The organism is Acinetobacter sp. Tr-809, assembly GCF_011753255.1.
GTDB lineage: Bacteria > Pseudomonadota > Gammaproteobacteria > Pseudomonadales > Moraxellaceae > Acinetobacter.
This window is the reverse complement of the sequence record NZ_VWVZ01000001.1, coordinates 172,348-403,033: the sequence shown is the minus strand read 5'-3', so window position 1 is coordinate 403,033 and position 230,686 is coordinate 172,348. Positions and strand designations below refer to the sequence as shown.

At 39.4% G+C, this 230,686-nt stretch carries 241 protein-coding genes and 8 pseudogenes (2 of these 249 running past the window's edge); 76 read left to right on the top strand and 173 right to left on the bottom strand.

Annotated features, from left to right (window positions below):
- Nucleotides 1-1,365, bottom strand: the 5' portion of a protein-coding gene (locus F3J02_RS02100) for an ABC transporter ATP-binding protein (protein WP_167247220.1). It extends 468 nt beyond the left edge of the window; the window shows 1,365 of its 1,833 coding nt (coding positions 1-1,365); the start codon lies at nt 1,363-1,365; the stop codon falls past the left edge of the window.
- On the bottom strand, nt 1,362-3,173 hold the full coding sequence (locus tag F3J02_RS02095; protein WP_167247218.1) for an ABC transporter ATP-binding protein: 1,812 nt from the start codon (nt 3,171-3,173) through the stop codon (nt 1,362-1,364). The genes F3J02_RS02100 and F3J02_RS02095 overlap by 4 nt, the downstream gene beginning before the upstream one ends.
- Before the next feature lie 284 nt (nt 3,174-3,457).
- Here F3J02_RS02095 and F3J02_RS02090 point away from each other — a divergent pair, with 284 nt between their 5' ends.
- Nucleotides 3,458-4,510 (top strand): ABC transporter substrate-binding protein, encoded by a 1,053-nt coding sequence (locus F3J02_RS02090; protein WP_167247216.1) that lies wholly within the window; start codon nt 3,458-3,460, stop codon nt 4,508-4,510.
- Nucleotides 4,511-4,862: 352 nt separating this feature from the next.
- Here the strand turns inward: F3J02_RS02090 and F3J02_RS02085 are convergent, their stop codons facing one another.
- Genes F3J02_RS02085 through F3J02_RS02050 form a run of 8 tightly spaced genes read right to left on the bottom strand, consistent with a single transcriptional unit; the run spans nt 4,863 to nt 14,574 of the window.
- Complete coding sequence (locus F3J02_RS02085) at nt 4,863-6,128, bottom strand: acyl-CoA dehydrogenase family protein (RefSeq protein WP_167247214.1); 1,266 nt, start codon at nt 6,126-6,128, stop codon at nt 4,863-4,865.
- Nucleotides 6,129-6,155: 27 nt separating this feature from the next.
- The gene (locus F3J02_RS02080) at nt 6,156-7,973 is read right to left on the bottom strand and encodes a dipeptide ABC transporter ATP-binding protein (protein ID WP_167247212.1); all 1,818 of its coding nucleotides are present in this window, start codon (nt 7,971-7,973) and stop codon (nt 6,156-6,158) included.
- Nucleotides 7,974-7,975: 2 nt separating this feature from the next.
- The gene (locus F3J02_RS02075; RefSeq protein ID WP_167247210.1) at nt 7,976-8,824 is read right to left on the bottom strand and encodes an ABC transporter permease; all 849 of its coding nucleotides are present in this window, start codon (nt 8,822-8,824) and stop codon (nt 7,976-7,978) included.
- Nucleotides 8,821-9,972: an ABC transporter permease gene (locus F3J02_RS02070; protein WP_167247208.1), complete on the bottom strand. Its 1,152-nt coding sequence runs from the start codon at nt 9,970-9,972 to the stop codon at nt 8,821-8,823. The genes F3J02_RS02075 and F3J02_RS02070 overlap by 4 nt, the downstream gene beginning before the upstream one ends.
- Nucleotides 9,973-9,977: 5 nt before the next feature.
- Nucleotides 9,978-11,552: an ABC transporter substrate-binding protein gene (locus F3J02_RS02065; protein ID WP_167247206.1), complete on the bottom strand. Its 1,575-nt coding sequence runs from the start codon at nt 11,550-11,552 to the stop codon at nt 9,978-9,980.
- Nucleotides 11,553-11,561: 9 nt separating this feature from the next.
- On the bottom strand, nt 11,562-12,755 hold the full coding sequence (locus F3J02_RS02060; RefSeq protein WP_167247204.1) for an LLM class flavin-dependent oxidoreductase: 1,194 nt from the start codon (nt 12,753-12,755) through the stop codon (nt 11,562-11,564).
- A gap of 33 nt (nt 12,756-12,788) precedes the next feature.
- Nucleotides 12,789-13,499, bottom strand: a complete 711-nt coding sequence (locus F3J02_RS02055) for a class II aldolase/adducin family protein (RefSeq protein ID WP_167247202.1) — start codon at nt 13,497-13,499, stop codon at nt 12,789-12,791.
- Between the two features lie 13 nt (nt 13,500-13,512).
- Nucleotides 13,513-14,574 carry an ABC transporter substrate-binding protein gene (locus tag F3J02_RS02050; protein ID WP_167247200.1) on the bottom strand — a complete coding sequence of 354 codons (1,062 nt, stop codon included), beginning with the start codon at nt 14,572-14,574 and terminating at the stop codon, nt 13,513-13,515.
- A 445-nt stretch (nt 14,575-15,019) separates the two neighbouring features.
- Here F3J02_RS02050 and F3J02_RS02045 point away from each other — a divergent pair, with 445 nt between their 5' ends.
- Complete coding sequence (locus F3J02_RS02045) at nt 15,020-15,718, top strand: DUF1826 domain-containing protein (RefSeq protein ID WP_167247198.1); 699 nt, start codon at nt 15,020-15,022, stop codon at nt 15,716-15,718.
- A gap of 134 nt (nt 15,719-15,852) precedes the next feature.
- Here the strand turns inward: F3J02_RS02045 and F3J02_RS02040 are convergent, their stop codons facing one another.
- The 4 genes from F3J02_RS02040 to F3J02_RS02025 form a co-directional block, all read right to left on the bottom strand.
- The gene (locus F3J02_RS02040) at nt 15,853-18,297 is read right to left on the bottom strand and encodes a TonB-dependent siderophore receptor (protein ID WP_167247196.1); all 2,445 of its coding nucleotides are present in this window, start codon (nt 18,295-18,297) and stop codon (nt 15,853-15,855) included.
- Between the two features lie 95 nt (nt 18,298-18,392).
- Nucleotides 18,393-19,343 carry a FecR family protein gene (locus F3J02_RS02035; RefSeq protein WP_167247194.1) on the bottom strand — a complete coding sequence of 317 codons (951 nt, stop codon included), beginning with the start codon at nt 19,341-19,343 and terminating at the stop codon, nt 18,393-18,395.
- Nucleotides 19,344-19,347: 4 nt separating this feature from the next.
- On the bottom strand, nt 19,348-19,863 hold the full coding sequence (locus tag F3J02_RS02030) for a sigma-70 family RNA polymerase sigma factor (RefSeq protein ID WP_167247192.1): 516 nt from the start codon (nt 19,861-19,863) through the stop codon (nt 19,348-19,350).
- 208 nt (nt 19,864-20,071) lie between these two features.
- A complete protein-coding gene (locus tag F3J02_RS02025; protein WP_167247190.1) occupies nt 20,072-20,671 on the bottom strand; it encodes a TetR/AcrR family transcriptional regulator in 600 nt (199 codons plus the stop codon).
- A gap of 180 nt (nt 20,672-20,851) precedes the next feature.
- Here F3J02_RS02025 and F3J02_RS02020 point away from each other — a divergent pair, with 180 nt between their 5' ends.
- From F3J02_RS02020 to F3J02_RS02010, 3 genes are read left to right on the top strand one after another with little or no spacing between them, the layout of a single operon-like run.
- A complete protein-coding gene (locus F3J02_RS02020; RefSeq protein WP_167247188.1) occupies nt 20,852-21,904 on the top strand; it encodes a sugar phosphate isomerase/epimerase family protein in 1,053 nt (350 codons plus the stop codon).
- Nucleotides 21,905-21,921: 17 nt separating this feature from the next.
- A complete protein-coding gene (locus tag F3J02_RS02015; RefSeq protein WP_167247186.1) occupies nt 21,922-22,806 on the top strand; it encodes an alpha/beta fold hydrolase in 885 nt (294 codons plus the stop codon).
- Entirely contained in the window at nt 22,803-23,714 is a 912-nt protein-coding gene (locus F3J02_RS02010) for an alpha/beta hydrolase (protein WP_167247184.1), read from the top strand. The genes F3J02_RS02015 and F3J02_RS02010 overlap by 4 nt, the downstream gene beginning before the upstream one ends.
- Before the next feature lie 104 nt (nt 23,715-23,818).
- Here F3J02_RS02010 and F3J02_RS02005 read toward each other — a convergent pair whose 3' ends face one another.
- Nucleotides 23,819-24,304 carry a hypothetical protein gene (locus F3J02_RS02005; RefSeq protein WP_167247182.1) on the bottom strand — a complete coding sequence of 162 codons (486 nt, stop codon included), beginning with the start codon at nt 24,302-24,304 and terminating at the stop codon, nt 23,819-23,821.
- Between the two features lie 57 nt (nt 24,305-24,361).
- The gene (locus tag F3J02_RS02000) at nt 24,362-25,735 is read right to left on the bottom strand and encodes a flavin monoamine oxidase family protein (protein WP_167247181.1); all 1,374 of its coding nucleotides are present in this window, start codon (nt 25,733-25,735) and stop codon (nt 24,362-24,364) included.
- 100 nt (nt 25,736-25,835) lie between these two features.
- Here F3J02_RS02000 and F3J02_RS01995 point away from each other — a divergent pair, with 100 nt between their 5' ends.
- On the top strand, nt 25,836-26,471 hold the full coding sequence (locus F3J02_RS01995; protein WP_167247179.1) for a TetR/AcrR family transcriptional regulator: 636 nt from the start codon (nt 25,836-25,838) through the stop codon (nt 26,469-26,471).
- 10 nt (nt 26,472-26,481) lie between these two features.
- Nucleotides 26,482-26,910, top strand: a complete 429-nt coding sequence (locus tag F3J02_RS01990; RefSeq protein ID WP_167247177.1) for an SgcJ/EcaC family oxidoreductase — start codon at nt 26,482-26,484, stop codon at nt 26,908-26,910.
- 109 nt (nt 26,911-27,019) lie between these two features.
- Here the strand turns inward: F3J02_RS01990 and F3J02_RS01985 are convergent, their stop codons facing one another.
- Nucleotides 27,020-29,227 carry a TonB-dependent siderophore receptor gene (locus F3J02_RS01985; RefSeq protein ID WP_167247168.1) on the bottom strand — a complete coding sequence of 736 codons (2,208 nt, stop codon included), beginning with the start codon at nt 29,225-29,227 and terminating at the stop codon, nt 27,020-27,022.
- 301 nt (nt 29,228-29,528) lie between these two features.
- Between F3J02_RS01985 and F3J02_RS18540 the strand changes: the two are divergent.
- A pseudogene (locus tag F3J02_RS18540) lies at nt 29,529-29,675 on the top strand (hypothetical protein); the annotation flags it as partial.
- Between the two features lie 88 nt (nt 29,676-29,763).
- Here the strand turns inward: F3J02_RS18540 and F3J02_RS01980 are convergent.
- Both F3J02_RS01980 and F3J02_RS01975 read right to left on the bottom strand, forming a co-directional pair.
- On the bottom strand, nt 29,764-30,453 hold the full coding sequence (locus tag F3J02_RS01980; protein WP_167247166.1) for an LrgB family protein: 690 nt from the start codon (nt 30,451-30,453) through the stop codon (nt 29,764-29,766).
- Nucleotides 30,454-30,464: 11 nt separating this feature from the next.
- Nucleotides 30,465-30,896 (bottom strand): CidA/LrgA family protein, encoded by a 432-nt coding sequence (locus F3J02_RS01975; protein ID WP_167247164.1) that lies wholly within the window; start codon nt 30,894-30,896, stop codon nt 30,465-30,467.
- Between the two features lie 110 nt (nt 30,897-31,006).
- On the opposite strand from F3J02_RS01975, the gene F3J02_RS01970 reads away from it, so the two are divergent.
- The 5 genes from F3J02_RS01970 (at nt 31,007) to F3J02_RS01950 (ending at nt 36,481) form a co-directional block, all read left to right on the top strand.
- Nucleotides 31,007-31,918, top strand: a complete 912-nt coding sequence (locus F3J02_RS01970; protein ID WP_167247162.1) for a LysR family transcriptional regulator — start codon at nt 31,007-31,009, stop codon at nt 31,916-31,918.
- A 108-nt stretch (nt 31,919-32,026) separates the two neighbouring features.
- Entirely contained in the window at nt 32,027-32,875 is an 849-nt protein-coding gene (gene yghU / locus F3J02_RS01965; RefSeq protein WP_167247159.1) for a glutathione-dependent disulfide-bond oxidoreductase, read from the top strand.
- 155 nt (nt 32,876-33,030) lie between these two features.
- Nucleotides 33,031-33,621 carry a hypothetical protein gene (locus tag F3J02_RS01960; protein WP_167247848.1) on the top strand — a complete coding sequence of 197 codons (591 nt, stop codon included), beginning with the start codon at nt 33,031-33,033 and terminating at the stop codon, nt 33,619-33,621.
- 364 nt (nt 33,622-33,985) lie between these two features.
- Complete coding sequence (locus tag F3J02_RS01955) at nt 33,986-35,497, top strand: hypothetical protein (RefSeq protein ID WP_167247158.1); 1,512 nt, start codon at nt 33,986-33,988, stop codon at nt 35,495-35,497.
- Between the two features lie 138 nt (nt 35,498-35,635).
- Nucleotides 35,636-36,481: a siderophore-interacting protein gene (locus tag F3J02_RS01950; RefSeq protein WP_167247156.1), complete on the top strand. Its 846-nt coding sequence runs from the start codon at nt 35,636-35,638 to the stop codon at nt 36,479-36,481.
- A 95-nt stretch (nt 36,482-36,576) separates the two neighbouring features.
- On the opposite strand, the gene F3J02_RS01945 is transcribed toward F3J02_RS01950, so the two are convergent.
- Nucleotides 36,577-36,948 (bottom strand): hypothetical protein, encoded by a 372-nt coding sequence (locus F3J02_RS01945; protein ID WP_167247154.1) that lies wholly within the window; start codon nt 36,946-36,948, stop codon nt 36,577-36,579.
- Nucleotides 36,949-36,967: 19 nt separating this feature from the next.
- Nucleotides 36,968-37,981 carry an MBL fold metallo-hydrolase gene (locus F3J02_RS01940; protein WP_167247152.1) on the bottom strand — a complete coding sequence of 338 codons (1,014 nt, stop codon included), beginning with the start codon at nt 37,979-37,981 and terminating at the stop codon, nt 36,968-36,970.
- A gap of 247 nt (nt 37,982-38,228) precedes the next feature.
- Here F3J02_RS01940 and F3J02_RS01935 point away from each other — a divergent pair, with 247 nt between their 5' ends.
- Nucleotides 38,229-38,837 carry a TetR/AcrR family transcriptional regulator gene (locus F3J02_RS01935; RefSeq protein ID WP_167247150.1) on the top strand — a complete coding sequence of 203 codons (609 nt, stop codon included), beginning with the start codon at nt 38,229-38,231 and terminating at the stop codon, nt 38,835-38,837.
- 67 nt (nt 38,838-38,904) lie between these two features.
- Here F3J02_RS01935 and F3J02_RS01930 read toward each other — a convergent pair whose 3' ends face one another.
- A complete protein-coding gene (locus tag F3J02_RS01930; protein WP_167247847.1) occupies nt 38,905-39,312 on the bottom strand; it encodes a hypothetical protein in 408 nt (135 codons plus the stop codon).
- A gap of 342 nt (nt 39,313-39,654) precedes the next feature.
- Between F3J02_RS01930 and F3J02_RS01925 the strand changes: the two genes are divergently transcribed.
- The 3 genes from F3J02_RS01925 to cydB (F3J02_RS01915) all read left to right on the top strand — a co-directional run bounded on the left by F3J02_RS01925 (nt 39,655) and on the right by cydB (F3J02_RS01915) (nt 42,685).
- Nucleotides 39,655-40,101: a DUF2946 family protein gene (locus F3J02_RS01925; protein WP_167247846.1), complete on the top strand. Its 447-nt coding sequence runs from the start codon at nt 39,655-39,657 to the stop codon at nt 40,099-40,101.
- Between the two features lie 144 nt (nt 40,102-40,245).
- Nucleotides 40,246-41,688: a cytochrome ubiquinol oxidase subunit I gene (locus tag F3J02_RS01920; protein WP_167247148.1), complete on the top strand. Its 1,443-nt coding sequence runs from the start codon at nt 40,246-40,248 to the stop codon at nt 41,686-41,688.
- Nucleotides 41,681-42,685 carry a cytochrome d ubiquinol oxidase subunit II gene (cydB, locus tag F3J02_RS01915; protein WP_167247146.1) on the top strand — a complete coding sequence of 335 codons (1,005 nt, stop codon included), beginning with the start codon at nt 41,681-41,683 and terminating at the stop codon, nt 42,683-42,685. Before F3J02_RS01920 ends, cydB (F3J02_RS01915) begins: the two co-directional genes overlap by 8 nt.
- 188 nt (nt 42,686-42,873) lie before the next feature.
- Here the strand turns inward: cydB (F3J02_RS01915) and F3J02_RS01910 are convergent, their stop codons facing one another.
- Complete coding sequence (locus tag F3J02_RS01910) at nt 42,874-43,950, bottom strand: alpha/beta hydrolase (RefSeq protein ID WP_167247144.1); 1,077 nt, start codon at nt 43,948-43,950, stop codon at nt 42,874-42,876.
- A gap of 102 nt (nt 43,951-44,052) precedes the next feature.
- Here F3J02_RS01910 and F3J02_RS18715 point away from each other — a divergent pair, with 102 nt between their 5' ends.
- Together F3J02_RS18715 and F3J02_RS01900 are read left to right on the top strand one after the other, a co-directional pair.
- Nucleotides 44,053-45,084 carry an AraC family transcriptional regulator gene (locus F3J02_RS18715; RefSeq protein ID WP_167247142.1) on the top strand — a complete coding sequence of 344 codons (1,032 nt, stop codon included), beginning with the start codon at nt 44,053-44,055 and terminating at the stop codon, nt 45,082-45,084.
- Nucleotides 45,085-45,247: 163 nt separating this feature from the next.
- Nucleotides 45,248-45,679 carry an SRPBCC family protein gene (locus F3J02_RS01900; RefSeq protein WP_005188446.1) on the top strand — a complete coding sequence of 144 codons (432 nt, stop codon included), beginning with the start codon at nt 45,248-45,250 and terminating at the stop codon, nt 45,677-45,679.
- Between the two features lie 58 nt (nt 45,680-45,737).
- On the opposite strand, the gene mhpT is transcribed toward F3J02_RS01900, so the two are convergent.
- A complete protein-coding gene (gene mhpT / locus F3J02_RS01895) occupies nt 45,738-47,000 on the bottom strand; it encodes a 3-(3-hydroxy-phenyl)propionate transporter MhpT (RefSeq protein ID WP_167247140.1) in 1,263 nt (420 codons plus the stop codon).
- Between the two features lie 163 nt (nt 47,001-47,163).
- Here mhpT and F3J02_RS01890 point away from each other — a divergent pair, with 163 nt between their 5' ends.
- Nucleotides 47,164-47,598 carry a hypothetical protein gene (locus tag F3J02_RS01890; protein ID WP_167247138.1) on the top strand — a complete coding sequence of 145 codons (435 nt, stop codon included), beginning with the start codon at nt 47,164-47,166 and terminating at the stop codon, nt 47,596-47,598.
- Here F3J02_RS01890 and F3J02_RS01885 read toward each other — a convergent pair.
- The 10 genes from F3J02_RS01885 to F3J02_RS01840 form a co-directional block, all read right to left on the bottom strand.
- On the bottom strand, nt 47,593-48,267 hold the full coding sequence (locus F3J02_RS01885) for a YjjG family noncanonical pyrimidine nucleotidase (RefSeq protein ID WP_167247136.1): 675 nt from the start codon (nt 48,265-48,267) through the stop codon (nt 47,593-47,595). The genes F3J02_RS01890 and F3J02_RS01885 overlap by 6 nt on opposite strands.
- A 104-nt stretch (nt 48,268-48,371) precedes the next feature.
- Nucleotides 48,372-48,818 carry a YbaN family protein gene (locus F3J02_RS01880; protein ID WP_167247134.1) on the bottom strand — a complete coding sequence of 149 codons (447 nt, stop codon included), beginning with the start codon at nt 48,816-48,818 and terminating at the stop codon, nt 48,372-48,374.
- A gap of 25 nt (nt 48,819-48,843) precedes the next feature.
- The gene (locus F3J02_RS01875) at nt 48,844-49,443 is read right to left on the bottom strand and encodes a biliverdin-producing heme oxygenase (protein ID WP_167247132.1); all 600 of its coding nucleotides are present in this window, start codon (nt 49,441-49,443) and stop codon (nt 48,844-48,846) included.
- Between the two features lie 32 nt (nt 49,444-49,475).
- Nucleotides 49,476-50,393, bottom strand: a complete 918-nt coding sequence (locus F3J02_RS01870) for an energy transducer TonB (protein ID WP_167247130.1) — start codon at nt 50,391-50,393, stop codon at nt 49,476-49,478.
- A 9-nt stretch (nt 50,394-50,402) separates the two neighbouring features.
- The gene (locus F3J02_RS01865; protein WP_416224630.1) at nt 50,403-51,893 is read right to left on the bottom strand and encodes a surface lipoprotein assembly modifier; all 1,491 of its coding nucleotides are present in this window, start codon (nt 51,891-51,893) and stop codon (nt 50,403-50,405) included.
- A gap of 82 nt (nt 51,894-51,975) precedes the next feature.
- Complete coding sequence (locus F3J02_RS01860) at nt 51,976-52,767, bottom strand: Slam-dependent surface lipoprotein (RefSeq protein ID WP_167247128.1); 792 nt, start codon at nt 52,765-52,767, stop codon at nt 51,976-51,978.
- A 187-nt stretch (nt 52,768-52,954) separates the two neighbouring features.
- Complete coding sequence (locus tag F3J02_RS01855; protein ID WP_323127218.1) at nt 52,955-56,143, bottom strand: TonB-dependent receptor; 3,189 nt, start codon at nt 56,141-56,143, stop codon at nt 52,955-52,957.
- Between the two features lie 151 nt (nt 56,144-56,294).
- A complete protein-coding gene (locus F3J02_RS01850; protein ID WP_167247126.1) occupies nt 56,295-57,320 on the bottom strand; it encodes a FecR family protein in 1,026 nt (341 codons plus the stop codon).
- Complete coding sequence (locus F3J02_RS01845) at nt 57,320-57,841, bottom strand: sigma-70 family RNA polymerase sigma factor (protein WP_167247124.1); 522 nt, start codon at nt 57,839-57,841, stop codon at nt 57,320-57,322. The genes F3J02_RS01850 and F3J02_RS01845 overlap by 1 nt, the downstream gene beginning before the upstream one ends.
- Before the next feature lie 150 nt (nt 57,842-57,991).
- Nucleotides 57,992-58,849, bottom strand: a complete 858-nt coding sequence (locus F3J02_RS01840; protein ID WP_167247122.1) for a LysR family transcriptional regulator — start codon at nt 58,847-58,849, stop codon at nt 57,992-57,994.
- 128 nt (nt 58,850-58,977) lie between these two features.
- Between F3J02_RS01840 and F3J02_RS01835 the strand changes: the two genes are divergently transcribed.
- The gene (locus F3J02_RS01835) at nt 58,978-59,691 is read left to right on the top strand and encodes an FMN-dependent NADH-azoreductase (RefSeq protein WP_167247120.1); all 714 of its coding nucleotides are present in this window, start codon (nt 58,978-58,980) and stop codon (nt 59,689-59,691) included.
- A 94-nt stretch (nt 59,692-59,785) separates the two neighbouring features.
- Here F3J02_RS01835 and F3J02_RS01830 read toward each other — a convergent pair whose 3' ends face one another.
- Nucleotides 59,786-60,478, bottom strand: coding sequence for a type 1 glutamine amidotransferase domain-containing protein (locus F3J02_RS01830; protein ID WP_167247118.1), 693 nt, complete (start codon nt 60,476-60,478; stop codon nt 59,786-59,788).
- 90 nt (nt 60,479-60,568) lie between these two features.
- Here F3J02_RS01830 and F3J02_RS01825 point away from each other — a divergent pair, with 90 nt between their 5' ends.
- The 3 genes from F3J02_RS01825 to F3J02_RS01815 all read left to right on the top strand — a co-directional run bounded on the left by F3J02_RS01825 (nt 60,569) and on the right by F3J02_RS01815 (nt 63,141).
- Nucleotides 60,569-60,982 carry a MerR family transcriptional regulator gene (locus tag F3J02_RS01825; protein WP_167247116.1) on the top strand — a complete coding sequence of 138 codons (414 nt, stop codon included), beginning with the start codon at nt 60,569-60,571 and terminating at the stop codon, nt 60,980-60,982.
- Nucleotides 60,983-61,109: 127 nt separating this feature from the next.
- Nucleotides 61,110-61,916: a type 1 glutamine amidotransferase domain-containing protein gene (locus F3J02_RS01820; protein ID WP_167247114.1), complete on the top strand. Its 807-nt coding sequence runs from the start codon at nt 61,110-61,112 to the stop codon at nt 61,914-61,916.
- Between the two features lie 196 nt (nt 61,917-62,112).
- On the top strand, nt 62,113-63,141 hold the full coding sequence (locus tag F3J02_RS01815) for an acetoacetate decarboxylase family protein (RefSeq protein ID WP_167247112.1): 1,029 nt from the start codon (nt 62,113-62,115) through the stop codon (nt 63,139-63,141).
- A gap of 175 nt (nt 63,142-63,316) precedes the next feature.
- Here F3J02_RS01815 and F3J02_RS01810 read toward each other — a convergent pair whose 3' ends face one another.
- Together F3J02_RS01810 and F3J02_RS01805 are read right to left on the bottom strand one after the other, a co-directional pair.
- Nucleotides 63,317-64,555 carry an NADH:flavin oxidoreductase/NADH oxidase family protein gene (locus tag F3J02_RS01810; RefSeq protein WP_167247110.1) on the bottom strand — a complete coding sequence of 413 codons (1,239 nt, stop codon included), beginning with the start codon at nt 64,553-64,555 and terminating at the stop codon, nt 63,317-63,319.
- 205 nt (nt 64,556-64,760) lie between these two features.
- Nucleotides 64,761-65,591 carry an alpha/beta fold hydrolase gene (locus F3J02_RS01805; RefSeq protein WP_167247108.1) on the bottom strand — a complete coding sequence of 277 codons (831 nt, stop codon included), beginning with the start codon at nt 65,589-65,591 and terminating at the stop codon, nt 64,761-64,763.
- Between the two features lie 428 nt (nt 65,592-66,019).
- On the opposite strand from F3J02_RS01805, the gene F3J02_RS01800 reads away from it, so the two are divergent.
- From F3J02_RS01800 to F3J02_RS01790, 3 genes are all read left to right on the top strand, one after another.
- Nucleotides 66,020-66,916 carry an acetoacetate decarboxylase gene (locus F3J02_RS01800; RefSeq protein WP_167247106.1) on the top strand — a complete coding sequence of 299 codons (897 nt, stop codon included), beginning with the start codon at nt 66,020-66,022 and terminating at the stop codon, nt 66,914-66,916.
- 35 nt (nt 66,917-66,951) lie between these two features.
- Nucleotides 66,952-68,196: a saccharopine dehydrogenase family protein gene (locus F3J02_RS01795; protein WP_167247104.1), complete on the top strand. Its 1,245-nt coding sequence runs from the start codon at nt 66,952-66,954 to the stop codon at nt 68,194-68,196.
- A 94-nt stretch (nt 68,197-68,290) separates the two neighbouring features.
- Nucleotides 68,291-69,283, top strand: coding sequence for an NAD(P)H-quinone oxidoreductase (locus F3J02_RS01790; RefSeq protein ID WP_167247102.1), 993 nt, complete (start codon nt 68,291-68,293; stop codon nt 69,281-69,283).
- Nucleotides 69,284-69,326: 43 nt separating this feature from the next.
- On the opposite strand, the gene F3J02_RS01785 is transcribed toward F3J02_RS01790, so the two are convergent.
- Complete coding sequence (locus F3J02_RS01785; protein ID WP_167247100.1) at nt 69,327-70,301, bottom strand: NAD(P)H-dependent flavin oxidoreductase; 975 nt, start codon at nt 70,299-70,301, stop codon at nt 69,327-69,329.
- 354 nt (nt 70,302-70,655) lie between these two features.
- Between F3J02_RS01785 and F3J02_RS01780 the strand changes: the two genes are divergently transcribed.
- A complete protein-coding gene (locus tag F3J02_RS01780; protein WP_167247098.1) occupies nt 70,656-70,955 on the top strand; it encodes a DUF3817 domain-containing protein in 300 nt (99 codons plus the stop codon).
- Nucleotides 70,956-71,028: 73 nt separating this feature from the next.
- Here the strand turns inward: F3J02_RS01780 and F3J02_RS01775 are convergent, their stop codons facing one another.
- The 5 genes from F3J02_RS01775 to F3J02_RS01755 form a co-directional block, all read right to left on the bottom strand.
- The gene (locus F3J02_RS01775) at nt 71,029-71,211 is read right to left on the bottom strand and encodes a zf-HC2 domain-containing protein (RefSeq protein WP_216076260.1); all 183 of its coding nucleotides are present in this window, start codon (nt 71,209-71,211) and stop codon (nt 71,029-71,031) included.
- Nucleotides 71,205-71,825, bottom strand: coding sequence for an RNA polymerase factor sigma-70 (locus F3J02_RS01770; protein WP_167247095.1), 621 nt, complete (start codon nt 71,823-71,825; stop codon nt 71,205-71,207). Before F3J02_RS01770 ends, F3J02_RS01775 begins: the two co-directional genes overlap by 7 nt.
- Entirely contained in the window at nt 71,822-72,580 is a 759-nt protein-coding gene (locus tag F3J02_RS01765; RefSeq protein WP_167247093.1) for a DNA-binding domain-containing protein, read from the bottom strand. The genes F3J02_RS01770 and F3J02_RS01765 overlap by 4 nt, the downstream gene beginning before the upstream one ends.
- Nucleotides 72,531-73,391, bottom strand: a complete 861-nt coding sequence (locus tag F3J02_RS01760; protein ID WP_167247092.1) for a DUF692 domain-containing protein — start codon at nt 73,389-73,391, stop codon at nt 72,531-72,533. Before F3J02_RS01760 ends, F3J02_RS01765 begins: the two co-directional genes overlap by 50 nt.
- Before the next feature lie 69 nt (nt 73,392-73,460).
- Entirely contained in the window at nt 73,461-73,769 is a 309-nt protein-coding gene (locus F3J02_RS01755) for a hypothetical protein (protein ID WP_005188347.1), read from the bottom strand.
- A 162-nt stretch (nt 73,770-73,931) separates the two neighbouring features.
- Here F3J02_RS01755 and F3J02_RS01750 point away from each other — a divergent pair, with 162 nt between their 5' ends.
- The 3 genes from F3J02_RS01750 (at nt 73,932) to F3J02_RS01740 (ending at nt 76,720) form a co-directional block, all read left to right on the top strand.
- Nucleotides 73,932-74,537, top strand: coding sequence for a DoxX family protein (locus F3J02_RS01750; protein ID WP_167247091.1), 606 nt, complete (start codon nt 73,932-73,934; stop codon nt 74,535-74,537).
- A gap of 130 nt (nt 74,538-74,667) precedes the next feature.
- Nucleotides 74,668-75,351 carry a heavy metal response regulator transcription factor gene (locus tag F3J02_RS01745; RefSeq protein ID WP_167247089.1) on the top strand — a complete coding sequence of 228 codons (684 nt, stop codon included), beginning with the start codon at nt 74,668-74,670 and terminating at the stop codon, nt 75,349-75,351.
- Nucleotides 75,341-76,720, top strand: a complete 1,380-nt coding sequence (locus F3J02_RS01740; RefSeq protein WP_167247087.1) for a heavy metal sensor histidine kinase — start codon at nt 75,341-75,343, stop codon at nt 76,718-76,720. Before F3J02_RS01745 ends, F3J02_RS01740 begins: the two co-directional genes overlap by 11 nt.
- Nucleotides 76,721-76,812: 92 nt before the next feature.
- Here F3J02_RS01740 and F3J02_RS01735 read toward each other — a convergent pair whose 3' ends face one another.
- From F3J02_RS01735 to F3J02_RS01715, 5 genes are all read right to left on the bottom strand, one after another.
- Nucleotides 76,813-76,962, bottom strand: coding sequence for a hypothetical protein (locus tag F3J02_RS01735; protein WP_005188339.1), 150 nt, complete (start codon nt 76,960-76,962; stop codon nt 76,813-76,815).
- Between the two features lie 147 nt (nt 76,963-77,109).
- Nucleotides 77,110-78,141, bottom strand: coding sequence for a M20/M25/M40 family metallo-hydrolase (locus F3J02_RS01730; RefSeq protein WP_167247085.1), 1,032 nt, complete (start codon nt 78,139-78,141; stop codon nt 77,110-77,112).
- Nucleotides 78,142-78,325: 184 nt separating this feature from the next.
- The gene (gene iaaH / locus F3J02_RS01725; protein ID WP_167247083.1) at nt 78,326-79,789 is read right to left on the bottom strand and encodes an indoleacetamide hydrolase; all 1,464 of its coding nucleotides are present in this window, start codon (nt 79,787-79,789) and stop codon (nt 78,326-78,328) included.
- 85 nt (nt 79,790-79,874) lie between these two features.
- On the bottom strand, nt 79,875-80,588 hold the full coding sequence (locus F3J02_RS01720) for a response regulator transcription factor (RefSeq protein ID WP_167247081.1): 714 nt from the start codon (nt 80,586-80,588) through the stop codon (nt 79,875-79,877).
- 102 nt (nt 80,589-80,690) lie between these two features.
- A complete protein-coding gene (locus F3J02_RS01715) occupies nt 80,691-81,716 on the bottom strand; it encodes an AraC family transcriptional regulator (protein ID WP_167247079.1) in 1,026 nt (341 codons plus the stop codon).
- 115 nt (nt 81,717-81,831) lie between these two features.
- Between F3J02_RS01715 and F3J02_RS01710 the strand changes: the two genes are divergently transcribed.
- The 3 genes from F3J02_RS01710 to cueR all read left to right on the top strand — a co-directional run bounded on the left by F3J02_RS01710 (nt 81,832) and on the right by cueR (nt 86,498).
- A complete protein-coding gene (locus F3J02_RS01710; protein WP_167247078.1) occupies nt 81,832-83,364 on the top strand; it encodes a flavin-containing monooxygenase in 1,533 nt (510 codons plus the stop codon).
- Between the two features lie 177 nt (nt 83,365-83,541).
- A complete protein-coding gene (locus tag F3J02_RS01705; protein WP_167247076.1) occupies nt 83,542-86,028 on the top strand; it encodes a heavy metal translocating P-type ATPase in 2,487 nt (828 codons plus the stop codon).
- An 11-nt stretch (nt 86,029-86,039) separates the two neighbouring features.
- Complete coding sequence (gene cueR / locus F3J02_RS01700; protein WP_167247074.1) at nt 86,040-86,498, top strand: Cu(I)-responsive transcriptional regulator; 459 nt, start codon at nt 86,040-86,042, stop codon at nt 86,496-86,498.
- A 99-nt stretch (nt 86,499-86,597) separates the two neighbouring features.
- On the opposite strand, the gene F3J02_RS01695 is transcribed toward cueR, so the two are convergent.
- From F3J02_RS01695 to F3J02_RS01685, 3 genes are all read right to left on the bottom strand, one after another.
- Complete coding sequence (locus tag F3J02_RS01695; protein ID WP_167247072.1) at nt 86,598-86,786, bottom strand: heavy-metal-associated domain-containing protein; 189 nt, start codon at nt 86,784-86,786, stop codon at nt 86,598-86,600.
- Between the two features lie 164 nt (nt 86,787-86,950).
- On the bottom strand, nt 86,951-89,155 hold the full coding sequence (locus tag F3J02_RS01690; RefSeq protein WP_167247070.1) for an OsmC domain/YcaO domain-containing protein: 2,205 nt from the start codon (nt 89,153-89,155) through the stop codon (nt 86,951-86,953).
- 247 nt (nt 89,156-89,402) lie between these two features.
- On the bottom strand, nt 89,403-90,275 hold the full coding sequence (locus F3J02_RS01685) for a LysR family transcriptional regulator (RefSeq protein WP_167247843.1): 873 nt from the start codon (nt 90,273-90,275) through the stop codon (nt 89,403-89,405).
- An 89-nt stretch (nt 90,276-90,364) separates the two neighbouring features.
- Between F3J02_RS01685 and F3J02_RS01680 the strand changes: the two are divergent.
- The 3 genes and pseudogenes from F3J02_RS01680 to F3J02_RS01670 all read left to right on the top strand — a co-directional run.
- A pseudogene (locus F3J02_RS01680) lies at nt 90,365-90,715 on the top strand (EamA family transporter); the annotation flags it as partial.
- Between the two features lie 168 nt (nt 90,716-90,883).
- Nucleotides 90,884-91,528, top strand: coding sequence for an SOS response-associated peptidase (locus F3J02_RS01675; RefSeq protein ID WP_167247068.1), 645 nt, complete (start codon nt 90,884-90,886; stop codon nt 91,526-91,528).
- A 110-nt stretch (nt 91,529-91,638) separates the two neighbouring features.
- Nucleotides 91,639-92,928 carry a Y-family DNA polymerase gene (locus F3J02_RS01670; RefSeq protein ID WP_167247066.1) on the top strand — a complete coding sequence of 430 codons (1,290 nt, stop codon included), beginning with the start codon at nt 91,639-91,641 and terminating at the stop codon, nt 92,926-92,928.
- Between the two features lie 373 nt (nt 92,929-93,301).
- Here the strand turns inward: F3J02_RS01670 and F3J02_RS01665 are convergent, their stop codons facing one another.
- The 13 genes from F3J02_RS01665 to F3J02_RS01600 form a co-directional block, all read right to left on the bottom strand.
- Entirely contained in the window at nt 93,302-93,715 is a 414-nt protein-coding gene (locus F3J02_RS01665; protein ID WP_167247064.1) for a hypothetical protein, read from the bottom strand.
- Nucleotides 93,712-94,260 (bottom strand): glycoside hydrolase family protein, encoded by a 549-nt coding sequence (locus F3J02_RS01660; protein ID WP_167247062.1) that lies wholly within the window; start codon nt 94,258-94,260, stop codon nt 93,712-93,714. Before F3J02_RS01660 ends, F3J02_RS01665 begins: the two co-directional genes overlap by 4 nt.
- Nucleotides 94,244-94,483, bottom strand: a complete 240-nt coding sequence (locus F3J02_RS01655) for a hypothetical protein (protein WP_167247060.1) — start codon at nt 94,481-94,483, stop codon at nt 94,244-94,246. The genes F3J02_RS01660 and F3J02_RS01655 overlap by 17 nt, the downstream gene beginning before the upstream one ends.
- Nucleotides 94,484-94,538: 55 nt before the next feature.
- A complete protein-coding gene (locus F3J02_RS01650) occupies nt 94,539-95,360 on the bottom strand; it encodes a hypothetical protein (protein ID WP_167247058.1) in 822 nt (273 codons plus the stop codon).
- 8 nt (nt 95,361-95,368) lie between these two features.
- Nucleotides 95,369-98,122 (bottom strand): phage tail protein, encoded by a 2,754-nt coding sequence (locus F3J02_RS18535; protein ID WP_228284313.1) that lies wholly within the window; start codon nt 98,120-98,122, stop codon nt 95,369-95,371.
- Nucleotides 98,100-98,360, bottom strand: a complete 261-nt coding sequence (locus F3J02_RS01635) for a hypothetical protein (protein ID WP_167247056.1) — start codon at nt 98,358-98,360, stop codon at nt 98,100-98,102. Before F3J02_RS01635 ends, F3J02_RS18535 begins: the two co-directional genes overlap by 23 nt.
- Nucleotides 98,357-98,590: a hypothetical protein gene (locus tag F3J02_RS01630; RefSeq protein ID WP_167247054.1), complete on the bottom strand. Its 234-nt coding sequence runs from the start codon at nt 98,588-98,590 to the stop codon at nt 98,357-98,359. Before F3J02_RS01630 ends, F3J02_RS01635 begins: the two co-directional genes overlap by 4 nt.
- An 8-nt stretch (nt 98,591-98,598) precedes the next feature.
- Nucleotides 98,599-99,474, bottom strand: a complete 876-nt coding sequence (locus tag F3J02_RS01625; RefSeq protein WP_167247052.1) for a phage BR0599 family protein — start codon at nt 99,472-99,474, stop codon at nt 98,599-98,601.
- The gene (locus tag F3J02_RS01620) at nt 99,471-100,625 is read right to left on the bottom strand and encodes a hypothetical protein (RefSeq protein ID WP_167247050.1); all 1,155 of its coding nucleotides are present in this window, start codon (nt 100,623-100,625) and stop codon (nt 99,471-99,473) included. The genes F3J02_RS01625 and F3J02_RS01620 overlap by 4 nt, the downstream gene beginning before the upstream one ends.
- Nucleotides 100,626-101,228: 603 nt before the next feature.
- A complete protein-coding gene (locus F3J02_RS01615) occupies nt 101,229-104,816 on the bottom strand; it encodes a tape measure protein (RefSeq protein ID WP_216076259.1) in 3,588 nt (1,195 codons plus the stop codon).
- A 55-nt stretch (nt 104,817-104,871) separates the two neighbouring features.
- Nucleotides 104,872-105,543: a hypothetical protein gene (locus F3J02_RS01610; RefSeq protein WP_167247049.1), complete on the bottom strand. Its 672-nt coding sequence runs from the start codon at nt 105,541-105,543 to the stop codon at nt 104,872-104,874.
- Nucleotides 105,544-105,595: 52 nt separating this feature from the next.
- A complete protein-coding gene (locus F3J02_RS18530) occupies nt 105,596-106,549 on the bottom strand; it encodes a KilA-N domain-containing protein (RefSeq protein WP_228284312.1) in 954 nt (317 codons plus the stop codon).
- Between the two features lie 78 nt (nt 106,550-106,627).
- Nucleotides 106,628-106,783, bottom strand: coding sequence for an Arc family DNA-binding protein (locus tag F3J02_RS01600; protein WP_167247047.1), 156 nt, complete (start codon nt 106,781-106,783; stop codon nt 106,628-106,630).
- 123 nt (nt 106,784-106,906) lie between these two features.
- Between F3J02_RS01600 and F3J02_RS01595 the strand changes: the two genes are divergently transcribed.
- Nucleotides 106,907-107,221: an Arc family DNA-binding protein gene (locus F3J02_RS01595; protein ID WP_167247045.1), complete on the top strand. Its 315-nt coding sequence runs from the start codon at nt 106,907-106,909 to the stop codon at nt 107,219-107,221.
- 268 nt (nt 107,222-107,489) lie between these two features.
- On the opposite strand, the gene F3J02_RS01590 is transcribed toward F3J02_RS01595, so the two are convergent.
- The 35 genes and pseudogenes from F3J02_RS01590 to F3J02_RS01420 form a co-directional block, all read right to left on the bottom strand.
- Nucleotides 107,490-108,023, bottom strand: a complete 534-nt coding sequence (locus tag F3J02_RS01590; RefSeq protein ID WP_167247043.1) for a phage tail assembly chaperone family protein, TAC — start codon at nt 108,021-108,023, stop codon at nt 107,490-107,492.
- A 40-nt stretch (nt 108,024-108,063) separates the two neighbouring features.
- Nucleotides 108,064-108,528 (bottom strand): phage tail tube protein, encoded by a 465-nt coding sequence (locus tag F3J02_RS01585; protein WP_167247041.1) that lies wholly within the window; start codon nt 108,526-108,528, stop codon nt 108,064-108,066.
- A 66-nt stretch (nt 108,529-108,594) separates the two neighbouring features.
- Entirely contained in the window at nt 108,595-108,957 is a 363-nt protein-coding gene (gene gp17, locus F3J02_RS01580) for a tail completion protein gp17 (RefSeq protein ID WP_167247039.1), read from the bottom strand.
- Nucleotides 108,954-109,427 (bottom strand): HK97-gp10 family putative phage morphogenesis protein, encoded by a 474-nt coding sequence (locus F3J02_RS01575; protein ID WP_167247038.1) that lies wholly within the window; start codon nt 109,425-109,427, stop codon nt 108,954-108,956. Before F3J02_RS01575 ends, gp17 begins: the two co-directional genes overlap by 4 nt.
- 8 nt (nt 109,428-109,435) lie before the next feature.
- The gene (locus F3J02_RS01570; RefSeq protein ID WP_167247037.1) at nt 109,436-109,783 is read right to left on the bottom strand and encodes a phage head closure protein; all 348 of its coding nucleotides are present in this window, start codon (nt 109,781-109,783) and stop codon (nt 109,436-109,438) included.
- A complete protein-coding gene (locus tag F3J02_RS01565) occupies nt 109,784-110,071 on the bottom strand; it encodes a head-tail connector protein (RefSeq protein WP_167247036.1) in 288 nt (95 codons plus the stop codon).
- A complete protein-coding gene (locus F3J02_RS01560) occupies nt 110,068-110,238 on the bottom strand; it encodes a hypothetical protein (RefSeq protein ID WP_167247035.1) in 171 nt (56 codons plus the stop codon). Before F3J02_RS01560 ends, F3J02_RS01565 begins: the two co-directional genes overlap by 4 nt.
- A 41-nt stretch (nt 110,239-110,279) precedes the next feature.
- Nucleotides 110,280-111,479: a phage major capsid protein gene (locus F3J02_RS01555; RefSeq protein WP_167247034.1), complete on the bottom strand. Its 1,200-nt coding sequence runs from the start codon at nt 111,477-111,479 to the stop codon at nt 110,280-110,282.
- Nucleotides 111,472-112,131, bottom strand: a complete 660-nt coding sequence (locus tag F3J02_RS01550; protein WP_167247033.1) for an HK97 family phage prohead protease — start codon at nt 112,129-112,131, stop codon at nt 111,472-111,474. The genes F3J02_RS01555 and F3J02_RS01550 overlap by 8 nt, the downstream gene beginning before the upstream one ends.
- A complete protein-coding gene (locus F3J02_RS01545) occupies nt 112,128-113,360 on the bottom strand; it encodes a phage portal protein (RefSeq protein ID WP_167247032.1) in 1,233 nt (410 codons plus the stop codon). Before F3J02_RS01545 ends, F3J02_RS01550 begins: the two co-directional genes overlap by 4 nt.
- Nucleotides 113,357-115,048, bottom strand: a complete 1,692-nt coding sequence (locus F3J02_RS01540) for a terminase large subunit (protein ID WP_167247031.1) — start codon at nt 115,046-115,048, stop codon at nt 113,357-113,359. Before F3J02_RS01540 ends, F3J02_RS01545 begins: the two co-directional genes overlap by 4 nt.
- A 36-nt stretch (nt 115,049-115,084) precedes the next feature.
- Nucleotides 115,085-115,891: a hypothetical protein gene (locus F3J02_RS01535; RefSeq protein ID WP_167247029.1), complete on the bottom strand. Its 807-nt coding sequence runs from the start codon at nt 115,889-115,891 to the stop codon at nt 115,085-115,087.
- Nucleotides 115,892-115,926: 35 nt separating this feature from the next.
- Nucleotides 115,927-116,382, bottom strand: coding sequence for a terminase small subunit (locus F3J02_RS01530; protein ID WP_167247027.1), 456 nt, complete (start codon nt 116,380-116,382; stop codon nt 115,927-115,929).
- Between the two features lie 182 nt (nt 116,383-116,564).
- Nucleotides 116,565-116,843 carry an HNH endonuclease gene (locus tag F3J02_RS01525; RefSeq protein ID WP_167247025.1) on the bottom strand — a complete coding sequence of 93 codons (279 nt, stop codon included), beginning with the start codon at nt 116,841-116,843 and terminating at the stop codon, nt 116,565-116,567.
- A 3-nt stretch (nt 116,844-116,846) separates the two neighbouring features.
- Nucleotides 116,847-117,053 (bottom strand): hypothetical protein, encoded by a 207-nt coding sequence (locus F3J02_RS01520; RefSeq protein WP_171525983.1) that lies wholly within the window; start codon nt 117,051-117,053, stop codon nt 116,847-116,849.
- Nucleotides 117,054-117,143: 90 nt separating this feature from the next.
- Nucleotides 117,144-117,338, bottom strand: coding sequence for a hypothetical protein (locus F3J02_RS01515; protein WP_167247023.1), 195 nt, complete (start codon nt 117,336-117,338; stop codon nt 117,144-117,146).
- 38 nt (nt 117,339-117,376) lie between these two features.
- On the bottom strand, nt 117,377-117,595 hold the full coding sequence (locus tag F3J02_RS01510; protein WP_167247021.1) for a hypothetical protein: 219 nt from the start codon (nt 117,593-117,595) through the stop codon (nt 117,377-117,379).
- Nucleotides 117,596-117,646: 51 nt separating this feature from the next.
- A complete protein-coding gene (locus F3J02_RS01505; protein ID WP_167247840.1) occupies nt 117,647-118,081 on the bottom strand; it encodes a hypothetical protein in 435 nt (144 codons plus the stop codon).
- A 47-nt stretch (nt 118,082-118,128) separates the two neighbouring features.
- Complete coding sequence (locus F3J02_RS01500; RefSeq protein WP_167247019.1) at nt 118,129-118,494, bottom strand: hypothetical protein; 366 nt, start codon at nt 118,492-118,494, stop codon at nt 118,129-118,131.
- Between the two features lie 240 nt (nt 118,495-118,734).
- The gene (locus F3J02_RS01495) at nt 118,735-119,010 is read right to left on the bottom strand and encodes a DUF968 domain-containing protein (RefSeq protein WP_167247017.1); all 276 of its coding nucleotides are present in this window, start codon (nt 119,008-119,010) and stop codon (nt 118,735-118,737) included.
- On the bottom strand, nt 118,961-119,164 hold the full coding sequence (locus F3J02_RS01490; protein ID WP_167247015.1) for a hypothetical protein: 204 nt from the start codon (nt 119,162-119,164) through the stop codon (nt 118,961-118,963). Before F3J02_RS01490 ends, F3J02_RS01495 begins: the two co-directional genes overlap by 50 nt.
- A 363-nt stretch (nt 119,165-119,527) precedes the next feature.
- Nucleotides 119,528-119,740: a hypothetical protein gene (locus F3J02_RS01485; protein ID WP_167247013.1), complete on the bottom strand. Its 213-nt coding sequence runs from the start codon at nt 119,738-119,740 to the stop codon at nt 119,528-119,530.
- 127 nt (nt 119,741-119,867) lie between these two features.
- Nucleotides 119,868-120,416: a hypothetical protein gene (locus F3J02_RS01480; protein ID WP_167247011.1), complete on the bottom strand. Its 549-nt coding sequence runs from the start codon at nt 120,414-120,416 to the stop codon at nt 119,868-119,870.
- Between the two features lie 9 nt (nt 120,417-120,425).
- Nucleotides 120,426-120,710 carry a hypothetical protein gene (locus F3J02_RS01475; RefSeq protein ID WP_167247009.1) on the bottom strand — a complete coding sequence of 95 codons (285 nt, stop codon included), beginning with the start codon at nt 120,708-120,710 and terminating at the stop codon, nt 120,426-120,428.
- Nucleotides 120,710-120,961, bottom strand: coding sequence for a hypothetical protein (locus F3J02_RS01470; protein ID WP_167247007.1), 252 nt, complete (start codon nt 120,959-120,961; stop codon nt 120,710-120,712). The genes F3J02_RS01475 and F3J02_RS01470 overlap by 1 nt, the downstream gene beginning before the upstream one ends.
- Nucleotides 120,958-121,212 carry a hypothetical protein gene (locus tag F3J02_RS01465; protein ID WP_167247005.1) on the bottom strand — a complete coding sequence of 85 codons (255 nt, stop codon included), beginning with the start codon at nt 121,210-121,212 and terminating at the stop codon, nt 120,958-120,960. Before F3J02_RS01465 ends, F3J02_RS01470 begins: the two co-directional genes overlap by 4 nt.
- Nucleotides 121,209-121,634: a hypothetical protein gene (locus F3J02_RS01460; protein ID WP_167247004.1), complete on the bottom strand. Its 426-nt coding sequence runs from the start codon at nt 121,632-121,634 to the stop codon at nt 121,209-121,211. The genes F3J02_RS01465 and F3J02_RS01460 overlap by 4 nt, the downstream gene beginning before the upstream one ends.
- Nucleotides 121,624-121,866 (bottom strand): hypothetical protein, encoded by a 243-nt coding sequence (locus F3J02_RS01455; protein WP_167246557.1) that lies wholly within the window; start codon nt 121,864-121,866, stop codon nt 121,624-121,626. The genes F3J02_RS01460 and F3J02_RS01455 overlap by 11 nt, the downstream gene beginning before the upstream one ends.
- A complete protein-coding gene (locus F3J02_RS01450) occupies nt 121,859-122,245 on the bottom strand; it encodes a hypothetical protein (protein ID WP_167247002.1) in 387 nt (128 codons plus the stop codon). Before F3J02_RS01450 ends, F3J02_RS01455 begins: the two co-directional genes overlap by 8 nt.
- A 151-nt stretch (nt 122,246-122,396) precedes the next feature.
- Nucleotides 122,397-122,804 carry a hypothetical protein gene (locus F3J02_RS01445; RefSeq protein WP_216076258.1) on the bottom strand — a complete coding sequence of 136 codons (408 nt, stop codon included), beginning with the start codon at nt 122,802-122,804 and terminating at the stop codon, nt 122,397-122,399.
- Between the two features lie 425 nt (nt 122,805-123,229).
- Nucleotides 123,230-123,889 (bottom strand): annotated as a pseudogene (locus tag F3J02_RS18780) (DNA cytosine methyltransferase); the annotation flags it as partial.
- A 23-nt stretch (nt 123,890-123,912) separates the two neighbouring features.
- Nucleotides 123,913-124,752 carry a hypothetical protein gene (locus F3J02_RS01435; protein WP_167246998.1) on the bottom strand — a complete coding sequence of 280 codons (840 nt, stop codon included), beginning with the start codon at nt 124,750-124,752 and terminating at the stop codon, nt 123,913-123,915.
- Nucleotides 124,745-125,644 (bottom strand): hypothetical protein, encoded by a 900-nt coding sequence (locus F3J02_RS01430; protein WP_228284311.1) that lies wholly within the window; start codon nt 125,642-125,644, stop codon nt 124,745-124,747. The genes F3J02_RS01435 and F3J02_RS01430 overlap by 8 nt, the downstream gene beginning before the upstream one ends.
- A 126-nt stretch (nt 125,645-125,770) precedes the next feature.
- Nucleotides 125,771-126,037, bottom strand: coding sequence for a hypothetical protein (locus F3J02_RS01425; RefSeq protein WP_167246996.1), 267 nt, complete (start codon nt 126,035-126,037; stop codon nt 125,771-125,773).
- A gap of 10 nt (nt 126,038-126,047) precedes the next feature.
- Nucleotides 126,048-126,278 carry a helix-turn-helix domain-containing protein gene (locus tag F3J02_RS01420; protein ID WP_167246994.1) on the bottom strand — a complete coding sequence of 77 codons (231 nt, stop codon included), beginning with the start codon at nt 126,276-126,278 and terminating at the stop codon, nt 126,048-126,050.
- Between the two features lie 123 nt (nt 126,279-126,401).
- On the opposite strand from F3J02_RS01420, the gene F3J02_RS01415 reads away from it, so the two are divergent.
- From F3J02_RS01415 to F3J02_RS01365, 11 genes are all read left to right on the top strand, one after another.
- On the top strand, nt 126,402-127,148 hold the full coding sequence (locus tag F3J02_RS01415) for an XRE family transcriptional regulator (protein WP_167246992.1): 747 nt from the start codon (nt 126,402-126,404) through the stop codon (nt 127,146-127,148).
- Between the two features lie 583 nt (nt 127,149-127,731).
- Nucleotides 127,732-128,127 (top strand): hypothetical protein, encoded by a 396-nt coding sequence (locus tag F3J02_RS01410; protein ID WP_228284310.1) that lies wholly within the window; start codon nt 127,732-127,734, stop codon nt 128,125-128,127.
- Nucleotides 128,128-128,261: 134 nt separating this feature from the next.
- Entirely contained in the window at nt 128,262-128,873 is a 612-nt protein-coding gene (locus F3J02_RS01405; protein ID WP_167246988.1) for a hypothetical protein, read from the top strand.
- The gene (locus F3J02_RS01400; RefSeq protein WP_167246986.1) at nt 128,870-129,067 is read left to right on the top strand and encodes a hypothetical protein; all 198 of its coding nucleotides are present in this window, start codon (nt 128,870-128,872) and stop codon (nt 129,065-129,067) included. The genes F3J02_RS01405 and F3J02_RS01400 overlap by 4 nt, the downstream gene beginning before the upstream one ends.
- Nucleotides 129,064-129,246, top strand: a complete 183-nt coding sequence (locus tag F3J02_RS01395) for a hypothetical protein (protein WP_167246984.1) — start codon at nt 129,064-129,066, stop codon at nt 129,244-129,246. The genes F3J02_RS01400 and F3J02_RS01395 overlap by 4 nt, the downstream gene beginning before the upstream one ends.
- Nucleotides 129,247-129,255: 9 nt before the next feature.
- The gene (locus tag F3J02_RS01390) at nt 129,256-129,969 is read left to right on the top strand and encodes an ERF family protein (RefSeq protein ID WP_151742765.1); all 714 of its coding nucleotides are present in this window, start codon (nt 129,256-129,258) and stop codon (nt 129,967-129,969) included.
- Nucleotides 129,956-130,567, top strand: a complete 612-nt coding sequence (locus F3J02_RS01385) for a lambda exonuclease family protein (protein WP_167246982.1) — start codon at nt 129,956-129,958, stop codon at nt 130,565-130,567. The genes F3J02_RS01390 and F3J02_RS01385 overlap by 14 nt, the downstream gene beginning before the upstream one ends.
- Nucleotides 130,564-130,827 carry a hypothetical protein gene (locus F3J02_RS01380; protein ID WP_167246980.1) on the top strand — a complete coding sequence of 88 codons (264 nt, stop codon included), beginning with the start codon at nt 130,564-130,566 and terminating at the stop codon, nt 130,825-130,827. The genes F3J02_RS01385 and F3J02_RS01380 overlap by 4 nt, the downstream gene beginning before the upstream one ends.
- Nucleotides 130,828-130,836: 9 nt before the next feature.
- Nucleotides 130,837-131,301: a hypothetical protein gene (locus F3J02_RS01375; protein WP_167246978.1), complete on the top strand. Its 465-nt coding sequence runs from the start codon at nt 130,837-130,839 to the stop codon at nt 131,299-131,301.
- Nucleotides 131,298-131,786 carry a class I SAM-dependent methyltransferase gene (locus F3J02_RS01370; protein ID WP_167246976.1) on the top strand — a complete coding sequence of 163 codons (489 nt, stop codon included), beginning with the start codon at nt 131,298-131,300 and terminating at the stop codon, nt 131,784-131,786. The genes F3J02_RS01375 and F3J02_RS01370 overlap by 4 nt, the downstream gene beginning before the upstream one ends.
- A gap of 2 nt (nt 131,787-131,788) precedes the next feature.
- Complete coding sequence (locus tag F3J02_RS01365) at nt 131,789-132,079, top strand: DNA-binding protein (RefSeq protein ID WP_167246974.1); 291 nt, start codon at nt 131,789-131,791, stop codon at nt 132,077-132,079.
- Here the strand turns inward: F3J02_RS01365 and F3J02_RS01360 are convergent.
- Complete coding sequence (locus tag F3J02_RS01360; protein ID WP_167246972.1) at nt 132,076-133,095, bottom strand: site-specific integrase; 1,020 nt, start codon at nt 133,093-133,095, stop codon at nt 132,076-132,078. The genes F3J02_RS01365 and F3J02_RS01360 overlap by 4 nt on opposite strands.
- 195 nt (nt 133,096-133,290) lie before the next feature.
- On the opposite strand from F3J02_RS01360, the pseudogene F3J02_RS01355 reads away from it, so the two are divergent.
- The 3 genes and pseudogenes from F3J02_RS01355 to F3J02_RS01345 all read left to right on the top strand — a co-directional run.
- Nucleotides 133,291-133,863: pseudogene (locus F3J02_RS01355) on the top strand (DMT family transporter); the annotation flags it as partial.
- Nucleotides 133,864-133,949: 86 nt separating this feature from the next.
- On the top strand, nt 133,950-134,309 hold the full coding sequence (locus F3J02_RS01350; RefSeq protein WP_167246970.1) for an ArsR/SmtB family transcription factor: 360 nt from the start codon (nt 133,950-133,952) through the stop codon (nt 134,307-134,309).
- On the top strand, nt 134,287-134,757 hold the full coding sequence (locus F3J02_RS01345; RefSeq protein ID WP_167246968.1) for an SRPBCC family protein: 471 nt from the start codon (nt 134,287-134,289) through the stop codon (nt 134,755-134,757). The genes F3J02_RS01350 and F3J02_RS01345 overlap by 23 nt, the downstream gene beginning before the upstream one ends.
- Nucleotides 134,758-134,831: 74 nt before the next feature.
- Here the strand turns inward: F3J02_RS01345 and F3J02_RS01340 are convergent, their stop codons facing one another.
- The 6 genes from F3J02_RS01340 to F3J02_RS01315 form a co-directional block, all read right to left on the bottom strand.
- Nucleotides 134,832-135,998, bottom strand: coding sequence for a hypothetical protein (locus tag F3J02_RS01340; protein WP_167246966.1), 1,167 nt, complete (start codon nt 135,996-135,998; stop codon nt 134,832-134,834).
- Complete coding sequence (locus tag F3J02_RS01335) at nt 135,998-137,329, bottom strand: TolC family protein (protein ID WP_216076257.1); 1,332 nt, start codon at nt 137,327-137,329, stop codon at nt 135,998-136,000. The genes F3J02_RS01340 and F3J02_RS01335 overlap by 1 nt, the downstream gene beginning before the upstream one ends.
- Nucleotides 137,326-138,912, bottom strand: a complete 1,587-nt coding sequence (locus F3J02_RS01330; RefSeq protein ID WP_167246964.1) for a GH3 family domain-containing protein — start codon at nt 138,910-138,912, stop codon at nt 137,326-137,328. Before F3J02_RS01330 ends, F3J02_RS01335 begins: the two co-directional genes overlap by 4 nt.
- Entirely contained in the window at nt 138,909-139,730 is an 822-nt protein-coding gene (locus F3J02_RS01325; RefSeq protein ID WP_167246962.1) for a hypothetical protein, read from the bottom strand. Before F3J02_RS01325 ends, F3J02_RS01330 begins: the two co-directional genes overlap by 4 nt.
- A 157-nt stretch (nt 139,731-139,887) precedes the next feature.
- Entirely contained in the window at nt 139,888-141,435 is a 1,548-nt protein-coding gene (locus F3J02_RS01320; protein ID WP_167246960.1) for a DHA2 family efflux MFS transporter permease subunit, read from the bottom strand.
- Between the two features lie 25 nt (nt 141,436-141,460).
- Nucleotides 141,461-142,522 carry an HlyD family secretion protein gene (locus tag F3J02_RS01315; protein ID WP_167246958.1) on the bottom strand — a complete coding sequence of 354 codons (1,062 nt, stop codon included), beginning with the start codon at nt 142,520-142,522 and terminating at the stop codon, nt 141,461-141,463.
- 744 nt (nt 142,523-143,266) lie between these two features.
- Here F3J02_RS01315 and F3J02_RS01310 point away from each other — a divergent pair.
- A complete protein-coding gene (locus F3J02_RS01310) occupies nt 143,267-144,139 on the top strand; it encodes a bile acid:sodium symporter family protein (protein ID WP_167246956.1) in 873 nt (290 codons plus the stop codon).
- 53 nt (nt 144,140-144,192) lie between these two features.
- Here F3J02_RS01310 and F3J02_RS01305 read toward each other — a convergent pair whose 3' ends face one another.
- The 23 genes and pseudogenes from F3J02_RS01305 to F3J02_RS01200 all read right to left on the bottom strand — a co-directional run bounded on the left by F3J02_RS01305 (nt 144,193) and on the right by F3J02_RS01200 (nt 164,942).
- Nucleotides 144,193-145,203 carry a 2-dehydropantoate 2-reductase gene (locus tag F3J02_RS01305; protein WP_167246954.1) on the bottom strand — a complete coding sequence of 337 codons (1,011 nt, stop codon included), beginning with the start codon at nt 145,201-145,203 and terminating at the stop codon, nt 144,193-144,195.
- Between the two features lie 119 nt (nt 145,204-145,322).
- Nucleotides 145,323-146,018 (bottom strand): winged helix-turn-helix domain-containing protein, encoded by a 696-nt coding sequence (locus F3J02_RS01300; RefSeq protein WP_167246952.1) that lies wholly within the window; start codon nt 146,016-146,018, stop codon nt 145,323-145,325.
- Nucleotides 146,019-146,259: 241 nt separating this feature from the next.
- A complete protein-coding gene (gene hchA / locus F3J02_RS01295) occupies nt 146,260-147,135 on the bottom strand; it encodes a glyoxalase III HchA (protein ID WP_167246950.1) in 876 nt (291 codons plus the stop codon).
- 100 nt (nt 147,136-147,235) lie between these two features.
- On the bottom strand, nt 147,236-148,249 hold the full coding sequence (locus F3J02_RS01290; RefSeq protein WP_167246948.1) for an NAD(P)H-quinone oxidoreductase: 1,014 nt from the start codon (nt 148,247-148,249) through the stop codon (nt 147,236-147,238).
- A 4-nt stretch (nt 148,250-148,253) separates the two neighbouring features.
- Nucleotides 148,254-149,132: an AraC family transcriptional regulator gene (locus F3J02_RS01285; RefSeq protein ID WP_167246946.1), complete on the bottom strand. Its 879-nt coding sequence runs from the start codon at nt 149,130-149,132 to the stop codon at nt 148,254-148,256.
- A 230-nt stretch (nt 149,133-149,362) separates the two neighbouring features.
- Nucleotides 149,363-149,710: a hypothetical protein gene (locus tag F3J02_RS01280; RefSeq protein ID WP_228284309.1), complete on the bottom strand. Its 348-nt coding sequence runs from the start codon at nt 149,708-149,710 to the stop codon at nt 149,363-149,365.
- A gap of 338 nt (nt 149,711-150,048) precedes the next feature.
- Entirely contained in the window at nt 150,049-150,699 is a 651-nt protein-coding gene (locus F3J02_RS01275) for a hypothetical protein (protein WP_167246944.1), read from the bottom strand.
- A 5-nt stretch (nt 150,700-150,704) separates the two neighbouring features.
- Nucleotides 150,705-151,043: a hypothetical protein gene (locus F3J02_RS18775; RefSeq protein ID WP_416224638.1), complete on the bottom strand. Its 339-nt coding sequence runs from the start codon at nt 151,041-151,043 to the stop codon at nt 150,705-150,707.
- 118 nt (nt 151,044-151,161) lie between these two features.
- A complete protein-coding gene (locus F3J02_RS01265) occupies nt 151,162-151,416 on the bottom strand; it encodes a hypothetical protein (protein ID WP_167246942.1) in 255 nt (84 codons plus the stop codon).
- 309 nt (nt 151,417-151,725) lie between these two features.
- A pseudogene (locus F3J02_RS18770) lies at nt 151,726-151,851 on the bottom strand (RHS repeat-associated core domain-containing protein); the annotation flags it as partial.
- 215 nt (nt 151,852-152,066) lie between these two features.
- A complete protein-coding gene (locus F3J02_RS01255; protein WP_167246938.1) occupies nt 152,067-152,372 on the bottom strand; it encodes a hypothetical protein in 306 nt (101 codons plus the stop codon).
- An 11-nt stretch (nt 152,373-152,383) separates the two neighbouring features.
- Nucleotides 152,384-152,848 (bottom strand): hypothetical protein, encoded by a 465-nt coding sequence (locus F3J02_RS18455; RefSeq protein WP_171525978.1) that lies wholly within the window; start codon nt 152,846-152,848, stop codon nt 152,384-152,386.
- 158 nt (nt 152,849-153,006) lie between these two features.
- Nucleotides 153,007-153,414 (bottom strand): annotated as a pseudogene (locus tag F3J02_RS18450) (RHS repeat-associated core domain-containing protein); the annotation flags it as partial.
- 254 nt (nt 153,415-153,668) lie between these two features.
- Complete coding sequence (locus F3J02_RS01240; RefSeq protein WP_167246936.1) at nt 153,669-154,106, bottom strand: hypothetical protein; 438 nt, start codon at nt 154,104-154,106, stop codon at nt 153,669-153,671.
- 1 nt (nt 154,107) lies between these two features.
- Nucleotides 154,108-154,773 carry a hypothetical protein gene (locus tag F3J02_RS01235; RefSeq protein ID WP_416224640.1) on the bottom strand — a complete coding sequence of 222 codons (666 nt, stop codon included), beginning with the start codon at nt 154,771-154,773 and terminating at the stop codon, nt 154,108-154,110.
- A pseudogene (locus F3J02_RS18750) lies at nt 154,747-154,845 on the bottom strand (RHS repeat-associated core domain-containing protein); the annotation flags it as partial. The gene F3J02_RS01235 and the pseudogene F3J02_RS18750, both read right to left, overlap by 27 nt.
- A gap of 1,086 nt (nt 154,846-155,931) precedes the next feature.
- Nucleotides 155,932-156,321, bottom strand: coding sequence for a hypothetical protein (locus F3J02_RS01230; RefSeq protein ID WP_167246932.1), 390 nt, complete (start codon nt 156,319-156,321; stop codon nt 155,932-155,934).
- A gap of 97 nt (nt 156,322-156,418) precedes the next feature.
- The gene (locus tag F3J02_RS01225) at nt 156,419-157,123 is read right to left on the bottom strand and encodes a GntR family transcriptional regulator (protein WP_167246930.1); all 705 of its coding nucleotides are present in this window, start codon (nt 157,121-157,123) and stop codon (nt 156,419-156,421) included.
- A gap of 6 nt (nt 157,124-157,129) precedes the next feature.
- Nucleotides 157,130-160,735 (bottom strand): urea carboxylase, encoded by a 3,606-nt coding sequence (gene uca, locus F3J02_RS01220; protein ID WP_167246928.1) that lies wholly within the window; start codon nt 160,733-160,735, stop codon nt 157,130-157,132.
- Between the two features lie 19 nt (nt 160,736-160,754).
- The gene (atzF, locus tag F3J02_RS01215) at nt 160,755-162,584 is read right to left on the bottom strand and encodes an allophanate hydrolase (protein WP_167246926.1); all 1,830 of its coding nucleotides are present in this window, start codon (nt 162,582-162,584) and stop codon (nt 160,755-160,757) included.
- A 250-nt stretch (nt 162,585-162,834) separates the two neighbouring features.
- Entirely contained in the window at nt 162,835-163,191 is a 357-nt protein-coding gene (locus F3J02_RS01210) for a winged helix-turn-helix domain-containing protein (protein WP_167246924.1), read from the bottom strand.
- 59 nt (nt 163,192-163,250) lie between these two features.
- On the bottom strand, nt 163,251-164,360 hold the full coding sequence (locus F3J02_RS01205) for an S-(hydroxymethyl)glutathione dehydrogenase/class III alcohol dehydrogenase (RefSeq protein WP_167247836.1): 1,110 nt from the start codon (nt 164,358-164,360) through the stop codon (nt 163,251-163,253).
- Between the two features lie 306 nt (nt 164,361-164,666).
- Nucleotides 164,667-164,942: a metal/formaldehyde-sensitive transcriptional repressor gene (locus F3J02_RS01200; RefSeq protein WP_005313619.1), complete on the bottom strand. Its 276-nt coding sequence runs from the start codon at nt 164,940-164,942 to the stop codon at nt 164,667-164,669.
- Nucleotides 164,943-165,238: 296 nt separating this feature from the next.
- Between F3J02_RS01200 and F3J02_RS01195 the strand changes: the two genes are divergently transcribed.
- Entirely contained in the window at nt 165,239-166,747 is a 1,509-nt protein-coding gene (locus tag F3J02_RS01195; protein ID WP_167246922.1) for a phospholipase D family protein, read from the top strand.
- Between the two features lie 153 nt (nt 166,748-166,900).
- Here the strand turns inward: F3J02_RS01195 and F3J02_RS01190 are convergent, their stop codons facing one another.
- From F3J02_RS01190 to F3J02_RS01145, 10 genes are all read right to left on the bottom strand, one after another.
- Complete coding sequence (locus F3J02_RS01190) at nt 166,901-167,524, bottom strand: class I SAM-dependent methyltransferase (protein WP_167246920.1); 624 nt, start codon at nt 167,522-167,524, stop codon at nt 166,901-166,903.
- A gap of 19 nt (nt 167,525-167,543) precedes the next feature.
- Entirely contained in the window at nt 167,544-168,134 is a 591-nt protein-coding gene (locus F3J02_RS01185) for a uracil-DNA glycosylase family protein (RefSeq protein WP_167246918.1), read from the bottom strand.
- 239 nt (nt 168,135-168,373) lie between these two features.
- Nucleotides 168,374-168,715 (bottom strand): hypothetical protein, encoded by a 342-nt coding sequence (locus F3J02_RS01180; RefSeq protein ID WP_228284308.1) that lies wholly within the window; start codon nt 168,713-168,715, stop codon nt 168,374-168,376.
- 385 nt (nt 168,716-169,100) lie between these two features.
- A complete protein-coding gene (locus F3J02_RS01175) occupies nt 169,101-169,424 on the bottom strand; it encodes a hypothetical protein (RefSeq protein ID WP_167246916.1) in 324 nt (107 codons plus the stop codon).
- Nucleotides 169,425-170,027: 603 nt separating this feature from the next.
- Complete coding sequence (locus F3J02_RS01170) at nt 170,028-170,489, bottom strand: hypothetical protein (RefSeq protein WP_167246914.1); 462 nt, start codon at nt 170,487-170,489, stop codon at nt 170,028-170,030.
- Nucleotides 170,490-171,027: 538 nt separating this feature from the next.
- Complete coding sequence (locus tag F3J02_RS01165; RefSeq protein ID WP_228284307.1) at nt 171,028-171,651, bottom strand: LysE family translocator; 624 nt, start codon at nt 171,649-171,651, stop codon at nt 171,028-171,030.
- A gap of 70 nt (nt 171,652-171,721) precedes the next feature.
- Nucleotides 171,722-172,543, bottom strand: coding sequence for an AraC family transcriptional regulator (locus F3J02_RS01160; RefSeq protein ID WP_167246910.1), 822 nt, complete (start codon nt 172,541-172,543; stop codon nt 171,722-171,724).
- A gap of 164 nt (nt 172,544-172,707) precedes the next feature.
- Complete coding sequence (locus F3J02_RS01155; protein ID WP_167246908.1) at nt 172,708-173,505, bottom strand: class I SAM-dependent methyltransferase; 798 nt, start codon at nt 173,503-173,505, stop codon at nt 172,708-172,710.
- A gap of 74 nt (nt 173,506-173,579) precedes the next feature.
- Complete coding sequence (locus F3J02_RS01150; protein ID WP_167246906.1) at nt 173,580-173,840, bottom strand: hypothetical protein; 261 nt, start codon at nt 173,838-173,840, stop codon at nt 173,580-173,582.
- A gap of 161 nt (nt 173,841-174,001) precedes the next feature.
- A complete protein-coding gene (locus F3J02_RS01145; RefSeq protein WP_167246904.1) occupies nt 174,002-175,093 on the bottom strand; it encodes an LLM class flavin-dependent oxidoreductase in 1,092 nt (363 codons plus the stop codon).
- Between the two features lie 317 nt (nt 175,094-175,410).
- Here F3J02_RS01145 and F3J02_RS01140 point away from each other — a divergent pair, with 317 nt between their 5' ends.
- A complete protein-coding gene (locus tag F3J02_RS01140) occupies nt 175,411-175,905 on the top strand; it encodes a DUF2867 domain-containing protein (RefSeq protein ID WP_167246902.1) in 495 nt (164 codons plus the stop codon).
- A 68-nt stretch (nt 175,906-175,973) separates the two neighbouring features.
- Here the strand turns inward: F3J02_RS01140 and F3J02_RS01135 are convergent, their stop codons facing one another.
- The 12 genes from F3J02_RS01135 to F3J02_RS01080 all read right to left on the bottom strand — a co-directional run bounded on the left by F3J02_RS01135 (nt 175,974) and on the right by F3J02_RS01080 (nt 187,104).
- Nucleotides 175,974-178,304, bottom strand: coding sequence for a TonB-dependent receptor (locus F3J02_RS01135; RefSeq protein WP_167246900.1), 2,331 nt, complete (start codon nt 178,302-178,304; stop codon nt 175,974-175,976).
- Nucleotides 178,305-178,435: 131 nt separating this feature from the next.
- Complete coding sequence (locus F3J02_RS01130) at nt 178,436-179,311, bottom strand: MBL fold metallo-hydrolase (protein ID WP_167246898.1); 876 nt, start codon at nt 179,309-179,311, stop codon at nt 178,436-178,438.
- 10 nt (nt 179,312-179,321) lie between these two features.
- A complete protein-coding gene (locus F3J02_RS01125) occupies nt 179,322-179,732 on the bottom strand; it encodes a DUF6691 family protein (protein WP_167246896.1) in 411 nt (136 codons plus the stop codon).
- On the bottom strand, nt 179,729-180,148 hold the full coding sequence (locus F3J02_RS01120) for a YeeE/YedE family protein (protein ID WP_167246894.1): 420 nt from the start codon (nt 180,146-180,148) through the stop codon (nt 179,729-179,731). The genes F3J02_RS01125 and F3J02_RS01120 overlap by 4 nt, the downstream gene beginning before the upstream one ends.
- A gap of 198 nt (nt 180,149-180,346) precedes the next feature.
- On the bottom strand, nt 180,347-181,099 hold the full coding sequence (locus tag F3J02_RS01115) for a zeta toxin (protein WP_167246892.1): 753 nt from the start codon (nt 181,097-181,099) through the stop codon (nt 180,347-180,349).
- A gap of 4 nt (nt 181,100-181,103) precedes the next feature.
- A complete protein-coding gene (locus F3J02_RS01110; RefSeq protein WP_167246890.1) occupies nt 181,104-181,358 on the bottom strand; it encodes a hypothetical protein in 255 nt (84 codons plus the stop codon).
- A gap of 78 nt (nt 181,359-181,436) precedes the next feature.
- Nucleotides 181,437-181,913 (bottom strand): DUF6438 domain-containing protein, encoded by a 477-nt coding sequence (locus F3J02_RS01105; protein ID WP_167246888.1) that lies wholly within the window; start codon nt 181,911-181,913, stop codon nt 181,437-181,439.
- Nucleotides 181,914-182,060: 147 nt separating this feature from the next.
- On the bottom strand, nt 182,061-182,765 hold the full coding sequence (gene ispD, locus F3J02_RS01100) for a 2-C-methyl-D-erythritol 4-phosphate cytidylyltransferase (RefSeq protein ID WP_167246886.1): 705 nt from the start codon (nt 182,763-182,765) through the stop codon (nt 182,061-182,063).
- Nucleotides 182,749-183,120 (bottom strand): cell division protein FtsB, encoded by a 372-nt coding sequence (ftsB, locus tag F3J02_RS01095; protein WP_167246884.1) that lies wholly within the window; start codon nt 183,118-183,120, stop codon nt 182,749-182,751. Before ftsB ends, ispD begins: the two co-directional genes overlap by 17 nt.
- A gap of 126 nt (nt 183,121-183,246) precedes the next feature.
- Nucleotides 183,247-184,536: a phosphopyruvate hydratase gene (gene eno / locus F3J02_RS01090; protein WP_167246882.1), complete on the bottom strand. Its 1,290-nt coding sequence runs from the start codon at nt 184,534-184,536 to the stop codon at nt 183,247-183,249.
- A gap of 45 nt (nt 184,537-184,581) precedes the next feature.
- Nucleotides 184,582-185,439, bottom strand: coding sequence for a 3-deoxy-8-phosphooctulonate synthase (kdsA, locus tag F3J02_RS01085; RefSeq protein ID WP_005153309.1), 858 nt, complete (start codon nt 185,437-185,439; stop codon nt 184,582-184,584).
- 33 nt (nt 185,440-185,472) lie between these two features.
- Nucleotides 185,473-187,104, bottom strand: coding sequence for a CTP synthase (locus F3J02_RS01080; RefSeq protein WP_005212573.1), 1,632 nt, complete (start codon nt 187,102-187,104; stop codon nt 185,473-185,475).
- Between the two features lie 370 nt (nt 187,105-187,474).
- Between F3J02_RS01080 and F3J02_RS01075 the strand changes: the two genes are divergently transcribed.
- Nucleotides 187,475-187,942, top strand: coding sequence for an internalin (locus F3J02_RS01075; RefSeq protein ID WP_167246880.1), 468 nt, complete (start codon nt 187,475-187,477; stop codon nt 187,940-187,942).
- Between the two features lie 58 nt (nt 187,943-188,000).
- Here the strand turns inward: F3J02_RS01075 and F3J02_RS01070 are convergent, their stop codons facing one another.
- The 4 genes from F3J02_RS01070 to F3J02_RS01055 all read right to left on the bottom strand — a co-directional run bounded on the left by F3J02_RS01070 (nt 188,001) and on the right by F3J02_RS01055 (nt 192,368).
- Nucleotides 188,001-189,086 (bottom strand): YheT family hydrolase, encoded by a 1,086-nt coding sequence (locus tag F3J02_RS01070; RefSeq protein WP_167246878.1) that lies wholly within the window; start codon nt 189,084-189,086, stop codon nt 188,001-188,003.
- A 19-nt stretch (nt 189,087-189,105) separates the two neighbouring features.
- On the bottom strand, nt 189,106-189,825 hold the full coding sequence (locus F3J02_RS01065; protein ID WP_167246876.1) for an SGNH/GDSL hydrolase family protein: 720 nt from the start codon (nt 189,823-189,825) through the stop codon (nt 189,106-189,108).
- Nucleotides 189,826-189,864: 39 nt separating this feature from the next.
- Entirely contained in the window at nt 189,865-190,272 is a 408-nt protein-coding gene (locus tag F3J02_RS01060) for a nuclear transport factor 2 family protein (protein ID WP_004806805.1), read from the bottom strand.
- 71 nt (nt 190,273-190,343) lie between these two features.
- Nucleotides 190,344-192,368, bottom strand: coding sequence for an NADPH-dependent 2,4-dienoyl-CoA reductase (locus F3J02_RS01055; protein WP_216076254.1), 2,025 nt, complete (start codon nt 192,366-192,368; stop codon nt 190,344-190,346).
- A gap of 124 nt (nt 192,369-192,492) precedes the next feature.
- Here F3J02_RS01055 and F3J02_RS01050 point away from each other — a divergent pair, with 124 nt between their 5' ends.
- Both F3J02_RS01050 and F3J02_RS01045 read left to right on the top strand, forming a co-directional pair.
- On the top strand, nt 192,493-193,053 hold the full coding sequence (locus F3J02_RS01050; RefSeq protein ID WP_167246872.1) for a PadR family transcriptional regulator: 561 nt from the start codon (nt 192,493-192,495) through the stop codon (nt 193,051-193,053).
- A complete protein-coding gene (locus F3J02_RS01045) occupies nt 193,053-193,973 on the top strand; it encodes an alpha/beta fold hydrolase (protein WP_167246871.1) in 921 nt (306 codons plus the stop codon). The genes F3J02_RS01050 and F3J02_RS01045 overlap by 1 nt, the downstream gene beginning before the upstream one ends.
- 52 nt (nt 193,974-194,025) lie before the next feature.
- Here F3J02_RS01045 and F3J02_RS01040 read toward each other — a convergent pair whose 3' ends face one another.
- A complete protein-coding gene (locus tag F3J02_RS01040; protein ID WP_167246869.1) occupies nt 194,026-195,066 on the bottom strand; it encodes a 3-deoxy-7-phosphoheptulonate synthase in 1,041 nt (346 codons plus the stop codon).
- A 614-nt stretch (nt 195,067-195,680) separates the two neighbouring features.
- Here F3J02_RS01040 and F3J02_RS01035 point away from each other — a divergent pair.
- On the top strand, nt 195,681-197,255 hold the full coding sequence (locus F3J02_RS01035; protein WP_167246867.1) for an ATP-binding cassette domain-containing protein: 1,575 nt from the start codon (nt 195,681-195,683) through the stop codon (nt 197,253-197,255).
- Nucleotides 197,256-197,309: 54 nt separating this feature from the next.
- Here F3J02_RS01035 and F3J02_RS01030 read toward each other — a convergent pair whose 3' ends face one another.
- The 6 genes and pseudogenes from F3J02_RS01030 to argC all read right to left on the bottom strand — a co-directional run bounded on the left by F3J02_RS01030 (nt 197,310) and on the right by argC (nt 203,001).
- Nucleotides 197,310-197,672 (bottom strand): YnfA family protein, encoded by a 363-nt coding sequence (locus F3J02_RS01030; protein ID WP_167246865.1) that lies wholly within the window; start codon nt 197,670-197,672, stop codon nt 197,310-197,312.
- On the bottom strand, nt 197,672-199,957 hold the full coding sequence (clpA, locus tag F3J02_RS01025) for an ATP-dependent Clp protease ATP-binding subunit ClpA (RefSeq protein ID WP_167246863.1): 2,286 nt from the start codon (nt 199,955-199,957) through the stop codon (nt 197,672-197,674). Before clpA ends, F3J02_RS01030 begins: the two co-directional genes overlap by 1 nt.
- Before the next feature lie 44 nt (nt 199,958-200,001).
- Nucleotides 200,002-200,162, bottom strand: a pseudogene (locus tag F3J02_RS18745) (ATP-dependent Clp protease adaptor ClpS); the annotation flags it as partial.
- Between the two features lie 522 nt (nt 200,163-200,684).
- The gene (clpS, locus tag F3J02_RS01015; RefSeq protein ID WP_167246861.1) at nt 200,685-201,098 is read right to left on the bottom strand and encodes an ATP-dependent Clp protease adapter ClpS; all 414 of its coding nucleotides are present in this window, start codon (nt 201,096-201,098) and stop codon (nt 200,685-200,687) included.
- Between the two features lie 22 nt (nt 201,099-201,120).
- Nucleotides 201,121-201,870, bottom strand: a complete 750-nt coding sequence (locus F3J02_RS01010; protein ID WP_167247833.1) for a DUF6776 family protein — start codon at nt 201,868-201,870, stop codon at nt 201,121-201,123.
- An 81-nt stretch (nt 201,871-201,951) separates the two neighbouring features.
- On the bottom strand, nt 201,952-203,001 hold the full coding sequence (gene argC, locus F3J02_RS01005) for an N-acetyl-gamma-glutamyl-phosphate reductase (protein ID WP_167247832.1): 1,050 nt from the start codon (nt 202,999-203,001) through the stop codon (nt 201,952-201,954).
- Nucleotides 203,002-203,265: 264 nt separating this feature from the next.
- Between argC and F3J02_RS01000 the strand changes: the two genes are divergently transcribed.
- The 3 genes from F3J02_RS01000 (at nt 203,266) to F3J02_RS00990 (ending at nt 207,152) form a co-directional block, all read left to right on the top strand.
- Nucleotides 203,266-204,783 carry a hypothetical protein gene (locus F3J02_RS01000; protein ID WP_167246859.1) on the top strand — a complete coding sequence of 506 codons (1,518 nt, stop codon included), beginning with the start codon at nt 203,266-203,268 and terminating at the stop codon, nt 204,781-204,783.
- 147 nt (nt 204,784-204,930) lie between these two features.
- Nucleotides 204,931-206,415: an alkaline phosphatase gene (gene phoA / locus F3J02_RS00995; RefSeq protein WP_167246857.1), complete on the top strand. Its 1,485-nt coding sequence runs from the start codon at nt 204,931-204,933 to the stop codon at nt 206,413-206,415.
- Between the two features lie 125 nt (nt 206,416-206,540).
- Complete coding sequence (locus F3J02_RS00990; RefSeq protein ID WP_167246855.1) at nt 206,541-207,152, top strand: CDP-alcohol phosphatidyltransferase family protein; 612 nt, start codon at nt 206,541-206,543, stop codon at nt 207,150-207,152.
- A gap of 18 nt (nt 207,153-207,170) precedes the next feature.
- Here the strand turns inward: F3J02_RS00990 and F3J02_RS00985 are convergent, their stop codons facing one another.
- Both F3J02_RS00985 and rpiA read right to left on the bottom strand, forming a co-directional pair.
- Nucleotides 207,171-207,863: a M48 family metallopeptidase gene (locus F3J02_RS00985; RefSeq protein ID WP_167246853.1), complete on the bottom strand. Its 693-nt coding sequence runs from the start codon at nt 207,861-207,863 to the stop codon at nt 207,171-207,173.
- On the bottom strand, nt 207,863-208,534 hold the full coding sequence (gene rpiA / locus F3J02_RS00980; RefSeq protein ID WP_167246851.1) for a ribose-5-phosphate isomerase RpiA: 672 nt from the start codon (nt 208,532-208,534) through the stop codon (nt 207,863-207,865). Before rpiA ends, F3J02_RS00985 begins: the two co-directional genes overlap by 1 nt.
- A gap of 98 nt (nt 208,535-208,632) precedes the next feature.
- On the opposite strand from rpiA, the gene ilvA reads away from it, so the two are divergent.
- The 3 genes from ilvA (at nt 208,633) to F3J02_RS00965 (ending at nt 212,323) form a co-directional block, all read left to right on the top strand.
- Nucleotides 208,633-210,177 (top strand): threonine ammonia-lyase, biosynthetic, encoded by a 1,545-nt coding sequence (gene ilvA / locus F3J02_RS00975; protein WP_171525981.1) that lies wholly within the window; start codon nt 208,633-208,635, stop codon nt 210,175-210,177.
- Nucleotides 210,178-210,333: 156 nt separating this feature from the next.
- The gene (locus F3J02_RS00970; protein ID WP_167246847.1) at nt 210,334-210,984 is read left to right on the top strand and encodes a potassium channel family protein; all 651 of its coding nucleotides are present in this window, start codon (nt 210,334-210,336) and stop codon (nt 210,982-210,984) included.
- A 1-nt stretch (nt 210,985) separates the two neighbouring features.
- Nucleotides 210,986-212,323, top strand: coding sequence for a TrkH family potassium uptake protein (locus tag F3J02_RS00965; protein WP_167246845.1), 1,338 nt, complete (start codon nt 210,986-210,988; stop codon nt 212,321-212,323).
- Here F3J02_RS00965 and F3J02_RS00960 read toward each other — a convergent pair.
- The 4 genes from F3J02_RS00960 to F3J02_RS00945 form a co-directional block, all read right to left on the bottom strand.
- On the bottom strand, nt 212,311-212,838 hold the full coding sequence (locus F3J02_RS00960) for a cysteine peptidase family C39 domain-containing protein (RefSeq protein WP_167246844.1): 528 nt from the start codon (nt 212,836-212,838) through the stop codon (nt 212,311-212,313). The genes F3J02_RS00965 and F3J02_RS00960 overlap by 13 nt on opposite strands.
- The gene (locus F3J02_RS00955; RefSeq protein ID WP_167246842.1) at nt 212,839-214,008 is read right to left on the bottom strand and encodes a phospholipase A; all 1,170 of its coding nucleotides are present in this window, start codon (nt 214,006-214,008) and stop codon (nt 212,839-212,841) included.
- 20 nt (nt 214,009-214,028) lie between these two features.
- Nucleotides 214,029-216,968: an insulinase family protein gene (locus F3J02_RS00950; RefSeq protein WP_167246840.1), complete on the bottom strand. Its 2,940-nt coding sequence runs from the start codon at nt 216,966-216,968 to the stop codon at nt 214,029-214,031.
- 114 nt (nt 216,969-217,082) lie between these two features.
- The gene (locus F3J02_RS00945; protein ID WP_167246838.1) at nt 217,083-217,550 is read right to left on the bottom strand and encodes a GNAT family N-acetyltransferase; all 468 of its coding nucleotides are present in this window, start codon (nt 217,548-217,550) and stop codon (nt 217,083-217,085) included.
- A 116-nt stretch (nt 217,551-217,666) separates the two neighbouring features.
- Here F3J02_RS00945 and F3J02_RS00940 point away from each other — a divergent pair, with 116 nt between their 5' ends.
- The 8 genes from F3J02_RS00940 to F3J02_RS00905 all read left to right on the top strand — a co-directional run bounded on the left by F3J02_RS00940 (nt 217,667) and on the right by F3J02_RS00905 (nt 223,516).
- Nucleotides 217,667-218,680: an adenosine kinase gene (locus tag F3J02_RS00940; RefSeq protein ID WP_167246836.1), complete on the top strand. Its 1,014-nt coding sequence runs from the start codon at nt 217,667-217,669 to the stop codon at nt 218,678-218,680.
- 16 nt (nt 218,681-218,696) lie between these two features.
- Nucleotides 218,697-219,002 carry a Rieske (2Fe-2S) protein gene (locus F3J02_RS00935; RefSeq protein ID WP_017402009.1) on the top strand — a complete coding sequence of 102 codons (306 nt, stop codon included), beginning with the start codon at nt 218,697-218,699 and terminating at the stop codon, nt 219,000-219,002.
- A gap of 22 nt (nt 219,003-219,024) precedes the next feature.
- Nucleotides 219,025-219,636, top strand: coding sequence for an OB-fold-containig protein (locus F3J02_RS00930; RefSeq protein ID WP_010590023.1), 612 nt, complete (start codon nt 219,025-219,027; stop codon nt 219,634-219,636).
- Nucleotides 219,637-220,188: 552 nt separating this feature from the next.
- Entirely contained in the window at nt 220,189-220,380 is a 192-nt protein-coding gene (gene cydP, locus F3J02_RS00925; RefSeq protein WP_004806751.1) for a cytochrome oxidase putative small subunit CydP, read from the top strand.
- Complete coding sequence (locus F3J02_RS00920; protein ID WP_167246834.1) at nt 220,380-221,957, top strand: cytochrome ubiquinol oxidase subunit I; 1,578 nt, start codon at nt 220,380-220,382, stop codon at nt 221,955-221,957. The genes cydP and F3J02_RS00920 overlap by 1 nt, the downstream gene beginning before the upstream one ends.
- Nucleotides 221,954-223,099: a cytochrome d ubiquinol oxidase subunit II gene (cydB, locus tag F3J02_RS00915; RefSeq protein ID WP_167246832.1), complete on the top strand. Its 1,146-nt coding sequence runs from the start codon at nt 221,954-221,956 to the stop codon at nt 223,097-223,099. Before F3J02_RS00920 ends, cydB (F3J02_RS00915) begins: the two co-directional genes overlap by 4 nt.
- 14 nt (nt 223,100-223,113) lie before the next feature.
- The gene (cydX, locus tag F3J02_RS00910; RefSeq protein WP_004653762.1) at nt 223,114-223,215 is read left to right on the top strand and encodes a cytochrome bd-I oxidase subunit CydX; all 102 of its coding nucleotides are present in this window, start codon (nt 223,114-223,116) and stop codon (nt 223,213-223,215) included.
- A gap of 4 nt (nt 223,216-223,219) precedes the next feature.
- A complete protein-coding gene (locus tag F3J02_RS00905; RefSeq protein WP_004806745.1) occupies nt 223,220-223,516 on the top strand; it encodes a cyd operon YbgE family protein in 297 nt (98 codons plus the stop codon).
- Nucleotides 223,517-223,575: 59 nt separating this feature from the next.
- Here the strand turns inward: F3J02_RS00905 and F3J02_RS00900 are convergent, their stop codons facing one another.
- Complete coding sequence (locus F3J02_RS00900; protein WP_167246830.1) at nt 223,576-225,849, bottom strand: TonB-dependent siderophore receptor; 2,274 nt, start codon at nt 225,847-225,849, stop codon at nt 223,576-223,578.
- A gap of 173 nt (nt 225,850-226,022) precedes the next feature.
- On the opposite strand from F3J02_RS00900, the gene F3J02_RS18525 reads away from it, so the two are divergent.
- The 3 genes from F3J02_RS18525 to F3J02_RS00890 are packed head-to-tail and all read left to right on the top strand — an operon-like array spanning nt 226,023 to nt 228,232.
- Entirely contained in the window at nt 226,023-226,280 is a 258-nt protein-coding gene (locus F3J02_RS18525; RefSeq protein ID WP_228284306.1) for a hypothetical protein, read from the top strand.
- A 1-nt stretch (nt 226,281) separates the two neighbouring features.
- Nucleotides 226,282-226,569, top strand: coding sequence for a hypothetical protein (locus F3J02_RS00895; protein WP_167246828.1), 288 nt, complete (start codon nt 226,282-226,284; stop codon nt 226,567-226,569).
- Between the two features lies 1 nt (nt 226,570).
- Nucleotides 226,571-228,232 carry a PepSY-associated TM helix domain-containing protein gene (locus F3J02_RS00890; RefSeq protein ID WP_167246826.1) on the top strand — a complete coding sequence of 554 codons (1,662 nt, stop codon included), beginning with the start codon at nt 226,571-226,573 and terminating at the stop codon, nt 228,230-228,232.
- Between the two features lie 42 nt (nt 228,233-228,274).
- Here the strand turns inward: F3J02_RS00890 and F3J02_RS00885 are convergent, their stop codons facing one another.
- The 4 genes from F3J02_RS00885 to ftsY all read right to left on the bottom strand — a co-directional run.
- Complete coding sequence (locus F3J02_RS00885; RefSeq protein ID WP_167246824.1) at nt 228,275-228,799, bottom strand: GNAT family N-acetyltransferase; 525 nt, start codon at nt 228,797-228,799, stop codon at nt 228,275-228,277.
- Between the two features lie 63 nt (nt 228,800-228,862).
- The gene (locus F3J02_RS00880; RefSeq protein ID WP_167246822.1) at nt 228,863-229,552 is read right to left on the bottom strand and encodes a DUF2057 family protein; all 690 of its coding nucleotides are present in this window, start codon (nt 229,550-229,552) and stop codon (nt 228,863-228,865) included.
- A gap of 221 nt (nt 229,553-229,773) precedes the next feature.
- The gene (locus F3J02_RS00875; RefSeq protein WP_167246820.1) at nt 229,774-230,370 is read right to left on the bottom strand and encodes a nitroreductase family protein; all 597 of its coding nucleotides are present in this window, start codon (nt 230,368-230,370) and stop codon (nt 229,774-229,776) included.
- Nucleotides 230,371-230,551: 181 nt separating this feature from the next.
- Nucleotides 230,552-230,686, bottom strand: the 3' end of a protein-coding gene (ftsY, locus tag F3J02_RS00870) for a signal recognition particle-docking protein FtsY (RefSeq protein ID WP_167246818.1). 987 nt of this gene lie beyond the right edge of the window; the window shows 135 of its 1,122 coding nt (coding positions 988-1,122); its start codon lies off the right edge, out of view — the gene reads right to left on this strand; it ends in the stop codon at nt 230,552-230,554.

Here is a 230,686-nt window from a genome sequence, read left to right as displayed (position 1 = left end):
AAATAAAACATTATCTTGTAAAACAATACTCACATGCTGCCTTAAACTGGCAAGCTGAATATTTTGTATTGGATAACGATCTAGAAAAATGCCACCCTTCTGAGGTTCATAAAACCGTGTTAGTAACTGGACCAGAGTACTTTTTCCATGTCCTGTGGGACCGACAATCGCAATGATTTTTCCAGCTTCAATATCCAAATTAAAATTTTGTAAAACAGGTTTATGAGTATAAGCAAAATCTACCGACTGAAATCGAATATGACCATTCAACTGTTCAAGCTTCACCGCATTCGGTTGTTCTTGAATACTAGATTGCGTGTCTAAAAGTAAAAATATACGTTGTGCACATGCTGCCCCATTTGCATAACGCTCAAATAAATCAGTCAGTTCCTGTAAGGGTGCTAAGAATAAAAATACATAAAAAATACTTTCTGCGAACTGGCCAATACTAATAATGCCGTCACTATAAGCATAACTACCAATCACAATAAATCCGGCAGTAGCTAGCGTTGACAGTAATCCTGTAAAAGGAGCAAACCAACTGGTCCGCTTGCTGCCATAAATAATAGAATTATTAAAATCTGTTAATAAACCCTGATAACGAGATTGATTTGTCTCGGTGTAATTTAACTGCTGAATGATTTTAGCTCCATTTACCGTTTCAACCAAATGAGCAGTAAATCGACTGCGTTCCTCTGCAACTCGTCCCCAATGTTTTTGCGATGATTTCTTAAAAATTGCAGTCATCCCAAATAAAATGGGTAGCGTTGCAAATAAGCACCAAAAGAAAGGTGGATAGATATGCCAAAGCAGTACTGAAGCTAATCCGCAACGCAAAACTGCGGAAAGTAGCTCTGGTGGCCCTTGTATTAAAACTGGCTCTAGCGTTTCGACATCGCGATCGGCCCGCGATATAATCCTGCCAGCCTTGGTACGATCAAAATATCCAATATTTAAACTTTGGATATGCTGAAACAAAGAACGTCTTAAGCCATTAATCACTTTCAACGCTGCTTGGCCTGAAAGATATTTTGATAAGCCTGCTAAAGCAAAACGACACATCCAACTCAATGCCAGAATGCTTATCGCAATCAATAAAACGGGCTGATGCATTATCATTTTTCCAGCAATTTGTTGAAAGCCCGAGTCCAGAATATATTTCACAACCCAAGGGCGAACAAAAACACTCATCACTTGTAAAATTTCTACAGCAATTAAGGCAAGCAGCAAGTAACGGATGGGATAAATTAAAGGAATAAGTTTTGTTAGCACCCCTCTATGAATTGAGGTATTTGCCAAATTTTCTTCGATTTGTAAATCAGCAGATTTTTTAGATGGGTGGAAATTTTTAACACTGCTATTCATGCATTAATCTCCTGTTGTTGTAACTGAAAGCCCATCAACTCACGATAAAATAAACAATCTTGAACTAATTCAACATGTGTACCTTGAGCAATGATACGCCCTTGATCAACAACAATAACTCGGTCAGATAAAGCAATCGTGGTCTGTTTATTAGAATTAATAATGATGGTTTTTTTAAAAAGGTTTCCACTATTAGAAAGCGCTGATAGTCGCTGTAGAACTTGTTTTTCTGTCGTCGCATCTAAAGCACTGGTTGAGTCATCTAAAGCTAAAATTGGTGAATTCTTTAGAATAGAGCGGGCCAAAGCTAGACGTTGTTTTTGTCCTCCTGACAAAGTCACACCTTTGTCCCCGATCAGCGTGTCTAGTCCATTATCAAGTCGTTGTAATAGTTCTGATGCCGACGCTAAATGTAACGCATCTCTCATCTCTTGCTCCGTTGCATCTTGCTTCGCAATTCTCAAGTTATCTGCCAATGTGCCGCTAAAAAAGAAATTTTCTTGAGGAATGATCTGAACCAAATGACGTAATTCAAATAAGCTTAAATCTTTAATATTGGTCCAGCCTGTTTGCTCAGAACCAATCAGAACTTGACCTTCTGTTGGATCAATAAACCGATTGAGTAAATTCATCAAAGTCGTTTTACCTGAGCCAGTTTTTCCTACAACAGTGACGATTTCACCTGCTCGAAATTCAACATGACAGTGTTTTAAAATATACTTATTCGTTGTTTTATCCTCAAAGCTTACATTTTCTAATCTAATGTTTAACTCATCACGCCATTGCAATGGCAAAGGGTATAATTGATCTTCTATTGCGGACTTCTGATCTAGCATTTGCCATATTCTTGTTGCAGATGAACGTGCATCAGCAAAAATATGTAAAACTTGACCAATGCTTTCAATACGAAACACCAATAAATTTGCCATGAGAATGGCAGCCACAAATTGCCCCACTTGCAACTGATTTTGTCCAATTAAATAAGCACCAAAAGCAATGACCCATAAATAGGAGCAGGCAATAATCACTTGTGGGATAGGTAATCGTTTTGCACTAGTCCTGATGGTCTGGATAGAATGATGAATAAATAGATCTACAGCATGATTAAAGCGCTGCGAAAGTTTCTCTTCAAGCTGGAACGCTTTGACCACTCGAATCCCATTCACACTTTCCGCTAAGCTATCACTGACTTTTTCGTAGGCAGAAGCAACTTGATGATCCAATACGACCAATTGATTGGTCAGCTTAAATAGGACCCAAAGCCCTAAAAAAATAAATAATAAAGGAACTAATCCCAGCCAAGGATGGTACCAACACAAGAGTCCAACGGTCACGATGACAACCAAACTTGACTCAAACACTTGTCGCCAAAAATTGATGAGCGCTTCTTTTAATTTGTCTGAATCACGGGTGGTTCGAGATAATGCCTCTCCCAACCCATGCTTCCAGTGCCACGAAACATCTAAATGCTGTACTTGATAAAAGATTCTTTCCCTTAAAATACTCAGTAATTGCTGACCAATGCTTAAAGCACTTAACCCTGCCAGATACTGAATAACAGCCCTAATGCCAGCAATACTCGCAAGAAGAATGAACCAAAACCAGGGGTTCAAAGGATCAGAAAGCGTATGTTGAAATAAGGTTTCTCTTTCACTATGTCTTAAGGTATCAATCGCATGACCAATTGAATATTGTTGGAGTGCTAACCCTATATTTGCAATAACAAATAAGGTCGTCGTCAATAAGAAACGAAATGGCATAAATCGATACAAAGCCAAACTTCGTAATAATGGATAATTTTTAAACATAAAAGATAGAATAAATTTAAGATTTTGTATTAGTGCGAGATTCATGCCAGATCGATAATCTAAAAAAATATTTTAAATTATTGTTTTATATTGATTTTATAGATCTTTATTTATTGTGAGTGTTGATTTTAAAACACTATTGAAATTGATTTGCTGTAATCGCAACAAAAATTGATATATCAACATCATAAAAAAAGATATTAAAAATAACCTATAAATATCAATAAATTAATGAGTGGCACCTTTTTTGCTTTAAAGCATACAAATCACAAAAGGATGTCACAATGACAACACTTCAAACTCAACCATTAAACACACTTTGGTACACACGTTGCCCTGTTCCAACAGGCTTAGGCATTTCAATTCAAAAGGGTTGGCTCAAAGAAAAGTTTGATAAGCAGCAGATTGAAATAAAATCAATTCGAGAATCAAATTCCAAGGATATTCGTAACTCTCATTTTAACCATACCCTTGCTAATTCTGTTCGGCATGGCGGCAGTATTCCTGCAATTTGGGCATATGCATCTGGTCAAAAAACCAAAGTGATTGGCTTATCTTGGGCGGATGAAGTCCAATTGTTGTTAACACGTTATGATTCAAATATCAAAACTGTTGCTGATCTAAAAGGCAAACGTTTTGGAATTCCACTGAATCAAGATGCAATTATTGACTTCTCACGTGCACAGGCGATTCGTGGTTTAGAAAATGCCTTAAAAACAGTAAATTTGAAGGTAAACGATCTGGAATTAGTCGATTGTTTACGAGCAGATATTTTAGCCGCACAGCAACAGCAGCCAGAAGAAAATGATTCTAGCTTTTATGGTAGTCGCAATAAAATCAGCGCAAGTGCAGAGATCGTGGCATTAATTAAAGGTGATGTAGATGCCATTTTTCTAAAAGGTGCACATGCTGCTCAAATTGCTCATGATTTCGCCCTGCATACGATTATTGATATTGGTTCACATCCAGATCCTATTCTACGCTCCAATAATGGGACACCAAGAACGCTCACTGTTGATGAAGATTTTCTAACGCAATATCCAGAGCAGGCACAATTGATTGTTGATGCTGTTTTACAAGCAGAACAATGGGCACATGCGCACGCTGATGAAACTCATCGTTATCTCGCAAAGGAATGTAATAGTAGTGAACAATGGGTTGATGCAGCATACGGTGCTGACGCACACCTGAAACTGAACACTAACTTTGATGAAATCTCTATTATTGCATTACAAGACTTGAGTGACTTTCTCTATCGTTGGAACTTTGTACCAGCACAAATTAATGTTCGTGAATGGCTGGCACAAGATATTTCTATTCAAACTCAAGTAGCTTAATACTTTAAAATTAAAAAGGTTGTCATGATGACAACCTTTTTTACAACTTGATTTTATTAATTAAGCTGAATTCAACAAGAAATATGATACTCGGAAACGTCATCAGCAACCTGCGTGATGTACGTAAAATAATGTTTCTACGATACATTTGAAATAAATCCAAAAAATGAACAGGTTTTGCAGTGAGCAGCGATAGCTGCGCAAGATGGTTGCCCTTGCGGAGCTTCGCTCCTCATGCCGAAACAAAAGTAGGTCGAGCCGACAGCTTATCCTGAAATTGGATGAGAACTTGGTAAGATTCCACCAAGATATTTTTTCAATAAGTTATAGAAATATTTAAGTCGAACTCAGTTTAATTAAATTTAGTCACATTTTCCGCCTGCTTCTTCAAAAGTACAGAGTTATATTCTCCTGGTGGAATATTATTTAAATAATAATTTCCAACATGATATAGCCTCCAGCGAATTGGATCATGCGTGGTATGGGTTCGTGCATTACGCCAGAAACGGTCTAGGTTCCATTTCGATAAAGTTGAACTAGCACCAAGTAATCCAAAAATTTCACTCGAAATTTTTAAAGATGCATGGTCAGACTGACTACGGGTGGCAGCAACCGATAAAATCAGTTCAGTTTGCAAGTCTTCATCCTCTACATTTGCCAAATGCTGTTCAAAAATCTGTGCGGAACGATCCAATAATGCCTCAGCCGAACGAACCAAAACAGCAAATTCACCAATCTGTTTGATGATATGAGGCTCATGCGTAGGCGAATCGACCCCACTTTCTACCCAAGGTCGAGCATGATGTTGTAAATAATCAATCCCACCTTGTAGCGCGCCTTTGGCAATTCCTGTGTCCATTGCAGCATGTAAAATCTGAGGCCAAGTCAGCCCGGTACGTAAAACAGTGCCTAAACCACCCGTATTCCGCTTGGCAACATAACGTTCATCAACAATCACATCTTTAAAATTAACAGTGCCACTGACACTATTATTTTGTCCCATCGCATCCCAATCATCGAGTAACTCTACGCCCTGCGTATCACGATGAATTAAAATCGAGACAGGTCCATCATCACTACCCGCAAATAAGGAAATCCATTCTGCGAGTAAAGAACCCGTAGAATAGAATTTACTGCCATTTAAAATTAATTGCCCTTCTGTATTTCGCTCTACACGCGTCTTATGCTGAAATTTATCTTTACCACCCACTTCTGCAAGTGCATTGCCCAAACGCTTTCCGCTTAAGATATCACCAAGTAGTTGATCACGAATGTCTTCATCGTAACCAGTTAGAATTCCTCGGAACATGGTGAAGTGAATCTGTAATAATTGCCCAACACCACCATCTGCTGATGAAATAATTTTCACCACATTGACCAAAGTTGAAATACTGGCACCTAAGCCCCCAAATTGCTTGGGTACAATAATCGCAGTTAAACCAGCTTCTGAAATTAAGCGTGCCTGTTCATAAGGTATGGTCTTATTATAACTGGGGTCTCGAGCAAATTGATTCAGTTGATCTGCCACCTCTTTTGCAATATCAAGTGCTTCTTGTTCACTTTGAATATGCCTAATACTGCCTAATTCTAAAAAATTACGTTGGTTAATGTCGTTCATTTTTAACTCCAGAAAATCTATTCTTTTTTATGCGCAAACTTCAAGGACCTTGTTTTTAAACAAGCTTGGCGCATGGGTAAGCAAAGTTTTGGTATATGTATGTTGAGGATGACTAAGCACTTGATCTGTTTCGCCGTATTCAACAATATGTCCATTTTTTAATACGACGACTCGATCTGCGATTGCTCGAACAACCCCTAGGTTATGGGTCACAAATAGTAAGGTCACACCTTGCTGTTGGAGGTCTTGTAGCAGTTTTAAGATAGAAGCCTGAACTGAAACATCCAAAGCAGATGTAATCTCATCACAAATCAAAATCTCAGGTTGGCACAGCAAAGCTCGTGCGATCGCCACTCGTTGTCGCTCCCCACCCGATAAATCTCTTGGATAGAGTTCCTGAACTTGTAGAGGTAGAGAGACTTGTTTAAGTACCTGCGTGACTTTTTCTATGGCTTCTTGTCGAGATGCTCTAAAGAAATGCTGTACAACTTTAATTAATGTCTGACCAATCGTATGTGCTGGATTCAAAGCCTTATAAGGGTTTTGAAAGATATATTGCAGTTTATGTCGCTGCTGCAAATGACGCTGTTGCCCACGCAACGACAAGACTTCATCTGCCAATGTAATTCGTCCATCTGCATTTTCATTCAGGCCAGCAATGACACGCGATAAAGTGGTTTTTCCTGAACCCGATTCACCCACCAATGCTAAACATTCGCCTTTTTTGAGTTGAAGTGAGATATCAAAAAGTGCCTGTTGCTGCCCATACCATGCATTAATATGTTCAACTTTTAACAAGGTTTCCTGATCTATTTCTCTTTCAATCACTTGATGATCAATCTCTTTAAAATGAATCACACCGACATGATCCGAATGGTGACAAGCAACAAAATGCGGATCAAACTCATGTTTTAATTGAGTTAATTCCGGTTGTTTTTGACGACATATATCTGTGGCGAAACTACAACGTGCCGCAAATGCACATCCCACTGGACGCTCATTTGGTGAAGGTGCCCGTCCCTCAATTGGAGATAAATATTTACGGATAGCCACATCAGGAATGGCGTTCAGTAAACCTTGTGTATAAGGATGTTTAGGCGTTTCAAATAGCTCGGTTAATACAGCATCTTCAGTAATCCGCCCTGAGTACAAAACAATCACTCGATCGGCTATATCTTTTACAACGGTTAAATCATGCGATACATAGATAGCAGCAACGTTATATTCCCGACATAATTTACGAATGATATTCAACACCAATGTCTGCGTCGTCACATCTAATGCGGTGGTTGGCTCATCCAGAACGATCAAACGTGGCTGTAGCAAGAATGCCAAGGCCAATAAAATTCGCTGTTGTTGCCCACCCGAAAGCTGATGAGGATAGCGCTTTAGAAATAGCTCATCATGCGGCAATCCTACTTCATTTAAAATTTTGGCAACCTTTTGGTATTTTTCCGTACTAGATAGCTGTGTTTGATGGACTTCTAATAGTTCAAATAAATGTTGACCGATACTTAATGCTGGATTGAGTGCTGTTCCTGGATCTTGGGCGACGTGACTCATTTTATAACCACGCACTTGACGTAAAGCATGATCATCTAAACTGAGAATATCTTCATCATCCAGTTCAATTGTGCCTTGAATAATCTTGGCTCCATATCGTGCATAGCCCAATAAGGCACTGGATAATGTGGTTTTACCTGAACCACTCTCGCCAACTAATCCTAGAACTTCACCTTCTCGTAGATTAAATGAAATATCAGAAACGATATGATTACCAGTGTTTACCAATGCCACAGTTAAGTCTTTTACAGTCAATACGGTATTTTTAAATAGATCTGCCATGCTTATTTTTCCTCAATCCGAGCTGCTGCGCGTCCAACGCCCTCAGCCAATACATTCGTTCCGAGCGCAAACAAGGCAATGAAGATTACAGGAGCAAATACCGCCCACGGCTGCACCAATAAACCAGCGCGATTTTCATTAATCATGAGTCCCCAATCTGCTGCTGGAGGTGCCACACCATAACCAAGAAAAGCCAAACCAGATAACATACCCACAGCCCATGTCAGCATCACACCAAGATGGATGAGTAAAGGCGTCAACATGTTGGGTAAAATTTCACGAAATAAAATATAGGTTTTTGAGTACCCGAGAATTCTGGCTGCTTCAATATATTCTTGTTCTACGAGATTAAGCGCAACGCTTCGTGCAAGACGTACTACGCCAGGAATAAAAGCAATTGAAACCGTTAAAACAATAAGCCAAGGTTCCCGACCTAACATGGAAACGATCAGCAAGACCAATATAAGATCAGGAAAGGCCATAAAAACATCTGTAAGCCATGTCACGAACTGATCAATCTTATTTCGGGCAAAAGCAGCGAATACACCTAAACTAGTGCCAATCATTAATGCAATTAAACTGGCAGCCAGTGTCATCCAGATGATAGAAGCCCCTCCAGAAAGTACGCGTGACCAGACATCATGACCAATATAATCATAGCCAAGAAAAGATTTTCCCTCAGGCGGACCATATGTCATACCGATTAAAGCCGTAGGCCCAAATGGAGCCAATAGTGGGCCAACAAGTGCAAAAATCAGTACTAAGGTCGTGACTACAAATCCAAAACGTACCTGTCTTTCACGAATTAATGTTTGAAAAAAATTTCTTTGATACCAATGAAGTGAGCTCATTTCCCACCTCCCTGCTGAATGTTCTTTAACGCATTACGGCGGTCAACAGGTTTGACGGTAATTGGTCGACCTGACTTCCATAAACGTAATGCCTGACGCAGACCAGGCGAACGTGCTTTATGTCTTTTGGCTGTTCGTATTTTTGGTGTGAGTAAAGTCGTGATTAAATCTGCAATTAAATTCACGGCTACAACACAAATGGTCAGCAGTAAAACAATTGCTTGAATGGTCGGGATATCTCTTAATTCAATTGCGGCATTGAGTGCATTACCAATACCGGGATAACTGAAAACCACCTCAATAATGAGAGCACCGCTCAGCAGAACTCGTATCGTTAATGCTGTTCCCTGTACCACTGGCACCAATGCATTGGGTAAAACATGTTTCCATATGATCCGACGCTCAGGAATACCACGCAATCGTGCAGAGGTTACATAGTCAGACTCAAGTGCATCAATCATAGAACCACGAACTAAACGCATCAGATATGGAATAAGCGATAAGGCCAACGTTAAAATCGGTAAAACAAGAAACTCGATTTGGCTAAAAGCTGACTGCTCTGGAATCAACAAGGAAGCAGCTGGCAATATATGAAGGATTGAGGTTGAGAAAAACATCATTAACCAGATTGCAATCACAAACCCTGGAACAGCCTTGAATAGAATAGAGCTTGAAACAATAATGCGATCTAGTTTGCTATCTCGACGGAGTGATAGCCACACACCCAGTACCACTGAAAGTGGTACTGTGATGACAATAACCAAGATCGTTAATGCAACGGTGTTTCCGAAATAATTCTGAACAATTTGCACAACAGGTACATTGGAATCAATCGAACGACCAAAATTACCTTGTAATAATTGACTCAACCAATGCCAGTATTGAATCAATATTGGATCATTCAGGCCTAATTGTTCACGAAGTATTTGAACTGTCGCTTCAGGCGCTTCTGGGCCCAAAATGACGCGAGCAGGATCAGATGGAAGTGCTTGTGTTGCAATAAAAACAATGAGACTAATCACAAAAACAACCAATACACCTGACAACAACCGTGTGAAAAACCAAGGTAACCATGCTGGTACTTCAAATGATCTGGTGATAGTTTGATGTGAAATGGCTGTCTCTATTTTGCTGGATTGCGTTGTCATAGCGGTCACCCCCTACGCCAAAATTCATCTGTACGCCACGCAGCAAAGCCTGTGCGATCAGGAGTTACACCACCAATTTGGCTCGAATGTGCATCGAGTACATTGTTAAAACCCCAAATGAGTAAACCACCTTGTTCATGCTGAATATGCTGTGCTTCATGAACAAGAACTTTGCGTTTTTCCAAATCAGGTTGTTGCAATGCCGCATGCACTAGTTCTGTAAAACGCTCATTGTTAAAGCGGGTCTTATTATTTGCCGCACCTGGCCCATCAATTTGCAAGACGGTTAATAAAAAAGGGCGTGAAACGTTCGAACCTGTACTAAATGCCCAATCCTGTTTTACAGCATCAGCAAAAGTGGCAGCTTCAACCTGTTTAACATTAACGATAACACCAGCCTGAGCTGCATGCTGTGCAAAAACCAATGCAGCATTGCTATCCGGACCTGTATATAAATCAACTGCCAAGCTATTGCTAAAACCAGCTTCTTTCAACAACGCCTTAGCTTTATTTAAATCTTGCTTACGCTGTGGAATACTGTGGTCATATACAGGATCACTAAAGGAATAGAGATCATTTGCAGCTCGTCCTTGTCCAGCTAAAGCCCGTTTAACCAAATCATCTCTATTGGCAATCAATCTAAAAGCTTGACGTACTCGAGGATCACTGAACGGTGCTTTTGAGGTATTCATATCAAAAGATTGCCAAGCATCTGTTTCAGAGGAAACAAGATTCAGTCGTTTATTGGCTTGAATTAAAGCAATATGCTCGGCACTTACCCCTGAAGCAATGTCAATTTGACCCGATTGCAAAGCAGCAAGACGCCCTGTCTGATCTTTAAAATCAATGATTTCTATTGCATCAGCATAAGGTTGATTTTCTTTCCAGTAATTTTCAAAACGGACAAAGCGTGAGCGCTGACCCGGTGTAAAACTTTCAAGCTTAAAAGGCCCAGCACCTACGACATTTTTAACAGGGTCATAATCTGTAGGAACGATGCCTCCCCAACTCATCCATGCTTCAGGTAAAGCAACCAAGCCTTTTTCTTGAACAAAAGGAATCTCAACGGTGTATTCATCTCGCTTTTTAATACCATCTCTTTGCAATGAATAAAGATAGGCAGCAAATGGTGAAGCGAGTTTAGGGTCAGTCAAACGGCGTAAGGAGAAAATAACATCATCAGCAGTAATGGTTTTACCGTGATGAAATTCGAGTCCTTTTTTTAGGCGAATGGTCCATTTCGTCCCATCATTATTTGGTTCTGCAAATTCTGCAAGTGCGAGTTTAGGCTGGATATCTCTGCCCCATTCCCATAATTTTGCATATAACGGCCAGCCTCTGAATGCACTGGACATACCGATAGGCTTGTGTGCATCTAGATTACCTGCTTGATTACCATTGATCACCCCAATTTTAATCACACCGCCTTTTTTCGGGGTATCATTTTGGGTTTGATTCGGATCAGCATTTTCCGAAGATGGAGACTCAGTTTTAGAACATCCTATCAAGCTCATCCCCGCAACAGCTCCAATTCCCAATCCGGTCTGTTTGATGAGCTCTCGACGCGTAATTTTGTGCATGTTTCCCCCTTAAACGACGACTGCTTGATTCAAGAGAGAATCAATGGATGAATTTTTATTAAGTTTAGGTAACTCAAAACCATGATCGAGCTCTAATAAAGGGAACAATAAATCAGCTACACGATAGGCTTCTCCAATTAAAGGGAAACCGGATAAGATAAAGGCAGATACACCATAGCTTTCGTATTCTTTAATCCGTTCTGCAATATTTTCAGCACTACCGACCAAGGCTGTGCCCGCTGCTGGGCTTAAAATATCAAAACCAAATAAAGATGGCCCAGTCCAAACATTAGGATAAATTTCAAAATCTTTGGCACGAGGTAATACTCCATGTCGGAGCAATGTAAGATTCCTTTGAACGATCGGATTTGGGCTTTGATAACTCTCAAAAGTCTCATCGGGTGGAAGCTGCCGTTTAACAGCTTCGATTGCATAATTGACATCAATCTTGTCAAGTAGCGACTGAGCATACTGCCAAGCCTCTTCTTCTGTTTCCCGTACAATAATTTGTAATCGAGTACCAAACGCTAAAGTACGCCCAATTTTTTCCGCCTCAGCCGCAACTTTGCTAAACTTTTCTCCAAGTAGCGGTGGCGTATTCGCAAAACTCAAATACACATCGAGTAATTCAACAGAATGCTGAACGCCTTTGGCAGAAGTTCCAGCTCCCCATAAAGGAACACCCTGCTTTTGAGTTGGACCACGCCATTTGGACATAGGAGATCCACCTTCTAGACGTGGCGCAATTTGAATAAATTCGCCATCAAATCCAGATGTATCACCTAAATAGTTTTGCTGAAATGCAGTCCAGTATTCTTTGCTAAAGTCATAACGCTCATCATGCGTATAGTGAATACCTAAAGCTGCCAATCCCTTATCATTTCCATTAACGACATTAAACAACAAGCGCCCTTTAGAAAATGCATCAAACGTTTGCGCATATTTTGCCAAAACTGCTGGCTGGACTTCTCCAGGATGTTGGGCAACCAGAAACTTTAAACGTTCAGTAACTGGAATTAAACTTGCAGCAACAGCAAGTGTTTCATACTCGCTGGTACCCATAAGTGAACCGTAAAAACCAAGCCGATCTGCAGTAATCGCAACCTGTTGCAAGTGTTCATAATCGGTATCCCAGCGCCCAGATTCCAACCAAGGATATGGTCCATCTGGAGAAGTGAGATACCATAAAAGTTTTACAGCCATAATATTCTCTATATTTATATTTGAATCAGGTTTCTAGTGAAGTGGAAGTAATCCAAGCGACTTCGCTTTATCGGTTAAACCACTCATTCGCCACTGCTGGTGTAAAACACCTTGTCCGTATTCACGGCTTCCCCCAGCTAATTCAGCAAGTAACTGAATCTGTGCACCTTCCTCAAGCAACAAGATAAATTCAGCTGTTTCTTGTAAGCCCTGACGCCCCCATACAGTCGCACCACCGTTGGCTTCTAAAATTGCTCGATGTTCGATATCAACTTTGAGTTGATCTAAAATGAAATCTACCTCGGCCTGACGACGATCAATATAAATTGGTAGTTCTTTAAATAAATGAAAGCGCTGAACAGGCACATAACGAATCGGTAAGGTCCGATGGGTTTGCGCCCAAGCCCCTAAATTCGGCGCGTGTACATGAGATATTGTGGTGACATCTGCATGCTCGCGAAAAAGTTTGTTATAACGCCCACCTGCATTTTTTCGTCCCAATAAAACTTCACCATCAATTGTCTCCACAAGTACTTTGCTTTTTTTATCTTTAGACCAAGGTCCTGCATAATTAAAAGTGATTAAGGTATTATCAGGTCCACGTTCAACAAAATTGACTGTTCCATTTGCCGTGATTGTTCTGGTTTCACGAAACACTTCAAAAGCAAATTCAGCTTTTTCACGGTTCGATTCGATAAAGTCATTTAGTTCAGGAGATAGCGGAGTTTGAATAAGCGTTGTCATGATCAATATCCTATTAAAATTGTTTATTTTGGCGGCGCTTTAAAACTTCGAGCAAAGGACGGTGATCCACCCAAGTATCAAGATCAACATCGCGCTCGAGAAAACCGTGTAACCAAAGAAAATCTTTTTGTTGTCTTAAAAGCTCTAAGCGCTCTTCACTTAATGATGGATGTAAAGACTTATGAAAGTTATTGCGGTAGGCTGTCGCTACGCTTTCTGCACCAGCAATCGTTTCATCTTGAAGAATAACCAGCACTTCATCTAAATGATCTTGCGCCCAATCAGCGGTATCAAACAGCTCTTCCAAAAAATCAACGACAACGTCAAAGTGATCTTTCAACAAGTCTTCATGTACAGTGATTGGACGAGGCGTGCCATTGTTTACACGAGAAGTCACATCCTCAAATTGATCCAAATCAATCCCAACTTTTAAACCGCGCTTTGTAGCAGCTTCAACAGCTGATGCACCTTTTACATAAACGGCATCAACTTCACCTGTGATTAATGCATCTAATCCAGACCAATAAGTACTGGCATCACGTACTTGATTAGGCGACTCAGCTCTTTCAGGGACTTCAATAAAATCCACATCACGGAAGGTTAAATTTGCAAGTTGCAAAGCACCTCGGATACCTTGTAATGACATTGCTCTAAAAATGCTGCCAGCACGCTTATCGGCGTACTCTGGTAAAGCAACTTTCACATTTTTTAAATGCTCTGGCTTACTGATTTCAGAATCAGGGCGAACAATAATCACCTGCCATTCATCAATCCATGTCAAACCAATAAGTCGACTTGGAGCGCCTTCAGAACGAGCTGCTAATGCTGGAACATTTCCGCCTTCACGAAATAATGCAGGCAGTTGATGATCAAAATGATGAACAGATAGACCTTTACGGGCATCTTGTAAAACAGCAACATCAATACCGTGCTGTTCAAACTTTTCAATCAGTGTTCCACGTTTTAGTGAGATACCAGTTGCTGTTGGTACAGGACATCGAGTGACCCAAATTTCAGATAAACTACTCTTTACAAATTCTTTAGAATTTTCTTTTTTATCGAGAACAAGTGACATAGGTATTCCTTAGGATATTTCCAATTTCATATCACTTGTATTGAGCAGCTTTTATGCCAAATATGATTATTTATATTTTTCAATGGTTTAATTAAAATTCAATATCTATTTATTGTTTATATTTCATCATTTTTTTAAATCAGTGTTGATTTCACAGCAGCTCAAAAGGCAAAGCGTCTTCCTATTAATAATTAAAGACAACCCCATATTTTTTCAAATACATCTAAAATTGGCACACATTCTTATTGTTTACAGTTTTCATCGTGAATCCTAATTGTGTTCACAATTGCACGAATTGAGTCGCTATTAGAAACATCTGAGAAGGTTGATATTATGATTTTTTGAATATGTTTCAGGTTGGAACGATGAAAGTAGCACGATCATGAATTTCAAAGTCGCTCAAGCTAATTGTATAATCAGACATGGTTTTTGATTTAGTTTTCAAATGAAGCAAATATTTTCTGACAGCACTCAAATTAGCGTGGTTTCTACCTTTTCTCAATTAGTAAATTCGAATTTTCAAGGAGATATGAATGCGATTTGCTGGCATAGAGAGCTGGTTGGAGATTTTAAGGAAGTTGTAACTAAACTCGAGTTAAAAGACAATATTACTGAAGTTTCCGTTGAAGATCTCTTAGCACTGCAACTTTCAGAACAAGGTCTTGTAGCAAGAGAAATTCTTTTAAAGGATATCCAGCAATTAACTGATTTTGGTGCGTCTCCCTCTCTTAATTTACTTAAATGCTACGAACGCGATGAAGAGTTCGATTTCATTTCAACCGATGTATATTCCTATCATGTGGATCGTTCACCTATCGAAACAGATACGTTTTTATGTACCTATTATGGTCCTGCAAGTGAAATCCTCCCTTCTGATCAGGTTCAGCAAAAAATTGTAATTCCAGAAATACGAGAAAAACTTAAAGAACTACATGAGGGTTCAGAAGCTGAATTTGAAAAGTTCTTAGAAGAATATTTTTTTGATTTACATTATCAAGCTAAACCCAATGCCAAACCTGTCAATTTAGGTACAGGCCATCTTTGGCGTCTAGCGGTAGACCATCCAACACAACAAGCATTGCCTTGTGTTCATAGAGCGCCTATTGAAAAAGATGGCGAGTATCGACTGCTATTGATCTGTTAAGTATTTAATCTAGATCAACATTATTTATGGAAATATTAATTCATAATCAAAAACAGCACCCCCACTCTTGTTGTTGGTGCTGCACTTGGTCGTGCGTGAATAAATCCTCACAACATGATTTTTAATAATTCCATTTACCAGTTTATTTTTAAACCGAGTGAACCATTTAGCGCCTCACCCACATTTCCAGCCCCATATCCACCACCTGCCCAATATTTTTTGTTGAATAGATTGTTGATATTGGCATTCAATACCGCATCATATTTATTCAGTTTAAAATTATAAGATGTTCCCAAATTAACAAGCGTATAAGCTGGGACTTTCATTTGATTGGTATTGGTAATATATGAAGATCCATTATAACGAACATTCCCATGTACGCTTAAACCTTCAATCATTGGAAAACTATACTCAGCACTGGACACGGCTTGCCATTTTGCTGCAAATGCAGGGCTATTACCTTCAATGGCTTTATTCTCATCAGATACACGATTAATTTCACCGTCTAAACGAAGTAGTCCTAAACCGAACTTCAATTGATCAGATGGTTTATATGTCCCATTCATTTCCCAACCTTGATAAGTGGTCAGACCATCTTGAGTCAAATATTTTAAACTATTGCGAATAACATCCATCGCTTCTACACGCTCAACTTTAAATAAAGCTGAGCTCAAGCTAAATTGATCAAGATCATATTTAAACCCCACTTCATACTGCTTACTGACTGTGGCATCTAGTTGTTCACCCGCATTGGCATACGGTGCTTCAATGCGTTGCCCCCGTTCTATTCCTTCTACATAACTGCCATAAATAGTTGCATCCGGAATCGGTTTATAAATCAAAGCAGCGGTAGGTGTCGCTTTCTTGGTACTATACCCATTGTCAGAGCCACTTGCTGCTTCATTATCAAAATAGGTATATCGCACACCGAGAATAGCTTGCCATTGCGAACCAAAATGAAGGGTGTCGCTTAGGAAGCCATAGGTCTGACTTTCTGGTGTGCTTTCTGGTGATAAATAAAAGTTAGGCGTATGGGTTATTTTATAGTCAGGTTTTCGGTAGATGTTGCCTGTAAAATAATCACCCCAGAAAAATTCCGAATATTTATCAAAATTTCGGATATAGCCTGTACCCGCGACCAGCTCATGTTGAATTGATCCAGTCTGGATATTGCCTGTTAATTGCAACTGGTTTAAAAAGTACTGCGATAAACCCGCAAAACTATATAGATTCCCTTCATAATCGCCTTGCTCATTTGCAAGGTTGGCAAATATTTTATTCGATAGGTGTTTCTTGCGGGTATAACCAAAATCATATTTGGCAGTCCAGTCATCGTTGATTTTCCACTTTAAATTTGTAGAAGCAACCAAGGTCGCTGTTTTATAGTAGGAACCATCAATGTTGATATGATCATAGTCATAGTTGATTTTGGGTAGTTTTCCATTACTACCAATCACATCATAACTATCAAGATAGAACTGAATTGGCTCATGTTTTCGATTGTTATATTCGTAAATAACATTGCTTTCCCAAGTTAAATCATCAGTTAATTGCTTATCGAATGCAAATGATGTCACAAAGCGGCGATTATCTGTTTCATTATAGGCCGTGCCTGCATCTCCCCCCAAAGTGAAGCGATAGTTTAAATCTAGGCTGTCCAAATGATTACTATTGTCGACATAAGCAGAAAATAGGCTCGAATTGCGATAATCAAGTTGTAAACTGCTTTTTGGAATTGCTGTAGGGCGTTTTGTTTGATAACTAATAGCTCCTCCTGGTGTGCCAAAGCCATACATAAAACCAGTTAGTCCTTTTAAAGCAGTGACACTTTCAGCAACCTCTACAGGAAAATCGCCACCCCAAGATAAATACACCGGAACACCATCAACATAGTAGTTGCGAACACCTAATCCACGAATTTGGGTACCCCACCAATCAGTAGACATTGAGTTGGTTGGAGTATAAACAGATGCATCATTGGCAAAAATCTGTCCTATCGATTTTGCACCGCGCTTTTCAATGTCACTACTTTCAACAACTGTTATAGAAAAAGGTGTATCCAGTATCGACTTATTGCCTAAAACCCCCGATTGTGTCTGTCTTTTTAATCCACGTGGCTGGTCTTGTGCAGAAACACTAATCACGGGAAGTTGAGAAGCATCTGTTGATTTTTCTATACCATTCACGGCAATACTTTTTAATTGTCCGACTTCGCGAATTTGTTTGGGCTGCTGAGAAGTCTTGTTATTTTTCTCAATCGTCCAGCCACCATGGTCTTGCTGAACTAATTGTAATTTTGTACCTTTTAAAAGCTGTTCGAATCCTTCTGCAACAGTATAAGAGCCCTCTAACCCTAGGGTATTTAGTCCTTTGGTTAAATTGGGATCAAATGATAATGCGATACCCGATTGCATAGCAAAACTGGATAATGCTTGTCCCAACTGACCTGATCGAATCTCATAGTGTTGTTGTGTTTGCTTATCGGCAGCATAGGCTGTGGCTGAAATACCGTATATAGCACTGAGTATTGCGATCCCGATTGCTTTTGTAAGCACAGTTTTTCCCTGTTGAGCGTACATGTTTTCCCCTAGTCATTAACAATGATATGTTCCTTATCATCTATGCCAGTTGAGAATTAAAATCAGCTCATAAAAAAATGATTTTTTTCTGTTATTTATTCTGCGGCTTGAATATGGGTGAAATAACCACCTGCGTACTGCTCAATTTTAAGATCATAAGTCTGTGCAAGCATTGCATAGACTTTTTCGAAATGATCAATTGGATAGGTTCCTGATATTTTAATGTTTTCAACATCAGTATTGGTTCGCATTATGCCTTTTTGATAGGGTTGTAAACGAGCAACAAACTCTTTTAAGCTCATTTCATTCACCATTAAAAAACCTTTCGTCCATGCGATACTGCTTTCCTCATAGTTTTTTGTTTTATCTATCGCATGCGCATTAAAGCTCAGCTGTTGTCCTGCTTCAACGATTTGCTTGTGCTTTGATTGCTGTGCAGAAACACGGACCTTTCCTTGTGTTACAGTGACCATTGAATACTCTGGCGTCATTTTTACCAAATATTTTGTTCCTAAGGCTTGTGCTGAACCTTGTTGGGTATTCACCACAAATGGGCGATTAAGTTGGTCATGTCGAGTTTCAATCCAGATTTCACCTTTGCGTAAAATAATGGTTCGTTGTTGGTTTGTATATTCAACATCTATGGCAGAAGCGGCATTCAGTAAGATGACTCCGCCATCTGGCAAGGTAATACTTTTTCGCTCACCTATGCCACTGCGATAGTCAGCAAACCATTGCATCTGTTGATTACTTAAATAAAAACCTGAACACAGCGGAATAAGTGCCAATAACCATAAATATTTTTTATGATATTGCTTTGATGAGTAGCCCACTTTTTGTACGACAGGTATTACAAGATCGATCGGGACATCTGAAAATTTTGTTTGTAGTAATAACGCCTTTTCCCAAACCTTTTGATGTACAGCACTTTGTGATTGCCACTGCTGTAGTTGTTCAAGTTCATGTGATGACAGCTCATTTTCTTGCATGCGTATGAGCCATTCAATCGCTTGCTCTAAAACTTGTTGTTTATCCAAATTGGACATGAGTTTAGAGATCCTCAGCAGCTAACATTGCTTGCAAACAATGAAGGTAAGCCCGCTGAATATTACGTTTCACGGTACTAACTGAAATATCCAAGCGATCTGCAATTTCTTGATATTTTAATTTTTCTAACTGGGCATACAAGAACGTTAGAACCACGCTGTAGGGTAACTCTGCTAATAACGTTATAACCTCTACTAAGGTTTCAATAATTATGATTTGACGCTCTGGTGATGGTTGTTGTATTTCAGGTTGCTCAATTAAAACCTCAAGATAAGCACGCTCCACTTCCTTTCGCTGTAACCAGTTCACCATCAGCCCTTTCGCGATATTGACGAGATAGGCTCTGGGTTGCTGAAATTCTAATTGTTGCTGTCGTGCCAACAGACGCAAAAAAGTGTCTTGAGCTAAGTCTGCAGCATCTGCTGAGTTTCCTAGTTTTTTATATAACCAGTGATAAATCCATGTGTGGTGCTGCTGGTATAGCATTGAAATTTGCTGGTCTATCGCAGGAGATGACATAAAATACGCCATTCGATTATACAAATAATAATTATTATCATTTAAAGTCTTTCTAAATTCAATTGTAATTTATCACTAAACTTTCATCCCTATTCATAGGTTGAAATTATGCTTCCATTCCTTTCTTATTTTCACCAAAACGCTAAATAAAGGAACATTGTTGTTCCTTCTTTCTGCTATGCAATAGCCGTTGATATCTAAAATCAACTTATGCTCTTACAAGATATTGATCCAGATTTTTTAGTGCCAAGCTGATGTTTGATAATAGAATTTGTTCCGAATAACCATCTCTTGCCTGTACAGATAAGCCATGTAAAACCAGCCCATAATATTGCCCTAATTGTTCAGGGTCGGCATCCTCCAGCAATTGACCATCTCGTTTAGCCTGCTCAAAACGTTGAATCAGACTATTAACACGCTGAATGCGCTGCTGTTTCATCCAGACGAGAAGATCTTGATTTTCTTCACTTAATACACTTGCTGAAGAAACAACCATACAGCCATACGCGTGATTTGTTTGAGTGTATAACTTGATCGCTTCTTGAAATAATTGGGTTATTACTGCTTTGATATTTTGCTGCTGCAATGCTTTGACTGCAAAGCCACCTTCATTTTGTTCGTAATGTTTAACAGCTTCTCTAAAAAGCGCTTCTTTTGAACCAAATGCTTTATAAATACGTGCTGAAGCAATCCCCAAAACCTCAACTAAATCTGACATGGATGTTCCTTCGTAACCATGCTGCCAGAAAAAATCTCGTGCTTTGACCAAGGCTTTTTCTCGATCAAACTCTCTTGGTCTACCCGCCATAGTGCTTCTTTTATCAAATTTAGTGTTTTTTATTATTAATCGGAAAAATATTTTTCGCAAATAAATCAATATGATTTGTTGTATCTATACCCAATTTATGACTGTGATTTAAAAAATGAGTTGTTTTTAATTCACATAAAGCCTATTGTTTGTCGATCGACAACAAATTGAGTTTCAAAGATGCAAACAATCAAAGGCCCAAGTATTCATCTCGCGCAATTCAGCGATCATGTGTTTCCATTCAATAATTTAGCAAGCATTTCAGCATGGGTTGCGGACAATGGCTTCAAGGCTGTTCAACTTCCTGCGTGGGATAAGCGATTATTTGATGTCAATTTAGCAGCGCAAAGTCAAAACTATTGTGATGAGATCACAGGGATTTTAGATCATAACGGTTTGCAAATTAGTGAGTTAAGCACACATATTTTTGGGCAATTAATGGCGGTTCATCCTGCTTATGACGCTTTATGTGATGGTTTTGCACCAGATCATTTACATGGAAAGCCAAAAGAAAGAATGCAATGGGCTGAGCAACAGATACTTGCTTCAATTCAAGCATCTGCTCGTTTGGGTCTACACGAGATGGGAACATTCTCTGGTTCTTTAGCATGGCCTTATATCTTTCCCTTCCCGCAACGTCCTGAAGGGCTGATTGAAACTGCTTTTGATGAACTTGCGCGTCGTTGGATGCCAATTCTCAATACCTGTGATGAGTACGATGTCAATCTTTGCTATGAGATTCATCCAGCTGAGGATTTACATGATGGTGCGAGTTTTGAAATGTTTTTAGAACGTACCAAATATCATCCGCGTTGCAACATTTTGTTTGATCCTAGTCATTTTATTCTTCAGCAGTTGAACTATTTAGAATACTTAGATATCTACAAGGACTTCATCCGTATGTTCCATGTAAAAGACGCCGAGTTCACACCAACAGGCCGTCAAGGTATGTACGGTGGCTATCAAAATTGGGGAGATCGAGCTGGTCGTTTCCGTTCTACAGGAGATGGCCAAGTTGATTTTAAATCGATTTTCTCAAAATTAGCATATAACGACTATCAGGGTTGGGCAACTTTAGAATGGGAATGTTGTCTAAAAAATAAAGATGATGGTGCACGTGAAGGTGCTGAATTTATTAAGAAAAATATTATCCATGTAACCGATAAGATATTTGATGACTTTGCCGCTGCGCCCGTAAATCAATCACAAATCAACCAACTATTGGGCATTTAAGCGTAGAACGAGAAATAATGATGACGACGCACACTGAAAAATTATCAAAGCAATTTAATCATCACTACATCCATATTGAAGCTAAAAAATTACATTATGTATCCATAGGTAATGGGCCTGCTGTTTTACTGATTCCGGGCTGGCCGCAAACATGGTATGCATGGCGCCATGTCATGGCTGAGTTGGCTCAACATGGTTATCAAGCGATTGCCGTTGATCCACCTGGAACGGGTTACTCAGCTCCACTTGATGGTCACTATGATACTGGACGTATTGCAGCCATTCTATCTAGCCTGATGTCTGAACTTGGACATCATCGCTATGCGGTTATTGGGCATGATATCGGGATGTGGGTGGGTTATGCGCTTGCCTGCGACTTTCCTGAATCAGTCACCTCTCTTGCTGTCACCGAGGCTGTTATTCCAGGGTTAGCTCCACCGCCCGCAGTTTTTGTTCCACCTGAACAGAATATTTTTCTCTGGCATTTTATGTTTAACCAGATTAGCGATTTGCCTGAAGCTTTAGTCATGGGGCGTGAAGAAACTTATCTCAATTATATTTTTGATAAATGGTCATGGCATCGAGATAAAGTTGCTGCTGAAACCTATATAGAGGCTTATAAGCTTTCAGGACGTTTAACAGCAGGTTTTAATTACTATCGCGCCATCCCTGAAACCATTCGTCAAAATAAACTAAGGGAAACCAAAATTTTAAACATGCCCGTATTCGCAATTGGTGCTGAGCATGCAACAAACAATGCGCCTTATGAAACCATGAAAAAGGTGAGCACTCAGTTATCGAGTGCAATTGTCAAAGATTGCGGACATTTCATTATGGAAGAACAACCAGAAGTATTTTGTTCATTGATTCTTAATTTTTTACAGCAGGAAAAAGCAAGATGACTTTAAATATTGAAATCGAAAATTGGCTTAAGTCTCAGTCTGCGCTGCCCGCTGCTAATACATTGGATGAACTGAGGGCACAGATAAATCAATCGATTATCCAACAACAAGGTATTGATCGAGATTCATCTTATCAACACAGCTTTACTGTTATGACTGAGGATCAAGCAGAAATTGAAGTTCGTGTTTATGTTCCCTATGCCTTAGAACATGTACAACAACGCTCCGCGATGGTCTTTGCACACGGCGGTGGATGGTGTCTTGGCAGCCTAGATGCATGGGATCGTACTTGTCGTTTATTGGCAGAATCAACGATACAAGTGATATTTTCTGTCGACTATCGTTTAGCACCTGAAATTAAGTTCCCGATCCCATTAACCGATTTTTTTACTGCATTGTCTTATATTCAGCAAAATGCTTCGGTATTTGGTCTTGATAAAAACCGTATTGCAGTGGGTGGAGACAGTGCTGGAGCAAATATCGCAGCAGCAGCCTGCCTACTGGCAAAACAACACCCTGATATTAAAATCAGTCATCAACTGCTGTTCTACCCAGCATTAGATGCCACCATGAGTAACGCTTCTTATCAAACATATGCGCAGGGTTTTGGTTTAACGACGGCAACCATGGCTTATTGTTGGGATCAGTATCTTAATACTGAGTCAGACAAAGTAAATGAACTAGTCAGCCCTTTGCTCGTGCATTCATTACAAGGCTTACCCGATGCCACGATTTTTGTATGTGAATACGATCCACTTCGACATGATGGTGAAAAGTATGCAGAGAAATTGCAAGCTGCTGGGGTCAATGTGAAATTCCATTTGTTAGCAGGCATGATTCATGGTGCTATTCATATGTTAGCGATCACATCAGCTGCGAGAGAAATATATGATAAAGTCCGAATATAAATAATTGTGTGCTAAATGACTGAGTCATTAATTTTTTTTAAACGTCCTATATCGATGCAGGTATAGGACGATTTACTTTTAACTTAATAAGAAAAAAACACGCGCTAGACGAGTTTTGTATGTTGATAGTGCTGGATAAACTGCTCAATTTTAGAGGGGATTTCACGATATTGTTTTTTAATTGCCAGTTCCATCAATTCTATTTGGACTTGTTCTTGTGCAAGCATATAGTCTAAAAACTCACGATCAGTATCTGCTCCTAAAGCATGGACTTGTTTTAAGTCCTCCAGATAAACTTTGGTTTTTGCATAAACCAGTTTAAGTAACTCATCCAACAAGAAAGATGGCGTTGAACTGATCAGTGATGCTTTTGCCTTAGTCAAAAAAGATGGCGTTGCATCGAGACCTAACTTCTCTGCATATGCAAAATAATGTGCTGTATTGAACTGTTCTAACTTTTCATAAGCACTCCAGAAAATATATTCTTGTGTTCCCTTTACGCGATTGGCGATACGTGCAATTGCGATAAGCGCAAAAGCACGATTTTGCAATTCATAGTGAATTCCATTTAGAAACTGTTGAGACCGCATATTTATCCCTTACTCATTAGAATGAAGACCATGTAATTCAAGGCGATTACGGAACAATCACAGACTTAATGTCTGTTTGTGAATAACTTCTTTGGCAGCACGTATACCAGACTGTAAAGCACCATCTAGATAGCCACTCCATTCGGTTGCCGTTTCTGTACCCGCCCAATGAATTCGATCGACGGGCTGTCTGATGCAATCGCCATAAGTGGTCATCACTCCTGGTGGCATATGCGCAACATATCCCCCTTGAGACCACGCTTCAGTGAGCCAATCTTGTTCCACATACTCCAAAGGATGTGCTGCTTGTTGACCAAAGTAATAAACAAAATCTGCAATGACCCGTTGGCGACGCGTATCAACATCAAGCGAACTTAATTCAATTGCATAATCACCTTCGATCAATCCCAATAAGACACCATGACTTGCTCCTTCTGGAGATTGATCAAACACAACGCTGACTGCTCGATCTGTCGCAACCACAGCACCATTTAAGTTTTGTTGCTTCCAAAAAGCGTTGCTATAGGCCAAATGAACTTTAATCACAGCACCCATGGTCATACTTTGTAATAACCGTTCACGCTTTGTAGGTAACGGTGGTGTGTAATGAATTTTGGATGCAAGTCCAGGCGGTGTGGCAATGATGATATTTTTTGCCTTATAGCTGTGGGCTTTACACACAACTCTGACATGATCGGCATGCTGCTCAACAGCTAAAACGGGTGAATTTAGGATTAAATGCTCTTGTAATTGATCTGCAATACGCTTGGAAATTTGCCATGCACCACCGATGAATTTATCTTGCTGTGCTCCACCTTCAGTTGAGATAAGACTTTCAAGTCCATGCCCTTGTCTAAAATATTCGAGAAAAAACAGATAGGACAATTGAGAGGTGTTACAACAGAAGAGTGCCCCTACGATGGTTCGCATAAAATCTCGCGCACCGTCTGTTCGCACATGTTTTAACAGCCAACTTTCAACCGACTCTGCATCCCATTGCTTTGCCTGTGCTGCTAACCAAGGTTCACCATTCGGCAATGTTTGAGCTTCTTTATTCCAACGGCGCTCAAGTAGCGCAATTTCAAGCAGTGAAGCAATTGGCAGCTTGGGGATATTGGAGCGATATGATTTGACTAAACCCTTACGGCTGACCAAGCTCGCGCCTTTGATAAATTGAGGATAGGTTTTAACACCCAGTTCTTTGGCCTGTGCCAATAACAGTTGTTGTTGCGGACCAACCCATTGCCCACCTAGATCAATGGTTTCTCCATAGATTTCACCTGCTTTTGAGCGCCCACCGACACGATCACGCGCTTCTAAAAGCAATACATCTTTACCCGCTTTCTTTAATTCCAATCCGGCTTTTAAACCTGCTAAACCAGCACCGACCACAATTACATCCCACGTTTTTTCAGTTGTTTGAGTATCCATCAATATTTCCTGCTATTAAAATTATCATCCATATTTTAATGAACGCGTTCATTAAAATTAAATTTGATTTTATGGAACGTGTTCACTAAAATCAATAGCTATGGAAAATAATCAAACAAAAGCACCCCGCCGTGGACGTCCTCCGCGCAGTCAGGAACAAATTGAAGCCAATCGAAATGTGATTATTCAGGCGGCCAGAGACCTATTTGCAGCACATGGATACGAAGGTGTATCTATGCGTAAAATTGCAGCCCAAGCAGACTGTTTACCCGCAACGCTCTATACCTTATTTCCGAGTAAAAGACAGTTACTGCACCATATTTGGGAAGTGATTTTTTTAGATTTAATGCTTGAACTTGAAGAATGCTACAACAATAGTCCTGAATCAGAACGACTACAAAAGCTATGTACTGCTCAAGTTGATTTTTGGTTAAATCGACCAAATGATTGCAGAGCAATTTTTTTGATTGAAGATCATCCACAGAATGCTGAGGAACATTATTTTGTCGATGCTTCACAAGCAGTCCCTCAATTAGAAATTTACACCCGTGCAATTAAGGAAGCACAAGCCCGTGGTGAAATACGTGCAGGTGATGCGAACGAAATCAAGAACGTTCTACTCTGCAGTATGTTAGGGATTACTTTAAGTCTGATTGGTATTCCAGAATATCCTTGGGGAAATCCAAATACTTTAAAAGAGATGACGATCAGTGCATTGATCAAGGGATTGAGCTAAGGAAAAGATCATGGCTAAAGCAACTGCCGCAGCGCAAATCCCATATTTATTCCAAACTGCTTGGAATGAGCATGATATGGCTGCGTTTGCCTCGCTCTTTTGTGAGGATGCAAGTTTTGTGAATCGCTTTGGGCATTATGTAAAAGGTATAAAAGAAATTGTTGCCTTACATCTTCCTATTCATGAAACCATCTATCGCGATTCGACGCTTCAGAATGAAATCATAGAGCTGAGCCCAATCACAGATGATGTCGTTATTATCCATTTTTGGAGCAGATTAACAGCAGGTTTAGCTCACCCTGCTGGTATACATCAGGTAGATACATTGATTCTTGCTGTCTTATGCAAACAGAACGGATGTTGGTTGATTCGTGCCGTAGAAAATGTGACATTTACCAATCCAAGAACTGGGCAAGCAATCTTAAGAGATAGCTTATAATTGAAATAAACTCTGCCCTAAAAATTTGTGATTCATCGCTTAGTACAAATCTCTAGGGCTATTTTTGATCGACAAAAAATGTAGAAATCAAAAAAATTAGTTTTATCGATTAGAAGCGTATATTCCATGACAACTGTGCCGTGCGTGGTGCGCCAAGGAATAAATAATCGTCCCCAGCAAAACTACCAACATCTCGCCAATATTTCTTATTGAATAAATTATCTACGTTGACTCTCAACGTGTTGTCATAACCATAAGCACGGAAATTATAAGCTGCTCCGACATTAAATACGCTATAACCAGACACTTTTACTGTACCTGTTTTCTCCGCATATTTACTGCTACTGTACTGCATACCTGCTAATAAACGTAAGCCATCCACTTGCGGTAGTTGATAAGACACATAATTTGCGAAACGCACACTAGGTGTATTTTGAGTTTGATGCCCTTGATATGCCTCAACCTGTATATCTTTCAGACGTGAACGTGTCAGTGCTAAAGTTGATGTAATATCAAAGTTTTGACTTAAACGGCCTTGTAAACCAAGTTCAAGGCCAAAATTATCTCGTTCACCATCAGCTACATAATAGTTGTCTGAATTGGTATATTGGTTATCTTGTTTTAAATCAAACAAGGCTGCAGTTAAAAGTAAGTTTTGCCACTGCTGTTTAATCCCTAATTCATACTGGGTTGAATGCATAGGAGCCAAAGTAGCATAAGCATTGCCTTCAATACCTTTATCTGGATTACCTACAGCATAAGCAGGTGCTTGAGTACCATCACTTAAACCTTTGGCATATGACGCATATATATGAGTGCGTTCCCAAGGTTGGTACATCAATGCAAATTGTGGCAAGAAGCGATTAAAATTAGTATCTCTAATTTTATTGCCTTCAGCATCATAAGCATCCTCATTTAAATGCAAAAGTTTACCACCTGCTAAAACTGACCAGTTGTTGTTAAAATCAATCTGATCAATCAAATTAAGGGCTGTTTGTTGGCTGTTTAATGACTTGTAATGATTAGCTAAAGCTTTTTCGCTTGGTATGTAGGTAGCAGGATCCTCATAAATATTACCTGTGGATTGAGGAGCCTCAGATGCAAGTTGAAAGATAGCATCATATTGCGTATGGCGTTTATAGCTTTGGGATAACTCTAAACTAAGCTTGTGTTGCCATGATCCTGTGTTAAATTTTCCGTTTAATCCTGCTTTAAATTGGTTGGTTAGATAGCTGTCATCAGGGCTACGAAACTCATAAATGTCATAGTTACCATTTTGGTCAAAGTAATTGCCCTTAGTTTGGCATACATCGCTATAACAACCCCAAGCAAATGCAGAATAATCATCAACCACTACACGACTTTGTGATGCTGAAAAGTTTGCAGTCCAATCATCATTTACTTGGTAGGTATACTTTAAACCAGTATTCAGACTCTCATTAATTACAGGTTTACCCCAGCTTTGATGCCCCAATAAACGATCCCACTCAACATTTGTAGGTACATTTTTGCCATCAAGCAATTGGTAACCAGGTACAGAGCGCTGACGTTGACGTTGAGTTTCAAGATCAAATTCAAGTTTTGAGCGATCTGAAATTTTCCAATCCAAAGCCAGTGAACCAAACCAACGTTGTCCATTAGCATGCTCTACATAAGGATGGATTTCTTCTTTGGCGAGATTAACCCGATAGCCAAATTGCTGATCTGCGCCAAGTAAACCACCCAAGTCTGCGGCTACACGATTGCCACCATTATTATCTGTTTCCAATGTAAGAGAACGAATATCTTTAGGCCGTTTAGTCACATAGTTAACCACACCAGCGGGTGTAGACATCCCACTTTGAATAGCACTAATACCCTTTAAAATTTCAACCTGTTCTTTATTTTCAAGTGCAACATTTTGCTCACCCCGTAACAAATTACCATTTAATAAGTAACTTGAACCTAAATTCAAAGCAAAACCACGCATAACAAAATTTGGATAATAACCAATAGGTGCATATCCATCACCAACTGCTGCATCATTTTTAACGATATCCGATAGTGTTTTTGCATGTTGATCTGCAATTCTTTCCGCGGTTACTGTACTGATGGATGCTGGGATTTCAGCAAGATTCTGTTGAGTAAAACCCGATAAATTAACAGTCGGTTGATAATAAATCCCCCCTGCTGTCTGGGCTTTTACTGTGATAGGTGCTAAGCGTGGTGTATCAGCTTCAGTTTCAGCATAAACTGATACGGAACTTAGCCCGAGACATGAAAAAGAACCAACCGCCAATAATGCTTTTTGTAAACGAGAAAATGGATACGTTTTCACAGTCTTTGCCTAACCCCAGAAGATAATTTTTCAGCATGAATTTTACGGGCTTGAGTATTCACAATTTTCTGGAATTGAACAAGCATGTTCTGCACCATATCTTAGTTTTCTTATAATTTTTTTGACACAAAACAATTGAAGAAATAGATGTTAGTGTTATTTGAGTTTTTGGGTGGCACTTCGATTGTTTAGGGTGATGACTTTAATCGTGGAAAAGTGAAATCCCTTTAGATACTTTTGATCTGAAAATTTACGATCAGGCTACTGGCTTATAATTTATCGAGAGCTACACATAACCTGTAAACACACCATGACGATTGGCTTAGAAAATATATTGAATAATCAGTACTACTTACTCTACAGTCAACGCATGAGAAATAGTAACAATACCAGCCATTTGGTCGCGAATGGTGTAACACTTAAAGTATCTTATAGTCATAAGTGGTAAACAAAATAAGTCAGTAATAGCTGCCATAGCCGTTGTTACTGACTTACTCCATTCCTATTAGAGATAAAATGATGATATAAATCTCAATCTATATTAATAACCATAAATGAATAGCAAATGGTCCAATCAAAACCATCAAAATTCCAGCGATCACCATCGTCAGACTTGCAATCACCCCTTCCTCGCTATTACGTTGTTGCGCCCTCACCGTTCCAAAACCGTGTGCTGCATTACCAAATGCTGCACCATTTGCCACATTTGAGCGAATTTTGGTGATGGCTAAAATTGCGTCTCCACAAACCATCCCAACCAAACCTGTAATTACAGTAAATAGCGAAACCAAAGCAGCGGAACCATGAATATCTTCAGCTAAAATCATGGCAAAAGGTGTTGAAATGGAACGTGCCATTAGGCTATTGGTTACTTCAGGACTAAAATGAAATAACTTTGCCATTTCATACGCGGATATTACGCCAACACTCATTCCGACAATAATCGCAACTGATAGAACGCCTAGGTTTTTACGGATCGTTTCCCGATAGCGATAAATCGGCACGGCGAAGGCGACGGTTGCAGGCCCGAGTAAATTCACAATCCACTGAGTATCTTGCGCATAGGTCTGATATGAAATGCCGAAAATCATCATCAAGATAATCGTAAGTACAGGCACACTAATCGCTGGAGATAACCATAATTGTGGATATTGTTGATATACACGTTTTGCCAACACATATGCAATTAAAGTCCAGATCAAACAAACAATTGACCAAATGTTCATACGGATGACCTTTAGCTATGCTTCTGTTGAAAGTGTTTTCGTGCTTGTAGAAAATTCTTGAAAAGGTTGTAGTAGTGAATAGTTAAGCATGTACTTAACATAACCGAAACAGTACCAACCGCAATACTCAATACAATTTGCCATCCTTCGGTCATAAACAGATTTTTGTATTGCACCACCGCCACCACGACGGGAATAAAAAACAGCAATAGCTCACCTAAGACAAATGTAGCACCCATGGCAACTTGATCCATCTTGATAATTTTAAAGAGTAAGCTAAAAAGCAATAAAAACATTCCCAATATCCCTGCTGAAACAGGAATACCGAACTTCTGATTTAAGACATAACCCGCCAACCAAAACGCAGCGAGAATCAAGATTTGTTTAACTAATGCCAACAGTGAATTTTGTGGGAGAGATTTTGAAACAGCTTCGGTACTCATTTTAAGAAATTAAATGGTGAACAACATGATTATCTTATCTAGGTCAAAACCGCATAATATGAATTATTCATGTTAAAATTATGCTCAAATAGAATAATTTTAGTTTGATTATGCTTTCACTCAAATCGTTACAATGCTTTGTTACATTGGTAAAAACCAAAAGTTTTACCCGTACTGCAGAAGATTTATGTCTTACTCAACCTACAATTAGTAAAACGCTACAACAGCTTGAACAACAACTTCAGGTACAACTCTTTGTAAAACCTGAATATGGTCGTAAAAGACAGGTGGAACTGACTGAAATTGGGCAGCGTGTTTATCAACATGCGGTAGGATTATTGCAGGCAGAACAAAATATCTTTCTGGAAATCGAAAATTATCAACAATTAAAAACAGGCACCTTAAAACTCGGTGTTCCACCACTCGGTTCGCAACTACTCACCACAGCCCTGTTTGATTATCACCAACAATGGCCAGATATCGAGCTTTCCTTTCTTGAAGTAGGCTCTAAAGGAATAGAACAAGCTCTACTTAACAATGAGCTGGACGTTGGTGTGTTATTGCAGCCTTTCGATCGCCAGACTTTTAATAGTATTGAATTATGTGATTACCCATTAATGGTTCTATTGCGACGCGATGCAGCTTGGTCAACACGAAAAAAAATAAATCTGGAAGAGCTACAACATCAATCCTTTTTAATGTTTCCTGAAAATTTTTCGCTGAACAGTATTATTCTTGATGCTTGCCAACAGTATGGCTTCTATCCAAGTATCGCTTGTCGTACCAGTCAATGGAATTTACTGGCGGATATGGTGTTACAACGTATGGGTATTGCTCTACTGCCACGATATTATACCGACATGCTTGATCCCAATTTATTTGCAGCAATACCATTGGAAAAGCCTAATATTCAGTGGCATTTAGTTATGGCATGGAAACAGAATCTCCCGATATCACCTGCTGTACAGGCTTGGCTTGAGGTTATCCATCAACATTTTCAGACGATCCAACCAAGATTTTAGTAATAAAATTCGCATAAAAACAGATAAAGCTTTAGCACAAAAAAGCTACCCAATCCTGAATCAGCTCGCCTAGACTAGAGATATCTGTTGATCATATGGCAAATAACAATGAGTGAATCAAACTATATACCACCACAAGTTTGGCAATGGACTGGAGAAAAATCTGATTTAAATCAACCTACCTCGGGCAGCCGCTTTGAACATACATTACCAATTGGTAAACATCCGCTTCAACTGTATTCCTTGGCAACACCGAATGGTCAGAAAGTGACGATCCTGCTTGAGGAGCTATTAGCCTTAGGCCATCAAGATGCTGAATATGATGCTTGGTTAATTAAAATTGGTGAAGGACAACAATTCAGCAGTGGCTTCGTGGAAATTAATCCGAACTCTAAAATTCCAGCATTAGTTGATCATAGTCAAACTCCGCCAATACGTGTTTTTGAATCGGGTTCGATTCTGCTCTATTTGGCTGAAAAATTTAAAGCCTTTATTCCGACCGATCTAGCCGCACGTACTGAATGCCTAAATTGGTTATTTTGGCAAATGGGAAGTGCACCATACCTCGGCGGTGGTTTAGGGCATTTCTATGCTTATGCGCCTGTAAAAATTGAATATGCAATTAACCGCTTTGCTATGGAAACCAAGCGTCTATTAGATGTTCTAGATCAGCACTTAGCAAAACATGAATACTTGGCTGGCACAGAATATAGCATTGCGGATATTGCCGCTTTTCCGTGGTACGGCAGCATTGTCAAAGGTTGGGTTTATAATGCTGATGAATTCCTAGCTGTAGATCAATATAAACATGTACAACGTTGGGCCGATACGATTTTAGCGCGCCCTGCCGTACAGCGAGGTCGAATGGTCAATCGTACTTTCGGAGACTTAGCAACCCAACTGCATGAACGCCATGATGCAAGTGATTTTGAAACCAAAACTCAAGATAAACTTTGATCATAATGGTTTATAGCTAAATTCTTATGTTAGTTCGCTAACATAAGAATTTTATAATTGGTCACATAGAAAAATAGCAAAAATCTTGAATGTTGTGATTGATCGTTTCTATGTTGAGAGAAATACAAACCATGGATGTGTTTAAAGGTATTTACATGATCCCAGCTCAATTTTGTTATCGCGGTATAGCTTTAATTGTTTGTTTAACGCTAAGTTCATCAAATTGTTTGGCAAAAAACTTAGCACTTTTATTAAATAAAGATTTGCAAGAATCATCAATTACAATCAATGGCAGTGAATTTCTTCAAAAAAATCTAACACAAACACTTGCAGATCAAAAATATCAGTATTTTTCGGTTAAAAAAGAACAAGGCGTTATTTATGAAGCGTATATCAGACAATGTGCTGGTGATTATTTAAAAAATCTTGATAAAAATGAAGCCAAAGCATTCGAAGTGTGTACCCATGAAGTCATGGATAGTTTAGATGAATTGATGAACCAAACCAAAGCTTTGCGTATACATTATACTGGAACTCAATATGTCTATGATGGCGATGAGAACACGACCCCATTCCATTATTATTCTTTTATGCATGTTAAAAACTTCTATATGACCAATACGCAAAAACATCCAATGTATGGGGTGATATATCGCTGTAAAGTGAAAGCTGAGACAATGGGATTAGAGCAATTTGTTGAGTATGCGAAAAATAATTGTGCCAACACAATGGCTGCATCCCCCTAATTCACTTTGAATGGGATGATGGTAGCACTGCGCATTGTTACTATTACTTGTTGGTCTAAAATGCTGATCAGACTGCTGCTCAGTTATTCATTAAAGCTACTTAAGTATGTATAAAGTAATATTTTACCTATCAATGTAATCAATATAAAAACATAGATTTCATCATAACAAGTTGTATAAACAGAGTTTTTACGATTTTTGTCAATTTTATTAAGACATTTTCACTATTCAAAAAAGTCAATCAATTGCGCTATTTTCGCTATTTTGTATTTCAGACTTTGGCTTTATTCTGAAATATAGAATGGATAAAGCATAGAAGCATCCTAACCTAGGATGTCTGTATTCAATAGATGGGAGCAGTGAGTTGAGTAATAGATTACAGTCTAAAAATGATGGGATACAATTTCCAATTCAATCTGGCAAGCAGACTCCCAGTACAACAAATACAGCAAAAAAGATTTTATATGCCGCATTGAGCAGTGTGAATTCGCCATTAGCTCCACAACTTAAAAATGAGAAAAATTGGAGAAAAAAATATCCAGCTTACTTTCAAGAACTTGTTAAAACAGGTATCAGCTCCGTACATTATCCATTACTCATTGCTCAGAATGGTCTAGATACTGCTAAAAGTCTCTTCACCTTTAACCGAGCTGGTCAACAATCGACCTTAGAACAGGCCATGTCTGATATTGAAAACCAACCTTTTGATCGCTATGTCTTAAAGGGTGTAGGTAATTCTACTATTGAACCTTGGTATATTCCTTTCAATGGAGAAAAATTACAGGGACAAGCATTACGCGAACAAATAGATCGTTGGGAAAATCAGAAAGTTATCGAACCTAGCCATGCAAAAGCATTGCGCCTACTCCAAGCCCATCCAGAATGGTTTGATCTATCTTCACGGACGATGGTGTTGTTCGGTGCGGCTTCTGAAGCAGGTCCCCTCAGTTGGTTAGCAAAATGGCGCGCCAATATTATTGCGATTGATTTACCAAATCCTCAAATATGGGAAAAAATTACTCAAACAGTTCAGCAAGGTAACGCGACATTAATTGCGCCACAGATTAGCTTAGCCAATAAAGAAAAACAGCTAGGTGCGAACTTATTGACTCAAACCCCAGAAATTGCGAATTGGCTGAATACCTTTACAGAAACCTTAGATCTGGCAGGTATTGCTTATTTAGATGGTGAGAAACATGTCCGTGTTTCAATCGCCATGATTAGCATTATGGAGCAAGTGAGCAAACAGAAAGCGGACAGTAGTATCATGTTTATGCTGACGCCTACTGATATTTATGCGATTCCAAAATCTGTAGTGAATTCAATACAAGAAAAGATCCAACAACGTCCAGTTTTGGAAAAACTAGTAACTAAATCCATTCACAATATTTCCTTGACTAACTTCTTTAAACCAAATGCAAAGCAGTTAATTCAATCTGATAATGGTCAACAATACGGCATCTCCGATTGTATGGTCATTGAACAAGGACCGAACTATGCTCTTGCTAAGCGCCTACAGCAATGGTTTGCAATACGCAGTCGCGCACGTGGCCAAAAGACAGTCATCAATATTGCCCCTTCTACAACAACCCACTCCGTGGTTAAAAATCCAATTCTCAAAGCAGCCTTTGCGGGTGCGGACTTATTTAAAGTAGAAACATTTAGTCCTGAGACAACCAATGCCATTATGGCTGCACTTTGGGTACATGATTTAAATAACCCAGAAAGTGCAACCAATCCAAGTAAACAACTGAATCATCCATTAGAGTTAATCATGGAAAATGCAAACCATGGTGGCTTATGGCATGTACCTTACTTGGCGAGAACCGCCTTGCCCTTTGCAGCTGCATATGGCTGGATAAGAGAAAAGCTCTGACAAAAAAAATTTTAAGCACAGCGAGAAAATGCATAGCGCATCTTCTCGCTTTTATATTACACACAAGTTATTGCAAGTAATTATCATTATCATGCATAATTAATGAAATTTCACTTAATTATGATGAGTAAATTGACAATGACTACGCAAAAAATGACCTCAAACGATAACAATATACTCAAACAAAAAGATCATATGCGAAATCTCGAACAGACCGAGATGACAATTACTGCAATTTCAAGACCTTTCCCTAGCATTCTAAGAGTTCATGCTAAAATTAATACAGATCAGCCAGATATGTGGGATAAACCCAATTTAGCTGTACGTATCGAAGTTGCTGAGAATTTAACTCGTGTTTACACCATTCGCTCATTTAATCGCAATCACTCCGAAGTTGAAATTGACCTGATCGAACATGAAGATGAAAGTCCTGCAATGCAATGGATCCATAAAGCACAAGTCGGAACAACAACTCAACTGATCGGACCAAGACCGCACTTTGTCCCAGATTTTGAGGCAGATAAGCACATCGTGATGTTTGCCGATGAAACTGCCCTGCCTGCCCTTTATTCAATCTTGCAACATTGGCAAAACAATCTAAGTGCAGATATTTTTATTGAAAGCCACGATGCCAATATTTGTAACTATCTTCCAAATCAAGAAAATGTCCAAATACATTTACTGCAAAGAGAACGACAAGACCAAGCAGGGAAAATGGGCTTGTTACTTAAAGCAGCTTATCAATTTAAAAAAACAAATAATATAAGTGTTTGGGTGGCGTGCGAACGGAATGAAGCACGAGCGATTCGACAATTCTTTTTAGAGGAAAAATCACTGCCTAAAAAAGATGTACAGGTGACAGGTTATTGGAATGTTGGTCTTTCAAGTACGATTTTAGATCAAGTTCGGCTGGAATATTATCAGAAACATTTGGAAGCAGGAAAAACACTAGAAACATTTGATGACCTAGATATGCCAGTCTAATTTCAAAAGCTGTTTTTTTTTTAAAGATCTCCATACAAGCTTGTGTAGATAAATTAGTAATCCAATGCTCAGTAACATTGGATTCTTTTTGATTTTCATACGATAGTATTCAATAGTCGATGACTCATTTGCATGGCCTCATCGAAGCTGTCGGTTTTATAAAAAGGGATTTTCCAAACTTTTTGATCACGGAGCAGATAGCTTTCTTCAATCTCCATTTCTGTAATTTCAATCCATCCTTTTACAATCGATAATGCTTGTGTATGGGCCTTGATCCACTGAATCGCTTGCTTCCATTGATCTTGTGATGGCGATGGTTCATTAAACTTGGACTGCAAATGCCGAACTAACACAAAAGCTTGCTGCTTTTGTAATAGCTGATCTAACTGCTCAATAAAATCAATCAAACTGCCCTGATGCTGATGTGTTATTTCCACCGTAGGAAAATTTTCTAAATTTAATTCCATGTCATACTCCTAAAGAAAGTTATTGAGTTGGATCAGACTGTAATTCTTTGACTAAGCTTGGCAGCACAATTGCTTGCTGCGTTAACTCCGCATAAAAGTTTGCAATTTGGAATGGCAGAAAAACTCGGTTATTCCAATCTGGATATTCTCTATAGATCGTCGGCGAAATTGTTTGAATGATTTGATCCTGATTAAGTCCTAATGCAATGTGCTGTTTCACCAAAGCTTTCACTCGAAGCATATGCTGTTTAAATGCTTGTAGATCTTGTATTGTTGAAAGCCTGCCATGGCCAGGTACAACAATTTTCGGTTTCATTTCAATTGTCTGTTGAATCACCTTGATCCATTCACTCCCTTTCGCGTCAGCATCAGGCATAATCGGATAAAAGTTTTTTTCATACAGATCGCCCATAAAAACTGTGCCTGACGTTTGATCATAAATAATCTGATCTCCTCGTGTATGTGCTGGCATTTCCTGCAAAGTGACCAATCGACCACCTAAATCAACTACTGTTCGCTTGCTATAGGTTTTATCTGCATTACGAATCACCACCTTTTCAAGTGCTTTTTTTTCGATCTGCCCAAATGCTCGAAACATCTGAAGATAATTTGCGCCTTTATCTTTTAGCTCATGCTCTTGTTTTTGATTGATGATATAGGTCGCATCTTTAAATTCAGCAGCACCAAATTGATGTTCTGGATGAAAATGTGTGGTTGTGAGATAAATTTTTCTATTTTTAGCGATATCTTTTGCGACTTGATAAACATGTCGGCCGTTTTGCATGCCCATACCCGTATCAATTACTAAGATCGCATCTTTGCCTTCAATGATCCCAATATTAGGCACATAGTTAATATATGGATCAGGAATTAACCAGACTCCAGCTGCAATAAGTTGTTTCTTTTCAACCTGAACAATAGGTGCTGCAGTCAGTTGATACTGAATGCTACTTTCTGCAACATTGCTATTTGCATAGACATGAAAGCTACTCAATACCATGAGTGAAAATGCGAGGGAGAGTTTGGTCTTCATTGCTTTAGTTTCCTCAATAATTTGAAGAAGTGATACGATAGATTCATAATATGAGCAAAAGCTCACATTAGATACTCGCATTCGCAGTACTGTATTTTAATTTATTTAAATGAATAGGTTATGAATAAATTCTCTTATTTTTTTGAGAATAATTCAGTCATTACTCATATTTTTTCATACCGATAAGATTGTAAGCGTTTACGAAAAGTGAGTTAATGCTCACATTTACTCTGTCTGATTGATTCAAATGAAAACAGCCTTTAAACCCAGAAAAATGCCCCGCCAAGGTCGTTCGAAAGTGACTGTAGATGCGATATTACAAAGTGCAGCTGAAATTTTGAAAGAGATGGATTATGCAAAATTTAATACCAATTTAGTCGCAGAACGAGCAGGTATTAGTATTGGTTCTCTGTATCAGTATTTTCCCAATAAAGATGCTTTAATTGTTGCACTACATAAAAAACATACCCAACACATTCATGATTTACTTCGAACTGTGATTGATCATCAAAATGCACAAACCTTAAAACAAAGAATTGAATCCTTAGTCGATGCTGTCATTGCAGCGCATTCTTTTGAACCAGAATTACATCAATTACTTGAAAAGAAACTCCCATTTTTTGATATCAATCGGGTTGAAGATGAAACAGGAATTCGACAGGAAATTTTTCGCTTGGTCGAATTACATCAAGATGAAATCGTAGAAAAAAATACAGCGCTTATGGTTTGGATGATTCTCCAATTGTTAGAATCTTTAATCCACGCTGCAGTGCTTGAAGCACCCGTCAATATCGCACCACAGGTATTGAGAAATGCGATTATTCAGTCGATCTATAATTATCTAACTAAAGCCTAGAAAGTGGGAAGCAGTCTAAGCAAAAATTGATTTCCGTTTGCCCCCACTCAGATCACACTATCATTTATTATCCTGTGCTATTTTTTATTCTTCGGCGAATTTCTTCACGCCACTTTGCAGCATTATCTTGTTGCTTATTCAGCACAACACCAAGCATATAAGCAGTTACAGCTGCACCAATGAGCGCGATACCACTTTCGTAAATGATATCGATCACAAATTCAAGAATACCTTCTGATAAAAAGCTCAATGCACCTGAATATTTAAGGAACTTTGCAATTGCAACAATAGCTACACCTAAACATGCGCCAGCCCAGAGAAAAAATTTATGGATATTGATTGGGGCGGTGACTTCATCAATTTGGTCAGGATATTCACGGTAGTATTCCACTTCTTCATCGGTCACTTCAGGTGAAGATTTGAAGAATAACCGCATAAATAGTGTGTCATGATCTAGCTTTAAGCCTTTTTTCATTCTGATCATCTATATTTTCAATTTTTTAACATATTAGCTATTTTTTATTCGCTAATAAATGAAAGGCTTGATAGATCTGTGGTCTTTTCAATAAGAAATAAGAGCAAATATGAACTATTTATTTGCTTTAAATATCTATGCTATCTAAATATTATTGCCATTATAAAGTAAATTTAAATGATAGCTGATTCAGAGATAATGCTTATGATTTTGAAATATATAAACTTTCCACCATAAAGGCATCATGGTTTATTAAATTAATTTAATTATATCTTTCAAAAAAAGATTTCTTTGCTATAGTGTTTTACCAATGATTTCCAGAAAGAGATCAATCGGGTGTTGATGCTTGGAAGATTGCTTGGATTCTATGCAATCTTTTTACAAATCGCTGTGTTCTTACAGCCATTACTGCCAGAGAAATATCAAGTTTCTCCAGTATGTGAGACTATTGCCCAAGTTTTATTGCAAGACCACCATTCTACCTCTCCTCTCCATAATCATCATCTTTCTGCTCAGCATGATACTGTAGATGAGCATCAAGCTTTTTCAGCTGAAGTTAAAACATCGGCAAGCCACCATCATCACCATGACGCAAACCATCAGTGTCAATACTGCGTGGTGTACAGCCATGTACTGCCGTTACCAGATGTCGATCTAAAGCAAATTCTAGTCCGAATTCAGGTTCGTTTTCTGGCTTTTATTGAAAACTATTTCCATGTTTTCTTTCAGCTTCAGCAACTCTTTCTCACTCCTCAGGGTCGAGCACCTCCTCCATTACTATCATTCTGACTTGAAGCTCAAAACTTTTTAGTTTTGAAAAACTTATATTCAAGAGATTATAGTCATGTTTTCTATTTCTAATCATACGCTTAACTGGGTAGAGACTGTTTCGGCCCTCGATTTATCTCATCAACAACAAGATGAGGTGCAATCATGACTTTAGGGTTTACTGCTCTCGAACTGGCACGAATACAATTTGCCTTTACTGTTTCTTTTCATATTATTTTTCCTGCCATCTCCATCGGATTGGCCAGCTTCTTGGCGGTTTTAGAATGGCGTTGGTTACGGACTAAAGATCCAATTTATAAAGACCTGTTTAAGTATTGGGTTAAAATCTTTGCAGTTGCCTTTGGTATGGGCGTGGTTTCAGGCGTGGTGATGAGTTACCAGTTTGGTACTAACTGGAGTGAATTCTCCCGTATTGCTGGAAGTGTTACAGGGCCTCTACTCACCTATGAGGTATTGAGTGCTTTTTTCTTAGAAGCCGGCTTCTTGGGCATCATGCTGTTTGGTTGGGGACGTGTCAGTCCCAAGGCCCATTTCTTTGCCACCTTAATGGTCGCGATTGGGACTTGTATCTCCATGTTCTGGATTCTCTCCTCCAACAGTTGGATGCAAACACCTCAAGGTTTTAGCATTGAAAATGGCATTATTGTGCCAACCGATTGGTGGGCGATCGTCTTTAATCCTTCTTTCCCATACCGACTGGTGCATATGGCGATAGCAGCATTTATGGTTGCTGCACTATTGGTTGCTGCAACAGCTGCATGGCATTTACTCAAAGGCCGCCGTGATGCCTTGGTCAAGACCTCATTCTCTATGGCGATGTGGCTTATTCTGGTCTTGGCACCTTTACAGGTATTTGTTGGTGATGCACATGGTCTAAATACTTTGCAACATCAACCTGCAAAACTTGCCGCAATGGAAGGTCATTGGGAAACCAATTATGACGAAGGTATGCCACTGTACTTATTTGGTGTTCCTGATATGCAGGAAGAACGTACCAAATACGCAATCGCGATTCCAAATTTAGGCAGTCTGATCTTGACTCACTCTATGGATGGTACGGTTAAAGGCTTAAAAGACTTTGCCCCAGAAGATCGACCAAACTCAACCATTGTGTTTTGGAGTTTCCGTGTCATGGTTGGCTTAGGTATGCTCATGCTTTTACTTGCCTTCACAGGTGCTTGGCTCAGAAAAACAGGTAAGCTGTTTGAAAGTAAATGGTTTCATCGCTTTGCATTAGTCATGGGGCCATCAGGGTTTATAGCTGTACTGGCAGGTTGGTTTACCACCGAAGTTGGTCGTCAACCTTGGGTGGTGTATGGCGTGATGCGGACTAAAGATGCTCTTTCCCCTGTTTCAGCCGAACAAGTTGGTCTCACCCTGATTATTTTTGTTGTGGTGTACTGTGTTGTATTTGGGATCGGGATCTATTACATGCTGAAATTGATGCATAAAGGTCCGCAATTTGTTGAGGCTGTAGATCTTGAGCCAGCAGGTCATGGGCATTTCAAAACCCCAATGCGTCCTTTAAGTGCGGTTGATGAAAGCATTGATCAGCAAGACCTGAACAAGGAGAACCGCCATGATTGATTTATCTCTGATTTGGGTCGGCATTATCGGTCTTGGTGTTCTGATCTATGTCATTTTGGATGGTTTTGATCTCGGTATTGGAATTCTGTTCCCTTTCATCAAAAGCCGCGAAGAACGTGATGTGATGATGAATACCGTGGCACCCGTGTGGGATGGCAATGAAACATGGATGGTACTCGGTGGTGCTGGCTTATTTGCAGCCTTCCCACTGGTTTATTCAACAGTGTTATCAGCCTTGTATATGCCGATTACCCTGATGGTGATTGCACTGATTTTCCGTGGTGTTGCCTTTGAGTTTCGTTTTAAGGCGAATCGCACCAAGCATTTATGGGATCAGGCTTTTATCTGGGGTTCGATCCTTTCTAGCTTCCTGCAAGGTGTGATTCTAGGTGCTTATATTCAAGGGATTCAAACCACCAATGGTATTTTCTCTGGTTCAGGCTTGGATTGGCTGACGCCTTTCGCCTTATTTACTGGACTGGGTGTAGTTGCAATGTATGCCGCTTTGGGCTGTGGTTGGCTCATTATGAAAACCGATCATGAACTACAAGATCAAATGTATTCACTGATGCCTAAACTGATCATTGTTTTGTTTGTGGTCTTTGCGGGCGTTAGTTTATACACACCACTGACCCATCCTGAAATTGCAGCGCGTTGGTTTGCCTTGCCGAATCTGCTGTATTTTAGCCCTGTACCAGTTTTGGTACTGCTATTTACATTCTTGATTTTAAAAGCATGTAAAGCGCGTCAAGACTTTAAACCCTTTATCTTTACCTTAGCCTTAGTGTTCTTGGCCTTTACTGGATTTGTGATCAGCCTTTGGCCTAATATCATTCCACCATCAGTCACGATTTGGGAAGCAGCAGCACCGCATTCTAGTCAGAAATTTGCACTGGTTGGTGCCGTAATTCTCATCCCGATCATTATCGCCTATACCATCCTGTCGTACTGGGTGTTTAGAGATAAAGTACGGGTTGGAGATACGGGTTATCACTAGGAGGCGGTATAATGAAACTATCTAAAACACAATGGTTTATCGTACTTTGGCTCGCTGGATTTTTAGGTTTATTGGCGATTGCAATGTTCTTTCGAGTATTGTTAAAACTCGCTTATTAAACTGAGTTTTCTTTGCTTTCATAAAAAAGACTATACCGAGGTATAGTCTTTTTTAGGTGTCACCTATTTCTATTTGTTAAGCGTGGTTTGATAAAACTGATCAATCGCATCGACCATTTGGGTTAGTCCTGGCTGTTCTAAAGGATAATGCCCTGCATTTTCTAACATCACGGTTTTAACAGGCACTTTATGGATACGGCTCAAAAATGGCGTACTTAAATCAAGCGGTGTCCAACGGTCTTGGGCAGGTTGAGTCAATAAAATTGGACTCACATCAAAATCTTCTGCTACCACCTCGGGTTTATAGTGAATATAAGAGTCTAGAAATGTTAGAGAAACGGAGTTCCCAGCCGAGGTTTTATCCTTCATAAACACTTTTAAAGCCTCTTTATTATTCACCAAAGTGCTCATTTTGCTGGCCCAACTCATCGGAACCCGCATCGATGCCAAAGGTGTTTTCGCTGTCCAATGAGTAATCGGTGTTCCGACACGGCTCATGAACAAATTACTCGCAACTGTATCTTTCACTACTTGATCGCTTGTATCAAGAAAGGTCATTCCTACAATTGCCTTTACTTTTTTATTCTTGGCCGCCACATGGTAAGTCAGCATTCCACCAGCACTTAAACCATAAAGTACAATTGGGCGATTATCTTTGGTCAATTCTAGATCAATCAAGTCACTTCCTGCCTGTACCCAATCATCATATCGGATCACATTTCCTTTACCGACTTGAGTCATACCATAACCTGGCATATCAACAGCAATCGTTTCATAGCCTCGGTCAGCTAAAGGTCTACCCAAAATCATCGACATTTGACGACCATTGGTACCCACACCATGAAATAGAATGACTTTAATTTTTGCATTCGGATTTCGATAAGTATCTAAATGGACATTATTACCTTTCCATGCCCACCATTCTTCCTTCGGTAATTGATCTTTTGGAATATGGAATTGTTGAGGAAGAAATTGTTCGATTTGCTGCCAAGCAATTTGATTTTCATAGCCCATGTTTGAGTCTCCAACTTTTATTTCTTTTGCGGATGTCGTACTGATTGCACATGCCATTAGTGTAGTGATACCGAGTTTGTTGAGAAACTTAGACACTCTAATGGCTGAATTCTTCTGCTGAACTGTATTCATGTTTTGCCTTACACATTCATATCGAATAAACAAATATTAGGCTTCAGGATTTAAATCAACCATGCTAGATTGGGACATCAGTTTTAGTTTTTAGGCCAATCAGTGTTTGAGTTCCAAGACTACCTCAGAGCACCATCAAGTGTGCAGTTATTAATCGAGTTAGGTGAACAACTCGGCATAGCACCACACAACGTATTGACAGGAACGGGACTGAATCTAAACAGATTAAATGATGTCAATGGTGTTGTCACACCAGATGAAGAGATCAGTGTCATCAATCATCTTATTGAATTATTATCACCTCATACAGCAGGTTTGGGCTTATTGGCTGGCTTTGAGCACCAGCTTACGACATATGGCATTTTAGGTTATGCCCTTATGAGCAGTGCCACAGGCTTAGATGCCATGAAACTGGTACAACACTACCTGCCACTCACCTATACCTTTGTTAAGATTAATTTTCATCAAGAAAATCAACAATGCATCATCAGCTTTACTGAACCTGCTGGTCTCACTAGCGCCTTGCAACGCTTTGTGGTTGAACGGGCAATGGCTGCAACTGCAAGAGTTATCCGGGATATTTATGAAGATTCATTTCAGTTGGCTGCGTTTCATCTACAATATTCAGCACCGCAACATTTATCACTGCAATTCCCTGAAATTTTTTTAGGAACAGTGATTGCATTTAATCAAAAAAACAATGTTTTAAAGTTCAATGCAACTCAATTAAACACGCAACTGCCTCATGCAAACCCGAACACGGCAGCGATGTGTGAACGCTTATGTAAGGAGCTGATTCGTCAGCGTCATACCACCTTAACGACGACCATGATCGTTCGTGACTTTCTAATGAATGCACCAGCAGGCACATTACTCAAGCTTAATCATATCGCAGATCGATTACATAGTAGTGAAAGGACGTTAAAAAGACGCTTACAAGAAGAAAATACCACCTTTAGGCAGATTCAAAATGAAGCATTACATCAGCGTGCCAATGACCTTCTATCAGAAGATCTAACGCTAACACAGGTCGCAGAACATCTGGGTTTCTCTGATTTATCTACGTTTTCCCAAGCTTATAAACGCTGGACAGGCATCGCGCCAAGCCAATTCCAAAAGCGAAAAATCAACTAGAATAAGATCTTTTGTATCATGCTCAATCTGAAAATCGACATGACGGAGTTGTATAAAAAAGCATGCGAATTTCCGACAAAGGAGAATTCAGGAGGCACATAAAGCATGCTAACATCCAGATACTGACAATACACTATGTCAATTTATTTGGAAGGGTTCCAATATGTTAAAAACACAACAGGTCAAGATAATACAAGAATTCAATGCACCGATAGATAAGGTCTTTGCAGTTCTCAGTGAACATGAAAATCTCAACAAGATTTTTGCACCTGCAAAAATCACCCGCATTAATAATGGTAAAGATGCTCGAAATGGCGTGGGCTCTGCGCGTAAACTTTCGATTCCTTTAGCACCTTCATTTGTTGAAACCAACTTGGTTTACCAAGAAAATGAATTAATTGAATATGCGATTACCAGTGGTATTAGTCCAATTAAAGCGCATCGTGGTGTTATGAAATTTACTGATCTAGGCGGTGATCGCACTCGACTGGATTACACCATTAGCTTTAAAGGCCGTGTTCCTTTGATTGGTCCAATTATTAAGGCGGCACTACAAAACGGTATCAACCGTGGTCTGAAAAAATTGAAATTTTAATGCTGTTTAGGTACTTTCCTTGACGGTTTACTTTATACCGTCAAGGTTTATGCTATGTTTAAAGTGAAGATGTCACCGTGCCTAAAGGTTCTTTTCGAGTAATTGAATGCTCTGGCTTACGCAGTAAAATTAATGCAGAAATTGCGGCTAATAAGATCATAGGAATACTAGAGGCAATTACAACGATCTCACTTTGCCCTGTTCCGAGTAGATAGCCTGCCACTAAAGGCCCTGCAAAAGCACCTAAGCGTCCTACAGCAACAGCAGCCCCAACTCCCGTTCCCCGCATTTCAGTAGGATAATATTTGGCTGCCAAGGTGTATAAAATTGACTGGCAACCAATCACGAACATCCCACAACATGTAGCAAACAAAATAAAACTCGACGCGCTATTGGAATAAGCCAGACCAATCAATGAAACCAAAATGCCTGCATAAACACTTGCAACGATAAAGAATTTATTCAATCGATCCAACATCAAACCTAAAATCAATACACCGATAGAACCACCTAAATTAAAACCGATCTGGATATAGCTGGCTTGTTGTTTATTAAGTCCCAGTCCTGAGATTAAGGTCGGTAACCAGTTCTGGAACAATGCTAAAACCAGCAAAGTACCAAAAAAACTGAGCCAAAGCGTGGAAGTCACCACCACACGTGGTTTGGCAAAAAGTACATTCAATACACTTTGCTTTTGTGTTCTGACTTGAGCCGTTTTATTCAAATAAGCTTTTGATTCAGGTAAAAATAAAATAAGAATGGGAACCAGAATTAGAGGTGCAATCCCACCAATGTAAAAGATATGCCGCCATTCATGATCTGCTGTCAGAGATAAAGCTACCACGGATGTCAAAACACCGCCAATCGGCATACCACAATACATCGCACTGACAGCTGTGGCTTTATACTTTTCAGGTACTGCTTCAGAAACCATGGTAATGACAATGGGCAACGCCCCACCCATGCCTAGACCCGTCAGAAAGCGAACGAATAGTAAGGAGTTCAAATCTTTGGTAAATGGAGTCAGTAACGACATCAAGCCAAAAATTGCAATCGAAGTGATAAATACTTTTTTGCGCCCAATCGAATCTGCAATTCGCCCAGCGATCAGTGCACCGGGTAATGTGCCTAGAACCGCGGCACTGAACACCCAACCCATCTCGGCACTGTTTAACAACATTTCTGCTTTCATCCGCGGTGCAGCAACACCCATAGATTGCAGATCAAATCCTTCAATAATGGCAAAAATGAAACATAGGATGAGTGTAATCACGATTGCTTGTTTTGAAGCACCTGCCTCTATATTGGTCTCTTTTAACATTGTTATCTTCCCTTTTTGATTCTTCCAGTTTATCTATCTAAAATGCCAAATATAGATTTAAATATCCTTTAAAGTCGCTAAAAAGACTAGCAGAGCAACTATATTTACGCAATATGTATTAAAATTATGCAATTCGTAATTAAAATAACTTGAGGAGTCTCATTTGAAATATAAGAAAAAGATCATTTTTAAATCGCTATTATTGGCTCCAATTCCCTTACTCTGCTTTATGGCTATGCTATTTATTCTCATGAACAATCAGTTTAAATTCGGTTCAATATTTGCAGTTATTGTTGGGCATCTTTTGGTTTATTTGGCTTATTGCCTTTTAACCGTTCCATTTTCATTCTTGTTCTCGCTTGTTTTAAACCGCTATCAGTATCTGAATTTTCTGACAATCTGCTTAAGCTCATTAGTCGTTGCGGCACCTTTTTTCATTCTTTTAGCTTGGGCGCATACAGGCCAACTCCCAAAGCAATGGTGGCTCGTCTATGCGGATATTTTTTCCTTGTTTATCGCCCTTATTCCAGCGATCTGTTACTGGCTGATTTTAATTAATTCTAAATCAGATCAAAAACAGAGTAAGCCCTGTTCATAAAATTTTAGTTAAATCAGATAAATGCTGAATGGTATGTGTGATATTTAATTGCAACTGATTGGATAAATTGTTTGGGTTATACCAACAGGTCGAGATCTGACAAGATGCAGCACCTTTCATATCCGCTTCAAGGCTGTCCCCAATGAACAGGACTTCTTCTTTCGCAATCTGGCTTCTATGCAAACATGTTTCAAAAAAACGCTGATCTGGTTTTTCATAGCCAATGTCGTCTGAAATATATAAATCAGAGAAATGTGGCAATAAGCCTGCCAAGCCTAAACGTGCTTTTTGTTGACTCAGAATGCTGTTGGATGCAGCAAACAGCTTATATTTTTGGCTCAGGTATTGAATTGCTTCAGTTGCCCCATCCTCAAGGGTATGCTCTTTGGCTAAATTTCCCTGAAAGGTATCACGGAAATGATCATGATTAAGCTCAAGCTGCAATGCCTGAAATAATTCTTTAAATCGATTATTAATAACATCTTGTACGGTAATCTGACCTAACTTCTGCTTTTCCCATAAATGATGATTAATGCCTTTATAGGTCGAATAAGTAGAATCATCATGATCCAGATTAAATTCAGCAAAAGATTGAATAAATGCTGAGCGGTTGGCTACGCTAAAATCAAGTAAAGTATCGTCAATATCAAAGAATATAGCCTTATACATCTGAGCAATCTTACAACCGAAGCAAATAGTGAAATAATTTTATTATACCGATAGATAAAAGAGCAAGCCGTTGAGACCTGCTCAATAATCGTTATCGTGCTCTATCAAGTTTTATCTCTTATCCACATCCAGATCAATACAGCTGCCATACATGCCACTAGAGGATAAACGACCCACGGATGTGGAATAGTCCAAATCATAATACCTGCTGCAATGCTCATACTTACAGTAGAGAGATATTTTGCTTTCTTTGGAATACGTCGGTTTTCTTGCCACTCTTGAATGATCGGTCCAATCAAGCGATGATTAAGAAACCATTGATGTAGCTTTTCAGAGCCTCTAGCTGCAAAGAATACTGCCAGCAAAATAAAATCAACAGTCGGCAGACCTGGAATAAAAACTCCAAGTATGCCGAGTCCAATACATAACCAGGCGAGGCAGATAAATAAGAATCGCCACCACACTGAGCGTGCTAATTTACTTGCTGGCTGTGGCGGTTGTGACAAAATATCTGTTTTCACATCATTATTCATGCGATCAATATTCTCCATACCTAGTGATGCTCAATCCACTTGCTTATTTCAACTCATCGATCTGGATTAATGCTTTACCAAAATAGTCAAATGCATCGAGGGCACCTTGTACAACACGATCTTGCAGTACTTGGTCAAAGTCAGCTTCATCAAGTGCCTCAACAAAGCGTTTCCACACTTTTGCTCGCCCTTCTGGATATGCCGCTAGATTACGAGCTGCAAAAGTTTCAGAGAAACCTAACTGCTTTTGCGCTTGTTTAAACAGAAATGCCGCACCTAAAGTTGAACCTTCAGAAACATAGATCCAGCCAAGTGCTTCGGGCAGTCTAACCTCGGCACTTTGTAATACCTGACCTGCGGGTTGGATGCCCAAGTCCTGTAAATCCTCAAGAGCTTGTTGAGAACGACCTCGAATCCCTAAATCAGGAATCAGTCCTGCAACTCCTTCTTGTTCAAAAAGATGCTCAATTTCTTGCTGAAAATAATATTGGGACAAGGTAAATTGGCCATATTTCTCCTTGCTCGAAAATACGTCTGCTTGCGCCATCAGCTGGTGCATGCGCTCATGTTCTGCCGCTGTTTCTTGCTTTAAACGCTGAGAAAGGCTATTGGCAATCATTTGCTCTGTTGCTGCATTCATCATGATTCTCCTAGAAAAAGATTAGGACTCATCGGTTAACGGCTCCGACTGAGTTTAAGTTGCACGGGAAAGTCCACAACAACGGTCACTGCGCGACCATTGACTTTGTAGGGTTTAAATTTGGATTGTCTAGCTGCGTTTAAAACGCGTTCATCTAAGCTGGAAACACCTGAACTTTGTTTTAATTGAATCTCGATAGGCTGTCCGTTTTCATTGATACGTAAACGTAACTCCACCATGCGATTCTGTTGTTTAAGCTCCCGGTCATCATAGGCAAGCTTGCCAAAGCTCAATACATCAACACTACTGACTTGAACTGGTTCATCTCGATCTACTTGGCTTTCAGGTGCTCGGCTTAGTTCCTGTTGTGCTGCGGGTGCTTTTACACCAGCAGAGAGCGATTGGTTTTCTCCAAAATGCTCTTTATGTATTTTCTGGTTCTCATTAACCGCCGTTGATTGTTGATCTGCTTGTATCTGTTTTTTGAGTTCTATATTTTCTACAGATTGAGCTGCAACAGTTTGTTTTGGCTGTGGTGCGATGGAATGATCTTTTTGACTCGGTTGTTTTTGTTGTACGGTATTCGTTGCATTTTGACTGATGAATATCTTTTGCTCTATGGTCTCAGCACTTTGTTGTGAAGCAGGAAGTTCAGATTCTTTTTGTAAGGGTTGTTGTTTAGGAGACTGAGTAATAGCACTCTGAGCTGTTTTTTGGGGAGATACGTGTTCCGCTGGTGCTAATGATACAAAGCGTATATTAAGGGCATTTACTTTCGGTGAAGCGGCTAAAGTATAAGGCTCAATAAAATGACTCAGAAACCATAATCCAACTAGATGCAGCACAATGACCAGCAATACAATAATCGACTTAAGATTGGAATGTGCCAAAACTAAAATAGAGGGTAACTTTGTGTTCAATCGATAAGCTGAATACTGGAGCTTTGATTTCATCGTTATCCCCTAAAAACGATGTTCAAGCTTTAAGCTGACATTATGTTTGTCATAGGAATATAACCAATCCACATTACTGTTATTACGGTTATAGCGATAAGTCAGATTAGGCGTCATGCCATAAAATTTAAATCGAGGCATCTGAACGACAAATGTATAATTTTGTTCAAAATCATGTCGACGGGCATCAAAGGTCTCAACATACCGATCAAACTGCCGCCAACGATATGAACTCAATAAAGTCGTATTCAACCCGACATTCCAAGACTTACTTAGACCTAACCGGATGCCTTGCTGTTGATAGGCCGCCATGTACTTTTCTTGCGTGTTATGATCAAGCACATCTAGCCCACTAAATAGTGTCCACTGCTTAGGTAGAATCTTCCAAAATGTGAACATCGCTGAGCTTTCTTTACCATCTAGTGTTTTATATTTTTGATAATCTAGATCTTTGATTTCAGCTTCTAGCTTGAATGCTTTATCTGCGGCAATAAATCGCATCCATTCAGCTCGTGCGCCCCATGCACTGTATAGACCATCATTGGCATAACGTTTATGTTCAAACAGTGGTGCAATACTGATTTGATTTTTTAAATCGAAAAAACTATAGCCTGCATTAATATTCAAGGTCGATTCGTTATAGTCAGCCTGATCATCATAGGATTGCCCGTAGGCTAAACCACGTAAGGAAACGCCATGGTTGCCATACAGAGAAAAGCGTTTGATTAAACTGGCTTCATAATCCATACCCGTTGCTGATGCTGCTTTGGGGCTGCCACGTCTAATTTCTTGAATGGGGGTCGCATTGCCCTTGTCATCAATGCCATACAAGGTCCATGTTTTGCTTTGTTCAGAAGAACTATTCAGATTTGTGGCATAGGATGGACCGATTGCAACACTGCCTTGCCATGAATCCCGCTGATCCAGTGCTTTGATGAACAGATTAACCGTTTGTTCTACTTCTGGTGGTATCACCGCACGATCGCTTTGTCCTAGCTTGCTCTGAATTGATGTAAAAAGGCGTGCTGCTTCTTTGTTCTTCTGCTGTTCAAACAGCACGCGCGCTAACTCTAGTTCACAAATTAGATTATTCGGTTGTTTATTGAGACTGCTTTGAAATTTTTGCTCTGCTAATTTGAGCTGTCCCTGAGCACGTGCTAACGCACCTTCGGCAAAATCCGTTAAAGCCTGATCATAGTCTGTATATTGCTGATAATGTTTTAAATAAACCACAGCATTGCCCCATTGCTTTTGCATAACCGCCAAATATAAGGCCTTTGCTAGATCGTCTTGATTTTTTTCAACTTCAAATACTTGACCATTAATCACAATATTCGGTAGTTCATTGGTGCTTCGAATTGCCCCTTGTTGTTGTAGTTGATGCTGCTGTTGTAATAAATTTTGATCTAAGCTTTGATTCAGACGAAGTTGAGTATCATCATCTGCATAGAGTGATGAACCAGCCAATAGAATCAGACAGCACAGCAATGTTCTTTTCATAAAAACCATAAAGCACAAAATAAAATCATCAAGTCTTGAACAAGAAAAAGGAATCTACAGTTGTAGATTCCTTTTGAAACAATTAGTTCTTCGCGCCGCCAAATGCAGTGTTATAAGAAACATTGTCAAATTTCGCGATACCTGCTAAAGCAGCCGCATTTGCACCAAAGAAATGCCCTTGAACAATACCTGAGTCATTTAAGCCTGCAGTACCATTTGCAATTGCAAATCCGCTAAATGCAGCTGAACCTGGATTAAACGTCACACCATCAAGCGTTACGTTTGAAACGGTTGTACCTGTTCCAGTTAATGCACCTTCCAAAGTACCTGCACCAAAGTTTGCAGTGAAATTACCACTTAGCAGATTAGTTGCTGAACCATTAATCCCTGCAACGGTATATGTCGCAGTACCTGCAGTTGGTACTGTGGTGTTGGTATTGTCACCCGCGTAATAAACCGTATGGCTTGCGCTTGCAGGTGTATCACCTGCTTTCCACCATTCACCGAAATAAACTTCCTGTGTGCCAACTTGACCAAAATTAAAATTGCCTAAAGCACTGTGTGAAGGTGGCATTGCTGATACAGGGATATGAGAAATATTAAATGTCTTGGTGCCAATAGTGACATTAGTATTACTCGTACCTTGCGCAGAGAATGCCTGCGCGAGCCCTTTTAATGAGCTAAAGCCAGTAAAAGCGTTATATGGCGCACCTGCCGCTTGCACAGAAACTGCAGCTGCACCACCCGGATGACTAGTACTTGCTGCTGCACCGACTTTGATATTAGCTTCATTACTTGAAGCACCTTCAATACCTGCATGAGCAAATACAGCAGAACATGCAACAAGACCGATGAACAGTTGAGAGATTTTCATTTATTGTTACTCCATTTTTCTAAAGCTAAGTTATTGTTTCAATGAAGATAACGACATCGCTATCTTTTTAGTTGTATGAGCAGCTGGGATCTATAACTGCTCTTAATTTTGTAAATAATAATCATTCAGATTCATTATTTACGCTCATCTAATTCCCGCTTTTTAAAAGAGGAAATTAAATTCTGTGTTAAAACTTAGTGGTCCAGCTAACTTTCAGCGTGCGGCCTGGTGCAGCCATTGCACTCCGCGTGAGAGGATCAATGTAGAATTGGTTTGAAAGGTTATTTCCGACAAATTCAACCGTGTTATAGGTGTCGACTTGATAGCGTGCATAGGCATCAAAAATCCAAGTATCATCCCAAGCCAACGGTACATTGAGGTAATAGCCTTTATTGATACCCGCATCGTTATTTTTTCGTAGTGGGCTTTCATAGCCTTTGTAGAAAGTTGCTCGTGCGCCGAGTTCCAATCTTTCATCTAGAAAACGTGCACCCAATAAGGCATGTGCACTTAGCTCAGGTGTCGACATAGTGACCAGATAACCATTGGGGAAACCATCATCAACACACCGTTGATAAGCATCACGGAATTGGATGCCCTGATCCGTTTGTACTGTGCCACTGTTAATCATTTTGTCGATAGCACTATTGGTATCACAGACTTCATTTTTGAGGTTATAAGCCAAACTCAAATCGCTAAAGAAAGCACCATTATCAAAACGGCTTTGCAGTTCTAAACCAGAAAGTTTTTGCTCATCCATGTTGGTGAAAATCAGATTTTGATTTCGTTCAATCACGTTCTTGGTTTTGTTATAGTAATACGCCAGTTTAATGTCGGCATTTCGCGCTGAGCTTAACCAATCACGCATGTCATAGACATAACCCACTTCATAATTAAAAGCATGTTCAGGTTTAATCGCTTGATATGGCATCATCGCAGAGAAACCGACCGTACTTTCAAATAAGCTGGGTAATCGATACTCTTCTGCATAACGCACATAGAGCCGATTATTGTCAGTTAAATGAATGGATGCACCTAGTTGAGGCGCCCAACCACTGTCTCGTACTTTCTGAGCGGACTCAATTGGAACCTGTTCAATCACTGCAGGGCTAAGATTACCATTGCCAGTAATCACATATTTTTGCCCTAAGGCATTCAGTCGATCTAATACATTATCAGCCAAAGCCAAATGACCATTTTCATCTGCTTTCCAAGTGAGCGTATTTTTCTGTGTCCAAATGAGGTTATATAACTGTGTTTCTGATGCAGGAACATTCTCTAACTTACCATCCCAGTCTGGATTTTTGACCGCATAGCGTTGTGAGAATCGATCCAACATGCGCTTCTGCTGAGCATTGTAACTTTCAGGCATAGTTACATATTCAAAGCTATATTCTTTGAGTTTACTTTTCTTGGTAAATAATGGATTTAATGCAGGATCGACCCCGTCTCTCAGGGATTTATTTAAGAAATCATCAAAAGCCCAATATGAGCGATAGCGCATACCTGCATCAAAACTTAGCCACGAGACAGGACGATAGTTGAAATTAAAATCAAAAGTCTTTTCTTCACGTCGGCCTGCACGCGGTAAAGCCTGAAATAGGCTATACATTGGTCCATATTCACCATAGATATCATCAGAAGTTAGTTTTTCTTTTAAAAAGCTTCCACCCAAGGTTAAATTGAGCTGGTCAGTTAATAAGGCTTTATTGCTGATATTAATGCCCTGACGTCGGTTGTCAGAATGGCTAATAGCCGTATTGATAATGCGATTATCCCGAAAATCAATGGTCGTTGGCCAACCACCGCGTGTATAGGTCTGGCTTTCTGTATCGGTCTGCCAAATATTGGCGTAGAAATCGACCCACTGATTAGTTTCGGGTTTGAACTTATACTCCAAGCTATAGGCCTTGGAACGAATATCACTAAGAGGCCACTGCGGTACACCAATTTCAGGTGTCAAACCCCACTCAATCCGTGAAGGCATGATCTCACCAAATCTATTCTTGGTGTCTCTATAAGTTAGTTTTAGGGCTTGCTCATCAGTGGGTCGATAGTTTGCTTTGAATAACCAAGACTCCATTTGACTAGAGGTATTTGGAACTTCATCACCAGGTTTATAGGAATGCGCAAAATAAGGAATAAAATCGAGGCTATTGCTCGGTTCTGCCCGTTTATAATAGCCCGAACCGTGTGTACCCGAAAAATAGTTGCCACGTTCACGAACAGCATAAACCGCCAATAAATCAAATTTATCCTGCTTCATTGCCAACGCAAGTCGACCTGCTAGATCATCTCCTGAAAAGTTAGAATTATCATGTCTGGTTCGGTTCTTTTTATAAATATCGGGATCGTATTTTTTACCATCAATATCTATCCACGGCGTCGTATCATTATAATTTTTTCCGACTTTGCTCATGTCTGGTAACGAGGGGTCAATGGAGTTGGTTGAGCCTTCTACTTTTAATTCTGCACCAAAAGTTTTACCTGGACGAACGATATCATCCGCTTCTAAAGTCTTGACCACGACACCACCACCGACTGAAGTTGTGGTGTTACGCTCTAATGATGGGCCCTTAATAACTTCGATACCCGCAATCAGATTGGGATCGATATAATTTCGGTTATTCACGCCATTGTAGCCACGCCATACTGCAATCGACTGTTCAGTTCCATCAATGGTCAGCGGTACTCGTCCAACACCTTGCACCCCGCGAACACTCGGATCTAATGCTCCGCTATTTCGAGCATCACCGCTATAAACACCAACCATACCCTGAAAGACATCAGCAGGATTGGTGCCTTTAAAGCGTTCAATATAATCTTTGCCTGCATAGACTGAAGATCGATTGGCATCATAAACTCTGTTGCTGCCTTGAGTATCACGATCTTCTTGGCCATAGACAACAAGTGGGGTTAATCGAACAGAAACCTCATCGCCCTGAGTTTCAACTGCTGCTGTTTGCTTGATTGCAGACACTGGGGCAATTGGGGCCAGATTGGTATTATTCTTACTGGTCTTTTTCGCTAGCGTATAACCTTGCCCCACTTTCACAGCATAAAATGCCGAAGACGCTAAAATATGTTGGAAGCCTTGCTCTAATCCATAATTACCTTTTAATCCTGCACTGTATTGCTCTTTTAATTGTTGTGCATCGATAACAATCGAAGTACCCGACTGCTCAGCAAATTGGTTCAATACATTTGCCAATGTTCCTGCAGGAATATTATAAGATTTTGCTGCAACCGTTTCTGCATAAGCATGTTGCATAGGTAAAGCTAAGCTAGCAACACACGCTGTATGTACAGCGAATGCGAGTGTTGAGAATCGAAATAAGTTCCGATTTCGCAATTTACCTTCTACAACTTTCTTCATTTTCCTTGCCCCAGTAAATAGAAATAAGAATCATTCAATATATCTAAATAAAATGATCCAAATTTATTGCTTCTACTTACTATGACGAACAGCTTTGAAAAAAGTGGAACCTAAATTTTAAAAAATTAAAAAAATTTTAATATACGCTCATTTAACTATGCATAGCCTTATTGTTTTTTAGTGAAATAACAATGAGATATGGTGTAATTTGATATACCGACAAGTTTGGAAATACCGTTGCTAATAATTTAAGTGCATCTTGAGTTTGATCTAAGGGCAACACAGCATTTACTTGGATATCGTGCATTGCTTCAGCATTAAACAAAATTTTACCTTTATAATTTTGGTCTAATTCATTTAATACCTGATCGAGCGGTAAATCCTCTACCATCAATTGATGTTTATTCCATTTTTGTTGTTCATTATAAATATTGAGTGCTGAAATTGGCTGTACCCCATTCCGATTCATACTCACAGTCTGACCAGCGCTCACAACCACTTGTTGAGCCGAATAACCATTTGCCGCTGCCTGTACACGAACTCGCGAATGCAACATTTTTAGCTCTGTTGCTGAAGGTGTAAAAGCCACACTAAATGCCGTTCCAAGCGCTTGAATCTGTCCATGTTTGGTTTTGACTAAAAATGGGCGATTTGGATCTTTGGCAACATCAACATAGATCTGCCCTTGGACCAATTCCACCACTCTTTGCTTTGCTTGGAAATCAATATTAACTGCACTCTTACCTCGCAGAATTAAGCGCGAACCATCTTGTAATGTTTGTGTTGTCCATTGCGCTGAATCACCTTGAATATCTGCCTGTAAATAAGCAATAGAGGTATCTGAAAGATAAAAAACACTGCCACTAATGATAACGAATGCAATCGCAAATGCACTCCCCGCACGAATATGCTTATACGCCTTTGCCGATCCGAACCCGGCCTTGAGTGCGGATTTAACCACTTTCTTATGCTGTGTGGTTTGAGACACTTTTTGAATTGAGCGAATACATTGCTCGATATCAGCTGCAATTTTTTGATGTTGTTGGCTATTTTGCTTCCATTGATTAAACTTCAATTGCGCATTTTTTCGGGTCGATTCATCATCTGAGCTTAGCTGCACAATCCATAACGCAGCCTCTTCAACCAGCTGATGATGTTCTTGTTTATCGATCGCCATTAAAGATGAATGTCCATTTCAAACCGATTCATATAGCAACGCGTCAGACAGCTTGCAAGATATTTCTGGATCATTTTAGTTGAAACACCCAATTGCTCTGCTGTTTCTTTATGGGTATAACCTTCAAGGTAATGCAAAATAAATGCTTGCTGTGCTTTAGCAGAGACATCTTCCAATGCCTTGCAAAGCTGGTCCAGTGCTTGAATAATCTGCATTTGGTCTTCTGGTGAAGCAATCGCATCCAGCATGTATTCCATCTGGCTCAAGCCATCTAAATAAGCCTGTTCAATGCGTTTGCGACGGACTTGGTCGATGAGTAAATTTTTTGCTATAGACGTAAGATAAGCGCGAGGTTCTTTAATGCCCAGCAGCTCATCACGTGTTTGTAGTAATTTTATAAAGGTGTCTTGCACCAGATCTGCGGCTTGCTCAGTGTTGCCTATTTTTTGTCTCAACCATTGATGAAGCCAGCCTCTATGGTTTCTGTATAACTGATCTACAAGCATAGGGGTTTTGTTCACAATCATTTGACTCAAAACAAAGTGTGCTTAAATGATAATTATTATCATTTATAAAATCAAGAAAGAATCGCATAAACTTTAGTTGACTGTTATTTTTATAAGCACAGGTTGGATATTCCGTAGCTTAAGCATGCATTAACAAGTAATAATTTATTGATTTAACAGTGCTTCTACCCACAAAATCAGTTCATTCATATGCCGATTTCTACGCTTTAGTTGTTCTTTATCAGGAATGTAATAACACAATTCCGATTGCACAGGTTGTGTTGGCAGTGTCTGCAATAATTTTGAATGAATTAATCGACTCACTAACGTGGTTGAACAAAATACCAATGCATCATTTGCAAGTGCCTCTTGGATACCAAAAATTTCTTGGTCAAAGTATTGCACAGTTATATTTTTTTCCTCTAAAGCATTTTTTTCAAGCCATGTTTGCAATGGCTGTTTAGGCAACGTTTTATTTTTCCATTCAGTGCTAAACAGTGTAATCGACTGTTCATCCCAATTCTTTCTATATGGTCCTGCGGCTGCAAATACATTAAATGACTCATGTTTAATAATGTCTGTAGATGAAATGGATGCAACAGCCCCATAGCGTATTGGTAGTGCATACAGATGAGTTTCCAAACTTTCGCCTGTAGAGATTTCAAGCTCGATCTCTGGATGGAGTTGTGAAAAAGCCTGTAAGGCAGGAATCAAAATCATTGCTGCCAAGGACGACGTTGTGGTGATCTTAATCACTCGACTTGCTGTACTCACCTCCTCCACAGCATCTTCAATAGTCCGAAATCCCTTAGAGATTGCGATCGCTAATTTCTCACCTGTTTCGGTTAAACTGATTTTTCGAACCTGTCGATAAAACAAATCCACATTTAAACGACTTTCTAGATTACTAACGTGATGAGAAATTGCCGTAGGTGTAAGAGATAACTCTTCAGCAGCCAATTTAAAGCTACCTAAACGCGCAGCAGATTCAAATGCCTTCAATGCTTGTAAAGAAACTTGCATTTTCAAATGCTCCATAAACTATTCTTATAGATGAATTTAAATCACTCATAGCTGTAATTTACTGGTTTGTCCAACCTGCAACGACCTCTTAAGATGAGTTTATCTTTTAATATCTAGAGTAATTCATCATGACCACCCTATTACATATAGATTCCAGTGTTCGAGCAGCTTTCAATCCAAACCCAAGTCATAATTCCATTTCCAAAAATATTGCGAAGCGCTTTATTGATACATTACAACAGCAACATGCGATAGATGAATATATTTATCGTGATGTAGGCATGAATCCACCCGCTTTTATTAATCAAGACTGGATTGGTGCTGTATTTACTCCTGAAGAAAAAAGAACAGCTGAGCAAAGGGGAATCTTAGCTTTATCTGATCAATTGATTGCCGAAGTTGCAGCAGCCGATCTCATTGTGATTTCATCACCAATGTATAACTATGGCATGCCTGCACAGTTAAAAGCATGGTTTGATCAAATTATCCGTATCAATAAAACTTTTGACTTTGACCTTGCACGTGGAGACTTTCCACTCAAACCTTTACTTTCTGGTAAAAGCTTGGTGATCATCACATCAAGTGGTGAATTTGGTTTTGCGGCTGATGGTATCAGATCCAATCAAGGTCATCTTGTGCCTCATCTGCGGACTTTAAGCAAATATTTAGGGGTTGAGCATATATATGAGATTGCATCTGAATATCAGGAGTTTGCAGATACTCGTCATCTAAACTCGCTTGAGAATGCATTGGATCGAGCAGAAACACTTGCAACAAAATTAGTATTCGCTCAGCAACAAAACGCGGAGATGCATCCAGAATGTGAATCGTATCTCATTTAAAATTATTACAAGTTCGTTGCACTAAGTTAATAGATAAAGTGATTCACGGATCGCTTTATCTAGCTTTTGGACTTTTCTACAGCTAAACAATTCTTTATTTAGCTTCTAAAGCATCTATCATCGCAGATGCAGTGATACGTGCCGAAAATGGATTCTGACCTGTGATTAGATTCCCATCACGCACCACATTGGGTAAAAAGGGAATAAATTTTCTATCATAAAACGCACCACGCTCTTTTGCCAGCTCTTCAGCGTTATAAGGAACTTTTTTCGCTACACCAGCCAATACTTCTTCACACCATGCAAATCCTGTAAGCTTTTTCCCACGAATCAAATATTGTCCATTTGATAACTGAACATTCAGCAACCCACAATAGCCATGGCATACACTAGCCACTACACCACCATGTTCATAAATATTTTTGGTGATGTCTTGCAATTCAGCATTGTCTAAGAAGTCCCACATGACCCCATGCCCACCTGTGTAATAAATTGCATCATAATCTTGCCAATTAATCTCAGATGGCTTTTTCGTAGTTTCCAGTAACTGCATAAAAGTAGGATCATTTTTGCGTTTGAGAACAGAGGCATCGGCAACAAAACGCTCTAATGATTTAGGTTCTATCGGTGAAAGCCCACCGTTGGGGCTGACAATATCTTGAATATAATTCTGCTTTTCAAACTCATCATAGGCATGCGTCAGTTCCCCTAACCATAATCCAGTTGGACGATCGATACCCTCATATTTAGAGACGTTGGTTACCACATGGAGAATACGTTTTGACATCTTTTACCTCTACTTTTTGATTTATTTTTAATCTTGCTTTTACATCACTATAAGCTTAAAGTTTGCTTTAATGTCAAGAGAAAATCAGTAATGAATATCAGTGAATTATCTAAACAAAGTGGTTTAAGCACCCCAACGATTCGTTATTATGAGCAAATCAAGCTGTTACCAAAGGCTAAACGCAAATCAAATGGCTATCGGGAATATAGTGAAAATGATCTCAAACAGCTTTTCCTGATCCAACAAGCACAGCAAGTTGGTTTTTCTCTGACAGAAATTAAAGCGTTTCTACCGTCGAATGTCGCTTCATGGAATCATGATATTCTTATTGGCTTATTAGAAAGCAAAATCAAAGATATTGAAGACCTAGAACAAAAACTTGCAGTCAGTAAACAAAACCTGAGCATGATGATTGTGGCGATCAATAGCAAACCAGATGAAATTACCTGCGAAGAAAATGCACAGCGTTTGCTCAATTTGTACTATACCAACGACAAAGTCTAATACGTCATTAATCAATTTTTAAGCCGTCATCACAACAACTACTCATCAAGAAATACTTAAAAAGACTTGACCTTAAACCTCACTTTAAACATAGCATTTATCTCAGGTACTATATGAGGAACCTGTCATGTTTAAAGTTTGGAACTTTGCAAAGTGGTTGATTGGCATTTTTATGCTCATATTCATCAGCAATATGGTCTATGCAACCGAAGCTGCTCAACAACACCTACAAGCTAAGCCAAAAGGCAAAATTTTGGTGGTGATGACCAACCACTCAGCTTATCCAACACGATCAGATACGACAGGATTGTGGCTGACTGAACTCACCCATTTTTATGACATTGCAGAAGCAGCAGGCTATGAAATGGATTTTGTCAGTCCACAAGGTGGTGCTGTACCGCTAGATGAACGTAGTCTTAAGCCGATTTATATTGATCAAGCAGCAAAAAAACACTTGGCTGATCCTCAATTCATGCAGCGCCTTAATAATACACTCGCACCCAATGCCATTGATCCCTCCCACTACAAAGCGATTTATTACACGGGTGGGCATGGCACCATGTGGGATTTTCCCAACAACCAAGGTTTAAAGAATATTAGTGAAAAGATATATCAGCAAGGCGGTGTCGTATCTGCAGTATGTCACGGTGTAGGTGGATTATTGCCGCTTCAAACCCCAACGGGCAAAGCACTCATTGCAGGTCGAACCGTTACAGGCTTTGCCAATATTGAAGAAACCTTGTCGGGGATTAAGTCTCAAGTACCGTTCTCATTACAAGATGGATTAGTACAACGCGGAGCAATATATAAACGAGCCTTCCTTCCATTTACTTCTTATGTGATTGCTGATGATCGGATTATCACTGGGCAAAATCCGCAATCCAGTAAAGAAATTGCAGAAGCAGTCGTTAAGCGCTTAAATACATTAAATTAAGCTTTCCCCTATAAAAAACCAGATTTTCAAGATCTGGTTTTTTTATAGCTAAGTGTTTATTTATCTTTATCTTAGCTCTCTTGCAAATGACCTGTTCCGTCTATTCATCAAATGAAAGTTATCATTCAAAAATGCTTGACCTTAAAGCTAACTTTAATCTTAACATTTCAGTTAGATCTATAGGAGGAACATAATCATGTTCAACAAACTTCATTTACGTCGTTCAGTCTCTGCAATATCGATCAGTTTGATCCTTGCGACCACAGCGTACGCTACTGAAACCGATGCACCTCAAATGAATGCCAGTAATACACAGACCACAATCGTTGAATTTGGACCATATAAAGTCGCTGTGCCTAAAGGTGGTTATTATGATCGCTTTCGCATGAACCCTGATTTGGACGAAGTTGCCAAAGACCCTGCAGCAGGCAATATTGATTACTTCCGTACAATTCCTAAGAAGCTCGTCGATACCCGTGTGGGAAAAGTCTGGTCGCCTAATTTTTATTATCGGACCAGCAATATTCAGGTGTTAATGCTAGCACCTATTGCAAAATTAAAAGCCAAACTCCCTGCTCCATTAGAACCTTTACAGCCCTTCCCAGGCTATGGTCTAGTTTCATTGACTTTCTTTTCTTATGCAGTGGGAGATGTTGATCCCTACGATGAAGTTTCTGTCGCCATCGTGGTACGCCAACCAAACGCGCATTATTTTAATAGCACTGAATTACTTAGCTCTATGCGAAACCACAAATATTATGGGTATGTATTGGCATTACCCGTAGATACCGAGATTGCCCGAGTACGTGGTGTCTATGGTTATCAATTACCCAAATGGTTAACACCGATTGATATGAAAATTGGTAGCCAAGACCTACAGGCTCATATTTTTAATACCGATGGCAAACCTGATTTAAGCCTAACTGCGCCTCTACCTAAAATGAAAACGGTAAAGCCACAATCACGGATTGAAACTAAAACCATGTATCAGTTGGTTGATGGTAAATGGCACAGTACTTCCGTAGAATCGAATACCCTTGCATTTGGACAGAAGCTATTTCCTAAAAATGTGCAACTTGTTCGCAGCAGCGGTCCACTGAGTAAATTACTGGATGACCTAGGTACCAATAAGATCTTACGCTTAGATGTAGTGAAAGATGCTCAATTGGCACTCAATATGCCAGTTCCCTTTCCTTCGCTGGATCAGAAAAAAAACCATAAATAATTGATAAAAGAAAACCGCTTTCTAATTAAAGCGGTTTTTTCTTGCCTAAAATCATCTCAACCTTCCAAGACTTGTATTGATTTGCACCTATAAAAAAGCCAATTACAGAAAAATCTGTAATTGGCTGTTGGTCAAGTAATCTATTACCTGAGTATTGGCAGCTGCTTAGCCCTTCTTAAGATGCAAATGAATATGTACGCATACGTTTTTTATATTGGCGTGTACGACATGCCATCGCTGTTTGCTGTAAGGTCAATGCCCAAAGCGGAGACACCTTTGGATTGGTCATTTTACCAAGACTGAGTTTACGTAACTGGAACTTGACTGTGGCCATATTGGCAAGCGATGCAAGTGTTTTGTTCTCCCAAGTAATGACTTTCAACTCAGGTGCTGTATTTTGCCCTCGCTTCCACTCATTTGGAAGATTTGGATCGATTGCCAAAGCTGTGGCAATCCCCACCATATCGACACCACTTTCAATGACCTGTTCAGCCACTTGTTTACGACGAATTCCACCCGTCACCATCACAGGCATCTTGGCTACTTTACCAATCTCTTGAGCAAATTCTAAGAAATAAGCTTCTCGCGCCAAGGTACGACCATCACGTGCCTGGCCTTGCATTGCCGGTGCTTCATAGCTACCGCCAGATAACTCAACCAAATCAACAGGCAGTTCATTGAGCATCAAGACCACTTGTTGCGCATCTTCGGCACTAAAACCGCCACGTTGGAAGTCAGCCGAATTCAGTTTAACCGCTACTGTAAATGTCTCTGAGACGACTGCGCGCACCGCTTTAACAATCTCAATTAGAATACGTGCGCGATTTTCCAAAGAACCACCCCATTGATCTTGTCGCTTATTACTGAGTGGCGAAAGGAACTGACTGAGTAGATACCCATGCGCCGCATGAATTTCAACACCCGTAAAGCCTGCTTTTTCTCCTAGACGTGCAGTATTGGCAAAACGCTGGATCACTTCATTAATCATGTCTTGGTTCATTTCAATCGGTGTATTAAAACGATCTGACATTTTTCCCAAATCTAAAGCGACCGCTGAAGGTGCCCAAGTATCCTGACCTAAATTAGATTGCATCTGACGACCAGGATGATTGATTTGCAACCACGCTTGTGCGCCATTAGAACGAGCAATTTGTGCCCAGCGTTTGAAAATATCCAAATACTTTTCATCTTCCAGTACAACACCACCTGGTCCAGTCATGGCACGACGATCCACCATCACATTGCCTGTGATAATCAAACCCACACCACCATCTGCCCATGCTTGGTATAAGCGAATCAGTTCTTCAGATGGCGCATGGTTTAAATCGGCCATGTTTTCTTCCATTGCAGCTTTTGCAATACGGTTTGGGATCTGTGAACCATTCGGAAAAACTAATTTTTCAAATACTTTCATTTTTAGAACCTCTTTCAGTATGTGTTTACTTTAAGATTAAAGTAAACTTTAATGTCAATAGGTTTTATCAGCCTTTATATATTTTTTTAAAAAGCAAAGAGGATCATAGGTTTACATTCGTAACATTCTTAGAAAAATTGAAAATAAAAAATAGAGGCAAACTGCCTCTATTCTTTAAATGTATTTTTAATGCAATTAATACAGCTTATGAGCGAATAAATGCCAATAGGTCTGGATTAATGACATCAGCATTCACAGTCAGCATCCCATGAGAAAAACCTTTATAGGTTTTTAAAGTTCCATTTTGTACCAGTTTAGCCGACAGCGCCCCTGAATTTTCATAAGGCACAACCTGATCATCGTCACCATGCATGACAAGCACAGGGACTGAAATCTTTTTCAGGTCTTCAGTAAAATCTGTCTGAGAAAAAGCCACAATTCCATCATAATGAGCCTTTGCACCACCCATCATGCCTTGACGCCACCAATTCCAGATCACCGGCTCTGATGGTTTTGCATCAGGACGATTAAAACCATAGAAAGGACCTGCTGGGACATCGTAGTAGAATTGCGAACGGTTTTTAAACAACTGATTTTGCAAATCATCAAAAACTTCTTTTGGTAAACCATCAGGGTTATTGGCTGTTTTGACCATGATTGGCGGAACCGCACTCACCAGCACAGCCTTAGCAACATTTGCTTCGCCATGACGTGCAATATAATGAGCCACTTCGCCACCACCTGTTGAATGACCAATATGAATCGCATTCTTAATACCAAGATGTTGTACCACAGCTGCAACATCATCCGCATAATGATCCATGTCATGCCCATCCCAGACTTGGCTGGAGCGGCCATGCCCTCGACGATCGTGAGCGACTACACGAAAACCCTCATTTAAAAAGAATAATAATTGGGCATCCCAATCATCTGAACTCAGCGGCCAACCATGATGAAAAAATAAGACCTGCGCATCTCGAGGTCCCCAATCTTTATAAAAAATATCTACACCATCTTTTGTCGTAACGAATGCCATCTTTGTTTCTCCTGTGTAAGATTTACACTGTCGATTCATGATCTATGTTCTAATTAATTAGGTTGCAATTACATATTTTGAAGTACTATCCAGATGGATAGTGATTCTATACTAAGATTAAAGTTCACTTTAGGGTCAAGGCTTTTAGTCCTATTATGATAATAAAAATGTAATTTAATAATTTAAAAATAAACGCATGATCAACAGGCTTAATCATTGAGATCATTTTAGTTTTTCACTGATTTATATATTTTCAGCTGTTGTTTTCTTTACATTGTTTAAACGAATAAGCGCTGTGCTTTTCAAATATGAAATTTTGCTGCTTGACATTAAAGTTGGCTTTAATCTTATAGTGATCTTAAACGTGAGAAATGCTCTTTTCCCAAACAAGCATTTTGAATGATTGGGTCAATCAAAGGTTTACGAATATGCAAAGCAATAAGCAGTTTACTGAAGTTGAATTTGGACAACAAAAGATCAATGTTCCCAAAGATGGCTATTACGATCGTTTTAGGATGAATCCTGATTTAGATCAAGTCGCGCAAGATCCCGCTGTAGGCAATATTGATTTCTTCCGTAAAATCCCAAAAAAATTGGTTGAATCAAGAGTTGGTCCTGTTTGGGCACCCAATTTTTATTATCGTAGTGGCAATGTGCAACTGTTGATGTTAGCACCACTTAAACAACTCAAGAAAAAATTACCCGCTTCTTTAGAACCGTTACAGGTCTTTCCTGGCTATGGGCTAGTCGCGCTTACCTTCTTCACTTACGCTGTTTGTGATAACGATCCATATAATGAAGTCTCTGTTGCAATTGTAGTGCGTAAGCCCAATGCACATGGTCCTGATGCTTTAGAGCTCATCAACTCGATTCGTCAACGTCATTTTTACGCACATGTGTTGGCACTCCCTGTGGATACAGAAATTGCGCGTGTTCGTGGTGTTTATGGTTACCAACTTCCGAAGTGGCTCACTGAAATTAATGTCGCTATCGGCTCCGCTGAAGTCAATGCGAGCCTAACTGATATGAAAGGCAAAATCGATTTAAGCCTTATTGCTCCGACACCCAAATTGAATCAAGTAAAGTCAGAATCACATATGAGTCAAGCAACGATGCTACATCTGGTTGATGGCAAATGGCAGCAAACCTTAGTGCAATCTAATCTCTTATCTTTTGGACAAAAGCTTTTACCTAGTAAAGCCAAATTAGTTCGTCACGGTGGTCCTTTAAGCCAATTATTAGATGAACTCGGGGCATCCAAGATTCTTCGTTTAGATGTGATTCAAGACGCGCAAGTAGTGCTACATTTACCCAAAGCACTTTAAAATTCAATCTATAAACAGTTAAGGAAAAAACTGAAATGACAAAATTAAATTATGACCTTGTGGTCTTCGGTGCAACCAGCTTTGTTGGGCAGATTCTGACCCAATATCTGGCTGAATACTTTTCTACTCAAAAAGAACAACTGCGTTGGGCAATTGCTGGACGTTCACAGCAAAAATTACAACAAGTTAAAGATGGGCTTGGTCCTATTGGACAAGCTGTCCCAATCTTGGTTGCCGATGCCAATAATCAAACCGAACTCGATGCGCTCTGTGCACAAACACGTGTTGTTGTTTCGACAGTTGGTCCCTATGCTTTGTATGGTGAACCATTAATTCAAGCCTGTGTGAATAACGGAACAGATTATTGTGATCTGACTGGAGAGACTCAGTGGATTAAACACATGATCACGAAGTATGAAGCGCAAGCACAGCAATCAGGTGCGCGTATTGTGCATTGCTGTGGATTTGATTCAGTTCCATCCGATATGGGTGTTTATTACCTGCAGCAACAAGCACAACAGCAGTTTAATGCGCCTGCCACTCAAGTTTCCATGCGGGTTAAAACCTTAAAAGGTGGTGCATCGGGTGGTACAGTCGCGAGTTTGATCAATGTGATTCAAGAAGCTGCGGCTGATCCTGCATTGCGTAAAGATCTGCTTAATCCATATATTCTCTGCCCCGCAGGTCATGGCAATACCCAAAGACAGATTTATATCAAAAGCGCCAAATTCGATCCTGATTTTAATGCATGGATTGCGCCTTTTGTCATGGCTGCTGTAAATGAACGTGTGGTACAGCGTTCTAATGCTTTATCGGGTAATGCCTATGGCAATAACTTTCGCTACAACGAAGCGATTCTGACAGGTGAAGGGTTCAAAGGACGTTTAAAAGCCTTAGCTGTCGTCTCTGGTCTGGGGGCATTTATGCTCGCTGCGGTCAGTAAACCGATTAGCCAAGTGATGGAACGTTATCTATTACCAAAGCCGGGAGAAGGTCCTACGCCAGAGCAACAATTGGCAGGCCGATTTGACTTACGTTTTGTGGGCAAAACCGATGCAGGACAAAGCCTAAAAGTTAAAGTAACTGGCGATCGTGATCCTGGTTATGGCTCCACTGGCAAGATGTTGGGGCAAGCAGCACTGAGTCTTGCCATTGACCATGCCAAAGATGGCGAAAAATCGACTCCTCAAGGTGGCTTTTGGACCCCTGCCACCATGTTTGATGATCGATTTATTCAACGTTTAACAGAACATGCAGGACTTAGCTTTGAGCAGGTTTAAAGTTTTTTAAATTGCATTTTTCTAAATACTTAATTTTTAAAAATCAATCATATTCATCAAGTATCGACTTGATGAATATTCGGGAACTAAATCGATGAAATGTGTTACTTTTAATGGTGCTGGCGGCCCTGAAGTGATCACAATAAGTGATCGACCAATACCTGAATTAACTGATGATGGTATCTTAATTGAAGTGGTTGCTGCTGGCATTAATGGCCCTGATGTGATGCAACGACAAGGTCTATATGCTCCACCACCGGGTGTAACCGATATTCCGGGATTAGAAGTCTCTGGTACAGTGAAACAAATCGGAAAGTCCGTTACTAAATTTAAAGTCGGTGATGAAGTCTGTGCTCTAGTTCAAGGCGGTGGCTATGCGGAATATGTGGTTGCACATCAAGACAATGTCCTGTTTATTCCAGAAGGTTTGACCCTAGTTGAGGGTGGTATTTTGCTGGAAACCTTTATGACCGTTTGGTCGCATTTATTCCAGCATGCTAAATTCAGACCTAACAGTTCAATCCTGATTCATGGCGGTACTTCTGGTATTGGTACTACAGCAACCATGTTGACCCGTGCGTTTGGTGCGACTCAAATCTTTACCACAGTCTCAAGTGCGGCACATCAACACGCCAGTATTGAACTTGGAGCGGATGTTGCCATTAACTACAAACAGCAAGATTTTGTTGAAGAAGTTAAAAAGCATACTGATGGTAAAGGTGTCGACTTTGTACTGGATATTATTGCAGGCGATTATATTCAAAAGAACTATGAGGTTGCGGCCATGAATGGCACCATTTTACAAATTGGTGTACTGAAAGGACTGGCTCAGAATCTGAATATTTTTCCAATGTTGGCAAAACGACTGACGCATACAGGTGCAACCTTACGCTCTCAATCGGCGGAAGCAAAAGCCCAAGTCATGGCTGCACTACAAGACAAAGTTTGGCCTTTAATTGCTCAAGGACAAATGAAGCCATTATTGTATCGTGCTTTTGATCTTGAAGATGCACAGCAAGCGCATACCCTGTTACAACAAGGTGAGCATATCGGTAAGTTGGCACTCATTGCTAAAAATTCAGCGTAATAAAACATATCAGGCCTTAGAAATTAAGGCCTGATCTTCAAACTTAGAGCATGAGACGTTTTCTTGCTGCGAGATACTCTCTTTCAAGTCGGCTCACCAGTTCTTCGACTGAAGTGGTGGCTTTGATTGCATTTAAACCTTGACCACATCCCCAAATATCACGCCATGGTTTGACTTTATGTTGTGTACCGTCTTCATTTGGTGTACTGAAATCCATATCTTTCAGATTACCTTCAGGTAGATTGGCTGGGTCAAGCCCCGCTGCACGAATACTTGGTGCGAGATAGTTGCCATGTACACCTGTAAATAGGTTGGAATATACAATTTCATCTGAATTATGATCGACAATCGCCTGCTTATATGCGTCCTCAGCATTGGCTTCATGTGTAGCAATAAATGCTGAACCAATATAGCCAAAGTCGGCTCCCATCGCTTGCGCAGCAAGAATGGCATCACCTGTTGAAATCGCACCTGACAAAGCTAATGGTCCATCAAACCATTCGCGGATTTCCTGAATTAACGGAAATGGACTCTTGACACCGGCATGACCACCCGCGCCTGCAGCAACTGCAATCAAACCATCCGCACCTTTTTCAATGGCTTTCTTAGCAAAGGTATTATTGATGACATCATGCAAGACCACACCACCATAACTGTGTGTCGCATCATTGATTTCTGTTCGTGCACCTAAAGATGTAATCACAATCGGCACTTGGTATTTGACAATCAGTTCCATGTCATGTTCAAGACGATTATTACTTTTATGCACGATCTGGTTGATTGCAAAAGGCGCCGCAGGTCGATCTGGATGCAAGGCATTATGTTCAGCGATTCCTTCGGTAATTTCTTTGAGCCACTCTTCCAGCTTTTCGGCAGGTCTTGCATTCAATGCTGGCATCGAACCAATCACACCTGCTTTACATTGCGCCAGCACCAGCTTCGGTGTGCTAATAATAAATAACGGTGAACCAATTACAGGGAGTCTCAGGTTTTTCATTAATTCTGGAATTTTTGACATTACTTTTATCCTTTAGACACTTATTATTTCAAATAGATAAAGCCACTTTTAGAAATAAGAAGCATTTCACTTTTTAAATTCACACAATCATATCGGGATAAAAACTTTTATGCAACAAGTTGCATAAACTCTACATTCACTTCTGCTTTGTAATAGAAATAACCAGATAAATGAATAAAAACCTAGTTAAGTCCTGAAATAGTTTGGAATTCTTTTACTCGCTGCCATACGATTCCCCTTTTTTCACCACCATGATTAAATAAGAATCGTTACCAACAATATCAATGCGATAGCGCCTAAAGATGATATGCTTCGTTAATTTTTATTCTTTTATCAATCTCCTGGAGCTATTTTATGAGCGCAATGACCAAAAAGTTGCAACAGATGCGATTTGCTTCTGTACTCGAAGCCGTCACTTTATTGCTTTTATTCCTTGTAGCGATTCCACTCAAGTACGCATTTGATTTACCGATTGCGACAAAGATTATGGGACCTATTCATGGTCTGGCATTTTTATTCTACCTTTGGAACTTGGTACGTACTGCTTCGCTTTGGTCGGGCGTAGAGTTACTTCGATTATTCGTACTTGCCTTTATTCCGTTTGGTGGCTTCTTGAACGAGAAATACATTGCACAACGTCAAGCCAAGCTATAAGGCTTTTATACTGATACTAAAAAAGGAAATCTAATGATTTCCTTTTATTTTTCCAACAATACGATGTGAAAATCTATTCTTGATCAACATGTCTAAACGCTTTTGCAAGTTGGCTTAAGCTCTTGATCTGTTTTCCATAACGGCGGCAAGAACGACAAGCCAATAAGTGCAACTGCAAATTGCTCTGCTCTCGCAAAAAAAGAGATCTGTCCTGCTTTTCGGATAATAATTGCGTCGCTTGGCGGCATGTCAACATGAGCAATCCTCCTGCAATAACCATTTGTTTTCTAAACATTCACGTAGTCTGGTTCGACTGCGATACATCAATACATTAAAGTGTGAAACCGTCAATTCCAGCTTCTCACAAATTTCATTGGAACTCAGCTCGATCACCTCACGCAACATAAATACCTGTGCATATTTGGCAGGTAAATGATTGAGACAGGCATCAAAAATGATCCAGAAATCGTGTTGCTCCATCATTTCTTCAGGGCTTTGCCATGCTTGTGGTGCTTCATATTTATACCAATGTCCTGAGGCATCAAATAGTGCATCTATACTCAGCTCACTTTCTTCATCCTTAAACAATTCACTCATTGTGACCAAACGAGATTTCTGTCGAATTAAATCAATAATCTTATTTTTTAAAATCGCAAAAACCCATGTTTTAAACGCAGCCCGTCCTGTAAATGAGTCCAGATGTTGAAACGCGCTGGTCAGTGCTTCCTGAACCACATCTTCAGCTTGCTGTATTGAAGACAGCTGCAAAATTGCAAATTTCAGCATCTGTTGTCTTAAATCTTGCAAAAAAGCAGGATTGTGCAACTGATGGAATAGATCATCGTGATTTGTTGCTGAAGCTGAATTCATCCCTGTATCTCGTCATTATTATGCGGAATATGAATTAATCTTAACCGAGTTAATAAGGCTTTTAACGCGTAGATTTGTTGTTGAATTTCCTTTTCAACAAATTCGGGAAGTACTGCTTTGATGAGTTGATATAGGTCTTGCTCAATACAGCCATTTTGCTGTATCTGCTCGATCATCACAGCGAATAAAGGTGACAAAGGCTCAATACAAACCAGATCCTGATCATCTCGCCATACCATAATCGCACTTGGCGCTTGTTCCACCTGCTCAAGCTTCATTGTCACCGTCCAGCGATAAACAGGATATTGATAGGCCAATATCCAAACTTGGGTAGCCAATTGCCAATCTTGGTCTTCTGCCAGAATAGGCCTTTCGATTTCTACCGTATCTAAATACAGCTCTAGCCATTCATACTGTAACAACTCTTCCAACCAAGGGTATTGTTGTAATATCGGATGTTGTTGTTCGCTGAGATATTCCCGAAATTGCAAAGAAATATCATTGTATAACGGTGACTGACACTGTGATTTTTGAAAAAATTCTGCCAATAAGCTCTGCCACTGCTGTTCAGACAGCATGGCTCGTGCAACTGGAAAAACTAAATTTATAAATGAGCAGATATTATTGAACAGTAGATCACGATAGACCTGCATCCGATGCGCAGTAAAATTATGAAGTAGCTCTAACTCTGGATCACGAATCCAATCACAAAACTGCCGCTGTGTTGTGTGAAAAGATATTGGTTTTGCCTTCATCACGACTCTCCTGCTGCATTTTTTTGATAGTGGTCAATTCATTTTGTAGCTGTTGCCAAGATGGAATATTAAAGTCACGTTCCAGTAACGTCGGCTTAGCCCCACAAACTTGATAGCTATATTGCAATAGCTGCCAAACAGGATCACTGATTGCTACGCCATGTGTATCAATCAATAGATTTTTTTCAACTTGTTCATGACCTGCAACATGGAAGTAACGAATCCGATCTTTGGGCATCGCTTCAATAAAAGCATAGGCATCACTGCCATGATTCACACTGTTCACATAGACATTATTCACATCTAGTAGCAACTCACAGTCTGCTTTGAGCAGCACTTCACGCACAAATTCTGCTTCACGCATTTCTGCATTCGGCATCAAATAAGTAGAGACATTTTCAATCACCAATTTCTGCCCTAATATGTCCTGCACCCGTAAAATACGTTCTGCCACATAATTCGCAGCAGCTTCGGTCATGGGAATCGGTAATAGATCATATAAATAGCCGCCATCATGGGTGTAACTTAAATGTTCTGAGTAAATCGGCACCTGATAGCGTTGTAGAAAATTCTTAACCTGCTGGATAAATTCAAGATTGAGTGGATGTGGACCACCAATAGATAAAGACAACCCATGACAAATTAAGGGTGCTTTCTCCATACATTGCGCTAGAAGTTTGGCATGCCGACCACCAAAGCCCATCCAGTTTTCAGGAGCAACTTCAATAAAATCTGGGTGGGTTTCAGCATTTAAAAATGCATCAATAAACTCACGTCTTAAGCCCAGACCTACACCAACCAAGTCAGCCATGTTGAAACTCCTATGATTTAAAAGATGCCGATCTAGGTTCTAAACCGACATCACTTAGGATTGAATGGACTATTTAGCCCCACACTTGCCATCAGCGACTTTTTTATCTGCACCGCATTTCGCATCAGCAGCTTTCTTGGCTGCACCACACTTCGCGTCCGCTGCTTTTTTTGCTGCACCGCATTTGGCTTCAGCAGATTTTTGCTGTTGTTTGGCTTTATTGGCGCCACATTTCGCTTCACCACATTTTCCATCAGCAGCTTTGCTTGCATGGGCCTCTGTCGTCGTTGTCGTTGCTGCAACAGTCACTTGGGTTACGCCAGCAACAGAGAGTGCTAATAACGCTGCAACTGAAGTCATTGAATTAAGTTTGCTCATTTTTCTATTCCTTTTAAGGTAAATGCTCGGTTTGTACAAAGGTACATAAAGTTAGACGGCGTAAATCTCGATTTATTACAGTGCAAATAAAAAAAATTTATGTAAGAAACGGAATTCTCACCCGACTAATGATCATTCAATCCTATTCGGTGTGAAATTATCATGAAGAACTTTTTGTATTCGCTTAACCAGCACTATCAAAACATCTGCTCAGCACTCAAACATGCGGATGGGATCGCGGCACTTGCCTTACGTTGTTATCTCGTTCCAATCTTTTGGATGGCTGGTACAAATAAACTAATGCATTTTCAAGATACGGTGGAATGGTTTGGTAATAGTGATTGGGGCTTGGGTTTACCCTTTCCACATATCATGGCAGCACTGGCAACCTCGACGGAACTTGCTGGGGCTGTGCTTTTAACGCTCGGCCTTTTGACACGTTGGATTAGTATTCCATTGATCGTTACCATGCTCGTCGCCATTTTTACAGTACATCTTCCAAACGGCTGGCAAGCGATTGCCGATCCCAATGCACCCTTTGCCAATGCACAAGTACTTGCCTCTGCTGAAAAACTGGAAGCAGCTCGGGGAATTCTAGAAAACTATGGCAACTATGACTGGCTAACATCCAGTGGCTCTTTTGTGATTTTAAATAATGGAATTGAGTTTGCTGTTACTTATCTGATCATGTTGTTGGCTTTAATCGTATTGGGTGGTGGCCGTTATTTCAGTTTGGACTATTGGATAAAACAAAAAATTTCAAAGTAGCTTCGTTAAAATGACCTTAGCATCAATAAAGTCAGGAAGCTGACCGCAATATTACAATTTTGTCATTTATAAATATCTGATTATCTTTGACGCTAAAATGACACGATAAAACTATGGGCTCGATGAAAGCATGCGAATACTTCTTGTTGAAGATGAACAAAAAACAGGTGATTATCTCCAAAAAGGCTTAACAGAAGCAGGCTATGTGACAGATTGGAGCCAAGATGGCATTTCAGGTCTGCATCATGCTGTTACCGAACAATATGACCTGATTATTCTAGATGTCATGCTTCCAAAACTGGATGGCTGGAAAATCATCACAGAAATTCGCAAAGTGAATACCTTTCTACCTGTACTATTTCTGACAGCCAGAGATCAAATTGAAGATCGTGTTAAAGGTTTAGAATTAGGTGCCGATGACTTCCTGATTAAACCCTTTGCATTCGCTGAATTATTAGCACGTATCAAAACCCTGTTAAAACGCGGTCAGATTAAAGAGGAACAAACTTTTTACTCTATCGCTGATTTGCATCTCGATTTGATTAAACGTCGTGTCGTCCGCTCTGGCCAACGAATTGATCTGACAGCTAAAGAATTTTCCTTACTTGAACTGTTTATGCGTAGACAAGGTGAAGTTTTACCAAAATCACTAATCGCGGCTTTGGTTTGGGATATTAATTTTGATAGTGATACCAATGTGGTTGAAGTCGCGATTCGCAGGCTCAGAAATAAAATTGATACCGATTTTAGCCCTAAGCTGATTAGAAACATTCGGGGCATGGGCTATGTCTTAGAGATCGAAGATGAGCAATAAATTATTTCGTTCTATTGGCTTTAGAATCAGTTTTATTTCCACTTTATTCACGATTCTGATCTTGGTCATTATGGGAATATTCGTCAATCAGCATGTGGTTAATTATTTTTATCAACAAAATCAAAAAGAAATTGAAGGTAAAATTCAGCTGATCGAAAACTTATTCCAACAGAAACCAACTAATTTTAAAGATGGATTAGATGAGGCCTTGATTGGGCATGATAATCTGGTGATCCAAATCAAACTAGCCAATGGTCAGACCATTTATAACAAAAAAAATAACCACGCCGATCTCAGCCAATTAATTCAAACTAAAAATGGGCAATGGATTAATTGGAAGAATAAGGATCAGAGTTATCAAGGCATCATGGTCAATAAGGTTCTTCGCTATGGCGAAACCAATCAAAACATGCAAATCATTGCTGCAATTGAAGTCACCGATAACTTCTACTTCTTACACTCTTTTAAACGGCAATTGCTCATGATTGGTCTACTCGGTGTGATTGGCCTGATGTTTTTAGGCTGGTTAGCAACTTGGCAAGGTTTAGGTCCAATTCGAAACATGGCAAGACTTTCAGAAAATATATCTGCAAATAATTTATCAAATCGTCTTGATCTGAAAAACATCCCGATTGAACTTGCACCATTAGCCACAGCATTCAACGACATGCTGGATCGCTTAGAAATTTCGGTAGATAAGCTTTCTGCATTCTCAAGCGATTTGGCCCATGAGATCCGAACACCGATCAATAATTTGATGATGCAAACCCAAGTTTCTTTAACTAAGCCAAGAACAATTGAACAATACCAAGATGTACTCTTTTCAAATTTGGAAGAATACGAACACTTAGCAAAAATGATTTCAGATATGTTGTTTCTAGCTAAATCGGATCATAATCTGGCGTTAAAAAGTAAAAAAAATATTGATTTAGCGCAAGAAATGAAGATCCTATTTGAATATTTTGAAGCATTTGCTTCAGATAAGAACATTCATTTAGAGCAATCAGGTCAGGCACATATTGAAGCTGAACCAGCAATGATCCGTCGAGCCTTTAATAATTTGATCTCCAATGCAATTAAATATGGCGAAGCTGATTCTATTTTGCAAATCCAGTTAAGTGAAGATGCTCAAAATTCAGTGATTCTGATCAAGAATAAAGTTCCAGCTGAAATGCAGACACTCACACCTTTGCAACTTTCACGTTTTTTCGATCGCTTCTATCGTTTAGATTCGTCTAGACACAAGGTTGAAGATGGTACAGGTTTAGGATTAGCGATTACTAAGTCGATTATCGAAATTCACGATGCGGAAATTGATGTATTTATTGAGGGTGAAAATATCGTTTTTCGGATTATTTTCCATAAATAAATCGGTAAAGGTGGCTAACTTAAGTAGCCCATAGGATAAAGGATCATAAAACTCAGCCTTGAGCATTATGATCCTGCTATTGAAATTCTGTATTACTTTGATGGCGTCTGACCATCATTACCTTGTATAACAGTATTACGTTCCTTATTTTTCTCTAGGAACATTAAACCACCATCTGCGTAGCTTAGACTTGCTGTTGATGCAAATGATACGATCAGGATAAGTTTAACCAATGCTTTCATTTCTATTTACCTGTTCTCTCTTAACTCTCTATAAGATAGAACAGGCAGCCCAACAGCAACATGACCTGAAAATGACAATTTTGTCATTTCTATCAATGCCAACGAATACAACTGTTGATCAAATATAAATGACTCTTTAATTGGATATTAATCTTGATCTAAAGATTTTAATAAATGAATCACAGCATCACCCGCCAATTGCAAAGACTTTGGATCAACCTGCTCAATCGTGTCACATGCTTTGTGATAACACGGTGCGAACTCAAGCTCATCTCCTTTCATTTGCTCATTAAACAAGATGACAGAGGTCACTGGAACTTTACCTAAGAATGGAGCTGTATCACTTGCGGTTAAGGTTGCAACATCTTCTTTAATTTCTAGATTTTTTGCTTTAAAAAATGCTTTGAGCGTATTCTCTAATGCGACGTCACCGCTATGACTTGGGATACCACGTAAACCATCAAGTAAAGGCTTATAGTCTTGTTCTTGCATGCCACGCTCTTTTAACATTTTTTCCATGTCATCTATAGATGATTTATCACCATCTGCAATCAGGATTTCAGGATCTTTAGTGCCGACCATATCCACATTGATATAGGCTTTAATGGCTTTTAATTGCTCGGCAGTCAGTTTTTCCACATAAGCTTGAGAACCAGCAATCCCCTCTTCTTCCGAATCCCAAAATGCCAGATGAATGGTGTGCTTGGGCTTAATTTTTTGAGTAGATATTTGTGCCATCAAATCGAGCAATAAGGCGACACCTGAAGCATTATCATTGATGCCAGGCCCCATTTTGACCGAGTCATAATGTGCTCCAAGTAAAATCATGCTTTGAGTCGATTCTCCGGGAATCTCCACAATAATATTCTTGCCTTTGGTTTTTTCCCGATTTTCAAAACTCTGAAGCTCTGTACTAAAGCCTGCTTTTTTGGCTTGATCTAAAATATAATCTGCACTTGCCAAACCACCTTGCGTACCTACAGCACGATTGCCACCATGCTGTTTGGCAATTTGTTCAAATGCATGTAAATGCGTCATCACCTGTGCTGCATCGAGTCTTAAACCAGATTGACTGACATCTTCAATTTTTTCTTTGGAATGTTGCTCGTTTTTTTGACAACCACTGATTGCGAACATGCTAGTTAAAATACAAACACCTAAAATTTTCTTTAAAAACATAAAATAAACTTAAGCCAACTCTTATAAAGTAGGCTTAATACTAGATTTGCACATACGGATTTGCCATTTCAATTTGTATCCTCTGTTCTTATTGATCTAATCAGAACGATATCGGTGCTTATTTCAAATAACAGGTAAAGCCCATTTTCAATGAAACAGGCTTTGCTCTAAGACCGAAGTTATTTTAGCGATGATTTAAACTGCTAAAAATCTGTTCTAGTACTTGCCCAATCGCAAGAATGTCATGATCTGTATTTGGTAAACCATCTATTTCTAATCCGACAGGTAATTTTGATTTTGTGCCACATCCAATCGGTAAGCTCAACCCTGGTAAGCCAATATTACTCCCTGGATCGGTATTGCGAATCAGCCTTTGAAAATTTTCAATTGAACTCACTTGCTCATTCGCCAGTGGCGCAACAATGGCTGAGGTTGGAAAAATTAAAGCATTGAGTTGATGTTGATTAAAAGTTTTCTCATAGTGTAAAAGCAACTGTGGTCGCGCCGTTGTGATCGCATCCTGATATAAAAGTTCGACCGCCACAGTCTGACCCGTTTCATCTACAATCAATTCAGGCAAAATATTCTGCTTAAATAGCTGCTGTACATCTGGGCTTGAAATTTGCTCCACAATAGCGTCTATATCTATTCCAATTTCATGTTTCTTTAAATATTCAATCAGATCATATTTGCCTTCGTAGATCACTACAGGAAATGAAATACGATGATTCAGCTGCTCTAACTCAGGCATTTCTACACTGATGATTTCAATCCCTGCATTTTTTAAAAGTTGCAGTGCCTGATCAGCCTGCTGCTGAACCTCTTCATCCAGATTATCCCAAAAATATGCACATACGCCCAACCTGATGGGTTGCATCGATATCCGAGCTGGGATTTGTTGTTGAGTAATCAATTGATCAATCAAGATGATATCAGATACCGAATGTGCCATTGGGCCTGCGGTATCTCGTGTATGAGAGATTGGCGTAATACTCTCTTGAGCATAGCGTCCAACTGTTGGGCGAAAACCAACACAGCCATTCAATACACTAGGTAGCCTGACCGATGCACCTGTATCAGTCCCGATTGCAATCGGCACCATGCCTGCAGCAACCGCGACTGCACTTCCCGAAGAAGAACCGCCTGCAATATGTAAAGGATTAACCGCATTACGAGTGCCAATCACACCATCAATATGCATTGCAGTGTTATAACCTGTCACGCCAAATGCCAGCTCATGCATATTGGCTTTACCCACAACAATCGCACCTTGATCAATCAAGGCTTGGATCACGGGTGCTGTTGTTTTCGGTCTGAATCCTGTTAAAGCAGGTGTTCCCGCCGTATTGCTAAAACCAGCAACATGAATATTATCTTTAACTGCCAGCAATACCCCGATTAATGCAGGACAAGGTTTTCCGTCTGCAATTGATTGATCCCAAAATTGAGCCTGTTGAAGCGCTGCAGCATAATCAAGACTGATAAAAGCATTCAGGGATTGTTGTGCATCAATCTTTTCAAAATAGTGATCTAGCAATTGTTCACAAGAAACTTTTCGCGCAGCAACCAATGCTGTAATTTCCTTGATTGTTGCTTTATCAAGATGAATACCTTGATTTAAAAATACTTTTTCTTTGATATTTAACATTTTGACTTAAAATCCATTTAAGTAGTAATGTTTACAATTTGTACCGTTTTCAGTCTGTTAGATATCCTCAAAATTGAGGAGACCATTAAGCATGCATCAATGCAGCCATTTCAGTACGATTATGACAACCCATTTTTTTCATGGCATTTTTTAAATGCGTCCTTACCGTGGTAAAGCTGATATCCAGTAAATTGGCAACATACTTATCACTCAATCCCTTGCTCACTAACATGACCACTTCTTGCTCCCGTGGGGTTAAAAAGTATTGGATCGATAAATCTATGGGTAAGGCTTGGGTCATATAAGGTTCGAGTAGATTTAAGATCCTTTTCTCTCGTTCACTAAACATAATCGAGTCTTTGGCACGCCAAATACGCAAATCGCCAATATCTATCCCATCCCGAACAAAATAGATATTTAAACCATGATACAGGCCATAAGGGCGTAGAAACTCATTGTAATAATCCGTTTTTTTTAGTTCTGATATCGAAATGATTTCATTAACAAAAGTGGCTTGTTGGCGTTCCCGCAGCCGAGACGTAATCGGGTCATCATGCTGCCAAATACGGTCATATTCTAGGATTGCTTTGGGATCGATTTGCCACATAATGCCTTGTTTGGATAGATGCTGTTTTGCATCCCAAATATAAGAAGCAGCAAAATCGGCCCTTAATAAAGTCGCGATATCCACCAAAACTGTTTCACGTAAACACTCATGTCCTTTTCCTGAACCTAATTTCCATAGTATTTCTGAAAAAAGACTAAACTCGGATGGACTTAAGTCGTGTTCTAAAAGCATACCTGCTACCTTTCTATCTTCCTGGCATCTGCCCACTGTGGAATCAAGATGAACAGCTATTCCCTTTCATCTATCTTTTATATGCCACTGAATCGTTATTTTCTACACTTTATTTTTTAATCGGCTTGCATGTGGCGTTTTGCCATACCAGCGTTTATAAGCATGAATAAAACTGGCGGGTTCCGCATAGCCTAACCATTCAGAAATTTGCTCAATTGAAGTTTGTGTTGAAGACAAATAGGAATTTGCCATCATTTTTCGGGCTTCCTCCCTGATTTTAATAAACGTTGTTTGTTCTTGTGCCAAATAACGGCGTAAAGTACGGGAGTTTAGATATAAACGATCTGCTACCTCTTCCATCGCTGGAATTTCCCCTTTGCTATTCATAAGGATATGCTGAACGTGATCGGTATATTTTTTTTGAGATTGCCGCTTATTCAGTATTTCTCGGCATTGTTGCTCAGCTGAATGTAGCACCAGTTCATTTGCCATACTCAGCTTTTGATCTATTTTTTCTGCATTTAAGATAATAAAGCTTTTCGATCCACCAAATTCAGGCGCTACCCCGAATAATTCATGATAAGGCTGTCGTTCTCCACTAGGCTGAAAGTCAAATGCTACTTGTTGGCAGAGATTCTCCCGTATTAAGTCGTGTTGGACTGTTATTAGGGCAGCAATATCTCGCTCAATAATGAATTGCCGTAATGTTTGAGGAATTCCCTCATCTACCTCTATATCAATTCGAATACTATTGGTCTCGGGTGGTTCTGATACCACAAACTGACTAAAGGCAAAGGATAAAGGAAAATAGGTCAAAGCAAAGTTCAAGGCTTCACGAATATTCGCACTACTGATCAAGCCTAAGCCGAGAGAACCAAAGGCGGTAAAGTGATAACGCTGACCAACCTCTAAGCCAAGCAATGGTCTGTGACTAAATGTCTCGACTAGGTTAGCGATGAGCTGTAATTCCTGTTGCCCAGTTACCAACATATTTGGATCAAGCAACTGTTGCTGCTCCAGACCGATCCCCTTGAGGATCTCTGTATGACTCATACCCAGTTCAGCCGCATAATCTGCCATGAGACGAACACTATGAATACTACGTTGATATGACCATAAGTAGTTCAAACCTATTTTCTCAATGTCCTCTAATCACAATATTTTGTCCTGATCCATCCTCTAAATCAATGTATGAAACGATTATTCTGCATACAATACATGTTACTTTACACTTGAGCCCGTTATGTTCAAACAACAATTATCTTCAAATAAAAATATTCGTATCGCTATTATTGGAACAGGATTTGGAGGATTAGGGCTAGCCATTCAGCTCAAACTTGCTGGATTTGAACAGTTTACCCTATTTGAAAAAGCCAATGATGTCGGTGGTGTCTGGCGTGACAATACCTATCCAGGTGCTGCTTGTGATGTTCCTTCTCACTTATATTCATTTTCTTTTGAGCAAGACCTTGGCTGGAAAAACCGCTATGGTTCATCGCAGGAAATTCATCAGTACTTAAAACATTGCACGGAAAAATATCAACTTTACCCACATATCCAGTTTAATACTGAGATTGCCAGCGCTGATTTTGATGCAACGCTGGGTGTTTGGCAGATTCAGAGTTTAACTGGGGAAAAATTTGAGGCAGAATTTCTGATTGCTGCGGTGGGTCAACTCAACCGCCCCGCGTACCCGAACATTAAAGGTTTGGATCGTTTCAAAGGAAAAGCTTTTCATTCAGCACGTTGGGAGCATGACTACGACTTAAATAATAAACGTGTAGCTGTGATTGGTACTGGTGCCAGTGCGATTCAATTTGTCCCAGAGATCGCTAAGCAAGTGGCTCATTTAGATATCTATCAACGTTCCGCACCTTATGTTATTCCTAAACCAGACCGTATTTATTCAACATTGGAACGAAAAGTTTTTAAAAAACTTCCAATTTTGCAAAGTCTTGATCGCGTATTTCAATATAGCTATAACGAGATTCGCCTCAAGAGCTTTACTGCCACGCTGAATGAGATTCCTTTGGCAGAATATATTTTTCAACGCCATATTCGTGAGGAAATCAAAGACCCACATTTCCGCCACCGTCTGATGCCCGACTACCCGATTGGCTGCAAACGTATTTTGATTTCCAATCATTGGTACCGTAGTCTGGTTCGTCCAAATGTCGAGGTGATCAATACCGCAATCCTGGAAGTTACTGAAACTGGTATTGTCGATAAAGATGGCAAACACCGTGAAGTGGATACCATTATCTATGGAACAGGTTTTGCGGCAACTGAGTTTATGGCACCCATGCAAATTACTGGACTCAATGGCAAGACACTCAAACAACAATGGGTCGATGGCGCAGAAGCATATTTAGGCTTGACCGTAAGCGGTTTCCCTAATTTCTTTATGCTCTATGGTCCAAATACCAATCTTGGGCATAACTCAATCGTTTATATGATTGAAAGTCAGGTGAACTATATTCTGGATGCAATTCACACCCATATCCAAAATAATTTATCCTTCACTGATCTGAAAACTGAAATTCAAGTACAGTTTAATCAAGAAATTCAGGAGCGCATGAAGTCAACCATGTGGTCTCAAGGCTGTACTAGCTGGTACCAAACCGCGACGGGAAAAAATACCAATAATTGGCCAGGCTTCACATTGGAATATCGTCAGCGTACCCGCCATTTTGATTTGGAAAATTATACTCAAGTACAAAAATCAGCACAGGCGCAAGCTCAGATAAACAATCAAGCCAAAAAAATAGCTGTTTAAATTCCCTCATTAAATCATTCCGCATTTGGATTGCCCTTAAATGAGATAAAGGACAATCCATGAGCGTGCTCCCACTCCGTTTGCATAAAATCCTAAAATTTGATAAATCCGCTTGACCTTCCCATAATGTTAAGGTCTATGCTGAAAGCAATCGGATTATCTCTATAGGTATAACTTATGGAAACGCAAACAAAAACATCGCCTAATAATATGAATGTCAGCCTTCAAGTCGAAGGCATGACTTGCGCAAGTTGTGTTGGACGCGTTGAAGCAGCACTCAAAAAAGTTGACGGCGTACAATCGGCATCAGTGAATCTAGCCACAGAGCGTGCAGATATCACACTTGCAAAGCCCGTAGACCGACAAGTGCTGATTCAAGCCATAGAACAAACAGGTTATGACGTCCCAGCAAACAAAGTTGAATTGTCGATTGAAGGCATGACCTGCGCTTCATGTGTTAGTCGTGTCGAAAAAGCATTGAATGCGGTTAATGGTGTAAAAACGGCCAACGTCAATTTAGCTACTGAACGTGCCACGGTAACTGGTACAGCCAGCATTGAAAGCTTAATCGCTGCAATTGATAAAGCGGGTTACGATGCCAAAGAAATTCAGGCATCCATTCCAGACCAAAGTGAACAACTTGAGAAAAAAGATCATGAACGAGCTGAACTCAAACGTGACCTGATTATTGCCACTCTTCTAGCCTTACCCGTGTTTATCTTGGAAATGGGCTCACACTTGATTCCGGGTGTTCATCATCTGATTGAGCAAAGCATTGGCATGCAAAAAAGTTGGTATTTACAATTCGTTTTGACCACTCTAGTGCTGATTATTCCGGGTCGTCGCTTTTATCTCAAAGGTCTACCCGCTTTAGTCCGTTTAGCACCCGATATGAACTCTCTGGTTGCGGTCGGTACATTAGCGGCTTACCTATTTTCATTGGTTGCAACCTTTGCACCAAAGCTACTGCCTGCTGGAACAGTGAATGTATATTACGAAGCAGCAGCTGTGATTGTGGCCTTGATCCTACTCGGTCGTTTTCTTGAGGCCAAAGCCAAAGGACGTACCTCTGAAGCCATTCAACGCTTAGTCAGCTTACAGGCAAAAGTTGCGCATGTTTCTCGGAATAATCAAGTTATCGATATTCCAATCGAGCAAGTGCTTGCAGGTGATTTCGTGATTGTAAAACCAGGCGAAAGAATCCCTGTCGATGGTGAAGTCATTGAAGGCCAAAGCTTTGTCGATGAATCGATGATCACAGGTGAACCAATTCCTGTTGAGAAAAATATTGGCAGCCAAGTGGTGGGTGGAACCATTAACCAGAACGGAACTTTAAGTTTTAAAGCCGTCGCTGTCGGTGGCGACACCATGCTTGCACAGATTATTCGTCTGGTCGAGCAGGCGCAAGGCTCTAAAATGCCAATCCAAGCGGTGGTCGATAAAGTGACCTTATGGTTTGTTCCCGCAGTGATGATTGCCGCTTTGCTCACCTTCCTCGTATGGCTAGTTTTCGGCCCATCACCTGCTTTAACTTTTGCACTGGTCAATGCAGTAGCCGTACTCATTATTGCCTGTCCATGTGCCATGGGTCTAGCAACCCCCACCTCGATTATGGTTGGTACTGGACGTGGTGCAGAACTTGGTGTCCTGTTCCGCAAAGGTGAAGCACTACAACTGTTAAAAGATGCTCAAGTGGTTGCCGTTGATAAAACAGGGACCTTGACTGAAGGCCATCCAGTACTGACTGATTTTGAGGTGACATCAAACTTTGAACCTAATGATGTACTCAGCCTCGTTGCCGCAGTGGAATCACTTTCTGAGCATCCCATTGCCAAAGCGATTGTAGATGCGGCTAAAAAAGAAGGATTAGTTCTGCCCAAGGTCGATCGATTTGACTCAGTCACAGGGATGGGTGTCAATGCCACTGTAAATGAAAGCAAAAATATCTATATCGGTGCAGACCGCTATATGATTCAACTTGGTCTGGATATCACCCCATTTTCCCATACAGCACAGCGTTTGGGTGATGAAGGAAAATCTCCACTCTATGTGGCAATTGATGGCGCTTTGGCAGGGATTATTGCGGTTGCCGATCCAATTAAAGAGACAACTCCTGCTGCCATTCAAGCCTTACATCAGTTGGGTTTAAAAGTAGCGATGATTACAGGTGACAATGCCCGTACCGCACATGCCATTGCCAAACAACTTGGAATTGATGAAGTCATTGCCGAAGTACTACCAGAAGGTAAAGTTAATGCAGTGCAAGAACTAAAAGCAAAATATGGCAATATTGCCTTTGTAGGCGATGGGATCAATGATGCACCAGCACTGGCTCAAGCAGATGTCGGCCTCGCAATTGGCACAGGTACAGACGTTGCGATTGAATCTGCGGATGTGGTGCTGATGTCTGGGAACCTACAAGGTGTTGCCAATGCAATTGCTTTGTCTAAAGCAACGATTGGCAATATTCACCAAAACTTGTTCTGGGCCTTTGCCTACAACACCCTATTGATTCCAGTGGCTGCGGGTGTGTTATACCCTGCTTATGGCATCTTGATGTCACCAATTTTTGCCGCTGGTGCAATGGCACTTTCAAGTGTATTTGTACTTGGTAATGCCCTACGTTTACGTCGTTTCCAACCGCCGTCTGTGCATAAAGGCTAATGGAGGATCTTATGAATATAGGTAAAGTTTCTCAAGCTTCAGGTGTAACTGCCAAGATGATTCGTTACTACGAGCAGATTGGTTTGATTCCTGTGGCAGGACGCAGCAATGCAGGCTACCGTTCTTATTCAGAGAATGACGTAGAGCGCTTGAAATTTATCAAACGCAGTCGTGAGCTGGGTTTTTCGGTTACGGAGATCACCGACTTACTGGATTTATGGAATAATCGCAATCGGCAAAGTGCCGATGTAAAACAACTGGCTCAGGCACATATTCATAAGTTAGAACAACGTATCCAAGACTTACAGCAAATGGCGCAAACACTTCAGAACTTAGTTGATTGCTGTGCGGGTGACAATCGTCCCGACTGTCCGATTCTCGAAGGCTTAAAAGAACCAAGTCATGAAATGAAGGACATCCATCATCATAATGATTTGCTCTCGCTTTCCCCACTTACTGGGCGCAAGTAAAACAGAATAAAAGGCGATCTTATGATCGCCTTTTATTTTTTATCCATTCTATTGATACAAAAAAGCGGCTATTTAAGCCGCTTTTTATTCATAAACAGATTAACGAGGTGGAAAACCTGCTTCAGATAAAGCCTCGACCACTTGTTGCTGTGAGGCTGTGGTTTCAACTTTAACACTGCGGTTAGGCGGATCAGTAATCACTTTTGCATTGGCATCTAGCGCTTGAATTGCACGAGTTACACCACGTGCACAACCACCACAGGTCATATTTTCGACATGAAATTCCATCGTAAAACTCCATTCAATTATTTAAGAAGATAGACACACTATAAAGGTTGCCATAATGGTAAGGTCAAGCTTATTTTGACTTAAGTTTCAATTTTTTTAAGCATTAACATTAATAAAAAAGTGCATGATCAACATGCACTTTTTAAAGCAGTACTTATTGTGTTTTAGCCATTTAAGCCAACAGCCTTAGCACGTGCTTTATGCAATTTCTTATAGCTGTCAATTAAACGTAAATGACGATCAAGCCCTTCCAGTTTCATACTAGTTGGGGTCAGGCCATAGAAACGGACTGTGCCTTCAACAGAACCAACGACAGCATCCATACGCTCATTGCCAAACATACGACGGAAATTGGTTTCGTAGTCTTCAAGCTCCATTTCATCATCGAGTAAGACTTCTAACACCACATTCATGCATTGATAGAACAAACCACGTTCTACCGTGTTGGTATTGTATTGCAAGAAAGTCTCAACCAACTCTTTCGCTTCTTCAAACTGCTCTAAAGCAAGATAGATCAACAGTTTTAACTCAAGCAGGGTTAATTGTCCCCAGACCGTATTGTCATCAAACTCAATCCCAATCAAGGTGGTGATCTCAGTGTAATCATCCAGTTCGCATTCTTCTAAACGCTCAACCAAGGCTTCCAATTGTTCGTCATCTAAACGATGTAGATTGAGAATGTCTTCACGGAATAAGATCGCTCGATTGGTATTGTCCCAAATCAGGTCTTCAACCAAATAAATTTCAGAATAATCAGGCACCAAGATACGACATGCGGTTGCACCCAAGTGCTCATACACCGCCATGTAGACTTCTTTACCCATTTCTTCAAGAATACCAAACAACTCTGCTGCTTCTTCGGCATTCGAGTTTTCACCTTCATTGGTGAAATCCCACTCGACAAAGTCATAATCCGATTTGGCACTAAAGAAACGCCAAGAGACCAAGCCACTTGAATCAATAAAGTGCTCAACAAAGTTGTTTGGTTCCGTGACTGCATTGCTTTGGAATGTCGGTTGCGGTAAATCGTTTAAACCTTCAAAACTACGACCTTGCAACAATTCAGTCAAACTACGCTCTAATGCCACTTCCAAGCTTGGGTGTGCACCAAATGAGGCAAATACACCGCCTGTACGTGGGTTCATTAAAGTCACACACATCACAGGGAATTGACCGCCCAATGATGCATCTTTGACAAGGACTGGGAAGCCTTGTTCTTCCAAGCCTTGGATACCTGCCACAATACTTGGGTATTTCGCCAATACCTCTTGCGGTACGTCTGGCAATGCAATTTCACCTTCCAGAATTTCACGCTTAACCGCACGTTCAAAAATTTCTGATAAGCATTGCACTTGAGCTTCTGCCAAGGTATTGCCCGCACTCATACCATTACTGAGATATAAGTTCTCAATCAGATTCGATGGGAAATAGACAATTTCATCATCTGATTGACGTATGAATGGCAATGAACAAATACCACGTTCCGTATTCCCTGAGTTGGTGTCATATAAATGCGTACCGAGTAATTCATCATCTGGGTTATAAATTTCTAGACAATATTCATCCAAAATTTCTTTTGGTAACTCGCCTTTTGGACCGGGTTTAAACCATTTTTCATCTGGATAATGCACAAATTCTGCATTGGCAATGTCCTCACCCCAGAACTGATCGTTATAGAAGAAGTTACAGTTTAAACGCTCAATGAATTCACCTAAAGCCGATGCCAAAGCACTTTCTTTGGTTGAGCCTTTACCATTGGTAAAGCACATTGGTGATTGTGCATCTCGGATATGCAAGGACCAGACATTCGGTACGATATTGCGCCAAGATGCGATTTCAATCTTCATGCCTAGACCTGCCAGAATCCCTGACATATTGGCAATGGTCTCTTCTAATGGCAGGTCTTTACCTGCAATATAGGTACTGCTTTCAGAGGCAAGGCTCGGCATCAATAAGGCTTGTGCATCCGCATCAATACTTTCAACTTCTTCAATGATAAACTCTGGACCGGTTTGAATCACTTTCTTAACTGTACAACGATCGATTGAACGTAAGATGCCTTGACGGTCTTTTTCAGAAATATCAGCTGGTAATTCAACCTGAATCTTAAAAATCTGTTTGTAGCGGTTTTCAGGATCAACAATATTGTTTTGTGATAAACGAATGTTGTCCGTTGGAATATCACGCGCAGCACAATACACTTTGACAAAGTAAGCTGCACATAACGCAGATGAAGCAAGGAAATAATCAAATGGCCCGGGTGCAGAACCATCGCCTTTATAACGAATCGGCTGATCGGCGATTACCGTAAAGTCATCAAACTTCGCTTCTTGGCGAAGATTGTCGAGATAATTAACCTTGATTTCCATGCGAGCACCTAAATATTCTTATGTGTTGCAAGTACATAAGATTGAAAATATTAATCTATAAGCCGAATCGTGGATCACAAATGGACTTAAAAAACTGTGGCTAAGGTCGTCTTATGACTCTATCTAAACACTGACCTTAGTATTGATGGGCGCTATTATAGAAGTATTTTGTGTAATTGATAACTTTTGTCTGTTTTTCTAGCCTTTTTATGAACAATTAAGCAAGTTTTACCATATTGACCCAAACTTAGAGCTGCATGGCAATCTCAACAAAGGCTTTTGCAATCGGTGTCATCTGTTGCTTATTTTTTACCGCGAGTCCTATTGAGCGTTTGATATTGGGAGATAATGGCCGTTTTACCACATTGGGATATAGCTGAAGAATATTTTTGTCTAGGGCTAAATCCGCCACGATCGAAACACCAGCACTGTGATTGACCATATTTAAAATCGACAAGATTTGCGACAAGTTATACTTAATCTGCGGTGTGAGTTGTGCAGCCTTAAATAGCTCCATGACATGGTTTTGACTCCCCGCACTGGTCAGGATAAAAGGATGGTCAATCAGCTCTTGCAATTGCACTGCTGGCTTTTGTGCGATCTCTAAATCCTTAGGCAATAAAGCAACAAAAATATCCTCCAACAAAGCAAAACTATCAAAGCGGGGTTCAGGGAGTACCACAAAGCCAAGATCAACTTTGCGTTCATCTATCCATTGCAATACTTCTTTATCCGTTCCTTCTAGCATCAACACCTCAACATCAGGGTATTGCCGCGCAAACTGTTTTAAAATCAATGGAATCAGCACATTGGAAGATGATGCGCCAAAAGACCCAATCCTTAAAGTTCCCGCTTTTAGACCTTTAAGATCCATCACTTCTTGATGAATAATCTTAGAAACACTCAAAATTTCATTCACATAAGGTAGCAAACGTTGCCCCGTAGCAGTCAGCTCAACTTCATTATTATTTCGATAAAACAGTTGAGTTTCCCACTTCTTTTCCAACGCTTTAAGTGCATGCGAAATCGCAGACTGTGAAATATTCAACTGTTGTGCGGTATGGGTGAAATTTTTTAGTTCTGCCAGCTTTGAAAATATTTCGAGTTGGGTCAGCGTCATCATGATACATTCATGAGTAAAAGCTCATTTTACTATAAAAATAAATTAGTTTTACGATTTGATTCAATTCTATATTGATTAAAAATTTCATGCGTCATTTAGCCATTTCTCTTTCGAGCTCCACTGTTTATTTTAAGCTGATCTGTGTTGCCATGATGTGGGGTGGTACCTTCATCGCAGGACGCATTGTTGCTGCGGAACTCTCTCCAAACTTATCTGCATTATTACGCTTTAGCTTTGCTGCGATCTTACTGGTCTTGATCTTGTGGAAAAGTACAGGAGGATTTCCCAATCTTTCGGTACAACAACATGTCTATGCGATCTTGATGGGATTGACGGGTGTGCTTGCTTATAATTTATTTTTCTTTGCTGCTCTATCCAGAATTGAAGCAGGCAGAACTGCTCTGTTTGTAAGTTTATCCCCTATTTTAACCATCTTATATAAAATAATAAATAACAAACATTTAACTATATTTGGCGAGATAATGGCGTAAACGTAGATTTATCCACAGGAACAAAAACAACAAAACCGACAAGCTTTTAAACTTTGTCGGTACATTCTAGGTAGTAATATAAAGGCAATCACGGACAATAACAATGGAATAAAAATGTGCGCCAACTATGAACCAATATCTAAAGACAGAGTTCATCTATTAGATCTGCTTGAGCCTACGTTTGACTATAAGACAGATATATACCCGAATTACGCAGGGCCTATCCTTTTCTCAAAGAAAGGCGACATTGAATGGCGATTGGCTAGATTCGGACTTGTTGCACCATGGGTTGAAGATTTAAAGAAAGTTCGCAATACATACAATGCCAGAACCGAGACAGTGGCAACAAAGCCAAGCTTTAGGAATGCCTGGAAGAAAAACCAGTTTTGCTTAATTCCTGTCGAAACAATCTTTGAGCCGAAATATATTGACGGCAAGGCTCATTGGTATGGAATCTACAGAGAAGATGATATGCCTTTTACAGTTGCTGGCATCTATGAGTATGCAAAGGTTAATGGTGAAGAAATCAGGTCAATGTCAATGCTGACAATCAACTCAGACGACCATCCTTTCATGAAGCAGTTTCACGCACCCGAAGATGAGAAGCGCTCTATCATTGTGATACCAAGGGATCGACGTAATGACTGGCTGAATTGCTCATATGAAGAAGCAAGAGATTTCTTCTTTGAAATGCCAGTTGATGAATTCACAGCAGCACCAAAGAAAGATTTGGAGAAATTCCGACCAAACGCACACTAAACAGCGACACCGAATGTCGCCTCCCTGTTTATCCACAGTTTTTTAAATTTGAATTCACACAGGCTCAGTTCTAACATTTATCTTGAATTTGTAACTTTTTCAAGATTGCCATGCGTGACCGTATCTTTGCCCTTGTTGATGTGAATAACTGCTATGTCAGTTGCGAGCGTGTGTTTAATCCAAAGCTGAATAATAAGCCAGTGATTGTGCTCAGCAACAATGATGGTTGTGCTGTAGCTCGTTCGCAGGAATCGAAAGACTTAGGCATTAAAATGGGTGTGCCATTATTCCAAATCAAAGATATTGTTGAGCAAAATAATGTTGTGGTGATGTCTAGCAACTATGCCCTATATGCTGAGATGAGCCGTAGATTTCACAATATTCTGGCTGGGTTTGTGGCAAATAATGAAGTTGAGCAATATTCGATTGATGAGTGTTTTCTTGATCTCACCTCTTTTGAGTATTACAGAGACCTTGAGAAATACGGCCATGAAATGAAGAATGTGCTTTGGCAGTGGCTAGGCTTGCCAGTTTGCGTAGGAATTGGGAGAAGTAAAACAGAGGCGAAGATTGCAAACCACATTGCTAAGAAGAATAAACAGTTCAATGGGGTTTGTGATTTAGTGCGCATGGACCCATGCAATAAGGAAGACTATCTATCTAAAATAGATGTGAGTGAAGTGTGGGGGGTTGGTAGAAAGCATACTAAGAAGTTGCAGTCCATGGGGATTAATACCGTATTTGATTTGGCTTGTAGTAATCCTATTCAAATGCAAAAGCTATTTAGCATTGTTATGGCCCGAACTGTAAATGAGTTGCAAGGAGTGTCATGCATAGAGATTGAAGATACACCACCGAGTAAGAAACAGATTATCTCAAGCCGCTCATTCGGGCAAAGAGTCACAGAATTAAATGACCTGAAAGAAGCTATTGCAATGCATGCTCAAGATGCTTGTAAACGATTGAGGGCTGATAAATCTCTTTGCGGTTGTCTTATTGTTTTCGCTCAATCCAATCTATTTGATAAGAATGTTCCCTTCTACAACAAATCTGTTTCCTTTGCCTTCCCACAGCCTACAGATTGCGTCACAGACTTAGTTCGCGCTGTTTCTATCATGATTACCCATGTATTTAAACCAGGTGTGTTATTCAAGAAATGTGGCGTTGTACTGACATGTTTAGAGCCAAAGGCATCACATATTTATGATCTACTTACAGACATGAATGAAGTAGAAGAAAAAGAAAAACTAATGAAAGCGTACGAAGGGATTCAAGAAAAGTTTGGGAAACGTAAAATCAGTGTTGGCCCATGTTTTATTCCAAATAGAGGCTGGTCCATGTCTCGCGACAAGTTGAGCAACAATCCTTTTACTTGGTCTGGACTATTGCGCGTTAATTGATAAATTTATCGTTTAAAAATATACTTAACTCATTAATAAAAAATCAAAAGAGAAATCATTATGAGTCCACATATTTTTTATGATGGTAAAAAAATCAAATGTTCAATCTGTAGTACAGAGGATTTTCAACCTGAACAAGGACAGCCAAAACTATTTAAATTGAATGGCTCAAGAGATTTAAACAATAAATTAGATCAAACTTACTACTGGATAGGCGAATGTTTTACTTGCAACAAAAAGACCTCCTATCCAGATAAAATGCCTTATCTATATTATTAACAGCCCTCATTTGAGGGCCTTTACCAATGCTGCATGTTTTGCATCACATTCATTATATTTCGCTACAGTATCAACCGCCCACAACAGAACATCTTTACCTGTCCCTGCTTCGATCTGATTCAAAGTCGGACAAGGTTGAATTAGATTCGCGGGTACTGTCGGCTTTAATAAGACTGTTGATTTCTGACAACCCAGAAGAATCAAAGCAATCACGCTGATAAATAGGACGTTCAACGATCTTTTGCACTTCACGCGTAACGGTTTCGACTTTTGTTTGTTGTTCAGACCTGAGTTTTTCATAATCAGCACTCGCTTTATTGACCTTGTTTTGAGCATCAGCCAAGGCTTTAACCTGTTTACGCTCAATATCCTGAATCTGTGCAAAACATTTATCTTCAGCGGCCTTTAGCTCGCGTACATAATGACTAGTGATAGCAGTCTGAATAACCAGCAGCACAAATAAAACAATGATTGCAGTCCAGCGTTTATTTAAGAGAATCCATGTCATGAGTTCACCCCTACACACTTCTGGTAACGCTCAACCTGACGTTTCCATACGCCATAACAGCCATTGGAACGGATTGAACAATCTCGTTTAGCCACATACTTGTATTTGAGCAATGACTCACACGCAGCCTTGTATTTGCCCGATTTGAGATTCTTCAGCATTGATGAGTTAGACCAAGCCCCTACTCCATACTGATAATTGAAATCCAAGTACAGGTCATATTCAGTCTGGGAAATCGGGATATTGAGCAATGTTTTATTGAATGATTGAGCATCTTTATTCATTGTAAATTTCAGATACTCAAACGCTTGTTTACGCGTGATTGCAGGATCAGTCATTTTTACCGCACGGCCATTCGGGTAAAAAGTTGTACCATTGCCAATCGTTGGCCGATCTCCCTTCACTGGAATTACTGGCTTGGCTGTAAATCCCTCTTTACTAGCCGTTGCTTGAATCTGCTGATCACTAGGTCCATAAATAAAAAAACCGCCCAAAGAGGCGGCAATTGTTGAACCAATCACAAAAAGTTTAGTCTTGTTCGTCATAATCTTTCTCATGCATACGTTTATCGTGTAGCTCTTCATCCCGCTGATCTTTACGATAAGCAGCTACAGCTTGAATAATTAAACCCACTAAGGCACACACCCCACCCAAAACAGCCATCCATTCAGTAGTTGAAAGACCGCCCACTAAAACCATTCCACCCCCTGCTATGTTTGTTGCTAAACCCAAAGTTGCTGTACTTGTTGATGCTGCTGGTTCCGCCATGACCTCTTTTCTCCAGATAATAAAAAAGCCCCGATTGGGCGTATGTTTATAAAAATTAAATTACGTAATTGTGGTAATACTTGAATTCATGCACGATCGCGTTTAACCCCCTACCTGGGTTTGTGAAACTCCTGCCAATATTAATTACAGATGCTACATAGACATAGAATGAGTGTGTTCCGCTATACGACAAAACATCATTTATATATATCTTCGTTGCTCCACTAGACTCTTTAGTAATCTTAATTGTGAATCTTGAATTATTAGGAAGAGACATTGGCGCTTCAATTGTTCCGTTATCTCCAAAAATATTCCATTCACATATAATTCCACTCCCATTCCCAAATCGAAAAAACTCAAGATAAGAACCAGATGCCATGCTAATAGTAAAAAATGAATCTTGACTGTAGGATGGATCACCAGTGAAAGTAATATCCATTACCAAGCTAAACACTGATGAAGTAGACAGAGTGTTTGGTGATGCGATATAAAATGGCTTACTCGTACTAAGTGCTATCTTACCTCCGCTTGTTACAAATACTGGTGTTCCATTATTTGCCGTCCAATCCCCTTCCTGTTTCAAATCAAACAAATCTGAGTTTGAGAAAGTTAAATGATTTGTAAGATGTGCTGCACTTGGATCATCAGAAGTGAATACAGATACTTCTGAACTCAATTTTTCATCTGCCCCACGAATTGCTGATACACGATAATAATAAGTCGTATCAACTTCTACACTATAATCAATGTATTCTTTGCTAGTAGTAGTTCCAATAGGTGCAGGAAGATCCCCTGCATCCATTGGTGTTGTTGAGCGATAGATATTGAAGGTATCTGCAATACTATATTGATCCCACTCTAGTTTTACATTTGCCATGTCGCCTCCTAGGTTGGGCTATAAATTGCAGTTAAATTTACTGGAGCGGTAAGTGAAGTCAGAACAGTATGAGAGAACAATTGATAGCTCAAATAGCCTTCACGAACAGAACAAAGCTCTATGCGATATTTAACATACTGTGGTTCTGTGATACTAAATGTGTAGCTGTTAACAGCCCCAATATCCGCATCAAATACAACTGTCTCAGTATTGCTGATTTCAATACCTATAATTTTAAGTTTGTAAGTAACCCCACTTTCTAAAGACACACCTCCTTCTGTCCAACCAAGTATTGAGCCACCAGTTTGTTGCAAGCGATTTCGATTAACCCATGACAAAACAATTTCTGAGTCAACATCAACTGGGTAGTATTCAGCATTGATTTTTACATTTGATGGTGGGTAAGGACGAATTGGTCGTGCATCAATCTCAAGAGAAATTACATCCGCTTCTTCCATACCCAATATTCCGCTTGGTGTTGTTGTAAGCACCTTAGAATCAATAACCTCACTCAATACATACTGTTCAGGATCGAAGGCATTGAATTCATCATAGAAATAAAAAACCGCATTAGGTGAATGCGGTTTAGGTACAGTGTCTAGTGCTGCTCTCTTTACAGTTAATATCTTTGTCTCAGTGTCGTAACTTTGATAAACCATTAATTCATCTTCACAAAGAATCAAAGTGCCGACTTCTGCTTGACTAATTGATGCAACATTTTTAACTGCGAATGATGCATCTAAATAGCTAATTGCCTGATCAAGAGTAGCTACTGGGCAGTAATCAATAATTGAAGCTTGTTGATATCCAGTTCCATTATTCGTATAGAGCAAAGCATTGATTGAGTTGCTCTGTGGCTTTTTAGTTGCAACAACCAAATATCCAAGATCGGGGTTATTTGCCAACTCAGCATCAACTTGTGTTTGTCCAAATCGCTGCACAGCTTCAAAATAAGGCATTTCGAAGACAATACTTAGGTTTGGTTGTGGCGGTAAAACAACTGATGTAGGCGGATCAACATTAATTGTAGGAAATACTGTTGATGAGTAAGGAATCACCTCAACCCAGTCTAAAGTCACAGTATTGTCACGACCATCTCCTAGTCCAATCTTCATAATCCTAACTGGAACATCAACCATATTTTGATTTTGCCAAGTCAGCTTCACAACATCATATTTATTGATCTTGCGAGCTTCATACTTGCCTGTTGTGAATGTACCTTTTCTAGTTGGTGTTGAGAGCTGTTTAAGTTTCCAATTCCCAACTAACTCAGCATTACGACGATTCATGAAATAAGGGAAATCTAGCGTCTGTGCATTTACTTCAGATGACATTACCGACCCAATTTCATCTAAAGAAAACGAAGAATCCTTTATATTCTCACGATCATAGTAGTTCACATTTACTGAGTTAATAACATCTTCAACATTCGCAATTTCAATGTTGAATGACTTGATATTACTTTTAGTAAATACTTGGGCAGTACTTAAATTAAGTAAGTCATCTCTAAACAAAACAATCTCGTATTGACCAGTTTGTCTATTTAATCGAATGCCAGCTTCGATATGAAAAAGAAGCTCATCTATAGCCTCTTTACAAGATTTCTCTGTAAAAGCCCCAGAGACACCTAAACCTTCATCCCAAATTCTTCGTGCGGCAAATTTAAAATTATCATCATTTATCATTGCCTCTGGCTTATTCATTGCAGTGTCATTTGTAATGATTTCGCGAATTTGATGAATTGGGTTTATATCTTTCTGAGGTTCGTCTCCCTGCCAATTATATGGCTGGTCTACAGGTCGATAGAGAGTACCCTGTGAAAAGTTAAATTTATTAGTTCCTTCCGCAGGCACTGTGCCTGTTGCTTTAACCCGTACATAAGGGAATGATGTAGAATTGGCACGGACTAATGCTGTAATGACAATATTTTTACTATTATCAATTACATTATTGGTTTGCTGTGTTTTTACTTCTGCAAAGCTACCAACATAATCAATCTCTAAGCGTTCATACCAACCATTAATAACACAGGTTAATTCAACCAAATCGTATTGTGTAAATCCTGATGAAGTAAACTCTGTATAGAGTGTTTCTGAAATTGTAGGGTTTGGCGCTCCGCCATACGACGACGATCCAATATTGGCATCAAACCCTTCATATCCATCACTATTCCTATTAACACCATTGTTAACTTTAAATGTAAGCGGGTAAAAGGGGCCATTCTTACTACTAGTATAAGTTTTGACAGTCCCGATTTCGCAAACAAAAATCTCAGATGAGGTAGTTGAATCAATATATGACTTATACCATTGCTCTACTCCATCATCCTTGATACGCGTACGCTTTGGCCAGTAAAGAACTTCTTTAAGCATTCCTGACATTGAGACAAGCTGAAATCCCTGATCTGCGTTGTAACCTCGATAAACAAGATGAGATAAACCCGGAAAGGAAGAAACCAATTCGCTATCGTTAGCAGCAAGATATTCATTTTGCCGCAAATATTCTTCTCTTCCTGTATGAATATCAATAGTGCCTACCCAACCACCTTCCTGTTTATCACCACCGAAAAGATCAGGCTTGTTAACAACAATAGAAGTATCGCCATTTTTAAGCTGATCAATTTCTTCTAGTCTAGTGAAGATCCATCCGCGCTTATCAGGGTTAACATTTAGAATCTGTTCAATACAATTTCCGATAGCAACTTGCATTCCTGCAAAGTATTTAAAACCAACTGTTTGTTTACTGCTTCCACCCATTGCCATTCTCACTTTCGTAAAATTCTATCGCTTTTAATGCCATAGCATCACGACCAAATCTTTGAACAAATTCTTCAATCAGCATTCCATTAGCAAAAAAATAAGAGACTTCTTTGTTTGTCATTCCATAGTATTCAGTGAAAATCTTCAAAGAACCTTTTGCACATAAGTCGACTGTTCGAAGATGCCGCATATAAATCCGCCCTGAAATTTCAGGGCGCTTTCTAATATATGTAGAGGTCACTTCTTACCTCCTTTGGCTTTAATCGCTTGGGTATCTTGGTTCCCGATCCATGTGATATTCCCATGTATATGTGGAGAGCCAAAAACAGATGAAAAAGAGACACCCTCATCAGCTAGTGAACCATCTAATTGCGTAGGTTCTGGTCTGTTCTTTTTCTGCATTTTTTGCATCGAGTAGTAAGAATAGACTGCTGATGCAACAGCCACAACAATAGCGATAATTGCAAACATGGCTCACCTCACTTAATTATTTGGTCGTTCACAGGATTGGATGCTGGTATATTCGGGAAACCCATGAAACGCAAATGGTTGTTAAAAATAGTATGGCAAGGGCCTGCTCTTGTCTGGTCGCATCCGGGTGCAAGCTTTATCACATCACTGATCTGTAGCCCAAAATGCTGTCTTTCCAAATTAACAGTATTTGATGTGCTAGATAAAACTGTTGTGAAAATACCTTCGTTGTAAAGTACACCTCGACTAAAGTAATTATCTGGATACGCCTTAACTTCTGTTATTGGATTGCCTTCTCCATCTAAAACAGGGTCGCCATTTTCATCTAGAACAGGAGTTGGGTTTACAGTGAAAGTAATTGTCAGGTTATCGATTGCTGTAATTGTCACATCAACTGACCAGTCCCCAATCTTCAAACCACAAATACGATCGTAGATTTTATTTGAACAGGTCTTCTGAAACTTACGAGTGAGAATGCTTTTGTTCTGCTGTGTCTCTGCTGTAGAACTCACAAGTGTCATGGTGTTCTCATCTTGTGTTTCAACGAACTTTGGCTGCGTGATGCGGCCAATGTGAATGACTAAGGTTTCACCTTTGTACAGCTCCAGAATCGTGACTGTTACACTTTTAAAATAAATCTTGTTGATGAATAAGGCTTGTAGATCGTCTCCATCTTCATTTAGTAACTGCATCGGATATGGAAAGGTAATCTCTGTATCGCACTTATCAATGTCTTCATCATCAATGTTGCCACGACTCACTACCAGCGGCAGATAAGTATGGCCATTATGCTCTACAGCCTTTGCAGCACTTGTGAAGTACCACGTTTTGTCACCATGCTTGAACTCAAATAAGTCCTTTTTAGATTTAAATAAGTTCATCATGGCGATAACTCAACTATTGGAACAGTGGCTTCAACAATGTCAGCACCTTTAAAATAGAACTCTACTGCATCACTATTCAGGCGATACAAGCCAAGATATGACACACGCTCAATGTTTACTGGTGGCTGCGGTGTAAGGTTCATCACAATGTCTTCGCCACTAACACTTGATGATGTGACTGAGTGAGCCGTCCAGATGCCATTGGCCTTGATTGCAATATTTTTTCGATCACTCAAAAAGTTGTCATTCTTCACTGTGATACTTGAGCTACTGCGCGAAACCAAATTGAAATTGTTCTGATAACTTGGCATCCAGAACTGATTCAAACGACCACGTCTGTGGTAAAACCACTTCTTATAGTCAATGTATTCTTGCCGGTTCTTCATGATGACACGGAAATTCTTGTTGAGCAGAGGATTGAACCAGTGCGTGAACTGCCAGAACTGCCCTATCTCACCATCTACAATCGTTTGATGCTGTTCAAAGTTGATATCTAGGAAGTCTCCATCCAGCAGCAAAGGAGTAAAGTAAATATCATCTCCTTTGTACTGTTGGGGATCTGCCGCCATTGGATATTCAACGCTATCCAAAACTCTTAAAGCGATTGTAGGCTTGAACATTAGGCCATTGGCTTGTGATGTTGGATTGCCTGCAATAATGGCTTTTCTCAGTGGTTGTATTTGTGCATTAGTTGCTATGACAGCTTCATTTAATCGATAACCATCTATGTAAGTTGGAACTCCATCGATGACTTCATAGCGTCCGATTTCAGTGACTTCAGCAACCACTAAAACTCCGACAGCTTGAATCAAAATCAAAGTCCCAACATTAATACCTAAATTGCTAGTATCTGTCTCAATAAAGTCATCAGACAAATCGCCTACACTCTGACTTTCTAAAGGCTGAGGTACTAAATATTCTTTTCGCATCCACGAATACAAATCATTGAACATTTCAGGCACTTCATTTCTAAACGCCATCATCGCCCAATTAAAGGATTGTCTTGCAGCATCAAGTAAAGGAATCCTTTCCTCACCAGAAGCATCAAAACTTTGGTGAACATCAGTCTTAAACTCGTAACGCTCTGTGGTTTCAAGCAAAGGACATTTCGTGAGCAAGATATATTCATGCCCGTTCACTGTGACTTTCATATATTTCACCCATAAAAAAACCGACCTTAAATTGGTCGGTTCTAAGTATTGTTTTTAAACTTAACTATCATCCAGAAATCCTCCAGATGAGTGCTGTTATAGCCGTGATTAGACCTGTACAACTTGCCACAATCAAAGATATGCTTTTCCCATAAGCCATAATGATGGCTACCTTTCCAGCATCTTTAGCGCTCATTTTACCCTCTATACTAATAATGGGTTTGGTGTTACTATTCTCGTCAGATTGATTCATTAATAGTTGATACTCCTTAACTGTTAATTAAAACCTCAGTGTTGGCGCACTGGGGTTTTTGCTTTTTTGTGATTCTAAATTTCTTTAGAGTTCACTTCATCCGTCGGTTTTTTCCTTGCTTTTGAATATTTACACATGTAAAAAACCATCAAGATTTTTCTTCCAGAACTTTTTTCAGGCACTAAAAAAGCCGACTTGTTTAGAGTCGGCTTCGCTTGAAAAAATAATAAATCATGTCAATAGGGTTTGGAAGAGGTTTTTAGGTTAATAAAACAATTACTGCTCACACCTTAATCACCTCTCTCCTTATACCTGTAAGACTAATTGGATATTTTGCATGAAGCTCTAAATTAAGCTCTCCCTAACAAAGCATTAATCTTTGTTTTTTCTCGTTTAATCATATTCATGAAAACTTTTGTTCCTGCTGGTGTAGCCATGGCTTCAGGAACTCCTGAATCCCAATCAACAAAGTTATTCACTGACATGTTTAAAGGCTGTGATTGCTGACTTGATGCTTGTTCATTTGCTGTCTGACGATCAGATAAGTAGCCACTTATAGCTTGGTTATTTGCCATATCCAAAACTTTAGTATCTACAACGCCGCCATCAGCAAAACCTTTGCCAGTTCTTAATGCTTCAACATTTCCAACACCACCCCAACGAGCAACGTCAGCTTGGGAGAAAACAACCTCGCCTTTATGGACTATGCCTGCTGGATCGTATTTGCCACCTGCACCTGTGTAACCACCGTTTGCGAAGCCTTGAGGTGTAAACGCCTGAAGTGTCGCTTGCAATGCACCAGTTTCAACTGTTGCCATAGCAACCGCTGGAAGATTGTAAGGGAATGGAGATGAAGCCCAAGCAGCCGAAATAGCAGTAATGCTATTCATTAAAACGCTGGCTAGGTTTGCGCCTTTTTGGATAGCAACTAAAGCTCGGTAAGAACTCGAACTTTCATCAACAAAGTTAAGCATCACACCTGATAAACCACCAAAAACATCAGCTGCCATTCCTAATTGATAAGCTTTAGTGCTATTCCAGTAATTCTCATCGATTATCCGCATGCGTTCGTTGTGTGCTTGCCAAATCGCTTCACGCTCAGCTGCGGTCTCTGCCAAAGCCATTTGTGAATCAAATAGTGCTTGAGATTCCTCGTAACGATTGAATCTATCTTGCTCGATCTGGAATCTCACTCCTGAACCAGTCATATCAGCATAGCTTTGACCCCATGCCATTGAAGCAGATTTGAGATTCTTGCGTTTCTCATATTCTTCTTCTGCAAGGTTCATAGCAATACGTGCATCACGTTCTTCTTGAGTAAGCTTTAAATTCTTAGCTATCTCTTCTCGTTCCAATTGGTAACGCTCTTGCATGTATTCTGAGTCAGACATGTAGAACTGGCGCGATTCAAGAAGGCGCTGTTGCTTTTCTAGCTCTAGCCATGCTAATTCTTGCTCCGTTTGATCCTTCAGCGAATTAAGCTTTAATTGCTTAATATCCTCATTGTACTTACCAGAATTTTCTATGATTTCTCTCTGAGTCGCATCAAAGTATCGAAGCTTATATTCCTCAGACCATCGGAATGAATCATTCTCTTCTGTAATTTGGCGTAAATACATTTCAGTATTAAAATCATATCTAGCTTTTGCGGCTTCTAGATATTTTGATTGCTCAGAACCAAAATTAGCCTTATTGATTTCAGCGACTTGCTTTTGGTAATCAATGTTCATCCGAGTAAAATCATCCGCATATTCGAAGCTGATTTGATCTCTAGATTGTGCCTGCTCCTTTTCTAATCGCTTTTGTTCTTCCTGTCTGCGCTTTGCTTCATCAGCAGCCTTCTTCAAAGCACCTGAACTTTGCTTGATTCGGTCATTATAAGCCTGCTCTGCTTTTGCTGTTTGTTCAGTAATCCTTAAGACATTTAAGGCGCTAGAAATTTCATCTTTTGACAGAATTGCACTCATTCCTCGTGCTTGTTGTAAGTCAAAAATTGCTCCAGCCTGAGATGGGCTATAACCTTGTTCCAAGAGGCCTTGTTTATATAGACCAGAGAAAGCGTTCTCTTTTAATTTGTCTCGATACTTTGTTAAAGCATCATTAGCTTTATCTGCTGCTGTTGCAGAATCATTTAAAGAATCAACATGTTTTTGCTGTTGTAATGCAGCATTTTGTGCATCGTTACCAGTCAAAACAACTGTTTTTCCAAAAATCTTTAAAGCTGTAGCTGATTTACTGGCTTTTTCGAAGTTTGCATCATATTGCTCAACTTGTTTCTTTAAAGCATTGTATAAATCAGACGAAATCTTCATGTCGTTCAATTTTTTGATGGCATCGTTGTAGCTGATTGTCCCCTTATTTGCTTGATTAATAACTTCAACTACTTTCCAGTTGCCTTTTTCATAGTTTTGGATATCAATCAATGCAGCACTTACAGCAAATCCTGATTTCTTTAACTCATCATTCTGGGCAGCAAATGCTTCTGTTAAGTCATTAATTGCGGATTTACGTTCAACCCCTTGAAGCTTATTTAGTTCAGATGAGGCTTTGTCAGCTACAGAAGCTTGCTCTATCAACTTTTTGTTAACTTTGTCCGCATTGTCTTGCATGATTAAGTAACTTGCAGCAACACCAGCAACAGTCAATCCTAAGCCTACAGGCCCACCTAAGACACCCAGCAAACCTGCACCAACCCGTGTTGACATAGTTGCTGCTGCTGTCGATCTTGTGCGAGCAGCTGCAAGTGCTGTCTCTGCTGCAGTTAGCTCGGCAGTTACCTGTACTTCGATTCGGCGCAATTGAGCCATACGCGTAGCAGTGGCAATTCGACCTGCCTGATTAATCTGTGCTTTGAGTCGCTCAACTTCAAGCGCTTTTTCAGCCGCAAGTGCTGCTAAAGTTGCCTGTGTATTGACTGCTGTTGCCTGAGCACTTGCCAATGCTTGTGCAGCTGCAGCTCGTTCAGCATTGATCGTTGCATATTGCACAGCTGTTTGCTCGATTAACTGTTTAGTTTTTGCGTATCCTGCTGTTACACTTCCATAAATGGCTGGAATAAACGTACCAGCATAAAATGCAGCACCAACCATTGCTGCATTGGTCAGTACATCTAGATTATCTGCTAATGCTTTTATAGAGCCTGAAAGAACTTGTGCAGCGCCACTACCTTTACCAGCTTCACCAACAAATTGAATTACTGCGTTGTTCAGCATCGTAAAAGAATTTGCAATAGTGAAATCTGTCTTTCCAAAAAGATCGTCTACTGAAACTTTTGCTTTTTCTAAAGACTTAATCACAACATCGGCTGTTAATTGACCTTCAGCAGCCATTTTTCTTAACTGGCCAATGTTTGTATCTAGACCAGTTGCAATTGCTTTAAGCAAACCTGGTGCCTGTTCTGAGATAGAGTTAAATTCTTCACCTCGAAGAACCCCAGAAGCCAATGCTTGTGAAAATTGGACTAGAGCTGCTTCTGCACTCGCTGCACTTGCACCTGAGATAGCAATTGATTTAGAAACCGTATCAGTTAGAGATGATGCATCTTGCAAAGTTATACCTAGCCGTTTGGCATTATCTGCAAAACGCTGATAAACCTGAGCAGTGCTATCCCAAGATTGCCCCGTTGCTTGAGCAATATTGAAAGTGTCTTTTAAGGCTTGGTTTAATTCTACTTGTGAGGCTGTTACAAGTTTTAATCTGTTTTGAAGACCAGTATAAGCATCCATTTTGGCAATCGCAGTGCCAATAGTTAAAGCTCCAGCAAATGAAGCCATTAATGTGCCCTGCAAGTCCTTAAATGTCCTGCCAACAAGATTTAATTCATTACTCATGTTTCGCGCAGATGTACGAGTCTGTTGTTCTGCACGGTTTAAGCCCTGAGTAAATAGCCCAGTTTGGGCAATTAAATTAAGTGTTAATGTTCCTAAACCTACAGCCATTTATTTTCTCCGAGCAATAAAAAACCCGCCGAAGCGGGTTATAAATCAAGTTGCTTTAGATGCCTGACAGATTGGCACCTTGAAAATCATTCTTTACATTGTTTTTCCAACTTTGGCGCAGTTCCTCAGCTTCCTGCTCTCTCTTTGTGGACTTATCTAATTCTATCAATTCACCATATACTTCTTTATCCCTTTTTGAGTAACTCAAGTCATTTGAACTACTTATACTTTTAATATCACTATTTATAGTGAAACTTGATGCGCTATCTATATCGTCTATAGATGAAAAAGGGTAAACAGTATCAGTCCCTGCTTTTATCATGGTTAAGTAAAATGATGATGGGCTTTTTAATTCTTTGTCAATGCTATATAAATAAGTACAGACATAATTCCCTCTTAATGATACCCCAAAACTATTCTGAGCCTCATAATTAATACCTACACCAAGTGTTCGAAACCTATATTGATCAGTAATGAAATAGTCTACAATTTTTCCATCTTCTATCATGTTCTTGCCATAAGAAGCATAAATCTGCTCAATACCTGGCATCATTTGTCGAACTTCAGCACTTGAAATTTTTAGGCTTGAAGGGCTTTTAAGGGAGTCAGTTAGACTAGATTTGCAGTCTGAATATGCCTTATTGATTACTTTTTTATCTATTCCTGTGTTGTTTTCTTTACACCCTGAAGCGAGAATAATCATAGCCACCAAAACAATCTTTTTCATAAAAAATACCCTCTTATTTGAGGGTATTTATAACATAAATTAAAATGAAGGTTTACATTGGTACAGTTTTAAGAGGTAGCTTTCGCAAGTTGCTTGCTCTCTGTCTTACTTCATATCCAGTAATGAACTCCAATAATGGCTCAACTGCTTCTGCAAGTTTCACGACATTTAAAGAACAATGATGAACAGATTGCGGCATTACAATAACTTTACCCTTATTAACAACCACATAATAAACTAGTCGTTCATCATTGGTGTTCTGATACTGCATTTTTTCACTAATCTGCTCTGCAATCTCATGTGCAATTGGGTTTTGTAAAGCTGGATAGCGTGATGCCAAGTTTTTAATAAACTCATCCAATTGTGCAAGAGAATCGGAAGTTTCATGTTTTTCAGGCTTGCTAGTTAAATCCATCACTTCAAGATAATGCTTAGCATCTTCAAAATGAATTGCACGTAATTCACGATAACTGGCGGAGTATTTAAAATGATTCTTCAAACGGCTCCACATCTGAACAATTAGGTTTTTATTGCCATTTGCTCGTGTGTGAACAATGTTATAAAGAATTCCTGCCTGTTCTGGTGAAATAGTTTGCTTGCCATTTAGCAACCATTCCATCACAAGTGAGTCATAAGCACGAATAACCATTAAATGGAACTTAGGACTAATCCACATTGCATAGGCATATACTAGCTCCTTTACTACGTACGCACCTTGTTTTTCTCCGCCCTTAATAACATTGATTGCTTTTTGACCGATGCTCAAATTTGAGCATCGGTCCTCTTCTGAGCTTCTCATATTTGAGAAGCTTTCTACTTCTACGATCAAATCTTGTGTTTGTTGATTACGTAAAAAGTTTGAAGGCTTGTGTTTTGCTAAATCTCCACTCGCCTTATGTAGATCATTCAAACAATAACGACCATCTTCATCTTGACGAATTGTAAAATCACCAATAACTAAAGGCTTGTTGTTTGGGTTTAAAAAGTTTTGTGCTAAACTTGTCATAAGTATTCATCCATAGTGATGGCAACTAAACCTTGTGATATGTGAGAGTTGAGCAAGGTTTTTTTGTGCCTGTTAGTTTCATGCTTTCGCATTCTCACTGGTCAATTTCATCTTTAACTCTTCAAAATGCCTAACCAAATAGTTATTCAAAGAGCGACCTTCTTTTTTAGCCTGTGCAAGCAAGAACTGCTTCAGTTCCTCAGGCATTCTTGTATTCATTTGAACAGCATTCATTTTTTCTCCTGTCTTTTCTTTCATGCCATTGTTAGCATTTCAATAACATAGCAAAACGCTAACATTGATGTCAATAAATTTAGGTAGCATAATGCTACTAATTTTTAATTTAGTTGTTTAGTCATGGCTGATATTCAGTTCAATCTTCGTATTCCTGAAGAGTTGAAAGAGAAAATCAAAGAAGCTGCATTGGAGAATGGGCGTTCAATTAATGCTGAAGCACAAATGCGTCTAGAGCAAAGTTTTACAGATATACCTTCAGATCAAGTTGCAACTCGGTATGAAAAGATTGTTGAAGATTTATTAGTTCATTTAATGGGTAACCTTGAAAGCAAAGGTGTTCATGCTGATACTTTACGTGGTGCTTTAAAAGTAACTAGAACTCAGGTTTTTCCTGACTTTAAGCCAAATGATGATAATTCAGTAAATAATAAATAGTTTTACACACTTGGTAGATTAAGCCCTTCGGGGCTTTTCTACCTCCCCACCCAACTCATCATGTAGTCTTCAACATCTATCTGAACAGGCTTAGGCTTCTGCTCATGTGGCATGAAGTCAAATGGTGAAAAAGGTTTAGATCCTTTTTTCCGACGTTCATTAGCGTAAACACATAGCAAGTTGCCAACTGCTTGTTCTACTCTCCGACCAATGTTTAGAGAGCCATACTTCAACCTGTAGGCTTTCCAGAAAGCCATTTCAGAAATACTTATTTTTTGCTCTGCTTCTTCAATGGTGCATCCACCGATTCCGTTGAGGACGAGTTCTCCGAGGAGCTCGTTTCGCTCGAATTCTTCTTGACTAACTTTCCCATGAAATTATTCACTTCGTCTGCAATCTGGTACAAAGCCACAATGAAAGACGGATCTGAGTCATATACATCTTGAGTTGATGTGAAGAAGGGTGTGCCCTTTGCATCTTCACAAATGGTGCCTAAAAGCTGTGTTGCTTGGAGTTGATCAGAATCCACCGACTTGAGTTTTGACTTCTCAACATCTTCGTAATCAATATCCCACTCGAAAGCTTTTGATGCTTCACGGCTTGCTTTAAAGCTCATGCGCTTAACAAAGACTTGGCCTTCAAGTTCAACCTGATCACCAACTTTTAAATCAGGGTTTTCTGAAACTGATTTTAATTGTTCAAGATTTTCATTGGTTACTTCAACTGTCCAATTAACATCACGCTCAACTGGTGCACCAGCTTTAGTAATATTCTTTGCTTTCTTAAAATCTACTTTAGCCATTTTAATTCTCAAAAGTAAAAGCCCCTTTCGGGGCTAGATGTTAGGTTTTAGGGGTGAAAACAACTGTTGAAGAGCGTTGCAATGTGACTGTATAGCCAACAAGTGCATCTGCTTCAAATGAAGGAACAGGAGTTGATAGTCCTCCTGTGAAAGTCCACCAAGAACGAGTTGTTGGAACTGTTACTGTGCCACCTGTTGCTGTGACTGGCGCTGTTCCATCAGAAGCACCCACATAAAACTGTAAGCCTTCTTTCTTTTCAGTTGCCCATTCAATGAGCTTGAGATGGCTTTCGTTTTCAGGGTCTAAATTGAATGTAAGACTTGATTCTGCTGGATCACTAAGACCATTCAGATAAGACTTACTTTGTGTTTCGTCTAAACAGGTGTTTTCAATTCGTGTAGTAGAGTCACTACCCAAGTCGATACCAGTTAAACAAACTAGTTGAGTTACTGTTGTGCCATCGAATGCATAGACATTCGTGCCTTGTACTTTGATTTCTGCCATTGCATTTCTCCAGGCATAAAAAAAGGGTCAAATTTCAAATCTGACCCTTACGGTTAAGTAATATTGTTATCGAACTAAGAACCAATTTGCATCAAAGCCACGGCTAAATAGTTTTGTGTCTGGCTCATAGTTGCTGATTCGGGGATTCAAGATATAGCTTTGGGTTTCCAATGCTCTACGGATTGCATCACGCCCTTCATAAGCACGTTTTTGATTGGTGTCGTACACAATCACCTGATACATGATGTGATCAGTCTTAGCGGGGCAATCAATGCTGTTTTCTGCTGTACTAGGAAGCTCTTGCCAAACTGCATAAGGAACTAGTGAATTCAAAGGAGCAATGTCTTCATAAATGCGAAGGTTGTCACCGAAGATAGCTTTCACCGTAGCATCAGCATTCAATGTTTTGTAAATCGGTAGATAAATCATAGGTTCGCCAATTCCTTATCTAGTTCGGCATCAAATACTTCTGCGAACTTGTTTGTGACTTGCTGAATATTTGTTGCCAAGGCTGGACGCATAAATGGAGTTGCGGGCATCTTTGAAGTTCCAAATTCTAAAAAGCGCCAGTAAGTCGTGTTGCCACCAGGTTTTGCAGCTAATGCTTGTCGATCCGAATTAGCATTCATAGCTGCACCACCATCAACGCCGACACGCATAATTACTGCATCTTTGTTCTTACTTTTGCCAGGCGATACTTTAATATTCTTCCAGATTTTCTCTCTAGTATCTGGATCATCAATGGCTTTTGCATTTAATCGAGCAGCATCTCTAACAATGTTCATTGCTTGGCGTGCTGCTTTGCGAGCAATACTTCTAGCTTTGCGAGGCTTGGCAAGTCTTTGAAGTCGATTCTTGACATCATCAAGACCTGTAATCTCAACTTCTATTCCTGCCATAAACACCTCTACTTTGGTTTTTCCAGCCCTTGCCCCAACAAGAAAGTGCAATAAATATTGCCTGTCTCGTTGTCATCAAGTGCTTGGCTTTGGATTGAGAATGTTCGACCCTTCCAGATGACTTGCATCTCTGTGGTGATGTCTTCTCGGTAGCGGATTTTCATTCTGGCAACGACTTGTGATTGATCAGCTTGAGCGGATATCAAATCTTTTGCTGACAATGGTGTGACTTTGGCCCAAAGCTTTTTGTATTCCTGCCATGAGCCTTCTATTTCATAACCATCGTCATCACGTCCGCCAGCAACATAGTGTTGGATGGTGACTCGGTGACATAGTTCAGGAGTTAAATCTGCCATTTAAACCCCCATGATTCTAAACTTCTGCAACAAGTCCCAATAAGCTTGTGGCTTGCCCTCTAAACTGCGGCTATAGCGGTATTGAACGTAAATTAGTCTTGCTGAATCCAGCCAATCATTATCTAAAATGTCTGTTTCATTTACTCGATCAGCCTCATCTACAATCACTTTACGATCTAAATCGTTTTGAATTACCTCTTCTGCATCCGCAATCCATTTCATAACCAACGAATCTTCATCATCTTCGTCAATGCGACAGTGTAGTTTTGCCTGATCTAAAGTAATCATTCTGATTTCACCTGTTTGGTTGTTTTAACTGGCTTCTTTTCTTCTTGTTGTTCAGTCAATACGCCTTTGTCTACAAGATGTTTAACTGTAATTGGATCAGCCTCTCGGGTATCACCTGTTTTATAGAATTGATCACCATAATGTTCGCGCTTTACATCATATTTCATGTCTTTCTCCAAAGAAGAAAGGGGCTTACGCCCCTATCCTATTAAGGTGTAACGACTGGCTTCAAATCACCATAAACGAATGCTTCTGGGCGATAAACCGCTAAAGCTAGACGTTCTTCGGCAAGGATAGTCACCAAGTTCTTAACAAAATCGTCTTCGTTCTCAGTAGCCACTTCTACGCGAGACAACCAACGGTCAAAGATTTGCGCACCCATTGAGAATGCTCCAGTCAAGAACTTGCCTGCTGTGATTGCCTGTGTTTCAACAACAGGAAGGCCCCATAAGGTTGGGTTTAAGGTACCTTGTGGGTTACCAATGATGTATTGGCCAGTTGTATCTTTCAGAGTTTCAATGCTCGCCCAGTCAATCGGGTTAAGTACATGACCGCTTGCAGGATATTCAGCAAGAATCGCTTGAAGCATTGCATAACGCAAAGTATCAATAATCGTTTCTTGAGAAGGTGTTACGCCGGTTGGACGGACATAAGCGGTCGCTTGAGGGATAATCCCCAAAAGGTTTTGACCTGTACCATCACCGTTAAGGATTTGCTGTTCTTCTTTGAACGCCAAGCCATAACGTAGGCGACCATCAATATACGACTGCAATTGTGAAGCATCATCAAGAATCTGACGAGAAGCCTTCATGTAGTGCGCAATAACTTTGGCAGTTGTACTTACCAGATCAAATTTCAAATCGGATTCTGGCTTTTTGGCAGTTTCCGCTACCATTCCAGCACTGTTTGTGAAGCCAGTTTCACGCACATATTCCAGCGCGTTTCCGTCCATACGACCTTGCATCAGCAAGTCGCGGATAGTTAGCTTGCGATCTGGCGGAGCAATGATACCTGGCAAGCGTGTAATCTGCACCAGATCACCCGCTGCACCAGCTGTATCTGTAGTTGCGGATGTAATTGTTGCTTTGATTTCGAGATTGGCTTTACCGCGCTGACCTGCAGAACCAGTTAAAGACTTGAATTGTTCTGATTCAACAAACTGACGGCCCAACGACTTCTGCTCAATAGGCTGGTCATTTGGGCGACGAGCCATTTTCTGCTCTAATTCATCCAAGCGTGCTTTTGTTTCATTAAGCTTTGTAATAGCTTCATCAGCAGCCTGTTTTGCACCTTCAGCGATCTTGTCACCATGTTCACGTTTGCCCTTGAACTCTTCGGCAATACCTTTGACTTCATCGACTTGCTTTTTAAACTCTTGAGTGAGTAGTTCTAAATTTTGATCAGTCATTGCTGACTCCTTTTAAAATATTTAAAGCATTTAAAATTGATTTTGATTCTTTGGTTTCTTCCTCTGACTCACTCAGAAGAGGCCGCAAACCTTTGCTAGCAATAACAACGGATTGCGATTTTGAAAATCCTGACTCTCTCAAGAATTTTTCAAATTCAGGTAATGTAGGTAGTTCGCCATCATCTAATTTTGATTTGACCGAGGTGATTAGGCTTCGCTCATTGGCAGGCTGAGTAACAATTGAGATTTCCCCAATATCAACTTCAATGAGTTCTCTTACCCCATTGCCTTGTTGATTGGCCTTCTTTGTTGAATAACCGATACTTAAGCCATCGATAGCACCCGCCTTTAAAAGTGCGTGAGTTGACTTAGCTCTCGGCACATCATCAATAAGCAATTTGCCTTCAACGAATAAGCCTTTTTCATCCTCATAGATGTTTGTATAAATACCGATTGGCTCACTGTCGTTGTGATTCCATAACACTGGTGGCATCTTATTTTTTGCTCGCCATTTGGCTAAAGAAGCAGTGAATGCACCTGGTAAAATCACATCGTTATACCAATCAATATTCCCAAAAACGGCACCATAGCCCGAAAAAAAACCGTCCTCTTGGACGGATTTAATTTCTAAGTTAAAACTTTTTCTATTCATTGAGGTTTCCCCTGATTTTCTCCAAGTGGCACCATTTGCATTTGTACTGTTAGTTTGTCTGCCGCTGGATCTGTTGATGCTGGCAAATCCTCTAGCTCTCGCGCTTCATTTCGTGTCATTAACCCGTTTTGAGTCATCTTCACGTAGAAATCACCACGTTTAGCCACATCTGAGCGAAGTAGACCATCTACAGAGAATTTAGGGCGGTATTTATACTTGTCTTGAGGTAAAAGTAGTTTTCTAGCAATAGTTTGCTCATAACGAACCAGTTGTGGGTTAAGGGCATACGTCAAAAACCCCTGATTTGTCTGCTCTAAACTGGATGCCCATGAGCTTGCCTTGTTAGTGTGGCCAATTAACTGCGGAGGAACACCAAAAGCGCGACAGATTTCCTCAATTCCAAAGTAACGTGATTCAAGAAGTTGAGCATCAACAGGATTAATACGGATGCTACTAGCTCCTGAAACCTTCATCCCAGCCTCAAGTACCATGTACTTACCCGAGTTTTCAGCCTTGCTAAACTCAGCCAGATTGGACCTCATGCGCTGTCTTTGGTCAGCAGTTAAAGTTTGCTCTCCTGTCTCAAGGAAACCACCTACTTTAAGGCCATTTTTAAACCAATCTTGTGCTTGGTTGTTAGCGTCGAACTGCATACCAATGGTTTGAGCAAAAAATTGAATCGCAGAAAGCCCTACAAGACCATCCAGAGTGAATCCTTTGAAGTGTAGAATCTTGTCTTCTGGATAAATCGTGGTTTTGCCGTTTTCAGTGTAATGAAACTCAATAGAACCCGATTTATTGCGCTTTACAATCATTTCACTTGGGAAAAGAGGCTCAAGTGCTATCACCTCACCATTTGAACGCTTAGTTATCAGGTTGTATGAGTTGCCCCAAAGGTCTAAACAAGCACTTTGAACCTGCCAAAACTCACTTGCGCACATGTCTGCATTGGGCGAATCATGCAGGATTCGGTAGAGATAATGCTCTGTTGCAACGCGCTTTTCACTATCGTAAAGCTGTAAAGGCAAAGTTGAGATAGTTTCAGCACGTAATTTTACACATGCCCAAACTGCTGAGAGCTTCAATGCTGTCTCAGGTGTTACAACTGCACCACCTGAAGAGATATAGCTATCAAAAGGATAAGAAGTATCACCTTTTTTTAATTGTGTTCTTCCAGTCAATCGTGACCAGAAACGAGTCCAAAAACCCGTGTCTTGTAAATCGCTCATGCTATCACGACATCCTCTAAATAATTATCAATGTCTAAATTCTTGGCTACTGGGTTAAGGCTCATTAAAGCCACAGCATTAAACGTGGCAATTAATGGGTCAATCTTCCCTATTCCAGATTCCTGCTTGGTTATTCGCATACCATTGCCGACCATGATCACTCGTGCATTACCTGCTGCCCAAGTCATCATCTGTTGCCCTGCATGGAAGAGGTTGCCTTCTGCTAATTTGCGCTCTGTCGTAAGGATGTAGCCCATTAACTTGTAGCCTTGAGGCACAGCAAACATTGAATCTTCTGGAATTCCAACTTCAAGCAAGCCATCTAAAAGGCCACCCAAGCCAAGTGGATCAAGTCCGATCTTATTGAGCTTGCCACTGTCATAAACCTTCTTGGCAATGGCTGCCAGTTGATCGATGTCTTCACCGACTCGATCGACAATTGTTAAGGCGCCTTCTTTCTCAAAGTCTTGGTACTTAGGGATGTTCTCTTTTCGACGTTCTAAAGCGATCTTGTTTGCCCAAGCATGATTCCAAAGCCACCAGATGCGAGGATCTTCTTTTAATCTCCCAAGTGCAGCGAACCCAAGCAAATCATCCAATCCTCCGCCATCAATTCCGAGCGTGATGACATCAGATAGTTCAATGAGTTGATCAAGTTCTATGCCTTTAGATTGAGAATTCCAATATTCTGCACCAGCCCAACGGTTAGCACGGAGGTTCATGCCAATTTCAATGTTTAAGTGCTTGGCTAAAAAGTCTCTAAGCGATTCCTCACCAGCATCTTTGACCTTTTTAAACTCTGAAATCAGATATTCAAGGTCTACTGATGCGCCTAAATTTGGGTTTGTGATGTAGAAATTTTCAGGTTTTAAGTGTTCACCTGATTCGACTAGATGTTTAGGGAACTCATAGATAAGTGGTAAAAATCCTTTATCTTCTTTAATCCCATCTCGCACATCACGGGCATAGTCTAAAAGCTGCTTGAATACACCACATGGCACTTCATCTGACATGGTAGACAGATAAATCACGCAACCTTCTGGACGAGAAGCCAAACCACCCTTTGCTTCACGGAACATCGATTCAGCATTAGCACGCTTACCAAAAAGCCATACCTCATCGATCAAAATGATAGAAGCTTTCTTACCTGCTGCTGCATTGGATTCTGCCGCAATAACCTTAAGCGTCGCTCCAGTACCTAAGTGAGTTACCGTCTTAGTGTGCTCAGACACATTGATCATTGCACTGAGTTCTTCATCAGCGCGGATAAAGTCACGTATCGGGTTGAAGCTGTTGTCTGCAACCTCTTTTGTTGGCGCTAAAATGATTAGCTCAGCAGAAAGACGGTCATTCAGCAACAAAGCCACAAGCATCACACCTGCTGCAATCGTAGACTTTGTATTCTTCTTGGAAATCAGAAGAAAGAACTCACGAATTAATCGACGCTTTGTGTTTGGATCGTATGCACCGAAAATTGCGCGAACAAATTCAATTACCCATAGATAAGTTACATCACCCATCTTTGGGCTACCCATTACATCCACAAGAATTAATTCATTAAAGATTCGTTCAGCCACATCCGCTACTTGAGGGAAAAGCGGTGGGCAAGGAAGTAATAATTTGTTCTGAACAATACGCTCCTCCCAGTCTGGGCAAGCGGTTGTCCATTCTGGAAGCATTGCAGTCATTTATTCTGTCCATTAAAAAACCGCCATCTGGCGGTTCTATTTACTTTTCAACGCGGCAAGGCGTTTTTTAAAATCTTCTTTATTCTGTTTATGTGCTGCTAGTTCACTAATTAAAAACTCCAAACAAGCTTGAATATTTTCAGCCTTGTCTAAACATTCACTATCTGATAATGAATGAACACCATCACTTAATAATCCATAAATTTGCCCTAAAGGGTTAAATCCATCTGGCTTCAAGTAATCTGGCAAAGCATTGTTTGCTATTTTAATTCGGTCTGACATTGGGCTTGTTGCTTTTAATTCATTTATACTCTTAGCAATATCTGAATCTTGAGCAACTACTTCTTGGATTTGTTCTAACAAACTTAAGATATTATTCTCAACAATACGTCGCATGTATGCATATGAAGCTACACCATACCCATTTGCCATACAGATTACAGCTTTATTATATTCCTCTTTATCCGATTTAAAGAATTTGCTAAGAGCTTTGCTTCTTTTAAGTTCTTTTTGTGGAAATTCTCCAATTTTGGTTATGTTAATAATACTTCCTTCAATTTTTTCCGCATACAACAAGAAAAATTTACTGTGTTTATTGCAAGATACGCAGGTGAAGTCTGCAAAATTCATTTCTTTGCTTTTATTATAAGAAAGGACAACAGCAACGTTAGAGCTATCAGTATTATGAAAAGGTCTTATGCATTCGCAGGTTGGACATTCATAATCTATTTCTTTCAAAAACAATTGAGTATCATCATACGAACTAATGGATTTTGAAATACTTGAGGTTGTATACAATGGTGCTTTTTCAAGTAAATCTTTTAGAATTGATTTCTCATTCATAATTATTTAAAAGCTATTAAAATTATATTTTACAACTAACTAGGTTTTAATTGCGAGCCTAATGTTCCGAATTTTCCACCACCATTTGCAGCATTTTTAGCAGCATCTTCTTTAGTTTCTTTCTTGCCCTTTTCTGCTACTTTGCCGTGGACGTATGGGAGTGCTGCTTGTGCAGCTCGTACCCGTAGAGCCATGTCTTCAACTGGATCAGAATAAACAGACTCTAAAAACTCTAAAGGGTCAGCTAAATTCTTGGCAGCCTGAATAGTTGTACTAGTTGTTAACGGTTTAACATCGTGTTTAACAACTTGTTCAGGGGTAGCTTTCTCAAGTCGCTCAAGATAAGCAATCACGTCTGGATCTTTTGCTAAACGCGCACCTGCCGCAGATGCAGTCTTTTCAGGGCATCCAGCCAAAATAGCAGCTTCCTTATTGTCTTTACCGTTTCGTTTTGCGAGGGCGAATGCCTTCTTTTTTTCTGTTAAAGCCATATACCTTCCTTTAACATATTTTTGAAATGAGATTTTTTCTTATAAATGAGTTGGTGGGCGGTGTCCGTAGAAATTTATAAAAAAATTTTTACCATCCCCCCTTATGGCATTATTGCAATTGATAATTTTTATCATTTGCATTATTGTGCGCCAGAATGACGCGTTTTCTCTGAAATCTAAACTTATGCCCTGCTTTCCCGTTGTGTCTTATCTTTATGACAAGGCACACACAAGCTCTGTAGGTTTGATTCATCATCATTGCCGCCTTGTGCAATATTAACGATGTGATCTAACTCAAGCTCCATAGTGACAACACTACAGCTCTGACATGTGTACTTATCTCTTAGGTGTATCTTTGCTTTGAGTCTGCGCCATGGACGACCACCACGACCTGAACCCCAACTATTCTGTCTTGGCGTTCTCTGTGCCTGTAGTCTCGGCTTGAGTGTTTGTAGTTTCATTATCTAATCCAACGTTCTCGACCTTGGTTGTTCTAACTCTTGTTCCATGAGTTGCAACAGGAGTTCGTTGTTCTGTTCCAGTGCTGCCAAAATTATCTGATCCTTGTTCGCTATCTGCTGAATCAGTGTTGTGTTCTGTTCCACTATCTTTGTCAGCAATTCCTCTAATGCGGTTGATTGCTTCAGCTGTTCTTTCTTTTGCTCGTTCATATTGAACTCTCATCCATTCACGACGTTCTTCACATGATTTACAGACCATGAATTTCTCCCATTAAAAAACCCTCCGAAGAGGGCCTTGACCTATGCTTTTATGTTTCGCAATTCTCGCAAAAAACTTCCGTAATCATCTTCCCCTTCAAAACGCACCTCTTCATTTGTTCCATCAATAAAGTGTAATGTTACTTTTGTGCAATCCGAGCTTGTGTGGAAAAATTTAATAGCATTTACATTGTAGTGGGTTCTACCAACTTGAATAAACATAGCATTGTCTTTCATTTTAATTTCTCATTGTAAGTTTCTATAATTTTATTAAATCAATCATTGCCTTGAGTAAATTCTCTAGTCCAAGTTAGAGTTTCCATTACTTCAATATGTGAAAGTTCACTCTCTCTAATTTCATAATACTTTTCTTCAAGCTCGCTCAAAAAGTCTTCTTTAAAACCAGGATTGTGTTTATCTAATGCTTTTGCAAAACTGGCTGAAATAGCAGCAATGATTAAATGGGTTTGATTTACTGGGTTGGGTTTTGTCATAACTTACTCTTTTAGGTTAAAAAATTAGTTATGGATGCTTTTGTTTATATTTCAACCCAATGCATACATCAAATCATCAGGCGTTTCTAAGTAACAGCCTTGCTTCAAGCAAAATGCATGTATGTCGTTTAAGTATTCTGTGAATTGAGCAATCGATGCATCTTTAGTGCTAATCAGTTCATTCAACCCATCAGCGACTTGCTGATACATTGAGTGCTGCTCTTCTTTGAGTTTTCTAACTGCGGCAAATGTATTCCGATATTGACCAACATCATCACGATCATAGATTCGTGCAAGGAATTTCTTCTTAAATAGTAAGTGCTCATAATCTTTATCTGTGCCTTGATGCTTTGACCATTGCGCCATCCATAACCAGTACAAACGGTTTTGAGCCTTTGATCGATCTTTCTCTTGTGGCGATATCGTCACAACCAAAGGCTTATTCTCAAAATTAGCCTGTGTGTAATTGGTGTGCAGGTATGACATTGTTTTGGTGATGTCTGAATGATCTTTGATTGTGAAAGTTGCTGGATTCACTTCTCACTCTCCTCAAACATCTCAAACAAGTCTTGGGCTATTGCTTGTATAGAATATGCCTCAAACTCAACGCTAGGGCTTTCTTCACCCATGAGCTGGGTAATCTCTTGCCATATATGAACTGCCTCATGCAGTAATAGGCCATGAATCTGTATCAAATCCCACTTGCTACAATCGCCTATTTGAACAACCGCATATCCATCCTGAAAATTAACCCGTGCATCTGCTCCACTTTCAAGAAATTCATAAGGGGCTTTCACGCTGTCAAATAGAATATCTAACTGATCTTGGCTTCTTACAAGGGTATATTTGATGTGTTGAAAAGGTGAGCGATACCATTCTGGTATATAGTTATTTTTCATTCTCACCTCAATAAAAAAACCACTCAATCGAGTGGTTTGATGTTATCTATAAGCTTTGTGGTTTCCCATCGCATGGGATAGCGCCAATCAACATATACTATCCAATTATCACTACAATCCTTTTTGTAATAACGAGCATTGCCACCCTTATTTATTCTGTAGTGTGTAGCATTTTGTGGTGCGTCAGCCTTTATCTGATCAAGTGTCATTTAACTGCCCTCTTGTTATAAAGCAATTATATCAAAAAACATCCTGCTCTTTAAGATCAAGCATGCGGTTTATCCTTTCCAACCACTGCTCAAACAAAGCTTTAGATTCTTGTCTTGTGCCTAGCTGAAATGTGTCAAATTTACTGTGGCATGAGTGGCAAAGCGGCACTGTAAACTCATCACTGGCTTTAATGCCTCTACCCTTACCATGCTTCGAACTGTTTGAATGTGCAGCCTGTGAAGGACTAGAGCCACACCTAACGCAAGGCAACTGCCTTATTTCGTTTAGCCTCTTTTGCGAACGCATCTTCTAGCACCTTGATTCGATCATTGAGGGTTTTAATCTCACGCTGACAATCATTCTTGAAAGTGTGGCTGCTAAACAAGTGATTGTAATTCTGCAACAGATTCACATTTTTCTTGTAGATTTCAAGATTCTTCTTCGCTTCGATTGTGTCCATGTTTACCCCAATCCGTAACCTTCACTTCCTAAACCATACCCATCCATTTTGATGCTCCAATAAAAAAGCCCCACCGAAGCAGGGCATAAAGAGGAAACTGGATTGCCACAGTGGTCTCAGTACTGTGGCCTACTGCTACTTAACACTACTCACTTCTCAAAGTTAGCTATTGATTGGCTTTTGTGTCTTTCGTTCGCTTTAGGGCGGGGTGTCACCCACAACTTAGGGCTCTGAGGCTAACTCAATCTGTGACGAAATCAGATTGGATTCAAACCGTTTTCGTAGGTTTCCGCATCTCACGTGCTGTCTTTTTACAGACAACAAAAAAGCCCACCTTTCGATGAGCTTTTAATTAATTCATAATCACAATGGCATAAGTTTGCCATTTTCAATTTTTCGAAATGAAATTCCTGAAGTTGTAAAGTAACTTTGAGCATCTTCAATTGTATTAAATCTAAGAGCACTGTTTGAATCAGTAGATAGTTTAACTACATTATTTTCATCAACCTTGGTGGCATACTGAGTTATTTGACCATGCTCATCAGTTCCTGCCAAAATTCCAATTATATTTCCCATATCATTTCTTATTTTCAAAAAGCTTATTAAAAAAAACTCACAGAAATGTGAGCTTCAATGGATTGGTCTCGGTATGAACCGTAATACGACCAGTATGGGAAAACAATATCTTAAATCCTGATAGCTGTCAATTGATTGTCTTGTTTAGTTTTCGGCGGTATTCACCAACATAAAAATCGATCTCATCTTCCATATCTTTAAGCATGATATTCACCATAGCTCCAAGATAAGCATAGTTCTTGCTGTAGGTGTCTGCCTTGATCTCATCAATACCACAGAACTTTAATTGGCCCTGCAAAGTACGGTCTTCTTTGATCTCTGGACGCAATGAGAAATACACTTGCATCCGGGCAATCTTCTTGCAAAACAGCTTTAAATCGAAGTGGTGACGTTGACGCTCTGTTATTTCTGCGTCATATAAAATCTGGCCAATATGCTCAACCAGAATCTTGAATGCTTGAGTAGTATCACGGGAATCACCCCAAACCAGCATTTCACAATATGCCTTGGTTGCTTGATCTTCAATTGATGCAATGGCACCGCAACGCTCTTCCCACGTTGGCGCCTTCTCACCAGTCAACATTGTTGAAGCTTCATAGTTTGCTGTTTTAGCTCTCATCTGCTGCCCAACCCATTCAAGATTAGATAATTTTTCTGTTACTACTGCCGCATTCATACCGTCACCTCAATTCTTACTTATTAATTTTATTGCTTGGTCAATGTTCTCTAAGACATGCACTTGACCGCACCATGACTCATGCCAAACCACTTGGTCTTCTGTAAGCTTTCTTTTCGACTTCACTTTCTGACCATCTTTAATTTCTAACAACCAGTTCACACCACGGAAACCGACAAGCAGATCTGGACAACCTTTACCAGTTGAAGCAAGCGACTGAACACTTGCCCCAACCTGACGTAGTGCCTTTACAATCTCTGTTTGATTCGCATCGATCTTTGCTGCTCTACGCATTATTTAAGAAGCTCCCGTAATTGCTGTTGAGCGTACTCAATCCCATCAGCAAAACCTTGGGAGTGCATATCTGCTGTTGTTTTCCATTCATCCCATTTTTGATCAGAGATTTCATCTAAGTGCTTTTCTACTTTGATTAGCTTTTGCTTGAGATGCTTATTCACATCCTTTGCAACTGTTGGTGTATAACCACCACGTCTTGCATTCTTGATCTGTTTGGCTTGGTTTTGAGCCTCTTTGAATGTGGTCATGGCAGCACCTCAAAGTACTTGTTGAACAACTTATCGTTATGTGCAACGTGAACAAGAGTTAATGGTGAATCTGTCTTGTACAGATAGTCACCTAGATCTATTCCCTGATTCCCAACAAACCCAGACAATACAAAGTCTTCGCCTTGCATATATACTTTTGAATCAGTTCCTTTTAGAAAATCGTTTAGCTCTTCTGTAATTCCATTAAACTGCATCGCTTCATACTCTTGCGGGATCGTTCTAAGCTTCATTCCCCACCACCCTTGAGCGCTTGCTCTAACTCTTTGACACACATATCAATCATTTCGGCTTCTGCCAAAGCTACATAATCACTAAGAATGTTCCACCGATGATGTAATGCTTCCGACTTCTCTTTTAACTCAGTCAATGTGTCATGTGCCACATCCACCCTCTTTTGCAGTTCATCACGCTCAAAAATCACATCTCTAGCTAATGATGCATGTCTTATGTCGGATAGCTTTGCCTTTGAGTATTCCAGCTTCAGCTCATCCACCTCGGTCTGGCGGTGTTGCCAACCAGCATCAAAACCCTTCCTAACCCACGACTTAAGGACTGCTCCTGTCATAGTCCCAATTGATATAATTCCACCGTATTTTTTGAAGTACCATTCGTTGAAAATCTTAGTTTCACTTCTCATCACTTCACCTTTCATATTTCTTACAATTTGGAGATGTGTCACAGTCTCTTAATTCTTCTAAGTCAATTCGGTGGCCTGCTGCGATTTCTTGCTCTGTTGCCAACCGCATATGTGGGAAAAAAACATATAATTCGTTTCCACTTTTTATATCTAGAACAATGTTGTCATACTCATCCCTAACCCTAAAAAGAGTTGGTTTATATTTCTTTTTGTCGCAGTAAACAATGTGAAAACCAACCTTAAACATGCCCACCTCCAATTTCCTCGTAGTCTGCGATGGCTTTCTCTAAAGTATCGATATACAAGCAACCCATACCCATAGATCCTTTAATCTCTACTGGAATAGACATTGTTTGGTAGCCATGTTCGTGTGCTTGTTTTACTTGAGTTTTGGCTTGTGAGATTCCACCAACTTTGCCAACCAAATCCACGCTCTCAACTAGACGCTTGAGGCTAGAAACATTCACAAGTAGATTGCTTGGCTTAAACCGAGTTGAATACTTTTGATCTTTAGCTCTGTAGCAAAGTGATGCTGTTTCTGTGCCTGTGTATGTCACTGGCGCACCCTCAACAACTTCCCTCGCCTTCTCAACACCGTGCTGCTGAATGAATTTGATCGCGTTCATTGGCTTTGCTCCAAACAGTACTGGATTGCCTGTTCGATGGAGATAAAATCAAGACCTCCAATCCATATATACAAACCATCACCAGCTACGATTTTTATTACAAAGCCATTGCAATGGATGCAGTCACCTTCGAAAATAACTTCTGTTTTTATCATCGCCCTTCTCCGTCACGCTTGGTCATGTTCTTATTACTCATTCTTATCGCTGCCTTAGAACGATTGCATTCAACACAGCTATTCGTTGAAACAAACTTATTGCTGCTACCACAGCTCTTACATTTGCATCCTGTGTAATGAATCAACCCTTTTGATCTTGCCTCTGCTCTTGCTTTGACAAATGGATTAGCCTTTTGAGCTTTTGCTATAGCAACTGAGTTCGACATAACTTGTCGCATTGCATCTTGAGGTGACTTGCTTTTGTCTCGATTGTTAAACTTTTTGCTTAGTGCACCTTCACCATTGGCTAACGATTTAATCTGATTTCCCTCAGCTAACCACTGTTCAACCTGTGCGCTGTAATCTGGCTTGATGTACATGTTTGGTGATATTGGTTCGTTCATTAAACACCCCCTAAGATTCTGAATGCGCTTTTAGCCACGACTGGAACCTGTCCATTTCCAATGGCTTTAAGTCTGTCCACCCGATTGGCCACCCCATTAGCCACTCGACCCAATCTGGATTTAATGCCCCAGATGTTTCCGACACACTCATAGAAAGTCCGATCTGTTTCCCCTTCTGGATTCTCCGCTGGATCACAGGCGAACCAAGATTGCCCCTGTCCCTGCAATCTGATGCTTGAGGTGTTGGATAACGCAGCGGAGTTTTTACTTGTTGTGCAAGTGACATTCCCGTCATATTTGCAGTTATTGTTCCCCCGCGAGATGAATCGCTCGCTGCGGGAGTTGCCCACATCTTCACAGTTGATTCCAGACAAGGACTCTTGCGATTTCGCTCCGATCGACAATCCTTCCGAGTTGAATCTGAAGCTTTGGGGGTTGGGTAAATTCGACATTCCGCTGGATCTTGACCCACTCGCCCCTTTTTCCATCCATTGACTGCTTTCGTTAGTGTCAGATGTGAACCTGGTGTGTGAGCTCCGCCCCGTTCCTGACTGCATGGAGTGGGCAACAATCCAGATTCTGTCACGTTGATGGGGCGCTCCAAGGTTAGATGCTGATAAACGTGTCCATTCTGCGTCATACCCCATTTTGGCAAGGTCACTGATGACTCTTGTAAGTCCTCTGGAAATAAGCATTGGTGAGTTCTCCACGAAAACGACTCTAGGTCGTACTTCACTGATAATTCGTGCCATTTCTGCCCAGAGACCTGAACGTTCTCCATCGATCCCTGCTCCCTTTCCTGCGCTGCTGATGTCTTGGCATGGAAATCCGCCAGATATGACATCAATAATTCCTCGCCATGGTTTTCCGTCAAAAGTTGTAATGTCAGACCAAATTGGGAAAGCTTTGAGAATTCCATCATTTTGTCGTTGCGCCAAAACTTGTGCTGCGTAGGCATCACGTTCAACTGCGCAGACTGTGTTCCATCCCAAGAGATGCGTTCCGAGTATTCCGCCACCAGCGCCTGCGAAAAGAGCCAACTCATTTAAGCCACCTTTATTTTTTAATTCTTCACACCAATCCACAGTTTGATTATCTAGAGGATGTTTCACGCTGCACCTCTCAACGCCATAGGCAAGGCTTTACCCTCTGCTTTTAGGCTTTCGATATATTGTTCTTTTTGGTCAAACGGATCAGGCCAATACTGAGAATCCTCTTTGAGTTCCCAAGGTTGAACCTCTTTGATTTCATCAGACATTTTGTTCACTGGCGCTTTGAGCTTTAGCTTTTCACGCAATTCTGCAATGGCCTTTTGAGCTGTAGTTTTATATCTGTCTACATCAGCCTGTTGTTCTGCTTTGGTTTGCTTATGCTCAAGTTGTATTTGAGTTTCTGGACCAGATAAGAACCCTGCCACTTCAGCCTGTTTGATTGCACTGATACGCTGATCAGGATCAACACCCAAGCTCACGTTGTAGACTGGTTTTAAGCCTTGGTCCTTTGCTTCTGTGACTAAACGCTCATAGATCGAAACAAAGATCTTCTTAGCTTCAGCTAATTGGAACTTATCACCGGTTGCAACCAAGTCAGCACACTTCTCAAAAGCTTTTGCCGCTTGCTCAGTCCAGATCACAGTCAACTCACGGCCCGTGCCATATTCGATTGATTCCTTCGCAATGGCCCACGCTTCATGAGCATCTAACCAAGCATCAGCTTTAGGCTCACACCATGCTCTGAACTCAGGGATTGATGGACAGAAGCTAGATTTCATCATCTTGGCTACACCGCGTTTGAAATCTTCTGCACCTAAGCCTTTAAAACACTCAACCATTGATTCAGCGATATCTTTAGGATCGACACCAGACCACTGATCAGCGAATTTCTTACCGTAGTAAGCACGCATCTTGGTGATCAAACGGATAGCATCCTCTTGGGTGAACTCACGCATGACCCACCCCCTCAATCAGAATTGACTTTTTTGGTGAGACATCCACGAACTGTGGTCCACCGTTTAAGAACTCATCCCACTTCGCTTGTTCATTCGCTGTTTGTTGAGCAGATGATTGATATCCACTGTTCCAGTTCTGTTGTGGCTGCTGGTCTTTCAAGTACCAATCAGCTTTAAAGCCTTGGTAGCCCTTCTTAGCTGTCCATTGAACTGCTGTAGCCAAAGTGATGTTTGCTTTGGTTGCTTGCTCAATTAGGTTTTCAAGAACTGAATCTGTTAGTGGTGCGCCTTTACGATTAACCATCCAGTCATGTGCATATTTCTCATCACAACCAAGTTCTACAAGTCGATTGATGCCAGCTTGTTTTTTAGTTATGCGTTTTGCCTTAGGTTCTGACTTAACCTTAGGTGCATTCTCTGAATCACCTAATGATGGATATACAGAGGGATATTGATGGATATGAGGGATAGTGTGAACCTCGCTCACTAGTTTTTGCGCCAAGTTCACTGGTTTTGGAGAGAGGTTCACTGGTAGTTGTGAACCTAGTTCACTGGTGAGACTGTCACACTGGTGAACCTCGCTCACTGGTTTTGATTGTTTTTTAGGCGAATACTTAACAGAAGAATTAAAGTTTTGTGCATTAACTGAGTAGTGGTTTTGTCTACCTGCGCCACCTGATACAGATAAAATTCCACAATCTTTTAAGTACGAAACGCATTCAGCAATAGTTTTATTACTCAAGCCAGTTTCTTTTATCAAACGTGAAGTAGGCGCATACCAACCAGTTTGGCCATTGTCATCTGCAATATCGGCTATCACCCAAAGTAAGTGCTTTGGTGTGCTATGAATTGGTAATTCACGGATTTCATTTACAATCTTGTTACTCATCATGTCCCTCACCCTGTGCACTCCTCGGGTGCTTCACCTGTCTGGAATGATGTGTTAGTATTTCTTTGTTCATTCGATTCGACTCCTATGAATGTGACCGCTACCCTGTTCCCGCAGGAAAGCGGTTTTTTATTGCCCTTGATTCCCTGTAATCCCTTCCAATCCCTCAGCAAAAATTACTTCTGTTGAAAGATCCCGCATCAAAGCTCCTAATCCCAAGCGCTCAAATGATTTTGCTTGTAAATTAAGTACATGCCACTCACCTGCTATTTCCTTCTCAAGGAGATATGCAAGATATTGAGCAAGGTCTTTACCTTTAATTTCAGCCAGAACTTTTGCTCGTTCATGGTTTTCAGGAGATAAACGCACATGCGTCGATTTTTTTTCGAGACTCATTTGAGTGTCCTTAAGCCACTAAGTGTTTTGGATTTGCTTTGTCTAGTAACCATGCTTGAGTCACCTTTCCATTGCTGTGATCAGCAAAAATCTGGGCGTAATTTGTTTCACCTGTGTAGTCTGTTCTTGGTAAAACACCCTTCTCTGCCATTTTTCGCACTGCTACATAGGAAATACCTAGCAAGGCTGCTGCTGAGGTTCGCCCACCAACAGCATCAATTGCTTGTTGAATAGGATTCATATTTAAACCTTATTTATACCACTTTGATATTTTAATTAAACCATGAGTTAAAATTAATTTCAACCTATGGTTGCTTTCATTTTTATATTTTTTATACGAAAATTTAACCAAAGGTTTCAAGTAATGACAGTTATGAGCACAATGGTTGAGCGCATTCAGGAAGCCCTGAAGAACAAGAAGTTATCGTGGTCAAAAGCTGCCACTTTAATTGGCAAGACACCACAAGCCCCTTCCAAGTGGAAGAAGGGTCAAATTAGCAAAGAGACTTTAGATGATTTAGCAACCCTTCTGGAGGTTGATGCTGGATGGTTACTCAATGGTAAAAAATCTGAGAAGATTAATAACTTCAACATGCAGCAATTCATGGATAATCATGGTTTAACAAAGAAAGAAGATGTCTCTTTTGATTTGAACGATATTCATAAACCTACTGTTATCGATTATGAAACTGAAAATGGATTTATTTGGATAGATGTTGTGGAAGCTAATTTTTCTTGCGGAACTGGTGAATCAATAGAGTTTCACTTTGATGTTATTAATGGAAAGTTCCCCTTCCCACCTTCATTTTTTCAGAGAAAATATGTTGATCCTAAATGCATGAGAATCATTAAAGCGAAGGGAGACAGCATGTCTGATTTCATTCATGATCAAGACCTTGTTGGAATTGATATCTCTCAAACTGAAATCATAGATGGTGAAATATATGCGGTCTACTTTGAGGGTGAAGGTATGATCAAGCAAATATTCAAGGAAGAAGGAGGAAAACTAGTACTTCATAGTTTGAATCCTAAATATCGTGATCGAGAAGTAACTGAGCAGAATGGTTTGAACTTTAGAGTAATGGGGCGTCAATTTTGGCGGGCAGGTTAAAAGCAATAGGTGATAAATGAATCAATGGATAAAACAATGGTGGCAAGGTAAATATATTAATCCACCAGAGCCTAGGATGCATGATTCTTGGGTGGTTATGGATGGGTATTATGAGAGACATTGGACTTCTAAAGTTGCCCATAAAGTTGTTCAATTTTATATTGAACACTGGAAGTTTATATGGGGCTCATTAGTTGCGATCTTTTGTGCGAGTCTTAAGTTTCTTTGATAGCTCATAAACTCCTAAACCAAAAAAGAAGCCAGATACCCATACCCCATAAACCACTACTGAACTTATTGAGTATTGCTCTGATAAACATATCAAAGATATCGCCACACAAAACAAAAAAATAATATGGATTACTTTCATAGACACCTCTCCCACCATGTGTGGGTTTTATTTTGCCTATTAAATCACAATTAAACCTAGGTTTAAATTTATTTTCACCAAAGGTTTAATTTATACTTGCTTTTATTTTATACCTTTGGTTTAATATATTCATTCCTTACATAAAAAAGCACGCCAGACCTTCGAAATCATGCGTGCTTTTACTCAAAGAGCGAGATAAGTATGAACATAAAAATGAACGTAGTCAAACCAATGTGCACAGCACTTGGAGTGATGGGAATGCTAACAGCAGCTTATGCATTTAGCCCTGCGAAAGAACAACAAGTAGCTCCAGTAGTTGAGCAGATCGAAGTAATTGCCCCATTCAAACTTGAATCAATCAACGTTAAGACAAGCAAAGCCGCTGTAGAGACTCTAAACGAGCAATACGTTGTTGAGTTTGAGTATGTTGCTGACTTCTCTACACACAGAAATAGCGTTGGTTATAGCTGGAATGAAGTTGAAGTCAAAGAGATTAAAGAACCTCGTATCTATGACGAAAACGGTGAAGTAGCGAACTACTACTTAAGCACTGACAGCGTTCAAGAGATCGTCCAAGTAATCGAACAAGAACTAAGAGAGCGCGGATAAGCGCTCCATGGAGATAAAAATGATCGACCAACAAAAATCAATCAAAGCCTTAATGGTTGTGTTTTTCCTAGCGTTTATTGCAGCTCTAATCGTGCTGTACCGATATATCTGCCCTGCTGTGATGGGAGTTTGAGATGAATAACTACAAAATCAAAGTGAATGGACCAGACAATAGTGCAGAAATCCAAGATCTATTTTTTGAGCTGGGATATGTTTGGGTGTGTTCTAAGAAAGACATCACAAATCTGGACGCTACATATATTTATGCGAAAGATGGAGTTTTAACAGCTGGGTTTAACGATCTTAATTTTGCAGAAGCTGGTCACCAAGAACTCACCCTCCCTCAGCTTCGAGACCTTGTTGCTCAAAGCAAGAATGAACAAGGCCTGATTAGTGGGGCTGATGCGTTACGAGCTTTGGCGGATGGGAAAGAGGTTGAGTGTAAGAACAAGGTGAGTCTTGATTGGTTTAGCTGCTTATCTTTGAGTGTTGCTGAACTTGTAGATGGGTCATGTAATTACAGAATCAAACCCCGCACCATAAAGCTTGAGCTAGAGATTCCTGAGCCTTTTGAGCCGAGAGAACGCGAGCGTTATTGGTTTATTGATAGCTGCTCTGAGTGTGGTTATAGCTCTGCTATTTATCACGATGTATTAGAAGATGCGCAATTGATGCAATACGGTGCTTATCAATCTGAGCAAGATGTTATTGCTGTTCGTGATGCGCTGAGGGGGATTAAGGGATGACATTCGAAGATTTTAAAAAGTTAAGAGTTCAGCACTCAATCTGCGAAGTCATAGACATTCTTGAAGCTGTTGAACATGCGGATGAAGATGATTGGGCTGAGATCATTGAAGCTGCTCTAAAAAAGTTGAAGTTTTTAGACATGAATATCTCAGCAAATGATGCTCTAAAAGTTTTGAAGGAGCCACAACAATGAACGCTCAATCATACATCAAAGAGTTGTCACAGAAAGATTTCAACTCACTTGAACAAGTAGTCGAGTTCGCTTTTCAGTTCAATGTGATCAGCTCTCAAGAATACCGTGAATGGCAAGAGACTATCAGAAATGTCGAAGCCAAAAAAACAGAACAACTTTTAAAAGTTTTAGTGGCTTAGGAGAAGGTTATGAACGCGCCAATGGTTCAACATGAACAAGAAAACCAGTTGTTTGGATTGGTCGAAAAAGTACTAAGCAGCCCTACTCCTGACATGGCTGTAATTGAAAAGATGCTAGACATGCAAGAGCGTGTCTTAGCCAAGCAAGCTGAAATGGCATTTAACCGTGACTTTGCAATGATGGCTCAAGAGATTCCAGTGATTGCTGAGACTTCGAACGGTCACAACATCACTTATGCTGCACTTGAAACGATTGATGCTGTTGTCCGACCTATCCTTTCAAAATATGGCTTTGCTACTTCATTCCGTGTTGAGCATCCAGAGCAAAACAAAGTCAAAGTAACTTGTGTTTTGATGCACAAAGATGGTCATCGTGAAAGCACAAGCATGGAATTGGGTGCAGACACTTCTGGATCTAAAAATGCAGTTCAAGCTCTTGGTTCAAGTGTCAGTTATGGCAAGCGTTACACCCTATGTGCAATGCTCAACATCACTACAGCCAAAGAAGATGACAATGGTTTTGCAGCTAAGCCATTCTGCCCTTTAACAAATGAACAGGTGCAGATGCTTACTGGCCTTCATAGTCGTTTGGATAACTTCCAACAGCAGCTTTTCTTTGAACAATTCGGCTCTATTGAGCATATCAACAAGTCTTTGTTTGCCAAGGCTCAAGCAGCATTGAACAAACTCCTGAAACAAGGAAATGGCAATGCAAATACTTAACTGTGAGCAAGGCTCAGAGGAATGGTTACAAGCAAGAGCGGGTTTAATCACCTGCTCAGAGCTTGAGTCGGTTTTCTCTAAAGGTAAAGGCAAAGATGTTTTTGGCAAGGCTGCAATCACTTATATGTATGAGCTGATTGGTGAGCAGATCACCGGCGAACCTAAAGAGAGCTTTTCGGGCTTTCATACAGAGCGCGGTCATGCCCATGAGCCAGTAGCGATTGAGCTTTACCAACTGCAGCATGATGTTGAGATTCAGAATTGCGGATTCATCATTGGTGAAAAGATTGGCTACAGCCCAGACGGTTTAATTGGCTCAGACGGTTTGACAGAAATCAAATCAAAACTGCCAAAGCTTCAGGCTCAAATATTATATGAGCGTGAAATCCCAAGTGAACACTATATGCAGTGCATGGGTGGCTTGTGGACCGCAGAACGCGAATGGATCGACTTCATTAGCTACTGCCCTTCAATGCCTATTTTTATTAAACGGTTGTATCGAGATGAGAAAGTTATTCAGGAAATAGATGATCGAGTTGATCTATTCCTAAATGAACTTGAAAGAAGAAAACAGATAATTATTGAGGTGGCAGCGTGAAAAATATTGAACTACAAAACTTTGAAGGAACTGCTGACAAAGTTGGCGAGCAAGTATTTAAACAATTAATTGCGCCGATGCTTGATGAAATGAGGGCTACGGATCCCGACTCAGCAAAGCTGTTCGCATTTTCGATTTTATGGTTAGGCCTTGCGTCATATGCCAATCAGTTTGAACCAGATGGAGCCAAGAAAAGTATTCAATTTACCGTTGAACAGTTCATGACAACTTTCGACAAATTCAATAAAAGACCAAGTTGAGGTGGCAGCATGAATATTCAAAAAGAACGAGAGGCTTTTGAAACACTTCAGAATCCAATAGCTTTTGAACGTATTGCATATATAGAAGAAGCAAACCTGTACACAATGAAGAATGAGTTCAGAAATGATCTATTCACAATGACGAAGTGCAATGAGCTCAATTTCGGTTGGAAGATGTATCAGGAATCAGCAAAACGTGCCGAAGAAAAGCTTGAAGGCTGCGTGGTGGTGCCAACAACCCCAAGCTATGAAATGTGGTCGGGTATTGCAAGGCACTTGGGGCGTTATATGCAAATGCACGACCGCTATTGTCCCAAAACACTCAAGAAGTATTTCGATCGTTTTATAGGTGATATTCCTGAATGGTTGAACAAAGAGGTAAAAGACTGGGATTCCGATCATGCATTTGCTACTGCTGATTTGCCAGCCTTTATATATATGTCAATGGTAGAAGCAGCAAGGGGCGAAAAATGAACACTAAAGTTTTAGACCCATGCTGCGGCTCACGAATGATGTGGTTTGATCGTCAAAATCCTTTGGCAACGTTCGGTGATATCCGTACCGAGCAACATACTCTGTGTGATGGTCGCTCTTTAAATGTGAACCCTGATGTTGAAATTGATTTTCGTGAGATGCCGTTCGAGAGTGGCCAATTCAATTTAGTTGTATTTGACCCACCCCACTTGGTTAAAGCTGGGAAGCAAAGTTGGTTAGCTTTGAAGTATGGCAAGTTAAATGACGACTGGCGCGAAGACATCAAAAAAGGCTTTGCAGAATGTTTTCGAGTGTTGGCCAATGATGGAGTTTTGATTTTCAAATGGAATGAAACACAAATCAAAGTAAATGAAATTTTAGAACTGACAAATCAAAAGCCGCTGTTTGGCCACATCAGTGGTAAACGCAGCAATACACACTGGATTTGTTTTATGAAAGAAGCAAATGCGGATGCGGAGGGGTGAAGATGGGGGCATTTAAATACACTATCACAGTAGAATCTGATACTCCCCCTCAGATTCTACTTGGTCAAAACCTTGGTGGCGCAATCGTCACCAAGCTTGAGCAGGAAAAATATGAACTTGTTAGTGCCTCAGAGTTGGCTAAAACCTATAATTTGAGTGTATCCACCATCAGAGATAAGTTGATTGCTATTAATCAAGGTACTGGCGGAAAGCACATGTATAACCCTGAATTGGCTCGTCAAATCCTAACAAGAAATGAAAGTAATAAACGTGGTAGAAAGAGAGCTAATTAGCTCTCACTACTATTAAACATTTCAACCAAATCCTGAGCATTTGGATTGTAATAAGTGTTGATCAAAATATTAATTGTCTTATGGCCTGTGATCTTAGCCAAAACTTCAACTGGCAACTTTCTATTACGAACCATTCGAGTAATCGCTTCATGCCGCGTGTCATGGAAGTTGATGTGATTTAGCATTGCTTCATCTCTCATGCGGCTCCATGTTCTCTTAAAAGTCTTGACCTTAACTGGAACTAAAATATCATTTTCAATTGGTAACAAAGATAAAAGCCTTTTAGCCTCTTGTGATAATGGCACATTACGAGATTCACCATTTTTTGTTACGGGTAAGTGGATAAAGCCATCTCTTAGATCTCTACGTCTCATAGCAAGAATCTCACCCTGCCTCATTGCGGTTTCTAAAGCAAATAACATTGCCCAGCCTACATAATGTTGAGAATAATGCGGGGCTGTCTCATTATCCCATTTCGATCGTTTAAAAATTTTATCCTGGTCTTCTGGCGTAATACGTTGACTCCTTCCTTTCCCCTTTTCTGGCTTTACCACTAAGCTCCACACATTACTATCAATAAGAAATAACTCTTTTTGAGCATATGTGAAGATCGAAGAGAAGATTGCGAATTCACCTAATGCCGTACTGCTTTGTACTTCAAGTACTCGCTTATTGCGCCAACGAACAATATCGTTAGGCTTGAAGTCATAAATCGACTTTGTGGCCAGTTCACCAGTGATACGCTCTAGGTTGTCTAGTTTATTTCTAATCCAATGACCCGACTTTAGCTTAGAGCCTTTTTCTATATAGTATTTTTCACAAAGCTGTTTAAAAGGTAGAGGTGGCTTAATCCCCTTTTCCTCCTGAGCCTTGCCTGTTTTAAGTTCAAGCAATTTTAGTGCTGCCCACTGCTCGCACTCTTTCTCAGTATCACGAGTGGCACTAATACGTTTACCTTCAAACATCAGTTCAATGCGGTAAGAATTTCCTCGTTTTCGAGGTTTAGGAATCTTCATTTTGTGGCGTAATCTTGGCGTAATTATCTTTTTATTTTAGCTATTTTATTGGTGAAATAAACAAAATAATCATCTTTTCATAAAGTATAGATGATAAAAATGTACCCAAAAGAACAGTTATTATTTAATTAAGTGGCTGTAATATTTCAATATTATTTATCGGTAGTTGTATGGGTTGCGATATTCACAATGATATTATCCCCTATTTTAACCATCTTAGCCATGCGGATATTCTTTCAGGAAAGGCTAAGGAGAATAAATTACTTAGGCGTATCTCTCGCTTTAATCGGCACACTGATCGTCGTGAGCAAAGGTGAACTTTTTGCTGCATTCACTCAATCTTTTGGCACGGGTGAAATGATGATGTGTGGCGCAGTCTTCAGTTGGGTCATTTACACAATCTGCTTTAAGCAGACCCGTGCACCCGCTTTAACCATGACCACTTATTCAGTACTTTGGGGAACATTATTTCTATTCATCAGTCTTATGCCTCAATTTATGCAATTTTCTCTACCGCATATTTCTTTTCGCAGTTGGTTGTCGATTATATTTCTAAGTGCCTTTGGTACTGTACTGACTTTTGTCTGGTATGCCGAGGCGATTCACAGCATTGGCGCATCTCGAACCATCATATTTAATAATTTAGTGCCTGTGTTTGCAGTCTTGCTAGCATTTCTTATTCTGAATGAACCCATCACCTGGTCAATGCTGGTGGGTGGTAATCTAAGTTTCATAGGGGTTATTTTAACCAACAAACAAGAAAAATAGGGCAATAAAAACATCAATAAAAAACTTAGCTAAAAAGCTAAGTTTTTTATTGCAAGGTGAATATTTTTTGTGCAATACTTAGCTTTATGGCTAAGTATGATTCTAAACTCGATTTGTTATTCAGTGCTCTCAGTGATCCAACGCGTAGAGACATTCTAACGCGACTATCTTTTGGGACAGCATCGATTACTGAACTGGCTGAACAACATGATATGGCCCTGCCATCTTTTCTAAAACATTTAAATAAATTAGAGGAAGCAGGACTTATTCATTCAGAAAAAAATGGACGAATCAGAACTTGTGCTCTGACACCCGATGCATTCACCCCCATGCAAAATTGGTTAACTGAGCAACGGGCTATTTGGGAACAAAGACTTAATCAATTTGATCGTTACGCACTCGAATTAAAAAGGAAAAGAGAAAATGAAACTGGATCCAAAAACTGATTTAAAATTAGAAAGAATCATTGATGTGCCGCGTGAACTGGTCTGGGAATGCTGGACCACACCCGAACATATTCAACACTTCTTTATTCCTCGCCCTCACTCAATCAAAGCCTGTGAAATTGATTTAAGAGTGGGTGGAAAATTCAACACCATCTTTGATGTTGATGGCAATGAAATCAAGAATGAAGGTGTTTATCTAGAAGTGATTGATGGCAAAAAATTGGTATTTACCGATACCTATACCGAAGACTGGAAACCTGCTGAAAATCCATTTATGACTGCGATTCTGTTGCTGGAAGATGCAGGCAATGGAGCAACCAAATATACTGCAATTGCCAGACACCGTACTGCTGAAACTCGCCAGCAACACGAAGATATGGGCTTCTTTGAAGGTTGGGGAACAGTGATTGATCAACTGGTTGAGTATGCTAAAGGGCTAAAAGCATAAGCTACAATTTACACATAAAAAAATTCCTCAAAGCCCAATCATTTACGCACTTTGAGGAATTTTTCTAACTAAAATCAAATTCGCCCAACTTCCAAATACGGAATCAAGTTCTTATCAAAGTTTGGACGTGGATCACCCAGAAAACTAATAAAGCCATGCATGCCTGTTAATCTCTCACCCTTATAAAACTGATTGAGCTGAAAACGTGGATCTTGGTGCGATAAGGTAAAACTGACGATTCCTACACCTCGTTGCTTAGACAGTTTCTGCGCATCTTCAAGCATTAAATGATGCAGTGCTAACTGTTGCGGATGGCACAACAAGCTGTGTAGTACATGATATTTTAAGGAATCACCGAGTTTAGGTAATGGCATAGCTTTGGTGACTTTGGTCAGTAAGTTGTAAATCGGACGCAGTACACCTATCGCTGAACTGTAATGTAAGATTTTGGTTTGTTTGAGTCCATGTTGATCCCATAATCCAAACATCCCGACGAGTTTCCCGTCTTGAAAATAAAGCTGAAAGTCAGAAAGATTCAAGCCGGTAAAATAGTGATGCCCTGCGTGTAATTCTTCGAAATTATAAGCTGGGATAAAATTATAATGCTGCGACATTTCACCAATAAACCGATTCATTGTCGTAATATGTTCAGGACGTGCCACACAAGATTTAATCTCGCTGATCTCTGTATCCTTTTGGGTTTTACCATCTATAAAGGTTTTAATTTTTCTTTTGGTTCCAAGATGAGTCAAGGTTAAAGTCTCTATCAACCCTTCATCATAATAGTCAGGGATTCCTGTTTTCCCAGTTTGTATCGCCGCTCGTGCCGCATAATTATCATTAAAAATAATCATCTGGCTAAAATCAGGTTGGTGCATGGTTTGTTTTACATGTACGCCCAAAGCCTTGACCAATGATTTACCACGATAATTAGGATCAACACGCAAATCACTGGCATAGCGTACATTTTGTACCGCTTTATCGACATAGCATGGACGATGACCATTGCTATAACAGGCGACATTTTTCTGACTTTCAGTATCTTCAATCACGACATGCAGCTTGTGTCGATACAAAATATCTGAAGCCTTAAAATAACTTGGTTCACGTTGAAAACTGATTTGCACCCCTTTGGTGGTCATCGGCACCGCAATCAGTTGACGTAAAGCTTGATCATCAGCCAAGGTAGCTTCACGAGTGATCAATGGATTGCTAGGAGTATTTGGTGGATTTGTTTTCATTAATTATTCACCTGTTGCGTATTTTGTGTAGACACCAAATCATTGAGGTGCCCCATTTGATCTAAAAGCTGATAAACGAATACAATTTCATCCTGCTCATTGACCGTTTTCTGAGTTTGTACATCCAATAATTTCTGTTCGGTATTCAATAAATCAAAAGTGGTTTTGGTCCCCAGCTCAAACTCTTTACGGGTATAAACAAAGGCAATTGAAGCGGCATCAATGGCATTTTGTAGTGCGTCTTTGTTTTGACGAATGGTCTGCAACTGTGCATAGGTGGTACGTGCCCGTTGATTCAAATCCAGTTCAAGGCTACGAATCTTTTGGTTGGCTAAATCAATATCCGCTTGTGCTTTACGAATATTGGCACGATTCAAACCATCGTCATACAGTGGAACGTTGAGTTGCACACCCACCATGTAGTTATTACTTTCCGAACCAATATAACTGGCCTCATGCTGTGCACCAGCTCGACTGGTAAGCATAACGGTAGGCCAAAGTTCTCGCTTGGTTAAAGCGTATTGCTTTTCAGAAGCCTGTTTCTCATATTTAGCGCGCAGTAATGCAGGATGATTCTTGGTTTTGGCCAAGATCTCGTCCAGATTGTTGGAAACTTCTGGGAGACGCTTAACCGCAGTTAGATTATCCGCACTTAGACCTGTAATTTGTGAAAATTGAGCTTCACTCACTGTCAGATTGGATTGTGCCTGCGTAATATCAGCTTGCCCCTGAGCGACTTGAGCCAATACTTGCGCCAAGTCCGCACGGGTAATCATACCCACATCAAAACGTCGTTGTGACTCATACAACGAACGTTGTAAATTGGACATGGTTTTCTTTCTCAGCTCCAAAATCGCTTTCTTCTTCAAGACATCGGTATAAACCATGACTGTATTCAAAATCGTTTCAGATCGTCGATCCGATAGTCCTTGTGTGAGTGCAGACAGTTGATTTTTGGCAACATCAATTCCCAAGCGATGTCGCCCTGATGTATAGACAGGGTAATCCATTTGTAATTGCAAACTACGACCTTTTCGGTTTCCTTCAGTTGGAAACATGACATTGGTCGGTGTTTCTACGCGCTCATAATCAAGTTGTCCAACCAAGTTGACTTTGAGCCCATCACGCTGTTTGGCCTGTTCAAGCATTGCAGTTGATTGATTGACACTTAAACGGCTTAACTCCAATTGGCTTTCATATCTTAAACTGGCGGACAAAGCATCATCTAAAGTCATGGCATTCGCCATATGTGATAGCAACAGCATTCCCAGACATAACGCATATTGGGACTTTAAAAATCGATTTTTGAATTGAGTCATCCCTTTTTTCATAGTTGTTCCAAACTATTCAGGGTGATTTTCTTTAACGGCTCAGGCTTAATATTACCTTCGATAATGCCGTCAAACATCACCAACTTTTTATAAGCATTCCAACCATTGTTGGCTTGACGAATCTGAGGCTGATCCAATTGCCCAAGGTTACGTGCCAGCTCATAATGAAAGTTTTGACGCAAGATCTGATCAATATAATCATCATTAATACTGTGATGAATCTCACCCTCAAACAGAACGCAGTAAAATGGTTTGACCTGTTGTTCTGTATCAATCGCTAACAACGAGATTGCTTTAGAGTCAGTTTCATTCAGTTGTGAAAGCAGCTGTTGTGCTGTTTCTGGGGCAAGCTTCTCTCCCACTAAATCCACCCCAAAACGGCGGCCTTGAAACTCAAAGCACGGTATTTGTTCGAGAAAACTCGTCACACGTAAGCAATCATCAAGGCAATAACGTAATAAACCATTGCCTGATGTGATAATTGGACTGACCACATCCCCAATCTTTAGCTCCCAAGATGGAATGATTTGTCCTGTTTTTTCACCTTCTAAATATTCAAACTCATAGAAATGACTTTGATATGCCAATGGATAATGATCATTATAAGGAATAGTGACTACGCCTTCGGTTGCCCATAAGCCTTTGCCTTCAAACTGTACCGATGGAAGACGTTGCTTTAATTTTTCCGCCCAAGCTTTAGATCCTGCGGTATCCCAACTCGACACCAAGCTCAGTAATGGCCATAAAGTTTTAAAATCAATGCGTTCACCATTCGAACTATCAATCAGACACTTGGCACTTTCTGGACTCAGGGGTGCTTTAACTTCTTTTAATGAAGCTTGACGCGCTCCCCATCGACCTGTTTCTAAAACTTCAATCACCTCTTGCTGCGTGGCTTCCAAACGATCTAGAAGTTGCAAGGCAAAAGTCGGACTCCATACCGAAATCATTGCCAGATTACGGTTAGCAACCAGATAGCAAATCGTCGCAAATAAAGCATCATCAGCATTGGCAGCAAAGGCAACATTGCTCGGCACGGCTTGAGTAAATTTAGATAAAATACGTTTACCAATACCCAGTAATGCACTGTCATCATTGAGATTTTTATCTTTAAGCACTTCACGTTGACTTTCAGGCAACCACGAAACAGACCAATAATGAGTACCTAAACGTAGCTGCGGGCATTTGCGATAGAGGCTCGCCATCCATGGTGCAATTGCGTGATCAAGTTCATCTAAAAACAGTTTTGTATAAGGAATAAACTTGATTTGTTCACTCGATCCACTGGTTGGCTGAAAACGAACCAGCTTACTACTTGAGAGTTGCAATTTTTGATCGCGATAACGCTGAATATCTTCACGCCATGCAGCATAACGCGAAGCAGGAAACGCATTCACAAATTGCTCATAATCATGAACCCTTTGTTCTTTTGCAAAATGAGAACTTTGTAAAATTGAACTCAAGATTTGACGTTGTGTTTCTTCTAGACAATTAAACTGCTTTTTAAAGTCTCTGTCAGAGACATCACACCATTGTTTTAAAATCAGATGCGAGCCTGAGGTTAACCACTCTGTATGCTTCATTGTAAAACTCCTCTGCGGATTGCAGGGCTTTTTAATAACGCATCACATCGACCTTTGCTGGCAGGCTTGGTCATCAATTTAACTGGGAAACGCGCAAGATCTTTCCAACCTAAACGACCAATACATGGTAATTCGGTACCAACCGTCCAAGTCGGATTCTTCTGTTCAAAGAAATGAATATTGGGATTTTTTTCTCGCATTTCTTCGGTAATCGGTGCAACTTCCCCTTTGAGTGGTTGATAGTCATCACCAAAATTAAGCAGTCCAGCCTCTTTATCATAGTATTCAGCAAAGAAGTTTTCACAGTAATGTTCAATCACACTGGAAAGATGCTGGTTCTCATCATTGATATTTGGGTAATACACATAATAGTTATTGGCGAGCAGTAGATAGGTTTTGTATCCCTTAGAAATCAATAACCAATACAGCTCATTAAATGGATATTTGACCCGTAATTTGATCATCAGCTTGAGCATGGTACTTTGCAGCGTACGAGTACCCCAGAATTGTCTTAATATAACCGTGTCACCACTAAACAGCACCGTATAATCTTTGCCATTCAGATAAAAATGCTGAACCACAACAGTAGAAAAGCCAACGATTTCATCCGTTTCCGAGTTAAAGATTAAGATCGCACCACTTTTCTTTTTGAAATCATCCGCAAAGATCGAAAACTTGGTATTTTCATAATATTGCTCGTAAATCGAATACATGACTTTTAGCCGTTCAATATCGATTTGCTCCCTCTCGATATATTGACCATAAGTAGATTCCTTATTATTAAATCTTGAAATCAGTTTATATGTTGTATTAATCATCTGCTTCAACCTCTAAATTTGGATATGCAAGTCCCTCTATCTCCTAAAGAAATATAAAAACTCATATCGCTGTTCTTTTTATGGCGGGGTATATTGTTGTATACAATGCCCCTATTATTTTTTCGTTATTTGAAAACAACCCTCTAGTATTGAATATCTATATGTCCATTTTCTTCCCCCTATCCATAAAGATGGTTAAGAAAGCCGCCACAAACATAATGATAGCGAGCATACGTAATAAATCATTAAAACTAGATGTCAGCGCTTGGTAGTGAATATCACGATAGATCACACTCAGCGCGATTTGCTGGGCATTGGTACCCACCTCTTGATATTGCGCAGTCAACTGGTCTAATCTTTCAATGAAAATCCAGTTTTGCGGGTTCATATACTGATTCAATTGCGTCACATGTACTGCTGTCAGCCAATCCAGTGATGAGTTAATCAATGCCAGCCCCACAGCGCCACCAATATTACGCATCAGGTTATAGATACCACTTGCATCTGCAACTTTAGTCAGTGGCAAGGTACTCATGGCTAAATGTGAGACCACGATCAAACAAATCATTAAGCCAATGCCACGATAAATCTGCGGCCAGAACATAAAGTCATAATCGCTGTGAATACTCAAATGTGAATTGAGCCAAACACCAAAACCCGCCAAGATCATGCCTACAAACACAGTTTTTCGAGTATCAAAGTTCGGAATTAGCCACGCAAGGAATGGGGCAAAACAGAACATCACGATGCCTGTCACCATCATGATATGACCAATTTGGCTACTGTTCATTTCGCGAACCTGACCAAGAAAGACTGGAATCATATAGCCTAATCCATACAAGGCCATACCAATCACAAAGGTAATAATGCAACTCAAAGCAAAATTTTTATTTTTAAATACGCTTAGGTCGAGTAATGGTTTTGGCTGGGTAAAACTGCGTGAGAAGAAAATCATTCCACCTATCAAGCAGATGATAAATGCAACACGTACACCAGTATCAGCAAGCCAATCATGCCGTGCGCCCTCATCTAGGAAATATTCCAATCCTCCTAAGAACATCGCCATACCAATCAAGCTGAACCAGTCCATGGTTCTGATCAGCGCGTAATTAGCACGATCTATATTTGGGCCAGAGTAAATAATCGTCGCAATCAAAATACCGGGAATGATGTTAATCAGGAACATCCAGTGCCATGAAAAGTTATTGGTCAACCATCCACCAATGGTTGGGCCAATCGCTGGGCCTAATGTACTGATCATGCCAAACATCACCAGTGGCAAAGCACGCTTTGCCTCAGGAAACAGCAGATATAATGCTGTCATTGAAGTTGGAATCATACCGCCGCCCATAAAACCTTGAAACGCGCGGAATACCAGTAAACTTTCCAGATTCCATGCCAAAGCGCATAGCAAAGAGCTGATCGTAAATCCAATGGCACAGATGGTGTAATAAATTCGAGTCGAAAGTACACGAGATATAATACTCGACATCGGAATTGCAATAATTTCAGCAATCAAATAAACCGTTTGAACCCATGTCACTTCATAACGACTAGCACTCATACCAGCTTGTACTTCATTCAAAGAACTCGCAACGATTTGAATATCCAGAATTGCCATGAAGTTACCAAAGATCATGGCAGCAAAAATCAGCCATGCTGTTTTTTGCGCAAACTTCCACTCATCTTGGTTAGGATTATTCATTTTCTTATACCTAAAACTTTTCTGATTAAGTTCTTAAATCAACAGTCGCACTGACGGACATTCCAGGTTTTATAAGATCAATATGTGGACTCGAATCAATTGCAATCCGTACAGGGATACGCTGTACAACTTTGTTAAAATTTCCTGTGGCATTGTCTGGTGGCATCAGAGAAAAGGTTGCGCCAGATGCGGGTGAAAAGCTTTCGATTTTGCCTGTGTAGGTCAGACTTGGATAAGCATCAATTTTTAATTTCACTTCCTGCCCAATATGCATTTTTTCAATTTGGGTTTCTTTAAAGTTTGCTTGTACATACAAACTTTTCTCAGGAATAATCGCCATTAAGCGTGTCTGCGGTGAAACGCGAGAGCCTTTCTGGATCGCAAGACTTCCCACTTTCCCCGTTACAGGACTAATGACTTTTGAAGATGAAAGATCAATTTGATAAAGATCCAAAGTCGCATTGGCGCTTTGAATATCTGCCAGTAACTGCGCGCGACCAGCCTGTAAACTACCAAGTTGAGCTTCAGCCGCATTGACCGTAGCCTGAGCTTTACTAAGCTGTGCCTGAGCCGTTAAATATTGGGATTGTATACCTTCAAAATTTTGTCGGGTAATCACTCCGTCTTTGAGTAAATCTTGATAACGATTGAAATCTTTTTTCAAGCGAGTTAAATCTGCTTGGGCAGCAACTACACCACTATTGGCTTCACTAATCGATGATTTTGCAGACTTTTCATTCTGTTGCTGCACATTAAGTGCAGCTTGCTTTAAGGTGACAACTGATTTAGCTTGATCATAGCGGGCCTGATAATCACGATGATCTAAGATTGCTAAAGCTTCCCCTTTTTCCACAAACTGATTGTCATTGATAATCAGCTCAACAACTTCGCCTGAAATTTTTGGCATGACCCAAGTGACATCGGCTTGTACATAAGCATTATCAGTGGACTGATAAAATCGATATACCAAAAAATAATATGCAATACCTAAGATCAGAAATAAGATGAGCACACCAAAAACAGCCCAAGTTATTTTTTTTCGACTTTGGAAATTAGTATCAGTTTCGAGCTGAGCTACGTTATCCATATTTATTCCGCTATTTGTAATATACAGTTTTTATTTTGAGCCATTAGTAAAATGGTCATCTTTTCACGTAACTTTTCACTTATTTCAATATAAATAAATAGTTACAATGTAATAATTGGCGCAAATTATCATTCCGAATGTAAGAATATGTCATTGACCATTTGTGCATACTATTTTTCTATTTATGCCAATTTCTCGAATGGTATAAAGCTTTTATTAAAAATTTGTGAAATTCTAGCACAAGCATAAATGATTCGTGTTTTCATTTGTAAAAAATTAAACCTATGTTATTGTTTAATTAAGATAAATTATTAATTTAAACTTCATTATAATTTTTACCATCCAGTTTAATATCCTGTCTGTTTTAATCTTCTTATGAATATAGAAATGGCAAAAACACAAAAAAATAAAGCGTTATAGAAATGTAACTTTTATTAAAAAATGATTTTTCTCCTATTAATTCTCAGATTTTTATTCAATCAAATTGTGAGCTAGCGCACAAACTATTTTTGCAGTCGTGAATAAAGGATTTAAGCTAAAGAAATCATTAGAATTAATAACCTAAATGTGCTAATTCATTCTTTAGACAGTAAAAATAGTAAATTTTATACAAACAGCATTGTTTGTTTGTCTTCTCAGATGCCAACTATAATCAATCTAGATTGGGTTAAGTTGTGATTTGATCGGACAAAAAACAATAATTTTTTTGGAAAAATAATATCGATCTAAAAGGAACTAATGGTTATGGATTCTGGACTAATCACACTTTTTCTACCTATCGCCCTAGCAATTGTGATGGCTGGGCTAGGTTTAGAGCTGACATTAAAAGATTTTGCTCGGGTGAGTAAACACCCCAAAGCGGTCATCATTGCTTTGTTCTGTCAACTTATTTTATTGGTTGGCATTGCATTTTTAATTTGTAAAATATTTGCTTTACCCCCACTTCTCGCGGTAGGTCTCATGCTACTTGCTGCTTCGCCTGGTGGTTCGACGGCGAATCTATTTAGCTATTTATACAAAGGTGACATTGCACTCAACATTACCTTAACCGCAATTAATGCCATTATTGCAGCCATTTTTTTACCTTTTATTGTTAATTTTTCAATTCTTCATTTTATGAATGAAGGACAGCAGGTTGGGCTACAATTTGCAAAAGTGCTGCAAGTCTTTGCCATTATTCTAGTCCCTGTGTGTATCGGAATGCTGATTCGTCATTACGCGCCTCATATTGCAGAAAAACTGAATCGTCCTGTACGTATTTTTGCTGTAGTTTTTCTTTTAATTATTATTCTTGGCGCAATTATCAAAGAGCGACACAATCTAATTGAATACATTGGGCAAATTGGGTTTGCAACTGCACTATTCTGTGCAATTAGTCTATGTGTTGGTTATTTTGTACCACGACTATTTGGTATTAGCTCTTATCAAGCACGCGCATGTGCATTTGAGATCGGCATTCATAATAGTACACTTGCGATGACCATTGCGTTGACAATTATGGCCAGCACCACCATTGCGATGCCTGCTGCCGTTTATTCGATTTTTATGTATATCTTCGCGACCATTTTTGGGACTTTGATTACTCGATTTGGTCCTCAGGAAACAATGAAGGTTTAACTGTAATAAATCATAGCCATAACGCATAGATTGATACGTTATGGCTTTCCATATTAAGCTTTTGCTGCTTTTTCCAAGTAGTTTTTAAGTGCATCAGCTGGCCAAACTTGTGGCGTTATCTCGGCCTGTTTAACCAATTGAATCAAGCTTTCATTGATGGGGGCTCTTAAGTTCAATTGCTTCGCTAAATGAACAATCTCACCATTAATCCAGTCGATTTCAGTGGCTCGTCCTTCCCTAAGATCATCGGCCATTGAAGATCGTGCCATAGGATCAATCGCCAACATTTTCTTGCTGACCAGTTTAAAAATATAATTTGGCAATTTTAATACCGATGGAATGAGCTGTGCGGGTATAGCTGTTAGTTGAGCAGGTTGAATTCTTGCAATTTTAAGGAGCCTGAGTGCTTCCGTTTGAGCCATTGCCAAACATTGACGATATGCTCTGATCGAAAGTTGCTGTTTGAGTGGAAGCTGAGATAAAGCATTCACTGAATTATTCAGATTCAATAATAACTTTGCCCATTGAATCGCTTGCATATCTTGTTCAATTTTTAGCTCAAGATGGGCTGTATGAAATGCGGTCACAAGCTCAGCTAAGGCGTCATGTTTTTTTACATACAACGCCCCTTCGGTACCTTGATGAAAAACCCCACTTCCCAAAGTAGCTACATTGAAAGGCACCATACCTTCAAGAATGGTATGACCAGACAACACTTGTTTTAGAATACCGACATTACTTAAACCATTCTGAAAACTAATAATGACGGTGTTTTTCTTTAAAATACTTTTTAACTCATGTGCAACTTGTTCGGTTGCAGCAGACTTTACACAGACAAAAATGATATCGGCCTGAGCAGCAATGTTTGGATCTGTGCTAAGTTGCAGCTTAGTCGCTGGCACACTATTTTTTTCACCCAGATAGTTCGAAACTGTCAGCCCATAGTATTGCAATTGTTGTTGTATTTTAGGACGTACGATAAAGTCAACATCACACCCTACTTCAACTAATCTTCCACCAAGATAACATCCAATATTTCCAGCGCCATAAATACATATTTTCATTCATTTTCCTTGCTGGATCATGTCCCTTAACTGCATCACTTTAACCCAAAATTTTAAGTTAAGTTGTCACTTGGCTGACAAATTTATTTCTAAGCACGGAGTTTAATATTGAGTAACTCTCATTTAGTGACATCTTCTTTTTGTTTACTTTTTACTGCCCCTCGCCACTCTGCCAATACATAACCCATTCCATAAATGTTATGAATCAGCTTTGGAAGAAAATTACGGTCAATCTTATTTCTTAAACGACTAATCGCTACTTCAATCATTTTAGTGTCTGCGTCATGGGTTATATCCCATATCTGTGAAGCGATTAAGGCTCTAGGTAAAACCTCTCCACGTCTGCTCATAAATAGCTCAATCAATGCATATTCTTGAGCTGTAAGATTAATCCGTTGTCCAGCACGACTGACACAACGTTTCCATAAATCTAGTTCGAGATCTGCCACTCGAATTCGGTTACTTTCATCACTCTTGGACTCTCTAGACAATAAGTTTTTGATACGAACATGAAGTTCCGCAAAGGTAAAAGATGAACCCAACCCTTTGATGCGCTCTTCAATCTGATCACGCGCAATCAAAAACAAAATCGGCATTTTCTTTCCATTCTTACCTACATCATGCAGGATATTCCAGCCATTTAAACCTGCGAACATAACATCTAATACAACCAGATCATATTCACAAAACAGCAATGCCAAATGTTTCCCTGTTATTTCATCTGTAACCCAATCGATCATATAACCAGCTTCTGACAATGTTTGGTTAAGATAGCTCCCTATTTTTTGCTCATCTTCGACTAATAATATTCTCATATCAAACCTGTTAAAGCGTTGTCTAAGATGATAATAACGTCGTAAAACTTTAAATAGTTTCAAATGACATAAATGTAATTTTAGTGTCAGTTAAATGTTCATTTTCATCATAGATGTACATTGAAAATATAGTTCATTCAGAACAACTCCGATGATCAGAAATATCTTTAACGATATTTATCCAACACTCAAAAAAAAGCCCAACACTAAAGTTAGGCTCGACTTCAATTATATTAAATCGTTAGCGAAGATCAGGATCAGCCAATAAAGTTGTCGCAGCGAGTTTGCCAAGATTATTCGAGGCCAATGGGCTGTCACCTGTTAATAGTTTACGATCTTGATAAACCTGCCCTGTGATACCTTTATTCAGGATTTCGACACCAAGTTTTTCAAGATTTTCTCCCACCAACCAAGGCAATTGTCCTGGCATATAGCCAATCTCAATATTAGGACCTTTGTCTAAGGAATCTGGAAAGACACAAATCTTATAATCCTTAAAAATGTAATCCTGCGGGTTTTCATCGACTGCTGCCGCAAGTAATGAAGCTGGCCCATGACATAACGTGATCACATATTTATCATTTTTAATTGCCCACTTTAATAGCTGTTTGACTTCTTTACTTTCTGGAATCTTAGCCAGTACCCCATGACCACCAGGAATAAAGATACCTGCATAAGGCGAGTCTGTACTTAGTGCTTGTTCCAAAATATCCGTTAGTTTTAATGGTGCTTTGAGCTGTTTTTCGTATTTTTTGTAGGTATCTAAGACGACTTGTTCCTCATGTGGCATTGCCCACATCTCCAGCTTAACTGGGTTGCCTGAAAGCGTTGCCACATCAAAGGCAAAGCCCGCATTATCTAGATGGAACATTGGCAATAGCATTTCAACAGGATGATTTCCAGTAGAAAAGAATTTTTCGTTTTGCATCAAGATATAACGTTCATCCGTTGCAATCATTAAAATCTTTTTATCACCTTGATAAGGGTTTGGATAAGTCGTCCCATCATAGTCAGTTTTCGCAGACGTGTATTGGCTCAGCGAATATGGTGATGGAAAAAAAGCATTGTCTTCTGCATGGTCTGGACTTGGGTTGCGATCATCAGGATTTGTTGTCATTTTTGAGATTCCTCATCAGGTCGTTATGTTTATATACATACTGCTTGAGTAACCCGTCCCACTCAAGTTTTGAGTATGAACAGGCATGGATTGAATACAATTAGGCAAATTCAGATTTAATTTCGAGTACCACTTTGCCCGTATGTTGGCTGCTTTCCAAACATTGATGTGCCTGAGCTACTTCATCAAATGCAAAGGTTTTATAGATCATCGGCTTGCATTGATCTGCCTCGATTAAAGGCCAGACAAACTGCTCAAGTTCTTGGGTAATTTGAGCTTTTTCAGCATTGGTTCTAGCACGCATGGTTGAACCTGTGACAACAGCCCGTTTTAACATCAATTCTTGTATATCAAAGCCATCGACTTTTCGACCACCCATAAAACCGATAATGACCAATCGACCATCACGCTTTAATAATCTCAGGTTTTGATTGAAATAAGCAGCACCAATAATGTCCAAGATCACATCCACACCTTGGTCATCGGTTTGAGCCAAAACCTCTTTTTCAAAATCCTGTGTTTTATAGTTGATCACCTGTGACACAGAAGATAATTTCTCAACTTTGTCATCACTCCCAACAGTGGAGAAGTTTTTGATGCCCATCGCATGACATAAGCTGATTGCTGTTGAACCAATACCACTGGCTCCACCATGAATCAGTACAGTTTCATTCTTTTTCAACCGCCCAATCTGAAACAGATTCGCCCAAACGGTAAAATAGGTTTCAGGAATAGCAGCCGCTTCGACAAAACTCAGATTCTTTGGGATTTTTAAGGTTTGGTTGGCTGGTACCGCACAATATTCTGCGTATCCACCACCATTGGTCAGTGCACAGACTTTATCTCCAACTTTAAACTGGGTGACGTGTTCGCCGACTTGAGCAATCACACCTGAAACTTCTAGCCCAGGAATTAGGGTTACGCCTTTAGGCATCGGATACAGCCCTTGGCGCTGTAAAATATCAGGTCGGTTAATTCCTGTTGCGTAGACTTCGATGAGCACTTCATCTGCTTTAATCTCTGGTCGAGGTCCTTGAGTGACTTGTAAAACTTCAGGACCACCTGCTTGCGTAATTTCGATATATTTCATTAGTTCTACGCTATTTTGTTTCATCTGATCATGACTCCGTTTCAGTATTCGATTCAGCATGCTTGGGTGGAAAACCAAACTGCTTTTTAAATTCTCGGCTAAATTGAGAAGAACTCTGATATCCAACAGCATAAGCCGCTTGCGCCACACTTTGGTCTGCGTTTTGCAACAGTTGTTTTGCCTTATGCAACCGAACCACTTTTAAATATTGCAATGGTGAATGTTGTGTGACTTGTTTAAAGGCCTTATGAAATGCAGAAGTACTCATATTGGCTTGTTCTGCAAGCATTTCTACAGTGAGCTTTTCGGTAAAATGATGTTGGATGTATTCACAAATTTTATAAATCGGTCTGAGATTGCCCTGAGCGAGCAAGCCTTTTAAAGCATCTGCACCCGAATGTTGAATCACACGATAAAGCAACTCCCGTTTAATTTGATCTCCCAAGATCAATACATCCTGTTCAGACGTCAAGGTATTTAATAAACGGATAAGGACATTCGATATCGTTTGGTCATATTGGATCACACTCATTCCTGTAGTAAGTGGCTTAAACTGGTAATTTTCAAAATAGGTTTTAGCCAGTAGCTCATTTACAGTCTCTGCCTCTAACTTCATGCTGATCGCAATCATCGGTGCTTCTGGACTGGCTATGGTGTCACAATCAAATGGCATTGAAACAGCGACGATTAGGCATTCGTTTTGCTTGAATGAATAAGTTTCCGTACCAATATAGCCACGTTTTTGACCTTGCAATACAAATACGAGGGTTGGTTCCTGCAACACCGCAATCGGTGGTGTGTTGTGATCGACACGCATTAGGGTAATGCCATCAATCGAGGTAGCAAAAAAACCTTCTTTATGTACCAGTTTTAGAAATAAATTGATCAGTGTTTGGTCATTCATCATGTGTCATCTGATGATTCGAAATGTGATTTTTATTATTAAATAGCAAACAGATAAAAACTGTTAGTTTTATGCAGAATTAGGCATGGAAAAGAGAGTTTTATGACGTTCCGCTTTAGTAAGGTGTTGAATGTATATTCTTAGCGCCCATAGATTTATTCTTTTAATTATAAAAACTTAACCAATTACTTACGAATGAGTAATTGGTTAAGTTTTTTTCGAAATATTAAAAATCAACCTGTTTGACATTTCATCACACAGCGATGGAATGAGCCTTTTTTAAAAAATTGACTTATAACAAAACCTATAATACAAAATATATAAACCCAAAAAATTAAATATCTAGCACCGACCACTGCTTCAGAACTCTCTTCATGAATTGGTGGAAATAATGGTAACGGTTGATTATATAAAATCCAATAAATCAAACTATAACCTAGTATAGATAAAATAAAAAAACCAACTTTCAAGATTCCACTAAAAAATAATATCAACAACACTAATAACATTAGTGATACATATGATATTAATAAATACTTCTTAAAAACTGTTTTTTTAATAAAAAATTCTTTTATATTCATTTACAACCTACTGCCTCCCATTTACTTTTAGCACACTCAAAAGAAGCATCTATTGCTGCACCTGTATCCCAATTATTTTTTAAATTCTCTATAAAATGCCCTTTTTGTCTTGCCGAATGATAAGCTAGTGGACCCGCATACGAACCAAGCCCATATCACTTGATGTTTACTGCTAGCGATTAAATAACATGGCATGTTTTGGGCATCTTTTATCACTTGGGCAAAAAACTAATTACTCACGAATGAATAATTCGTTGGATTTCAATAAAAACAAAAATATCTGTTTTTGAACTTCAGCTAATCCCAATTAAATTAGACAAATTTGGACTTATAAGAAACTAGGATTTAAAATTAGAAAAATCAATTTCAAACCATCTATCATTAAATGAGTCTGTTATATATAGTAAGTTATCAACAACACCAATATCTTTAAAGCGATGTTTAAATGAATATTCATTTGGTGGTGTTATTAAAACCTCCTTTTCAAAAATCACATCCAAGTTAGAGTTTAAAATAAATAAATCTAAACTAAATTCATATACGGTAAGCGTACATTGTAACATTACAAAAAGATCACCTATTTTTTTCTTTTTATGATTCCATTTACATATGTAATCATTTTTTTTGAACTCTCGAACCCCTTCTATGAGTAAATCAGATAACTCCTTATAAGACTCTTTTATTTTCTCAATACCTAAATAAATATTTTCAATCAGATAATCATTTATCATAACTTTATCAATTTCATCAGGATAGTCTTTTTCATCCATCGAAATTGGAACTATAAGCAGACGGTTCTGAATATAAACAGACTCCTCAACAATATCTGAACCCTCAAAAAAAATACCATCAAACTCATCATAAGATATTTTATTTTTCTTGAGATAAAGACCAAGAAAAAAACCGAGACTTCTTTCCTCATCTCTAACTCTTTTATTTTTTAGGTCACTCCATACACCAACTTTAGGATGTATAAAAACATATTTCATTACTCTCATCGTCTTCTATGTCTCTTAATATCTAGTGTTGAACTATGTTTATCAGCATTTGAGCGTTCCCAGATCAGTATTTTTTTGCGTGCGCCATCACCCGCAGGAATCGTCTTTACAACCTGAGAAGTATAACGGCCTTCATTACCTGGCTCATTGTTCCATTTGTTTACTTGTTGATTTGCTCTTGGGGAAGTTCCATTAGAGTTTAGTGAACAACCACTAATACCTGTTTTACAAACACTATTTGTCCATGTATCAGTTATCTCATATCCATGCTGAGCCTTTAAACTTTTTGAACTATTTCCATTTAACTGACTTTTCTTACTTGAAAATGTTGCAATATCTTCATATACAGTTGTTTCTAGGCCTAAAATATAAAGTAAAAAATTTCCTAGGCTTTATTTAAAACTTCAAACAACACCTTGAAACTTAAAATATCATAGTATGTAAAATATTGATCTAATCCATCTTTAAAAGTTTTCTAAGCCTAAAAATTTCCATAACCAATCGAGGAATATCTTGTTTTGCATTTGCAATAAAATCCTGATCTGCAATAGTTGCTCCTGTTAATTCAATATCATCATCACCTGTCATAATAAAATTAGATCCAGATTCATGATCTCTGCCCTCTACATACGAAAGCCAAGGTCCTTTGGTCGTTTTCGAACAATTATCTAAAATCTGCTCTAAACTTTCCCTTGATAACTCTTCCATTTCGACTACCTTTTCCTATTTGGATTCTTAACTGTTGGGGTCAAATAAACTATCCCTTTTATAAACTTTCAGATTTTTAAATATTATGGGCCCTTGAGTCCAATATTTTCGTTCCTGTTTATAAGATTGAGCAACATCTTTAATTTTATCAGCATTTTTAGTTGTCTTTACAGCTAACCCAGCACCAGCAGGCAGAAACGGTACAAATACTGCTGCTGTATCATAAGTTGCTGCGGCAATATTCTGCCAACTAGTATCATCATAAGCAGCTTTAATTGAGATTGCAGCTAAACTAGCATCTAGTAAGGTTTCAAATGCTAAACCTGAAGAATCCATATTCATCACAGGATTACTACCTGCATACGCATAGGGATTCAAACCACCCTCTAACCCAATCAGGTCAGCTTCCATATAACGACCCAGTTCAGGGCTGTAATTGGGCTGGACTGTAGTACACCTTTAAACTAGACAGCATAAAACGAATGCTTCAGCCTTAGATGGTTGAAGCATTCGTTTAAAAGGAAATTACACAAAATAATTTACAGATTCATTAGGCACCCATTCCTTATTTACTTGGACAAAATAAAAAACCAATTACTCACGAATGAATAATTGGTTTTTAGGTGCTGTGGAACAAGAGTCAAGATACATCAAAAAACATCATTCTGTATTGCCCAAACAGATAGGCTAAGTAAAAATGCAACTACCCCCCCAGCACCGCACACCACAAGTAACATATCAAGTGCCAACTCATTTGGTGCTAATTGTCCACCAGAGAAAAACTGTACCTGCTCCCAATCCGAAGGAAAAGATTTCGCCAATATAACAAGTACAAGTAAAGCAGTTCCTAAAAAGCTTAATGGTGCAAGATATCGAATCTTCCACCCTACTCTTACTATTAATGCACCAATTAATAGTAAGCAGATAAAATAAAACAAATTTTCTAAAATGGACATAGTTTTTCTTACTACCTAATATTATTTAAATTATAGTAACCAGCCATATTATTCATCTGAGCTTGACGTATCATTTCAACGGAATCAGTTGCTTGGTAATGAATTGGTGGTAGAGTAAACTCTTTTACTTGATTCTGGGGTAAATAGAAATTTTTTGGTTGATTAAACTGTTGATTAAGCATTTGCTGATTCATCTGTTGATTTAACCTCTGAACCTCTTGTTGACTATTATAACTATCAAATACTAGACCTGTTGATTGTTTACCAAGCATCAAATTCGCTGTAATCACTGCACCACCTGTAGTTGTATATTCTCGCATTTTATTTGTCACAAGATTTGACCCAGCAGCAATAACTTTTTGTCCGAGAGTTGCACTTTCTGGTAATACGGCTTTAGCAAGATGTATATCTGCTGCTAAAAATGCTGCTTTACCTATACCACCAAATACTGCACCTACAGCTGCTTGTTGCCCCAACTCAGTCCAAGAAAATGAATTAGAAAAATTACTAAGTCCGTCTCTAAAGCTCAGACCTTTTTCCCTTGCATCAAGGAATGCTTTAATACCAGTTTTTCCAATATAAATCCCCCCCCAATACCAGCTCCAAATCCCATAGCGACAAGCACTGGACTTTCACCGGTCAGATCAACATACATAATCGGATTATTTAAAGCATATGCATACGGATTCAAACCACCCTCTAACCCTATCGGGTCAGCTTCCATATAACGACCAAGCTCAGGGTTATAGTAACGATTGTGGTTATAAAACAACTGACTATATGCATCGTAATATTGCCCTGGGAAACGTAAGTTAAACGTAATATTCCCTTGTGGTTGCCCAACACCAAATGCTGTACTGTCCCAACTCCAAACGATAGCTTGATTTGTACTATCGATGAGTCGTCTTGGGGTATTTTGAGCATCTGCAACAATATAGTAGATCTTGCTATTAGCACCCTTCCCATAAATTGCTGCAACTGGTTGATCACCAAACCAAATATATTCAATCAATACACCATTTTTGTCGTACTCACTTATCAAACGCTTTGTGTATCATTGCTCATCCCTTGCCTATTTACTCACGAATCAATATTTGGCTGAGTTTGTACCAAGCCTTATATTTAACCACGGTAATCACCAATCCAAGATACGAGTCCTTTGAGTTCAGCTGACCTAATTATTCCTTTCAATTAATTCCATATCACTATTTGCAATGGTTTTAGAAGCGATCTTTTCAGTAATGGAACTATAAAATAAAAAGGCTGAGCAATGTCCAGCCTTTTTATTTATGCTGACTATTCTTTTTGAAAGAGAGTCTCTTTAGCATGTATTTTCTTTAATCTATTTCTTAAATTTATTAAATAAATAGACGGTATAGCTAAAACTGCACATATTGCACTGGGTAGGTTAAAATAAGTCGTTGACCTTACCTTTACCAATGAATAAATTTGCTCCAAGCACTCCTTGATTGAAATATCCCCTGCCAAAAAAAGGCTTATCCACCTGATAAAATAAAGATAAGGAGGAAATAAAATAAAAAAACCATATAAAATAGCAACAATATAAATATACTTTTGCTCTTTTCTTAAATAAAAGACCAACAATACAAACATAATAGGTGAATAAAAAATATCTGACGTGATTGATACTGCTAATATTGGTATTAGCAGTATTATCCATACCGTACCAATGATAAATTTATTTTGAGCCATATGGATTATTAGTTTACTCATATCAATAGATCCACGATAAAGCATCATCAGATATAGGAATTAAGTTAAGACTATTGCTAAAATTTGGAAATGCCGCATTCACATTACTTTGTGATACTGGCTTCCAAACCTCATTAATAAAATTTGCCATTACTGGTCGCGATTGAAGCCATGAGGTACCCTCTCCATAATTAATAATATTAATTCCACCACTAGAATTGGTTACTGCCCCTCTCAGTACATAACCATCGCTTAAAGGATGACCTTGCTGTGTGACATTAAAAACCCAAGAACCCGTAGCATTATTAACAGAATAAGATACAACTGGACTTGCTCCAGCAATAAACGCACCTGCTGATCGTGCAGCTTGTCCCAAACTCGTATAGTCGCTAGGAGATGCATTAATTGCTGTACCCTTTGCAGAAGCTGCCCCAACTCCAGGAGTAGGCTGATTAACGATCGCTCTTTGCATAGTAGATAATGCAGAAGAACCGCCTATAGGAATAGAGTACGTATAGTTATACGCATGATAACTTGGACTAGATGAAGTTAGGTTTGTAGCAGTAATAGACCACCTTCGTGGGACAGGGATTGTAAGTGATGGTGCTTGTGGAATATTAGGTCTAATCGTCATAGTACCATCTTTATTGTTAACAATATATAAACCTGTCGGATCAACATTCATCATAGGATTACTACCTGCATACGCATAGGGATTCAAACCACCCTCTAACCCAATTGGATCGGGCTCCATATTGGCGTTTAGCAATGAATTGGTTTACGATTCAGTTCGATGATCGATTAAAAGATCATTTATAAAAATAGGACTTATACAAAATAATTTACAGACTCAAAATTCACAGAATTAGGTAGCCCTCATACCCAAGTTGCCACTTAAATTTGGCTCACTTAGGAGAGCTCTGACTTTCAAACATTTATGCAACAAAGTCATTAGCTCATAATTTTTTTGAAAAATCAGCGTTCGCTTCTATTTTTCTTAAAATAAATAATTAAGGTGAACCACATTACAATTAAATGTGAATCTGAAAAGTATTTCCATAAACTATCATCAATATGAAATCTCCAAGAAATATTCCAAAATACAGCTATAATTAGCACCCATATAAGGGTGGAAATAAATAATGCTATTATTTTTGCAATTCCCTCACCCTTATCTTTATTTTTAAATTTATTTAAAAAATAAAAAACTTTTTTTGAAAAAAAAGGGCGGCGAGTGTTATTGCTATTGCATAAAAGGCACCAAACCCTATTAAAAAAAACTTATTACTTAACAATTTAAATATCCTATTAATGGCTAAACATTAAGCTAACGAACTCCTTAAAGTTCATTAGCTTAACTTCTTTATTACTAGCACTCTCTACCTGCTTTACATGTTATTGTTGGCAAACGGTATGGTTATCCCATCCAAGCTAGTATTACTAGTACCCACATAAATAAAAACATAGGCTTCATTTCATTTAAAACACTAAAGTTATTTATTTTCTTGTAAAAACACTATAGAAAATTGATATAAAAACTATAGAATAAAGATATGAGTTTGAAAAGTATTTTTTTAACTCACCATTAGTATTTAAAAAGATTGAAAGATATGCAAATAGTATTAAAAAAACAATAAAAAATAAAAACCATATAAAAAAACAATATTACCATCTCTCCTACTTCTTTTAAAAATAAATTTAATTAAAAGGTTGGATAAAAAATAAGAACAGCACAAAGTTAGTAAAGCATAAAAAAAACCAAAAAAAATAAAAAACCATTTATATTCCATGGAAAACCTTTTTTAAATATAAACCCCTCTCTATGGATATTGAAAGGGGTACAAGCTTATGGTGTTGCTTTAATCATAATTGGAGGCATTAGGAAGATACCTTTATAGCCATCATTTTGATTAAAACGCTGATATGGTAACTCAAGCATCCTTTGATTACTCTGTAAATTCATATGACGTTGTGTATAGTCAATACCATTATTAATCACTTTTGTTCCGAGGCCACCTATGTCAGCAGAAACTGCTGCGCCACTAAAGTTTGCAATAAAACTGTTTGTTGTCGTCACCGCTCTTATATCTGCAATATTATTTGCTCTAATTGCCTCTGATCTTGGGATAAATACAGAATTCGTATCAACTCGTATTAGACTAGATTTTGGCACAGCCCCAGCAACCCCTTCACCAATACTACCTAAAATTGCACTTGCATTATAACCTTGAATCATATTAAAAGTTTTCTAAAGCATGGCTACAAAAAAAATGATTTTTTACTTAGCCTCATTTCATTTTTAAAATAAGACAATAATATTTTTTTATAAATTTTTAATAAAACTGACTCGAATCCAACATCTGTAAAGTAATTTTTTTCACTTCATCACGACTTTGCATAATATGCGCTTCAATCGCATTGATTGCTTGTTCAGTTTGTCGATCGAAAATAAAACCTAAGATTTTTTGATGTTCCTGATAAGTTGCTTCAACTCGATAATCTTTAGAAAAATCCAAACGGCGGATGATACGAATACGCTCACTTAAGTCTCGATGAATCCTTGCCATTTCATTATTGCCCGAAGCACGAACCAAGGCACAATGAAAATCCTCATCTTGCTGAGAAAGTTTTTTAATGTCTTTTAAATACTCAGCAGGTTGTACTAACCAGAGGTCTTTTAGCACTGACAGCTCAACCGAATTGTGGTGGTCAATCTGACAGAGTTTACGAATCGAATCTTTTTCCAAAACAATACGTACATCATAAAGTTCTTCATAATAACGAAAATTGAACGGCCGAATCTGCCAACCGCTCCGAAAGCTCACATCAACATAGCCCTCTTGTTGCAAACGATACAAGGCTTGTCGGATTGGGGTACGACTCACATCATAGGCTTTGGCAACTTCAGACTCAGTAAAGCGTTCACCTGGCATCAATTTGAAGTCAAAAATATCATTCTTGATGCGTTGGTAAACCAGCTCAGACAAATTGTCTGAGCCTTTGGTTGTGTTCTTTATGTTGATGTTCGCTTCTTTCATGCAAGCTTATTCCATATAGACCAATGGTTCACCACTGTGTACAGTTTGCCCTGCTCTGCAAATAATGGCTTTGACGATGCCATCCTCTTCCGCATACACAGGCAATTCCATTTTCATGGCTTCAATAATAGCAACAGTTTCGCCTTTTTTGATCTCTTGACCATGTTCCACAAAGATCTTCCAGATATTTCCTGTCATTGATGCATTTAAAGAAGAAAGATGGCTGTAATCAACATCAATGGCTTGTTCAACATGTTGCTCAGGTTGTGCAGCAAACTCTTCCTTCCAGCGATTGACTTCGGTGCTAAAGGCCTGTTGTTGCTTGTCTTTAAAAGCCGCAATACTTTCTGCTTCATTGTCCAAGAACTGTACATAGTCTGCATAATCAAACTCAGTTTCTTCAATTTGAATTTGAGCACGGCCATTTTCAAAATCTGCGCGCCATTCATTCAATTCAGCTTCGGTCACAGGGAAATATTTAATCTGGTCAAAGAATTGCAAGAACCATTGCTTATCTCCAAATTGCTTGTTCTTTTTAAACTTGTTCCAGATCGGCAGCGTCCGCCCAATCAACTGATAACCACCGGGTGAATCCATGCCATAAATACACATGTACATCCCACCAATACCGACAGTACCTTCCGCAGTAAAAGTACGTGCAGGATTGTACTTAGAGCTGAGTAAGCGATGACGTGGGTCAATCGGTACTGCACATGGCGCTGTCAGATAGACATCGCCTAAACCTAACACTAAGTAGTTGGCATCAAAAATAATATCTTTGACTTCATCACGATGTGCCAGCCCGTTAATACGCTGGATAAAATCAACATTATTTGGTAACCATGGTGCTTTGGCGCAAACACTTTCCTGATAGCGCTCTACTGCACCCAAAGTGGCACTGTCCTCAAACGCCATTGGTAAATGCACAATACGCGATGGAATTTTAAGTTGGCTTAAATCCCCCATTTGATCTTCTAGTTTAAGCAATTGATGAATCAGCTCAGCTTGTGGAATCACCAGACCATCATATTTAATTTGTAGTGAACGTACACCCGGTGAAAGTTCCAAAACACCTGCAAGATTGGCATTGCGAATCATTTGAATCAGTTGATGTACACGCAAACGTAGCGCCAAATCTAAAACATTCTCACCATATTCAAGCAAGATATAGCTATCACCTGCTTGGCGATACACCGTTTTTGGCGATAAATCAGTGGGTTCACGTTGAGCCAAAATGGTGGTAAACACGTCTTGAGCAGGTTCAATGGTTTCAACAACTTTGGCAGCTTCGGCAAAGTTCTGAATATTGTCGATTTGTTTCCGTTCTAACGCATTTGCTTGTTCAGCTGTAATTGGGTAGAAACGGATTTTGTCATCGGCCTTCAATTGACCGACTTTCCACAGTTCAGCTTTGGCAATGGTCACTGGACAAACGAAGCCACCAAGACTTGGGCCATCTTTTGCCAAAATCACAGGGAAATCACCTGTAAAATTGATCGCACCAATTGCATATTCACAATCATGCACATTGGATGGGTGCAAACCAGCTTCACCACCATTCTCTCTTGCCCAGCTTGGTGTCGGACCTGAAAGTCTGACCCCTAAACGGTTTGAGTTAAAGTGAACCGTCCACTCAGAAGCAAAGAATTCTTCGACATATTCAGGTTTAAAGAAATCAGGTGCACCATGTGGTCCATACAACACTGCGATTTCCCATTCATTGCTATATTCCGGAATGAGGTCTTTAGATAAAGCTTGTGGTGTCTCGGTTGCAAGCGGTAATTCCGCATTGGCAAGCGCTGCATCGACCATTTTGATCATGTCGCCAACACGTAAAGTACGCCCTGCATGGCCACCAAAGTTGCCCAATGCAAAAGTTGAACGGCTACCCAAATATAAAGGCACATTAAGACCATCACGCACAGCTAAATAAGTACGACAACCAGATGCCACCTGACCAACTTTCAAAGTTTGACCAGCTTTGACCTTAATCGGTTGCCAAAAGGCAATCAGTTGATCATCCAACACAGCAGTACAGCTTGCACCTGTGAGTGCAATGGTGGTATCGGCATGGAACTTTAAGGTTGGGCCCACCAAGGTAAACTCAAAACCTGCTGCTTTGGCATCATTGCCGACAATACGGTTGGCGAGTTGGAACGCATAATCATCCATAGGACCAGACGGTGGTACACCAATATCCCAATAGCCTGTACGCCCTGGATAATCTTGAATGGAACTCAATGTACCTGCTTGGATCACTTCAATGACTTTTGGCGAATAATCAAAATCATCAAGCATTCGTGTCCAGATTTGCATGGATTCAAATCGTTGGTCAGAAACAATCGCGCGTGCATAATCCAAGTTGGTGCTGATACCATTTAAACGCGTTTCAGCTAAAACCACTTTTAGTTTTTCAATCGCAGCAGCTCGATCTTCCGCATGCACAATAATCTTGGCAATCATTGGGTCAAAATACTGAGAAATTTCTGTGCCTGTTTTCACCCATGTATCAACACGGATACCTTCTGGAAATGACACTTCGGTGAGCACACCCGGGCTAGGTTGGAAATTTTTCACAGGATCTTCGGCATAGACTCGGACTTCAATTGCAGCACCTTGCGGTTGGATATTGCTGAGATAGTCCCAATCCAATGCATCACCCGCCGCGACTTTGAGCATACACTCAATCAAGTCAAGACCAGTCACCATTTCCGTTACTGGATGCTCCACCTGTAAACGGGTATTCACCTCAAGGAAATAAAATTCATCTCGTTGTGCATCGTAAATAAATTCAACCGTTCCTGCACTGCGGTAATTGACAGAGCGCCCCAGTTCAACTGCGGCTTGATGTAGCTTTTTACGGGTTGCTTCAGGTAAGTTCGCCGCAGGTGTTTCTTCAACCACTTTTTGGTTACGACGTTGCAATGAACAATCACGCTCACCAAACGCGACCACCTGACCTTTACCATCCCCAAAAATCTGTACTTCGACATGACGTGCTTTATCAATAAAGCATTCGATAAAAACACCTGCATCTTTAAAGAACTGCTCACCGAGGCGTTTCACGCTTTCATAAGCATCGGCCAGTGCTTGTGGGGTGTCGCAACGGGTTAGGCCAATACCACCACCACCGGCGGTGCTTTTGAGCATAATTGGATAACCAATCCGCTCAGCCGCAGTCAATGCTTCCTCCAAACTGTCCAGCAAGCCTGTACCAGGGGTCATTGGTACATGAGCCGCAGCGGCAAGTTCACGTGCACGATGTTTTAGACCAAATTCCAGAATCTGTTCTGCAGTTGGCCCCATAAAGGCAATATTGTTTTCTTCACAAGCACGAGAGAAATCTGCACTCTCAGACAGAAAACCATAACCCGGAAAAATCGCTTCTGCCCCAGTCTGTTTAGCAGCTTGAATCAGTTTTTCGATACTCAAATAAGTATCGGCAGGTTTTAAACCATCTAGTGCAATTGAGATATCTGCATCCTGTACATGCTGAGCATAGCGGTCGCTGTCCGAATAAACTGCGACACTGGTAATGCCTAATTTTTTCAGTGTTCGAATTGCTCTAACAGCAATTTCACCACGGTTTGCAATAAGTACGGTCTTAAACATGATGATTCCCCCTCAAAAATTAATTAGCTGTATTGACGACTTGACTATTGCGATGTTGGATATACGCTCTCCAGCCACCAAAATGGCTGATATTCTCGGCATCACCTAAGCCATAGGGTTCACAAATAAAACCTTTAACCCAACGGCCATCTTCAAGTTCGACATTGCCCATGCCCAATGGGGTTGGAATTTCTGCTACAAACTCACCGAAACGTGCTGTGGGTACATCCCAAAGCTCGACAATGATGCTTTGTCCATCTTGTTGACGAGCCAAACCTGGTTTTGGCGGAACCGTACCATTTAAGGCATAAAGCGCATAATCCTGAGAGGTTTTGGTGGTTTCGACATGAACCGCACCACGTGTGGTGAGTTGGAAATTCAGTGGCATTCCAGTTAAATGCGCACCGACAACCGCGACACGAATATGATGGGGAGACAGCAAAGTCGGTGCACTTGCTACAGCTAATGTCTTATCTAACGCACCGAGTTTCAGTGCTAAATAGTTCTGCCATGCTTTGCCGAAATGCACCAAGGCTGCATCGTGCCAAGCAGGTGCAATTAAAGTGATACCAAATGGTAGGTTGTCTGCTCTAAAGCCTGCGGGTAATGCCAAAGCACTTAAATCTGCGAGATTGGTAAAATTGGTATAAGTGCCGAAATGCGCGTTATATTCAATCGGGTGTTGTTGCATTTGTTCAATGGTATAAATCGTTGGTGAAGTTGGCACGATCAAGGCATCAAACTCAGCCAAGCTAGCTTGGATTTTTCGGGTCAAATCCTGTTTTAAATATTCAGCATTGTAGGCATCCACCGCGGAATATTTTTCACCTTGTTGAATAATCTCTAAAACGGTCGGATCAAAATCAGCAACATTGGTTTTGAGTAGGTCAGCAGCCGCTGCAGTACGTTCTGCCACCCAAGGGCCTTGATAAAGTTGTGCTGCAAGTTGCTCAAAAGCAGAGAAATCAATGCGAGTAATTTCAGCATTTAAGCTTTCAAGTAATTGAATGGTGTGTTGAAAAGCTTTTTCAGCCAATTCATCACCAAAGAAGTTCAATTTATTCGGGATGGCAAATTTCAGCTTACTAGAGAAACGTGCAGGTACGTTTTTAGGATGCTGACGTGAATAGCTATCTAAAATATCGTAAGCTTCGACTTGAGCAGCCACCAATTCAGCATCAGCCACAGTGAGAGCAAAGATAGAAATACAATCAATGCTCTTTACTGCGGGTAATAGACCACGATTAGAAAAGCGCCCTTTGGTTGGCTTTAAACCGACAATATTATTAAATGCTGCTGGCACACGCCCTGACCCAGCGGTATCAGTTCCTAAAGAAAATGGAACTAAACCACGTGCAACCACACTAGCCGAACCCGAACTTGAGCCGCCACTGACATATTCAGGTTTAAAACTATTCGGTACTGCCCCAAAAGGTGAACGTGTGCCAACCAAACCCGTCGCAAATTGATCAAGATTGGTTTTGCCAACGACAATTGCTCCTGCTTGTTTAAGTAAACGAATCGTTTCAGCATCTTGTGTTGCAACACGATTCAGTGCCTTACATGCCGCTGTAGTGACAAAACCAGCGACATCAATATTGTCTTTGACTGCGAATGGCACACCATATAGAGGAAATTTTTTCTGCAGATTTTCAGCATCTTGAGTCAGTTGCTTTAAAGATTGGATTTGTTGCTCAACTAAATCTGTACTCGCAATCGAAATCCAAGCAACATCCTGAGGATCAAGTGCTAAAACCAGCTCTTTCAAAATATCGAGTTGAATTTCTTGCTTTAAATACGCCGTTTGCCATTCAGAAATTGTCCAGCCTAAAGTTTTTATTTCGCTCACTTTATGAATCCTATCTTGTATACAAGTTTGAATAGATAAAAGCAGAAAGTGTGCCAAAAATAATTTTATTATATAAATTAATAGCTTAATATATAATCCAAACTACAAGACGGTTTGAATGGTTTATTTATGGTGCTAAAAAGATTCGACAAAAATACCGATGCGCTATAACTCAGCAAATTTTTATCGAGTGTGAAAGAATCAAAGTAAATGTGATGAAATGCAATTTAAATTATTTATATTTATAAGATTATTTATTTACTTTTAGATAGTTAGTTAAATCTTCAAACTCAGTTGCTACTGCTTTAATTGCTTGCTGCTCCATGGCTCTATATTTTTTGAGCACGACTTGCCCCAATTCAGTTACTACTGCACCACCACCATGCGTTCCACCTGTTTGGGTATCGACCAGATTGGAATGAAAGCATTGGTTCATGGTATCCACCAACTGCCATGCACGGCGATAACTCATATCCATAGACTTTGCTGCTTGGGAAATTGATCCTGTACGATGAATCGCTTCAAGTAGCTCAGCTTTACCCGGACCAAAAGCAATCTGCTGATCAGATAAGATTCGCACATGTAGCTTTAATTGTGCTTTTGACATTTCATATTACCCAAGATTTGATGATGTATTTCACATCATCAAATCCTATCATTTTTAAATTAGAAATGAATCACGGTACGAATCGACTTACCTTCATGCATTAGGTCAAAGGCATGATTAATATCATCCAACGGCATGGTATGCGTTACAAATGGTGCCAGCTCAATCTCACCTTTCATTGCATCTTCAACCATTTTTGGTAATTGGCTACGGCCTTTTACACCGCCAAAAGCAGTTCCCATCCATTTACGTCCTGTCACTAACTGGAATGGACGTGTTGAGATTTCCTGACCTGCACCCGCAACGCCAATAATCACCGATTGGCCCCAACCACGGTGTGCACATTCGAGTGCCGAACGCATAACATTGGTATTGCCAATACATTCAAATGAATGATCTACACCCCAACCTGTCATTTCAACAATCACTTGTTGAATCGGCTGATCATAATCTTTTGGATTTAAGAAGTCAGTTGCACCAAACTGTTTTGCTAGTTCAAATTTATCTGGGTTGGTATCAATGACAATAATACGCCCAGCTTTAGCTTGACGTGCACCTTGCACTGCCGCAAGACCAATACCACCAAGACCAAAGATAGCAACGCTATCGCCCTCTTGTACCTTCGCAGTGTTATGTACCGCACCAATCCCTGTGGTTACACCACAACCCAATAAGCACACTTGTTCGTGATTGGCTTCAGGGTTAATTTTTGCCAAAGACACTTCAGCAACGACGGTATATTCACTAAAGGTTGAACAACCCATATAGTGATAAATCGGTTGTCCATTATAAGAAAACCGTGTTGTGCCATCTGGCATTACACCTTTACCTTGAGTTGCACGAACAGCAACGCATAAATTGGTTTTGCCCGATTTACAGAATAAGCATTCTTTACACTCAGCAGTATACAGCGGAATCACATGGTCACCGACTGCAACACTAGTCACACCTTCACCAACTTGCACCACAACCCCTGCACCTTCATGACCCAGCACTGCGGGGAAAACACCTTCAGGATCATCACCTGACAAAGTGAAGGCATCGGTATGGCACACACCAGTATGGGTAATTTTAATCAGGACTTCACCCGCTTTAGGTGGTTCAACATCAAGCTCTACGATTTGTAATGGTTCGCCTGCGGCAAAAGCAACGGCTGCACGAGATTTAATCACAATGACACTCCTTTGGGTCAGTTGATATTTCAACCATGCATTGTGTTATCGGCTAAATGAGGAGCAATTAAAGCTCCGTAAATAAACAAGGCATGAAACACAGACAATGGCGGCTCCCTTGTCAAGTTTCATAACGCAGTTTACGGAAGTTTTAGCCATAACCCTATGGGACAGGTAGATTTTTTATCGTTACGGCGTTAGGTTTTGCTTACTTAGAATCACTAAGTTTCACAAACCCTGCCTTGTACCGCTTAAAAAATCTCTTCTGTCACAAGCATCTGTGAAATATCAGCTGCCCCTAATTTACTTTAAATAAGATTTAAGAATTTTACTGACTTGAATGAGCTCTTGACTGCGTTGCAACTCAGACGATTCACCGACAACTAAGGTATCTTTGAGGTGAATTTCGAGAAGTTCCGTCATCAAACCATTTAATGCACCACGAACTGCACAGATTTGCTGCAAGATATCAGCACATTCTGTGTCACTTTCCAAAGCCCTTTCCACACTCTGAACTTGACCTTGGATTCGTCTTACACGTGTGAGAATCTTTTTTTTATCCTCTAACTGTTTAGGCATAATGTCGACCACATTAAATCTAAAAATATACTATACACCAGTATAGTACTTAAACTCAATATTTGTTGATCTAGATTCTATTAAGCTGTGTCCATTGGAATGAATTTACATAGAAAATTAAATTATTAAAATGATAACCCATTGATTATCTTTATAATTACATTTCACCCTTGGAACAAAACAGCATTTAGATATATAAGAAAATCAATCACCTACATATTACTGTTGGACCTACACGCTTGATCAATAAAATGATAAAAAATTCATACCATTTTAAGATAATGACACTTGTTATCATGTTAGGAATTGGTGGTTGTTCTTTGCCACTCAATCAGAACCATGATCGGAGTAACTCCTTGCATACGAAAACAAAGTGGATGAATGATCCACAAGCCGATCTTAATATTGAAAAAGGTTTAACTGCATTTTTAGCATTGGATGATGCCTTCTTAAGTATTGCCTCACGTATTCATTTAATTCGAAATGCCAAGCATCAACTGGATTTGCAATATTATATTTGGAATGACGATGCCATTGGCAACATGATGCTGCATGAGTTGCTCAAAGCAGCTGATCGCGGGGTAAAAGTCCGTTTATTGATTGATGATCAAAATGGCATAAAACTAGATAAAACCTTAAAAGCCCTGGCCCAACATCCAAATTTTGAAATCCGTATTTTCAATCCTTATAAGTTTAGGCACTTACGCTTTATTGATTATGTTTTTAGACTGAAACAGATTAATCATCGTATGCACAATAAGCTCACTATTGCCGATCATTCAATTGCGGTTACAGGTGGCCGTAATATCAGTAGTGAATACTTTGAAGCCAGTGACCAGTTTCAGTTTAGCGACATGGACATTTTGTTCTATGGTAAAGCAGTTGATCGCGCGGAACAGGTTTTCGATGAATTTTGGACCGATAAACTCAGTTATTCAACAGAGCAATTAATAGGTTCTGGTACGCCTCAACAACTGGAAAGTTTAAGAAATACTTATATAGCCTTAGATCAAGTGGATACACCCACCGAAGATAAACTCGAAGCCGCTCAAGATTATTTAAAATTACGTTTACAAAACTATCCAATCCAATGGGCAAAAGCACATTTTGTCGCAGATCATCCGAATAAGGCCTTAGGACAAGCCAAAGATCAGCAGCTTTTATATGCCCAAGTTTTGAAAATTATGGGTAAACCAGAACAGCATATGGAGTTAGTCTCGGCTTATTTTGTTCCTACAAAACAAGGAACGACCTACCTCAATCAACTCTCTAAAGATGGTATTAAAGTCCGTGTCCTAACCAATAGTTTGGTGGCCAATGATGTCGCTGTGGTGCATTCTTTTTATAGCCAATACCGTAAACCACTTTTACAAAGTGGCGTACAACTTTATGAGTTTAAACCGAATATTGAACGGAAAAAACGGACTTGGTATGAAATTGCGACAGGGAGCGTGATTCCGGTAAAAGGCAAGAATCGCTCAAGTTTGCATGCCAAATTTTTTGATGTCGATGGAAAGGTTTTTATTGGTTCATTTAACTTTGACCCGCGCTCTGCCCATTTAAACACTGAAGTTGGTTTAGTAGTTGAATCTGATCATTTACAAGACCAAATCACCGCTATGCTTGATCAGCATTTATTACAAGTGGCTTATCAACTCAAATTAGATCAAAACGGTGATATTGTTTGGTATGAGCATAAGGAAAATGGTGAAGTTATTGAGCACCATCATGACCCTGAAAGTACCAGATTCCAACGTTTTACCATGCACTTTGTGTCTTATTTTCCAGTTGAATGGATGATGTAAATCATCCTTCAATAAGATTTAATTTGCTGAATTGACCTCTTTCTTCATCCTAAAAGGGCAGTCAATTGATTTGGTCTGAATTTGCTCATGTAAGAGAATTCAGAATCAAACGTTTAGATGGGTTAAATATCCTCGGATGATGGAGTGTTTAAGCTAATCCAAAGTCATTTCAAATAAACACAGCCCTTCTATCTCTAACGGCATCTTAATCTGTGTAAAAGATGCCTGTTCAAGTGCATCCAAATGCTCTTGTTTAGTCATATAAAGCTGATTATTTTGCATTGCATGTGCTGCACACAAATGATCACACACTAAATAATGGCCTTGAGGTTTTAATAAGGTTTTTACGATTCTATGGAAATCGGTTGCATAGCATTTATGTCGAAGCTCATGTAATGCTTGATGGATAATAATCAAATCATACTTCTGGGAGAATGTATTCTGCCAATCAGCAGCTTTAAAGCTTCCAACAATATAGGTTGCCCGTGCTCTTTCAGCGGCATTGAGTTTTTCTTGTGCCAGCTGATGCATCGCTTCTGAAAAATCAAAAGCGGTATACTCAATGTTAGTAAGTTGCGAGAGCAAATGTTGAGCTAAAAAACCTGGCCCAGAACCAAGTTCCAATATCTGATATTGTTCAGAAATATGCGGTCTAATAAAATTGGTGTAATATTCAAAAAAGTTCTTGCGCCACGGTCTTTTTATATTCGCCGTTTCTTGCCATTCCAAAGCATCAGCGAAATTTCTTAAATCAATTGGACTTGCAACATCCTGCATTTATTTCCCCCTTTAATAATTAGATTAAACCAATTTGGCTAAAGAACTGTTGATAGGCTTCAGCTTTCTTTTCTAGAGCTAATGGATAGGCTCGCGATGATGACGGCAGTCGATATAGACTCAGCTCTCGATCAGCATAATTTACCTGCACCGACTGTCCAATCATAGGTTTAATGGCTTGCGCTGGAAAATGTTGCATCAACGTATCTGTTGCTTTATCACCTGTGGTCATGATGGTATGACACAGTGGAATTTGTTCAAGTAATTTGGATAAATCTGTAGGCGTGACAATTTCTAAAAACTTATCAGACGCATTACCCTGCAAGCGTTTCACTTGATAGGCCGTGTCAAAGATTCCTACACCAATTTGAGTTAAGAACTCACGGATAAGTTGTTCTTTAAAGTTTTTATTGGCTAAGTCTAAAAAGTAATCTTTATCATTAAAAAAGATCAGACCGAAGATTCTCCACATGTCGTTTTGATAGTTTGGATAGTAAAAATCCATCTTCCACCGACTTTGCGGTGGTGGAAAACTACCGAGCATCAGTAGCTTAGCAGTCGCTGGTAAAAACGGTTGTAATGGGTGTGTTTCTATTTTGATATCAGTCATTTATATAAATAGCCAAATTTCAAATTGAGCGAATAATTTTATTTATTTTATAGAATCTTGTAGTGTTTTGCTTGGATGTTTTTATTGGTTAAAATTTCATCTGCACAATATCATTTTTTCTTTGAGTTTGCTGATCTGACAGCGTTAATTTCACTGATAAAGCTCTGCGTTCAGGCACATAAATAAATCCCTAAAAATATAAGTTATCTTTCTAAATCATCTTTATGATGCTAAATAGTTCAATCAAAAAGATGTCTTAAGGCATCGTCTTCTTCACCTGAACTAGGATATTCTCTAGATCTAGCAAATTCTTGCTCTCTCATTTCACGTTCGAATTTTTCAGTCTCAAGTCTAGCTTTTTCGTTATCAATTATACGTTGCTGATTTTTCCTAGCTTTTTCAGCTGCTTCCTGTTGAACTCTTACTTGATACTCCACCTCAATCTCAGCCATTTTTTGCATGTGCTGTTGAAATTGCTGTTGTTTTTTTTGTTCTCTTTGCAATCGATCATGATTAGATTTCCATATAACCCCAAACATTAATAGAAAAATAATACTCAGAATAATGTAAATTTTATTCATTAGCTAATGCCATTCCCAAGATAACAACAACGAACTCTTATAAAGTCGTTTAGATTCTCTGATTTATTTTGTTTGGATTATAGCGAGCTAAAAATAAAATTTACAAAAAACAGATGAATGGAAATACAACAAAAGCCGTACTAAAGTAGCTTTTCATATTGTTTAATTATTTGGATCTAAAACTCCCAGTTGTATTTCCTTTGCAATCGATTTGAATTTTATCCATTGTCAAAGATCTTCCATCATTCATCATTAGATATTGCTTAGCACTTAGGTAATAGTTTAACTGTCCAAAAGGATGTTTAAAATTACAGTGGCTAGCTAAACTTTTACTTCATAACATCAATGGCATATAACATATATAATATCAATCACTTAGTTACCTTTAATCACAATTGATTCCAAGCTTTTCACTGTAACTTTCAGTCATGATTTTCAGATCATTCATCAGTTTATTTTTAGATTCTTCTTTTGAAAGCCTTAGTGTTGCAGGTATAAACTCATACTTATAAATTTTAGGATAGTTTAGACACAACACGTATTTCTGAACATCTTTTTCAGCTAGAGGGTCATTAAGAATAACTAAAAATTCTTCAATCTTTTTGTTGGCTTCTACCAAATGTTTTTTTGCTACTCTTTCCCCCAAATTTGGTAGTTGGTCACAGCCAACAATTAATGCTGCAAGGCAAAGTATTAATATTTTTTTCATGCGATTAGCTTTTAAAGATATTGAAGATGGGTGAGTTGAAAGAAGAAATTTATAGCATAATTTTTGAAAAAACAACGACTTTAAAAACAAAAATCAGATGAATTAATATACACCCCTTACTACTCAGAATTATTCACTTTGCAGTTTATACAATTTGATTTGCTACTGCTGAAAAAATTTTACTATTTTAATCATTTATGAATAAATCATGTTCATCTTGCCATCATTCATAAACATGGATGTGAATGAGTGAAGCCACGTTATCTATTTTTTCTATTCTATCTTTTACTTTTTGAAGAATGCTTCAACTATTTCAATGATTTTCAAGGCAAGCTCAATGCTTAAATTAGGGGATTGATTTTTCTATTTAATCGTATCCAAAGCATCAGCATCTTTGATCTAAATTGTATAAGCTGAGACTTGCACTTAAATCATATATGCACCAAAATTATCATGAATCAATTCGAATATTGACTCGAGTGATATCAATATAAGTAACAAACGAACAGTCATATATTTTTGATAAATCATTAAAACTCCAATTTTCAATTGAAGAAATCTAATTTTGAGTAAAAATAAACTTGAGTATTTACTATATAATATTTATCTACAATTTTTATTATTCAAGATAACATTACCTAAAGTCTCTCCAACCTTATTTTTATATAATACCTCAACTTTATGGTCGTTAACGCCCATGTATTTAAAATTGAAAAGCTCTTTACACCATACCTGAAAACCTTCCTTAGTGCTAATGAAGTCAGCTAAATCCTTTTCTTCAGCTTCTGATAAGTCTAAAGTGGGGCTCAATGTTACCGAAGAATAATGTGGTGTCATAGAAGCTGCTGTTATCTTTATTAACTCATTTGATTTATCAGTCAGTGAACTTGACGCCTTTTCTTTTGCCTTATTAAAAAAATCTATAGCTCGATCAAGATCTATAAATTTGAAATCCTGCCCTACGATCCCTAATTCTTTCAATTCATCATCAGCATTAAAATCGCCATTCGCTGTTACATTAAGACTGAAAGCTAATAAGATTGAAGCAATTAAAATTTTTGTCATAAAAACCCCCTTTATAATAGAAGTAATTTATCAAATGAATAATCCGAAGTCATTAAAAAAAACACTTTAAGCGGTTTAATTTATATTAGACTCTTTATGCAATAGACAATTAGTTTTGATTTTGGATTTCGTCTTCAGTAAACACATAGGAACATATATCAAGCCTTTGTTTTATCTTGAATAAATTCATACTTAGAATTTGTTCCCTAGGTTATATCTAAATACTACCCCATATGGGCTGAGCCTAGAAAATCTTTAAATAGGTCATTTCCTACATCATTCTTCATTTGGCGTGATCTATAAGGTTATTTAAATTTTAGATCGATCAGGGCTAATCCTACTAAAAAGATGATAGTGATAAATTCTATTTCTTAGCTGTATCTGTTTGCTTAAAAATCAATATTCATGTGAAACATGTAACAATATTTGAATGCTTATCATATACAGATTGATGATTTTATAGCTGTACCAAACTATCATCACTATGCTACATGTTTAGCTACATTTGTGAATGTTTAACTACATAAGCGCAATATCGTTACAAACGAACAAATAAGATCAATAAGCCTAAAAACACAATAATGACTCCAAAAAACTTGTTGATATAAACACTGATCTTAGAGTCTGCTCTGACATTAGCGGCAATTTTACCTGCTAACAATACAATTGGAATTTGTATTAATAACATGACAATGATCAACTCAATGCCAAGTATTAACATTTGAAACATAGTACGGCCAGCTTCGAGATGAATGAACTGTGGAATGAAAGCCAGCGTAAATATGATAGCTTTTGGATTTAAGAGATTAGTAAGTAATCCTTCTAAATAAAGCTTTTTATAGCTTTTTTTAGACTTCTTGTTATCAATGCTGAGTGGATTATTATTTATAAATAGACTAAAACCAACCCACAAAATGTATAGTGCACCAAGAATGATAAAACTTTTATACAGTACAGCAGAAGAATAAATTAATGCCGTTACACCAGCAATCGCAAATAGGATATGGAACATCACTCCAGTCACAGCGCCCAATACAGTGATCAATCCCGCCCTAGCTCCGAGACTCATTGCATTTGATAATGCACGCAACATATCAGGACCAGGAATAAGCGTTAAAATCATCGCAGAAATAGCAAATAGCCAAAGTGTTGAAATATCCATAAACATCATTTGAAACGTTAATTGGACATATTTTCAATATCTTTAAACCCACAAGATAGAATGATATTGCTCAGCGGCTAAAGTTGCGATAGTTACGAGGAGTCGTCCCATAAGTAGATTTAAATGCTCTTCCTAAATGAGATTGATCAGAAAAGCCACAGCTAACTGCAATTTCTGCAATTTCATGACCTGTCGAAAGCATTCTTTTCACTTGCTGTAGCTTAAGTTGCCGTTGATAACGGCTTGGGGACAAACCAAACTTTGCTGTAAATTGACGACATAAATGGAATTTCGACATTCCTGCTGCTTGTGCTAATCGATCTAGGCTAATCCCTTCAAATTGATAATCATGAAGATATTCTTTTGCTCGTATTAAATGTGATGATGCTGAACTCTTTTGACTTGCAAAGTTTTGCACTCCAATAGAAGAAAATACGTGAAGAAATTCAGCCATACAATTACTCCAAACAACCTCTCTTTCAAACTTATCAGTGTCTGTGTTTGTTAAAACTGTGGCAGCTTCACAAAGTTTTTTTGCAAATACAGTTTGTTTTAGACCAGCTACAATATTCGGAGGCAAATGTATTTCCATACTTTCAGCAGTATTAAATACACTCTCCACCTTTGGATAAAACATAAAATAGCGACATCCTTGCTCACCAACGACTGTTCCAGCATGGATTTCTCCTGGAGCAATGATGCTGACTTCACCACGTTGAACAATTCCTTCCATTTTTTTCTGAGCACTATTGTTATTAGCCCCGCGTAACACAACACCAACTGACCAAGTATCATGCCAATGCCTTTCAAACTCATGGTCAGAAAAATCTGCGATAAGTAGCTCTAAGCCATCTAGATCATCAAAACAATGTATTCGTGCAGAATTTTTCATATCAGCTCAATCTTAAAGATTTAGACAGTTCGTAATGAATGTGAAATTTATTATACGTGATCTTAAAGAAAAGCTTCATTAAAGAGCCTTTAGATTTTTTAAAACACCTTCCAGCCAACTAAAGCATTTTAGAAATAAACCATTAATATTTAAGTAATTTAAACCTAAATGTTTTGGTTCTTTTCACCCAATATTGAGAACATCAATGGTAAATTTTTGCCAAAATGCTCAATCCTGTATTTTTCATTCTCTTTAGTCATATTACTAAAACAGTTATAGGATGAGTAATCATATTCTTTGAATTCGAGAACATTTATTCCATGATTGATTAAACTTGTAAATATTTCACTCAGGCTATGATTCCATGTGATCGCTTGATAGGTTATTTCTGCTGATTTATCAGCATAAGAGCCAGTAGATGTTTCACTTATAGGGTCATTTTTGAAGTAGCTATATGTTATATTTTTAATTTCATCATCAAACATCCATATGACGGGATGAAATTCAACAATTAAAAATTTACCCCCAATTTTTAAAAAATTGGATATCACCTTAGCCCATAAGTCTAAATTTTCTAACCATCCTATAACGCCATAACTCGTAAATACGTAATCATATTTTTTGTCTAAAACACTAGGTAGTTCATAAATATTGGAGCAAATAAACTCTACATTTAAACCTAGTTCATCGTTAAACTCTTTTGCTTTCTTTATGGCTTCTTCTGAAAAGTCTATAGCTGTAACATTAGCACCAAGTTGAGCCAAAGACATAGAATCTTGTCCGAAATGACATTGTAAATGTAGTATGGATTTTCCTGAAATATTTCCTAAAATACCCAATTCTATTGGGTTTAGCGTGTTTCTTCCTTTTAGAAAGGAAATATTGTCATAAAACTCGCTTTTGATATGCGCATTTGTTTTTAAATTCCAAGCATTCTTATTAATACTGATATAGTCACTCATCTTTTATCCTTTAAGAACTTAAAATTAGTTTTAATTATAAAGAAAGCCCTTAAGGGCCTTCTTTTACATCTAACTCAAGCATTAAATTGTGATTGAGTCATTTCACCTAAATAGCAAATCGAGATCACAAATAAATTCTCTGGCTGAGCCGTGGGATCATTCTTTTGGATCCACTCAGCGCCAATGACATTCAACTCATTAAGCTTTGACTTTGAAACTGGCGGTAGATATGTTTCTAAAGGCAACTGAATACTAAAATTTCTTGTATTGCCATTAATACTCTTATCATTAAATGTATAAGCAATTAAGTACCAATGATATTTCTGTTCAGACATTTATTATTCTCAAGTTTAATTATTGAGCTATTTTTATAGCATAAAAAATTAAAACACCCACTCAAAATTCATGTTTTTAATCCTTTTTATCTAAATCAAAGACTCACAACAAACTGTGATGATCTTTGACACATCTAAAGATCATCACAAACCTCATCAGCCTAGGCTTGCAGTAAGCCTCTATCTTTTAAAATCGGTAAAACATGATCCCTGAAATATGGAAATTCTTGGGTGTAATTGAGAAAAGATAAGGTGCTACCTGAAAAACCTGTTTCATCTAACCGTATTAACCCTTCAGCAACTTGTTCGGGAGTACCAACCAACGGAAAACCACCATGACCTACCGCAATACGTTGGCGTAATTGTTCACGTAAATCAGCTGGAAAAGATTTGCAAAATGAAAATAAAGTATCCATCAAATGTTCAACAGCACCATGATCAGCATGATTCAGTTGTCGATCCCATTCTGCTTTGGCTTCTTCTTCAGTAGCACGGCATATTACATGAGCAAAGGTCAGGACTTTAATTTTCCGACCTAAGGTTTCGGCTTCATCTTTAAGTTCTTTAATTTCTGCAACTGAGCGTGCTAAATCAGCAGCAGGTGTAAATAAAAAATCTGAATTTTTAATGGCGAACTCACGTCCTTCTTTTGAACCAGCGGCATTAAAAATGGGTGGAAAAATTTGAGGAGCTGGTTTTCCATAGGTACCTTGGGTTTGAAAAAACTTTCCTTGCCAATCAAAAGGCTCACTACTTTGCCAAGTTTTTTTAATTAATTCATACCACTCTTGTGCATAACCATATCGTGTTTCATGATCATCAGGCAACTGTAAACCCAAAGCATCATATTCAGGTTTATTCCATCCTGCGACAATGTTTAGGCCAACACGATTATCACTGACTTGGGCCATAGTTGCGATTTGTTTTGCGACTACAATTGGATGGTTCAGTACCGTATGCAATGTAGCAAAAATCTGAATATTTTTCGTTTTTGCCAATAATGCCGATGTCCATGTCACGGTCTCTAACACCGTTCCATGAAAATCCTTTTTGCCACCATGCCCAATAAAACGTGCCGCGGATAACATAAAATCAATACCGGCATCATCGGCCATTTGCGCTAATTCTAAATTTTGGCTCCAACTGGCATCCCAGCCATCCTCTAGAGTTGAAGGTGTTAAACCACCAGAACAATTAGAGGCAAAAATGCCCAATTTAAAGTGATCAGATAAATTGAAGTTGTGTTGATACATGTTTTTTTCCTTTTTAATATAAATCGTTAAAAATTTGGAATGGCAAAATCTACTTCCCGAAAAAAGCCAGTTTTATCAAAGTAAGGACTTATTTCTCTATGTTATAAAATCAGCCCTGCTGTAGTTAAATTCTCTATAAATTATGTGAAATATAACTTAGCTTATCAAAATAAATATCAATTATAAAATCCATTTTTCATTAGAATATCAAATCAAATTCAAAATAATCGTCAGATAATGTGATTGACAAATATCCAGAAATTCATCTATAAATTACTATATATTTCATATATCTATAAAATCTAGGAATAAGCACAATGGAACATCAGAATGACCTTCATCCTTTGGTTGCTCCATTAGCAGCGCTTAACTACCTACATGAAGCACATCAATACATCGATAAAAAACTGACAGTGATACAAGTTTATAACTTAATGACAGGCCATCCACCCTTTTGGCTACGTATCGCCTTTAAAATCAGAGATTTTTTAAGTTTAAAGATTGGAGGTGTTCAACCGATCAAAGGCTTTGATTCGGTTAAACCTGAAAATGTTGTGATCAATGAAAAATTGGATTTTTTTGATGTGGTAAAAATTACGGACAGGGAATTATATTTACAATCTACAGATAAACATCTCAGCGTATTGGTCGCATTACAACTTCAAGAACATGATGAATTAAAGAATGAGTTAACTGTCACAACCAGTGTGATCACTTACAATCTTTTTGGAAAGATTTACATGCTTCCTGTCTCCTTGGTGCATGATTTAATCGTCAAAAATTCATTAAAGAATTTAAATCAATCGTTTTAAGTGGCAACCACTGAAAGCGCTTATTGAGCATTACTTCCAGTGGGTAATTTTAAATAAGATTGATAAAACTAGATCTTCATATTAATCCCAACTTGAAAACCTCGCCCTGGCAATGGTGCAATATATTTCAAAGGAGAGTTATGCGGTCTCGCTTCCTCATTCAGCAGATTTGAGCCGTTTAGGAACACGTCAATATCAGAATTCTTGAATTTTAGATGCTTGCTGATCTGCATATCGACCATATTGAATGCTGGTAAAGGCTTTTCCTCCGAAACATTCTTCCCTAAATATTTAGGTTTATCATAATAAATACTTGATAGGCGTGCAGCCCAATCTCTGTTACTCCACTCTACGCTTGCACCATAACGGCTTGTTGGCATGTTCGGTAAATAATTGCCATCATTATGCAAACTTGATGAACTCGGATTGATATTTTTATTCTTCACAAAATCTGCAAATGCGCCAAGCGTAAACATGCCAAATTGCTGTGTATTAATTTTCTGTTTGAGGTCAACTTCAAAACCTGTAATTTCAGTATCTGTTTGAGTCCAGTATTTGAGTGGTAAGCGATTCGCCGTTTGCATTCCAGAATGAGTGAGATAGAGATAATTTTCAAATTTCATCTTATATACAGTGGCTTCAAGATTAAAATCTTGATAATTGAATAAGCCAGTCAGCTCTGTATTTTTAGATGTTTCAGGCTCTAACTTTTGATTACCTTGCTCATTAATCATAATTGAATAATGGTTGCCACTCGCATAAAGCTCATTCAGCTCTGGTGCACGTTTCGATACCGCATATCTAAGTTTCATACCTAAATAGTCATTCATTCTAAGATATGAACCGAAGCTATAGCTTTCTAAATCGAAATTGGTATCTTGCAACTTGCTATTCGGTGAGTTGCGAGATACTTTGAAGTCACTGTCTTTGATTGTATGATCAATACTTTCTTGACGATAGCCTGCATCGAAAGACACACGATTTAGGTCAATTTTTTCTTGGATAAAAATCGCTTGTGTTTTGGTTTTTACATTAGGAAGATAGCGTAACTTGCCCTGTCCTTCGATGCTTCGATTAATCTGACTCAGTCCAAGTAAACCATTTAAGTACGGCAAAGGTTGATGCCTGAAGAGTATCTCAGCTTGTTTGGTATCAAAGCGGTAATCATTCGCAAGTTGCGTACCTAAATACTCACCTGAACGATTGATCACTTGATTCGCTTTGAAATCAATCCCCTTCAAAAATGGTATATCAAAATTATATTGACTATCCAATGTATATTTGCGTTGATCCGTCTTTATTCCCACTGGTAGACCATCATCATAAGACGATTGAAATGACTTATTTTCTAAAGAAAAGCCCGGTACACCGTATGCATTTTTCTGAGAATCTGCACTCAAACCAATATAGCCATTTTCCAGAAAATAAGTACTGCCGATCGCATAATGCTGATTTTCCAAATAGCTATTGCCTAGCTTTTGATTGTAATTTGGTGTCACATCGTTATTAATTCTATTTTCTTTAATCTTGGGTGTATCAGCAATATATTCAGGATTTACTGGATTGATATAAGTCTTACCACTCCAAACTGATGAGGGTTTATCGGTATAGAATGAAAACTTCCCATCTGCCCAATCTGGATTTTCAGTCATAAACTGGTCAATATATTTTTGTGAAGCAGTATTATAAATCCGCTCTATGCGCGTATCTTTTTGACAAGCATCTGCCAATGCTGGATTTACACCACCCGTTACGGGGAAAACTGCACTATTACACAGTCCGGCTTTACTATATCCCGGAATTTTATAAGAAGAAATGTCTTGTTTTGAAAATAAGAAATTGGTTGAAAAGTTGCTTTGATTATTTAAATTCAGTTTAAAACCATGTGCATCTGCATTATTCCAACCTTTTCGCACAGCCAGTTCTAAATTATGATCGTTCTTGGGAATTTCTTTGCTAATCAAGTCACTCTCTACATTTACACTGCCACCGATTGCATTTCCGCCGTATCGCACACTATCCGAAGATTTATTGACAAGAATAGAATGGTTAAATAAAGGATCAAAAGGAACTGTAATATTACCACTGATTGCATTCATGCCATAAGCAGAGAGTCCATCCTCCAGAATTTGTACTCGATTACCACTTAAGCTGCGGATGATGGGTGCGCCAGAGTTCGGACCAAAGGCACTACTTTGCACGCCTGACACCTGCTTAAGTGCATCTCCTAAAGTTTGATTTTGAGCATTGCGATTCTCTACAACGATATTGTTCCCGATTGAAAGATCAGTTTCTGCTTTTAAACTAATATTTGGCAAAATGACTGGGCTATCCTGCTCATTTGCAGATGCTTGATGATGAATAAATAGAATGGCTATTGCCAGGGCTTTGTAACGCACATTGAACTCCTTATTTTCAATTGTTATGTTATAACATAACAATTGAATATTCAAATAAAACCTAAGCTTCATTTTTCATTCTTAATGTGCATGAAAAGCATCGCTCAAATCCGTTTGAGCAATTAGGTATTTTATGGTTGATTAAAGTAATTCAGAGGTAACTTTAAGTAGCGGATTCCATTAGACTCAGGTTCTGGCAATCGACCTGCATCCATATTGATTTGAATGGCAGGTAGAATAAGCTGAGGCATCGATAAAGTCACATCACGTGCTTCGCGCATTTGTACAAAAACATGCTTGAGCGTTTTTGCATTTAAGTGAATATTGCTTTGTTTCTGTGCTCGAATATCTGTTTCATAAATATATGTATCACGACCTTCTGGTTTATAGTCGTGACATAAAAATACGCGTGTATGTTCTGGCAGCTGATACAGCTTTTGCACGGAGTCAAATAAGATATTCGCACTGCCTTTGGGGAAATCACAACGCGCCGTTCCATAATCTGGCATAAATAAGGTATCACCAATAAAAACAACATCACCAATCACATAACTTAAGCACGCTGGCGTATGTCCTGGTGTTGGTATGTTATATGCCTTTAGGTTGCCGATACGAAAATTTTCATTGTCCTTAAATAGATAATCAAACACCTGATGTGTATTAAAATACTTCATATCCAGATGATAGATTGCACTAAAGGTTTCCTGAACAATCGAAATTTTCTCGCTGATGGCAATTTTGCCACCAAGCTTGGATTTCAAATATTGTGATGCCGTTAAATGATCTGCATGAACATGGGTTTCAAGTATCCATTCAACCATGAATGCTTGAGATTCAATGTAGGCAATGATCTCATCTGCATGCTGTGTGGATGTTGAAGCCGAAGCAGCATCATAATCCAACACACTGTCGATAACGGCACAATGCTTTGTTTCAGGATCATGCACGACATAGCTAAAGGTATTGCTGTTTTCGTCGAAGAAAGCTTTGATGATTGGCTGTTGCACTGCACTTCTCCTACTGTTTGGCCCAAACACGATGAATCAACATGCCGAGCAGCATTGCTGCTATAAAATACCAAACATCAAAATAGCCTAGTCCGATCAAAGTCAATGCGGGTGCTGGGCAAATGCCTGCAATTCCCCAACCAACACCAAATAATATCGCACCTGTAATCAACTTCTTATCAATTTGATTATTGTTTGGTAAAGCAATCGGCTCTCCTGATAATGTTTTCGGATTGCGTAAGGCTTTCTGAAATGGAATAAATGCAATCGCGATTGCACCAACCATTACAAACATCAAACTAATGTCCCATGCGCCAAAAACATCTAGAAAGCTTAATACTTTTTCTGGATTTGACATTCCTGAAACCAATAAACCCAATGCAAATATACTGCCAAAGATAAATGCAAATAAATTTTTCATGATGCCGCCCCTAGAAGATGACGTATTACATATACTGTCACAAAGCCAGCGAACATAAATGTGATTGTGGCAACCATAGAACGTAGCGATAAACGGCTGATTCCGCAGATCCCATGTCCACTGGTACAACCAGAACCTAAACGTGTCCCAAATCCTACTAATAGCCCAGCAATGATCAAAGTCAATGGTGATGACTGCATTATAATTTCAGGCTGTACAAAAATTTGATAAACGAAAGGCGTAATGATTAGACCTAAAAGAAACCAAAAAGCTGAACTTTTGAAAAAAGTTTCGGGCTGTAATACTTGGGCAATCAATCCACTCACACCAGCAATACGTCCATTAACATACAGATAGCCAGCTGCAGCAAATCCAATCAGTGCACCACCAATCAAAGCTAGAATAATGCTAGTCATATTTCTCTCACAAACAATATATATTTTTATAATATATTATTTTAAATAATAATCGACTCTAATCTTAGCGCTTAATCGCTTCTTTTTACGAAAAAATGGCATAAATTAGTAAATACTTTCTAAAATTAAGTCACTTAATTTTAAGCTGGAGCATAAAAACAAGCTATGAATAAGCATCGTATTTCTTAAATAGACCAACTATTCGAACTCAGAAAGTACTCTTTCTGCAAACCAAACAGGAAATACGGTCACGATCGGATTGATTCTTAGTCGATTTGCCTGTTCAACTTCCGCTAAAAAAGCTGCTTTTTCACCATTCGAAGAATTATCAAATATAAAAGCTCGATCGCTCATCTCAATGGCTTGCATCAGTAAGTTCATGCTGCGGTAATAACGATCACGAATTTTGGGTTCTGGTACAGCATGTCCACCTGTACTTACCCGATACCGTACTCGCGCAATATTGATTTCAGGGTCAATCGTTGAAACATAATACAGATAAGTTTTAAACCCTTGCTCCTGAGCCATTCTCAGGAACTCAACTTTGCTGATATGTGACATGACAGTTTCAAAGGTGAAACTAATTTTTAAGCTTAGAAACTCTAAACGGATAAAATCTATGATTCTGGCAGCAAGATATGAATCAATATCGTGAATAGCAAAAAGAATATGATGCTCACCGAGCAATTTAGGTTCTTGACTTAATAAATTACAGATTTTTTGATTACGTTTTTTCTTTTTGGTTTTTAAAAAAGTAATCAACTTTAGGGCATCTAAAGACTCATGATAAATCTTTAAGTCTAAAGTATGAGTTTGATTTAAGGTTTTTTCGAGTTCATCTGCATTTAAATATGCCCCAATATGTCGGGGCAATAAATATTCTTTAATCGTACTTTTACCAGAACCGTTTGGACCTGCAAACATGCGTACTCTGGGCGTAGACTGTCGCATTAACTTATACAACAGCCTGCTTTTTCTTACGTTTCAATAGAACACGCGATGCTTCAATAGCGGTATAAGCACCTGATATATCCTTGATCACTTCGGTTTCACCAGTTGGATGCTGCTTTAACAGTTGATGACCTTTGGCATATACCACCGTAGAGGATTCACTTGCCTCTTTAAACGCATTACGGAATGCTTCTACAGCAAGCTTAGGAAGAAGACTTTCCTCTTGCGTACTCATTTTCATGATTGTAAAAGCTGTCATAACAGACTTCTCCACCAGATTGCGCTTATACCTATACTAGCATAAATGCTAATTTTGTCTATTTTTGCAGCAATGCATTTAACGAACGAGATCTTCAATACCAATCAATTTTGGTAGTTTATCAATTACTTTATTCAACTCCGTATTTGCTGGTGAAATACAACCTGTGTAATGGCTGAGTTTTGTTACAGTACCATCTGGTTTTTTCCAAGAGAAATAAGCACTTGGTTGGTCTGTTGCTGTTTCTTGACAACCCGTTGTTTTTACATTTGCACCCGTTGCAGGACGATAGGTCTTCAACTCTTGTTGCAATTTCTTATAAACAGAAGGATCAACTGTTAAATCTTGAGTACCTGTCACCTTGGTGTACTGTTTGCCATCAAAATGGACAGCACCTTCAGGTGTAATCTCAACAGAATAGATCGGGCATGCACCAAAACATGGACTAGATGAATAGCGAATTGTTTCTTGAGCAGTATCCTGAGGTTGTTGAGGTGTTGTTGCGCAGCCAACTAAAGAAAAAGTAAAAAGGCCCGCTATTAATAATTTTTTCATTTATTGATCCGTTATAAAGTATGTTATTCAAATTTAACAAATAGTAGAAATTTTGTCATTTAGAATGGTGTAAAAATAAGAAATTTCATCTAAATTTACTTAGGCTATTTTGCAATAACCGAAAAAAAAGACATGAATTGAAGAAAATTAAGAATGGCTTTGGGATTGCAGAATTAATCTAGCAAGCTCTAAATCATCTGCATAGGTAATCTTGATATTGTCTGAACGCCCTTGCACCACTTGCACAGGTTCATTTATATGTTCTAAAGCACTTGCTTCATCTGTAATTGTAACTTGCTCTGCCAGTGCTGTTTTAATCGCATTCTTAAGAATGCCCAATTTGGCCATTTGTGGTGTCTGTGCCTGCCACAAAAATTCACGGCTTACAGTTTTCTCAATCTGGTTTTGGCTTACGACATGTTTAAGCGTATCACGCACAGGGATCGCTAAAATTGCACTTTGATTTGAATGCTGGGCAGACTCAACCAAGCTTGTTAGACAATCTACTGTGACACATGGCCGTGCAGCGTCATGGACTAATACCCAATCATCTTCATGTGCAATATCAGATAAATAGATCAAGGCGTTTAAAACAGAATGTACTCGCTCTGCGCCACCCAAACAAAAATGGAGCTTATTTTTTTGCTGAAAAGGAAGTGTTTTAGCAAAATTATCTTGTGCACCAATGGCAAGTACACAGCCGGCCAAATCCAAGGTATTCAGTCGATTAACCGTGTGTTCAAGTACAGTACGATCTTGAATATATTGGTATTGTTTTAATTCAGTTTTTGAAAAACGACTGCCCGAACCTGCTGCTGGTACAACCGCCCACAGCTTAGTCTGGGTTTTCATTGGTTGCAGTGTCTTCTTTTGCGTTTGGATCGATATAAATTGGTTTGTAATGGGTACTAATAGTACTCATTTGCACAAAGGTTTCATTCGGTTTAATCAAACCTAAATCTAAACGTGCATGTTCTTCAATGGCTTCGCTGCCATTTTTTAAGTCAAAAACTTCAGCTGCTAAAATACGATTTCGCTCTTTGAGCTCAGTATTAATTTCTGCCTGCTGCTTAATTTGCTGAGTTAAAGCTTGGTGAGGAAAATAACCACCCTCACCTAGCCAAAATTGATACTGTAAGCTTGCCACCAAAGCGATGACAAGCGCTAGAATCAATTTACTCGAGGTCGATCGAAACATCTCTATCATGAAAAATTCCCTACATCCTTCTTACAAGGAAGATCATCTGCAAATTCTATATGATTATGAATTTTCAGAGTTTCTCTCTTTTGTAAAGAATGATGATCAGAAGTATTCAACATAGATAAATTGACCTTATTTTAGACCTTTGAATTCAGCTTTACCGCGGTAAGCTGCATTCGTTAACTCTTCGATACGAAGTAATTGGTTATATTTCGCTACGCGGTCAGAACGGCAAAGTGAACCAGTCTTGATTTGACCCGCTGCGGTACCTACTGCCAAGTCAGCAATCGTTGAATCTTCAGTTTCACCTGAACGGTGTGAGATTACAGTGCTATAACCATTTGCTTTCGCAAGGTAGATTGCATCTAGAGTTTCAGTCAATGTACCAATCTGGTTATATTTAATCAGAATAGAGTTACCGACTTTCTCATTAATACCACGTTGTAAAATCTTAGGATTAGTTACGAATAAATCGTCGCCAACCAATTGGATTTTGTCACCAAGGATTGATGTCAAGTAGCTCCAACCTTCCCAGTCAGATTCATCTAGGCCATCTTCAATCGAAATGATTGGGTATTGGTTTACAAGACCTGCTAAATAGTCAGAGAACTGGTTGCTTGTGAATGCTTTATTGCCTTCACCAGCAAGGACATATTGACCATTTTTGTAGAATTCTGAAGATGCACAGTCAAGTGCCAGCATAATATCAGAACCAGCTTTGTAACCAGTTTGACCAATCGCTTCAAGAATAACAGTGATTGCTTCTTCGTTTGAACGCAAGTTTGGTGCAAAACCACCTTCATCACCCACAGCAGTATTTAAACCTTTTTTGTTTAAAACTGATTTTAGAGAATGGAAGATTTCAGCGCCTGCGCGTAATGCTTCAGCAAATGATGTGAAGCCTACAGGCTCAATCATGAACTCCTGAATATCAACATTGTTGTCTGCATGCGAACCACCATTGATGATGTTCATCATTGGTACAGGCATCGTCAAAGTCGTTTGACCACGAAGATCTGCGATATATTGGAAAAGAGGAATTTTCTTTTCATCTGCAGCAGCGCGAGCAGCAGCCAATGAAACAGCTAAAGTTGCGTTAGCACCTAATTTTTCTTTGTTTTCAGTACCATCAAGTTCGATCATCGTGTTATCGATGTCTTTTTGTTCAAATACTGATTTGCCCACTAAAGCGTCACGGATAATGGTATTTACGTTATTAACCGCAGTTTTAACGCCTTTACCCAAATAACGTGCTTTATCGCCATCACGAAGTTCTAAAGCTTCACGAGAACCAGTTGAAGCACCAGATGGTGCACATGCACGACCAACAACCCCAGATTCTAAAATAACGTCTGCTTCGATGGTTGGGTTACCACGAGAGTCCAAAATTTCACGTGCACGGATGTCAACGATTTGGCTCATGAACAATTCCTCTGTTGAATGAAAAACAAGATGCAAGTTATTGCATCAGTGGGTGTCTAACTTTTTGAATCCTTTAACTAAAGTATCCAATTCTTTTAATTGCGCCAAGAATGGCTCAAGCTGAGATAAACGCAATGCACATGGTCCATCACATTTTGCGATTTCTGGCTCAGGATGTGCTTCCAAGAATAAACCAGCCAATCCTGTTGCCATACCTGCACGCGCTAAAGTGGTGATTTGGGCACGACGACCGCCAGCAGAATCAGCACGTCCGCCTGGTGTTTGCAATGCATGGGTGACATCAAAGAATACAGGCACATTCATTTCTTTCATGGTATCGAAGCCAAGCATATCAACAACCAAGTTGTTATAACCAAATGCTGAACCACGTTCACAAAGAATGAGTTTGTCATTTCCAGCTTCCAAACACTTATGCAAGATATGACGCATTTCATGTGGTGCTAAGAATTGTGCTTTTTTGATATTGATAATGGCTTGAGTTTTGGCCATTGCTTCAACGAGATCAGTCTGACGACTTAAAAAGGCAGGAAGTTGAATAATATCGGCAACTTCAGCAACAGGCGCTGCTTGGTAAGGCTCATGAACGTCAGTGATAATGGGCACATTAAAATGTTTTTTAATGTCAGCAAGCCATTCAATCCCTTTTTCCAAACCTGGTCCACGGTAAGAGTTCAGACTTGAACGGTTTGCTTTATCAAAGCTCGCCTTAAATACATAAGGAATATCTAAGCGCTTGCAAATATCAACATAAGTTTCAGCGATTTCAAATGCTAAATCTTTTGACTCTAATACGTTCATTCCGCCAAATAATACAAATGGCAAATGATTTGCCATTTGTATATCGCCTAAACGTACAACTTCTTGTGGTTTTAATTGTGACATTTAAACTTTCCCAGTTTATTTAAAACTCAGTACTTACTTTTGGTGCTGATTTTTAGCAGCCCCGATAAAACTAGCAAATAATGGGTGTCCATCACGTGGTGAACTTGTAAATTCTGGGTGGAATTGTACAGCAATAAACCAAGGATGTTCAGGGATTTCTACAGTTTCAACTAAATGTTGTACTGATGAATAACCTGAAATCTTCATACCAGCTTCTTCAAGTGCTGGAATAAAACGATCGTTCATTTCGTAGCGATGGCGATGGCGTTCTGTAATTTCAGCTTTACCATAAACTTCACGCGTCTTTGTACCTTCAACGAGCTCAGATTTTTGCGCACCTAAACGCATTGTGCCACCCAAATCAGACTCTAAACTACGCTGTTGTAACTCACCACGCTCATCCAACCATTCAGTAATTAAACCAATCAATGGATATTTCGTTGAACGGTTAAACTCTGTTGAACTCGCTTCAGGCATTGCAGCAACGTTACGCGCATATTCAATTACCGCCAACTGCATGCCTAAACAAATACCAAGGAATGGAATCTTGTTTTCACGTGCATATTGAATGGCTTTCATTTTACCTTCAGTACCACGCTCACCAAAACCACCTGGAACTAAGATCGCATCAGCAGTACTTAAAACGCTAATATCTTGCTGTTCAAGCTCTTCAGCATTGACATAATCAATCTGAACTTTGACACGGTTCTGGATACCTGCATGTAAAAGTGCTTCATTCACAGATTTATAAGCATCTGGAAGTTCTACATATTTACCCACCATTGCAACACGAACTGTGTATTCAGGGTTTAGTAATGCTTCAACAACGTTGTCCCAATCTTCAAGATTTGCTTCTGGAAGATCATTAAAGCCAAAACGCTCACAGATCAAGTCATCAACGTTTTGCTCGTAGAACGTACGCGGAATTTGATAAATCGTCTTCGCATCTTTACATACCACAACGGCACGCGCTTCCACATTCGTGAACAATGCAATTTTACGTTTAGTATCAACATCAACATCATATTCAGTACGGCAGATCAAGATATCTGGCTGAATACCAATTGAAAGAAGTTCTTTCACTGAGTGTTGAGTTGGCTTGGTTTTTAACTCAGCCGCAGATTTGATATATGGCAACAAGGTTAAATGCATGAGCATGGTACGTTTATGACCTAGCTCTACCATCAACTGACGTACTGATTCCATGAATGGAAGTGATTCGATATCACCAACCGTACCGCCAATCTCAACGATTGCAACGTCATAACCTTCACCTGCGCGAAGTACACGTTCTTTAATGTTGTCTGTAATATGTGGAATAACTTGAACCGTACCACCTAAGTAGTCACCACGACGTTCTTTATTTAAAACGTCTTGATATACGCGACCACTGGTAAAGTTATTCAGTTTGGTCATTTTCGCACGACGTAAGAAACGTTCGTAATATCCCAAATCTAAGTCAGTTTCAGCACCATCCTCTGTGACGAAAACTTCACCGTGCTGAAATGGGCTCATGGTACCTGGATCGACATTAATGTATGGATCCATTTTTACCATAGTGACTTTTAAGCCACGAGCTTCCAAAAGTGCAGCAACAGAAGCAGCAGAAATACCTTTACCTAGTGATGAAACCACACCACCAGTGACAAAAATAAAATGGGTCATTGAGTTTCTCGTACAATCGAGCCGAAATCGGCCTACAATGTTGGGCAATTTTACTGTACTCTGCCCCTATAAAGCAAAGTCAAACCGCATCAATTCAAAGAACTATAAACAACTGGCTATTCTATCAGCATTTTCGATAAAAATTTAAGGGATTTGTGGACTTTTCATCCATAAATTACGTTTAAGAGGTAAAATTCACTTAAAGCGATATCTAAAATCTTGCATTCTTCACTTTTAAATTCTTTGCTATTCGTCTGTTTAATTGCAAGCATTTATAAAATATCAACAAACTCTACAAAGCGTAGTGATTTCTTCACATAGATTTACTGTTATAATTGCGACTGTCCTTTTTTAATATGTTGTTTTAGCAATGGCGAATAAAAAACTTTTAATTTGTGCAGCACTTGCGACTGGTCTTTTATTAACTGCTTGTGTGAAAAAAGAAGAACCAAAAAACGAAGAGCAGCAAGAGCAGACAGCAACTGAGACTCAAAGCCAGCCTGAGCCTGAAAAAATCCAAGAGTTCGAGTCTTTAGAAAGTGTTGATAAACATGAAGCTCCAGCGCCTGTTGTAGAAACAACGCGTGAAGAAACACCAAATACGACTACAGAGATTCGTCGTGAGACCCATCCAGCTCAAACAGAAACACCTGCGGCAACTGAAGCTCCACGCGCAGAAGAGCAAAAACCTGTAAAAGCTGAACAGAAACCAGCAAAGACTGAACAACCTAAAGCAGAACAACCTGTGAAAGCTGCAAAACCATCAGCACCTGCTCAAAGTGAAGATGATGCTGTCGCTGCTGCAATCGCTGCCGCAACACCAGCTTTAAATAACTAATTCATTTGTGAATAGTAAAAAGCCAGTTGCTTTCAACTGGCTTTTTTATGTCTATAGATTAGTAATTTTTAAAAAAGTCTGCCATCAAACGGGAGGCCCAAGACTTCACTGTTAAACTTTCATAAAAACCACAATGACTTCCCTTTTTAGTCGTCACAACTGCAATGTTGTCCATTTTCTGGATCTGATCTTTATAGGGTTCCAAGTTTTTAATTGAGCAAACAGGGTCATCTTCTGCATTGAGAATCATCAATGGAATTTTAACATTCTCAAATACGTAAATGGGATTAATGGCTTGGCAATAACTCTGATAATCCTGAAATCCTGCCATTTCAAAATATTCTTTTTCAAACTCTTCCAAGCTTGTGGTCGTCAGTACTTTTTCTACAGATGCAATTTGATCCCATGTATTCTGATAAGGATAAATGAAGTATTTAAATAACTTCTTGGTCATCATTTTGCTATAAAAAGGATGCACATTTTTAAAACCGATTTCAGTGTTATAACCTGGGCACATCGCAAAAGCAGCTTTGAATGGTGTATTTTCCCCCTCTTCACCCAAATATCGCACCAATAAACCAGTTCCTGCGGAAGAACCTACTGCATATAGATCGGATTTTGGAAACAGGTTTTGAATATGCGCAAGCTGTTCTTTCAGGTCACTGGTTGAACCAAAAAGTGAAATACGGGGCACTGGCATTGGCAATCCTGCATGACCACGACGCAGACACAGTGCAATTCGCCAACCGTTATAGTCATGCAAATCTTTGACCAGTTCACGCATACTTTCAGGTGTCCCTGTAATGGTATGCATAATCACAACGGTTGGTGTTTCTGCCGGTAGGTCATATCCATACCACGCAACGGCAGTAATCCCTCCATCCGACATGATCAAACGATCAACACGGTCATATTCAAGTTTAATGGTTTTCTTACGAATCACATCAAAATATAACAGATGGATATGCGTGTTACTCAGCCAAGGTGTAGGACGATATTTTTGCTTTAACTGTGGTAATTTTTCCAAAACATCTTTAATTTTCCCTTTCGGATCATAGTACATTTTGGGTTGCTCAGCACCGAGTACTGAATCAAGGAGCTCTGAGCCTAACACTTTGATTTTATCTAAAGCAGATATACCCATATTCAATAACCGCCTCTATCTAACCATGAGTAAATGTTTGTCGCACCAAAGCCGCGACCTGTTGTCCCCAGATGGCATAGATTTCTTTGCTTGGATGAAAACCATCGCTTGCCATCGGCAAATCCATTGCTTGAAAAGCTTCAATATCATATTGAATAAATCGAAATTGAGATTGTGGTGCCAACCATTGCTGTAATGCCTGATTCATTTGTTCTGCATATTTTCCAAACAGCCAAGCCAAAGGATTAGGTAAAGCCGGAAAATGCTGCATTGGTGGCACACCCGATACAATAATGAGTTTAGGTTGAAACTGATTCTGTATATAAGTGAATAGCTGTTTTTGTTGTTTAAGCCAAGATTTTGCAGAGGTCAATTTAGTCACATCATTGACACCAATTGAAGTGATAACAACATCATAGCATTGCGAATCTAATTGTTGTACTGCTTGAAAAACCTGTTGGGTAGTATCACCCGTTTTGGCATGCAACTTCCATTGCAACAGGTATTCATGTTGAAGCTCAGAGATAATCGCGCCCGATAAAGCCTGTTGCTGGGTTTCGACACCAACACCTGCCGCAGCCGAATCGCCAAGAATAAGTAAAGAAAGTGGCTGACCTTGACCTACGATGCCGTGGCGGTCGCCACTTGCTTCAGAAAGACGTGGTGTATTGTTACGAACTTTCATACCCTGTATGACTAATACAGGCAGCAATGCAAAAGTTGAAATTTTTAACCACATTTTAATTCTCTTAACATTACTTAGGCTATTTTAGAGACATTAATTCGGTTGATACTTGGCAAAGCGTGCACCCATTTTCTCTGCCAGTGCTGCCAAACCGCTCATCGGGCGAATCATCACTTCAAAATCAATGATTTTGCCTTGTTCATTAAAGCGAATCATATCGATGCCCTTCAACGATTTACCACTCACATTAGCACTGAATTCCAACACTACATTTTCACCATCTTCAGTGTAAAATTCACGGTGATAGGTAAAGTTTTCAAACACCTGAATCACATTGGTCAAAATAAAAAAAACCACATGCTTACCTTCATAAGGGTTATAGGCAACAGGCGAACGAAACACCACATCATCGGCCAGCAAATCATTTAAATTGGATAGGTCACCTGTTTTAATCATTTGATGCCAGTTTTCTAAAGCTTGTTTTGTCGTTTCCAGTGTCATTGTTATACTCCCTTGAGATTTAATAAATAAGGCGGGAGTATTTGCTCAGTAGAAAATACTCCCTATCATGTTTACAACGTTGCTGCTAACTCAGCACCTTGGCGGATTGCCCGTTTAGCATCCAACTCGCCCGCTTCTTTCGCTCCACCAATCAAGTGAACGTTTTTACCTTCCGCTTTAAGCTGATCAAACATTGCGGTATAAGACTCTTGACCTGCACAAATCACCACGTTATCGACCTCAAGTACGCGGCTTTGCCCATCTACAGTGATATGCAAACCTTGATCATCCACTTTGTCGTAGCTTGCCCCAGCAATCATTTTCACATCACGATGCTTTAAGCCTGTGCGATGAATCCAGCCTGTGGTTTTACCCAGACCAGCGCCAACAGAGGCACTCTTACGTTGCAATAAGTAAATTTCACGTTCTGACTTTTCTAACTCAGCTGGTTTTAAGCCGCCTACATGCGCATAAGAAGTATCAATACCCCATTCTGCATAGAATTTTTCAGGATTTAAGCTGCCACTATCACCTTCATGGGTTAAATATTCTGCTGTATCAAAGCCAATACCACCCGCACCTATAATGGCAACACGTTTGCCCACGGGTACGCGCTCTTTCAACACTTGGATGTAGCTCAATACTTTTGGATGATCAATGCCTTCAAATTGCAGTTGACGCGGTGTCACGCCTGTTGCAACTACAATATCATCGTAGTCTGCGTTGCTAAGTTCTTCATAAGTGGCTGTGTGGTTCAGTACCAACTCAATATTCGGCTGTAATTCAATTTGACGCTTGAAGTAACGTAAAGTCTCGTAGAATTCTTCTTTACCTGGAATGGTCTTGGCAATATTGAATTGACCACCAATCTGATTGCTTGCATCAAAAACTTTAACTTTATGCCCACGACTTGCTGCATATACTGCAAAGCTCAAACCTGCTGGACCAGCACCAATCACCGCAATATTTTTAACCGCATTCGCTTCTTTAAAGATCAGCTCAGTTTCGTAACAAGCGCGTGGATTGACTAAGCAGGTTGCAATTTTCATTGAGAAAATATGGTCTAAACAAGCTTGGTTACAACCAATACAGGTATTGATTTCATCACTACGACCTTCACTGGCTTTTAATACAAACTCAGGATCGGCCAGCATTGGGCGCGCCATAGACACCATATCTGCATGACCAGAAGCTAATACATGTTCTGCCATTTCAGGCGTATTAATACGGTTCGAGGTAATCAATGGAACTGAAACTTGACCTTTTAATTTTTCAGTCACCCATGTAAATGCTGCACGTGGTACTTTGGTTGCAATGGTTGGAATACGTGCTTCATGCCAGCCAATACCTGTATTGATAATGGTTGCGCCAGCTTTTTCAATTGCTTTCGCCAGTTGAATGACTTCTTCTAAGCTTGAACCACCTTCAACCAAATCCAGCATTGATAAACGATAAATAATAATAAAGTTTTCACCGACTAGATCACGGGTACGCTTTACGATTTCAATCGGGAAACGGATACGATTTTCATAGCTACCACCCCATTCATCATCACGATGGTTGGTACGTGCAGCAATAAATTCATTAATCAGATAACCTTCCGACCCCATGATCTCAACACCATCATAGCCCGCGTACTGTGCCAGCTTGGCACAGTTGGCAAAGTCATCAATGGTTTGCTGTACTTCGGCAGAGCTTAATGCTTTAGGTTTGATTGGGTTAATCGGTGCCTGAATCGCAGATGGTGCAACGATCTCAGGTTGATAAGAGTAGCGCCCTGTATGCAAAATCTGCATCGCAATTTTACCACCCGCGTCATGTACGGCTTGGGTGATTACTTTATGTTTTTCTGCTTCAGCAATGCTATCTAGTTTAGAAGCGTGTGCAAATGTAAGACCTGCATCGTTTGGAGAAATACCGCCTGTTACGATTAACCCAACATCACCTTTGGCACGTTCTGCATAGAATGCAGCCATACGCTCATAACCTTGTGGCGCTTCTTCTAAGCCAACATGCATAGACCCCATAAGGACACGATTTTTTAAGGTGGTAAAGCCTAAATCTAATGGCTTTAATAGATGTGGATAAGCTGACATGGTTTCTCCTTTGGCTCGCACTCTGCTAGCTAATGCAACTTGTTGCATAAAGTTATAAACAAGATTTGATTTTTATGCAACATATTGCATAATTCTGATGAGTCATTTTTTATTATGGAACATCATGTCACTCGCCCATGTTTTATTGACCAGCTTATTGGAAAAACCAAGCACAGGTTTTGACTTGGCTCGTCGCTTTGACCGTTCAATGGGCTTCTTTTGGAATGCGACTCATCAGCAGATTTATCGTGAACTCAACGGGATGCTGAAAAAAGGATGGATTTCGACATTAGAAGAACAAACTGCCAACAGCCGTAAAAAAACCTATCAAGTTGAACAACTTGGAAGAATACAACTGGCATCATGGATTGAACAACAAAGCGAACCCGCTCAACTCCGTGATGATCTCATGGTCAGGTTAAGAGCTGAAGCTCAACTCGGTGGCAATAATATTTTGCCCGAATTAGAGCGACATTTAGTCTTACATAAGGAAAAATTAAGGCTTTATCAAGCCATTCATGATAAAGATTTTAAAGATAACGAACCAACCAATCGTGTTTTGTTTATCCATAAGATGATTCTGGAACTTGGTATCATTAAAGAAAATGAATGGATAAAATGGTTGGAACAAATGATTCCTCAACTGAAAAAGTTTGAAGAAGCCAACGATAGTGGAGAAAAATAATGCCGTTTTATAGCATGCCCGATCAAGAAAAATTATTTGTACGACGTGTTGGTGAAGGCGAACCTGTGCTCGTCTTATCAGGACTGGGTATGCAAAGCTGGCAATGGCTACCTTTCTTATTTGCCAACCGTAAACAATATGAATTTATCATTCCCGACTGGCGTGGTTTTGGCGGTTCAAAAAATTGTGCCATTCCAGCGCTAGATGCGATCTCAAGCCATTGGAATGATGTAGATTCACTGATTAAACAATTAAAACTCGATCAATTCATCCTGATGGGTTATTCCATGGGTGCAACCACAGCCATGCATGGTATGAAGCATGGTGGCTTAGCTAAGAAACTTAAGGCCTATCTGCATATTGATCAAACGCCTAAAATTGCAGTTGATGATTCTTGGCAATACGGGTTGTTTGGTCCCAAACATCCTCAATTTAAAAATCTATTACTTGAGATCCAAACCCTTTTATTGGATTACAAACAAGCCAATAAACTTGAAGATTTACCTGATGATATCCGCTACAAGCTAGTCAGCTTATGGGGTGATTTTATTGAGCTGCAAGGTAGTAATAATTATAGCCCTAAAATCCTTAAACTCGCCCTGCATCGCCCCTTCTTACAAAAATATCTACTGCCAATTCAGCGTTTAGACTATTTACTGTGGTATGTCGAAAACTACCTAAACCATAATGAAGACTATCGTAAAGCCATCAGTCAACTCAGTTGTCCAACCACCTTCTTTATTGGTCGTGAATCCACACTCTATCCAGAAACGGGACAAACCCTCATTGCGAATAGTTTAAGTAATGCAAAAGCAGTGTATTTTGAACGTTCTGGACATACACCATTAATTACTGAACCGAGAAAATTCAGCCAAGAAATTGGTCACTTTCTTGCAACTCAGTCTATCCAAGCTGCTTAATTTTACGCACAAAAAAAGCCAGTCTTAAGACTGGCTTTTAAATTTCACTTTATTATTTATTCCGCATTTTTTCAGCAACATCCAACAGCACTTGTGCAGTTTTATCCCAACCTAAGCATCCATCTGTTACGGACTGACCATAAGTCATATCACAGGAAATCTTTTGATTGCCATCGACCAGATGACTCTCGATCATCACTCCACGCACTTTCGATTCAGCACGCTCTGCAATAATTTGCTGTAAAACCTGTGGCTGCAACAATGGATCTTTACCGCTGTTACCATGACTACAATCAATCACCAATGCAGGTAGTTGTTTATGTTTGAAATGCATGGCTTGAATGGAAGCCAAATCATAGTTAGTACCCTGATTTGAACCACGTAAAATTAAATGGGGTAATGGATTACCATGACTATGCAAAATTGCAGGTAGACCTTGTTGAGTCATTCCCAAGAATTGATGACCATGAAGTGCTGATTGAATCGCATCCAAAGCAATCTGAATCGAACCATCTGTACCATTTTTGAAACCAATGCTGTATGGCATATGGCTGGCAATTTCACGGTGAATTTGAGACTCGCTGGTACGCGCACCAATTGCACCCCAAGCCAATAGGTCATCAAAATAACCTGTCGCCATTGGACTTAAAATTTCACTTGCGATTGGCAAACCTTTCTCAATTAGCTGTAAGTAAAGCTGACGAGATTTTTCTAAACCAAGCTGTAAATCTGATGATCCATCTAAATTTGGATCATATAAGAAACCTTTCCAACCCACGGTCGTACGTGGTTTTTCGATATATGCCCGCATCACCAAGAATATTTGATCTTTCAGCTGTTCTTGTAGTTGTTGTAGGCGATCAGCATATTCGAGTACTGCGATAGGATCATGAATCGAGCAAGGACCGGTAATCACCATTAAGCGATGATCGTGCCCAGATAAAATATTCTGAATCGTTTGACGATGTTTTGAAATTTGCTGCGCTAAAGTTGCAGACAAGGGATACTGCGCTTTGAGTTGTGATGGCAAGCTAAGCATTGATTCTTTTGTATGTGTTTGTGGTTGTGTCAAAGCAGTATTTAAAGCATTCATTTTTCAATTCCTTTGGACTGGCCTTCTTCGCAGTCCTATCATTTATTTGAGCAAGTGTGATCTAAGCGATGTTGATTTTTTTGCAAAGTAAAACCAAGAAATCTTGCTAAAATATGAATAGTTAAATGTATACATGGTATTTCTCCTAAAATGATGTTTGTTAAAGCATAAAAAAACCTGATCGGTGTTGCCGATCAGGTATTAACTGGTTGGGCAACCCTTTTGCTGCCCGAAACGCATCAGGCAACGATCAATATTGCCAAAAGTAAAAGTATGCGTTGGTGTTTACAGTATGCTTTAACATATTTATTTCAAATATCTAAAAAACGGTGTCTCACTATTAAATTACGCACTATTTCAGCATTTGACAAGCACTTTTTATGTTTTTTTAATCATCTCTTCAAAATCTTAAAATTTGACCTTTCATCACTTCCCTCATAGAATAGTGTAAAAATAAACCAATTTGAGATCACGCCAATGAAGTAAGTTCTATTTCCATCATCAAAGTTCATTTTTATTTTTGATGTGCAAAATAGACTTATCTATCATTTAGCAACACCTACTAAAATTATCTATATTCTTCTATTTTGCATATCCTGTTTATGAGGTTTCTTATGACTCAACAGGCATGTATTGTTTCAAACTTATCTCTCGAATTAGCCCAGCAAAAATTATTTGACCATCTTACTTTCCAGCTTCCTTTACATCAGTTCACAGGATTAATTGGACGTAATGGTCAAGGTAAATCATTGCTGATGTCTATCTTACAAAATCAGTTCATATCTGAATTACCCTATTCAGGCCAAATCTCATGGCAATGTCCACACCAGTATCTGGCTCAGCTCCAGCGCATAAAAGCCAATACCATTGCTCAAGCCTTGGAGATTGAAGATTTGCATGCATGCTTCGAGCGCATCCAGCAAGGCATTGCATCTTTTACCGATTATGACCATGTTGAACATCTTTGGCACTTACCAATCGAATGGCAACAACTTTTACAAAGTGCAGGTTTACCAACCTTACTCGATACTCCTATTCAATATTTGAGTGAAGGTCAAAAAACCAAGCTTGCGCTCTGTAGGTTATTTCTTCTTAAGGATCATTATCTATTACTGGATGAACCCAGTAATCACTTAGATACTGAAGGGCGCCAGTGGTTAATCAACCAAATGGCACAGCACCCAACAGGTGGGCTCATTATTAGCCACGACCGACAGCTTTTAGCTCATGTGCAAGGCATTTTTATGCTCAATCAACTTGGCATACATTATTACGGTGGCAACTACACGCTGTATCAACAACAGCATAAAGCACAAGTCGAAGCACTATCACAAGCTGTGCAGCAAGAAAAGCGAGAGCTAAAACAGCTTAAAGTGCAACAGCTTCAAAGCCAGATGAAAGCACAAAAGCGCAAAAAAACGGGTGAAAAAATCAGGGCTTCTGGTTCTCAAGCCCCCATATTATTGGATGCCAAGAAAGAACAATCTGAGCAATCCCTTTCTCATCTTCGCAAACAACAGAGCAAACAACTAGTAGATGCACAAAATGAGTTGCAGCAAAAACAAACCAAATTGGAACATCTCAAACCCCAATCTTTTGAGTTTAGTTGGGTAAATGGTAAATCAGGTGAAATTTTACGCTGCCAGCGATTACAACTTGCCTATGCAAAAACAAGGCCGATTGATCTTGCGCTATCGACAAGTGAAAAACTACATTTAAGTGGAGTAAATGGCAGTGGTAAATCCACCTTACTTAAGACGATTCAAGCTTTAATCCCCCCATTTGCTGGAGAGATTTATTGCAACGTAAATTCTGTTTATCTGGATCAAAATCTTTCCTTACTCAAGGAAAATCTATCTGCCGTCGAATATTTATGCGGTACTGATCCAAACCTGACCGAGCAGCAAGCACGCACCTTGTTAGGAAATTTACAAATCCGTAGAGACAAGGCACTTAGCCCTTTAATACATTTGAGCGGTGGTGAACGATTAAAAGTCGCCTTACTCGCTTTGAAACAACAAGCAGTAGATTTATTACTTTTGGATGAACCAGAGAATCATCTCGACATTGAATCACGCGATCTGCTCGCACAAGCCATTCGCTCTTTCAATGGTGCTGTGATACTGGTCTCGCATGATAAAACTTTTGTTGAAGAATGCGGAATTAATGAAAGCTATTTACTCAGTTAATTTTTATATAGTTTATATCAGCATGGATACAATACCCACCATGCTGATAGCTATTTAACGAACTAATCCTTGCGGTTGTAAAATGATTAAGCCAGCTCCACACAAAACCACAAGACCACCTAGAATATCCCAACGTGTCAGCATCACTTGATCGACATAACGTAGCCACAATAAAGCAGTAAAAATATAGATCCCACCATAAGCCGCATAAATACGACCAGATGCTGCAGGGTGCAAAGTAAGTAACCAAACAAAGACTGCTAAGCTTAATGCAGTGGGAACCCATAACCAATGCGACTTCCCTTGATTCAGAATTAAATAAGGGAAATAGCAACCTAGAATTTCAGCAATTGCTGTGACGAAAAATAACCCAAATACTTTAAGTACTTGGGTTATCGAGAAAGAAATTTCAAACATTAAGCAGGTTCAGCACTCGGGTTAATATGATCTTCAAACACTTCCAATTTTAAGCCGACGTCTTTGCCATTCTCTGTTTTCACAGAAACTGCAACATTACCACCGTGCTCAGCAAGCTCACCAAATAAAATCATCTCAGCAAGCGGCTTTTTCAAATGTTCTTGAATCAAACGTTGCATAGGACGAGCACCCATGAGACGGTCATAACCATTGGCAGATAACCAGTCACGTGCACTTTGATCAACATCAAGTACCACTTGTTTCTCATCAAGCTGCGCTTGCAACTCAGTTAAGAATTTGTCCACCACAGAATCGATAATTGTGGTTGGAAGTGATTTGAATTGAATCACACCATCTAAACGGTTACGGAATTCAGGTGAGAATGCGCGTTTCATTGCATCTTGGTTATCCGCACTGTGATCTTGCTCAGTGAAGCCAATACTTGCACGAACAATACTCTCTGCACCAATATTGGTGGTGAGCACAATAATCACGTTTCTGAAATCAGATTTACGACCATTGTTATCGGTCAAAGCACCATGATCCATCACTTGCAATAACAAGTTAAATACATCTGGATGGGCTTTTTCAATCTCATCAAGCAATAGCACACAATGCGGATTTTTATGAATCGCATCGGTTAGCAAACCACCTTGATCATAACCAACATAACCTGGAGGTGCACCAATCAAACGAGAAACCGCATGACGTTCCATATACTCAGACATATCGAAACGAACCAGCTCCACACCGAGCAATTTCGCCAGTTGTTTAGTGACCTCAGTTTTACCCACACCTGTTGGACCAGCAAATACAAAACTACCCACTGGCTTATCTGGTGCTTTTAAACCTGCGCGAGATAATTTGATCGCTGATGCAAGCGCTGTAATCGCCTCATCCTGACCAAACACAACACGTTTAAGATCACGCTCCAAATTCTCAAGTACAGACTTATCATCTTTAGAGACGGTTTTTGGTGGAATACGGGCAATCTTAGAGACGATGTCTTCAATATTCTCAACTGAAATCGTTGTACCATCTACTTCTGCTTTCAAACGGCGTTGCGCACCTGCCTCATCTATCACGTCAATCGCTTTGTCTGGCAAGAAACGATCATTGATAAATTTAGCTGACAACTCAACAGCCGCAACCAATGCTTTATCATCATATTCAACATGATGGAAATCTTCGAACTTGTTTTTCAAGCCACGTAAAATTTCAATTGTTTCATTGATACTTGGCTCATTCACATCAATTTTTTGGAAACGACGTGATAATGCATGATCTTTTTCAAACACTTGACGATATTCTTGAAAGGTCGTTGAGCCAATGCAACGTAAGCTACCATTTGCCAAAGCAGGTTTGATTAAATTCGACGCATCCATGGTACTGCCCATACTTGAGCCTGCACCAATGATCATATGAATCTCATCAATGAATAAAATCGCATTTGGATTTTTCTTTAACGCATTTAACAGTTGTTTTAAACGTTTTTCAAAGTCGCCACGATATTTAGTCCCTGCAACCAATGCACCAATATCTAAACTATAGACTTCAGCATTTGCAAGTGGTTTAGGCGCTTTGCCATTCACAATCAACCACGCCAAGCCTTCGGCAATAGAAGTTTTACCTACGCCTGGATCACCCACTAACAATGGATTGTTTTTACGACGACGACATAAAATCTGAGCCGCACGCTCAATTTCTTTTTCACGTCCAATTAAAGGATCAGTTTTACCCTTTTGTGCTTCTATGTTTAAGTTAAGCGTGTATTGCTCAAGTGGTCCAGCATTTGCTGAAGCAGCACTTTCACCTTCAATATCTTCAACCTCTTCTTCAACTTGAATCTCATCTTTACGTGTGCCATGAGATAAATATTGAGTCAAAGTTAAACGGTTAATTTGATGGCGTTTAAGTAAATAAACCGCGAACGAATCTCGTTCTGAATACATCGCAACTAAAACATCCGCACCCTCAACCGTACGGTCACCACCGCTCGATTGAACATGGAAAATTGCACGTTGCAAAATTCGATCAAAGCTCTCAGTTGGATGAGGAGCCTGTTCACTATTATCACCAAGTTTCGGGGTATGTTGCTCTACATATTCCTCTAATTCTTTACGCAAGGTAACGATGTCCGCACCACATGCTTTTAATGCATTTACGGCAGAGTCGTTGTCGAGCAAGGCAAGCAACAAATGTTCAACTGTCAGAAACTCATGTCTCTTTTGACGAGCCATGCTAACAGCCAAACGTAACGATACTTCTAATTGACGACTGAGCATGTAACCCCCTTATATCTTGGGCTCTATCAAAAAAAGAAAATCTTTTAATGAAAAAGCGAATTATTGACTTGATCCGCTGAGCTTCTGTAATCGTGATTGGATATACGCCTACAAGTCTCTTTGCTTCATAATCTACTGTTAGCATTAGTTGACTATCTTGGTCAAGATTCAAAACAAAGTATTGTTGTAAAAATTCAATTACAAAGAGAATAAGACTTATCTAATCGTTCAAAAAGACAGCGAACTTATTATTCATTTATGAAACAATGTTAAACCTATGAAATATTGTAATACGGCATAATCTTACTTAAAGCCTAACAAATCATTCGTAAGTTTAATATATTAACACTCAGTATATTGTTTCATGTTTTTAGCATAAAACAATATATGCATTAATTTACCGCTTAAACCATATATCGAAAGATAGCCTTACTTTCTCAAGACCCACTCGCAAGATATGTATGATTGTACAAAGTGATATTCAGCAGTTTACCTTACACTTTCACTCATAGCTTAGGAGCCATACTTGGTGCAAGGGCTTGCACATAAGGAACACATTCCGCAAGTGCGTTGCTTTTCTTAACACTTTTACTCACAGCATATGAGCCATATCATGGCGCAAGGTCTTGCGCATGAGGAATAAAGTTCCGCAAGTGCGTTGCTTTTCTTAACGCCTTCACTCACAGCATAGCTGTTCGTCTTGCGCAGCTAAAAAGCGTTGCTTTTCTTAACGCTGCTCAGGTTCGATCTGACACAACAAAGGATGACCTTGCGAACGGGCATAGTTGTTCACTTGATTTGCTTTCGTTTCAGCAATATCCCTTGGATAAATACCAGCGGTACCTTTACCTTCATAATGAACTGTGAGCATCACTTGACTAGCCTGATCAATATCCATGCCAAAATAACTTTGCAATACCTCAATGACAAAATCCATTGGCGTGTAATCATCATTCATTAAAACAACCGCATATAGTGGCGGTCGTTTTAATTCTGGAGGGGCTGTTTGTACAACCACCTCACCCTCATGATCCTCTTGCGAATCACTTAAACGTGGATTCAAGTGCCAATCGACAAACCCAGATTGATGAAAAGAATTTTTCACTTCACTTAAATTCATTTGACGTTTATATCTTCGCATATTGAGTTCTTAATCTAAAAATTTATTGAGCATTTGCTTCAGCTTGAGGTATTTCCGACACGAAAGCAGAACCTACATCAACTGGTTTACCTCGTTGCCAACTAAAGCGTTTGATTACAGGTGTACCAGCCCCTGTTAAACGCACTTCAATGAATTGTGGCATAAAGCCTTTCGGCATGGTCCAACGACCTGTTAAACGCTCGAAATCATCAAAGTTAAAGTTTTTGTCTTCTAAAGGCACTACTAAGATTTCGGTATCTTTAATTAAGCGCAATTCAACCGAACCAGATGCACGGCGTTTATTTGGGCTTACTTGAACAAGATCAATCTGATATTCAAAAGCATTTTCTGGCAAAGATTTAATTGCCATATTTTGAATAGTTAGACTTACACCGCCACGCTGTCTCAAGATATCACGATAAATCGCATTCATACCCTCAAACTGCGTCTTGTCTGCATTGGCTTGATTCACTGCTTTGAATAAGTCATCCGCATTACCCACAGCCATATCTCGCTCTTGAACAGCAGCATTCAAACTCTTACTGACTGAGTCCAATGCAGTCTTTTGTTTCTGAACAACATCAACCAATTGTTCAGCATCTGCATCATAACCAACCACTGTTAAACCTTGACGGTGGCCGACAGTATAGCCAAGCAAAAAACTACTACCGATCAAAACAGTAGCACCAATAATCAAAGGTAAATTCGTTTTTAAGAATTTATTTTTTTCAACGGAACTGTCTGGTGAAGTAGTCGGTTCAACGTTTTCCATCATCATCTCTATCGTTATGATCTGCATCAAAACACACATTAGAATCGAAATTTAAATGTGTGTGAAGTAAAAAAGCGTTTTTTATGGTAATAAACCAATGCCTTCCAAGCCAGCTGCTTCATCAAAACCAAACATTAAGTTCATATTTTGGATAGCTTGGCCTGCAGCACCCTTCACTAAATTGTCTTGTGCAACCAAAATAATCAATTTATTCGGTTGCGGACGATATAGTGCAATACGCAATTCATTCGCACCGCGAACACTACGTGTCTCAGGTGAACTATTTGCTGGCATGACATCGACAAAACGTTCATCTTTATAGAAATCTTCGTAAAGAGCTTGCAGATCAACCGATTGACCTTGTTCAGTTAAATCAACATAAATCGTACTCAACATGCCACGAATCATTGGGACTAAGTGTGGTACAAAAATCAGTCGATCAAATTGACCTTTTTGCCCAGATATATTCTCTAATGCTTCAACAATCTCTGGGTGATGGCGATGCCCCGCAACACCATAAGCTTTAAAGTTATCAGCATTTTCACTATAAATCATACCCAAGCTTGCTTTACGCCCTGCGCCTGATACACCTGATTTAGCATCAATAATAATACTTTGTGTGTGAATCAACTGATCTGAATTTTTAAGTAGCGGTGCCAAACCTAATTGTACAGTCGTTGGATAACATCCAGGATTGCCAATCACTTGTGCTTGCTTGATTTTTTCACGATTTAACTCTGTCAAACCGTAGACTGAATCTTTCAACAAAGTCGGGCAGCTATGTTGCATGCCATACCATTTCTCAAACTGAGCTAAATCCTGCAGGCGAAAATCAGCAGCAAGGTCAATAACCTTTGTCCCTGAAGCAGTTAATGCTTCTGCGTGTTGCATTGCCACACCATGAGGTGTCGCAAAAAATACGACATCGCATTGTTTAAGCTGATTTAAATCAAAATCAGAAAACTCAAGTGTTGTATGTCCACGTAAACTTGGGAACATATCCGCAACACGCTTACCTGCTTCTGTACGAGAAGTGAGAATACGAACTTGAACTTGTGAATGTCTCAGTAAAAGACGTAATAGTTCAACCCCAGTGTATCCAGTTCCACCAACAATACCAACAGAAATCACGCGTGACACCTCAAGCTTTCATTTAGGTAAATAGTATGGCAGTTTGGTCAGTTTTACACAATCTTCAAGTACCTAACATTTAAGAAAATAAAAGCGTAATCCAGCACTATCTAGCAATAAAAAAATATAAACAAATTCATTATATTTGAATTGATTCTACCATTGGTCAAGAAATACTATTGAATCCTTTCACTATTCGAATAGAATAAAAAAATTGCGGTAATAATAAATTTCATGGATGCAAAATTTTTCTGGAGAGCTGGAATGCCTTCTTTGATGTCAAAACAAAGATTACATCACACTATTCGTTTAGGAATAGCTACACTGCTACTTAGCTCTGCATTGATCGGTTGTGGAAGCGGTGAAAGTAAAGCAACAAAAGAAACCACCTCAACGGTCTCTGTTCCAAAACCTAAAAATTTCAATGTCAAAGCCCCTATAGAAATGCGCAACGTCGCTCTAAAAATCTTTGATAATTTTGATAACACCCTGATATTAGAACAAAAACTAACTACAACTTCAGAAATCGACATCACTTTACCTCGTGTTCTAAATAAGGATCACTTATATCGAATAGAGATATCAACAACACCTGATTCTTTAATCTATGACTTACAAAGTGGTCAGTATCAAAGTGTGTCTATGACTTTAACTAGCCTCGTTGAAGTAAATACAAATGGCCTCACACAAACGATTTATATCAATCCAAGTTCCGAGGCAATTTATCAACGTGCTTTAATCCGTTCAGGCACATTACCGACAGATACCAATACGAATCCAACACGAATTAGTGCTTCACAATTAACGCTTGCTACCGAAGATATAAACGCTGCATTAATAAATGCATTTTATCAACTCGATATTCCTAACTTAAATCCATCATATGTTTTAAATGCATTTTCACCTCAAGATGCGACTTTAAATCCAAATACTTATATCAATACCTATCTGAGTTTTGGCTATATTCAACAATGGGCAAATGTATACCCTAAGAACAGCTTTGCTGATTTTACAAAGAATCTAAGCACAGATTTAAAAGATGGTTATCTTGATGCAAAAAAAATACGGGGTGACCAAAACACATTAACTTCGTTAGTGCCTCCAACACCAGATAATCTTGATCCCGCTAAAAATAATCTAATGTTTATTGGGGAGAATCAAAAAAGTGCAAGAGAGGCTTACGCTGCATCTTTAAAGCAAACAGTATTACAATTAGCAGATAACTACCGTCAAGCCGCCTTAAACCCTCAAGGTTATGCCTTACTGCAGCAAAAAACATATGCTGGAAATAGCCCTACTAGTAATGCAATAAATGCTTTTCGAGTTATCGGTGCTGGTGATTACCGCCGCGCTGTCGGTTTTTCAGATACAACCGAGACTTGTAATGGTTCTATTTACCCGTGTAAACAAGGCATAACAGGAATTAATATTGTAAATGCAAGCTTTCCTTCTATTGAATACTTAATAGGTAATTACAAAGATTCAACCAACAACTGTCAACTCAATATTCGGGCTGATGGGTGGTTAGAGCTTATTAAAGATGGAAAAATCTACAGCTCTAAACTAGACAGCGACAGTACCGATAACTTATTACAAGTAGATAAAGCCAATTTTGAATACCTATTAAATAGTAGCTCTACCGAACCAAACAACAGCACCCTACAATACAGTTTTGTTCAATTGAAAATCAAAGCAAATCAGGTATTAAGTGCCAGTGCTGGTTTGGATAGCCGAAAAGCACCTGATCAACTGCAAACAACACAGGTACAATGTAATTTCTAGTACTTTCTCATCCAGCACAGGCGATATTGCTCCAACTTTATCGCCTGTTTAAGCAATAAGCCAAAGAAAATCAAAATATAATTTTAACCAAAACTTCACATTTGATTATTACTATCTATTTCAACTAATTTTTCTAGTTGAAATCACATGAAATTTAAACTATTAATTTTGCCAGCTGTTATTTCTTTACTGATTGCTTGTGGCAATGACAATGACTCCTCTTCTAACAACATAACTCTACCCACTCCACAACTGCCAAAGACCGAACCTCCAGCTCTGCCACCAAGCAATCCTGTTGGTGAATTACTGGATGCAGGCGCCAAGGGAGATATTCGACAATTTGGTGGAGCAACGCGTTTAAAGAAAGAACGTACGCAAGCGATGAAAGATTCTTTAAGTGATAATACCGTTAAAAATGTCATCTTATTTATCGGCGATGGCACCAGTGATTCAGAAATTACTGCTGCCCGAAATTATGCAGAAGGTGCGGCAGGTTATTTTAAAGGCTTAGATGTATTACCATTTACAGGTAGCTATACAACTTACGCACTCGATAAAAATGGCAATATTGATTATGTGACAGATTCAGCAGCCTCAGCCACCGCATGGGCTTCTGGAATTAAAACCTATAATAATGCCCTAGGTTTGGATATTTATAAAAAGCATCATGCAACAATCTTGGAGCTTGCCAAGACAGCAGGTTTTGCAACAGGTAATGTCACTACAACTGAGTTGCAAGATGCCACACCTGCCGCTTTAGTTGCTCATATTAGTTCACGTAAATGCTATGGCCCAAATGAAACCTCTTCAAGCTGTACCGATAGCGCCCTAGAACGAGGTGGTTTGGGCTCGATCACAGAACAGCTTTTAACCGCTCGAGCAGATGTAACGTTGGGAGGCGGCAGAAAGACATTTTATCAGGTCGCTAAAGCTGGCCCTTTCCAAGGCAAAACCTTGCTTGAACGTGCAAAATTAGAAAATTATCGTATTGTTGAAGACCTCAAGTCTTTACAGGCGGTCGATCGTGCCGATCAAAATCAGCCACTACTCGGCCTATTTGCTGACGGGAATCTTCCTGTGATTTGGAGTGGCCCTAATACACAGCTGAATGGTCACAAAAAAGAAGCCGAGAGCTGTAGAGCAAATGCTGCTTTTAGTGCTTCTACACCACGCCTAGCAGAAATGACAGAAAAAGCAATCGAATTACTTAGACCAAATCCAAAAGGTTTCTTCTTGCAAGTCGAAAGCGGTTCGATTGATAAGCGGAACCATGCAGCAGACCCATGTGGCCAAATTGGTGAAACCGTACAGCTCGATGATGCCATTCAAGTCGCACTGAAATTTGCAAAAGAACATGTAGACACATTGATTATTGTTACTGGTGATCATGCACATACCAGCCAAATCATTCCAATCAAAGGTGAGAGTCCAGGCCAGACAGCCGCACTCAAAACTAAAGATGGTGTTGCAATGGCAATTAATTACGGTACGGCGCCAGAAGGTTCGAGCCAACATCATACAGGCGCCCAAGTCCGTATTGCGGCATATGGACCGCGAGCTGCCAATGTATCAGGCTTACTCGATCAAACAGATTTATTCTTCATCATGAAAGATGCTTTAGGCATTAAATAATATTCAATCTGCACCCTAACAACAGCCCTCCGAAGGCTGTTGTTTTTATTTGATATGTTATTTTCAACCTTATGATTTATTCTCACCTGCTATACTCAGCAAACATCTTTTATACGACTCAGTTAATGTCTTTAAAATATCAAGTCCCAACGATATTGATTTATTGCAGATTAGTTCTAGGTTTTCTTATTGTTGCTGTCACTCTCCTGCAACCCAACTTCTATGCCATTTATACCGTTGTATTTTTAACCCTAGGGCTTATCACTGATATCTTCGATGGCATCATCGCAAGGCATTTGGGTGTATCCAGTGAAAAATTACGTCGACTCGATTCTAATATCGACCAAGTCTTTTTTATTTGTGCAATTACCTCGATTTACCTACAGCAGCCTGATTTCTTTAAGCAACATCTTTGGGCGATTGTTATTTTAATTCTGTCGGAAGTTGCGATCTATATTGTAAGTTTCATTAAATTCCGGAAGGAAGTCGCTACACATAGTCTAGGCGCTAAAATTTGGACCTTATTTCTTTTTGCTCTCTTAGTACAAGTCACATTAACAGGTCATGGACAAATTTTATTTATTGTGGTTTTCTGGCTAGGAATACTGACACGGGCTGAAATTATCGCAATTATCTTAGTACTCAAACAGTGGCAAAATGACGTCCCCAGCCTAAAACAAGCCCTACGTATTCGAAAAGGTCTAGCTGTACAGAACAACCGCTTGTTTAATGGTTAAGGCAAGACCTACACGTTATTATTTTTTATAGTACCAATTCGGCAATTGAGTCTGTTTCAATTGCTTTCGATGCTCAAGGTAATTTGCATCATGCTTTTCCACTTCATTCCAAAACGCAGCACTATGATCAAAATGTTTGGTATGTGCCAACTCATGTACACAGACTGAGCGCACAATATGTTCTGGCATCAGTACCAATGCAGCATTCAACATGATGTCATGTTTAGAACTACAACTACCCCAACGCGTCTTTGGCTTACGGATACTACATTGTTGATATAATAAACCAATTTCTTGACTGGTCTGTGCTAGATATTCAGGTAAAAACTGTTTTGCATAAACCATGATAGCGGCTTGTAAAGCCTGCTCAGACTGTTCATGCCGAATCAGCAATTGTTGTTGTTCGAAATCAAACTTAAAAATATGTCGTTGCTGTTGTTGAATAATCCTAAAAGGCTGCACATGGTGAAACAATGTCAACGATTCAGGAAATGCCGTCGTTTGATTAAATTGCTGTTGTTGTTTGCCCCACGTTTCTATCAACCATTGTTCAGACTGATGCAGAAACTGCTGAATCTGTCGTTTGCTACAGAACAAAGGAACTGTGAGGCGAATACCTGTTGGCTCAACACGCAAGCGCAAATTTCTTGCCCTTGCATGTCGAACAACTTTAATTTCAGGTAACAGCGTTTCTAATGAAACTAATGGCATTATTGTGCTGTACGCTCTTCGATACCACTGTCAGTTGCAACAACAGCAATGGTTGCTGGATTTAATGCAAAGATACCATTGGTCACAACGCCTGGAATGTCGTTAATGGTCTTTTCCAACTCAATCGCATTTAGAATATTCAGATTAAACACGTCTAAAATCACATTCCCATTATCGGTTACAACGCCTTCACGATAAACAGGATCACCGCCTAGTGCAACAATTTTACGAGCCACTGCAGAACGCGCCATTGGAATCACTTCAACAGGAAGTGGGAAATCACGTCCTAACTGATCTACCCATTTTGAATCATCTACGATACACACAAATTTCTTTGCAATTGAGGCAACAATTTTTTCACGGGTTAATGCCGCACCACCACCTTTGATCATATGCATGTGACGGTCAATTTCATCAGCACCATCAACATAAGCATCTAAACCACCGACAGAGTTCATATCGACCACTTCAATGCCCAGTTTTTTTAGACGGTCAGCTGTTGCAGTTGAACTTGCTACGGCTGCTTCTAGTTGCAATTCAGGCAATAAATCAATTAAAAAATTAACGGTACTTCCTGTTCCTACGCCCAAAATGCCGCCTTTAGGCAAATGTTTCAAGGCTGCTTTGGCCGCAGCTTGTTTTTTTTCATCTTGGGTTGCATATAGACTCATGACTTCACTCAACTATTTTGACATTTGCTTTAAGAAAACAGCGCAAATGCACAGGGGTTTGCTACAATGATTGCCTATTTTAAACTGTTATAGGGAAGATGAACATGCTGTCTCGTGTGGTACGACAAATTTTACAAGCAACGGTTTATGATGTTGCGATTGAAACACCGCTTGAAGCAGCTCCACGAATTAGTCAGAAAATTAATAATAACATTCGATTTAAACGTGAAGATTTACAACCTGTATTCTCTTTCAAGCTACGCGGTGCCTACAACCGCATTAGCCAACTACCAAAAGATCAACTCGATCGCGGTGTAATTTGTGCATCTGCTGGCAACCATGCCCAAGGCGTTGCACTGTCTGGAAAAAAACTAGGCATCCCTGCCATTATTGTTATGCCAAGCACGACACCTGATATTAAAGTTCAGGCAGTTAAACGTTTAGGCGGTCAAGTTGTGTTACATGGCGATAGTTTCGATGTTGCCAATAAATACGCAAAACAACGTGCAGAAGATGAAGGTTTGGTGTTTATTCCACCTTATGACGATGAACTGGTGATTGCAGGTCAAGGCACAATTGCCAATGAATTACTGCGCCAATGGCGTGATGTTGAATATGTGTTCGTTGCAGTTGGTGGTGGCGGACTCATTGCTGGTGTTGCAGCATATTTGGGCGAAGTTGCACCACACGTCAAAGTAATTGGTGTTGAATACGAAGAATCTGCATGTTTAAAAGCAGCACTTGAGTCAAATGAACGTGTGATTTTACCGCATGTTGGTCTATTTGCCGATGGTACGGCTGTTGCTCAAATTGGCGAATTGCCATTTGATGTGATCCGTTTACGGAAGTCTGATAATTCAGGCCCAATCGTTGAGCCAGATATTGTCACTGTAGATACAGATGAGATTTGTGCTGCGATTAAAGATACTTATGATGAGAATCGCAGTATTGTTGAACCTTCTGGTGCAATGGCATTGGCAGGTATTAAAAAATATGTCGCTGAGCATCAATTGACTGATAAAAACATGGTGTCAATTGTTTGTGGTGCCAACATGAACTTTGACCGTTTACGTTATATCGCAGAACGTACCGAGTTGGGTGAACGTCGTGAAGCAATCTATGCTGTGACAATTCCTGAGCAAAAAGGCGCCTTCCTGCATTTCTGCCGTGCCCTACAAGGTCGTAACATCACAGAGTTTAACTACCGTGCCAGTGATAGTAGTCTCGCTCAAGTCTTTGTCGGGATCAGCCTGAAAGGCGGTGAAACCGAACGTCATGAAATTCACGAGATGTTGAAACAACAATATGAAGTCGATGATCTGTCTGATGATGAAGTTGCGAAACTACATATCCGTTATTTGATCGGTGGTCATGCAAATATCGAACATGAGCGTTTATTCCGCGTTGAGTTTCCAGAACGTCCTGGTGCTCTGCTAACGTTCTTGGAACGTTTAGGCCCAACCCATAACATTACCCTATTCCATTACCGCAACCACGGTGCAGCAGAAGGTCGTGTTCTGGTTGGCTTACAAGCAACCGATGCAAAGCAAAATCCAGATGGCTTAGTCGAAACATTGGAAAAGATCACTTATCCATATGCTGAAATCAGCAATAATATTGGATATAAGCGTTTTCTTAAATAAGTTTTAAACTACTTGAAAGCCGACCTAGTGTCGGCTTTATTTTTAATCGATATTTTGCTTATCCATGTGCAGCGCAAACAAAATCATTACAAATAGAAAGTTATTCCATCTTAAAATGAATAAAAAGACATTTTTATCATTTAGTTAAGGACAGTTATGGCACAGTTTGCAGTCATTGGTTTAGGTAGTTTTGGGGCAACTGTTGCATTAGAGCTGACTAAATTGAATCATGATGTCATTGGGATTGATACGATCAAACGTAATGTCGAAAGCTTGGCTGACCGTATTACACACGCAGTAATTGCCGATGCCACCGATGAGCATGTCCTAGAAGAACTGAATATCCAAAATTGCGATGCTGTTGTAGTCGCAATTGGTGAAGATATTGAGGCCAGTATCCTCTGTGTTTTAAATCTCAAAAATCTCGGTGTTGAGAAAATTTTAGTCAAGGCTAAAACCAAAGCACATCATACGATCCTCTCCCATTTAAATGTCAGCAAGATTATCCATCCTGAAGAAGATATGGGTGTCCGAGTTGCTCAAGCCTTAAATTACCCTATGGTGAGCCGTTATATGGCGTTAGATGATGATCATTACATTGTCAAAGTTCCTGTGCATGAAAAGCTCAACAATGTAAATTTATCTGGCATCTTAAAACAAGAGCCGAATATCAAGCTGCTGCTACTAAAACGAGATCAACAGATTCACTACGAAACAGATGCAAGTTTTACCCTACAAACGGGTGATGTCCTGATTTTAGAAGGCTCACTCAGCCATCTTAGAAAACTTTCTGGATGTTTCGCATAATATGGCATTTAAAATAAACTCTCAGAAGATTTTTAATCTCAGCCCGCCATCTTTACTGGCAATTGGGTTTCTTAGCTTTATTATTATTGGCACGATACTGCTAAAAATGCCGATTGCAAATAAAGGCAATGTCAGCTGGATGGACGCTTTATTTACAGCAACTTCGGCCGTGACCATTACTGGCCTATCCGTGGTTAATCTGAATGAATCATTTAATCATCTCGGGCAGTTTATTATTCTTCTGTTGATTCAATCAGGTGGTTTAGGCTTTATGACCTTTGCCATCTTGGCTGCATTGAGTCTCGCACCTAAACTCGGCTTAAAACAACAAATGATGGCGCAAGATAGCTTGGGTCAAACCAGCCTATCCAAAGTGACCTTCGTTGCCAAAGGTGTGGTGCTATATACCCTATTTTTTGAGTTGATTGGCGTCATTATCCTGACAGCCTCCTTTGCGCCAATGTATGGTTTTGGTCGCGGGCTTTATTATGCTGTTTTCTATAGCGTTTCAGCTTTTAATAATGCAGGTTTTTCCTTATTTGATAACAGTCTGATTAACTTTCAAAGCCACTATCTGATTTGTCTCACCATCAGCATGTTATATACCCTAGGTGGAATCGGCTTCTTGGTTCTGATTGATGTTAAGCAAAATAAACGTTGGAGCAAGTTGACCCCAAACAGCAAACTGATTCTGAGTACCATCGCAATTTTAAATCTTGTTGCATTTATCTTAATTTGGTTATTAGAGTCCAACAACCCTCTCACGCTCGGTTCAATGGGCCTTGGTGAACAAGCCATGAATGCTTGGTTCCAAGCAACTGTGCCACGTTCGTCAGGGTTTAACACCATTGATACAGGTTCAATGGAACATAGTACGGCTTTATTGACCATGTTGTTGATGTTTATTGGTGGTGGTTCACTCAGTACCGCAGGTGGCATTAAAGTCGGTACTTTTGTGATCTTGCTGCTCTGTGTGATTTCATTTCTACGCCGTAATGAAGAAATTCGTATTTTCAATCACTCAGTTTCACAAGAAACGACTTATAAAGCACTTGCAGTGACCGCAATCACAGGCATGTTGGTCTTTGTCGGCTGTTTTATCATTTTCCTACTTGAACCCAAATTAGATGTGCTCGACCTAATGTTTGAAGTAGTCTCTGCAGCATGTACAGTTGGTCTATCTCGTGGCGTAACTAGTGAGTTACATGATGGCAGTTTATTTGTTCTGAGTTTACTGATGTATACAGGACGGCTTGGGCCATTAACACTGGCCTATTTAATTGCGACACCGAAAAAGAGTCGCCTAAAACACGCCAATGCCAATATTCAGATTGGATAATGATCAACAGGCTGTTGAATCACAATCACTTGTCGACAAATTTCATCGCTTTGACGTTGTTGTTCAAACACAGTTTTAGACATCACGTCAAAATGGTCACAGAAACTAATTTCCTGTTCATCGATTGAATAAATCAAGGACTGATTCCCCATACCTTGTAATGTGTCATAAAATACAATCACGAAGTGACCTTGTTCAAAAGCTAGCTGAATCTCTGAATAAGTTAAAGCAGCCTGAACTGGAATCTGAAGGCTTTGTGCTTCAAGATAAATATGCTTTTCTTTTTCATCAATGTTGGGATCAGGAGCTGTATAGAACGATACTTCAAAGCCTATTTTTTTCAGTGCCACAGCCAAAGCAATGGTGAATGTTCCGTCTTCTCGGTCATGGCCACATAAGCGAATCAGGTCAGCAATATCAATATGAGGATGATATTGCTTTAGGATAAGCCAAACTGCAAACACACCACAATTTGCTTCAAGCAGCAATAATGATTCTGGAATGTTTAAACTCATTTAATACCAGTTCATTAAAGATACACCCAAGCCGACATAGGTTGCTCGGTGGTTATAATCAATCAAACTTTCGCCATAGCCATCAAATATTTGCAAATGACCACGTAATTTATCTTTAATTGGGAAAGCCCAGTCAAACTGAACCGCTCCGTGCGAACGATCTCCGCCTTTCAATGAATGACGTAACATCAAAGAAAAGTCGTTATCGCCTTTACGGTAGAATGCCGTCAGATCACCACGACCGATATAATCTTTAATATCTGGATTATTATCATCTTTGGCTTCTTCTTCTACCCGATACCAAGGACGAACCATCAAGGCGAAATTATCTTTTTCAAACCCAAGATTAAAAATGACACGGTTCCAACTACGTGATAATGGATCTGAACGACCATTGGATTGGTGGTTCAAGGTCACCCCAAGCAAACGTGCATTGAGACCTAAAACCTCATAGTTGGTTCTGAACATCAAACTTGCTTCAGGCTCATAATTGGTCTCGCGAAATGGGCGCGACTCTTCCGAATTATATACTTGCCAACGAGATGACTGAGTATAACCCACCCAAAGATCACCATTATCACCAAAAATATTTTCCCAAGCCTTGGTCTTAAAGGAAAGCTGAAACTTGGCTTCACTCGACTTTAAGTCTTGCTTCTCTTTGACCGTATTTTCTGGATTTGGACTACTTGGAAATTCATTTTTATCACTGGTCCAAAACACGGGAAGCAAATAAACAGGTTGATAAGCACGAATGTTCCACACACCAAGCTTACTTTCTTCAGATAACTCCCAACGACGATCCAACAAAGAAACATTTGGATCAAACTTCGGTGCAGCACCTAACAAATGCAAATCACTTACTTTTTGAACCACTTTGTCTTTTAAAGATTCAGGCTTGGCTTTTTCATTAGACTCAACCACAGGCATCGCTGCGGCAACCACAGGTGCGGCATCCGTCTGAGCTTGTGTTGGAATAATGACAGGTGCTTTATACAGGCTATCATAACAAGCCAAGCGTTCAGCATTTGCAGCCAAAGCCACACATGCTTCAACACTCGCAGGGCTTGTCGGTGCTGTAGATTGTGCATTCGCCAACGATGTCGTTAAAGAGCCAAGTATAGCCATAATACTGAGCTCCAAATGACTACGTTCAAAAGATTTGAACGCCATAGATTTCTCCAATTTTTATTTTAATTGACTTGCTGAATACTGAATCCAAGTTTCTGCAATTCTTCACGTTTCGCAAATGGCGCAACCACGGCTTTCACAGGTTTTTGAGCCAATAGATATTGCTTCGCAACACGCTGTAAATCATCCAAGTTCACGTTGAGTAGACGCTCACGTAAGATTTTACGGAATTTTGGTGTACGCGCATGCAACAAGGCATAACATGCAGTAATTGCTTCCCCGGCTGGTGAACCCGGTTTATCCATACCAGCCACTAAACCTAGAATTGCTTCTTCCAGTTGATGTGGTTGTTGTTCAGTATTCAATAACCATTGCACACTGGCTTCAAAATCATTAAATGTTTCTGCTAAACGCGGATCACGATAGCTATAGAAACGGAACGAGCACGCATTGCCATCATAGCTAGCTCCACCACCATATGCGCCACCTTTTTCACGAATCGCACTATGTAAAAAGCCATTACGCAAATAAGCAGCCAATACCATTAAAGGTGCCGCATCAGGATGCGCGACATCGACTGCTTGATAAGCAGATGAACAGAATTGGACATTGGCTTGAATCAACCATGCTTCATCGTCGTTGGTATTGACCTGTTCTACTTGCGTTAAAGTGACAGGTGCTTTATCAACAACCAGCTTATCCCAAACATTTTGAACTTCTTCAACTAAACGATCGGATTGATGTTCTTCACATACCAATAAGAATTGTTTAGGTGCTTGCAGCAACTGACGATGAATCGACTGTAATTCAGTAATCAATGCTTGATAAGCAGCATCATCTTGATCAATTTTCGCAACCAAGTCACTAAGCCAGTTTAATGCGCCTAAACCCGTATTGTGATAATCACGGCGAGCAAGTGCACTCATTTGACGTGAAGCCGCTTGCATCGCATAACTATGACCAGAACCAGACAAACGTGATTGCCAACGCGTTTTACGCTGTTGCAATAACTCGATAATGCGGTCTTTTTCATCAAAACGAAGTTGTTCAAATGCCAATTTTAATAATTGAATGGCATCCAGCTTTTGCGTCAGTGATTTGGTCGTTAAAGTCAGCCATGCACTGATACGGTCTTTATCATCGACCTTACTGCGCAATGATGCCCCCATACCTAAACCACCACTTACTGCGGTTTGGATTTGCTGGAATTCCAAATAATCGTACTCACCCGCACCAACCTCTCCCATTAGAATTGAGAGTAAATTGAAGTATGGAGATTGTACGATTTCATCAGGAATCTGGATCAACACTTGTTGGTAGTAAATACCATTGGTTCCTGCATGATACAGATTCAATGGTGTATCTAAACCATTGCAAATAATTTCACGTAGTTGACCTTGCACAATTTGCAGTTCAGCAGGCACATCTTCCAAACCAACTTTTGGTAGCAATTCAAGGTCATCTGGTGTGTCTTGACGTTGCTTCAATGCAGCCGTTTTTTCCTGAATCTCAACTTTCTGTTCGTCAGTTAAATGGGCTGTGATCTCAGCCAAACGAGCCTGTTCAGCCTGTTGCTCTTTCACCGATTTCGTTGCATCAGGTACTAAAGTCATTTGTACGCGGTGTGGATTATCCAACAAGTGGGTTTGAATCAAGTTTGATAACCACATTGGGTCTTTCAGTTCTTCTTTCACCTGCTCAATCGCAGAGTCGACATCCCAGACATGAACTGGATCGCTGTGATGAATCGCACTGCCTAGTCCATTCAGAATCAGACTTAGACCATACGGTGTACCATCACCATTGATTTCACGTTGATGTAATTCAATCTGGTGAAGAATTGCATCGACAAAATCAGTATCTACTGGCTTAGAAGCAACATCTTTTAGAATATCAAGAATGCCATTTTTAAATATTTCTGCATGTTCAGCATTAGAGCCTTGAACGCCACAGTAGAATGTCATTTCAAAGTTGCTGTCATCAACACCCATTAAAGGACCTGTTGATTGTGCATAGCCACAAGTTTCTAAGTAATGGCGTAAAGGTGAAGCAGAATTTTCTAATAGAATTCCCTCAACCAAACGCATACCTAGACGTAATTTAGTATCACTGGTTTCAGGTAATAACCATGACATAACATGGTAAGTCTTATCTTTCAGATCTTCACTATCGACCGCATAGCTTTCAGTCACTTCAACAGGTGCAGTTAAACGCTTCTCTGGTTTTGAATATAAAGTTGTCCCTTGAGAAAACTTATGTAGAGCTAGTTTCTCAAATTGCTCTTGTAAGTCATACGCATTTTGATTGCCAAAGGTCATGAACACGGCATTACTTGGGTGATAGTGAACTTTATAGAAATCCACCAATTGCTCATAGCTTAGGTCTGGAATATCTTTAGGATCACCACCAGAGTTGTAGTGGTAAGTCGTTTCTGGGAATAAATGATGTGCAAGTTGATGATATAACTGATCTGAAGGAGAGCTCATTGCTCCTTTCATCTCATTAAACACTACACCTTTATAAACCGCTTGATCATTTTCCAGCTCAATGCGAATGCCTTCTTGCGCAAAGTCCAAAGGATTCAAATTCGCGGCAAAGGCAGCATCTAAATACACAGACAATAAGTTTTGAAAGTCTTTTTTGTTCTGTGTTGCAAAAGGATATGCTGTCCAATCCGCTGCTGTGAATGCATTCATAAATGTGTTCAATGAACGGCGGATCATCAAAAAGAACGGATCACGTACAGGGAACTTTTCTGAACCGCAGAGTGCCGTATGCTCTAAAATATGTGCAGCACCTTTGGAATCCATCGGCTGCGTTCTAAACGCCACCAAGAATACATTTTCGTCATGGGTTGTGGCTAAATGGTAGTGAACTGCACCAGTCACTTTGTGCTTATATTCTGAAACTTGAATATCGAGTGCTTCTACATGGTGTTGACGTAATAGCTGAAACGCGGGATGTGTCGTTTGAGTAATGCTTTCAGTAACATCTACAGTCATGTGATCTCCAATTTATCTCTATTAAATTCATTACAATTGATTATAGAGAGTCTACCGAAGAATACGTATCGATATCCATGTAAATTACTCTATTTTTGTAGAAAAATGCAGCGCCTAAATCAAAACGCCGTTTGATAAAATCTTGTAAAAATTACGATGTGTTGACACGATAGATTGATATCCCCGACTTTGATAGAACTGAGCCGCTTGTGCTGTATCAGTAAATAAATCAAGCCGCTCAAAATAAGTCTTTGCGTATTGTTCGATATGTCCCAATAAATGCGTACCAATCTGATTAGCGCGATAGTCTGGATGGACATAGAAACGACCTAAGCGCCCAACTTGCTGCGATTCGGCAAAAGGATCTTGATTCAATCCACCTACAGCAATCAAACGATCATGCTGATCATACACAACAAAAAGTGCTTCCCCGATCTGATCAAAACAATTGGTACCAGATTGAAAATCTTGTTTTAATCTATTTAAGAAGCGAAAGCCCTCACGTTCTGAATATTGGATCAAAACATCGATTTGCGCAGGCAATTCTAGGCTTCTTTCAATTCTCAACTGATGTAGCTTCATCTTCTTTCCTTCATTTCATTACGAATCCACCCTTTACTGAATTTTCTTCAACAAACTACTGTAATCCGTAGCATTCGTGTAAACTTTGCTTTTTGATTTTTACTGTGATGATAAACATGGCAACTGTTGATCTTTTTGCAATTGGTAATGCACTCATTGACCAAGAATTTAAGGTTTCAAATGAGTTTCTAACGCAACAGGGATTGCCAAAAGGCACAATGCATTTGGCCGATGGTGAAACACAGGCAAATTTATATCAAAAATTACAAGATACTCAAAGCTACAAGGGCCAAGCCAGTGGTGGTTCAGCAGCGAATACAACCGTTGCTTTTAGTGCCTTAGGTGGTACTGCACTTTATGGCTGTCGTGTAGGTAATGATGAACTCGGTCGCATTTATTTAGACGGCTTAAACGAAGCAGGCATCACAACCACAACACAATCAATCAGTGAAGGTGTTACAGGTACTTGTATGGTTCTGATCAGCCCAGATTCAGAACGTACCATGCAAACCTATCTCGGTATTACCGCTGAATTATCCGATGAACAAATCGACTTTGAACCGCTTAAAACCGCAAAGTGGCTGTATATCGAAGGTTACTTATCAACCAGCGATACCGCTCGTGTTGCAGTTAAACAGGCACGTGAACTGGCTAAAGCACACGGTGTTAAAATTGCATTATCACTGTCTGATCCTGCAATGGTGCAATATGCACGTCAAGGTTTAGTCGAACTCTTAGATGATGGCGTAGACTTGTTATTCTGTAATGAACAAGAAGCACTCATGTTTACCGAAACAGACAATCTTGATGCTGCGATTGAAAGCCTAAAATTAAAGAATCAACATATTGTGATTACTCAAGGCGCTAAAGGTGCTGTGATTGTTGATCAAGCACACCACTTCCATGTCAATGGTCGTGCTGTTGAAGCTGTGGATACCAATGGTGCTGGCGATGCGTTCTCAGGCGCGTTTTTATATGCAATCAATGCAGGTTTAAGCTTGGAAGCTGCAGCACAACTTGCTATTTTGATCTCAAGTGAGGTGGTTGCTCAATATGGACCACGTTTAAGCGTAGAAAATTACGCTAAACTGTTTAAACAATTCCAGAAAGCTCAACAGGAATGTGCATAACATGGAAAAGATTTGCATGACTGAAGAAGTCCCTGAGCGTGAGTCTCGTGCATACGACACCATGAAAGGGACCACGATTTTTATTACTCAAAAAGATGGCAGCTTCTATGCCTATCAAAACGTTTGCCCACACTTGCAAACCGAACTTGAGTATTTAGAAAATCAATTCTTGGATCAAGATAAAGAATACATTCAGTGTTCTACCCATGGTGCACTGTTTTCAGTCGAAACAGGCGAATGTATTTCAGGCCCTTGTCTAGGTGAATTCCTTGAGAAAGTAAATTTGGAAGTCCACTCAGATGGTGGTATCTATATTGATTAAGCCATAGATCATGAATTCTGCGATGACTGAGTTTTTCCTCAATTACTACCTGATGCCATTTCATATGAGCGTCGTGGCTCTAATTGTGCTCAGCATTGCAGAAACCATCGGTATTGTGATTGGTTTACGTCCAAGTCATTTGGTGAAAAAACTAACACCAGAATGGTTACTCAACTCTCCTCTGCTGGATGTTAAGTTTTCCAAATACCTGATCTTTGTATTCTTATTGATCAACTTTAGCTTTGCAGGCTATTTTTTAGAACTCTCGTTCTTTGCGTTACAGCACTACTTTATTTCCCCTTATTATTTATTTGTTCCCGCTTTAATTATTGATATTTTCTTTACGGTATTTATGATTCATTGCTTGGACCAAGTCATCAAACCTAAGGTGATTCATACCCACACTAATTTGGTCGGACGTTTAGCCACCATTTCAACAGGCAATGCACGCCCAGGCTTTTCAGCGCAAGCACGTGTCCGTGATGAATTTGGTCAATTGTATTATGTACAAGTCGAACCTGAATACGGCGAACTCGAATTGCAATCACAAGTGTTATTGATTAGCCAAAAATCCAATTCACACTATCTCGCCAAGAAAATCTCACTGTCGAATAATTTGTTTACACCAGACTAAATTTTGATTAAATAAAGCTCTTTTTTGCATAAAACCCACAAAATTACACTTTGTTACAAATATATGGAGCAAAAGTTTTGAATTTAGCTCTTCCCTTCTCGTTGTTTTCATGATCTCACTGGCACAAAAAATACAACAGTGATACCCATCACATTTTTTAGAATAATCTCTACCTATACACTAGGTTTTATAGAGTAGTCATTGTGAGAATTATTTAATTATGTAAGCAAATTGATAAGTTATTGTATATATTATTTATTTTATATTCATACTATTTTAGTTGGTTTAATATTTATTTAACTCAATATAAACCCTATCTTTTTAATCAGATTAATAATTATAAATACAACTGTTTTAATCAGGTTTAAAAAACAATTCCGATTATTTTAGTTGGTTAAAATAATTATTTTAAATATTTTAATAAAAACAATTCATCCATATGATTTAAAACAAATATTTAATTTTAAATTATTTAAAATTACTAAAGGTTTATTTTCAATGAATTTTATTTAATAATGTTTTACATCTTCTTTAAATATGAGGCTAGGTTCTATGAACACGAGTTCTCAAGATCCAAATCGGCGACTCATCAGAGAAATCACGATTATTCTTATTATTAAAGTTGTACTTCTCTTGGTGATTAAACACATCTGGTTTGATGCGCCAACGATTCCAAAAGATTTTAACAATGAAGTTGCCGAGCGTATTGCTGGTGACATGTCCAAAACTCAGGAGACACGTTGATGATTTCTGAAAGCGTGGTCGATCTTTCGCGGTTCCAATTTGCAATGACCGCAATGTATCACTTTCTTTTCGTCCCTCTAACTTTAGGTCTGGCTTTTATTCTTGCCATCATGGAAACCACCTATGTGATTTCAGGCAAAGAAATTTATAAAGACATGACCAAGTTTTGGGGGAAACTCTTCGGGATTAACTTTGCCTTAGGTGTAACCACTGGTCTGACTATGGAATTCCAGTTCGGTACCAACTGGGCTTATTATTCTCACTATGTAGGCGATATTTTCGGGGCACCGCTTGCAATTGAAGGCTTGATGGCTTTCTTCCTAGAATCCACCTTTATTGGTTTATTCTTCTTTGGCTGGGATCGTCTCTCTAAAGTACAGCACTTAGGTGTGACTTGGTTGGTGGCGATTGGCTCGAATATGTCTGCCTTGTGGATTCTCATCGCCAACGGTTGGATGCAAAACCCTGTCGGTGCTGCATTTAATTACGAAACCATGCGTATGGAATTGGTGGACTTTGGTGCGCTGATTTTTAACCCTGTGGCACAAGTAAAATTTGTACACACGGTTTCTGCGGGTTATGTCACTGGTGCAATCTTTGTACTCGCCATCTCAAGCTATTACTTATTAAAGAAACGTGATTTACCTTTTGCTCGTCGCTCATTCGCCATCGCTGCAATTTTCGGTTTAGCATCAACTTTATCTGTGATTCTACTCGGTGATGAGTCTGGTTATGAACTCGGTGACGTTCAAAAAACCAAACTTGCTGCCATCGAAGCTGAATGGCATACCGAACCTGCACCTGCTGCATTCACCTTATTTGGTCTCCCAAATCAGCAGGAAATGCGTACCGACTACGCCATTAAAATCCCTTATGTCATGGGGATTATTGCAACACGTTCTACCGATAAAGAAGTGACTGGCTTACGTGACTTGATGAAAGAACACGAAGTGCGTATCCGTAATGGTATGGTGGCCTATAGCGAGTTGGAAAAACTTCGTGCAGGTGACCGCTCTCCAGAACTATTAGCTTCATTTGAGAAAAATCAAAAAGACTTAGGTTATGGCCTACTCTTGAAAAAATATTCTCCAAATGTGGTTGATGCGACTGAAGAACACATCCAAGCTGCAACTAAAGATACCATTCCAAACGTCGCAGCATTGTTCTTCTCTTTCCGTGCCATGGTTGCTTCTGGCTTCCTCATGCTGTTGCTATTCCTGTTCGCGACTTGGGCTGTGGCAAAACGTAATGCCGAAGATAAACCTTGGTTACTCAAATTTGCTTTGTTTGCTCTCCCTCTCCCATGGATTGCAGCTCAAACAGGTTGGTATGTAGCTGAAGGTGGTCGTCAGCCTTGGTCGATTGGTGAAATCTTACCGACACACCTCTCTGCATCAAGCGTCAGCGCTGGTGATGTGTGGGGTTCAATTATCGCGCTTGCAGCGTTCTATACCGTACTGCTGATTATTGAAATGTACTTAATGATCAAATTTGCTCGTTTAGGTCCAAGTTCTTTGCATACTGGTAAATATCATTTTGAAAAACTAGAAGCAAAAATTGGGGAGGCTCAATCATGATCGAATATGAACTCCTAAAAATTATCTGGTGGGTCTTGGTTGGTGTACTACTGATTGGCTTTGCACTTACCGATGGTTTCGATATGGGCTCAATGGCACTGATGCCATTTGTAGGTAAAACTGACTCTGAACGTCGTGCTGCAATCAATACCATTGCGCCGCACTGGGACGGTAACCAAGTCTGGTTTATTACCGCAGGTGGTGCACTGTTTGCTGCTTGGCCAATGGTCTATGCGGTTGCCTTCTCTGGCATGTATTGGGCCTTGCTACTCGTTTTGTTTGCTCTGTTCCTGCGACCCGTCGGTTTCGACTATCGCTCTAAATTAGAGAATACCCAATGGCGTACCTCTTGGGACTGGGGCCTATGTATCGGTGGTGCGGTGCCTGCACTGGTGTTTGGTGTGGCATTCGGGAACTTGTTCCTCGGTGTACCATTTAGCTTAGATGACACTTTACGTTCGCAATATACTGGTAGCTTCTTTGCACTACTGAATCCGTTTGCTCTGATTTGCGGTATCGTCAGCTTATCAATGCTATGTGCGCATGGTGGTGCTTGGCTGATGCTACGTACTGATGGCAATTTGCATAACCGCTCTGCAAAAGCAACACAAATCATGGCAATCGTGTTCCTTGTGTGCTTCTTGGCTGCGGGTGCATGGTTATTGTTTGGCAATATCTCAGGTTATAGCTATGCAACTGCGGTCAATACCAATGCTGCACTGAATCCACTTGCGAAAGATGTGGTGACCAATGCCAATCATGGTTGGTTAAATAACTATACAACGTATCCGATCACCATGGCTGCGCCTATCGTTGCGATCCTCGGTGCGCTATTGGTAATTGTCACTGCAGCGAAACATAAAGCGGCTGTGAGTTTTACAGGTACAAGCCTGATGATTGTTGGTGCAATTCTCACTGCTGGTTTTGCCTTGTTCCCATTCTTATTACCATCAAGCATTGACCCAACTTCAAGCTTGACCATGTGGGATGCTGTTTCTAGTCATAAAACCCTTGGTGTAATGACCGTTGCTGCATGTATCTTCGTTCCGCTCATTTTGATCTATACCTCTTGGTCGTATTACAAAATGTGGGGTGTCATCACCAACAAACATATCGAAGAAAATTCACATAGTTTGTATTAATCAGGAGATATGACATGTGGTATTTTGCATGGATTCTAGGTGTCTTGATGGCATGTTTCGCAGGTGTACTCAGTGCGCTTTATATCGAACATCATCAAGATTTAGATGAGGAATAATAGAATGGCTGAAGCAATGACAACACCGAAGAATAGTAAAGCGCAAGTACTTGCAATGACCATTTCGTTTTTGTTGGCATTGCCGCTTGCTGCTATTTTACTGGTACATCCATCACTGATGTTGGATGCCAACGGACACTATAATCATAGCTTACTGATGTTGGTGATGATTGGTATTTCTGGTGGTTTCGTGCATGGGGTTGGGTTTATACCAAGATTCTGGTTATGGAAATGGCTGTTTAGTCCTTATATCGCTTGGCCATTAATGGTGTTGGGATATTTTATCTGGATTGGAAATTAATTTCTGTGCCACCAACAAAAAGAGGAAGCCAATGAGCTTCCTCTTTTTTTATATAACCATTAAAACTTAAAGGATACAGAACCCGTTACACTACGCGGTGCACCAAAGGTTTGATTTGACGTATTCAAACGATAGGTTTTATCTGTAATATTATTGAGATTTAACCCCACCGTTAACTCTGGACTGATTTGATACTTAGCCATAGCATCAACCAACGTAAAAGCTTTCTGACCATTGCTATCACGAGCAAAGCCATCCATATCATAACTACTATAAATTTTACTCTGCCATGTCACGCCAGCGCCAATACTCAGCTTGTCTAAATCACCAGAAAACTTATAAGTACCAAAGAGCTTAAACTGATCTTTTGGAATATCGGTATTGATGCGATCTCCTTTTTCTTTGGTTTCTGAATAAGTATATCCACCATTTAGATTCAGATTAGGTAGCACTTCTCCTGAAATCGCAGCCTCAAAGCCTTTTGTTTTCGCGCCTTTTGCTGAACGGTAATATGTAGTCCCTGCAACTGCGCCAGGCACTTCTTCACTGGTTGTATATTTACCTGCATCAACAGCAACATTATCCATATTCGATTGGAATAAAGCCAAACTGGTATTTACACGACCCGAAAAAAGCTCGCCTTTAATACCTAACTCATAGCTATCACCTTCTTTAGGATCCAGCAATTTCATTTGATAGTCTTTATTCGCCTGTGGCGAGAAGATACTGGTATAGCTACCATAAACCGCCCATTCAGGTGTGAGATCAAGAACAACCCCTGCATAAGGCGTAAACTGATCATCAATTTTAATTTTTGTTCCGTTATTTTTATTACCAGATTCGGCATAATAATCGATGCTCGAAACACGTCCACCCAATATAACTTTCAAATTATCAAGAAGATTTAAACGAGTTGCCAAATAGCCGCCATATTGCCTAAATTGCAGTACTGAATTTCCTGTACTTGCCGCAGTATATAAACCAGTAGGCTGTGCTGTATAACCATTCCAGGTTTTGATATTAATTGCGCCTGTTTCACCCATAACCCGATTGTAATAAGGATCATTTTGGTCTACATCCTGAAAGTTTGCACCTAGCATCAGCTCATGTTCACGACCGAAAAGTTGATATGGTCCAGTCACGCCCAAATCGACAGAATGTTCAACAGGTTTAGTATGCTGATAACCAGCAGTCACAGTTGATGTGTTTTTTTCATAATCAGTGTAATAAACAGGTTTACCATCAGCGCCAATGACCTGTACACGCTTCCCATCTTGCGTCTTATAAACGCCAGATGTATTTGACCCAATCACACCATAAATGCTTTCTGTATCGGTTGTCGCAAAATTATAATTTGCATTCAACTTCCAACGATTTTCAAACTCATGTTGCAACTGCGCAAATGCATTTAGACTATCGGTATGAGTATAAGCCCATCGTGGGGCTGAGTTGTCCTTGCGTCCCATTGGAGAAAGAATATTCTTCGCATCAAAATTTGCGTAAGCGTGGATACTCTGACCATCACTTTCATTACGGCTTAATGATGTACCAATACTTAAAACAGTTTTATCACTTAAATCAGCATCCACCACTCCATATAAAATGGTTGATGCAGCGTCACCCCATTTCTGCCAGCTATCACCTTGTTGATGTGCTGCGACAACACGACCACGAATACTCCCCGATTCATTCAATGCTTGAGAGGCATCAATTTCACTCCGCCACGTATTCCATGAACCATAGCTCACCTTGGCAGATGATTGAGCATTTGCTGTAGCATGCTTGCGGTTAAAATTAACACTGGCGCTTGGCAAACCACTGCCATTTAACAAGCCAGTTGCCCCCTTAACAACAGTAATATTTTCAAAAATAGCAGTATCAATATTACTGAGTGCAGTGTTACTACGACCTTCTATCGCTGGACTCGACAACAACCCGTCAATCTGAAAGTTAATAATTTTAGAGCCACGCGAATAATACGAGGTATATTCACCACCTGTTCCCCAAGCAGATGTCGCACCATAACTTTGACGATATATACCAGGAACCTGATCAAGCACCCCAGATACACTTGTCAGATTTTGATCTTTCATTTGTTGTTCGGTAATCACACTCACAGACTGCGGTGTTTCTTTTAAAGATAAATCCAGTTTGGTTGCTGATTTTGATTTTTTTACGGTATATGCAGAAGCTTCGTGATCAGCTTTAAGATGAATAACGGGTAACACATCTGATTTGTTTGAATTTTCTGATATATCACCAGCCCAAACCATGCTTGTAGAACTACCAAGCATGCTTAACATAATCGCTGTATATAAATTGTGGTGCTTCATAACTCCCCCGAGTATGTAATATTTTTTTACATAATACATAAACGATAATAATTATCAATAGCATTTATCTTTTGATATTTCAGCTGAATAGATTAAGTTTTTGAATTTAAGCTTTAATTTTTAGTAAATTTAAATAATAATTATTATCATTATACTTGTTCTGGGCTGTACGCATGACTTTAAAAATATTAGGGATCATGGTTTCACTGCTGTCTTGTCTGGGCCTTTATCTCAGCCACCCTAACCAAATTTTCTTAGAAAAAACACTTTCAGCTCCAATCAAATATTTAGGGCTTTTAGGATTATTCATTGGGTTAAGTTTACTCATTTATACATTACCCATCTTGGTTGCCATCTTGATCTGGCTTGCAATCGCGACTCTGGTATGGTCATTTGCACCCTTCATTATGCTCATGAAAAGGTCGTCTTAAAATGAACATGTTTAAACAAAAATTACAACCTGATTGGTGGACAAAAACATTTGCTGGCTCTGTTCTCGGTCTTAGTTTTGCAATGGTTATGGGTGCAATTATTTTATTACTCACTAAATCCAGCGCTGATACTTCACTTGCACCACAACTAGGAATGTGGTCCATTCCATGGATTTGGCTGTGTGTATTCTTTACTGCTTATTTCATTCCTAAAGGCTGGCAAAGCATCTTAATTTTTAGCCTTGCTAATGTCTTTGCCTATACCTTGTTATTCTGGTTGAGAGCTTAAAATGAAAATTCGCGCAGATATCATTAAAACTGGCAAAAACCTACACACATGGGTTGGCATAAGCGCAGGTATTTTATTATTTATCTGTTTTTTTGCCGGTGGACTAACGATGTTTCAACATCAACTTAGTCAATGGGCAGCTCCTCCTCAGCAAAAATTAGCAAAAATTCAAAATAACCAATACAACCGATTGGTCGAACAAGTTCAGGCTAAGTTCCCCGAAACACAAAAGGCATTCACTTTAAGCTTTAGCTCACCAGAAGGACATAATGCACCCATTCAATGGGAAGCTGCACATGAAGAAAATGAAGATCATCATGGCATTGATATCGCTCAAACAAGCATGATGGCAACGCTCGATAACAATGGACAACTGATTGCCAAAGAAGAAAATGTGTCAAAACTAGGTTGGCTGATTGAACAACTGCATGAGACTGCGGGTATCCCAGGTATGATGGGACACCATACCGCAGGTGTAATGGTGATGGGCGTTGTGGCTGTTTTATACTTTCTTGCCATTATGTCGGGTTTAATCGTGTTACTACCCACTCTGATCAGCGATTATTTTGCAGTCCGCAAAGGTAAAAACAAAAAACGCTTTTGGCTAGACACACATAATGTCATTGGCATTACCAGTTTACCTTTCCATATCATTATCAGCGTTAGTGTCGTCGTTTTTGCTTTTCATGATATTTTTTATGGTGCACTTACTCAATTGGTTTCTAAAGATAAGCCCCTATTTGAGCGTCCGCCAGCCGTTAAAATTATAGAACCAACCCCACAACTCGATGTAGAAAAAGTTTTCCTCAACATTCAAAAAGCAGCACCCGATTATCGCATTGATGGCATTCGTTTTAATCAACTGGATAATCCAGAGCGTGCATCTGCCTTTGTTGCTTTATATCATCCGGATCGTATGCTTCGTGGTGATACCTTTGACTATATGTCATTTAATCCATATCAAAGTACACCTTACCCAACCAAAACCCTATCCACTGAAGAAAGTTCAGCGGCTTCACTGATTCGTTCAATGTTTGCCTTACATTTTGGTAATTATGGTGGTGAACCCATCCGCTGGATCTATTTGATCTTTGGCTTAGGCGGGGCTTATCTATTCTATTCAGGTAATATTCTGTGGATTGAAACTCGCCTGCGTAAACAGAAGAATCCCAATCTACCAGCACCACAACAGCGTAAAGATGTCATGTTTATTGCCAATCTGACCATTGGTGCTTGCTTAGGCTGTATGTTAGCGATATTTACCAGTATGCTGATTGGGCGATGGGCTTATGTCATACCATTGCAATTACAAAGTCATAACCATGTATTTATGTATAGCTACTATTTGGTATTTATTGCTTGTATTACATACAGTTTCCTTATTGGTGCAGCAAAAGCTTTAGCTCAACTTTTCTTAGCCATTGCGCTTGTTTTATTGCTGATTCCTGCGACTTCTGTGCTCGCCTATATGTTTCCAATCCAAGGACTTTGGTATTCAACAGGTCATTTGATTTGGATTGATATCACGGCTTTCATATTTGCTTTGGTATTTATACGTTTTTATCAACAAGCCAGAGATCGTGCGCAAGCTGCACCAATTGGTTCAATTTGGTCTACACAAAAAGTTAACCAAGCATCCTCTCTTACTGAAAACCAAGCTTAAACTGTTGTCTATAGAGCCTCGATTGTTGCAATCGTGGCTCTTTTATACGCTCAAGATTTTTTTCATTTCAATCAGTTGAATAGGTACAAGAGGTTGCCCTACTTCAGCCTCAATTGGATATTTACTTTTGCGTCCCGTTATTTGGTAACCACGGCGCTGATAGTAAGCCAACAATTCAATACGAACATCCAGAACATGCATAACTAAATCACGAATCTTTGGATAATTTTGAGCAATATATAACTCAGCATAATTGAGTAATTCACGCCCATAACCTTGGTTCTGTAAGCTTGGATCAATCGCAAAAGTACCTATCTCTATATAATCATTATTCAAATTTAATCCGATGCAGGCAACAATCTCATCATTATCTAGCTCACCCACCAATAATTCGAAATTTGGTTGCTGTAATATTTGTCCTAATTGAACTTTACCGATGCGATCACCTTGAACATAGGCTTTTTCCGTTGTCCAACTACGTTCTGATTGTTCTCTATATGCGATATTAATCAGCCTAACCAGCTGTTCTAAATCACTATTCTTCGCTTTTCTAATCATTAAAGACACTTTTATTTTATTCCACACAAAACAAAGCCGATGATAACATCGGCTTTGTTATTAAATTTTAGATTAGTTTGTTTGACCAGCTAACCAAGCCATAAATTTTTGACGTTCAGCTTTAGATGCTTTCTGCCATAATTCTGCCAATTGTTGGTCTGTAGTTTTTGCTGTACCGACTGTCGCTGCTGTAGTTACTGCTACAGGTGCAGCAGTAGTTGCAACTACTGGTGATGTTGTTCCTGCATAAACAGGTGCAGGTTGATTCGCTGCATTATTTTTGTTCTTTTGTGTTAAGTCCAAAGTGCGGCTTAATAAATTACTGCCAGTAAACCATGGCTGTGCTTCATTATTTGCACCAGTTTGCTGTACCACCAGTTTTTTATTTTGATCATACAAAGCAACGGTAGGTTGGTCTGCATATTTCTTGGCCGCATCGAAATTTTTAGGTGCATTGACCAGACCCAAACTATAAGACTTGTTATCTTGCAAATCTGGTGCCTGAATGGTTACAACGCCAGATTTAACAATGTCATGTTCACCATTTAGATGCTCGAAATATTCACGATAGCGAACATTGACAGTTAAATTGCCTGGATCTACTTGATAGTTATTCTTTTTTGATGGAATTAAACCATTATTTACTTCTTGACCATTTACAGCAAGAATCACGATTTCTTCAGGTGCAGTGATTGTGACTGCTGAAAAAACTGAACTACTTAATAATAACCCGAAAGCAGCAACACCAACTCTTAAAGACATTAGACTCTTCTCGATATAAACAATTTATGAAATCGTATGCACTATGCAATGCGATTGTGACTATTTTATGACAGAAAACAAAACTGTCTATTCCATCAATTTGGCTTATTTAAGATATATACATCATATTTGATTATAAGCACCATAGTTCTTTTGGCGAATACGCTATAGAAATAAAAAAAGAGCACTATACAGTGCTCTTTTTTGCTATCCGTTTGAACTTAGTTGAAAGTTTTGAAACGTGCTGCATCATCCATATATGTTTTTTCGCCTGCCGCTGCTTCGATTGAACCAAATACCAGCTGAGCACGTAATTTCCAGTTTGCTGGGATATCAAAAGTTTCAGCAACTTCTACATCAATAATTGGGTTGTAGTGCTGTAATGATGCGCCTACACCAATTTCTGACAAAGCCGTCCAAGTTGCAAACTGTGCGATTGCACTTGAATGTTCAGACCAAACTGGGAAGTTATCTGCATATAATGCAAATTGTTCTTGTAAACCTTTTACAACATCTTGATCTTCATAAAATAACGCTGTACCAAAACCAGCTGCAAAGCTATCAATTTTTGCACTTGTATTTGCAAACGCTTCTGCTGGTACCATTTTACGTAAAGTCTCACGTACGATTTCCCAGAATTTAACATGCGATTCACCGTACAAAGTCACAACACGTGAAGTTTGTGAGTTGAATGATGATGGACTTTGTTTTACCGCTTCACGAATAGTTTCTTCAACTTTGGTTTGATCAACTGTAAGGTTTTTACCAATCGCATAAATGGTACGGCGTGATTTAATGCTATTTAAGAAGTTGCTCATGTTGTTATTCCTACCTATGTGCCCTTTGGGCGTTATCTTGGATTGAATGTAGTGTATAACGACGCATTTTTTAGGAATAGTCTAAAAAACATGACAGATCGTTTTATTTTTGAAACAGTCTTATTTTATATTGGAAATAAAAAACTCCACATATCGTGGAGTTTTTTTTAACACAATTTAATTACTTATCGGTTTCAAATAATGCGGCAACGAATGATTTTGCTGAGAAAGGACGCAAATCATCAATCTTCTCACCCACACCAATATAACGAATCGGCACATGAGTACGACTGGCAATATTAAATAACACGCCACC

What these genes read in the sequence shown, in the direction of transcription:
- F3J02_RS02095 (WP_167247218.1), bottom strand. Translation starts at nt 3,173, where the DNA reads ATGTTTAAAAATTATCCATTATTACGAAGTTTGGCTTTGTATCGATTT.
- F3J02_RS02090 (WP_167247216.1), top strand. Translation starts at nt 3,458, where the DNA reads ATGACAACACTTCAAACTCAACCATTAAACACACTTTGGTACACACGT.
- F3J02_RS02085 (WP_167247214.1), bottom strand. Translation starts at nt 6,128, where the DNA reads ATGAACGACATTAACCAACGTAATTTTTTAGAATTAGGCAGTATTAGG.
- F3J02_RS02080 (WP_167247212.1), bottom strand. Translation starts at nt 7,973, where the DNA reads ATGGCAGATCTATTTAAAAATACCGTATTGACTGTAAAAGACTTAACT.
- F3J02_RS02075 (WP_167247210.1), bottom strand. Translation starts at nt 8,824, where the DNA reads ATGAGCTCACTTCATTGGTATCAAAGAAATTTTTTTCAAACATTAATT.
- F3J02_RS02070 (WP_167247208.1), bottom strand. Translation starts at nt 9,972, where the DNA reads ATGACAACGCAATCCAGCAAAATAGAGACAGCCATTTCACATCAAACT.
- F3J02_RS02065 (WP_167247206.1), bottom strand. Translation starts at nt 11,552, where the DNA reads ATGCACAAAATTACGCGTCGAGAGCTCATCAAACAGACCGGATTGGGA.
- F3J02_RS02060 (WP_167247204.1), bottom strand. Translation starts at nt 12,755, where the DNA reads ATGGCTGTAAAACTTTTATGGTATCTCACTTCTCCAGATGGACCATAT.
- F3J02_RS02055 (WP_167247202.1), bottom strand. Translation starts at nt 13,499, where the DNA reads ATGACAACGCTTATTCAAACTCCGCTATCTCCTGAACTAAATGACTTT.
- F3J02_RS02050 (WP_167247200.1), bottom strand. Translation starts at nt 14,574, where the DNA reads ATGTCACTTGTTCTCGATAAAAAAGAAAATTCTAAAGAATTTGTAAAG.
- F3J02_RS02045 (WP_167247198.1), top strand. Translation starts at nt 15,020, where the DNA reads ATGAAGCAAATATTTTCTGACAGCACTCAAATTAGCGTGGTTTCTACC.
- F3J02_RS02040 (WP_167247196.1), bottom strand. Translation starts at nt 18,297, where the DNA reads ATGTACGCTCAACAGGGAAAAACTGTGCTTACAAAAGCAATCGGGATC.
- F3J02_RS02035 (WP_167247194.1), bottom strand. Translation starts at nt 19,343, where the DNA reads ATGTCCAATTTGGATAAACAACAAGTTTTAGAGCAAGCGATTGAATGG.
- F3J02_RS02030 (WP_167247192.1), bottom strand. Translation starts at nt 19,863, where the DNA reads ATGTCATCTCCTGCGATAGACCAGCAAATTTCAATGCTATACCAGCAG.
- F3J02_RS02025 (WP_167247190.1), bottom strand. Translation starts at nt 20,671, where the DNA reads ATGGCGGGTAGACCAAGAGAGTTTGATCGAGAAAAAGCCTTGGTCAAA.
- F3J02_RS02020 (WP_167247188.1), top strand. Translation starts at nt 20,852, where the DNA reads ATGCAAACAATCAAAGGCCCAAGTATTCATCTCGCGCAATTCAGCGAT.
- F3J02_RS02015 (WP_167247186.1), top strand. Translation starts at nt 21,922, where the DNA reads ATGATGACGACGCACACTGAAAAATTATCAAAGCAATTTAATCATCAC.
- F3J02_RS02010 (WP_167247184.1), top strand. Translation starts at nt 22,803, where the DNA reads ATGACTTTAAATATTGAAATCGAAAATTGGCTTAAGTCTCAGTCTGCG.
- F3J02_RS02005 (WP_167247182.1), bottom strand. Translation starts at nt 24,304, where the DNA reads ATGCGGTCTCAACAGTTTCTAAATGGAATTCACTATGAATTGCAAAAT.
- F3J02_RS02000 (WP_167247181.1), bottom strand. Translation starts at nt 25,735, where the DNA reads ATGGATACTCAAACAACTGAAAAAACGTGGGATGTAATTGTGGTCGGT.
- F3J02_RS01995 (WP_167247179.1), top strand. Translation starts at nt 25,836, where the DNA reads ATGGAAAATAATCAAACAAAAGCACCCCGCCGTGGACGTCCTCCGCGC.
- F3J02_RS01990 (WP_167247177.1), top strand. Translation starts at nt 26,482, where the DNA reads ATGGCTAAAGCAACTGCCGCAGCGCAAATCCCATATTTATTCCAAACT.
- F3J02_RS01980 (WP_167247166.1), bottom strand. Translation starts at nt 30,453, where the DNA reads ATGAACATTTGGTCAATTGTTTGTTTGATCTGGACTTTAATTGCATAT.
- F3J02_RS01975 (WP_167247164.1), bottom strand. Translation starts at nt 30,896, where the DNA reads ATGAGTACCGAAGCTGTTTCAAAATCTCTCCCACAAAATTCACTGTTG.
- F3J02_RS01970 (WP_167247162.1), top strand. Translation starts at nt 31,007, where the DNA reads ATGCTTTCACTCAAATCGTTACAATGCTTTGTTACATTGGTAAAAACC.
- yghU (WP_167247159.1), top strand. Translation starts at nt 32,027, where the DNA reads ATGAGTGAATCAAACTATATACCACCACAAGTTTGGCAATGGACTGGA.
- F3J02_RS01960 (WP_167247848.1), top strand. Translation starts at nt 33,031, where the DNA reads ATGATCCCAGCTCAATTTTGTTATCGCGGTATAGCTTTAATTGTTTGT.
- F3J02_RS01950 (WP_167247156.1), top strand. Translation starts at nt 35,636, where the DNA reads ATGACTACGCAAAAAATGACCTCAAACGATAACAATATACTCAAACAA.
- F3J02_RS01945 (WP_167247154.1), bottom strand. Translation starts at nt 36,948, where the DNA reads ATGGAATTAAATTTAGAAAATTTTCCTACGGTGGAAATAACACATCAG.
- F3J02_RS01940 (WP_167247152.1), bottom strand. Translation starts at nt 37,981, where the DNA reads ATGAAGACCAAACTCTCCCTCGCATTTTCACTCATGGTATTGAGTAGC.
- F3J02_RS01935 (WP_167247150.1), top strand. Translation starts at nt 38,229, where the DNA reads ATGAAAACAGCCTTTAAACCCAGAAAAATGCCCCGCCAAGGTCGTTCG.
- F3J02_RS01930 (WP_167247847.1), bottom strand. Translation starts at nt 39,312, where the DNA reads ATGAAAAAAGGCTTAAAGCTAGATCATGACACACTATTTATGCGGTTA.
- F3J02_RS01925 (WP_167247846.1), top strand. Translation starts at nt 39,655, where the DNA reads ATGCTTGGAAGATTGCTTGGATTCTATGCAATCTTTTTACAAATCGCT.
- F3J02_RS01920 (WP_167247148.1), top strand. Translation starts at nt 40,246, where the DNA reads ATGACTTTAGGGTTTACTGCTCTCGAACTGGCACGAATACAATTTGCC.
- cydB (WP_167247146.1), top strand. Translation starts at nt 41,681, where the DNA reads ATGATTGATTTATCTCTGATTTGGGTCGGCATTATCGGTCTTGGTGTT.
- F3J02_RS01910 (WP_167247144.1), bottom strand. Translation starts at nt 43,950, where the DNA reads ATGAATACAGTTCAGCAGAAGAATTCAGCCATTAGAGTGTCTAAGTTT.
- F3J02_RS01900 (WP_005188446.1), top strand. Translation starts at nt 45,248, where the DNA reads ATGTTAAAAACACAACAGGTCAAGATAATACAAGAATTCAATGCACCG.
- mhpT (WP_167247140.1), bottom strand. Translation starts at nt 47,000, where the DNA reads ATGTTAAAAGAGACCAATATAGAGGCAGGTGCTTCAAAACAAGCAATC.
- F3J02_RS01885 (WP_167247136.1), bottom strand. Translation starts at nt 48,267, where the DNA reads ATGTATAAGGCTATATTCTTTGATATTGACGATACTTTACTTGATTTT.
- F3J02_RS01880 (WP_167247134.1), bottom strand. Translation starts at nt 48,818, where the DNA reads ATGGAGAATATTGATCGCATGAATAATGATGTGAAAACAGATATTTTG.
- F3J02_RS01875 (WP_167247132.1), bottom strand. Translation starts at nt 49,443, where the DNA reads ATGATGAATGCAGCAACAGAGCAAATGATTGCCAATAGCCTTTCTCAG.
- F3J02_RS01870 (WP_167247130.1), bottom strand. Translation starts at nt 50,393, where the DNA reads ATGAAATCAAAGCTCCAGTATTCAGCTTATCGATTGAACACAAAGTTA.
- F3J02_RS01865 (WP_416224630.1), bottom strand. Translation starts at nt 51,893, where the DNA reads ATGAAAAGAACATTGCTGTGCTGTCTGATTCTATTGGCTGGTTCATCA.
- F3J02_RS01860 (WP_167247128.1), bottom strand. Translation starts at nt 52,767, where the DNA reads ATGAAAATCTCTCAACTGTTCATCGGTCTTGTTGCATGTTCTGCTGTA.
- F3J02_RS01855 (WP_323127218.1), bottom strand. Translation starts at nt 56,143, where the DNA reads ATGAAGAAAGTTGTAGAAGGTAAATTGCGAAATCGGAACTTATTTCGA.
- F3J02_RS01850 (WP_167247126.1), bottom strand. Translation starts at nt 57,320, where the DNA reads ATGGCGATCGATAAACAAGAACATCATCAGCTGGTTGAAGAGGCTGCG.
- F3J02_RS01840 (WP_167247122.1), bottom strand. Translation starts at nt 58,849, where the DNA reads ATGCAAGTTTCTTTACAAGCATTGAAGGCATTTGAATCTGCTGCGCGT.
- F3J02_RS01835 (WP_167247120.1), top strand. Translation starts at nt 58,978, where the DNA reads ATGACCACCCTATTACATATAGATTCCAGTGTTCGAGCAGCTTTCAAT.
- F3J02_RS01830 (WP_167247118.1), bottom strand. Translation starts at nt 60,478, where the DNA reads ATGTCAAAACGTATTCTCCATGTGGTAACCAACGTCTCTAAATATGAG.
- F3J02_RS01825 (WP_167247116.1), top strand. Translation starts at nt 60,569, where the DNA reads ATGAATATCAGTGAATTATCTAAACAAAGTGGTTTAAGCACCCCAACG.
- F3J02_RS01820 (WP_167247114.1), top strand. Translation starts at nt 61,110, where the DNA reads ATGTTTAAAGTTTGGAACTTTGCAAAGTGGTTGATTGGCATTTTTATG.
- F3J02_RS01815 (WP_167247112.1), top strand. Translation starts at nt 62,113, where the DNA reads ATGTTCAACAAACTTCATTTACGTCGTTCAGTCTCTGCAATATCGATC.
- F3J02_RS01810 (WP_167247110.1), bottom strand. Translation starts at nt 64,555, where the DNA reads ATGAAAGTATTTGAAAAATTAGTTTTTCCGAATGGTTCACAGATCCCA.
- F3J02_RS01805 (WP_167247108.1), bottom strand. Translation starts at nt 65,591, where the DNA reads ATGGCATTCGTTACGACAAAAGATGGTGTAGATATTTTTTATAAAGAT.
- F3J02_RS01800 (WP_167247106.1), top strand. Translation starts at nt 66,020, where the DNA reads ATGCAAAGCAATAAGCAGTTTACTGAAGTTGAATTTGGACAACAAAAG.
- F3J02_RS01795 (WP_167247104.1), top strand. Translation starts at nt 66,952, where the DNA reads ATGACAAAATTAAATTATGACCTTGTGGTCTTCGGTGCAACCAGCTTT.
- F3J02_RS01790 (WP_167247102.1), top strand. Translation starts at nt 68,291, where the DNA reads ATGAAATGTGTTACTTTTAATGGTGCTGGCGGCCCTGAAGTGATCACA.
- F3J02_RS01785 (WP_167247100.1), bottom strand. Translation starts at nt 70,301, where the DNA reads ATGTCAAAAATTCCAGAATTAATGAAAAACCTGAGACTCCCTGTAATT.
- F3J02_RS01780 (WP_167247098.1), top strand. Translation starts at nt 70,656, where the DNA reads ATGAGCGCAATGACCAAAAAGTTGCAACAGATGCGATTTGCTTCTGTA.
- F3J02_RS01775 (WP_216076260.1), bottom strand. Translation starts at nt 71,211, where the DNA reads ATGTTGACATGCCGCCAAGCGACGCAATTATTATCCGAAAAGCAGGAC.
- F3J02_RS01770 (WP_167247095.1), bottom strand. Translation starts at nt 71,825, where the DNA reads ATGAATTCAGCTTCAGCAACAAATCACGATGATCTATTCCATCAGTTG.
- F3J02_RS01765 (WP_167247093.1), bottom strand. Translation starts at nt 72,580, where the DNA reads ATGAAGGCAAAACCAATATCTTTTCACACAACACAGCGGCAGTTTTGT.
- F3J02_RS01760 (WP_167247092.1), bottom strand. Translation starts at nt 73,391, where the DNA reads ATGGCTGACTTGGTTGGTGTAGGTCTGGGCTTAAGACGTGAGTTTATT.
- F3J02_RS01755 (WP_005188347.1), bottom strand. Translation starts at nt 73,769, where the DNA reads ATGAGCAAACTTAATTCAATGACTTCAGTTGCAGCGTTATTAGCACTC.
- F3J02_RS01750 (WP_167247091.1), top strand. Translation starts at nt 73,932, where the DNA reads ATGAAGAACTTTTTGTATTCGCTTAACCAGCACTATCAAAACATCTGC.
- F3J02_RS01745 (WP_167247089.1), top strand. Translation starts at nt 74,668, where the DNA reads ATGCGAATACTTCTTGTTGAAGATGAACAAAAAACAGGTGATTATCTC.
- F3J02_RS01740 (WP_167247087.1), top strand. Translation starts at nt 75,341, where the DNA reads ATGAGCAATAAATTATTTCGTTCTATTGGCTTTAGAATCAGTTTTATT.
- F3J02_RS01735 (WP_005188339.1), bottom strand. Translation starts at nt 76,962, where the DNA reads ATGAAAGCATTGGTTAAACTTATCCTGATCGTATCATTTGCATCAACA.
- F3J02_RS01730 (WP_167247085.1), bottom strand. Translation starts at nt 78,141, where the DNA reads ATGTTTTTAAAGAAAATTTTAGGTGTTTGTATTTTAACTAGCATGTTC.
- iaaH (WP_167247083.1), bottom strand. Translation starts at nt 79,789, where the DNA reads ATGTTAAATATCAAAGAAAAAGTATTTTTAAATCAAGGTATTCATCTT.
- F3J02_RS01720 (WP_167247081.1), bottom strand. Translation starts at nt 80,588, where the DNA reads ATGCTTTTAGAACACGACTTAAGTCCATCCGAGTTTAGTCTTTTTTCA.
- F3J02_RS01710 (WP_167247078.1), top strand. Translation starts at nt 81,832, where the DNA reads ATGTTCAAACAACAATTATCTTCAAATAAAAATATTCGTATCGCTATT.
- F3J02_RS01705 (WP_167247076.1), top strand. Translation starts at nt 83,542, where the DNA reads ATGGAAACGCAAACAAAAACATCGCCTAATAATATGAATGTCAGCCTT.
- cueR (WP_167247074.1), top strand. Translation starts at nt 86,040, where the DNA reads ATGAATATAGGTAAAGTTTCTCAAGCTTCAGGTGTAACTGCCAAGATG.
- F3J02_RS01695 (WP_167247072.1), bottom strand. Translation starts at nt 86,786, where the DNA reads ATGGAATTTCATGTCGAAAATATGACCTGTGGTGGTTGTGCACGTGGT.
- F3J02_RS01690 (WP_167247070.1), bottom strand. Translation starts at nt 89,155, where the DNA reads ATGGAAATCAAGGTTAATTATCTCGACAATCTTCGCCAAGAAGCGAAG.
- F3J02_RS01685 (WP_167247843.1), bottom strand. Translation starts at nt 90,275, where the DNA reads ATGACGCTGACCCAACTCGAAATATTTTCAAAGCTGGCAGAACTAAAA.
- F3J02_RS01675 (WP_167247068.1), top strand. Translation starts at nt 90,884, where the DNA reads ATGTGCGCCAACTATGAACCAATATCTAAAGACAGAGTTCATCTATTA.
- F3J02_RS01670 (WP_167247066.1), top strand. Translation starts at nt 91,639, where the DNA reads ATGCGTGACCGTATCTTTGCCCTTGTTGATGTGAATAACTGCTATGTC.
- F3J02_RS01665 (WP_167247064.1), bottom strand. Translation starts at nt 93,715, where the DNA reads ATGACATGGATTCTCTTAAATAAACGCTGGACTGCAATCATTGTTTTA.
- F3J02_RS01660 (WP_167247062.1), bottom strand. Translation starts at nt 94,260, where the DNA reads ATGACGAACAAGACTAAACTTTTTGTGATTGGTTCAACAATTGCCGCC.
- F3J02_RS01655 (WP_167247060.1), bottom strand. Translation starts at nt 94,483, where the DNA reads ATGGCGGAACCAGCAGCATCAACAAGTACAGCAACTTTGGGTTTAGCA.
- F3J02_RS01650 (WP_167247058.1), bottom strand. Translation starts at nt 95,360, where the DNA reads ATGGCAAATGTAAAACTAGAGTGGGATCAATATAGTATTGCAGATACC.
- F3J02_RS18535 (WP_228284313.1), bottom strand. Translation starts at nt 98,122, where the DNA reads ATGGCAATGGGTGGAAGCAGTAAACAAACAGTTGGTTTTAAATACTTT.
- F3J02_RS01630 (WP_167247054.1), bottom strand. Translation starts at nt 98,590, where the DNA reads ATGTTTGCAATTATCGCTATTGTTGTGGCTGTTGCATCAGCAGTCTAT.
- F3J02_RS01625 (WP_167247052.1), bottom strand. Translation starts at nt 99,474, where the DNA reads ATGATGAACTTATTTAAATCTAAAAAGGACTTATTTGAGTTCAAGCAT.
- F3J02_RS01620 (WP_167247050.1), bottom strand. Translation starts at nt 100,625, where the DNA reads ATGAAAGTCACAGTGAACGGGCATGAATATATCTTGCTCACGAAATGT.
- F3J02_RS01615 (WP_216076259.1), bottom strand. Translation starts at nt 104,816, where the DNA reads ATGGCTGTAGGTTTAGGAACATTAACACTTAATTTAATTGCCCAAACT.
- F3J02_RS01610 (WP_167247049.1), bottom strand. Translation starts at nt 105,543, where the DNA reads ATGAAAAAGATTGTTTTGGTGGCTATGATTATTCTCGCTTCAGGGTGT.
- F3J02_RS18530 (WP_228284312.1), bottom strand. Translation starts at nt 106,549, where the DNA reads ATGACAAGTTTAGCACAAAACTTTTTAAACCCAAACAACAAGCCTTTA.
- F3J02_RS01600 (WP_167247047.1), bottom strand. Translation starts at nt 106,783, where the DNA reads ATGAATGCTGTTCAAATGAATACAAGAATGCCTGAGGAACTGAAGCAG.
- F3J02_RS01595 (WP_167247045.1), top strand. Translation starts at nt 106,907, where the DNA reads ATGGCTGATATTCAGTTCAATCTTCGTATTCCTGAAGAGTTGAAAGAG.
- F3J02_RS01590 (WP_167247043.1), bottom strand. Translation starts at nt 108,023, where the DNA reads ATGGCTAAAGTAGATTTTAAGAAAGCAAAGAATATTACTAAAGCTGGT.
- F3J02_RS01585 (WP_167247041.1), bottom strand. Translation starts at nt 108,528, where the DNA reads ATGGCAGAAATCAAAGTACAAGGCACGAATGTCTATGCATTCGATGGC.
- gp17 (WP_167247039.1), bottom strand. Translation starts at nt 108,957, where the DNA reads ATGATTTATCTACCGATTTACAAAACATTGAATGCTGATGCTACGGTG.
- F3J02_RS01575 (WP_167247038.1), bottom strand. Translation starts at nt 109,427, where the DNA reads ATGGCAGGAATAGAAGTTGAGATTACAGGTCTTGATGATGTCAAGAAT.
- F3J02_RS01570 (WP_167247037.1), bottom strand. Translation starts at nt 109,783, where the DNA reads ATGGCAGATTTAACTCCTGAACTATGTCACCGAGTCACCATCCAACAC.
- F3J02_RS01565 (WP_167247036.1), bottom strand. Translation starts at nt 110,071, where the DNA reads ATGATTACTTTAGATCAGGCAAAACTACACTGTCGCATTGACGAAGAT.
- F3J02_RS01560 (WP_167247035.1), bottom strand. Translation starts at nt 110,238, where the DNA reads ATGAAATATGATGTAAAGCGCGAACATTATGGTGATCAATTCTATAAA.
- F3J02_RS01555 (WP_167247034.1), bottom strand. Translation starts at nt 111,479, where the DNA reads ATGACTGATCAAAATTTAGAACTACTCACTCAAGAGTTTAAAAAGCAA.
- F3J02_RS01550 (WP_167247033.1), bottom strand. Translation starts at nt 112,131, where the DNA reads ATGAATAGAAAAAGTTTTAACTTAGAAATTAAATCCGTCCAAGAGGAC.
- F3J02_RS01545 (WP_167247032.1), bottom strand. Translation starts at nt 113,360, where the DNA reads ATGAGCGATTTACAAGACACGGGTTTTTGGACTCGTTTCTGGTCACGA.
- F3J02_RS01540 (WP_167247031.1), bottom strand. Translation starts at nt 115,048, where the DNA reads ATGACTGCAATGCTTCCAGAATGGACAACCGCTTGCCCAGACTGGGAG.
- F3J02_RS01535 (WP_167247029.1), bottom strand. Translation starts at nt 115,891, where the DNA reads ATGAATGAGAAATCAATTCTAAAAGATTTACTTGAAAAAGCACCATTG.
- F3J02_RS01530 (WP_167247027.1), bottom strand. Translation starts at nt 116,382, where the DNA reads ATGGCTTTAACAGAAAAAAAGAAGGCATTCGCCCTCGCAAAACGAAAC.
- F3J02_RS01525 (WP_167247025.1), bottom strand. Translation starts at nt 116,843, where the DNA reads ATGAAACTACAAACACTCAAGCCGAGACTACAGGCACAGAGAACGCCA.
- F3J02_RS01520 (WP_171525983.1), bottom strand. Translation starts at nt 117,053, where the DNA reads ATGAACGAGCAAAAGAAAGAACAGCTGAAGCAATCAACCGCATTAGAG.
- F3J02_RS01515 (WP_167247023.1), bottom strand. Translation starts at nt 117,338, where the DNA reads ATGAAAGACAATGCTATGTTTATTCAAGTTGGTAGAACCCACTACAAT.
- F3J02_RS01510 (WP_167247021.1), bottom strand. Translation starts at nt 117,595, where the DNA reads ATGACAAAACCCAACCCAGTAAATCAAACCCATTTAATCATTGCTGCT.
- F3J02_RS01505 (WP_167247840.1), bottom strand. Translation starts at nt 118,081, where the DNA reads ATGTCATACCTGCACACCAATTACACACAGGCTAATTTTGAGAATAAG.
- F3J02_RS01500 (WP_167247019.1), bottom strand. Translation starts at nt 118,494, where the DNA reads ATGAAAAATAACTATATACCAGAATGGTATCGCTCACCTTTTCAACAC.
- F3J02_RS01495 (WP_167247017.1), bottom strand. Translation starts at nt 119,010, where the DNA reads ATGCGTTCGCAAAAGAGGCTAAACGAAATAAGGCAGTTGCCTTGCGTT.
- F3J02_RS01490 (WP_167247015.1), bottom strand. Translation starts at nt 119,164, where the DNA reads ATGGACACAATCGAAGCGAAGAAGAATCTTGAAATCTACAAGAAAAAT.
- F3J02_RS01485 (WP_167247013.1), bottom strand. Translation starts at nt 119,740, where the DNA reads ATGGGAAATATAATTGGAATTTTGGCAGGAACTGATGAGCATGGTCAA.
- F3J02_RS01480 (WP_167247011.1), bottom strand. Translation starts at nt 120,416, where the DNA reads ATGAATGCGGCAGTAGTAACAGAAAAATTATCTAATCTTGAATGGGTT.
- F3J02_RS01475 (WP_167247009.1), bottom strand. Translation starts at nt 120,710, where the DNA reads ATGCGTAGAGCAGCAAAGATCGATGCGAATCAAACAGAGATTGTAAAG.
- F3J02_RS01470 (WP_167247007.1), bottom strand. Translation starts at nt 120,961, where the DNA reads ATGACCACATTCAAAGAGGCTCAAAACCAAGCCAAACAGATCAAGAAT.
- F3J02_RS01465 (WP_167247005.1), bottom strand. Translation starts at nt 121,212, where the DNA reads ATGAAGCTTAGAACGATCCCGCAAGAGTATGAAGCGATGCAGTTTAAT.
- F3J02_RS01460 (WP_167247004.1), bottom strand. Translation starts at nt 121,634, where the DNA reads ATGAAAGGTGAAGTGATGAGAAGTGAAACTAAGATTTTCAACGAATGG.
- F3J02_RS01455 (WP_167246557.1), bottom strand. Translation starts at nt 121,866, where the DNA reads ATGTTTAAGGTTGGTTTTCACATTGTTTACTGCGACAAAAAGAAATAT.
- F3J02_RS01450 (WP_167247002.1), bottom strand. Translation starts at nt 122,245, where the DNA reads ATGAACGCGATCAAATTCATTCAGCAGCACGGTGTTGAGAAGGCGAGG.
- F3J02_RS01445 (WP_216076258.1), bottom strand. Translation starts at nt 122,804, where the DNA reads ATGAACGAACCAATATCACCAAACATGTACATCAAGCCAGATTACAGC.
- F3J02_RS01435 (WP_167246998.1), bottom strand. Translation starts at nt 124,752, where the DNA reads ATGCGTGAGTTCACCCAAGAGGATGCTATCCGTTTGATCACCAAGATG.
- F3J02_RS01430 (WP_228284311.1), bottom strand. Translation starts at nt 125,644, where the DNA reads ATGATGAGTAACAAGATTGTAAATGAAATCCGTGAATTACCAATTCAT.
- F3J02_RS01425 (WP_167246996.1), bottom strand. Translation starts at nt 126,037, where the DNA reads ATGAGTCTCGAAAAAAAATCGACGCATGTGCGTTTATCTCCTGAAAAC.
- F3J02_RS01420 (WP_167246994.1), bottom strand. Translation starts at nt 126,278, where the DNA reads ATGAATCCTATTCAACAAGCAATTGATGCTGTTGGTGGGCGAACCTCA.
- F3J02_RS01415 (WP_167246992.1), top strand. Translation starts at nt 126,402, where the DNA reads ATGACAGTTATGAGCACAATGGTTGAGCGCATTCAGGAAGCCCTGAAG.
- F3J02_RS01410 (WP_228284310.1), top strand. Translation starts at nt 127,732, where the DNA reads ATGAACGTAGTCAAACCAATGTGCACAGCACTTGGAGTGATGGGAATG.
- F3J02_RS01405 (WP_167246988.1), top strand. Translation starts at nt 128,262, where the DNA reads ATGAATAACTACAAAATCAAAGTGAATGGACCAGACAATAGTGCAGAA.
- F3J02_RS01400 (WP_167246986.1), top strand. Translation starts at nt 128,870, where the DNA reads ATGACATTCGAAGATTTTAAAAAGTTAAGAGTTCAGCACTCAATCTGC.
- F3J02_RS01395 (WP_167246984.1), top strand. Translation starts at nt 129,064, where the DNA reads ATGAACGCTCAATCATACATCAAAGAGTTGTCACAGAAAGATTTCAAC.
- F3J02_RS01390 (WP_151742765.1), top strand. Translation starts at nt 129,256, where the DNA reads ATGAACGCGCCAATGGTTCAACATGAACAAGAAAACCAGTTGTTTGGA.
- F3J02_RS01385 (WP_167246982.1), top strand. Translation starts at nt 129,956, where the DNA reads ATGCAAATACTTAACTGTGAGCAAGGCTCAGAGGAATGGTTACAAGCA.
- F3J02_RS01375 (WP_167246978.1), top strand. Translation starts at nt 130,837, where the DNA reads ATGAATATTCAAAAAGAACGAGAGGCTTTTGAAACACTTCAGAATCCA.
- F3J02_RS01370 (WP_167246976.1), top strand. Translation starts at nt 131,298, where the DNA reads ATGAACACTAAAGTTTTAGACCCATGCTGCGGCTCACGAATGATGTGG.
- F3J02_RS01365 (WP_167246974.1), top strand. Translation starts at nt 131,789, where the DNA reads ATGGGGGCATTTAAATACACTATCACAGTAGAATCTGATACTCCCCCT.
- F3J02_RS01360 (WP_167246972.1), bottom strand. Translation starts at nt 133,095, where the DNA reads ATGAAGATTCCTAAACCTCGAAAACGAGGAAATTCTTACCGCATTGAA.
- F3J02_RS01350 (WP_167246970.1), top strand. Translation starts at nt 133,950, where the DNA reads ATGGCTAAGTATGATTCTAAACTCGATTTGTTATTCAGTGCTCTCAGT.
- F3J02_RS01345 (WP_167246968.1), top strand. Translation starts at nt 134,287, where the DNA reads ATGAAACTGGATCCAAAAACTGATTTAAAATTAGAAAGAATCATTGAT.
- F3J02_RS01340 (WP_167246966.1), bottom strand. Translation starts at nt 135,998, where the DNA reads ATGAAAACAAATCCACCAAATACTCCTAGCAATCCATTGATCACTCGT.
- F3J02_RS01335 (WP_216076257.1), bottom strand. Translation starts at nt 137,329, where the DNA reads ATGAAAAAAGGGATGACTCAATTCAAAAATCGATTTTTAAAGTCCCAA.
- F3J02_RS01330 (WP_167246964.1), bottom strand. Translation starts at nt 138,912, where the DNA reads ATGAAGCATACAGAGTGGTTAACCTCAGGCTCGCATCTGATTTTAAAA.
- F3J02_RS01325 (WP_167246962.1), bottom strand. Translation starts at nt 139,730, where the DNA reads ATGATTAATACAACATATAAACTGATTTCAAGATTTAATAATAAGGAA.
- F3J02_RS01320 (WP_167246960.1), bottom strand. Translation starts at nt 141,435, where the DNA reads ATGAATAATCCTAACCAAGATGAGTGGAAGTTTGCGCAAAAAACAGCA.
- F3J02_RS01315 (WP_167246958.1), bottom strand. Translation starts at nt 142,522, where the DNA reads ATGGATAACGTAGCTCAGCTCGAAACTGATACTAATTTCCAAAGTCGA.
- F3J02_RS01310 (WP_167246956.1), top strand. Translation starts at nt 143,267, where the DNA reads ATGGATTCTGGACTAATCACACTTTTTCTACCTATCGCCCTAGCAATT.
- F3J02_RS01305 (WP_167246954.1), bottom strand. Translation starts at nt 145,203, where the DNA reads ATGAAAATATGTATTTATGGCGCTGGAAATATTGGATGTTATCTTGGT.
- F3J02_RS01300 (WP_167246952.1), bottom strand. Translation starts at nt 146,018, where the DNA reads ATGAGAATATTATTAGTCGAAGATGAGCAAAAAATAGGGAGCTATCTT.
- hchA (WP_167246950.1), bottom strand. Translation starts at nt 147,135, where the DNA reads ATGACAACAAATCCTGATGATCGCAACCCAAGTCCAGACCATGCAGAA.
- F3J02_RS01290 (WP_167246948.1), bottom strand. Translation starts at nt 148,249, where the DNA reads ATGAAACAAAATAGCGTAGAACTAATGAAATATATCGAAATTACGCAA.
- F3J02_RS01285 (WP_167246946.1), bottom strand. Translation starts at nt 149,132, where the DNA reads ATGATGAATGACCAAACACTGATCAATTTATTTCTAAAACTGGTACAT.
- F3J02_RS01280 (WP_228284309.1), bottom strand. Translation starts at nt 149,710, where the DNA reads ATGAATATAAAAGAATTTTTTATTAAAAAAACAGTTTTTAAGAAGTAT.
- F3J02_RS01275 (WP_167246944.1), bottom strand. Translation starts at nt 150,699, where the DNA reads ATGAAATATGTTTTTATACATCCTAAAGTTGGTGTATGGAGTGACCTA.
- F3J02_RS01265 (WP_167246942.1), bottom strand. Translation starts at nt 151,416, where the DNA reads ATGGAAGAGTTATCAAGGGAAAGTTTAGAGCAGATTTTAGATAATTGT.
- F3J02_RS01255 (WP_167246938.1), bottom strand. Translation starts at nt 152,372, where the DNA reads ATGTCCATTTTAGAAAATTTGTTTTATTTTATCTGCTTACTATTAATT.
- F3J02_RS01240 (WP_167246936.1), bottom strand. Translation starts at nt 154,106, where the DNA reads ATGAGTAAACTAATAATCCATATGGCTCAAAATAAATTTATCATTGGT.
- F3J02_RS01235 (WP_416224640.1), bottom strand. Translation starts at nt 154,773, where the DNA reads ATGATGAATGTTGATCCGACAGGTTTATATATTGTTAACAATAAAGAT.
- F3J02_RS01230 (WP_167246932.1), bottom strand. Translation starts at nt 156,321, where the DNA reads ATGATTCAAGGTTATAATGCAAGTGCAATTTTAGGTAGTATTGGTGAA.
- F3J02_RS01225 (WP_167246930.1), bottom strand. Translation starts at nt 157,123, where the DNA reads ATGAAAGAAGCGAACATCAACATAAAGAACACAACCAAAGGCTCAGAC.
- uca (WP_167246928.1), bottom strand. Translation starts at nt 160,735, where the DNA reads ATGTTTAAGACCGTACTTATTGCAAACCGTGGTGAAATTGCTGTTAGA.
- F3J02_RS01210 (WP_167246924.1), bottom strand. Translation starts at nt 163,191, where the DNA reads ATGTCAAAAGCACAATTAAAGCTACATGTGCGAATCTTATCTGATCAG.
- F3J02_RS01200 (WP_005313619.1), bottom strand. Translation starts at nt 164,942, where the DNA reads ATGCCTAAACAGTTAGAGGATAAAAAAAAGATTCTCACACGTGTAAGA.
- F3J02_RS01195 (WP_167246922.1), top strand. Translation starts at nt 165,239, where the DNA reads ATGTTAGGAATTGGTGGTTGTTCTTTGCCACTCAATCAGAACCATGAT.
- F3J02_RS01190 (WP_167246920.1), bottom strand. Translation starts at nt 167,524, where the DNA reads ATGCAGGATGTTGCAAGTCCAATTGATTTAAGAAATTTCGCTGATGCT.
- F3J02_RS01185 (WP_167246918.1), bottom strand. Translation starts at nt 168,134, where the DNA reads ATGACTGATATCAAAATAGAAACACACCCATTACAACCGTTTTTACCA.
- F3J02_RS01180 (WP_228284308.1), bottom strand. Translation starts at nt 168,715, where the DNA reads ATGAATAAAATTTACATTATTCTGAGTATTATTTTTCTATTAATGTTT.
- F3J02_RS01175 (WP_167246916.1), bottom strand. Translation starts at nt 169,424, where the DNA reads ATGAAAAAAATATTAATACTTTGCCTTGCAGCATTAATTGTTGGCTGT.
- F3J02_RS01170 (WP_167246914.1), bottom strand. Translation starts at nt 170,489, where the DNA reads ATGACAAAAATTTTAATTGCTTCAATCTTATTAGCTTTCAGTCTTAAT.
- F3J02_RS01165 (WP_228284307.1), bottom strand. Translation starts at nt 171,651, where the DNA reads ATGGATATTTCAACACTTTGGCTATTTGCTATTTCTGCGATGATTTTA.
- F3J02_RS01160 (WP_167246910.1), bottom strand. Translation starts at nt 172,543, where the DNA reads ATGAAAAATTCTGCACGAATACATTGTTTTGATGATCTAGATGGCTTA.
- F3J02_RS01155 (WP_167246908.1), bottom strand. Translation starts at nt 173,505, where the DNA reads ATGAGTGACTATATCAGTATTAATAAGAATGCTTGGAATTTAAAAACA.
- F3J02_RS01150 (WP_167246906.1), bottom strand. Translation starts at nt 173,840, where the DNA reads ATGTCTGAACAGAAATATCATTGGTACTTAATTGCTTATACATTTAAT.
- F3J02_RS01145 (WP_167246904.1), bottom strand. Translation starts at nt 175,093, where the DNA reads ATGTATCAACACAACTTCAATTTATCTGATCACTTTAAATTGGGCATT.
- F3J02_RS01140 (WP_167246902.1), top strand. Translation starts at nt 175,411, where the DNA reads ATGGAACATCAGAATGACCTTCATCCTTTGGTTGCTCCATTAGCAGCG.
- F3J02_RS01125 (WP_167246896.1), bottom strand. Translation starts at nt 179,732, where the DNA reads ATGAAAAATTTATTTGCATTTATCTTTGGCAGTATATTTGCATTGGGT.
- F3J02_RS01120 (WP_167246894.1), bottom strand. Translation starts at nt 180,148, where the DNA reads ATGACTAGCATTATTCTAGCTTTGATTGGTGGTGCACTGATTGGATTT.
- F3J02_RS01115 (WP_167246892.1), bottom strand. Translation starts at nt 181,099, where the DNA reads ATGCGACAGTCTACGCCCAGAGTACGCATGTTTGCAGGTCCAAACGGT.
- F3J02_RS01110 (WP_167246890.1), bottom strand. Translation starts at nt 181,358, where the DNA reads ATGACAGCTTTTACAATCATGAAAATGAGTACGCAAGAGGAAAGTCTT.
- F3J02_RS01105 (WP_167246888.1), bottom strand. Translation starts at nt 181,913, where the DNA reads ATGAAAAAATTATTAATAGCGGGCCTTTTTACTTTTTCTTTAGTTGGC.
- ispD (WP_167246886.1), bottom strand. Translation starts at nt 182,765, where the DNA reads ATGAAAACCCAGACTAAGCTGTGGGCGGTTGTACCAGCAGCAGGTTCG.
- ftsB (WP_167246884.1), bottom strand. Translation starts at nt 183,120, where the DNA reads ATGATAGAGATGTTTCGATCGACCTCGAGTAAATTGATTCTAGCGCTT.
- eno (WP_167246882.1), bottom strand. Translation starts at nt 184,536, where the DNA reads ATGAGCCAAATCGTTGACATCCGTGCACGTGAAATTTTGGACTCTCGT.
- kdsA (WP_005153309.1), bottom strand. Translation starts at nt 185,439, where the DNA reads ATGTCACAATTAAAACCACAAGAAGTTGTACGTTTAGGCGATATACAA.
- F3J02_RS01080 (WP_005212573.1), bottom strand. Translation starts at nt 187,104, where the DNA reads ATGACCCATTTTATTTTTGTCACTGGTGGTGTGGTTTCATCACTAGGT.
- F3J02_RS01075 (WP_167246880.1), top strand. Translation starts at nt 187,475, where the DNA reads ATGGCGAATAAAAAACTTTTAATTTGTGCAGCACTTGCGACTGGTCTT.
- F3J02_RS01070 (WP_167246878.1), bottom strand. Translation starts at nt 189,086, where the DNA reads ATGGGTATATCTGCTTTAGATAAAATCAAAGTGTTAGGCTCAGAGCTC.
- F3J02_RS01065 (WP_167246876.1), bottom strand. Translation starts at nt 189,825, where the DNA reads ATGTGGTTAAAAATTTCAACTTTTGCATTGCTGCCTGTATTAGTCATA.
- F3J02_RS01060 (WP_004806805.1), bottom strand. Translation starts at nt 190,272, where the DNA reads ATGACACTGGAAACGACAAAACAAGCTTTAGAAAACTGGCATCAAATG.
- F3J02_RS01055 (WP_216076254.1), bottom strand. Translation starts at nt 192,368, where the DNA reads ATGTCAGCTTATCCACATCTATTAAAGCCATTAGATTTAGGCTTTACC.
- F3J02_RS01050 (WP_167246872.1), top strand. Translation starts at nt 192,493, where the DNA reads ATGTCACTCGCCCATGTTTTATTGACCAGCTTATTGGAAAAACCAAGC.
- F3J02_RS01045 (WP_167246871.1), top strand. Translation starts at nt 193,053, where the DNA reads ATGCCGTTTTATAGCATGCCCGATCAAGAAAAATTATTTGTACGACGT.
- F3J02_RS01040 (WP_167246869.1), bottom strand. Translation starts at nt 195,066, where the DNA reads ATGAATGCTTTAAATACTGCTTTGACACAACCACAAACACATACAAAA.
- F3J02_RS01035 (WP_167246867.1), top strand. Translation starts at nt 195,681, where the DNA reads ATGACTCAACAGGCATGTATTGTTTCAAACTTATCTCTCGAATTAGCC.
- F3J02_RS01030 (WP_167246865.1), bottom strand. Translation starts at nt 197,672, where the DNA reads ATGTTTGAAATTTCTTTCTCGATAACCCAAGTACTTAAAGTATTTGGG.
- clpA (WP_167246863.1), bottom strand. Translation starts at nt 199,957, where the DNA reads ATGCTCAGTCGTCAATTAGAAGTATCGTTACGTTTGGCTGTTAGCATG.
- clpS (WP_167246861.1), bottom strand. Translation starts at nt 201,098, where the DNA reads ATGCGAAGATATAAACGTCAAATGAATTTAAGTGAAGTGAAAAATTCT.
- F3J02_RS01010 (WP_167247833.1), bottom strand. Translation starts at nt 201,870, where the DNA reads ATGGAAAACGTTGAACCGACTACTTCACCAGACAGTTCCGTTGAAAAA.
- F3J02_RS01000 (WP_167246859.1), top strand. Translation starts at nt 203,266, where the DNA reads ATGCCTTCTTTGATGTCAAAACAAAGATTACATCACACTATTCGTTTA.
- phoA (WP_167246857.1), top strand. Translation starts at nt 204,931, where the DNA reads ATGAAATTTAAACTATTAATTTTGCCAGCTGTTATTTCTTTACTGATT.
- F3J02_RS00990 (WP_167246855.1), top strand. Translation starts at nt 206,541, where the DNA reads ATGTCTTTAAAATATCAAGTCCCAACGATATTGATTTATTGCAGATTA.
- F3J02_RS00985 (WP_167246853.1), bottom strand. Translation starts at nt 207,863, where the DNA reads ATGCCATTAGTTTCATTAGAAACGCTGTTACCTGAAATTAAAGTTGTT.
- rpiA (WP_167246851.1), bottom strand. Translation starts at nt 208,534, where the DNA reads ATGAGTCTATATGCAACCCAAGATGAAAAAAAACAAGCTGCGGCCAAA.
- ilvA (WP_171525981.1), top strand. Translation starts at nt 208,633, where the DNA reads ATGAACATGCTGTCTCGTGTGGTACGACAAATTTTACAAGCAACGGTT.
- F3J02_RS00970 (WP_167246847.1), top strand. Translation starts at nt 210,334, where the DNA reads ATGGCACAGTTTGCAGTCATTGGTTTAGGTAGTTTTGGGGCAACTGTT.
- F3J02_RS00965 (WP_167246845.1), top strand. Translation starts at nt 210,986, where the DNA reads ATGGCATTTAAAATAAACTCTCAGAAGATTTTTAATCTCAGCCCGCCA.
- F3J02_RS00960 (WP_167246844.1), bottom strand. Translation starts at nt 212,838, where the DNA reads ATGAGTTTAAACATTCCAGAATCATTATTGCTGCTTGAAGCAAATTGT.
- F3J02_RS00955 (WP_167246842.1), bottom strand. Translation starts at nt 214,008, where the DNA reads ATGGCGTTCAAATCTTTTGAACGTAGTCATTTGGAGCTCAGTATTATG.
- F3J02_RS00950 (WP_167246840.1), bottom strand. Translation starts at nt 216,968, where the DNA reads ATGACTGTAGATGTTACTGAAAGCATTACTCAAACGACACATCCCGCG.
- F3J02_RS00945 (WP_167246838.1), bottom strand. Translation starts at nt 217,550, where the DNA reads ATGAAGCTACATCAGTTGAGAATTGAAAGAAGCCTAGAATTGCCTGCG.
- F3J02_RS00940 (WP_167246836.1), top strand. Translation starts at nt 217,667, where the DNA reads ATGGCAACTGTTGATCTTTTTGCAATTGGTAATGCACTCATTGACCAA.
- F3J02_RS00935 (WP_017402009.1), top strand. Translation starts at nt 218,697, where the DNA reads ATGACTGAAGAAGTCCCTGAGCGTGAGTCTCGTGCATACGACACCATG.
- F3J02_RS00930 (WP_010590023.1), top strand. Translation starts at nt 219,025, where the DNA reads ATGACTGAGTTTTTCCTCAATTACTACCTGATGCCATTTCATATGAGC.
- cydP (WP_004806751.1), top strand. Translation starts at nt 220,189, where the DNA reads ATGAACACGAGTTCTCAAGATCCAAATCGGCGACTCATCAGAGAAATC.
- F3J02_RS00920 (WP_167246834.1), top strand. Translation starts at nt 220,380, where the DNA reads ATGATTTCTGAAAGCGTGGTCGATCTTTCGCGGTTCCAATTTGCAATG.
- cydB (WP_167246832.1), top strand. Translation starts at nt 221,954, where the DNA reads ATGATCGAATATGAACTCCTAAAAATTATCTGGTGGGTCTTGGTTGGT.
- cydX (WP_004653762.1), top strand. Translation starts at nt 223,114, where the DNA reads ATGTGGTATTTTGCATGGATTCTAGGTGTCTTGATGGCATGTTTCGCA.
- F3J02_RS00905 (WP_004806745.1), top strand. Translation starts at nt 223,220, where the DNA reads ATGGCTGAAGCAATGACAACACCGAAGAATAGTAAAGCGCAAGTACTT.
- F3J02_RS00900 (WP_167246830.1), bottom strand. Translation starts at nt 225,849, where the DNA reads ATGAAGCACCACAATTTATATACAGCGATTATGTTAAGCATGCTTGGT.
- F3J02_RS18525 (WP_228284306.1), top strand. Translation starts at nt 226,023, where the DNA reads ATGACTTTAAAAATATTAGGGATCATGGTTTCACTGCTGTCTTGTCTG.
- F3J02_RS00895 (WP_167246828.1), top strand. Translation starts at nt 226,282, where the DNA reads ATGAACATGTTTAAACAAAAATTACAACCTGATTGGTGGACAAAAACA.
- F3J02_RS00890 (WP_167246826.1), top strand. Translation starts at nt 226,571, where the DNA reads ATGAAAATTCGCGCAGATATCATTAAAACTGGCAAAAACCTACACACA.
- F3J02_RS00880 (WP_167246822.1), bottom strand. Translation starts at nt 229,552, where the DNA reads ATGTCTTTAAGAGTTGGTGTTGCTGCTTTCGGGTTATTATTAAGTAGT.
- F3J02_RS00875 (WP_167246820.1), bottom strand. Translation starts at nt 230,370, where the DNA reads ATGAGCAACTTCTTAAATAGCATTAAATCACGCCGTACCATTTATGCG.